Annotated in this window: 151 protein-coding genes, 3 tRNA genes, 1 pseudogene and 1 riboswitch (1 of these 156 cut by a window edge); of the genes and pseudogenes, 72 read left to right on the top strand and 83 right to left on the bottom strand. The window is 59.6% G+C overall.

Going from position 1 to position 171834, the window contains the following annotated elements; all coding sequences use genetic code 11:
* Nucleotides 1-98: 98 nt before the first annotated feature.
* Both GRO01_RS10050 and GRO01_RS10045 read right to left on the bottom strand, forming a co-directional pair.
* A complete protein-coding gene (locus GRO01_RS10050; RefSeq protein ID WP_062511397.1) occupies nt 99-533 on the bottom strand; it encodes a hypothetical protein in 435 nt (144 codons plus the stop codon).
* 76 nt (nt 534-609) lie between these two features.
* Entirely contained in the window at nt 610-888 is a 279-nt protein-coding gene (locus GRO01_RS10045) for a hypothetical protein (RefSeq protein ID WP_062511395.1), read from the bottom strand.
* 86 nt (nt 889-974) lie between these two features.
* Here GRO01_RS10045 and GRO01_RS10040 point away from each other — a divergent pair, with 86 nt between their 5' ends.
* From GRO01_RS10040 to GRO01_RS09985, 13 genes are all read left to right on the top strand, one after another.
* Entirely contained in the window at nt 975-2135 is a 1161-nt protein-coding gene (locus GRO01_RS10040) for an ABC transporter ATP-binding protein (protein ID WP_062511393.1), read from the top strand.
* 72 nt (nt 2136-2207) lie between these two features.
* Nucleotides 2208-3347: an extracellular solute-binding protein gene (locus GRO01_RS10035; RefSeq protein WP_141306979.1), complete on the top strand. Its 1140-nt coding sequence runs from the start codon at nt 2208-2210 to the stop codon at nt 3345-3347.
* Nucleotides 3344-3751: a hypothetical protein gene (locus tag GRO01_RS10030; RefSeq protein WP_062511392.1), complete on the top strand. Its 408-nt coding sequence runs from the start codon at nt 3344-3346 to the stop codon at nt 3749-3751. Before GRO01_RS10035 ends, GRO01_RS10030 begins: the two co-directional genes overlap by 4 nt.
* A complete protein-coding gene (locus GRO01_RS10025) occupies nt 3748-4242 on the top strand; it encodes a YcgN family cysteine cluster protein (RefSeq protein WP_062511390.1) in 495 nt (164 codons plus the stop codon). The genes GRO01_RS10030 and GRO01_RS10025 overlap by 4 nt, the downstream gene beginning before the upstream one ends.
* Before the next feature lie 4 nt (nt 4243-4246).
* Nucleotides 4247-4930: a M48 family metallopeptidase gene (locus GRO01_RS10020; protein WP_062511388.1), complete on the top strand. Its 684-nt coding sequence runs from the start codon at nt 4247-4249 to the stop codon at nt 4928-4930.
* Nucleotides 4931-4937: 7 nt separating this feature from the next.
* Nucleotides 4938-5023, top strand: a tRNA-Leu gene (locus tag GRO01_RS10015).
* A 91-nt stretch (nt 5024-5114) separates the two neighbouring features.
* Nucleotides 5115-5792 carry a DUF6538 domain-containing protein gene (locus GRO01_RS13610; RefSeq protein WP_231490462.1) on the top strand — a complete coding sequence of 226 codons (678 nt, stop codon included), beginning with the start codon at nt 5115-5117 and terminating at the stop codon, nt 5790-5792.
* Complete coding sequence (locus GRO01_RS13605) at nt 5758-6756, top strand: tyrosine-type recombinase/integrase (protein WP_231490460.1); 999 nt, start codon at nt 5758-5760, stop codon at nt 6754-6756. Before GRO01_RS13610 ends, GRO01_RS13605 begins: the two co-directional genes overlap by 35 nt.
* Nucleotides 6757-7470: 714 nt before the next feature.
* A complete protein-coding gene (locus GRO01_RS10000; protein ID WP_062511385.1) occupies nt 7471-9009 on the top strand; it encodes a type I restriction-modification system subunit M in 1539 nt (512 codons plus the stop codon).
* Nucleotides 9006-10199: a restriction endonuclease subunit S gene (locus GRO01_RS09995; RefSeq protein WP_083541440.1), complete on the top strand. Its 1194-nt coding sequence runs from the start codon at nt 9006-9008 to the stop codon at nt 10197-10199. The genes GRO01_RS10000 and GRO01_RS09995 overlap by 4 nt, the downstream gene beginning before the upstream one ends.
* Nucleotides 10199-11197: a hypothetical protein gene (locus tag GRO01_RS09990; protein WP_062511384.1), complete on the top strand. Its 999-nt coding sequence runs from the start codon at nt 10199-10201 to the stop codon at nt 11195-11197. Before GRO01_RS09995 ends, GRO01_RS09990 begins: the two co-directional genes overlap by 1 nt.
* 7 nt (nt 11198-11204) lie before the next feature.
* A complete protein-coding gene (locus tag GRO01_RS13340) occupies nt 11205-11348 on the top strand; it encodes a hypothetical protein (RefSeq protein ID WP_156053228.1) in 144 nt (47 codons plus the stop codon).
* Nucleotides 11345-14740, top strand: a complete 3396-nt coding sequence (locus tag GRO01_RS09985; protein ID WP_062511383.1) for a DEAD/DEAH box helicase family protein — start codon at nt 11345-11347, stop codon at nt 14738-14740. The genes GRO01_RS13340 and GRO01_RS09985 overlap by 4 nt, the downstream gene beginning before the upstream one ends.
* A 542-nt stretch (nt 14741-15282) precedes the next feature.
* Here the strand turns inward: GRO01_RS09985 and GRO01_RS13600 are convergent.
* Together GRO01_RS13600 and mobC are read right to left on the bottom strand one after the other, a co-directional pair.
* A complete protein-coding gene (locus GRO01_RS13600) occupies nt 15283-16704 on the bottom strand; it encodes an HlyD family secretion protein (RefSeq protein WP_231490458.1) in 1422 nt (473 codons plus the stop codon).
* 33 nt (nt 16705-16737) lie between these two features.
* Nucleotides 16738-17133 (bottom strand): plasmid mobilization relaxosome protein MobC, encoded by a 396-nt coding sequence (gene mobC, locus GRO01_RS09975; protein ID WP_062511381.1) that lies wholly within the window; start codon nt 17131-17133, stop codon nt 16738-16740.
* A 351-nt stretch (nt 17134-17484) separates the two neighbouring features.
* On the opposite strand from mobC, the gene GRO01_RS09970 reads away from it, so the two are divergent.
* On the top strand, nt 17485-18705 hold the full coding sequence (locus GRO01_RS09970) for an SMP-30/gluconolactonase/LRE family protein (protein WP_062511379.1): 1221 nt from the start codon (nt 17485-17487) through the stop codon (nt 18703-18705).
* Nucleotides 18706-18937: 232 nt separating this feature from the next.
* On the opposite strand, the gene GRO01_RS09960 is transcribed toward GRO01_RS09970, so the two are convergent.
* Nucleotides 18938-19870, bottom strand: a complete 933-nt coding sequence (locus GRO01_RS09960; RefSeq protein WP_062511376.1) for a nucleoside hydrolase — start codon at nt 19868-19870, stop codon at nt 18938-18940.
* 789 nt (nt 19871-20659) lie between these two features.
* Between GRO01_RS09960 and GRO01_RS09955 the strand changes: the two genes are divergently transcribed.
* Nucleotides 20660-21751 carry an AI-2E family transporter gene (locus GRO01_RS09955; protein ID WP_062511374.1) on the top strand — a complete coding sequence of 364 codons (1092 nt, stop codon included), beginning with the start codon at nt 20660-20662 and terminating at the stop codon, nt 21749-21751.
* 8 nt (nt 21752-21759) lie between these two features.
* On the opposite strand, the gene GRO01_RS09950 is transcribed toward GRO01_RS09955, so the two are convergent.
* Nucleotides 21760-22686, bottom strand: coding sequence for a LysR family transcriptional regulator (locus GRO01_RS09950; RefSeq protein WP_062511373.1), 927 nt, complete (start codon nt 22684-22686; stop codon nt 21760-21762).
* Nucleotides 22687-22799: 113 nt separating this feature from the next.
* On the opposite strand from GRO01_RS09950, the gene GRO01_RS09945 reads away from it, so the two are divergent.
* Both GRO01_RS09945 and acnA read left to right on the top strand, forming a co-directional pair.
* A complete protein-coding gene (locus GRO01_RS09945) occupies nt 22800-23822 on the top strand; it encodes an isocitrate/isopropylmalate dehydrogenase family protein (RefSeq protein ID WP_062511371.1) in 1023 nt (340 codons plus the stop codon).
* 33 nt (nt 23823-23855) lie between these two features.
* Entirely contained in the window at nt 23856-26549 is a 2694-nt protein-coding gene (gene acnA / locus GRO01_RS09940) for an aconitate hydratase AcnA (protein ID WP_062511370.1), read from the top strand.
* Between the two features lie 41 nt (nt 26550-26590).
* Here the strand turns inward: acnA and GRO01_RS09935 are convergent, their stop codons facing one another.
* The 3 genes from GRO01_RS09935 to ahpC all read right to left on the bottom strand — a co-directional run bounded on the left by GRO01_RS09935 (nt 26591) and on the right by ahpC (nt 29532).
* Nucleotides 26591-27223 carry a LysE family translocator gene (locus GRO01_RS09935; RefSeq protein WP_062511369.1) on the bottom strand — a complete coding sequence of 211 codons (633 nt, stop codon included), beginning with the start codon at nt 27221-27223 and terminating at the stop codon, nt 26591-26593.
* Nucleotides 27224-27270: 47 nt separating this feature from the next.
* Nucleotides 27271-28842, bottom strand: coding sequence for an alkyl hydroperoxide reductase subunit F (gene ahpF / locus GRO01_RS09930; RefSeq protein WP_062511367.1), 1572 nt, complete (start codon nt 28840-28842; stop codon nt 27271-27273).
* 126 nt (nt 28843-28968) lie between these two features.
* On the bottom strand, nt 28969-29532 hold the full coding sequence (gene ahpC, locus GRO01_RS09925; RefSeq protein WP_062511364.1) for an alkyl hydroperoxide reductase subunit C: 564 nt from the start codon (nt 29530-29532) through the stop codon (nt 28969-28971).
* A gap of 248 nt (nt 29533-29780) precedes the next feature.
* Here ahpC and GRO01_RS09920 point away from each other — a divergent pair, with 248 nt between their 5' ends.
* Nucleotides 29781-30710, top strand: a complete 930-nt coding sequence (locus GRO01_RS09920) for a hydrogen peroxide-inducible genes activator (RefSeq protein ID WP_062511363.1) — start codon at nt 29781-29783, stop codon at nt 30708-30710.
* 115 nt (nt 30711-30825) lie between these two features.
* Complete coding sequence (locus GRO01_RS09915; protein ID WP_141306977.1) at nt 30826-32265, top strand: hypothetical protein; 1440 nt, start codon at nt 30826-30828, stop codon at nt 32263-32265.
* Between the two features lie 36 nt (nt 32266-32301).
* On the opposite strand, the gene GRO01_RS09910 is transcribed toward GRO01_RS09915, so the two are convergent.
* The 4 genes from GRO01_RS09910 to GRO01_RS09895 form a co-directional block, all read right to left on the bottom strand.
* Complete coding sequence (locus tag GRO01_RS09910; RefSeq protein ID WP_083541439.1) at nt 32302-32766, bottom strand: hypothetical protein; 465 nt, start codon at nt 32764-32766, stop codon at nt 32302-32304.
* A 99-nt stretch (nt 32767-32865) separates the two neighbouring features.
* Nucleotides 32866-34125 carry a cation:proton antiporter gene (locus GRO01_RS09905; RefSeq protein WP_062511358.1) on the bottom strand — a complete coding sequence of 420 codons (1260 nt, stop codon included), beginning with the start codon at nt 34123-34125 and terminating at the stop codon, nt 32866-32868.
* 133 nt (nt 34126-34258) lie between these two features.
* Nucleotides 34259-35440 (bottom strand): SMP-30/gluconolactonase/LRE family protein, encoded by a 1182-nt coding sequence (locus GRO01_RS09900; RefSeq protein WP_083541438.1) that lies wholly within the window; start codon nt 35438-35440, stop codon nt 34259-34261.
* 33 nt (nt 35441-35473) lie between these two features.
* A complete protein-coding gene (locus GRO01_RS09895; protein ID WP_062511355.1) occupies nt 35474-36574 on the bottom strand; it encodes a DNA topoisomerase IB in 1101 nt (366 codons plus the stop codon).
* Nucleotides 36575-36746: 172 nt separating this feature from the next.
* Here GRO01_RS09895 and GRO01_RS09890 point away from each other — a divergent pair, with 172 nt between their 5' ends.
* Nucleotides 36747-36956: a hypothetical protein gene (locus GRO01_RS09890; RefSeq protein WP_083541437.1), complete on the top strand. Its 210-nt coding sequence runs from the start codon at nt 36747-36749 to the stop codon at nt 36954-36956.
* A gap of 3 nt (nt 36957-36959) precedes the next feature.
* Here the strand turns inward: GRO01_RS09890 and GRO01_RS09885 are convergent, their stop codons facing one another.
* From GRO01_RS09885 to GRO01_RS09865, 5 genes are read right to left on the bottom strand one after another with little or no spacing between them, the layout of a single operon-like run.
* Nucleotides 36960-37607, bottom strand: coding sequence for a glutathione S-transferase family protein (locus GRO01_RS09885; protein WP_062511347.1), 648 nt, complete (start codon nt 37605-37607; stop codon nt 36960-36962).
* Nucleotides 37607-38692 (bottom strand): tRNA 2-thiouridine(34) synthase MnmA, encoded by a 1086-nt coding sequence (gene mnmA, locus GRO01_RS09880; RefSeq protein WP_062511345.1) that lies wholly within the window; start codon nt 38690-38692, stop codon nt 37607-37609. Before mnmA ends, GRO01_RS09885 begins: the two co-directional genes overlap by 1 nt.
* Nucleotides 38693-38697: 5 nt before the next feature.
* Nucleotides 38698-39012 carry a ferredoxin family 2Fe-2S iron-sulfur cluster binding protein gene (locus tag GRO01_RS09875; protein WP_011252912.1) on the bottom strand — a complete coding sequence of 105 codons (315 nt, stop codon included), beginning with the start codon at nt 39010-39012 and terminating at the stop codon, nt 38698-38700.
* Nucleotides 39013-39034: 22 nt separating this feature from the next.
* Entirely contained in the window at nt 39035-40177 is a 1143-nt protein-coding gene (locus tag GRO01_RS09870; protein ID WP_062511534.1) for a cysteine desulfurase family protein, read from the bottom strand.
* Nucleotides 40178-40199: 22 nt separating this feature from the next.
* The gene (locus GRO01_RS09865; RefSeq protein ID WP_371857398.1) at nt 40200-41300 is read right to left on the bottom strand and encodes a cysteine desulfurase family protein; all 1101 of its coding nucleotides are present in this window, start codon (nt 41298-41300) and stop codon (nt 40200-40202) included.
* A 137-nt stretch (nt 41301-41437) separates the two neighbouring features.
* On the opposite strand from GRO01_RS09865, the gene GRO01_RS09860 reads away from it, so the two are divergent.
* The 8 genes from GRO01_RS09860 to GRO01_RS09825 all read left to right on the top strand — a co-directional run bounded on the left by GRO01_RS09860 (nt 41438) and on the right by GRO01_RS09825 (nt 50907).
* Nucleotides 41438-42103 carry an alpha/beta hydrolase gene (locus tag GRO01_RS09860; protein WP_062511341.1) on the top strand — a complete coding sequence of 222 codons (666 nt, stop codon included), beginning with the start codon at nt 41438-41440 and terminating at the stop codon, nt 42101-42103.
* Between the two features lie 115 nt (nt 42104-42218).
* Nucleotides 42219-43145, top strand: a complete 927-nt coding sequence (locus GRO01_RS09855) for an ABC transporter ATP-binding protein (RefSeq protein WP_062511336.1) — start codon at nt 42219-42221, stop codon at nt 43143-43145.
* On the top strand, nt 43142-44548 hold the full coding sequence (locus tag GRO01_RS09850; protein WP_062511334.1) for a hypothetical protein: 1407 nt from the start codon (nt 43142-43144) through the stop codon (nt 44546-44548). The genes GRO01_RS09855 and GRO01_RS09850 overlap by 4 nt, the downstream gene beginning before the upstream one ends.
* 105 nt (nt 44549-44653) lie before the next feature.
* Entirely contained in the window at nt 44654-45904 is a 1251-nt protein-coding gene (gene tyrS / locus GRO01_RS09845; protein WP_062511332.1) for a tyrosine--tRNA ligase, read from the top strand.
* A 120-nt stretch (nt 45905-46024) separates the two neighbouring features.
* Nucleotides 46025-46576, top strand: coding sequence for a hypothetical protein (locus GRO01_RS09840; RefSeq protein ID WP_083541436.1), 552 nt, complete (start codon nt 46025-46027; stop codon nt 46574-46576).
* Nucleotides 46576-47700, top strand: a complete 1125-nt coding sequence (locus tag GRO01_RS09835; protein ID WP_141306975.1) for a sensor histidine kinase — start codon at nt 46576-46578, stop codon at nt 47698-47700. The genes GRO01_RS09840 and GRO01_RS09835 overlap by 1 nt, the downstream gene beginning before the upstream one ends.
* On the top strand, nt 47697-48302 hold the full coding sequence (locus GRO01_RS09830) for a response regulator transcription factor (RefSeq protein ID WP_062511328.1): 606 nt from the start codon (nt 47697-47699) through the stop codon (nt 48300-48302). Before GRO01_RS09835 ends, GRO01_RS09830 begins: the two co-directional genes overlap by 4 nt.
* Before the next feature lie 79 nt (nt 48303-48381).
* Complete coding sequence (locus GRO01_RS09825; protein WP_062511326.1) at nt 48382-50907, top strand: excinuclease ABC subunit UvrA; 2526 nt, start codon at nt 48382-48384, stop codon at nt 50905-50907.
* On the opposite strand, the gene GRO01_RS09820 is transcribed toward GRO01_RS09825, so the two are convergent.
* The 3 genes from GRO01_RS09820 to GRO01_RS09810 are packed head-to-tail and all read right to left on the bottom strand — an operon-like array spanning nt 50892 to nt 53745.
* The gene (locus GRO01_RS09820; protein WP_062511325.1) at nt 50892-51485 is read right to left on the bottom strand and encodes a LutC/YkgG family protein; all 594 of its coding nucleotides are present in this window, start codon (nt 51483-51485) and stop codon (nt 50892-50894) included. The two genes, GRO01_RS09825 and GRO01_RS09820, sit on opposite strands and share 16 nt — an antisense overlap.
* Complete coding sequence (locus GRO01_RS09815) at nt 51482-53005, bottom strand: lactate utilization protein B (RefSeq protein WP_062511323.1); 1524 nt, start codon at nt 53003-53005, stop codon at nt 51482-51484. The genes GRO01_RS09820 and GRO01_RS09815 overlap by 4 nt, the downstream gene beginning before the upstream one ends.
* Entirely contained in the window at nt 53002-53745 is a 744-nt protein-coding gene (locus tag GRO01_RS09810) for a (Fe-S)-binding protein (RefSeq protein WP_062511322.1), read from the bottom strand. The genes GRO01_RS09815 and GRO01_RS09810 overlap by 4 nt, the downstream gene beginning before the upstream one ends.
* Nucleotides 53746-54141: 396 nt before the next feature.
* Between GRO01_RS09810 and GRO01_RS13835 the strand changes: the two are divergent.
* From GRO01_RS13835 to GRO01_RS13830, 3 genes and pseudogenes are all read left to right on the top strand, one after another.
* A pseudogene (locus GRO01_RS13835) lies at nt 54142-54537 on the top strand (flagellin N-terminal helical domain-containing protein); the annotation flags it as partial.
* Between the two features lie 15 nt (nt 54538-54552).
* Nucleotides 54553-56358: a hypothetical protein gene (locus tag GRO01_RS09805; RefSeq protein ID WP_244926379.1), complete on the top strand. Its 1806-nt coding sequence runs from the start codon at nt 54553-54555 to the stop codon at nt 56356-56358.
* A gap of 9 nt (nt 56359-56367) precedes the next feature.
* Nucleotides 56368-56517, top strand: coding sequence for a hypothetical protein (locus tag GRO01_RS13830; RefSeq protein ID WP_371857407.1), 150 nt, complete (start codon nt 56368-56370; stop codon nt 56515-56517).
* Here the strand turns inward: GRO01_RS13830 and GRO01_RS09800 are convergent.
* The 3 genes from GRO01_RS09800 to rpe are packed head-to-tail and all read right to left on the bottom strand — an operon-like array spanning nt 56514 to nt 60011.
* Entirely contained in the window at nt 56514-57659 is a 1146-nt protein-coding gene (locus GRO01_RS09800) for a glycosyltransferase family 4 protein (protein WP_062511319.1), read from the bottom strand. The two genes, GRO01_RS13830 and GRO01_RS09800, sit on opposite strands and share 4 nt — an antisense overlap.
* A 25-nt stretch (nt 57660-57684) precedes the next feature.
* On the bottom strand, nt 57685-59337 hold the full coding sequence (locus GRO01_RS09795) for a heparinase II/III family protein (protein WP_062511312.1): 1653 nt from the start codon (nt 59335-59337) through the stop codon (nt 57685-57687).
* Nucleotides 59337-60011, bottom strand: a complete 675-nt coding sequence (rpe, locus tag GRO01_RS09790; RefSeq protein ID WP_062511310.1) for a ribulose-phosphate 3-epimerase — start codon at nt 60009-60011, stop codon at nt 59337-59339. Before rpe ends, GRO01_RS09795 begins: the two co-directional genes overlap by 1 nt.
* A 155-nt stretch (nt 60012-60166) precedes the next feature.
* On the opposite strand from rpe, the gene GRO01_RS09785 reads away from it, so the two are divergent.
* Entirely contained in the window at nt 60167-61426 is a 1260-nt protein-coding gene (locus tag GRO01_RS09785) for an AGE family epimerase/isomerase (RefSeq protein WP_062511308.1), read from the top strand.
* A gap of 3 nt (nt 61427-61429) precedes the next feature.
* On the opposite strand, the gene GRO01_RS09780 is transcribed toward GRO01_RS09785, so the two are convergent.
* The 3 genes from GRO01_RS09780 to GRO01_RS09770 all read right to left on the bottom strand — a co-directional run bounded on the left by GRO01_RS09780 (nt 61430) and on the right by GRO01_RS09770 (nt 64850).
* The gene (locus GRO01_RS09780; RefSeq protein ID WP_062511530.1) at nt 61430-61990 is read right to left on the bottom strand and encodes a YdcF family protein; all 561 of its coding nucleotides are present in this window, start codon (nt 61988-61990) and stop codon (nt 61430-61432) included.
* Between the two features lie 29 nt (nt 61991-62019).
* The gene (locus GRO01_RS09775) at nt 62020-63258 is read right to left on the bottom strand and encodes an MFS transporter (RefSeq protein ID WP_062511307.1); all 1239 of its coding nucleotides are present in this window, start codon (nt 63256-63258) and stop codon (nt 62020-62022) included.
* Between the two features lie 137 nt (nt 63259-63395).
* Nucleotides 63396-64850 (bottom strand): methyl-accepting chemotaxis protein, encoded by a 1455-nt coding sequence (locus GRO01_RS09770; RefSeq protein WP_231490454.1) that lies wholly within the window; start codon nt 64848-64850, stop codon nt 63396-63398.
* Between the two features lie 170 nt (nt 64851-65020).
* Nucleotides 65021-65150: riboswitch (TPP riboswitch) on the top strand.
* A 92-nt stretch (nt 65151-65242) separates the two neighbouring features.
* Here GRO01_RS09770 and GRO01_RS09765 point away from each other — a divergent pair.
* The 3 genes from GRO01_RS09765 to pnuC are packed head-to-tail and all read left to right on the top strand — an operon-like array spanning nt 65243 to nt 69446.
* Complete coding sequence (locus GRO01_RS09765; RefSeq protein ID WP_231490452.1) at nt 65243-67717, top strand: TonB-dependent receptor; 2475 nt, start codon at nt 65243-65245, stop codon at nt 67715-67717.
* A gap of 2 nt (nt 67718-67719) precedes the next feature.
* Nucleotides 67720-68874 (top strand): phosphotransferase enzyme family protein, encoded by a 1155-nt coding sequence (locus tag GRO01_RS09760; RefSeq protein WP_062511305.1) that lies wholly within the window; start codon nt 67720-67722, stop codon nt 68872-68874.
* Entirely contained in the window at nt 68865-69446 is a 582-nt protein-coding gene (gene pnuC, locus GRO01_RS09755) for a nicotinamide riboside transporter PnuC (protein ID WP_062511303.1), read from the top strand. The genes GRO01_RS09760 and pnuC overlap by 10 nt, the downstream gene beginning before the upstream one ends.
* 70 nt (nt 69447-69516) lie before the next feature.
* Here the strand turns inward: pnuC and GRO01_RS09750 are convergent, their stop codons facing one another.
* The 4 genes from GRO01_RS09750 to GRO01_RS09735 are packed head-to-tail and all read right to left on the bottom strand — an operon-like array spanning nt 69517 to nt 75725.
* The gene (locus GRO01_RS09750) at nt 69517-69870 is read right to left on the bottom strand and encodes a hypothetical protein (protein ID WP_062511301.1); all 354 of its coding nucleotides are present in this window, start codon (nt 69868-69870) and stop codon (nt 69517-69519) included.
* Between the two features lie 12 nt (nt 69871-69882).
* On the bottom strand, nt 69883-71349 hold the full coding sequence (locus GRO01_RS09745; RefSeq protein ID WP_062511299.1) for an efflux transporter outer membrane subunit: 1467 nt from the start codon (nt 71347-71349) through the stop codon (nt 69883-69885).
* Nucleotides 71346-74522, bottom strand: a complete 3177-nt coding sequence (locus tag GRO01_RS09740; RefSeq protein ID WP_062511297.1) for an efflux RND transporter permease subunit — start codon at nt 74520-74522, stop codon at nt 71346-71348. The genes GRO01_RS09745 and GRO01_RS09740 overlap by 4 nt, the downstream gene beginning before the upstream one ends.
* Nucleotides 74523-74528: 6 nt before the next feature.
* Nucleotides 74529-75725 carry an efflux RND transporter periplasmic adaptor subunit gene (locus GRO01_RS09735; RefSeq protein ID WP_371857396.1) on the bottom strand — a complete coding sequence of 399 codons (1197 nt, stop codon included), beginning with the start codon at nt 75723-75725 and terminating at the stop codon, nt 74529-74531.
* 132 nt (nt 75726-75857) lie between these two features.
* Here GRO01_RS09735 and GRO01_RS09730 point away from each other — a divergent pair, with 132 nt between their 5' ends.
* On the top strand, nt 75858-76526 hold the full coding sequence (locus tag GRO01_RS09730; RefSeq protein ID WP_231490450.1) for a TetR/AcrR family transcriptional regulator: 669 nt from the start codon (nt 75858-75860) through the stop codon (nt 76524-76526).
* Between the two features lie 7 nt (nt 76527-76533).
* Here GRO01_RS09730 and GRO01_RS09725 read toward each other — a convergent pair whose 3' ends face one another.
* From GRO01_RS09725 to GRO01_RS09705, 5 genes are all read right to left on the bottom strand, one after another.
* On the bottom strand, nt 76534-78795 hold the full coding sequence (locus tag GRO01_RS09725; RefSeq protein WP_141306973.1) for a tetratricopeptide repeat protein: 2262 nt from the start codon (nt 78793-78795) through the stop codon (nt 76534-76536).
* Nucleotides 78796-79079: 284 nt separating this feature from the next.
* Entirely contained in the window at nt 79080-79814 is a 735-nt protein-coding gene (locus GRO01_RS09720) for a MotE family protein (protein WP_062511288.1), read from the bottom strand.
* 6 nt (nt 79815-79820) lie between these two features.
* The gene (locus GRO01_RS09715; RefSeq protein ID WP_062511286.1) at nt 79821-80318 is read right to left on the bottom strand and encodes a DUF6468 domain-containing protein; all 498 of its coding nucleotides are present in this window, start codon (nt 80316-80318) and stop codon (nt 79821-79823) included.
* Nucleotides 80319-80332: 14 nt separating this feature from the next.
* Nucleotides 80333-81451 carry a flagellar motor switch protein FliM gene (fliM, locus tag GRO01_RS09710; RefSeq protein WP_231490448.1) on the bottom strand — a complete coding sequence of 373 codons (1119 nt, stop codon included), beginning with the start codon at nt 81449-81451 and terminating at the stop codon, nt 80333-80335.
* Nucleotides 81448-81921 carry a flagellar basal body-associated FliL family protein gene (locus GRO01_RS09705; RefSeq protein WP_062511284.1) on the bottom strand — a complete coding sequence of 158 codons (474 nt, stop codon included), beginning with the start codon at nt 81919-81921 and terminating at the stop codon, nt 81448-81450. The genes fliM and GRO01_RS09705 overlap by 4 nt, the downstream gene beginning before the upstream one ends.
* Before the next feature lie 63 nt (nt 81922-81984).
* On the opposite strand from GRO01_RS09705, the gene GRO01_RS09700 reads away from it, so the two are divergent.
* Both GRO01_RS09700 and GRO01_RS09695 read left to right on the top strand, forming a co-directional pair.
* The gene (locus tag GRO01_RS09700; protein ID WP_062511283.1) at nt 81985-83244 is read left to right on the top strand and encodes a lytic transglycosylase domain-containing protein; all 1260 of its coding nucleotides are present in this window, start codon (nt 81985-81987) and stop codon (nt 83242-83244) included.
* Between the two features lie 191 nt (nt 83245-83435).
* Nucleotides 83436-84851: an amino acid permease gene (locus GRO01_RS09695; RefSeq protein ID WP_062511522.1), complete on the top strand. Its 1416-nt coding sequence runs from the start codon at nt 83436-83438 to the stop codon at nt 84849-84851.
* A 73-nt stretch (nt 84852-84924) separates the two neighbouring features.
* On the opposite strand, the gene GRO01_RS09690 is transcribed toward GRO01_RS09695, so the two are convergent.
* The 6 genes from GRO01_RS09690 to pstC are packed head-to-tail and all read right to left on the bottom strand — an operon-like array spanning nt 84925 to nt 90333.
* Nucleotides 84925-86139 carry a sensor histidine kinase gene (locus tag GRO01_RS09690; protein ID WP_062511520.1) on the bottom strand — a complete coding sequence of 405 codons (1215 nt, stop codon included), beginning with the start codon at nt 86137-86139 and terminating at the stop codon, nt 84925-84927.
* 57 nt (nt 86140-86196) lie between these two features.
* Complete coding sequence (locus GRO01_RS09685) at nt 86197-86919, bottom strand: response regulator (RefSeq protein WP_062511281.1); 723 nt, start codon at nt 86917-86919, stop codon at nt 86197-86199.
* A complete protein-coding gene (gene phoU / locus GRO01_RS09680; RefSeq protein WP_062511280.1) occupies nt 86916-87650 on the bottom strand; it encodes a phosphate signaling complex protein PhoU in 735 nt (244 codons plus the stop codon). Before phoU ends, GRO01_RS09685 begins: the two co-directional genes overlap by 4 nt.
* A gap of 6 nt (nt 87651-87656) precedes the next feature.
* Complete coding sequence (pstB, locus tag GRO01_RS09675) at nt 87657-88463, bottom strand: phosphate ABC transporter ATP-binding protein PstB (RefSeq protein ID WP_228124222.1); 807 nt, start codon at nt 88461-88463, stop codon at nt 87657-87659.
* A gap of 20 nt (nt 88464-88483) precedes the next feature.
* A complete protein-coding gene (pstA, locus tag GRO01_RS09670) occupies nt 88484-89356 on the bottom strand; it encodes a phosphate ABC transporter permease PstA (RefSeq protein WP_062511278.1) in 873 nt (290 codons plus the stop codon).
* On the bottom strand, nt 89353-90333 hold the full coding sequence (pstC, locus tag GRO01_RS09665; RefSeq protein ID WP_062511276.1) for a phosphate ABC transporter permease subunit PstC: 981 nt from the start codon (nt 90331-90333) through the stop codon (nt 89353-89355). Before pstC ends, pstA begins: the two co-directional genes overlap by 4 nt.
* Nucleotides 90334-90693: 360 nt before the next feature.
* Here pstC and dps point away from each other — a divergent pair, with 360 nt between their 5' ends.
* A complete protein-coding gene (dps, locus tag GRO01_RS09660) occupies nt 90694-91233 on the top strand; it encodes a DNA starvation/stationary phase protection protein Dps (RefSeq protein WP_062511274.1) in 540 nt (179 codons plus the stop codon).
* A 64-nt stretch (nt 91234-91297) separates the two neighbouring features.
* Here the strand turns inward: dps and GRO01_RS09655 are convergent, their stop codons facing one another.
* The 8 genes from GRO01_RS09655 to GRO01_RS09620 all read right to left on the bottom strand — a co-directional run bounded on the left by GRO01_RS09655 (nt 91298) and on the right by GRO01_RS09620 (nt 104012).
* The gene (locus GRO01_RS09655) at nt 91298-91717 is read right to left on the bottom strand and encodes a hypothetical protein (protein ID WP_062511272.1); all 420 of its coding nucleotides are present in this window, start codon (nt 91715-91717) and stop codon (nt 91298-91300) included.
* Nucleotides 91718-91756: 39 nt separating this feature from the next.
* Nucleotides 91757-92989, bottom strand: coding sequence for a glycosyltransferase family 4 protein (locus GRO01_RS09650; protein WP_062511271.1), 1233 nt, complete (start codon nt 92987-92989; stop codon nt 91757-91759).
* Nucleotides 92990-93126: 137 nt separating this feature from the next.
* Entirely contained in the window at nt 93127-94173 is a 1047-nt protein-coding gene (locus tag GRO01_RS09645; RefSeq protein ID WP_062511270.1) for a hypothetical protein, read from the bottom strand.
* 186 nt (nt 94174-94359) lie between these two features.
* Nucleotides 94360-97215 (bottom strand): glycosyltransferase, encoded by a 2856-nt coding sequence (locus GRO01_RS09640; RefSeq protein WP_141306971.1) that lies wholly within the window; start codon nt 97213-97215, stop codon nt 94360-94362.
* A 110-nt stretch (nt 97216-97325) separates the two neighbouring features.
* Entirely contained in the window at nt 97326-99098 is a 1773-nt protein-coding gene (locus GRO01_RS09635) for a tetratricopeptide repeat protein (RefSeq protein WP_062511268.1), read from the bottom strand.
* 95 nt (nt 99099-99193) lie between these two features.
* Entirely contained in the window at nt 99194-100654 is a 1461-nt protein-coding gene (locus GRO01_RS09630) for an HlyD family type I secretion periplasmic adaptor subunit (RefSeq protein WP_062511267.1), read from the bottom strand.
* Between the two features lie 2 nt (nt 100655-100656).
* The gene (locus tag GRO01_RS09625) at nt 100657-102807 is read right to left on the bottom strand and encodes a peptidase domain-containing ABC transporter (RefSeq protein ID WP_062511514.1); all 2151 of its coding nucleotides are present in this window, start codon (nt 102805-102807) and stop codon (nt 100657-100659) included.
* Nucleotides 102808-103238: 431 nt separating this feature from the next.
* Nucleotides 103239-104012, bottom strand: a complete 774-nt coding sequence (locus tag GRO01_RS09620) for an SDR family oxidoreductase (RefSeq protein WP_062511266.1) — start codon at nt 104010-104012, stop codon at nt 103239-103241.
* 133 nt (nt 104013-104145) lie between these two features.
* Between GRO01_RS09620 and GRO01_RS09615 the strand changes: the two genes are divergently transcribed.
* Nucleotides 104146-105066, top strand: a complete 921-nt coding sequence (locus GRO01_RS09615; RefSeq protein WP_062511511.1) for a LysR family transcriptional regulator — start codon at nt 104146-104148, stop codon at nt 105064-105066.
* Nucleotides 105067-105118: 52 nt separating this feature from the next.
* Complete coding sequence (locus tag GRO01_RS09610) at nt 105119-106573, top strand: protein adenylyltransferase SelO (protein ID WP_062511265.1); 1455 nt, start codon at nt 105119-105121, stop codon at nt 106571-106573.
* A gap of 13 nt (nt 106574-106586) precedes the next feature.
* On the opposite strand, the gene GRO01_RS09605 is transcribed toward GRO01_RS09610, so the two are convergent.
* Nucleotides 106587-106793 (bottom strand): hypothetical protein, encoded by a 207-nt coding sequence (locus GRO01_RS09605; RefSeq protein WP_062511263.1) that lies wholly within the window; start codon nt 106791-106793, stop codon nt 106587-106589.
* Between the two features lie 250 nt (nt 106794-107043).
* Between GRO01_RS09605 and GRO01_RS09600 the strand changes: the two genes are divergently transcribed.
* From GRO01_RS09600 to mdoH, 7 genes are all read left to right on the top strand, one after another.
* The gene (locus GRO01_RS09600; RefSeq protein WP_062511261.1) at nt 107044-108324 is read left to right on the top strand and encodes an adenosylmethionine--8-amino-7-oxononanoate transaminase; all 1281 of its coding nucleotides are present in this window, start codon (nt 107044-107046) and stop codon (nt 108322-108324) included.
* Nucleotides 108321-109499: an aminotransferase class I/II-fold pyridoxal phosphate-dependent enzyme gene (locus tag GRO01_RS09595; RefSeq protein ID WP_062511259.1), complete on the top strand. Its 1179-nt coding sequence runs from the start codon at nt 108321-108323 to the stop codon at nt 109497-109499. The genes GRO01_RS09600 and GRO01_RS09595 overlap by 4 nt, the downstream gene beginning before the upstream one ends.
* Entirely contained in the window at nt 109496-110122 is a 627-nt protein-coding gene (locus GRO01_RS09590; RefSeq protein WP_062511257.1) for an alpha/beta hydrolase family protein, read from the top strand. The genes GRO01_RS09595 and GRO01_RS09590 overlap by 4 nt, the downstream gene beginning before the upstream one ends.
* Complete coding sequence (locus GRO01_RS09585; RefSeq protein WP_062511256.1) at nt 110109-110921, top strand: methyltransferase domain-containing protein; 813 nt, start codon at nt 110109-110111, stop codon at nt 110919-110921. Before GRO01_RS09590 ends, GRO01_RS09585 begins: the two co-directional genes overlap by 14 nt.
* Nucleotides 110918-111568 carry a dethiobiotin synthase gene (gene bioD / locus GRO01_RS09580; RefSeq protein ID WP_062511254.1) on the top strand — a complete coding sequence of 217 codons (651 nt, stop codon included), beginning with the start codon at nt 110918-110920 and terminating at the stop codon, nt 111566-111568. The genes GRO01_RS09585 and bioD overlap by 4 nt, the downstream gene beginning before the upstream one ends.
* Nucleotides 111569-111730: 162 nt before the next feature.
* Complete coding sequence (locus tag GRO01_RS09575) at nt 111731-113284, top strand: glucan biosynthesis protein (RefSeq protein ID WP_062511252.1); 1554 nt, start codon at nt 111731-111733, stop codon at nt 113282-113284.
* On the top strand, nt 113260-115446 hold the full coding sequence (gene mdoH, locus GRO01_RS09570; RefSeq protein WP_062511250.1) for a glucans biosynthesis glucosyltransferase MdoH: 2187 nt from the start codon (nt 113260-113262) through the stop codon (nt 115444-115446). The genes GRO01_RS09575 and mdoH overlap by 25 nt, the downstream gene beginning before the upstream one ends.
* A gap of 90 nt (nt 115447-115536) precedes the next feature.
* Here the strand turns inward: mdoH and GRO01_RS09565 are convergent, their stop codons facing one another.
* Nucleotides 115537-116049: a hypothetical protein gene (locus tag GRO01_RS09565; protein ID WP_062511249.1), complete on the bottom strand. Its 513-nt coding sequence runs from the start codon at nt 116047-116049 to the stop codon at nt 115537-115539.
* A gap of 264 nt (nt 116050-116313) precedes the next feature.
* Between GRO01_RS09565 and GRO01_RS09560 the strand changes: the two genes are divergently transcribed.
* On the top strand, nt 116314-118425 hold the full coding sequence (locus GRO01_RS09560; RefSeq protein ID WP_062511248.1) for a S9 family peptidase: 2112 nt from the start codon (nt 116314-116316) through the stop codon (nt 118423-118425).
* A gap of 106 nt (nt 118426-118531) precedes the next feature.
* On the opposite strand, the gene GRO01_RS09555 is transcribed toward GRO01_RS09560, so the two are convergent.
* The 4 genes from GRO01_RS09555 to GRO01_RS09540 all read right to left on the bottom strand — a co-directional run bounded on the left by GRO01_RS09555 (nt 118532) and on the right by GRO01_RS09540 (nt 122348).
* The gene (locus GRO01_RS09555) at nt 118532-119482 is read right to left on the bottom strand and encodes an efflux RND transporter periplasmic adaptor subunit (protein WP_062511246.1); all 951 of its coding nucleotides are present in this window, start codon (nt 119480-119482) and stop codon (nt 118532-118534) included.
* A gap of 56 nt (nt 119483-119538) precedes the next feature.
* Nucleotides 119539-119739: a DUF1656 domain-containing protein gene (locus GRO01_RS09550; RefSeq protein WP_083541431.1), complete on the bottom strand. Its 201-nt coding sequence runs from the start codon at nt 119737-119739 to the stop codon at nt 119539-119541.
* Entirely contained in the window at nt 119733-121742 is a 2010-nt protein-coding gene (locus GRO01_RS09545; protein ID WP_062511242.1) for an FUSC family protein, read from the bottom strand. The genes GRO01_RS09550 and GRO01_RS09545 overlap by 7 nt, the downstream gene beginning before the upstream one ends.
* Before the next feature lie 168 nt (nt 121743-121910).
* Nucleotides 121911-122348: a hypothetical protein gene (locus GRO01_RS09540; protein ID WP_062511240.1), complete on the bottom strand. Its 438-nt coding sequence runs from the start codon at nt 122346-122348 to the stop codon at nt 121911-121913.
* A gap of 216 nt (nt 122349-122564) precedes the next feature.
* Between GRO01_RS09540 and ykgO the strand changes: the two genes are divergently transcribed.
* The 3 genes from ykgO to GRO01_RS09525 all read left to right on the top strand — a co-directional run bounded on the left by ykgO (nt 122565) and on the right by GRO01_RS09525 (nt 123735).
* On the top strand, nt 122565-122690 hold the full coding sequence (ykgO, locus tag GRO01_RS09535; RefSeq protein ID WP_007281615.1) for a type B 50S ribosomal protein L36: 126 nt from the start codon (nt 122565-122567) through the stop codon (nt 122688-122690).
* A 41-nt stretch (nt 122691-122731) separates the two neighbouring features.
* Nucleotides 122732-123400 (top strand): tetratricopeptide repeat protein, encoded by a 669-nt coding sequence (locus GRO01_RS09530; RefSeq protein ID WP_244926378.1) that lies wholly within the window; start codon nt 122732-122734, stop codon nt 123398-123400.
* 92 nt (nt 123401-123492) lie between these two features.
* On the top strand, nt 123493-123735 hold the full coding sequence (locus GRO01_RS09525) for a hypothetical protein (protein WP_062511236.1): 243 nt from the start codon (nt 123493-123495) through the stop codon (nt 123733-123735).
* 10 nt (nt 123736-123745) lie between these two features.
* Here GRO01_RS09525 and GRO01_RS09520 read toward each other — a convergent pair whose 3' ends face one another.
* Nucleotides 123746-125986: a primosomal protein N' gene (locus GRO01_RS09520; RefSeq protein WP_062511234.1), complete on the bottom strand. Its 2241-nt coding sequence runs from the start codon at nt 125984-125986 to the stop codon at nt 123746-123748.
* A gap of 33 nt (nt 125987-126019) precedes the next feature.
* Here GRO01_RS09520 and GRO01_RS09515 point away from each other — a divergent pair, with 33 nt between their 5' ends.
* Together GRO01_RS09515 and GRO01_RS09510 are read left to right on the top strand one after the other, a co-directional pair.
* Nucleotides 126020-126985 carry a tyrosine recombinase XerC gene (locus GRO01_RS09515; protein WP_141306969.1) on the top strand — a complete coding sequence of 322 codons (966 nt, stop codon included), beginning with the start codon at nt 126020-126022 and terminating at the stop codon, nt 126983-126985.
* Nucleotides 126982-127902, top strand: a complete 921-nt coding sequence (locus GRO01_RS09510; protein WP_062511230.1) for a retroviral-like aspartic protease family protein — start codon at nt 126982-126984, stop codon at nt 127900-127902. Before GRO01_RS09515 ends, GRO01_RS09510 begins: the two co-directional genes overlap by 4 nt.
* A gap of 654 nt (nt 127903-128556) precedes the next feature.
* On the opposite strand, the gene GRO01_RS09505 is transcribed toward GRO01_RS09510, so the two are convergent.
* The 4 genes from GRO01_RS09505 to GRO01_RS09490 form a co-directional block, all read right to left on the bottom strand.
* On the bottom strand, nt 128557-129078 hold the full coding sequence (locus GRO01_RS09505) for a hypothetical protein (RefSeq protein WP_062511228.1): 522 nt from the start codon (nt 129076-129078) through the stop codon (nt 128557-128559).
* Between the two features lie 74 nt (nt 129079-129152).
* Nucleotides 129153-130511 carry an ammonium transporter gene (locus GRO01_RS09500; RefSeq protein ID WP_062511226.1) on the bottom strand — a complete coding sequence of 453 codons (1359 nt, stop codon included), beginning with the start codon at nt 130509-130511 and terminating at the stop codon, nt 129153-129155.
* On the bottom strand, nt 130511-130849 hold the full coding sequence (locus tag GRO01_RS09495) for a P-II family nitrogen regulator (RefSeq protein ID WP_024716650.1): 339 nt from the start codon (nt 130847-130849) through the stop codon (nt 130511-130513). Before GRO01_RS09495 ends, GRO01_RS09500 begins: the two co-directional genes overlap by 1 nt.
* A 147-nt stretch (nt 130850-130996) precedes the next feature.
* Entirely contained in the window at nt 130997-132220 is a 1224-nt protein-coding gene (locus tag GRO01_RS09490) for a mechanosensitive ion channel family protein (protein WP_062511508.1), read from the bottom strand.
* 342 nt (nt 132221-132562) lie between these two features.
* On the opposite strand from GRO01_RS09490, the gene GRO01_RS09485 reads away from it, so the two are divergent.
* From GRO01_RS09485 to cysE, 3 genes are read left to right on the top strand one after another with little or no spacing between them, the layout of a single operon-like run.
* Entirely contained in the window at nt 132563-133240 is a 678-nt protein-coding gene (locus tag GRO01_RS09485) for a hypothetical protein (protein ID WP_062511224.1), read from the top strand.
* 52 nt (nt 133241-133292) lie between these two features.
* Nucleotides 133293-134510: a UbiH/UbiF/VisC/COQ6 family ubiquinone biosynthesis hydroxylase gene (locus GRO01_RS09480; RefSeq protein WP_062511222.1), complete on the top strand. Its 1218-nt coding sequence runs from the start codon at nt 133293-133295 to the stop codon at nt 134508-134510.
* Nucleotides 134507-135289: a serine O-acetyltransferase gene (gene cysE / locus GRO01_RS09475; protein ID WP_062511220.1), complete on the top strand. Its 783-nt coding sequence runs from the start codon at nt 134507-134509 to the stop codon at nt 135287-135289. The genes GRO01_RS09480 and cysE overlap by 4 nt, the downstream gene beginning before the upstream one ends.
* A gap of 49 nt (nt 135290-135338) precedes the next feature.
* Here cysE and GRO01_RS09470 read toward each other — a convergent pair whose 3' ends face one another.
* Complete coding sequence (locus tag GRO01_RS09470; RefSeq protein WP_062511218.1) at nt 135339-136499, bottom strand: aldose epimerase family protein; 1161 nt, start codon at nt 136497-136499, stop codon at nt 135339-135341.
* A 316-nt stretch (nt 136500-136815) separates the two neighbouring features.
* Between GRO01_RS09470 and GRO01_RS09465 the strand changes: the two genes are divergently transcribed.
* From GRO01_RS09465 to GRO01_RS09455, 3 genes are read left to right on the top strand one after another with little or no spacing between them, the layout of a single operon-like run.
* A complete protein-coding gene (locus GRO01_RS09465; protein WP_083541449.1) occupies nt 136816-137634 on the top strand; it encodes an MlaA family lipoprotein in 819 nt (272 codons plus the stop codon).
* Nucleotides 137635-137644: 10 nt separating this feature from the next.
* Nucleotides 137645-138238: an MlaC/ttg2D family ABC transporter substrate-binding protein gene (locus tag GRO01_RS09460; protein WP_062511216.1), complete on the top strand. Its 594-nt coding sequence runs from the start codon at nt 137645-137647 to the stop codon at nt 138236-138238.
* A gap of 21 nt (nt 138239-138259) precedes the next feature.
* Nucleotides 138260-139864 carry a YybS family protein gene (locus GRO01_RS09455; protein ID WP_141306967.1) on the top strand — a complete coding sequence of 535 codons (1605 nt, stop codon included), beginning with the start codon at nt 138260-138262 and terminating at the stop codon, nt 139862-139864.
* On the opposite strand, the gene GRO01_RS09450 is transcribed toward GRO01_RS09455, so the two are convergent.
* The 3 genes from GRO01_RS09450 to GRO01_RS09440 form a co-directional block, all read right to left on the bottom strand.
* Nucleotides 139851-140348 (bottom strand): GNAT family N-acetyltransferase, encoded by a 498-nt coding sequence (locus tag GRO01_RS09450; RefSeq protein ID WP_062511212.1) that lies wholly within the window; start codon nt 140346-140348, stop codon nt 139851-139853. The genes GRO01_RS09455 and GRO01_RS09450 overlap by 14 nt on opposite strands.
* Before the next feature lie 74 nt (nt 140349-140422).
* Nucleotides 140423-142102: an energy-dependent translational throttle protein EttA gene (gene ettA, locus GRO01_RS09445; protein ID WP_062511210.1), complete on the bottom strand. Its 1680-nt coding sequence runs from the start codon at nt 142100-142102 to the stop codon at nt 140423-140425.
* Between the two features lie 76 nt (nt 142103-142178).
* Nucleotides 142179-142252, bottom strand: a tRNA-Ile gene (locus GRO01_RS09440).
* A 218-nt stretch (nt 142253-142470) separates the two neighbouring features.
* Between GRO01_RS09440 and GRO01_RS09435 the strand changes: the two genes are divergently transcribed.
* The 4 genes from GRO01_RS09435 (at nt 142471) to GRO01_RS09420 (ending at nt 147657) form a co-directional block, all read left to right on the top strand.
* Complete coding sequence (locus GRO01_RS09435; RefSeq protein WP_141306989.1) at nt 142471-144639, top strand: FUSC family protein; 2169 nt, start codon at nt 142471-142473, stop codon at nt 144637-144639.
* Nucleotides 144640-144781: 142 nt separating this feature from the next.
* Entirely contained in the window at nt 144782-145183 is a 402-nt protein-coding gene (adhS, locus tag GRO01_RS09430) for an alcohol dehydrogenase subunit III (RefSeq protein WP_062511206.1), read from the top strand.
* 172 nt (nt 145184-145355) lie between these two features.
* On the top strand, nt 145356-145877 hold the full coding sequence (gene ppa, locus GRO01_RS09425; protein WP_062511500.1) for an inorganic diphosphatase: 522 nt from the start codon (nt 145356-145358) through the stop codon (nt 145875-145877).
* A 175-nt stretch (nt 145878-146052) separates the two neighbouring features.
* The gene (locus GRO01_RS09420) at nt 146053-147657 is read left to right on the top strand and encodes a carbohydrate porin (RefSeq protein ID WP_062511204.1); all 1605 of its coding nucleotides are present in this window, start codon (nt 146053-146055) and stop codon (nt 147655-147657) included.
* Nucleotides 147658-147666: 9 nt separating this feature from the next.
* Here the strand turns inward: GRO01_RS09420 and GRO01_RS09415 are convergent, their stop codons facing one another.
* Nucleotides 147667-149043 carry an FAD/NAD(P)-binding protein gene (locus GRO01_RS09415; RefSeq protein WP_062511203.1) on the bottom strand — a complete coding sequence of 459 codons (1377 nt, stop codon included), beginning with the start codon at nt 149041-149043 and terminating at the stop codon, nt 147667-147669.
* A 163-nt stretch (nt 149044-149206) separates the two neighbouring features.
* Nucleotides 149207-149281 (bottom strand) — tRNA-Gly (locus tag GRO01_RS09410).
* Between the two features lie 171 nt (nt 149282-149452).
* On the opposite strand from GRO01_RS09410, the gene GRO01_RS09405 reads away from it, so the two are divergent.
* From GRO01_RS09405 to GRO01_RS09395, 3 genes are read left to right on the top strand one after another with little or no spacing between them, the layout of a single operon-like run.
* A complete protein-coding gene (locus tag GRO01_RS09405; RefSeq protein WP_062511202.1) occupies nt 149453-150406 on the top strand; it encodes a thioredoxin family protein in 954 nt (317 codons plus the stop codon).
* 4 nt (nt 150407-150410) lie between these two features.
* On the top strand, nt 150411-151085 hold the full coding sequence (locus GRO01_RS09400) for an LON peptidase substrate-binding domain-containing protein (RefSeq protein ID WP_062511201.1): 675 nt from the start codon (nt 150411-150413) through the stop codon (nt 151083-151085).
* 2 nt (nt 151086-151087) lie between these two features.
* Nucleotides 151088-151267 (top strand): Trm112 family protein, encoded by a 180-nt coding sequence (locus GRO01_RS09395; protein ID WP_062511197.1) that lies wholly within the window; start codon nt 151088-151090, stop codon nt 151265-151267.
* A gap of 13 nt (nt 151268-151280) precedes the next feature.
* On the opposite strand, the gene GRO01_RS09390 is transcribed toward GRO01_RS09395, so the two are convergent.
* Nucleotides 151281-152849, bottom strand: coding sequence for a globin-coupled sensor protein (locus GRO01_RS09390; RefSeq protein ID WP_231490444.1), 1569 nt, complete (start codon nt 152847-152849; stop codon nt 151281-151283).
* Nucleotides 152850-152949: 100 nt separating this feature from the next.
* A complete protein-coding gene (locus GRO01_RS09385) occupies nt 152950-153255 on the bottom strand; it encodes a hypothetical protein (RefSeq protein WP_231490442.1) in 306 nt (101 codons plus the stop codon).
* Nucleotides 153256-153432: 177 nt separating this feature from the next.
* Between GRO01_RS09385 and GRO01_RS09380 the strand changes: the two genes are divergently transcribed.
* The gene (locus tag GRO01_RS09380; RefSeq protein WP_062511193.1) at nt 153433-154095 is read left to right on the top strand and encodes a protein-tyrosine phosphatase family protein; all 663 of its coding nucleotides are present in this window, start codon (nt 153433-153435) and stop codon (nt 154093-154095) included.
* A gap of 17 nt (nt 154096-154112) precedes the next feature.
* Here GRO01_RS09380 and GRO01_RS09375 read toward each other — a convergent pair whose 3' ends face one another.
* From GRO01_RS09375 to GRO01_RS09355, 5 genes are all read right to left on the bottom strand, one after another.
* Nucleotides 154113-154718 carry a helix-turn-helix domain-containing protein gene (locus tag GRO01_RS09375; RefSeq protein ID WP_083541430.1) on the bottom strand — a complete coding sequence of 202 codons (606 nt, stop codon included), beginning with the start codon at nt 154716-154718 and terminating at the stop codon, nt 154113-154115.
* A 38-nt stretch (nt 154719-154756) separates the two neighbouring features.
* Nucleotides 154757-156280: an apolipoprotein N-acyltransferase gene (gene lnt, locus GRO01_RS09370; protein ID WP_062511190.1), complete on the bottom strand. Its 1524-nt coding sequence runs from the start codon at nt 156278-156280 to the stop codon at nt 154757-154759.
* A gap of 76 nt (nt 156281-156356) precedes the next feature.
* Nucleotides 156357-157187 carry a GNAT family N-acetyltransferase gene (locus tag GRO01_RS09365; protein ID WP_062511496.1) on the bottom strand — a complete coding sequence of 277 codons (831 nt, stop codon included), beginning with the start codon at nt 157185-157187 and terminating at the stop codon, nt 156357-156359.
* Nucleotides 157188-157297: 110 nt separating this feature from the next.
* Nucleotides 157298-157831, bottom strand: coding sequence for a Fur family transcriptional regulator (locus GRO01_RS09360; protein ID WP_062511188.1), 534 nt, complete (start codon nt 157829-157831; stop codon nt 157298-157300).
* A 103-nt stretch (nt 157832-157934) separates the two neighbouring features.
* Nucleotides 157935-158342: a MucR family transcriptional regulator gene (locus GRO01_RS09355; RefSeq protein ID WP_011252343.1), complete on the bottom strand. Its 408-nt coding sequence runs from the start codon at nt 158340-158342 to the stop codon at nt 157935-157937.
* Between the two features lie 87 nt (nt 158343-158429).
* Here GRO01_RS09355 and GRO01_RS09350 point away from each other — a divergent pair, with 87 nt between their 5' ends.
* Complete coding sequence (locus GRO01_RS09350; protein ID WP_231490440.1) at nt 158430-158672, top strand: sulfurtransferase TusA family protein; 243 nt, start codon at nt 158430-158432, stop codon at nt 158670-158672.
* On the opposite strand, the gene GRO01_RS09345 is transcribed toward GRO01_RS09350, so the two are convergent.
* The 7 genes from GRO01_RS09345 to GRO01_RS09315 form a co-directional block, all read right to left on the bottom strand.
* Nucleotides 158659-159102: a GNAT family N-acetyltransferase gene (locus GRO01_RS09345; RefSeq protein WP_371857395.1), complete on the bottom strand. Its 444-nt coding sequence runs from the start codon at nt 159100-159102 to the stop codon at nt 158659-158661. The genes GRO01_RS09350 and GRO01_RS09345 overlap by 14 nt on opposite strands.
* The gene (gene tsaB / locus GRO01_RS09340; protein WP_083541428.1) at nt 159099-159725 is read right to left on the bottom strand and encodes a tRNA (adenosine(37)-N6)-threonylcarbamoyltransferase complex dimerization subunit type 1 TsaB; all 627 of its coding nucleotides are present in this window, start codon (nt 159723-159725) and stop codon (nt 159099-159101) included. Before tsaB ends, GRO01_RS09345 begins: the two co-directional genes overlap by 4 nt.
* A complete protein-coding gene (locus tag GRO01_RS09335; protein ID WP_062511182.1) occupies nt 159716-160333 on the bottom strand; it encodes a malonic semialdehyde reductase in 618 nt (205 codons plus the stop codon). Before GRO01_RS09335 ends, tsaB begins: the two co-directional genes overlap by 10 nt.
* A 3-nt stretch (nt 160334-160336) precedes the next feature.
* Nucleotides 160337-160900: a NifU family protein gene (locus GRO01_RS09330; protein WP_062511494.1), complete on the bottom strand. Its 564-nt coding sequence runs from the start codon at nt 160898-160900 to the stop codon at nt 160337-160339.
* A 117-nt stretch (nt 160901-161017) separates the two neighbouring features.
* Nucleotides 161018-162331 carry an ATP-binding protein gene (locus tag GRO01_RS09325; protein ID WP_231490438.1) on the bottom strand — a complete coding sequence of 438 codons (1314 nt, stop codon included), beginning with the start codon at nt 162329-162331 and terminating at the stop codon, nt 161018-161020.
* Nucleotides 162332-162402: 71 nt separating this feature from the next.
* Nucleotides 162403-163170 carry a response regulator gene (locus GRO01_RS09320; protein ID WP_041111363.1) on the bottom strand — a complete coding sequence of 256 codons (768 nt, stop codon included), beginning with the start codon at nt 163168-163170 and terminating at the stop codon, nt 162403-162405.
* A 305-nt stretch (nt 163171-163475) separates the two neighbouring features.
* A complete protein-coding gene (locus GRO01_RS09315) occupies nt 163476-164468 on the bottom strand; it encodes a glycosyltransferase family 2 protein (RefSeq protein WP_167494582.1) in 993 nt (330 codons plus the stop codon).
* A 1020-nt stretch (nt 164469-165488) separates the two neighbouring features.
* On the opposite strand from GRO01_RS09315, the gene GRO01_RS09310 reads away from it, so the two are divergent.
* Both GRO01_RS09310 and fbaA read left to right on the top strand, forming a co-directional pair.
* On the top strand, nt 165489-166574 hold the full coding sequence (locus GRO01_RS09310) for a glycosyltransferase (RefSeq protein WP_083541425.1): 1086 nt from the start codon (nt 165489-165491) through the stop codon (nt 166572-166574).
* A 397-nt stretch (nt 166575-166971) separates the two neighbouring features.
* Entirely contained in the window at nt 166972-168048 is a 1077-nt protein-coding gene (gene fbaA, locus GRO01_RS09305) for a class II fructose-bisphosphate aldolase (protein WP_062511171.1), read from the top strand.
* A gap of 50 nt (nt 168049-168098) precedes the next feature.
* Here the strand turns inward: fbaA and GRO01_RS09300 are convergent, their stop codons facing one another.
* Complete coding sequence (locus GRO01_RS09300; protein ID WP_062511169.1) at nt 168099-169676, bottom strand: efflux transporter outer membrane subunit; 1578 nt, start codon at nt 169674-169676, stop codon at nt 168099-168101.
* A gap of 98 nt (nt 169677-169774) precedes the next feature.
* On the opposite strand from GRO01_RS09300, the gene GRO01_RS09295 reads away from it, so the two are divergent.
* Nucleotides 169775-170443, top strand: coding sequence for a TetR/AcrR family transcriptional regulator (locus tag GRO01_RS09295; RefSeq protein ID WP_062511167.1), 669 nt, complete (start codon nt 169775-169777; stop codon nt 170441-170443).
* Here GRO01_RS09295 and GRO01_RS09290 read toward each other — a convergent pair.
* Nucleotides 170437-171834, bottom strand: the 3' portion of a protein-coding gene (locus tag GRO01_RS09290) for a DHA2 family efflux MFS transporter permease subunit (protein WP_062511165.1). The gene runs 180 nt beyond the window's last position; the window shows 1398 of its 1578 coding nt (coding positions 181-1578); its start codon lies beyond the right edge, outside the window — the gene reads right to left on this strand; its stop codon occupies nt 170437-170439. The genes GRO01_RS09295 and GRO01_RS09290 overlap by 7 nt on opposite strands.

Here is a 171834-nt window from a genome sequence, read left to right as displayed (position 1 = left end):
CCCTCTATTTAGAGATTACTCGGTGGGTTCGCGACGTGCTTACGCCATTACGCTGATGCTGACCATATGGCTTTGATAAATATCAGCCACAAAATGTCTTATTTGCGAAGGCCCAGCAGATTCCTCACAATTCCGAGGAGACGCTTGATCGTGAAACGCCCGGCCGGACCGAAAACCAGTCCCGTCAGTGCGGTCATGGCCACTGCCTGCTTCAGCTCGACCAGCTTGCGATCGCGACGGATGCGCGCTTCGATCTCGACAGGATCCGGAATGGAACGTGCGGCAAGAAGCCCGAAAATCACGACGAACAGAAGATCAATACCGATGACGCAAAGTGCGGACTTCACATAGCTCAGCCCGGCGACATCAATAAAAAATGCCCACAGAAAGCCATGGAACGACAGGGCCGTGAACAGCAGAAAAACGGCTGCGACAATGCCATAGGCCACTCTGCGACCGATTCGCATTGCAGAGCGGGAAAGGATCTGTCCCTGGGCGGAGAGGACATCCTGTCCGAGATCGATGGGCTTCATGGAGATGGTTTGCCTCTTCTTCAGGACGGGGCCGGACGAGATGCCGTCCGCCCCCCGCCTGGAAAGACCCGGGCTATTACTTGGAGAAACGTCCGGCGAAGAAACCGACAACGGCCGAAATCAGGACGGCTGCAATCGGACGCGCCCGTACACGCGTCGAAACATTTTCCAGCTCATGATCCGTGATTTTGCGGGCATTTGCAACGGCATGGTCCGTGCGGTCGGCAGCATCCAGCAGAGCTGGGCTGATACGATTGTCCAGCAGTTCCTGCAGCTGGGTCCGCAGACTGTCGATTTGAGCCTGTGTGGTCTCGGTTGCAGCTTCAACGTTGTCCTTGACGCTTTTACGGCTCATGTTCAAACCCCTTCTAGAATATCAGGCCAGATCTGTTCTGACCCGATTTTGTTTCGCCTATAACGATCCATTCTCCCAGAGGTTGCATGTCAGGCCTGTCCGGCGTTTCCCGCATGGCTCCCAAAAAGCGGAGCGCCCGCACAGCACGGCCAGCCCCCGTGCTGGAAGTCATCGGCCTGCGAGCTGCCATCAATGCGCCGCCGGTTGATTTTTCACTACGCCCCGGCACCACGCTGACGCTGTTCGGAAACCAGCCTTCAGCCCTGTCCCGTCTGCTGGATGTCCTGGCCGGCTTCCTGCCTCATCTGGGTGGCACCATCACAGTCAGCGGCGAAAACGTGACCAGCCACGCCCCTGCAGACCGTCGGATGCGGATCGTCAGTCCGCGCGATCCGCTTTTTCCGCATCTGGATCTGCGTGACAATGTTGCGTTCAGCCTGCGTGCAAACCGTCAGAACAAATCAGAAGCCCAGGCTGCTGCAGGACGAATGATTTCGCTCCTGGGGTTGGATGGTGTTGCGGGCCTGCGTCCGGCAGAGCTGACCGCCGAACAGTCCCTGCGGGCCCGCCTCGCCCGCGCGCTGGTGGCATCGCCAGACATTCTGCTGCTGGATGATCCGCTTCATGCACTGGATCCTCGTGCTGCCCGCCGCATCTCGCTGCTTCTGGCCACGCTCTCACGCGCCCTGAACCTCAGCGTGATCCATGCTGTCTCCCGCCGCGAGGACGCCCTGCGTTCGGGCGGAGAAATTGCCGTCTTTCAGGACAGCACGCTACTGCAATGCGCAGATGCGGCAACACTCTACGATCGTCCGGCCTGCGTCGAGGTTGCGACCCTGTTTGGTGAAACCAATACCCTGACAGGTCAGATCCTGGATATCGGCGATGACGTCGCCCGGGTCCAGCTGGCCTGCGGCGGAATTGTGGATGCCATGGCTTCCGAAGACCTGACCGAAGGGCAGGAATGTCTGGTCTGTGTACGCCCTGACCGGATTTCACCTTTTTTTGGCTCACAGGGACTGGGCATGGATGAAGACGGCGATGTCCCCGTTCGTGGTATCCTGACCGACAGCATCCATCTGGGCGATCATATCCGCATGCGGGTCCGCTGCGCCGAGGGTACGGAGATCGAACTGCGCCGCCCCCCGCTGCAGGCCCAGAAGATCCCTGCATCCGGCACCGCCGTGCAGCTTGCCTGGCCTGCCGCTCATGCGACGGTCTTCCCGCCCGGCACCGGGATGTATTAAAGTGCGCCCGTTCCTTTCCCGATTAATCCAGTTTCCGAGGATCCTTTCGTTCTGACCCGGTCCGCCTTCCCTTTGCGACATGTCCTTCGGACACATGATCGGGTCGCCCGCAGGAGCCGCCTGCGTACAACGTGTCTCTGCGCGTCTCTGATCCTGTTCGCACTGCCTCCCGCAGGCTACGCTACGTCCACACATCCGGGGCATGGGTCTTCCGGCATAGGCACGTTTTTCACATCTGTTGGCCATGGCATCACATCTGTTTTCCTGCCAGGGTCAGCATCCGCGCACAGCCATGCGCGATCACATCACCACCGCAAAACCGTCCGTCATCGGGTCGCTGCCCCAACAACTCCCGAACCCGGCTTTGGTGTTCCGGAAGGCACTATTGCAGCCCATGCGCTGACATCCGCGGACAACACGCTGCGACTGGTGGAATGGGATGGACGGACGTCAACACTGCAAACTGCGGCTCACGCCACGAAACCTGCATGGATGGCCGTTCTCGTGACCGGTACGCAGCTGACGCAGGCCTGTGCAGGCGGGTGGGTGCATCCGGTGGATGACAGCCCGACCTGCGGTATCCCCGGCGGCGTCAGCGACCTCGCCCTGACTTGGGACCGCTCGCGCATGGCCACGGCGCCCAGTTGGCAGGATTTCTGGGACGTTGCCCGCCACCCGGGCCGCCGAGGTCTGCATTTCGGCGCAAGGACCACGCTGGAAATTGCGCTTCTGGCTGATGGTGTTGCACCGCAGGACGTCTACACCACGCTTGCCACGCAGCCTGGAGTGGATCGCGCGTTCCGCAAGCTGGATCAGCTGCGCCCTTATATCGTGTGGTGGAACACGCCCGCGGACGCTGGACGCATCATGGAACAGAGCAGCGCACTCATGCTGAGCGCCCCCAGTACGGAAGTGACGAGCGTCAGTTCGCGGGTGCAAGCCGGTGCTGCGACATCTCTGTTCGTAGCCGGTACGCAGGACATTCTGCGTACACCCCTGTTCTGGGCCATTCCGAGCAATGTCCCTACAGACAGTGCACACCGCACCCTCGCCCAGCTCAGAATGCATGCGCCGCATCTCGAAGACATGCCCGGTCCGCTACCTCCAGATAATGCCCCTACGTTTCTGACTGTCAGTGACACGTTCTGGTCCCGGTACGGCGATGCTCTCGAACAGCAGTTCGAAACACGCTTCGGCGCGCAGACACCATGATGTCGCTTATATTGCGGTTGAACCTGCCCTCCATCCTGACGGGTCTTGTGGGGGCCTGCGCCGTGATCGCGCTGCTCATGCGCGTTCTGTCGCCCCATATTCTCAGGCGCCTTGGCCTTGTCCTGCTTCTTCCCGGACCAGGACTGGCCCTTGCACTGGCCAAAACCCATATTGGTCCGGGCTGGCTGGAAGGTGCACTTATCGCCCCGGCCGTCGTCTTTCCAATCTGTGCCACCCTGTTGACCCTGCCTCCGGGAACAACCCGGGCCGCGGTCGGACTGGGAGCCGATCTGCCGACGCGTCTGCGCCTGATCTGGTTTCCACTCCTCCTGCCATCCGCCTTTCTGTCCTTTCTCCTTGCGATCGTCTTCTGCGTCGCCTGCGCCCTGCTGGATCACCCATGAGCACCCCAACCGCCCCCTTCTGGCAAACCGTTCCTCTGGACCAAATGTCTTCCGAACAGTGGGAGTCCCTCTGCGACGGCTGCGGACGATGCTGCCTCAACAAGCTGCGTGACGAGGATACGGACGAGGTCGTTTACACGAACGTCGCCTGCCGGCTTCTGGACACCCATACCTGCCGCTGCACCGATTATGCCGACCGTCACCGCAAAGTCCCCGACTGCGTGACTCTTACACCTGAGCTTCTGGCCGAAATCGACTGGCTTCCACCCAGCTGTTCCTATCGTCTGCTACGCGACGGATTTGATCTTCCAGACTGGCACCCTCTGCGGACCGGCAATGAAAACGGCGTTCACAGTTCAGGCGCCTCGGTCCAGGACCGCTGCATCAGCGAACGCCGTGCCGGACCGCTTGAAGACCATCTGGAAGAATGGCCGGGTGAATGGCCAGACCGTTCCCCGCTCTGTCACGCCCTGAAGAAAAGCAAAGGCTGAAATCATGCTTCCCCCGACCGTTCCACTGATCTGGAAACGTTCGACACGGGCAAAGCGCATCACCCTGCGGATCGAACCTGTCCGCGGCGAAGTCATCATAACGGTTCCGGATCGTGTCAGTCGGGAGCGAGCACTGGCCTTCGTCCATCAACAGACGGAATGGATCACGAATGCTCTCACCGAACTGCCAGAAAAGCAGGCACTGACAAACGGTTCGCAGATCATGATCGAAGGGCATAGTGTCGCCATTCTTCATGAACCCGAAGCCCGGCGCGGCTGCTGGCTGGACGAAAATGGACTTCATGTCAGTGGTGACGCCTCCCACACCACACGCCGTATCCGTGATTTTCTGCAGGCCATGGCAAAGGATCGCCTGACCCGGACTTTAAAAATCCATTCCGACAAAATGGATCTTCATCCTACACGACTGGACCTGCGCGACGTCCGGACCCGCTGGGGTAGCTGCACACGCCAAGGCCGCATCATGCTCAGCTGGCGCCTGCTGATGGCTCCAACAGGCATCCGCGATTACGTCATCATTCACGAACTGGCGCATCTGAAACATTTCAATCACGGCCCCCATTTCTGGGCCCTGGTCGACAGTTTTATTCCCGATGGACGCACAGGACGGCTTGCAGCAGAACGCTGGTTGAGAGAAAACGGGACCGCTCTCCTGCGTGCAGCATGAGGGCAGTGCGAGCTTGGCGGAATGGTAGACGCACGAGACTTAAAATCTCGAGTCCGAAAGGGCGTGCGGGTTCGAGTCCCGCAGCTCGCACCAGTAACCCATTGAAAAGATGGAGGAAAACGCTCTTAGACGTTGAAATGGGCGTTTATCCCATAGTCTTTCCCAGAATGGGAAAACTGACGACATGCTCCGACTCGTGGGCTCGAACTACTATTTCCGACGCGCCGTGCCGTTAGACCTGCGCCCCTTGCTGGGACGAGGCGAGGTCTCGCACTCCCTGAAAACCTCGAATAAGCTGGAAGCACGGCAGAAGGCTGCTCTGTTCTATGCCCGGACCGGGCAGTGTTTTCAGGAGATACGGCGCATGACATCAGGGGTTCCCGCAAAAACGCTCAACGCCATGGACCTCGTCAGCTTCTACGAGCAGTTCGTAAAAGACCTCCAAAACTACCACGCCGACCACATCGAAGCACTGACCATGCGCCATAAAGTGGAGACAACCGAAATGCTCTTCAGGGAAGTGGATTCTATCCAATCCACGAAGCGCTTCCTTGATGTGGTCGGTCGGTATCTCAAGGAAACAGAAGACTTCCTGCAAGGACTGCATCAGCAAGATGCCCTGAATCAGGCCGTCTCCCGGACACGGGAGACCATGCTGAGGGAAGAAATCACTGGACTGCGGAAGATGGTGGTCGAGATCAAAGGAACTCTGCCACAGGAACGTCTTCCTCCGCCTCAGGCCGATGACGCAGAAATGCGTCTTCCAACGCCGACAGTGTCGCCTCCTAAAAAAACAGCGCATAGCCTCATCGCAGACTATCAGCATCATGGTCCAGCGCTTCATCCTGAACGACACCAGTAAAAGTGCCGACACTCTTAAAGGTACGAGAACGACTGTGGACCTGTTCGTCGAAGCATTTGGGGATCTCCCGGTCACTCAGATCACCGGGACAACGGCGGGCGACTTCAAGGACCTGCTGCTAGGTCTGCCAGCCACGCACGGGAAGGCAAAGAAATGTCTTCCGATCCGGGACGCGGTGAAGGTTGCGAAAGAACAGGGCCTCAAAACGCTGAGCGGCAAAACGGCGAAGAACCATTTTTCCCGGATGTCCGCGCTCTGGTCCATTCTCGTTCAACGCGAGATTGTGTCCAAAAATCCATGGATGAAATGGTCGTTCAACACAACGAAAGAAACGGACCGCCGCTGCTGGACCGATGAGGAACTGGTTCTTCTAAGTAAGGCGCAATGGGAGCATCGCGGTATTTCACAGCGCACCTATGCAGGCATGGTCAATATTGCCCTTTATACCGGCCTGCGCCTGGGAGAAATCTGCAATCTGCGCTGTCAGGACATCGAAAACGTACAAGGCGTGGCCTGCTTCCAGGTCCGCCCCCATCCGGAAGAGGGCTGGTCTCCAAAATCAGCGGCCGGAATCCGGCTGGTTCCGATCCACTCCCAACTGATCAGGGCAGGCATCCTGGAGTTTCTGAAGCCCGACCAGCATTTTCTGTTTCCCGATCTAGCCACGTCAACAAGCGGAGTCCGTGGTGCTTCCTTCGGGCAGGCGTTTTCAAAACTGAAAACGAGGCTCGGCCTTCCGGCTGAGATCACGTTTCACAGTTTCCGGCACACGGTCTCGACGAAGCTCCGCAATCAGGACGCGAGCTTCCGGGAGCTCTGGATCGACCGGGTTCTGGGGCACGAAGCCTCTCACCGCAGCCAGGGCACCATGAACTACACCAGTTCCATCGACGTCCGGAACCTCCAGAGCGTTATCGAAGCCCTCGACTTCCCAAGTTTCTCAATGGAAATTCCAGACACCTGAAGGCAGCGATGGGGGGAATGCGACTGTCTGCTATCCGTGCTCAAACGTAAAATAATAGACGTTCTTACTCGTCTAAAATGTGTGCCGAACGATATTAACGCCTTCGTCTAGCATAACGGTGACAGCGATCACCCGGCTTCACTTGTAACCTTTGCGAGCTCCAATGTGCGTTGCGCTCTCCAGCGTTAAAGCATTCGGGAGCGAAGGCTCACCTAATTTTCTCATCCAGAAGTGCTATCGCGTGTATCCGGTTTGTACGGAAATGACGAAAGCCCTGCCTCAGCTTGCACTAGGCGATCAACATGCACGTGATGTCCGAATATCCACTAATTCACACGACTACGCGCTCGACGACATATTGATAACCGTCAATTATCACCCTACGGTTTTCAGCAATGGAAGAGCAGGCGCGCCCCATCCTGAAAACCTTATTCGCCAAGAGTTCCTTGATCCTAATGGCTTGTCCATCACCATTGTCACTCAGGTACAACCGTCAGACTCTCTGCAATGTCCTGAATAATCGGTCCGATATTTCGCAGGAGGTGACGCTACGCCTTGAAAAAGCATTCGGCACCTCCGCTCTGTCCTGGATGTAACGGCAAATGAACCACGATCTGGAAACGGTCATGGCCCGCGCCCATGAGATCGAAGCCCGGTCATTTACAACGCCCCACTCATGCACATGAACCACGCGACAATTACAGTAGGCAGCAAGTGATCACAGGCACAATCAAAACCCAGATCGACCAGATCTGGAACGCGTTCTGGTCCGGCGGGGTCTCCAACCCGCTTTCCGTGATCGAACAGCTCACCTTCCTCATGTTCATCAAGCGGCTCGACGACCTCCAGACGGTCGAGGAGCGCAAGTCAGAAGACCTCGGCCTCCCCATCGCCCGCCGCATCTTCCCCGAAGGCGCCGATGACAAGGGCGAGCCCTACGACAATCTCCGCTGGTCCCGCTTCAAGCATTTCGAAGCCCGAGAGATGATGCGCATCGTGGATGAGCACGTCTTTCCCTTCCTGCGCCAGCTAGGTGAGGAAGGATCGTCCTACGGCACCCACATGAAGGACGCGCGGCTCGGCTTCTCCAACGCCAACCTGCTGGCCAAGGTCGTGCAGATGCTCGACGACATCCCCATGGACGACCGCGACACCAAGGGCGACGTTTACGAGTACATGCTGGGCAAGATCGCCAGCGCAGGCACAAACGGCCAGTTCCGCACCCCCCGCCACATCATCGAGCTGATGGTCAACATCATGAAGCCCCAGCCCGGTGACACCATCTGTGACCCGGCGGCGGGCACCTGCGGCTTCCTCGTGGCGGCGGGAGAATACCTGCGCGACCACCACCCGGAGATGTTGCGAAAAAAGGAAACCCGCGACCACTTCCACAACAGCATGTTCCACGGCTTTGACTTCGACGCGACCATGCTGCGCATCGGTGCGATGAACATGACCCTGCATGGGGTCGAGAACGCCGATGTCTCCGACCGCGATAGCCTGGCCGAGGAGCATGGCACCGACGCGGGCGCCTATTCCCTGATCCTCGCCAATCCGCCCTTCGCCGGATCGCTTGACTATGACACCACGGCCAAGGACCTTTTGAAGATCGTCAAGACCAAGAAGACCGAGTTGCTCTTCATGGCGCTGTTCCTGCGGCAGCTTCGGATTGGCGGGCGCGCGGCGGTGATCGTGCCGGACGGGGTGCTCTTCGGTTCGTCGACCGCTCACAAGGACATTCGTAAGATGCTGGTCGAGGATCACAAGCTCGACGCTATCATCAAGCTGCCATCGGGCGTCTTCCGCCCTTACGCCGGTGTGTCCTGCGCCATCGTAGTCTTCACCAAGACCGGCGTCGGCGGTACGGAGGGCGTGTGGTTTTACGACATGACAGCGGACGGTTTCAGCCTCGATGACAGGCGCACCCCGCTGCTGGATGTGGAGAAGCTCGGCGGCTGCCCGGCGCATACGCTGACGGACGAGGAACATGCGAAAAACAACCTGCCCGACATCCTCGCCCGCTGGGGAGATCGGGACGCCGAGGCCACGCGGCCCCGCACTGCACAGAGCTTTGTCGTGCCCGCGGCGGACATCATCGCCACCGGATCATGGGACCTGTCGCTGAACCGCTACAAGGAGATCGAGCACGAGGAGGTCGCCCACCCCGCCCCCGCCGAGATCATCGCCGAACTGCGTGCTCTGGAGGCCGAAATCGCCGAGGGTCTGGCCCGGCTTGAGGGGATGCTGGGATGAGCTGGCCTACAGCAACGCTCGACAGCATCTCCGAGGTGGTTCGAGGAGTCACCTTTAGCAAAGCCGATGCGGAAAGTGATCCGAGAAAAGGACTTTTGCCAGTTTTGCGTGCAGGCAATATCGCCGAGACGCTGAATATTGAGTCAGACCTCGTTTACGTTGATCAAGGGCGCATTTCGGAGAAGCAGAAACTTCGCCCGAAGGACATTGTCGTCTGCACCTCCTCTGGCAGCGCCTCTGTGCTTGGGAAAAGTGCGATGTTGGGGCAAGAGTGGCAGGGTTCATTCGGTGCGTTCCTTGCGACCGTCAGAACTGACTCGCATGTCGCTGATCCTGACTTTGTAGGTCACTACCTTCGGAGCCCCCGCTTTCGGGCGTGGGCTAGCAACTCAGCAGGTATCGGCATCAAGAACATCCGAGCTTCTGACCTCAAGAAAGTCGAAATCCCCCTCCCGCCGCTGGAGGAGCAGAAGCGGATTGCGCGGATACTGGATCAGGCAGCAGAGCTCTGCCGCCTCCGCACCCGTGCCCTCGACAAACTGAGCACCCTCGGACAAGCCATCTTTCATGAGATGTTTGGGGACCTGATTGATGCAGCTCACGCGTCACCAGAAGTAACCCTTTACGACATCGTGAACCCCGAGCGAGGCATCTCTTACGGTATTGTTCAGCGCGGCACGGAGGTCGACGGCGGGGTGCCGGTTATCCGGATTTCAAACCTGTCTGGCGACCGGTTTTCGGCTGACAGCGTTGTGCGCACCTCACAAGAAATTTCTTCAGGTTATAAGAGAACGCAACTTGAAGGCGGGGAGATAGCAATTTCGATCCGTGGGACAGTTGGGAGCGTCGCTATTGTCCCGAGCACAGCAAAGGGCTGGAATATATCGCGAGAGGTAGCACTGGTTCCGCTCAAGGACCCCCAGTATGCGGGTTTCATTTGGGAGCTACTTCGGCATAAAATGTCTCAACGATTCATCAAAGGTGAAGTTCGGGGAGTAGCACAAAGTGGGATCAACCTGGCCGACCTTCGCCGCCTTCCAGTACCGGCTAATTATGCTGAGATGTCTAAGCTATGGCTGGAAAGAGCTACGAAAATCTCCGAACTTTTAGGGCGGGGAGAGGTCACCTATGAGCGGCAGAAAACCCTCTTCGCCTCCCTCCAGCACCGCGCCTTCAAAGGGGAGCTTTAATGCGCGGTGAGTTTCTGGGGGTCCAAGGCCTGCTGATGGCCGAAATCTTCGAACCTTTGTTCGAGTTCATTGAAGAGAACGAAATTGAGGTCGAAGACTTGTGGCTGGATATCCTGCAGTCGGCGTTGCCAAGGCCGATGCCGCCGGTCGCCCCGACATACCAATCGTACAACAACGACGGTGAGCTGCACCTGCCGGAGGACCTTGAGGCGCGGGCAACCTACGAAGCGTCTCTCGAACGACATCAAGTCAAGCTGGAGACCTACATGGATGCCTGTACAGACGACAGGCTCGCGCGGGATTACATCCGCAACTTTTTCGACGGCGCGCCATCGGAACATGCCATCGTCGAAACTCTGGAAAAGTCCTTCAACCCCGTTAACGATGCCGGTGGCGATCAGCTGTCAAACGCCTACTTCGTAGCCGTCCAGACTTTCATCGAAAAGTTCAGCCTTCGCTACGACGTCCGCCGACCGTCCTATAACCGCCGAATGTCGATCTATCCGACACTCCCGGGCATGTTCACAAAGATGCTCCGGGAGATGAAAGCAGCAACGGATCAGGATCCTTATCTGGCCGATTTTATGTCAGCTTTTGAGGAAACGATCATTGACCTGCGGGATGAGCGGTCTCCGACCCGGATCAAACGCTGCGTCGCCGCGCAATTCAACCTGCTGGAGGCACTTCTATCCCAGCATCCGGATGTACTGGCTTTCAATGCGGACGTAGCTAGCGGAGCCCGCAGGGGGAATGAAGTAAATACTTTTGGTGCGATGTGCGACACGGCGCAGGTGTGGCCTCATGCTGCTGTTTTGAACTCAGCAAAAGAACTCTACCGGTTTGCCTCAGATTATCCCGGCATCAGGCATGCTGGCCGCCCGAGGAACCGTAAGCGTGAAATTGATATGCGTGACTTGCTGTCTATGTCCGTCGTCCTCACAGGGCTTTTCCCTTACGTGAATTCGACTACTGATCCCGAAAAAATTTATTTGGGTTGAAGATTAGATGACCACCAGTTTTACCAGTGCTACCGAAAGCCATGCAATCCAAAAGGGCATGCGTCAGCTCGTGACCACAGGAGCCGATTTCTCTCTTGGTCAAGCTAGTCTTGGTGAAACGGAATTCGATCTTAAGGGGGCTGATACATGAGCCAATTCAGTTTTCTGTCAGCAGACTTTCCAGCCCTCTTTAAAACGGCCAGCAAAGCCGAGACACACGCGTTATCCGACCCGCGGGGAGCCTGCTTCTGGGCACGGCTGACGCTAGAGACGGCGCTGAAATGGCTCTACCGGACAGACCCGGCGCTGCGAACCGTATACACCGACACGCTGGCCGCGATGATTGCAGAGCCAAGCCTGGAGGCGCTGACCGGACCGGCCATCGTCATCAAGGCCCGCTACATCAAGGACCAGGGCAACCGCGCCGCCCATGACACCGGCAAGCCACTGAGCGCCTACGACGCCAGTGCCTGTGTCCGCGAGCTGTTCCATGTCTGCTACTGGATTGCCCGAACCTACGCAAAGATCAAGCGCCCGGACCCGGCGCTGACCTTCGATGCTGGGAAGTTGGAGAAGTCGCTGACAATCACCGCCAGCACCGTGGCGCAGATTCAGAAGATTGAAGCGGACATCAAGGCCGAGCGCAAGCGCGCGGCGGAGGCCGAAGAAGCCCTTCGTACTTCTGAAGAGGGACGCGCCAAGCTGGATGCGGAACTAGCCGCCGTTCGGGCTGAGATGGCCGCACTGCGCAAGGCCAACAGCACGGTGCAGGACGACCACGACTACGGTGAGGCCGAGACCCGCGACAACTTCATCGACCTGCTTCTGAGCGAGGCGGGCTGGCCTCTCGATCAGGAGCGGGACCGGGAATTCGCCGTGACGGGCATGCCCAATCAGAGCGGTGACGGTTACGTCGACTACGTGCTCTGGGGCGACGACGGGAAGCCGCTGGGTTTGGTCGAGGCCAAGCGGACCAAGAAAGACAGCCGGACGGGGCAGCAGCAGGCGAAGCTGTACGCTGACTGTCTGGAGAAACGATACGGTCGCCGCCCGGTGATTTTCACCAGTAACGGCTATGAGCACTGGATCTGGGACGACCAGGCCTATCCGCCGCGACGGATCTCGGGGTTTTTGAAGAAGGATGAGTTACAGCTGCTCTTGCAGCGTCGCGAGAACGTCCGCCCCTTGGCGAAAGTCGATGTAGACCCAGAGATTGCGGGGCGCCATTACCAGCAGCGGGCCATTCGCCGTGTGGGGGAGGCCATCGAACGCGACGCTCAGCGCAAGGCCCTGCTGGTCATGGCTACGGGCAGCGGCAAGACCCGGACCGTCATCGCCCTGATTGACCAGCTGATGCGAGCCAACCGGGTGAAGCGCGTGCTGTTCCTAGCAGACCGGATCGCGCTGGTGAAGCAGGCACACGGAGCGTTCAAGACGCATCTGCCCTCGACGCCCTCGGCCAACCTGCTTGAGCGACACGACACCAAGAAGAATGACCACGCCGGAGCGCGGGTCTGCCTATCGACCTATCCGACAATGATGGGGCTGATCGAAGAGAGCAAAGGCGGCGAAAAGCGTTACGGCCCTGGTCATTTCGACCTGATCGTGATCGACGAGGCGCACCGGTCGGTCTACCGCAAATACAGGGCGATTTTCGATTACTTCGACAGCCTACTGGTTGGTCTGACCGCGACACCGCGCGATGAAATCGACAAGGACACCTATTCCCTGTTTGGGCTCGAGAAGGGCGTGCCAACCGACGCTTACGACCTCAATGATGCCGTGGGCGATGGTTACCTCGTGCCGCCGACCACCATCTCCGTGCCGCTGAAGTTCCAGCGCGACGGCATCGACTACGATCAGCTGACCGACGAAGAAAAGGAAGCTTGGGACGCCATCGAGTGGGACGAGGACGGCACAGTGCGGGACCGCGTCGAAAGTGCCGACCTGAACAAGTGGCTTTTCAACAAAGACACGGTGGACAAGGTGCTGGAGCACCTGATGTGCAACGGGATCAAGGTCGAGGGGGGCGACCGGCTGGGCAAGACGATCATCTTCGCCAAGAACAGCAAGCACGCCCGGTTCATCGTCGACCGCTTTAATGAGGCCTATCCATACTACAAGGGGCAATTCGCCCAGCTGATCGATTACAGCGTCAGCTACGCCCAGTCGCTGATTGACGACTTCTCCGAGGCGGACAAGGCTCCGCACATCGCGGTTTCGGTCGACATGCTTGATACCGGCATCGACGTACCCGAGGTCGTGAACCTCGTCTTTTTCAAGATCGTTAGGTCCAAGACCAAGTTCTGGCAGATGGTCGGTCGAGGCACCCGTCTGTGCCCCGATCTGTTCGGGCTAAGCAAGGACAAGCAGCAGTTCGTCATCTTCGACTACTGCCAGAACCTTGAGTTCTTCCAAGAGAACCTTAACAAGACTGATGGCCCCACGGCCAAACCGCTAGGCGAGCGACTGTTCGGCGCACGCGTCGAACTGATTGAGGCCTTAGCAGACGCTGGCGAGCCGCACGAGGCGCTGATCAAGGACATCAAAACGCGGCTCCATGACGAGGTACTTGGCATGCCACTGGACAACTTCATCGTCCGGGCCAAGCGGCGGAGTGTCGAGAAGTTTCGCGCCCCGAAGGGCTGGGACAACTTGACCCTCGACGACCGGTTGACGCTGATCGAGGAGATCGCCGGGCTGCCAACGGCCTTTAAGGATGGCAACCTGCCCGCAAAGCAGTTCGACCTGTTGCTTTTGACCACACAGTTAGAGCTGCTGAAGCAGACCGGAGCCTTCACCCGCCTCCAGAAGCGGATCATTAGCTTCGCTTCAGCGCTGGAAGGCATCGACAACGTGCCTCTCGTGGCGAAGGAAATGGAGCTGATTCTCGACATTCAGACTGACGCCTTCTGGGAAGACATCACACCGGAGATTCTGGAGATGGTGCGTCGACGCCTCCGTCACCTGGCTGAGCTCATCAAGCCTGTGGAGCGCAAGGTGGTCGTCACCGACTTCGAAGATGACATCGGCGAAGGAACCGAGGTTACCATGCCGGAGGTGGGCAGCGGCGTGGACAAGGCGCGCTTCAAGATGAAGGTCCGTCGCTTCATCGACGATCATCGTAACCACATCACCTTGATCAAGGTCCGCCGAGGTGAGCCCCTGACTAAGCAGGATCTCGAAGAACTACAGCGCATAATGATCGAGCAGGAGGTCGCGAATGATACCCTCATCGCTGCCCTCGACAAGGAAGGAGGTCTCGGACGCTTCTTGCGATCATTGACTGGCTTGGACAAAGCTGCCGCGAAGGAGGCTTTCAGCACATTCGTGGGGCTACACCAGTTGAACGCCGACCAGACCGAGTTCCTAGACTTGGTTATCAACAGTCTGACGGAGGCTGGTTATGTCGACCCGGCCAGCTTCTATGAGAGTCCGTTCACCGATCTGGACGACATGGGCATCGCCGGTATCTTCAACCGAGATCAGGCTAAAGAGATTATTCAGATTGTGAGAGCTCTGAACGACGCTGTTGCTGCATAGAAATCTACCCATCGAAGTCGGCTTACGGGAACGTCGCTTACGGACAGAATGTCTGGGATGAGGCGAAAGTAGTCGAATGCTTACTCATTTCCTATGGAGATGGAGAGGACCTACGGGAAGCCATCTCCTGTAACGCCATGGGTTGAAGCGACCGATTGACGCCAGCACGATGATCGGACGGCGGAGAGACAGGAGTGTTCCTGTCGTAAAAACGATCCAGTTCCCTCAATGCCATCTGGAACTGCCCTTTCCGTTTCAGATCTCTGACCGCCAAACGGATATCTTCAGGGATCTGACGCGGAAGCCGGGCCAGTCGCTCAAGCCGGGCAACCGTATGCCGGGCCTGATCACAGTCCGGCATACGCTCCGCATGCCATTGGGCAATAATCTGGGCCCGTTTGTGTTCCGCCTCACGGCAGCGATCCTTAATCCAGATGCGACGGGTTTTCTCGTTCAGCAGTGTCTGGAGCAACTCGCGTCGGTCTTGCAGATAGTCCTGCCATGTCATTTCCCGTTCTGTGGGAACCGGGATCTGGATCGGGTCAGGTTTCTGGCTGCTCAGTCCCAGATGATAAAAGAATGAACTGTACGAGATACCGAAGGATCTCGGCCAGCTGGGCCAGCGCCTGGCGGTACTGTGCCTCCGCCTCAGATATCCTGCTCTTCCGGGAGAACAGGCCTTTCCGGGCTTCCAGCTCATCCAGTCTCTGTCGCGCCTGCGCAACGGCCAGATTGGCTTTTTCCAGTCTGGTCCACCCGTCCCTCATCATTCGCAGGATGCATTCAGTCTGGATATCCAAAGGACTTTCCGGCCCGTAGCGCCGTTCCAGCGGATGTCGGGCATTCAGGACAGTTCGGGCAGCCTGCATCTCCTGTTTCCAGTCTTGCAGATAGATCTGGAATCCTTCGCTGAACTGTTCGGCGTGCCGAGAGGAGCCGATGGACGGCAGGCGCTTTCGGAGAGCATCCACTTCTCTCTGTGCATGGTCGTGGAGCCTTTGCCGGTCCAGTACAGACAGTGGAGCTGGCGGAGCCCAGATCAGGTCTTCGTTTTCCCGTTTCCGCTCCCCCCGCTGCTGGTGCCGGGTTTCGCGTCGTTCCAGGCGTTTGACGATGGGTCGAAGATCCACAGGTGATGGTCTTGCCGCCTCTTCTTCCAGCAGAAGACGGAAATCTTTCATGCGTACTTTGGTCAGTCGTGTGAATGACCCGATCAGCATGCCATCCTCTGTTTCGATGACATGGGCTTCCCGTCGCCGGTCTGTCCGGTCTCCTGATCGCATGCGCCAGTTTTTCTTGGCCAGCAGCTGGCGGAACGTCTTCAGGTCATTTCCGGACTTCTCCCAGAACGCCATGATCTCGTGTCTCGCTGCTGGAAGGTCGAAACCCTGACGTTCCGTCATCCTCCGGGCCTGCGATGTGTAAGCAGAGACTGGAGGTGCAGAAATGTCTTCCGGAACTAGGGCAGCAATCCTGTCCGCCGCCTCAGGATTTCCGGCTTCCCTCAAGGCCTTCGCGATCGCTTTATCATGACGGCCGGAGACGAGGTCATGGCCCAGCCGGAGTTCTTCCAGTCGGGCAATCTTTTCCAGTCGCTGCCATGTAAATCTACTGCTGAGAACATGATCGTCCTGCCATTCAGGAAGAAGCAGGTGGCCATGTGTGCCGCCATCCTTTTGATGGATGACCAGTGTCAGGCGCTCGGGGTCAGCGCCCAGTTCCCGACAGATCTGGTTGGCGAAGTGGGTCAGTTGCCCATCACTCATGTATTCGGATGGATTGAAGGCAATATGACGTAGGCCGTACCGGATGCCCTCACGCCGTGCTTCCTTCATCCAGTCCTTCAGGAGATAGTCACTTCCTACAACCAGCCGGATGGCATCATTTTTCGGACCCGACAGGACATGTCGTGAGACGGCCTGATGTCCGCTCCTGGTCTTGATCCGGCTTTCCTGCACAATCATGGCGCCGGCACCTGCGAGAACCTGAGTGCCGGTTCAATGCATGAGAGGAACGGGAGCAGATCGAAGCCGACGGGGCCGACCGGAACGCAGGCTGCGCAGAAGGATGTCGGTCTGGTCTTTCAGGCGGTCGATGTCCTGCAACGTGTCACCACAGGCAACGGCCTCCCCGAGATGGGCCGCATGAGCGAGCTGGTTCAGGTTGTTGCCGATGCGCCCCAGCTCGCCCCGCAACTTCCGGATCTCGATATCGACAGTTCCGCCATGACGATGGAACAGAACCGCATCCTGGAGCAGAGTGCGGACCCAGTCCGCCGTTGTGGCATGGCCGAGGATTTGGGCCATCCTGCTCCAGCATGCCAGTTCGCCGGGAGAGGCTCGGATAGAAAGGCGAGAGGAGCGGATACGGGATGGAGATGGAGCGATAGGCATAACGGGGCATCCTGTTTTTCTGTGGGGGTCAACGGGGGAGGTACTCCCCCTTGCCAGCTGTTGAATGGGTAGCCATTCAACACTGCTGGCTCAGGACAAGAAGGCCTCACAGAACAGGATAGCAATTCAAGAACCGGATTTCAGAACGAGAGAGAAGAAAATAGTAATTATTTTATTTCACTCGAAGCCAATGCATCGTTTTCCTGATTTTTATTAAAAAATGAATTTCGGAACTCACTCTCTCCAAAAATATTGGAATACCCATGGGAATATCTTCTTTTAATTACGCGATGTTGATTTCTCTCGGCGCCGTAATTCATGAAAATACACGAATGACCCGAGGGAAATTTCATGACTGACCACCTTTCGCTTCAGGCACCAACCCAATCCGAAAAATACCTCACCCGACGCAGCGTTCTAAGCGGCGTCGCAGGAATTGCCCTTCTGGGATTCAGCAGTGTCCGAGCCGCCAGTGTTCCAGGCAGCGTTTCACCTCCAAGCGTCGTCAGTCAGCCCCCACGGGCATGGGGAACACAGGCAGGCCCGAGCTATGTGCCGGACCCGGATGTCATCACTCTCGACCCGTTCTTTAAAGACCTTACCTATTTTGCATCTCCCATCCGTCGCGTATGGGACCAGGGTGGCTGGCTGGAAGGCCCGGCCTGGAGTAACGAAGGGCGCTTTCTGGTTTTAAACGACGTCATCCGTTCCCGTGCCCTGCGCTATACATGGGAAACAGGCGCGATTTCAGACTTTCGTCCTGACAGTTATGCTGCAAACGGTAACTGTTTCGATTTCACGGGACGCCTCATTGTCTGCGAGGATTTTTTCCGACGTGTGGTCCGTTGGGAACATGATGGAAGCGTCAAAGTTCTTGCCGACCGATATAATGGACAGGGCCTGAACTCTCCCAATGATGTCGTACCCCATCCAGATGGAAGTGTCTGGTTCACCGACCCAGGCTACGGCACGAACCTGACCGAAGGCCATCCTGACGCACCGGGAGGACCGACAAATCCGGACGGAAAAATTCGCTGGAATATCGGGCGCGAACTTACTGGCGAAATTGGCGGCACAAAGCGCCAGGCTGACAATGTGTTTCGAATTGCTCCAGACGGGACACTCACATCTATCCTTCAGGAAAAAGACGTTCGTGACCCGAACGGCCTGTGTTTTTCAACGGATTATAAAAAGCTCTACCTCGTTTCCACACCCAAGGGTCCCGGTCAGACAGTTGGAGGAGACCAGGCCATTCACGTTTATGACGTTAATGGCAGCGTCCTGAGCAATGGGCGTATTTTCACCAATATGCAACTCAATGGCGCACAGATGAACCCGGACGGCATCCGCATAGACGTTTTTGGAAATCTGTGGTGTGGAGCCTCCGGCCCTCTCGGCTTGTGCGGTGTAATGATTTTCAATCCGGCAGGAAAGCTGATTGGACGGATCAGACTCCCTCAAGGCTGCTCCAACCTGACCTTTGGCGGTCCAAAACGTGACCATCTCTTTATGTGCGCGGCTGGATCTCTTTTCACACTCCAGGTCGGTGTGCAGGGATTTGCACCCTCTTGAGATAATATGAGGGACTCTACGCTCCTCCAAAAATACGCTGGGACGTAAATGCCCAGAGAGTTTCTGGCTTATCCGGCAGCCTGTGCAGGCGCAAACGGGTTCCGGATAACGGTCATATCGAACACTGACAGACCATCCTGCATATCTTCTGACAGAACTGTTTCGAGGCCGTTTTCAATGGCACAGGCCAGGATCATGCTGTCTAGGTCTGACTGATCACAGCGGCCAACCGTCAGGGAAGACGAGCCAGCCGCTCTGTCAGCACCTCATAAACCGCATCAGCATCAACCTCCCGAAGGACCAGCGCATTCTTCGGCAGGTCCGTAATGCCCCACCAGTCAATCACACTTGCCCCCATGGTCAATTCGCTTCCCGTTTCAATCCGAACATTGACCTTCCGCCCCCGATAAAGGTCCGGTCGCAGTAGCCACAGCACCGTATTAGGATCGTGCAGTGGGCCACCATCTGTGCCATATTTCTTTGCTTCAAAACGTTTCTCAAAACGTAGCCAGTCCACCACGATCTGCGATGTTTTATTGGGAAGAGTTTCAAGCCTGTGTAGGCGAGCGACACTGGTGTGCAACTGGTGCGTGATATCCAGAGGCGCCATGACGATGGGAACACCTGCCTCAAACACTAAGGCAGCGGCATGAGGATCAACATAGCTATTGAATTCTGCACTAGGTGTAATGTTGCCGACTTCCGAAAAAGCACCGATCATCGCCACAATCTGTTTGAGTCTTGACCGAAGTGCAGGTTCCTTTGTGATTGCAAGAGCAATATTCGTCATGGGGCCGATCGCACAGAGCGTCACGGTCCCGGCTTCACGCTCCATGACCGTCCGTATAATGAAATCAACGGCATGTTCAGAAGATGGCTTTCGGCTGGGCGGCGGCAGGACCGCCCCTTCAAACCCTGTCCTTCCATGAACATGCGCCGCATCGATAAGCGGACGTAACAGGGGCCGATCGGCCCCTGAACAGACTGGAACATCTGCCCGCCCAACGACGTCCAGCGCGACAATGGCATTTCGTGTTGTTTGGGCGAGCGAAACATTGCCTGCCACGGTCGTAACACCCAGAAGCTCAATTTCCGGGCTGGCCAGTGCCAGAAAATAGGTCAGCGCATCATCCTGTCCCGGATCGGTATCAATGATGATCGGCATAGGTGTGATCACGAGGGCATTCTCCGGCGTCTCCGGAAGGATGACACGCTCCTTCAGTCAGGCAAAGCCGTAATCAGCCCTCTGCCCCTTGTCGCTTCAACCAAAATGTGATGCCGACTTCTTGATCATCCATCCCCTCAATAGTTCATATCAGCCAAAACCCATAGCTTTTATGAACAGACATTTATCCAGTGCAGATCTTCTTGCGTTTCAAAGGAAATGGCACGACTGCCATGGGTTGGCCTTACCAGAACGTTTGCCAAAAAAATGGAAACAGATTTAGTCATGGAAAGGCCGCCGGGAGATTTTTCGGCCAACTTTCAGAAGGTTACGTGCGGGACAGTTCCCACATCTTAGGGTTAGAGCCCTAACATCTCGTACCACAAAGTCTATGGTCTGTAGCCAGCACATATATTCTGGCCTTTGCCATAAAGTGCCAAACCTTCCCTATAGTAACGTTTATATTAGCAAATTTCACTTATGATTTTCAGGGATGACCAAAAGTATATTTCTATATATTAAATATTGTTATGACACCTTCGATAAATTAAAGAGTATTTTTGCAATATAATAATTATAGATGACTATTTTCTTATATGGGAAAATACAATACCACTCATCCGCATTGCTTGCGAAAATTGGATTAATGCCTTTTGGAAATTAATGATCCCCATAGGGCAATTTCATAAAAATCGCCTATCCATAGCTTTATTTTATTCGAAAAATACATACCTTGATCATATCTGTTATATTTTCTTGATCTCATTTTAGCCTGAAGGTGATGACCTGATGCCAGATCTTTTCCAGAATGGTTCACAGGACAGCACCCGGTCCGTTCTGGTTGCCCTGCTGGCGAGTGCTATTGTCATCAGCGCCATCTGGATCCTCAAACCGTTCCTGCCTGCCACGATCTGGGCCGTTACGATTGCGGTGACCACCTGGCCCATGTTGCGACGCCTTCAGGCTCTTGTCGGAAACAGCCGCAGAGCCGCCGTTTCTCTCACCATTCTGATTGCGATGCTGGTCTTCATTCTGCCGCTCTGGCTCGCCATCACGACGGTTTCCAGTCATTTTGGCGATATTGTCAGCCTGCTTTCTTCATCTTCGACCCTTCATATTCCAGATGAGCCAAAATGGCTCGCGCGCCTTCCACTAGTGGGCCCACATATCGGACCGTTCTGGACCCGCCTGCAGCACATGCAATTCCCTGAAATGGTCCGGCAGATTGTTCCCGCTCCGGAAACCCTGATCCACACATTCCTGGCCTATGCGGGAAGCTTCAGTATCCTGGCCCTTCAGTTCGTGCTCACGCTGATCATTCTGGGCGTCCTACTCATGCGTGCTGAATCAGCGATCGCTGTTGCAGAAAGTCTTGTCACCATTTTGGCAGGCAGCCGCGGCAAGGAAATGCTCCAGCTCGCCGCCTATACGATCCGGGGGGTCGCATTTGGCGTGACCGTCACCGCAGTTGTCGAGTCCGCCGTGGCCGGGATCGGACTGAAACTTGCCGGGGCGCCTTGGGTCAGTATCCTGACCGCCGTGACTTTCATGGTCTGCCTGCTTCAGGCCGGGCCGGGCGTCACACTGCTCCCGGCTGTGGTCTGGGTCTATTTCGACCGTGGTCTAGCCCCGGCAGCACTCCTGCTCGTGGTCACCATCATTACGATCATCATCGATAACGTCCTGCGCCCGTTCCTGATCCGCAAACAGGCCGATATTCCGCTCATTCTCATCATGCTCGGCGTGATCGGAGGGCTCGGCGGACTGGGACTGGTCGGTATCTTCATCGGCCCTCTTATCCTGTCCGTCGCCTATACACTGACTAAAAGCTGGATCAGTGATTCACGCGCAAAGACCCCGTCTCTTACGTCGGACTCCTGACACCATACTTATCCTGCTTTTACAGTGCTGTATGCCTGCCGGATGCGCCGCGCCTGATGGATGAAATACAGCTTGGCCCCCGTCATCCGGACAGAACGGAACACCAGATAAAGCGGCGCCGTCAGGGCCGTGCGGGACGAGAGCGGGATATAGACTACCTGTCCGGCGTGATGCTGCTGCATGGACTGGGGGACGAGTGAAATCCCTAAGCCCCCAGCAACAAGGTTCAGGGCGGCCAGAAGCTGTGGACCTTTCTGGCGAATACGGGGCGTAAAGCCTGCGCCCAGACAGGCATCGACGATCGTCTTGTACAGGCCGTTATTGTACTGGCTCTGATACAGGATGAAGTCCTCGTCCTCGAGTTCAGCCAGCTTCAGACCCGCAGCAGGCGCCTCTTTTGCAAGACGATGGTTCTTCGGCACGGCCACTACCATCGGCTCTTCCACGATCAGTTCAACCACCACATCCGACACATAGGGAATGGACGTCCGGACAAAGGCGACATCCACGGTATCTTCCCGCAACGCCCCCAGAAGCTGGCTGGAATTGCCTTCCGTCAGCGTCAGCCCCACATCCGGCCAGGTTTCGCGGAACTGCCCCAGCAGGTCAGGCAGGCTTGGATGACACAGCGCGGAGTTGGTGAACCCGATCGACAGTTCACCAGCCTCGCCGCGTACAATCCGCCGGACATCCTCGACCGTCTCATCCATACGCTCGATGACATCATATGCCCCCTTGAGCATGCTGCGTCCCGCAGTCGTCAGACGCATGCCACGAGCGTGACGTTCAAAGAGCTGAACACCGAGTTCCTGTTCCATACCCTTGAGCAGCCGGGTCAGCGGAGGCTGCTGAATCCCGAGACGCTCGGCGGCACGCGTCAGATTGCGCTCCTCGGCGATAGCGATGACGGCATGAAGATGTCTGAGTTCGATCATCCCATACTTTTAAGGTATGATGAAACCTTCCCGCAAACATTGGTTTCCACCATGAAACCCCTTTAAGGTCCCCCGCGTCACAGATACATCCCTTGACCCGACAGGAACGCGCCATGACCAAGACCATTCCCGCCACACTCATCGCCGGTGACGGAATTGGCCCGGAAATCATGCAGTCAGTCACGACTGTCATGGATGCCCTCGGCACCCCTTTCCTCTGGGATCACCAGAGCGCAGGCGTAGGCGCGTTCGACCAGCACGGAACCGCCCTGCCCGAGGCCACGCTCGACAGCATCCGCCGCACAGGCCTCGTCCTGAAAGGTCCGCTGACCACCCCCGTCGGCAAGGGCTTCCGCTCCATCAACGTCACACTGCGTCAGGCCTTTGACCTGTATGCCAATGTCCGCCCGACCCAGACGATCGTCCCCGGCGGCCGCTATGAAAACGTTGATCTGGTCGTGATCCGCGAGAACATCGAAGGCCTGTATGCCGCAATGGAGCATTACATGGCCGTGGATGGCGACCCCGAAGCCGTGGCGTATGGTGCCGGGTTCAATACCCGCGCCGAATGCAACCGGATCGTCCGCTTTGCCTTCGAATATGCCGTAAAGAACAACCGCAAGAAGGTGACGCTTGTCCACAAGGCGAACATCCTCAAAATCCTGAGCGGCCTGTTCCTGCATGAAGGCCGCAAGGTCGCCGCGGAATATGAAGGCCGCGTGGCGCTGGAAGAGCGCATCGTTGACGCCTGCGCGATGGAGCTTGTGATCCGTCCCGAGAACTACGACGTCATCGTCACGACCAATCTGTTCGGCGATATCCTGTCTGACCTGACGGCCGGTCTCGTGGGCGGTCTTGGTATGGCGCCGGGTGCGAATATCGGCGAGAAAATGGGAATCTTCGAGGCCGTGCACGGCTCCGCGCCCGACATCGCCGGACAGGGCATCGCCAATCCGCTGGCACTGATGATGGCGGGCAGCATGATGCTCGCCCATGTCGGACGGCAGGACCTGTCCCAGCGTCTGGACGGTGCGATGAAGCAGATCCTTCAGGTCGAAGGCCTCCGTACCCGCGATCTGGGCGGCAAGGCCACCACGCAGGACGTCACGCAGGCCCTTCTGCGCGTCATTCAGTAATATTCTGACAGCCCTCCAAGGAACATTCCCATCATGAAACAGGTTGGACACGACCTTCTGGACTGCCAGCGCGACCTTTCGATCGAGGGGCGCTCCTATCGCTATTTCTCCCTACCCGTCGCGGCTGAAAAGCTGGGCGACATTTCGCGCCTGCCCGTCAGCCTGAAAGTGCTACTCGAAAACGTCCTGCGCTTTACGGATGGTTCGACCTACCGCGTCGAGGACGCGCAGGCGATCGTTGACTGGACGAAGAACGCCCACTCCACGCAGGAAGTGCCATTCAAGCCCGCGCGCATCCTGATGCAGGACTTCACCGGCGTTCCGGCCGTCGTCGATCTGGCGGCCATGCGCGACGGCATCGTCTCGCTCGGCGGTGATCCGCAGAAGGTCAATCCGCTCGTGCCCGTCGATCTGGTGATTGACCATTCCGTGATGGTGGACGTCGCCGGACGCAAGGACGCGCTCCAGCAGAACGTCTCGCTGGAATTCGAGCGCAATGGCGAGCGTTATGCGTTCCTGCGCTGGGGTCAGGAAGCGTTCGACCAGTTTCGCGTTGTGCCGCCGGGGGCTGGCATCTGCCATCAGGTCAATCTGGAATATCTGTCCCAGGTGGTCTGGACGGGAACCGTGGGCGACGTCACCTACGCCTATCCCGACACGCTGTATGGCACGGATTCCCACACGACCATGGTCAATGGTCTGGGCGTTCTGGGCTGGGGCGTCGGCGGGATCGAGGCCGAAGCTGCCATGCTCGGACAGCCGATTTCCATGCTCATCCCCGATGTCGTGGGTTTCAGAATGGAAGGGCGTCTGCCGGAAGGCACGACCGCGACCGATCTGGTCCTGACGGTCACGCAGATGCTGCGCGCCAAGGGCGTAGTCGGCAAGTTCGTGGAGTTCTTTGGCCCGGCGCTGGATCATCTGCCGGTCGCGGACCGTGCGACCATCGCGAACATGGCGCCGGAATATGGCGCGACCTGCGGCTTCTTCCCCGTGGATGCGCTGGCGCTCGACTATCTGCGCCAGACCGGCCGTGACGAACACCGCATTGCACTGACGGAAGCTTGGCTGCGGGCGCAGGGCATGTTCCGCGATGCCTCCACGCCGGAGCCGGTGTTCTCGGACGTTCTGACGCTGGATCTGGGCACGGTCACGTCCTGCATTTCCGGCCCCAAGCGCCCACAGGACCGCATCGAACTCTCCGCCGCCACCCCGGCTTTTGAAAAAGCCCTGACAGACGCATTGGGCGTCAAATCCGCCGACATCCACAAGACCGCGCCCGTCGCTGGCACGGATTATGCGATCGGGCACGGCTCCATCGTCATCGCCGCCATCACGTCCTGCACCAACACGTCCAACCCGGCCGTTCTGGTGGCGGCCGGACTGGTGGCGCGCAAGGCCAGAGCACTCGGCCTGATGCCGAAGGCCTGGGTGAAAACGTCCCTCGCACCGGGCTCGCAGGTCGTCACGGATTATCTGGATCGCGCCAATCTGAGCGCCGATCTGGACGCGCTGGGTTTCGAGACTGTCGGCTACGGCTGCACGACCTGCATCGGCAATTCCGGCCCGCTGGCGAAGGAACTTGTGGACGCCATTGAAGGCAATGGTCTGGTGGCGACCTCCGTCCTGTCCGGCAACCGGAACTTCGAAGGCCGGATTTCGCCCAATGTCCGCGCCAACTATCTCGCCAGCCCGCCGCTGGTCGTCGCCTATGCCTTGCTGGGGACGATGCGCGAAGACATCACGACGGCTGTTCTGGGATACGCACCCGATGGCACACCGGTTTATCTGCGTGATATCTGGCCCACCAACCACGAAATCGCAGAACTCGTCGGCTCTGCCGTGACGCGGGAAGCCTTCGTCGAGCGTTACAGCCACATCACGGAAGGCACGAAGGAATGGCAGGCCCTGGCCTCGGCCGGAACCTCGCCCACCTATGACTGGCAGCCGGGCTCGACCTATGTGCAGAACCCGCCCTATTTCGACGGTCTGACCGCCAAACCCGCGCCCACGAAGGACATTTCCGGAGCGCGGATTCTGGCACTTCTGGGCGACAACATCACGACCGACCACATCTCCCCGGCTGGTGCGATTGCGGCCTCTTCGCCTGCAGGTGTGTACCTTCAGGACCATCAGGTTGCGGTGAAGGATTTCAATTCCTACGGCTCACGTCGCGGCAATGACCGCGTCATGGTCCGGGGCACCTTCGCCAATATCCGCATCCGCAACGAGATGGCTCCCGGAACCGAAGGTGGCGTCACGCTGCATCAGCCCGATGGCGCGCAGATGTCCATCTATGATGCCGCCAGCCGCTATGCGCAGGACGGCGTGCCGCTCGTCGTGTTCGGCGGCAAGGAATACGGCATGGGCTCGTCCCGTGACTGGGCCGCAAAAGGCACGCGCCTGCTGGGCATCAAGGCCGTTATTGCGGAGAGCTTCGAGCGTATCCACCGCTCCAACCTCGTCGGCATGGGCGTCCTGCCCCTGACCTTCGAGCCAAGCACGACGCGCAAGACGCTGGGGCTGGATGGAACAGAGACGATTGCCATCCACGGCATCGAAACCCTGACGCCCCGCGCGACTCTGACCATGACGGTCACCCGTCAGGATGGCAGCACACAGGACGTCCCACTGCTGTGCCGTGTCGATACGGTCGATGAGGCGGAGTATTACCGCAACGGTGACATCCTGCCCTACGTCCTGCGGGGAATGGCCTCAGCAGACTGAAAAAATGGCGGGGCTTCGGCCCCGCCATTTTTGTTAACGTTTCAGGCCCGGCGGCTGAGAGCAAGCTTGAGACTGAACGCAATGAAAATCCCGCCCGTCAACCTGTCCATCCGCCGCACAACCACCGGGCTGGAAAGAAACCGTCCCAGCGGCACGGTCAGGGCGACGAGAAGCGCCAGCCACGAGAAGGACAGGATGGCCTGAATGGCCGTCAGCAGGAGCGAAAACTCCTGTACGTTCACATGCGGCGGAATGAACTGCGGCATGAACGTCATGTAGAAAATGCCGACCTTGGGGTTGAGCAGATTGGTCAGCAGGCCCCGGCGAAATGCCGCACGGGCATCGTCATGCACCGGGACCGTCTCCGCAGTCCCCAGCGAAGCCCGGGGATGCAGGATCAATCCGATCCCAAGCCAGGCGAGGTAAAGCGCGCCAGCCCATTTGACGACCGTAAAGGCCGTCTCGGACGCGGCCAGCAGCGCCGTCAGCCCGAAAGCTGCCGCCAGTCCCCAGATACCCAGCCCGAGACAGATCCCCGTAACGGCCGCCAGACCGGCCTTCCAGCCGGACGTCGTGGCGGTTCGCAGCGTCATGGCCGTGTCGAGGCCCGGCGTGATCGTAAAGACCGCAGCGGCAGCGGCAAAGGTCAGGAGGGGGATCAGATATGGATGCATGATCGAAACCTACACCGCGTTCTGCAAATCCCCAATCCCCCGCTTCTTCAACCCGCTTTTGCCGTTACCGGCAGACGAATCAGATAATCGAAGGCTGCCAGAGACGCCTTTGCCCCCTCACCCATGGCAATGACGATCTGCTTGTAAGGCACAGTCGTCGCATCACCGGCAGCAAACACGCCCGGCACAGATGTCGCGCAGTGATCGTTAATGACGATCTCGCCATAGGGACTCAGTTTCAGCGCCCCCTTCAGCCATTCCGTATTGGGCAGCAGGCCGATCTGGACGAACACACCATCCGTCTTGACCTGATGCAGACCGCCGTCGCCGTCGCTGTAGGTCAGGCCCGTGACTTCCTTGCCGTTACCCTCGATTTCCGTGGTCAGGGCATTGGTCAGGACCGTCACGTTCGGCAGGCTCAGCAGCTTGTCCTGCAGCACCTTGTCCGCCTTCAGATGCGCGCCACGCTGAAGCAGGGTGACGTGTGAGACGATACCGGCAAGATCGATCGCCGCTTCCACACCACTATTGCCGCCACCCGTCACGACAACCGGACGCCCCTTGTAGAACGGGCCGTCACAATGCGGGCAATAGGCCACACCTTTAGTGCGATATTCGTCCTCACCCGGCACACCCAGATGCCGCCAGCGCGCACCCGTCGCGATAATGACCGTCTTTGACCGCAGGGTCGCACCACTTTCCAAAACGATCTGGTGCAGGCCAGCGGTTTCCGTAGCCGGGATCAGCTTGGCAGCAAGCTGTGAGGGGATGATCTGCACGTCATACTGCCGCACATGGGCCTCAAGTGCTGCTGAGAGTTTCGGCCCTTCCGTTTCCTGCACGGAAATGAAGTTCTCGATCCCGGCCGTATCCATGACCTGACCGCCAAACCGCTCGGCCACAAGACCCGTGCGCAGGCCCTTACGCGCCGAATAAATCGCCGCTGCATCACCTGCAGGCCCGGCTCCGAGCACCAGCACATCGAATGGCGCCATGTCGTTCAGCTTTTCCGCCGAACGGGCAACAGAAGCCGTATCCAGCTTGGCAAGAATGTCCGCCACTTCCATCCGGCCCGACGCAAAGGGCTCACCGTTCAGATAAACCTGCGGCACCGAACGAATACCGAGGCGTTCCACCTCATCCTGAAAATCCGCGCCATCAATAGCCGTATGATGGATCTTCGGATTCAGCACGCTCATGGCATTGAGCGCCTGCACCACATCCGGGCAGTTCTGGCAGGACTGGGAGAAATACGTCTCGAAATGGAAGTCGCCGTCCAGCGCGCGGATCTGTTCGACCACATCCGCTTCGATCTTCGGCGGATGCCCGCTGACCTGAAGCAGCGCCAGAACCAGAGACGTGAACTCGTGCCCCATCGGCAGACCGGCGAAGCAGACCTGAACATCCGTACCGGGGCGGCGGATCACGAAGGATGGCGTACGCGTACCCTGCCCCTTGTCCGAAAACGTCACCTTGGGGGACAGGCTGGCAATGTCTTCCAGCAGACCGCGCACTTCGGTGGAACGGTCATCCGTGCCAAGGGTCGCCTCAAGGACCACCGCATCACGCAGGTACTCCATATAGGCGCGCATCTGGGTTTTCAGGTCGTCCTGAAGCATTGGGTTTCTCCGGATTTCGGGGTTTGGAATATCGAACCGGAAGACTGTCCGGTGCAGCCGCCTCCATGAAGGAGGCGGAGGCTGGTGGAACCCGAAGGCCCCACCATTATCAGATCCGGTGCCGGATCAGATCTTGCCGACGAGGTCGAGGGACGGCTTCAGCGTCTCGCCGCCTTCCTTCCACTTGGCCGGGCAGACTTCACCCGGATGGCTTGCGACGTACTGTGCAGCCTGGATCTTCTCCAGAAGCTCGGTTGCGCTACGGCCAACGCCACCGGCAGTGATCTCGATGTACTGGATCTTGCCTTCCGGATCGATCAGGAACGTGCCGCGATCGGCCAGACCGGCTTCCTCGATCAGCACGTCGAAGTTGCGTGCGATCGTGCCCGTCGGGTCACCCAGCATCGTGTACTTGATCTTGCCGATGGCCGGGGAGGTGTCGTGCCAGGCCTTGTGCGTGAAATGCTTGTCCGTGGAGACGGAATAGATTTCAACGCCCAGCTTGTCGAAAGCAGCCTGGTTGTCGGCGAGGTCTTCGAGTTCCGTCGGGCAGACGAACGTGAAATCAGCCGGATAGAAAAAGAAAACGGACCACTTGCCGAGAACGTCGGAGTCCGTGACCGTGAGAAACTCACCGTTGCGGAAAGCATCGGTAGAGAAGGGCTTCAGCGGGGAGTTGATGCGAACCATCAGACTGTCTCCTGACCTTGGGTTGAAGTTGTGTTGCGGACTCTGTGTCCCACAGAAAGAGAGGGACAGGAAACAGTTCCTGTCAATATGACTGATCGCCAGAACCGAATTGACGAGATGAAGATATCAAGACTCCCGATCAGGATGCGTGCCCCCTCATCCTGAGCCTTGGGTATTCCGCCGCTATTTCTTCATGACAGGCAGAACCGCACTTCCCCATTGGGGTATTCGGTCATATCTATCGGGGCATGAGCTACGTCCCCCTTTCCGGCCTTTCCCTGCGCGACATCGAATATGTGGTTGCGGTCGATGACCTGCGCAACTTCTCCCGCGCAGCGGAACGCTGCGGTGTCAGTCAGGCCGGGCTGTCCGAACAGGTCCGCAAGCTCGAACAGCTTCTGGATGTCACGCTGTTCGAACGCTCCCGGCGCCATGTTGCCCCGACCCCCGACGGCGAACGCCTGCTGGCACTGGGGCGCGACGTCCTGGCGGCGGCCCGCAACCTGCTCGAGGTCGCCCGTGCCCAGACCGGTCCGATGGAAGGGGCCCTGCGGCTCGGCGTTATTCCCACGCTCGGCCCGTATTACATTCCCGGCCTTCTGCCGCGTCTGCGGGAACACTATCCGTCCCTCAACCTGCGCCTGCGCGAAAGCATGACGAACACGCTGGTCCACGCCCTGCGCAACAGCGAACTGGATGTCGCGCTGATGGCGCTGCCAGCACCATCGGATGCTCTGGAAAGCGCGCCGCTTTTCGAGGAAGCCTTTCTCGCCGTATTCCCAAGCACGCATGAGCTGGCAAAGAAACCCAAACTGTCCCTCAGCCAGCTTGGCCGGCCGGACCTGCTCCTGCTCGAAGACGGGCACTGCCTGCGCGATCAGGCCCTGTCCATCTGCCCGACCGTCCCCCGCGACGGCGAAGAGCGCCTGGCCACCAGCCTTGAGATGCTGTGGTACATGATCGGCGCCGGTGAAGGTTTCTCCCTGATCCCCCAGCTTGCCCTGCGCAACCGCACGGATTTCGAGGATCTGATCACCGTCCGCAGCCTGCCCGAGCCCGAAGCACGTCGCACGATCGGCCTGACCTGGCGCGCATCAGACCCGCGCGGCCCCGTCTTCCGCGAATTCGCAGCCTATCTGCGCAGCATCACCCCGGAACACTGCCACGCCTGCACCTGAGGCCGATTGAAAGAGTTCAGACGTGTCCGGACAGGCAGATCCTTCGCAGCCAGCCACTCAAAAGCAGTGCTTCAGACCATCAGCATCCGGTGCCGGATATCCGGATCTGATGGGCATGGCTTACGGCTTTGTCGTCAGCGTCATGGTCATCGTAATTGGCCTGCAGGCCTTCATTCTTCCTGCCGCAGTCTGGCAGGGGGACGAATATGACTATTTTTCCAATATCCGCGAGCATGGTCTGGCCTTCCTGTCTGACCGGATGCTGCACTGGAGCATGCGTCCTTTTTCCGAAATCGTCATTTTCGGCTATGGAAGTCTCGTCAACCTGCTCCACCGGCCGCTGACCTGGGTCTTCCTGTCTCTGACCTGGCTGTTTTGCGCCATAGTGGCGTTTCTTCCCTTCCTGCGTCAGGCCCGCATCCCGGTCCCGGCCCGGATGCTGATTGCAGCGTCCCTGGCGGCCATTTTCATGCTGGGTCATCCATCGGCCGATCTTTTCTACTGGCCCATGGCAACAATTGCCCATCTTCCCGTTCTGGCCGCAGCCTGCGGACTGGTTCTGCTGAACATCGCAAACATCCTGTCCGGCAGAGCCGAAGCCCTGCTTCTGACACTCGCCATGACGTCAAGCGAAGCAGGGCTTTTCCTCGGCACGCTCTGGCTGGGCGGACGTGGTTTTCAGGCGCTGTTTTTCCGTAATGATCTGCCAGACAGGCAGCGAAACTGGCTGTTTTTTCCCGCTGGAACATGGCTCTGTCTGGCCGCGAGCATGATTTTCAACCATCGCGTGAGCATTGGAGGCTTCCCGTATACGCCTACCCACGGGCACGTCTGGGCAAGTTTCGCCGCATCTTTCAGCCCGCTCCTGAACACAATGATCGCGCTTCAGCCGGATGAACTGAGCAGGGGCAGCACTTTTACCGGATCAGCAATTGCGGCCGGGCTTACGCTGAAACTTATCCTGACCGGTGCATTGACTGCGCTTTTCATGACCTGCGGTATCCGTCCGGCCCTCCGCACTCTGATACTGCCAGCCATCGCACTTATCGGCGCAATGTATCTGACGATCGCCGCGGCGTTTTACGAATTCGGCTTCCTGTGCTGCCAGCGCCATGAAACCTTCCGGCTGGACCTGTCCTTCCTGCTGATCCTTCTCCTTGCAGCAGCCCTGAGCACGATACTGTCAGAAAGACTGACATTCCTGTTGCAAAACAGGGCTCCCGCAAAAATGCTGGAAAGCAGCGCCCTGGCAGGTCTGCTGGTGTTTACCGCATGGACCGGGTACTGGCGGCTGCCTGGCATGTCACTGGCCATTGCAGGCCTCCCGCTGGAAAAGGCTGCCCATCAGCGTCTGTGGGCATCGGGCCTGTCTAGCGGAACGGACATGATCTATCAGCAGGGCACAAGCTCGCCTGCGTTTTATTACTGGTACTGGGAGCCTGGAACCTATCACGCGGGGGGACCCGGCTGGGACGTCCAGTCTGCCATGCGGTATTTCGGCAAAACAACGATCCACGTCCTGCCACCATCCAGCCTCCCTTCCGTTCCCCGGTAGGGAGACGGAAGGTGACCGGATATTAGAACACGATCTTTACTGCGGCGCGTTGCAGCGATGGGTCGAACCCGGGAAATCCGAACATTCGCCTTTCCCCGCATCCCACCCGAAATCCATCTCCGGGCCAGCCATCCCGTTGTTCTGGAACTCGGTTGTAACCGCGCTCAGCTTCGTCACGCGGCCGCTTCCATACACCAGATCAACATAACCGTTCCGAAAGCCCGGCACTTTGCCTACGCCTTCGAAATAGGTCGGCTTGCCGTCTTTTCCCGGAACGCCGAACAGCTTGACCACCTGAGCCGGGGTCGCATGTTCAAGCTTGCGCAGGAACTCCGGCGTCAGGCTCTGGCAACTGACTTCCGGGCGCGGATCTTCACCCACATTCGACTGCCAGCAGGCCGTCTGCCCCGCCAGCGGCGTGGCTGATGCTCCATGAGGGGCCAGCCCGGCGCCCAGCGCCGCAGCCATCATGAAACCCGTGAAATACTTCAAGCGCACCATCTGCAAATACTCCAACAGAACTCTCTGTTTTCCGAACCTATCACAGCGCCCCGGTGGAACCCATCGGCCCCACCGAACACCTTTTGCGGAGGTAAGGCTTCAGGCAGGCGGAACCGTCTCGGGATACAGCCAACGCACCACACGCCCCATCGTCAGCCCCTGCACAATAATCGTGAACACCACGACCCCGTAACACACCGGCAGCAGCGTATCGCGCAGTTCCCCGGCAGGCAGCGACAGTGCCAATGCCACGGAAATGCCTCCGCGCAGTCCGCCCCATGTCAGCACACCCAGAGCCCGCCCCCGCTCACCCGTCTCCAGATGCACAGGCATGGTGGACAGGAACACACTTGCTCCGCGCACAAGAACCGAAAGCGGGATGACCACAAGCATTGTCAGGAAGGGTGGCAGATGGGGTTTGATTTCCAGAATTTCGAACCCGATGAGCAGAAACAGCAGCGCATTCAGGATTTCATCGATCAGGTTCCAGAACACCACCATTTCCTCGCGGGACTTTGCCGTGATGGCTCGATGACCGGCCTTGCCCGCAAGACTCATCCCGGCGACTACAACGGCAATCGGGCCGGACATGTGCAGCCCGTTCGCCAGACTGTAAGTTCCGGTCGCAAGCGCCAGAGAACCCAGCAGATCGATCTGCGTGTCGTCTACACCGCGCAGCAGCAGCAACGTCAGCCAACCGGTAAATGCCCCAAGCAGACCGCCCCCGACAGCCTCGACCAGAAACCGGAAGACGAAATCCCCGATCGAGACGGAACTGGTTTCGCCTGTCGCCAGACCGATCATGGTGCCGAAAATAACAACGCCCACACCATCATTGAAAAGACTCTCACCCGCAAAAGTCGCCTGTAGAGCTGGCGGCAGTCCAAGCCGGCGCAGCATCCCCACGACCGAAACCGGGTCGGTCGGCGCAAGCATTGCCCCCAGCAGCACACACCAGCTGAAAGGTACTTCAAGCCCGCATACAGGAAAGATGAGCCAGGCCGGAACCGCGAGCAGCCCCACAGCCAGCGATGTCCCAAGAATTGCCAGCGCCGCGACCGATTTTCCGCGCGACACCAGCAAGCCCAGATCGACCTGCATTGCTCCGGCAAAGAGCAGAAAGGACAGTGCCCCGTCCAGCAGGGTCCGGGGCAGATTGATCGTTCCCAGCAATGTCTGGGGAACCTGCTGAAGGTCATAGCCCGGAAACAGCGGGTTCAGAATCATGACGATCAGGGAAATCACCATCGAAATCAGCAGGATCCCAATGGTCAGTGGCAGCTTCAGGGTACGGTAATTGATGATTCCAAGCAGTGTTGCGACAGCCAGCAGCAGAGCAAACAGCCCCAGAGAGTTCATGGTCGCATTTCCCCCTGGCGCCGGCTCAGAACATGCCGGTCCGCCTGCAAACAGATTTCTTCTGCTTAACTGCTGAGGGGCGCCTGAAGTTGCTTCAGCAAGAGTTTCTCACGATGGCCTTACCTGTGGATTTTCAGCACAATCCCGCGCCCTGCGTGTTCAGCATGAGACGATACAGGCTGCCTGCGGCACACATGTAAAGCTCGTTCCGCTTGAGACCGCCAAAGGTCAGGTTCGACACACCATGGGACAGCCGGATGCGCCCCAGAAGCTTGCCAGCCGGGCTGTAGCAGAACACACCGCACAGCCCGTACGGTCCCGACGCGCCACACCACAGATTCCCGAACACGTCCGCCTTCATGCCATCAGGCACAAGATGCTGCCCGTCCAGCGTCATGTCACAAAACACGCGGCCGTTCTGCGGGCGACCATTGACCATATCGAACGCCCGGATCTTCCGGTCCCCGCCCGGTCCGGTCAGGCCGGGATCAGGTGCTGTGGAAATCACATAAAGCGTCTTGAAATCCGGCGAAAGGCACAGTCCGTTCGGTCCCGGAACCTGCTCTTCGGTCAGCACTGACTCAAGCTGGCCATTTTGTGGATCAATACGGAATGTATGGTCCGCCTGACGCTTTGCGCTGCCGAACTGGGTCGTGGCTTCGGTGCCGATGTTCCAGCGCAGTTTGCCTTCCCGGTTGGCACGTCCACCCGGAGCATCCGGATGCCCTTCCGCCAGACAGTCGCCATAGGCTGGATCGCTGAACAGGATGCTCCCATCCGCCGGATTAACGATGATATCGTTCGGCGAGTTGAGCCCCTGCCCCTCAAACTTATCGGCCAGCACCGTGCAGGTCCCGTCCTGTTCCCAGCGGATGACACGGCGCAGACCATGCTCACAGGTCAGAATGCGTCCCTGCAGGTCCACGGTATTGCCGTTGCTGTTGAAGCTTTCCTTCCGATAGGTCGTCATCAGGTTCTCTTCCGGCAAAAACCTGTACTGCGCACTGCGGACCGTATCGGACAGGAGAAGGAACCGGCCTTCGCTGATCCAGGCAGGCCCTTCCAGCCAGCCACCACCGCTCCAGACGCGTTCGATATTGCCGTTCTTGAACACCAGATCACCGAATGACGGATCCAGCGAAAGAATATCCGGATCGGGAACGAACGCCGGAGGCGCATGCGGCCCGAAATCGCGGACAGGCTGCGTCATGACATCAGCCGGATGAGGCTCACGCGTTGCAGCCCGCGCGGCCGCGCCGGACAGGAAAACAGCAGCGGCTCCACGAAGAACGGAACGGCGATCAGGTAAGGACACGTCGGAACTCCCAGTTGGAAAGGACAGGCTGTTTCAGGATATCTTGCCGGCGTCCTGGCCCGGTTTGAGATCAGGCAGACGGCTGGCCAGAAAACCGGCCACGGCTGCTTCTTCCGCCGTCAGACCATAGCCTTCATGATCCAGAACCTCCTGCGCCCTGCTCTTGAAGGCTTCGCGCAGACTTCCGTCCAGATACCCGTCCAGCACGCAGGGATTGATGTAGCTGCGTTTGCAGACTGCCGGCGTATTGCCGAGCTTGGCCGCCACGGATTTGACGGCTTCAACAAGCTGCTTCTTTGCTTTCGCCTTTGTATCGTACTGACTGAACGCACAAAGCGTGACGGCAGCAAGTTGTGTTGCGGCCCAGGTCCGGAAATCCTTGGCGGTAATATCCGCGCCCGTGATCTCCTGAAGATAGGCATTCACATCCTGTGAATGGATGTCGTGGCGGGCGCCATCCGCATCGACATACTGAAACAGTCGCTGCCCCGGCAGGTCCTCAAGGCGGGAGACAATACGGGCCAGACGGGGATCATCCAGTTCCAGATGCTGCTCGATCCCGTGCTTGGCGCGAAAATCGAGCGTCAGGTGCCTGCCATGCACGGTCGCATGTTTGTGGCGCAGGGTGGTCAGCCCGTAGCTGCGGTTCTCTTTCGCGTAACGGTCATTGCCGATCCGGGCCATCGTACGTTCCATGAGACGGACAATCGCCGCCAGAACACGCTCGCGTTCCAGCCCGCGCCGGCGCAGGTCGTGATCAACACGTTCACGCAGAAGTGGCAGTTTCTCGCTGAAGACCAGCATGTGCCCGAACTTGCCTTCGTCCCGCACACCCTGCCACAGCGGATGATAGCGATATTGCAGGCGTCCACGTGCATCTTCGCCAACGGCCTGAAGATGTCCCTGCGGATCAGGGCAGATCCAGACATTCCGATAGGCCGGGGGAATGGCCAGACGGCGGATGCGGGCGATGACATCCGGATCGACGATATGACTGCCGTCGGGTGCATAGAACGCAAAGCCCTGCCCGGGGCGACGACGCGTAATCCCCGGCATCGAGCGGTCCACATAGCGCAGTCCCGCCTTGCGCGCCTGCTTCTTTGCGTCCGCTTCCCTGCTATCCGCCGCACTCATTCCGCCAGCCTCATCTCTGTTACGGACATAAAGCGTCACAGACGGGACCGGGTTTCAGGAAAGCCGATGCGAAGGCGCATTGCTGGTTTACGCTTCCTTACGGTTCCTGACATGACAGACATGCAGGCGGAACGCATTCTTTCCGGCAGGGGAACAGAAGGAACCGGACGCCGTGAGAAAGACCAGCGCGATTGCCATTTTTATTCTGCTTTCGGCCTGTGCCTCACGTTCCCCGGCCGACATGGCGGACGCCGCGAATGATGACGATTCCGGTTACACTGTCCGGGATCATCAGCGGGGCGGCATGGGTGGCAACGGCAATATCTGGGCCGAAGTCCTCCGCACTGCGTTGCAGACCGGCATGAGCTTCGCCCATCACTGAACGTCAGTAGGCTAGCCGCCACTCCGCCGGTTCAGCCGCTGCCAGGTCGTACCATTCCTGCATCAGCGGATAATCGAGCATTGTCCGTACCCAGGTTTTCACAACCGGATCAACATCCAGTTCAAAAATATGAATCCGGATCGCGATCGGCGCATACATACAGTCCGCCACCGTCATCCGGTCACCAAACAGGAACGGTGTCGGCTGGCCCGAGCGCAGTAGCGCGCCCTTGAGCGTTCGACTGAGCAACGCCACGTCGGCGGCCAGTTCCTCGCTGATCTCCGGCAGGGGCACCGGAACGCGTTCAACATCCATGGAGCAGTTCTGGCGGATCGGGCGGAAACCGGCATGCATCTGCGCACTGATGCTGCGGGCATGGGCGCGCACGATCCGGTCTTCCGGCCAAAGCGAAGGCGCAATTTCAGCGCAGTATTCGCAGATCGCCAGACTTTCCCAGACATCCGCGCCGTCATGCGTCAGATACGGCACCATCCGGTTGGGCGAGCGCGCATGAATTTCTGTCGTCTTGCCCCCACCCTTGAGCGGGATGACCTCTTCCGTCACATCCAGCCCGGCCAGACGCACCGCCAGCCAGCCCCGCAGCGACCAGGACGAATACCGGCGCGATCCCAGAAGCAGTACCCCAGCCATCAGGCATCTCCCGCAGTAATGAAGCCACCACCCAGAACGCGGCTTCCGTCATACAGCACACAGGCCTGACCCGGCGCAGGCATTGCAGCCTCGGTCAGTTCCACCAGCGCGCCACCATTCTCCAGCGGCTTCACGACAGCCTCGCGCAGCTTCTCCCGCGCCCGGATCTGCACGCCACAGCGCACGCCGTCCGCAGGGACATCGATCAGCCAGTTCATGTCCCGCAGACGCACGGTGCGCCGGCTGTCAGCTTCCGAAACCTGCACGCGCGGTCCGACCACAATGCGTCGCTTTGGCACATCGATGCGCGTCACCATCTGGCGCTCGCCCGTTGCAGTATGGATGTCGCCCAGACGCTTGCTCTGCCCGACCGTATAGCGCGCCACGCCTTCATGACGGCCAAGCACGCGGCCGTCTTCATCCACGATCTCGCCCTCGCCCCGGACTTCCGGACGCAGCTTCTCGACCAGTTCGGCATAGGAACCGTTGGGCACGAAGCAGATGTCCTGACTGTCGGGCTTGGCGGCAATTTCCAGCCCCAGTTCCTGCGCCAGCGCACGGACATGCGCCTTGTCCGGCATCTCGCCCAGCGGAAAGCGCAGATAATCCAACTGGTCTTTTGTCGTCGCGAACAGGAACCAGGTCTGGTCCCGCTCCGCATCGACGGGACGGTGCATTTCCGCACCCTCCGGCCCCTCGATACGGCGGACATAATGTCCGGTCGCCATGGCCTCACAGCCCAGATCCCGCGCCATGCCCAGAAGGTCCGTGAACTTCACGCCCTGATTGCAGGCCACGCACGGAACCGGGGTCTCGCCACGCGCATAGGCATCGGCAAAGCTCTCGACCACGCTGTCGCGGAACCGGCTTTCCGCATCAATCACGTAGTGCGGAAAGCCCAGACGGTCCGCCACGGCGCGCGCATCCATGATGTCACGCCCCGCACAGCACGCGCCCGGCTTGGCGGCCTGTCCGTGATCGTAGAGCTGAAGCGTCGCGCCAATCACCTCGTGGCCCTGCCGTTTGAGCAGCGCGGCCACTACGGAACTGTCCACGCCTCCCGACATGGCAACGAGGATCCGCATGATGCTCAGCCCGCCTTCGGCAGACGGACGGTCAGGCCATCAAGCGCGTCCGTCATGACGATCTGGCAACCCAGACGGGACGTCTTTTCCAGACCGAACGCCAGGTCGAGCATGTCTTCCTCGTCATCCGTCGGCGCACTCAGCTTGGCGGCCCATTCCGGATCGACAACCACATGGCAGGTCGCGCAGGCCAGCGAACCTTCGCACGCACCTTCCAGGTCAATGTCATGCTTGTGTGCGATTTCCAGCACCGACAGGCCGACAGGCGCGTCAACGTCACGACGGGTTCCATCACGCTCGATAAAGGTCATCTTGGGCATAGTTCGTCCGCTTTTTCCGGTTTCAGTTGGGTTGGCACGCCCGGGCAGCTGCGATCAGAAGAGAGGCCGCACGGTCAATATCGGCCTTGGAGGTAGAGCGTCCGACCGACAGGCGCAAGCACCGGGACGCCTTCTCCGCAGAAAGTCTCATCGCCGTCAAGACATAGGAGGGCGCAATCTCCGCTGCCGTGCAGGCTGATCCGGTCGAAGCAGCGACATCCGGACAGGCTTCAAGGACATCCAGCGCCCGACATCCGTCCGGCAGACAGACATTCAACGCCCCTGCCAGACGCGGCGCTCCGCTGCCGTTCAGAGCAATCCCCGGCAGGCCTTCGCGAAGCTGCGCCCACAGATCATCTCGCAGGAACACCTGACGCGCCGCCTCATCCCCCATGGTCGCGGCCGCCAGATCCGCAGCCTCACCAAACCCCACAATCAGAGGCGTCGGCAGCGTTCCGGACCGAAGCCCCCGCTCCTGCCCGCCCCCGGAAAACAGCGGCTCCAGCCGAACACGCGGCTTTCTCCGGACATAGAGCGCCCCGATCCCCTTGGGGCCGTACATCTTGTGAGCAGAGACGGATGCCAGATCCACATCCCGCAGCGACACCGGCATCTTCCCCGCCATCTGCGCCAGATCGACATGCATCAGCGCACCATGCTCCTTCACGATCGCCGCAAGCTGCGGAATATCCTGCAACACGCCAGTCTCGTTATTCGCCGCCATGATGCTGACCAGCAGCGTCGGGACTTTCAGCGCCTCCCGCATGGCTTCGGGATCAACCCGCCCCTCGCCGTCCACACCGAGCACGACCGCTTCAAAGCCCTCACTTTCCAGATCCCGCACCGATTCCAGAACGCATTTGTGCTCCGTCGCCACCGTGACAATCCGACGCCGCGGATCGCCCAGACGCGCCAAATGACGCGCAGCCCCCTTGATGGCGAGATTGTTCGCTTCCGTCGCACCAGACGTGAACACAATCTCCCGAGCTTCCACGCCCAGAAGCCGCGCCACGCTCTCCCGCGCCCGCTCCACGGCTGCCGCCGCCTTCCGCCCGGGCCCATGCGGACTGTGCGGATTGCCGAAATCCTCCCCGAACCAGGGCAGCATGGCCTTCACGACTGCCGGATCACACGGCGTTGTCGAAAGATAATCGAGATAGATCATGCCCGCTGCCCCTTTGCCCACCTCATTTCCGCAGACGCCGCGCCATCGCCTCGTAAGCCTCGCAGAATGCCTCGACCTGGACTTCCTGCACATTCCAAGGCAGCGAGACGCGGATGGCCTGCGACGCGCCCTCCGTCTCTCCCATTGCCCGCAGGACATGCGAGGACGACACCTTCCCCGACGAACAGGCCGACCCTGCCGAGACGCAGAACCCGGCCAGATCCAGCGCCATGAGCTGCACCTGCGCCGCCACACCGTCCAGAATCAGACAGCTCGTATTCGGCAGCCGCGCCACAGCCTCTCCCGCAACCCGCGCACTAACACTTTTCGCAGTTGCTTCGACCCGATCCCGAAGACGCTGCACCGAAGCCCAGTCCTGCACCCGCGCCGCATCGAACGCCGCCGCCATGCCCAGAATGGCCGGCAGGGCCTGCGTCCCGCCCCGGCGTCCCCGCTCCTGGCCGCCACCGGCCACCAGCGCGTCCATGGGCTCGTCTTCCGCCAGCAAAAGCGCCCCCGCCCCTTTGGGCCCACCCATCTTGTGCCCGGACACTGCAACACTGCATCCGCCCAGCGTGAAAGACACCCGCCCCGCGCTCTGTACAGCATCGACATGCAGATGCGCCCCCGAGTCGCGACACACTGCCAGCACATCCTCCAGCGGTGAGAGCACGCCCGTCTCGTTATTCGCGGACATCACACAGACCAGTGCCGGACCAGTCTCCTGCAACCGCGCGCGCATGTGTTCCACGTCCAGAATCCCGTCCCCGTTCACGGGCAGGATTTCAGCCTCCGGTGCGGCCTTGAGAATGGCATCATGTTCCGTCGCCCCGACAAAAATCCGGCGTCCCTGTCCAAAGGCATGAACGGCCATTGCATCGGCCTCCGTCGCCCCGGACGTGAACACGCAGGTGCCGGAAATCCGCCCGAAACCGGCCGCCATGCGACTGCGGGCGTCTTCAAGGAACCGGCGTGCTTCGCGTCCCTGCGCATGAACCGAAGACGGATTTCCCGACAGCATCATTCCGTCCACTGCCGCATCCCTTGCGCAGGGGCGCAGCAGCTCGGTTGCGTTGGCATCAAGATAGGTCGTCCCGGAGGCGGTCATAGGCGCAGTCATCATGTTTTCCAGATTGGACAAACTGGCGGAAATCGCAACGCCGTGTCGATTTTGGTGGAAATCGGGTTTTGCGAATCGATATACACTGCGTCACCGGACGGCAGAGTTCCAATCCTGCCCGACACAGTGCGAGAGTATTCATGCCTGAAGTGATGTTCGCCGGCCCCGACGGCCGGCTTGAGGGTCGTTACCACCACTCCAGCGAACCCAACGCTCCGCTTGCCCTGGTGCTGCATCCCCATCCGCTCCACGGCGGCACCATGAACAACCGTATCACCTATACGATGTATCGCAGCTTCGAGAAGATGGGCTTCTCGGTGATGCGCTACAATTCGCGTGGCGTGGGCCGGTCCCAGGGCCGTTATGATGGTGGTATCGGCGAGATTTCCGATGCGGCTGCCGCCCTCGACTGGATGCAGATGGTCAATCCGAACTCCACCGAACTGTGGATCTCGGGCTATTCCTTCGGCGCCTTCGTGGGCATGCAACTGCTGATGCGCCGCCCCGAGATCAGCGGCTGGATCAGCGTGGCCCCGCCGGCCAATGACTATGATTTCGGCTTTCTGGCCCCCTGCCCCTGTGGTGGCCTGATGATTGCCGGCGGCAAGGACGAACTGGCTCCCGAGCCGGGCATCCGCAAGCTGGTGGACAAGCTGAACACCCAGAAGAACGTGACCGTCGACTATCGCATTTTCGAAGACGCCGACCACATCTTCGCCAAACAGGCCGACCGGGTTGCCGAAGCCCTCGAAGACCACGTGAATACGATGCGTGGCCGCAAGGCTCTGGCACTGGCTGCCGACTGATCCGGGTTCCGCCCTGTCAGACATTTTCAAAAAGGCTCTCCCTTCCGGAGAGCCTTTTTGATTCCGGCTTTCGTCTCCCTTGCTCCGTCCAGACAAATATGTAACCGGATATTTCATGCAAGACCGAAACATTCCGTCCCACGGTGCTCCATTTTCCCTGCCTGTCGAGGTCTCGCACCTCACCAAGAGCTTTGGCAGCTTCACGGCGCTGGATGATGTGTCCTTCTCGATTGCACAGGGCGAGACCGTGGCACTGCTGGGACGCAACGGAGCAGGCAAGTCCACGCTGATCGGATGCCTCATGGGCTTCCTGCTCGCGGATAGCGGCAATATCGACATCTTCGGTCACAGCATCGCTTCCCTGCCGCGCGAAATCCGTGCCCGCACAGGATTCGTGCCCCAGACGATGACCGGTTTCGGCACGTTCCGCGTCGCCCAGCTCATGGATTACATCGCCGCGTTCTACGGCGAGCTGCCTCCTGTCGATCCGGCCCTGATGGCCTGGGCGGATCTCGATCCGCGAAAAATGGTCCGATCCCTCTCCGGTGGGCAGAAGCAGCGTCTGGCCATTGTGCTGGCCATGCGTCACAACCCCGAGTTTCTGGTTCTGGACGAACCCGTCGCCAGCCTGGACCCCCATGCCCGGCGCGACTTCATGAACCTGCTTGACAGCTATACGCAGCGGACAGGCGCCAGCATCCTGATCTCGTCGCATATCCTGTCCGATCTCGAACGCCTGTGCTCCCGCCTGCTGTTCGTCCGTCAGGGCCGCGTCGTGCTTGACGTGCCGACCGAAACCTTCCGGGCCACGACCCGCTGGCTCGAGCATCCCACGCCTGATCAGGTTCTCGCAGCGCTTCCGGCCGATATTCAGATCCTCGGTCAACGCCCTGACGCCCTGCTGGTCCATGGCTGGACTGAAGACCTCGCCCTCCCCGATGGGATTCAAACAGTCGTTCCAGATTTCGAGGATGCCTTTCTGGAAATCACGGCGCCCCGCACGACCCCAGCAGAGGCGGAAACACCGAACGCCGCAGCATGAACAGCTTCCTGCCCTCCGGCGCACTGGAACGCAGCGACATGCTCCGCGCGCTGCGCCTGTATGGGACGCGCGTCTTTCTCGTTGGCAATCCCATGATCTTCACAGCGGGAATTTTCATCCTGCTGGCAGTCATGACGGCACACGAACTGCATACGGCCCTTCTGACACAAAGTCTGGAAAAGGCCCTCAAGCATTCCTCCATTCTGAATGCAGCCCTTGCTGCGACCTTCCTTCAGAACTGCCTGCAGACCCATGCCGGCAACCAGATCGGAGCCTCACAGGCCCGGGCCGTTCCTGGCCTGCTTCACGCCGAAGCACGTGCGGCGGCTCTGGTGTCCATGGTCGTTCTCGTCGCATTGTCGGGCCTGCTGGCCTGGAGCGGCGTGCCGCTGCATGACACGCTGTTCTACACGCTGCTCAATACGGTCCCATCCGTCGCCCAGTGGTATGCACCGCCGCAGCAGAGTTCGCGCCGGCTCAAAGCCATCACAACCCTGACCGGCTTCGCGCTGCTGCTCGGCCTGATGCTCCTGACCTTTACAACCGACTTCCCCCTCTGGGCCCTGACACGTCCGGCCATCCTGACTGTTCCGGCTGACATCGCCATGATGGGCCTGCTGACGGCCGCCATCATGACGCTGCCGAACCGGCTGCATTCCCCGGCCATGATGAGCCCTACGGACGGCATGACTGCTCCGGCACCGGCTTTCCCGACACCGGACACCACGCCCCGCCTCGTGCCGCATGACCTGAGCTTCTATCAGTTACGGCAGATGCTTCTCGCTCCCGCCTCTCCCACCACCCTGAAAAACGATCTGCTGATCAGCCTGTTCATGCCGGCCTGCGCCGTCATGATCATGGCAAGCCTGCCATTGGGGCATGGCGGTTTCGGCACCCGTATCGCGCATCTGACACCCGGCATGACGATCTTGATTGCCCTGCAGGATGGATGGATCAGGACCCGGACACACTGGCCCCTGCTTCTGACGACCGGCCGTTTCGGCAGCCGGCTGGATTTTGTCCGTGCGGTTTTCACCGCCAAGGCCAGCAGGGTGCTTATGACGGCTCCGCTCCGGACCGTGAGCCTCATGCTGCCCATCACTCTTTTCAGGCCGCTCGCGCCCACACATGCCCTGCTGGATGGCGCGGAACTCCTGATTGCCACGCTTGGCGTGACATTCTGCGGCTCGCTGCCTTTCCTCGTCATGAAACAGCCGCCCCAGAATCTGGTCGTCGCACTCAGCCTCGCACCCGCCTTCATATTGCAGCTCTGCAACCCGTTTATCCTGGGCGCGCGCATTTTCGGCCCGATCGCCCTGGGCATCGCGGCACTGGGGGCACTGTGCTTCTTTCTCGTTCCGCCCCGGCTTGCGCGGGCTGACTGGCCTTACGAGACCGAATGACCCACGTCCCGCCCGCATGTCCGGCCCCGGAGTTTCCGCTCCCGCGCCGGTCATGCTAGGGTCCGCGTCCTTTCATTCCCTGTAGCAGCGTAGCAAGACCGACCCATGCCAAAGAGTCCGTTCCTCCTCGAAGCCCAGGCCCGCGGCCTGATCTTCCAGTGCACCGACCTCGACGCCCTCGACGAGGCCATGCTGGCCGGACCGATCACCGCCTATGTGGGCTTCGACCCGACAGCGGACTCCCTGCATGTCGGCAATGCGCTCTCCATCATGGCGCTGCGCCTGCTCCAGAAGCACGGCCATCGCCCGATCGCCCTGATGGGTGGCGGCACGGCCAAGATCGGCGACCCGTCCTTCCGCGACGAGGCCCGCTCCCTCATCACGAATGAGACGATCGCGCACAACATCGCCGGGATCGAAAAATCCCTGCGCCAGTTCATCACCTTCAGCGATGAAGACCCGTCCAGCGGCGCCATCCTCGCCAACAATGCCGACTGGCTGGACAAGCTGTCCTACATCAACCTGCTACAGGATGTGGGCGTGCATTTCTCGGTCAGCCGGATGCTGGGTTTCGACAGCGTGCGCCAGCGTCTGGAACGCGAACAGGGCCTGACCTTCCTGGAGTTCAACTACTCCATCCTCCAGTCCTATGATTTCCGCGAACTGAACCGCCGTCATGGCGCCGTCCTGCAGATGGGTGGCTCGGACCAGTGGGGCAACATCGTCTCCGGCATCGATCTAACGCGCCGTACGGATGGCAAGCAGATCTTCGGCCTGACCACTCCGCTCGTCACCACGTCGTCGGGTGCCAAGATGGGCAAGTCCGCCAAGGGCGCCACATGGGTCCGTCCAGAGAAGCTGCCAGCCTTCGAATACTGGCAGTTCTGGCGCAACACCGAAGATGCCGATGTCGGCCGCTTCCTCAAGTTCTTCACGGATCTTCCCGTTGAGGAATGTGAACGTCTGGGTGCGCTCGAAGGCTCGGAGATCAACGAGGCCAAGAAAATCCTCGCAACCGAGGCCACCGCCATCTGCCACGGCCGCGCCGCCGCCGAAGAAGCCGCCGAGACGGCCCGCCGCGTCTTCGAGCAGGGCTCCACTCAGGCTGCCCTGCCGGAAATCGACCTGCCCGCCAACCTGATCGCCGAAGGTCTGCCCGCTTTCCGCGTCTTTCAGGAAGCCGGCCTTGCCGCCAGTGGTGGTGAAGCCCGCCGTCTGATCCGTGGTGGTGGCGGTCGCATCAACGATGTGGTGGTCTCGGACGAAAACCAGACCTTCACACTCGACGACCTGCGGGATGGTGTTCTGAAGGTCTCGTCTGGCAAGAAGAAGCATATCCTGCTGCGCCCGGTCTGAAGCCCGTCATGACCCCAGCCATGACCGATGTCATCCGCAGCATCTGACACTGCACCCTGTTTTTCTCCGCCGGAACAGGCATCCTTGTCACGGGGCGCGCCCGATGGAGATGCAGCGCGGATGATGACGGAGCGGAAAAACTGGCGTGGTCTGCTGACCGACTGTGCAGGTCTGGCCTTCGCGGCTCTCTGGGCCGCACGCGGCGCACAGGCGGCCATGCTTCCCACCGCCCTGACCGTTGCAATCCTCGCGATCCCGACGGTCCTTCTCGTCCTGGGCTTCATCCGGCGCGACCTTGTGCTTCGACACCCCGAAATCTCCCTTGATCCGAAACTGACGCGCCGCATCAAGATCCTGCGTTTCGTGGGGATTTTCATCGCCGCATCATGGACACATGCCCATCACCGGGTGGACCTGTTCTATCCGCTTCTCGGAGCCATTATCGGCCTGTCCTACATTCCGCTGGGCCGCGCCCTGAGAGAACCGGTTCATATCGTCATGGGCGGCGCCATCGTTCTGATTTCCGGCCTTTCCATGCTCCTGCCCGAACCGCACCATCTCGAAGTCGCGGGTTTCGGCACGGCCATTGCCATCTGGGCCGGAAGCGCCATACGCCTGTGGTGTTCGGGAGTATTCTTGACCCCGGACATGTCCTCAACCACCCTCACCTGATGGCCGCAGATTCCCTCTCCCGCCATCTGGCGGACCGCAAGACGCCGTGGCCCCATTTCAACCAGTATCTGGTGGCCTATCTGAGCTACCTGCTGTTCTACCCGGTCCCATGGCTGCTGGGCTATCACCGCCCCACGCTTGCCGGCGCCCTGTTCTCCACGGCCGCCATGCTGGTTTTCCTGCTGGTCTATTTCGCGCCCTACCGGAAAGACCGGTATTACGGCTACGGCGAAATCATCCTGACCGACCTGATCGGCTATGCCTGCGCCTGGACGCATGGCGACTGGGAGGTCTACTGCATTTTCGCCGCCGGAATGTGCGCCCGCCTGCCCGGAAAGCGGCAGTCCATCACAATGGTCATCCTGCTGCAGGTCGTCCTGATCATCTCCGGGCATTTCCGCCATAAAACCACGCTGGAAGTCATCCCCAGCGCCTTTTTCAGCATCATCACCTATATGGGCACACTGGTGCAGTGGCAGCTCGGCATCCGCAATTTCGAGCTCCGCGAGGCCCAGAACGAGATCCGCACCCTCGCCACAACCGCCGAGCGCGAACGCATCGCCCGCGACCTGCATGATCTTCTCGGTCATTCCCTGACAGTGATTTCTGTAAAAGCCGAACTGGCCGACCGGCTGTTTTCCAGCGATACCGCCCGGGCGAGACAGGAACTCACCGAGATCAGCCAGATTGCCCGGACCTCCCTGCGCGAAGTCCGGGATGCCGTATCCGGTATGAACGGCGCGTCCCTGCAACGCGAACTGGACCGTGCCCGCAAGGCCCTGAACACGGCGGGCATCACGCTCGTTCTGAATGGTCCCGGACCCTCCGCCGATCAGCCGCAGAACAGCGTGCTCGCCCTGGCCCTGCGCGAAGCCGTCACGAATGTCATCCGCCATTCTGATGCCCGGACCTGCACCCTGACCTTCCAGCAGAACGCGGAAGGCCATATCCACACCTTCATCCTCGAAGATGACGGCCCGCTTCAGGCCCCACAGCCGACCCACAGCATCGTCGAAGGCAACGGCCTGCGCGGCATGCGCGCACGGCTGGCGGCCTCGGGCGGTACACTGACCGTCTCTCCCTACCCTCATGGCTTCAAGCTGACTGCAACGACACTCCCATGATCCGCCTCATCCTCGCCGAAGACCAGACCATGCTCCTCGATGCCTTCGAGGCCCTCCTGCAACTCGAAGACGACATCCGGATCGTCGGCCGGGCGACCGATGGGCGGCAAGCTCTGGACCTGATCCGCGAGCATCGTCCCGATGTTGTCCTGACCGATATCGAAATGCCCCATGTCACCGGCATCGAGCTTGCGGAAAAGATCCTTCAGGAAGGCCTGCCCAGTCGCGTCATGATCGTGACGACCTTTGGCCGTTCCGGCTATCTGCGCCGCGCGCTTCAGGCTGGCGTGCGCGGCTACATGCTCAAGGACGCGCCCATCACACAACTCGCCGCCGCCATCCGCAAAGTCGCGGCAGGCGGCCGGGCCATCGCACCCGACCTGGCCGAAGCCGTGTGGGACGCCCTGCCCGACCCGCTCTCCGAACGCGAACGCGCCATGCTGCGCCTTGCCGAAGCCGGGCGCACCAACCGCGAAATTGCCGAGGAACTCTCCCTGTCCTCGGGCACAGTCCGCAACTATTTCTCGGAAATCGTGCAGAAACTGGACGCCCGAAACCGCATAGAAGCTGGCCGCATCGCCCGCGCGAACGGATGGCTGTAGCGCCTGAAAACAGATCGACTGGTATACTCTGATGTCCGGCGGGCGTTAAACTCCCGGCAGACATCATCAGGAGTGCCCCATGTCCCAGACGCCCTCGCCCCATGAGATGATCCGCGTCAGAGGGGCGCGGGAACACAATCTGGAAAACGTGGATGTGGACCTGCCACGCGACAAGCTCATCGTCGTCACGGGCGTATCAGGGTCCGGCAAATCCTCGCTGGCGTTTGGCACGATCTATGCCGAGGCCCAGCGGCGCTATCTGGAGTCCGTCTCCCCCTATGCCAGGCGCCTGTTCGACCAGATGCCGGTTCCGGTCGTGGGGTCCATCGACGGACTGCCGCCAGCCGTCGCCCTCCAGCAGCAGCGCGGCGGAAGCAGCAGCCGCTCCAGCGTCGGCAGCCTAACGACGCTCTCGAACCTGCTGCGGATGCTCTATTCCCGCGCCGGCACCTATCCCCCCGGCCTGTCACGGCTGGAAGCAGAATCCTTTTCCCCCAACACGCCCATGGGCGCCTGCCCGAAATGTCACGGGCTGGGGCGTATCTACGACGTCACGGAAAAGACGCTCGTCCCCGATGACAGCCTAAGCATCCGTGACCGCGCCGTCGCGGCCTGGCCCACGGCATGGCAGGGACAGAATTTCCGCGACATTCTCATCACTCGTGGCATGGATGTGGACTGCCCCTGGCGCGACCTGCCGAAAAAGACGCGGGACTGGATCCTCTTCACCGAGGAGACCCCGACCGAACCCGTCTATCCGGGACGCACCCACGCTCAGGTCGTGGACGCCATCAAGCGCGGTATCCCGGCTGATTACAACGGCACATTCAGCGGCGCACGGCGCTACGTCCTGCACACCTTCACGCAGTCGCAAAGCGAGAAGATGCGCAAACGTGCGGCATCCTTCATGGTATCCGCACCCTGCCCCGTGTGTCATGGCCAGCGCCTGAACCCCGATGCCCTGCGTGTGACCTTCGACGGGCTGAACATCGCCGACTTTTCAAGCCGCACACTGGAAGACATCGCCGCCTCACTCCGCACATCCGCCACGGCGCTTGCCGACGGAAAGGACGCCACGGCCGTAGCCGCGCGAGGCATGGTGGAAGCCATGATCGAGCGGATCGACGTGTTGCTGGATCTGGGTCTGGGCTATCTCCAGCTTGACCGAAGCGTGCAGACCCTCTCGCCCGGCGAGTACCAGCGACTGCGGCTCGGCACGCAGATCCGCTCGAACCTGTTCGGCGTGGTCTATGTGCTGGATGAACCCAGTTCCGGCCTGCATCCCGCCGATACGCAGGCCCTTCTGCGGGCACTGGACGGACTGCGCGATGCGGGCAATTCGCTGATCGTGGTCGAGCATAATCCGGACGTGATCCGCCGTGCGGAATGGCTGGTGGATGTCGGCCCGGATGCTGGCGAACGGGGCGGTCGCATTCTCTATAGCGGTCTGCCAGAGGGACTGCGGAACGTAAAAGAGTCCCGCACACGCCCTTATCTGTTCGGCCCGGTTCAGCCCCGCACAACACCAGTCCGCAAACCAACCGGCACGCTGGAACTGACGGACATCTGCTGGAACAATCTGGACCATCTGGCCCTGACGCTCCCACTCGGCGTACTGGTCTCGGTGACAGGCGTGTCAGGCTCCGGAAAGTCCAGTCTCGTCGGGCAGGCCCTCGTCTCCATCATGGCCCGCACTCTTGGCCAGAAAGTGGACATCGATCCCGACGACGACAGCACGGATGATGCCCCGCCCCCCGAACATCGCGAACCCAGGGGAAACGTTTCAGGCGGAACCGGCCCGATCAAACGCATGGTCATGATCGACCAGAAGCCGATCGGACGGACTCCGCGCTCCAACCCCGCCACCTATACCGGCCTGTTCGACACGATCCGCCGCCTGTTTGCCGAAACGCCGGACGCCAAGAAACGCCGTTTTGATGCCGGATGGTTCTCCTTCAATGTCGCCAAGGGAAGATGTCCGCGCTGTGAAGGCGTAGGGACGGTCGATGTGGAACTCCTGTTCCTGCCGACGGTCCAGACACCCTGCCCCGTCTGCCACGGTAGCCGCTACAAACCCGAAGTGCTGGAAGTCCTGTGGAACGGGCACAGCATCGCGGACGTACTCGACCTGAGCATTGATGATGCCTGTGACGTCTTTGCGGATGTGCCTGTTCTGGCACGCGGCTTCGACACCCTGCGTCGCGGAGGGCTTGGGTATCTCCGGCTCGGACAGCCCGCCACCGAACTGTCAGGCGGTGAAGCGCAACGCATAAAGCTCGCAACCGAGCTTCAGAAACAGCGCAACGGACACATCCTCTATGTCTTGGATGAACCCACGACCGGCCTGCATCCCGCCGATGTAGACCGGCTGATGCTTCAGCTTCAAGCCCTGGTCGATCAGGGCAATACGGTCGTTCTGGCCGAGCACGATATGCGCGTGACAGCGGCCAGTGACTGGATCATCGATCTCGGCCCCGGTGCGGGACGCAAAGGGGGCCGGATCGTGGCATCAGGAACGCCGGAGACCGTCGCAGCTTCGGAACACAGTGTCACCGCCCCGTTCCTCCGCCGCTACGTTCACCCCGGACCTCAGGACGCCGGATGAAACAGCACACTCAGCGAGCGCACACCCTGCGCACCATGCACGAGCACGCCCTCAATATCCGCCGTCGCTGACGGACCGCTCTGGAACACGGCATAATGCGCCTGCGTCCATTCCGGGCGCTGGTAGGCATTATGCAGGTTGTAGACGATCTGCGCCGGGTCCAGCAGGATGATCAGATGCTGCGGCAGAAAGCCCGTTGTGTTCACGAGAAGCTGCTTTTCCGTGAAGCACAGCGATCCCGTCTCCGCCACGCCAAATGCTGCGCGCAGAACGGCATATTCAACCAGCGCAATATCCGTTGGCTTCGTCTGCGGGGTGACTTTCATGTCCCCCTCGAATTCCGGTACGCAGGACAGGACAGGCCCCGCCTTGACGATGGCCTGCCGCACCGGAGCCATCGGATCTGCAGCATCGGGCGTCAGCAGTTTGCCGCCCATGCGTTCCAGAGATTTCTGGAAGAGCTCTTTCAGATCCGCAGGCGCGGCCTGATCGAAAAGCGGCACGTTCGGACGCGCACGATCACCCTGGATATGATTTTTCCGGATTGCCTCCAGAATGGCTTCGCGTGATCCGCTCATGATTTTCCCCCTTCGGCCTGCTGTTTCCGGTTTTTGCGATACCATTCATTGAACGTCTGCTTGGGCGTCTCCGGAATGTCGCGCTTGCGGCCCCAGGTATTGAGCTTGTTGTACAGCATGAAATGTGGAAGATGCCGCAGCGCACTGCGTCCCAGTGGCAGGCTCGCCCGGTAGACCACCGGCGACGCCAGAACCTCACCAGCCGCCTTCATCATGACCTTCTTGACTGGCGAGATTTCCCCCTCGCCCGCCAGCGTCTTGCGCCAGTCGGCAATCTGCTCGTGAATGTTGATCTTCACCGGGCAGACATTGGTGCAGCTGCCGTTCAGCGTCGAGGAATATGGCAGATTGCGGTATTTGTGGACGTTGAAAGTCGGATCAATAATCAGCCCGATCGGACCGGCATAGGTCGCGCCATAGCTCAGACCGCCACTGCGGCGGAAAACCGGACAGGTATTCATGCATGCGCCACAGCGGATGCATTTCAACCCCCGCCAGAACTTCTCCATTCCAAGTCGCTCGGAGCGGCCATTGTCCACGAGGACGACATGCATTTCGCCGCCCTCACGCGGGCCGCGGAAATGCGACGTGTACTGCGTGATCGGAGAGCCCAGCGCACTGCGCGACAGCAGCCGGACAAATACGGCCAGATCATCAAGCCCGGGGATCAGCTTTTCGATCCCGATGGACGCGATATGCAGCGACGGCGTGTTGGCTGACAGATCCGCATTGCCCTCATTGGTGCAGACAACAAACGTGCCCGTTTCCGCGACCACGAAATTGCCACCCGTCATGCCAGCCTGCGCCGACAGGATCAGCGGACGCGTGGCCTCACGCTGACATTCCGTCAGATAATGCGCATCCGCATTGTCGGGGTCGGAGCCGATCGTCTTTGCAAAAACACCGGCCACATCGGTCCGCAGCTTGTGCACGGCGGGCACGACCACATGGCTGGGCGCTTCGTCGTCAAGCTGCTGGATCCGTTCCCCCAGATCCGTCTCGATGACTTCAACATTGTTCTCGGCCATGAAGTGACGGAAACCACATTCTTCCGTCAGCATGGATTTGCTCTTGATCAGCCGTTCCACGCCCTTCTTGCGCAGAATATCAAGAACAATGGCATTATGCTCGGCGCCATCCTTCGCCCAGTGGACCTTGATCCCGTTGGCCGTGGCATTCTTTTCAAACAACTCAAGATAATAATCGAGCTTGGAGAGCGTGTGTTCCTTGATGCCCGAAGCCAGGTCCCTCAGCTCTTCCCATTCCTCGATGCCGTGCATTTCCTTGTCACGCTTCTGACGCAGATCCCACAGACGCGCATCATGCATGGCTTCATGCTCGGTCGCGGCAATAAAGCGGTTTGCCGCTTCGGACTGGTCGATCGGCCGGTTGCCATGAACCTTGGCACCACGGGGCTGGGGTTCCGAAATCCGCGACTTCAGAGGCCGGGAGGATGCCGCACCGTGATCCAGCTGATCGGCATTCGGATCGGTCAGTTCTTCATGCAGTTCGGCAGTCATGCGCGTGCTCCATTCAGGATCTGGGCGATGTGGATATATTTGAGATTGGCACCCATCCGCCGTGCACAGCCTTCCTGATGCATCATGCAGGAACTGTCGGAGGACGTGACATATTCCGCCCCGGATTTCAGCTGGTCCGTGACCTTGTCCTGACCCATCTTGGCCGAGACGCCTTCTTCAAACACCGAGAACGTGCCGCCAAAGCCGCAGCATTCGTCAGGCCGCGTCAGATCGGCGAACTCAATGCCCTTGACCATTTTCAGGAGCGCTTTCGGCTTGGAAAACGGTTCCTCACGGCGCTCGGTCATGCTTGCGATCCGCAGATTCCGCAGCGTGTTGCAGTTGTTGTGAAGTGCAACACGATGCGGAAACTCGGCCCAAGGGAAAGCATCGACCTTCAGGACATCATGCAGGAACTCGACCAGTTCATAGGTCCGGCTGCGGACATGTTTGACAGCATCGCTCTCCTCAATGGCCGTCATATTGTGGCGGACCTGATTCGTGCAGCTTCCGGACGGCGTGACGATGTAATCGTATTTTTCGAAATTGCGGACAAACAACTCTTCCGTCTTGGCCGCTTCACGCTCGCAACCCGTATTGGTCATGGGCTGTCCACAACATGTCTGGTCAACGGGATATTCAACGGACAGCCCGAAGCGCTCCAGCAGTTCCAGAGTCGCAATTCCTGTCTCAGGGTGAAACATGTCCACATAACATGGAACGAACAGACCGACCTTCATGGGGAATACCTTTGTCTTCAATCATCTCTTGCGCTGACAGTTTCATAAAATTAACGCAGAAACAAAAGACAAGTTTATGGGAGAATCAAAGTCACAATAAGAAGAGTATTTTAGTCCTGATAATAACACCAAAAAATAATAGTGAATTATAGGACTAGGTCTTGTATTTTTTAAAAAATTACCTTTGATGTTTTTATTTTTAATTTGTTTATTGATTTTATACATATGATATTCCGATTTAAATCTTCGTGCCCGCTCTTTTATTAAAGGGAGAAGTCAAAAATCTTCCCTGAATATTTCCAGAATCAAAAAAAGATTTTCTCTTCGTTAACGAAAAATTATAAGGGCACTGACAGTATCAAAACATGTCTTTTGATCTCTGAGAGATGTCGATCTGTGCTTAGTGTGAACAATTCCGCTGTTCTTTCCGGACTTCAGGTTCTTTCGCAGACCACCACAGCCCTGAATAAGGCGGAGACAGCGGTTTCGACTGGAAAGACCGTAGCGACTGCTTCAGACAATCCTGCAATCTACTCGATCGCCAATAGCATGCAGGCCCAGTCCTGCGCGCTTACTGGCATCTCACAGGGACTGAATATTCTTGGTCAGGTCGTTCAGACCGCCAGCACCCAAGGCTCGCTCATCAACAATGTTCTGACATCCATTGCAGCAAATATCAGAGAAGGACAGAATACCGGTCTCGACAGTAACACCATCAATACGCAGATTTCCACAGCGTTAAGCCAAATCGACACGATGGCCTCATCTGCCACATTCAATGGTGTCAATCTTCTTGCAGGCGCCGTTGTGAACGGCGTGACGTCCAATACTGCTTCAACTGCGCTGGATGCCTATGGTGACTCTCTCAAGATTGCAGGGAACAATGCCACCTCGGCAGGCCTCGGCCTGTCAGGTCTGAATGTCGATCAAACCGGAGTCACGCTTGCATTTGACCCGGAAACACTTGTTGTTTCAGGTTCTGCCACCACCACCCTGACACTGAATAACATTGCACAGGCTTCCGGTAATGGAACCGCCCAGGATCCGGCGGTCCGGTACCAGTTCGTCGCTGAAGAAAGCAATACCGGCACCAACAATTCGGGCAGTTCCACGCTGGCCACGATTAATACCGCAATTGGCACCGGTTCGGACCTGAAATGGGACCCGAAAACAGGAGATCTTACCTCCGGCAAAAGCAGCGTCATCACATCGCAGTATACCGACCCAAACGGGGTGAAACTTTATACGCTGAACTCGGGCAAGGCCATTCAGGTCTCTCAGGGGAGTAATGGCGAACCTGTCTATACTGTAAGTTCGACATTCGATGCGCTCGGAAATCCTACCGCCCAGACAGTCATCACACCTGTTTCAATTGATACATCCGGCACTGGGAAGATGGACGATCAGGCCATTTCTGATACCTTCATAAAGGCTATTTCCGGGCAGGGATTTCATGTCGATCGCAGCAGCACAGATGGTGCACTGACCATCAGCGGCGGGAATATCTACGCTCCAAATTCGTCCTCCAGCCCAAATGTTTCGGCCCTGACGAATGCCATCAATACCACGCCTCTTTCGGGGTCGATCGTTCCAGTGGCAACCGATACCAAGACCGTTTCGGTGCCCCAGAGAGACGAGAACGGGTATCTGGTTTACGACAGCGACGGAAACATCGGACACGCCAGCGCTACAGAATCTTTTATTTCCACCTACGGGCAGCAGGTTAATCTGACGACGGCCCAAGCCAGTCTTGCCGATCCCGTTGCAACCCAGATGGACTTCAATACGAACGGTGCATCATTCGGGTTGGACGGCTATCAACTTGTTCTGAACCAGACCACTACCGATGGAATGCTTTCAAGTTCAAAAACGATAGGCCGCAGTATTCAGGCCCTGACCGACAGCACTCCTGAAATCAGTATTGATCCCACGACCGGGCACGTAACACCCTCAAAGATTATTTCACAAAGCAGTGCAGGAACCGTTTTCCAGGTCTCGACGACTGCTTCTGGCAATCCCATGTATGTCAGCCTCGGAATAGACGGGACAACCGGGAATCTGACCTATTCGGTTTCGGCATCTTCCGAGTTTCCTCAAGGGGAAACGAACACTATCGTGGCCGTGAATGTCACACCCGATATGACTTCATCAACGACCTATCAGAACAGCCTTCTTACACCGATTGTCACCGCCCTGAAGTCAGCAGGCATCACGACGAACGGAAGCGGCATCGATGCAGGTACACTCTCCATTGTCGCAAGCGGATCAAAAATCGCCGGGTCTGTTCCGTCCGGTGCAGTCACAGCAGATGACGGCACCCCTGTCTGGGCAACACCGGGCACACCTTATACTTACAGCAACATCAAAGATCCGCATAACATTGATCTGTATACCTACTTTCCGGTCTATAATTCCCAGTCACCGAATTCCTCTCTGCTTGCAGCAGACAGCAGGAATTTTTCCGGAAATACGCTCTCCGGTGAGCAGACCAGCGGCTATGATGTCGCCATCGGCGCTGTCACTGCTGCCATCTCGAAAATGGCGTCTATCAATGCGTCTCTTGGAAACAGTTCAACCCTGATTACGCAGCTGACAAAAAATACCGCTGCCTAACAGGATGCGATTACGACTGGAATATCTGCACTGACAGATGCCGATCTGGCCAAAGAGAGTGTTCTTCTTTCGGCACAAACGAAGCAACAACTTGCCGTGCAGTCTCTCTCAATCATGGATAGTCAGTCTTCGATGATTCTCAAACTGTTCCAGAGCTAAGGGATTTTTGAGAGGCGGCCTTCTCCAGAGGCGGCCTTCTCCATCAGCTTTACAACATGCCTGAGAATATGAGGCTCATCATATGCCTCAAGCGCCATCTGCCGTCCGGCATGTCCCATCCTTTCCCTCAACGCTGTATCCCGCGTGAGAATAAGCAGAGCCTGGGCAAGAGGCGCGGACAGACCTGGCGGGACGAGAAAACCCGTTTTCCCTTCTAATACCTGCTCTCTCGGGCCGCGGACATCCGTCGCCACAACCGGCAGTCCAGTCAGCATCGCCTCGATGACTGACATCGGCAGCCCTTCGAAATGACTGGGGAGCGCAAACACATCCGCTGCCTTCAGAAGGTCAGACACGTCTTCACGATAGCCGAGCAGTCGCAGTCGTGGCCCCAGACGCTCCCGCGCACGTTCGAATGCCGCCGTCAGATCCGCGCCATGATCCGAAGGCAGACGTTCCCCGACAACCCAGAGTTCGGCTTCGGGCACATCTTCCATTGCACGCAGCAGTTCGGGATGCCCCTTGTGCCGCACCAGACGCGACACCACGATCACCACCGGCCGGTCTTCCGGCACCCCAAGCTCCCTGCGCAACCGTGCGCGCGTCTCTGCATCGGGATGATAGCGCTGAGGATCACGACCATTGCCAATAGCTATGGGGTTGCGGTTCAGGTGCAGCCGACGTGCATCCCGCGCCTCTTCGCGCGAGACCGTCATATACAGATCCGTGATCCGTCCCGCCGCCCATTCCAGAACTAGGGAGAGCAGTCGGCGGCGCCATGAGCCTGGCTGGTTAAACAGAAAGCCGTGGCAGGTATAGGCCACGATCCGCACACCGCAGAGCCGCGCGGCAAAACGCGCCAGAATGCCGCTGATCGGCATATGACCATGCACCAGATCCGGCTTTTCCTGCCGGATCAGCCTGATCAGAGCCATGAATGCCCGGTACTGTGCCACTGGCGACAGCGACCGCGCCATCGGGACACCATGTACCGTAAAGCCCTCGGCCCGCACTGGCTCCAGATGTGCCCCTTCCGCGCAGGCTCCCTGAACGTCGTGACCAGCCTCACGCAATTCCCGCATCAACGGCAACAGAAACTGTCTGAGCGCAAAATCCACGTTGGTGATTTCAAGGATTTTCACGGCAATACCCTCGATACGGAATTGCCTATTCCGGAATGTGTTCGAGAAGCCATGTTATGCTCTGATGAGTCCGTTTCCCCGACTTTGGAACTACTGGTTTATCCTGCTCCACCTCATCCTCCGCATCCGAAGGAGCAACATCCGGGGTCACCGGTGGCGTAATAATGATCTGACGGCAGACTTCACGCTTGCCTCGTCCCAGATAAACGTCGTTTTCCAGCCGCACGACACCATCACGCTGCCTGAAGCGCCAGATTGTCCCACCAGCCTGAAGGATGATGTCCTCGTCATCCTGCGTCACTTTCACATCCGGATGAATGTGAAAACGGATGGCGAAATCAATGTTGCGTTCGCCGTCTATCAGCTCCTGCCCACGCAGATCCTCGCCATCCGAGCCGAAATACAAACGCCGGGTCCATTTTGCTCCCAGCGGCGCGTGGTAGCCATCGTGTGACAGATCCAGCCAGTGCGCGGAACCGTCCGTCTGATGATCGCAGGACACAGTGACCGGCCGGCGCGTCATGCCGCCATCCGGTCCGAAGTCCGCGGACGACAGACCATCCGCCACAAGCACCGTATGGGCAGCGCTGCACCGCATCGCGTCGCGCCAGGCGCCAACAACCGCACTTCCGCAATTGACGAACAGCCGGTGACGCTGATGCGAGAACTCGAAAGACAGCGTTCCGGCATGGGCCATGCTGTCGAACCCGGCAGGTGCCGGCGGGCCGCTGTCCACGATCAGCAGCGATTTACCAAGCGCCAGCCGGGTGAATTTTCCCTGCGGCATGGAGGGCGCAATCAGCTTCTGCCGCGACCCCTGCGCCAGAACATCTTCCACAGCCGCACTGTGCCGTTCATTCGCACCATTGAAGACGGCCAGCCCGCCGTCACCATGACGCATGGCCCGCAGGACAGGACAGACCTTGTCCAAGGCCCGGTCAATCAGGGGCGGCACACTGGCATGGGCCGTGCGGAACATGACGGATATTTCCGCCAGTTCGCGCGCTGCGAGAAACTGCGCTTCCGGGCTGCGCTCGATGACCGTGCCATCTGCCAGAATAAGCTGTTCCAGCTCGGCAGGCAGATACCGAAGGAAGCGGGACATGAAGCCCGTATGCTCTGGCATCGCCATCGCTGCGGCCAGCAGGCCCCGGAATGCCATCAGCCCGCGCGCGCCCTGTGGCGGCAGCGGCAGGAGCGCTGCGATGGTTCGCCCCTCCACCAGCATCCGCTCCATCAGACGCTGCTGAAGACGCGGATCGGCAGAGGCCAGGCAGAACTCGTGGTTCGACAGCCATGATGCCAGACGGGACCCGGTGACGCAGGCATCCCGAACCAGCGGATCGGTTGGTGGATGCGCCAGCCAGTCACTGACAAGCGCCCGCGCGGTCAGACGGGCCTTGTCACTTCCAAGCGCCCGCAGATCCCGCAGCCAGTTGAATCCATGCAACCATTCCCGCACCGGCTCCGGCCAGGGGCCACGTTCCCAGTTGCCCTTTGGAAGCGTATAATCCTGTCGGTCGAAGCGAAAATGTCCTGCGATAAGACGGGCACCCTGTTCCGGATCTCCCTTCCAGGGATCACGGAACGTATGCACGGGCCCTTCCGAGGCAGGTCCCCCGAACGGCAGACGGGCAAGGGAAAGACGGAGACCACGAAGCCAGCGACTGCCTGTCATCAGGTCGTGTGATCCACGAACGGTCCTTCGAGTGCCCTGATCGCGGCATCACGGTCTTCTTTTCCGAAAACCGCCGAGCCCGCAACCAGCATGGTCGCTCCGGCGTCCACAACCCGCGGAGCCGTGCGCGGATCAATCCCGCCATCCACAGCCAGAACAATGTCACGACCGCTCTCACGGATCATCTCGGCAAGCGTCCGGATTTTGGACAACTGGCTGTCGAGGAAGCTCTGTCCGCCAAAACCCGGATTCACGGTCATGACCAGGATGATGTCCACCAAATCCATGACTTCCGACAGCGCCACCGCCGGCGTCGCCGGGCAGATCGCCACACCGGGACGGCATCCCAGCGCACGGATGGTCTGGAGCGAACGGTGCAGATGGGGTGCGTTCTCGACATGGACCGTGATGTGATCGGCACCCGCTTTGGCCGTCGCTTCCAGATACGGATCCACCGGATCGATCATCAGATGGACGTCGAACTTCGCATCCGTATACTTGCGCAGGGCCGCAATGACCGGAGGACCGAACGAAATGTTCGGCACGAAATGCCCGTCCATCACATCAAGATGAAGCCAGGGCGCACGCGCAATGGAGGCGATCTCTTCCCCAAGGCGGGAAAAGTCAGCAGCCAGAAGGCTGGGAGCGACGATGATCGAAGGACGGTCAGTCATACTCTCATGTATCGGCAAACCCATCGCGCGACGCAAGCCACATCCGCATCCGTGCGCATCTTCGTGAGGATCATGTCATGCGCCCCTCCTTCCGGAACCCCCGAGCGCCTGAAACGTCCTGATGCCCACATCTGCCGACCTGCCCGGAGCGCCTCATGACCGATCGCCTTTCACCCACCTTGCTCAGCCGCGACAGCTGGATCCGCCGCCCTTCCCATCGGGCCTGGCTGGAAATGCAGGGCCGTCGCCTTCTGGATTTCAGCAAGGGCGGGTGCATAGACGGCGGTTTTACCGGACTGGATCTGGAAGGTACGCTGCTTGAAAACGCAAAACCCGAAGCCACGCTGACCGCCCGCTGCGTCCATGCCTATGCCGTGGCCGAGCTTCAGGGACTGCCTGGAAGCGCACCGCTTGTCACACATGGCATTCACGCCCTGCGCACGAATTTCCGCGATGAGGCTCATGGAGGCTGGCAGCATTTTGCCGATAAGGACAACGACCGCAAACAGGCCTATCTGCACGCTTTCGTAGCCCTAGCAGCCTCATCCGCTGTCCTGATCGGAGCGGAAGGCGCGGGCGATCTGCTTAAAGATGCGATCGAGCAGATCGAAACCCATTTCTGGAGCGAAGACGAAGGCGTCATGCGCGAAAGTTTTGCTCCGGACTGGTCGGACGAGGAAGACTACCGCGGCGCCAACAGCAACATGCATTCCACCGAGGCCTTCATGGCACTAGCAGACGTCACCGGCGACGTGAAATGGCTGCATCGTGCCCGGCGCATCGTCACGCGCTTTGTGCATGAACTGGCGGCAGCAGAAGGGTTTGCCATGCCGGAGCATTTCAACCGCAACTGGACGCTCCTGCGTGATTTTAACAGCGACAAACCCAATGATGACCTGCGCCCTTACGGCATGACGCCGGGACATTTCGTGGAATGGTCACATCTGACCCTGAAGCTCGAAGCCGCTCTCCTGCGCCATGGACTCGAGACGCCGGAATGGATGCTGCATGACGCCCAGGCCCTATTCGAAACCGGGATAAACACCGGCTGGAACGCCGATGGTCGGCCAGGCATGCTCTACACCATCAACTGGGAACATGGCCCGCATAACCGCAGCCGCATTCACTGGGCACAGGCCGAAGCCCTGACCGCTGCCATCAATCTCTACAAACGGACCGGCAATCCCCATTACGAGCACTGGTACCGTATGATCTGGGACTATATCGACACAACCCTGATCGACCGCGATTTCGGAAGCTGGTTCAATGAAGTCAGCCCGGAAGGCGAACCCACCGAGACGATCTACAAGGGTAAAGGCGACCTGTATCACGCCTATCAGGCCACAATCGCCCCGATGATGCCGCTTGCGCCGTCTCTCGCGACTGCTATCGAACAGATCGGCGTCCCTTACTGATCGCTAACCCGGCGGCGCTTTCGTCAGGACATAGACCGGAAGCGCCATAGAATCCCGGAACAGATACCAGAGCTCCACAGGCCGGAACCGGGATGGTGCCGCGCCCGAAACCGGTGCCACACCCGCATGGCGCAACGCCCATTCCGCACGCAGCACATGAAACCACTGCGTAACCACAATGGCACCGTCAGGCCGCATTTGGGCAACATGCAGCGCTGTCAGCCAAGTATTATTTCCGTGCGAGTCCACGATGATGGCAAAGGCCGGGACACCGCGCGTCCTCAGCCAGTCCGCCATGATCCGGGCTTCGTCCTGATGGTTGCCGCTTTCGATCGCACCGCTGACCATGACAATCCGGACAAGACCGACACGCCATAGTCGCAGGCCCTCTTCCAACCGTTCCTGCAACGCCGGACGCGGTTTCCCCTCGGCGGTTACTGCCGTACCGAAAATCACGGCCATTTCAGAGCGTACCGGCATGGCCGAGAAACCCCGAACCGCCACAAACCCCATCCAGGCCAGCAGCAGACCACCCAGCACCAGTCCCGCGGTCAATCCTCTCATGACAGCCCGCCGCCAGAACTTCCTGAACATCAGGAGGCATTCTCTTGCCCGGCACGCAACCGGTGCAGGTAAAGCAACGCCACTCCCGCCGCCAGAATGCCGGACAGTGATCCAACGCCCAGAGCCCAGCGTGGCCCAAAACAGTTCGCGATCATTCCCACCAGAGGAGCCCCAAGCGGCGAAGATCCGGCAAAAACGGCAAACCGGATCGACACCACGCGCCCGCGCATGCCCGGATCTGTCGCCAGCTGCATGTAGCTGTTGCTCACCGCCGTGAAAGTCAGGGACGCCATGCCCGCCATAACCAGTGCGACTGCAAAGGCCCAGTAGCCCGGCGACAAAGCCCCCAGAAGACAGGCAAGACTGAACACCACCGCCCCTTGCGGCAGGGCAGAAAATTTCATGGTTCTGCGGCTGGCGGCGAACAGCGCACCAGCAATTGTCCCGACCGCCATGGCGGAATTGAGAACGCCATAACCATGTGCCCCGACGTGAAAAACGCTGACCGCCATGGTCGAAATGTAGATCGGGAAATTGAGCCCGAATGCTCCGAGCAGAAACAGCATGAACAGGATGGTTCTCAGGTCATCGCGTTTCCAGACGTAGCGCACGCCCGTCAGCAGATCCTGTTTTTCCTGATGTGCGTTTTCCGGTTTTGCGGGTGCCAAGCGATGCAGATCTTGTATCCGCAAAGACAGGAGTGACATCAGCACGCCATAAAATGAAAGCCCGTTCAGGATGAACGACCATCCCGACCCCAGCTCCGCAATACAGAACCCCGCCACGGCTGGCCCGATCATGCGCCCGGCATTGTATGAGACAGAATTGAGTGCAACGGCGTTGGCCAGATCTTCCTCACCGACGAGTTCGCCTGCAAAGATCTGCCGCACAGGACTGTCAAACGCTGCGACGCATCCGCTCAGAAACGCAAACAGGTCCACTTCCCATAGCCGGACCATGCCCGTCACCACCAGAACCCCAAGCGCAATGGCCAGGGTTCCGAGAGCTGCCTGCGTCAGCAGCAGGAAGCGATGCTTTTCAACCCTGTCGGCAATTTTCCCGGTCCAGAGAATCAACAGAAGCGGCGGCGCCAGCTGAAGCGCCATGACAATGCCTACAGCCGTCGCATCATGCCGGGTCAGTTCTGTCAGAACCAGCCAGTCCTGCGTCGTCATCTGCATCCAGGTCCCGATATTCGAGACCAGAGCACCCGTCGCCCAGATGCGGTAGTTACGCCTCCCCAGAGACCGGAAGGCCTGCCCCATCATGGGCGATACCTGTCATTCAGGACATGAACACGGAAGAAACCGGCTGACATGCCGTCAGTTTCGGGAATATCCTGACAGATGTCGAGGCATGTCTCGAAAATGTTCCCCTACAGCCTCGGCGGAAAAGAGCATGGTTTTCAGAATTCGCTCGGGGCCAGCGTCCGCGACGCGGAAAACACATGGTTGGCGGAAGACTGTGCAGGACCAAACCGGAATCTGGACAGTTCGGCAAACAGATCCTTCGCTTCGTTGCTCAGATTCCGGCAGGCCACATTCACCTCTTCCGCCATCGCGGCGTTCCGCTGGGTCATCTGGTCCATTTCGTTGATGGCCTTGTTGATCGTCTCAAGGCTCTCCGCCTCCCCGGTTGTAGAATGGGAGATGTCCTCGAGCAGGGACGTGATGCCATCCACATGCTGACTGATCATTTTCATTGACCGGTCTGCCTCACCGACAAGCTGAACACCTTCTTCCACCTGCCGCCCTGAAGACGTGATGATGTTCCGGATATCCTGCGCGGATTTGGCCGAGCGCTGCGCAAGTGCCCGGATTTCCTTGGCCACTACGTCAAAACCCTGACCGGCCTCTCCCGCACGTGCAGCTTCGATCCCTGCATTCAGCGACAGGAGATTTGTCTGAAACGCAATTTCCTCGATCAGACCCAAAATACTCTCAACCTGCCGCGAGGACGAACGGATTTCACCCATGGCCGTATTGGCCGAATGCATGATCCCGGAAATCACAACTGTCTGTCCGCGGGTCTCCAAAGCCGTTTCCCGAGCCTGCACGGCAGAGCGGGCGGTTTTCCCGACCGTCTTTGTAATGCTGTTAATGGACGCGGCGGACTCCGCAAGGTTAATGGCCTGACGCTCCGTCCGCTCGCTCAGTTCCGCAGAAGCAGATGCGATTTCCGAGGTCCCGTTTGCGATAACGGATGTGGCGTCGGAAATCTTGGCAATTGCCGTCCGGTAAATCTGGATGAGCGTGTTGAAATCCTGACGAAACTCTTCAAACCTGTCCTGAAAGTGCTCCTGGAACGTGAAGGTCAGATCCCCTTTCTTCACGATTTCCATCCCGGCGCAGATCGTCCCGATCGTCTCACCCTGCAGTCTCCGGATGCTCTCGCTTTTTCCCGAAAGCTCTTTCTGGATACGCGCGGCTTCGCGAGCTTCTGCGGCAGACAGTTCCTGCAGCTTCAGCTGGTTCTGGCTGTTTTCCCGAAACGATTGCAGCGAACGTGCAAGGCGCCCCGCACAATCCTGATGGTGCAGGCATGGAATGGTAATGTTCAGGGCACCTCCTGCTACCTTTTCCGTTGCAGCGGTGATCTGCTCGAACGGAACAGCAATGACCCGGACCGCAAATTTTGCGATCAGAAGCGTCAGCCCGACCTGAAACACCAGACCGGCGCACTGTGACAGGAACTGTTCATGCCGGTAGTGAACAAACACATATTCACAAAGCTGCTCAACCACGAACTGGATCACGGCGATCATCACCAGGATGGCGAAGAGTGCCTTGATTTTCTGGCGAACGTAGGCGGTTTTTTCAATCCAGTTCAGCATGAGAGCCTTTTTGACCTCTGGTCTCACGCTCTGTTCAGAGAGTGGCGTGAGTGCCTGCAAAACTATACATGTCGTTATTAATAAAAAATGAACATTCCTCTCGAAATTGTTTGCAACACATTCGTAGCCATGTTGCGCCGCATTGTCTGGGAATGCTCCATCATGTTGACAATTTCTCTTACACGGAGGATCTCTGGCGCTTCACCGTGGGGAGCCCTGGCATGGGGCTGAGATTCTGCTGGCATGACCGTCAAAAGTCATGTGGCGCAGTGACCCATCGAACCTGATCCAGTTCATACTGGCGGAGGGATGGTGGTCGCTGTCTGCCTAGCGAAAATTCGTACACAATGCAGCCAGCAGCTTGAACCTTTCCTGTCAGAGCTGAGATCTCATTGCTTGCAGGCGAGGAGTCTCTCATCATGGCATACAGACACGACCGGGCCACACCGCCTGTCAGACCCTATGGCCCTACCCACCGGGAGGCACCCACGCCTCCTGTCTGCCGTTCGCGGTACCGCAGCCTTCTGCCCGTCCTGATCGGCACAACGGTGTGCTTTTCGGTTGCGCGTGCCGCCGACACACCGGCCACAAACAAGCCAGCCATCCAGCAGACCGCCTCGCAGGCGCATGCTACACAGTCTCCCAAGGCCGAGCACATCATCGTCCATCGGGTCTCGGACAGCGCACCCGGCAACCAGCCGGGGGGCGGACTGATCCATCTGCAGGACGGCGTAAAATCCGTCAGTACGGTCAGTCAGGATTTCATTTCCAAACAGGCGCCGATGGCAACGGCCTTCCAGCTTGCCTCCATGCTCCCTGGCGCCAATGTCGCCTCATCCGATCCGATGGGCTTTTCTCCGAATACGAACATCACCGTTCGCGGTCTCGACAACAGCGCCATCGGCTATGTCCTCGAAGGCATGCCGCTGAATGACGTGGCCTATTATTCCGGCACGCCCAGCCAGTTCGCGGACAGCGAGAACTATCAGGAAATCGCCCTGGCGCAGGGATCGGCCGATCTCGACAGTCCTGTCCTGAATGCGGTCGGCGGCCTGATGAACCTGACATTCCGCGACCCCGCCAAAAAGGCCGGTGGCGATGCCAGCGTCTCTTACGGCTCCTACAACACCAACCGCGAATTCATCCGCCTCGATACCGGTGACATCGCCCATACCGGCATCCGTGGCTTCGTATCCTATTCCCATGGCGCAACCGACAACTGGCGCGGACCCGGACGCGACGAGAAACAACACGTCGATTTCAAGTTCCTCAAGGAATGGGGACAGGGCAACCGCGCCAGTCTCCTCGGCTCTTTCAACACGACCATCACAAGCTGGTATCCCGAACCGACCATGGACACATGGAAGTCGGACGGGATCAAAGGGCAGAACAACCTTCTGGCCCGCTATGACAGCAGCAATCCTGATAACGGCGCAAATTACTGGCGTCTGTGGCGTGACGGAGAGCGCACGCTTTATGGCGGAGCACCCGTCCATTTGACGCTGACAGACCGCCTGTCCCTGGACGTCACGCCTTATGCCCAGTTCGCCTATGGCAACTGGCCGGGTGGAAGCACGATGTCCACCTCCGGTCTTTATCAGGGCACGCAGGCCCTGTCCGACACACTGAACCTGCCCGGCGCGCAGGACGGCGTCGGCGTGGTCCGCGCGGATTATACCCAGCGCAGCTACCGTTCCGGCTTTACCAGCGCCCTGCATTACAAGACAGGCTGGAACGATTTCGTACTGGGGTACTGGTACGATTACGGCGACGACAACGAGCAGCAGCCGTTCACAGCCGTCCAGACCAACGGATATGCGCCGGACATCTGGGCGGAAAACGGCAAAGATGTGATCCGTCTGTCAAACGGCGAGCGGCTTCTGGGCGGCAGTTTCCATACCATTTCCCAGACCAATGCCCTGTTCGTCGGCGATCACATGTCCCTGCTGCACGACCATCTGGCCATCGATCTCGGCTTCAAGGCCGTCATGATGAGCCGTGACGGCACAAACAGCCTGCCGGGCCCGCAGTACCATGTCGCGTCCAACAGCATGGAGCCCCTGCCCCGTCTGGGCGTGCGCTGGCGGATTGACGGCGAGAACCAGCTTTTCTTCAACGCCACGACCAATTTCCGCGCCCCCGACCAGACCGCGCTTTACAACACCTATGACCCCTCATCGGGCGAGATGTACGGAACCGGCTCCACGGATGTCCGCAATGAATATTCCATTTCCGAAGAGCTGGGATATCGCCGGACGGGACGCTGGATCATCGGCAGCCTGACGCTGTTCAACTATAACTTTACCAACCGCCAGATCTCCACGCAGGCCGTGCAGAACGGCTCCATCGTCAGCACGACCATGAATGCCGGCGGCCAGACGTCACGCGGCGTGGACGTGGAAATCGGCCTGCGCCCCTGGCACCATTTCAGCCCATATGTGTCGGGTGAATACCTGCACGCCACCATCGACAACGACCTGATGTCTGGCGGGGATCTCCTGCGCACGCGGGGCAGGATCGCTGTCCGCAGCCCCACCCTTCAGGCCGCGGCCGGGCTGAGCTACGATGACGGACACATCTTCGGCGTCGCCACCGTGCATTACACCGGCCACCAGTACGCCACCTTCATGAATGACGAGCGCGTCTCGGATCATACGACGGGTGATCTCGCCATCGGCTACCGCTTTTCGGACCACGTCCATCTGCATCAGCCGACCCTGCGGATGAACTTCATCAACATCACGAACGAGCACTATCTTTCCGGCGTGGCCAGCCCCACCCTGAACGCGAAGGACACGACCGGCGTCTATGGCACCACCATCGCCGGCAGTGCCCCGAGCTATTATATCGGTGGCGGCTTCGCGGCCCTGTTCACCGCCTCCACGGGATTCTGAGCATGGCAGAGGCATCCGGACAGTTCGGCGTCAACGGTCCCGAAAACAAACGGGACTGGCCGGCACTGTCGGATGCCGAAGCCTCCGAGGTCCTGTCCCATTTCCCGCTTCCAGCCCCGGCCCGACAGGTCGTCTGGCATGGCCGGCGACCGTTTTCCTCAACGGGCGTCGTCTTGCTGGCGGATGGGAGCCGGGTTTTTGTCAAACGTCATGACCATTGCCTGCGCGATGCTGCAGCTCTTGGGGAAGAACACCACTTCATCACGCATCTGGCCGAACAGGGCGTTCCGGTCGGCCAGACATGGCGTACGAAAACCGGGCAGGCCGCCCTTGATCTCGGTGGGTCAGCCTATGAGGTTTTTTCCATCATGCCCGGCCATGACCTGTACGAAACCGTGCAGTCCTGGGAGCCATTCCACAACGTCAAACAGGCCTTTTCCGGCGGCCTGCATCTGGGGCGGCTTCACGATGCGGCCAGAAATTTCAATGCCCCTGCCCGCCCTTCACGACGCCCCCTGCTCTCCACGTTCGAGGTCATCACATCCCCCAACCTGATGGCCGGACTGGAACGCTGGATCCCGCAACAGGCCGGGCTGACAGAGGCCCTGCCCCGTCATCCCTGGCGTGAGGATATCCCCGCCGCCCTGCTGCCGTTTCATGAGAGACTGAAACCCCATCTCGGCACGATCCAGCCCCGCTGGGGCCATGGCGACTGGCATCCATCAAACCTGTTCTGGACAGGGACAGGAGCCGATGCGCAGGTCTGCGGCATTCTTGATTTCGGCATGTCGGACCGCACCTGCGCCGCCTATGATCTTGCGGTCGCCATCGAACGCACCGCCATCGCATGGCTCGAACCCCAGAACAATTGCCCCGTCATCCATGAACGGCTCGAAGCGTTCCTGTCCGGCTATCTGGCGCAATATGCGCTCTCCTGCGAAGAACGCCGTCTGGTGCCCCTCTTCCTGCCCCTCGTTCACGTCGAATATGCCCTCTCCGAAGTCGCCTATTACGAGACGCTGGTCCACGACCGGGCTGGCGTGAAAGCCGCCTATACGGACTATCTTCTGGGCCACGCCCACTGGTTCGCCTCGCCCTCCGGGCAGCAGTTCCTGCGCTGGTTGACCCGGACCCTTCAGGCCCCTTCATGTCCCTGATCGAAATTCTGGGCGCTGTCCTCAGCGCACTCGCCGTCTGGCTGACATCGCGACGCAGCATGATCTGCTGGCCCGTCTCGCTGGCTGCGGCCGGACTCTATTGCTGGATCTTCCTGCAAGCGCATCTCTATGCCGATGCAGGGCTTCAGATCGCTTTCAGCCTCTATGTTATCTACGGATGGCAACACTGGCGTCAGATGGAAAAGCACGATGGCAGGATCCGCGTCCGCCGCCCCACCAATCGCACGCTCGTCAATGGCATGCTTTGCGGTGCAGCAGGCAGCGCGGTGTGGGCTTTCGTTCTGGCCCGCTTCACCAACGACCCCACACCCGTCACGGACGCCACCCTGACCGCTTACAGTATTGTTGCCCAGTGCTGGGACACGATGCGCTACCGCGAGACCTGGCTTCTGTGGATCGTAGTGGACAGTGCCTATGTCGCTCTATTCATCAGCCGCAGCCTTTATCCGACTGCGATCCTCTATGCAGGCTTTGTCCTGCTGGCCACCAATGGTTACCGCCTCTGGAAGCCGGATACCTCAGCCAGACCGTCATCCGTCCTGCCATCCTGAGCACATCGGACAGAACATAAAAAAAGCCGCTCTGACGGTGCAGGGCGGCTTTTCATTAAAGCAGGGGCAATCAGCCAGCCGTCGCATCTTCCGGCAGAGGCTGGATCTGGCGTAGCTTGCCGTAGCGATCATAGTAAAACACCGATGTTCCGCGCCGTTCGGCATAGCCATCCGGCTGGCCATCCTTGGTCTGGAACAGCAGCCGGAACGCGTCCGGCTGCTCGATTACCTTATCCCCGGGTGGGCGATAGCGGTAGCGGCTGAAATCGGCATGGCTCTTGGGCAGCGACGAGTTGTGATACAGGTCGTGCATGCTCGGCTTCTTGGGGCCTCCCTCATCGCCCGCATCCTGCGCCACAGCCGTGCCAAAGGCCGCGCCTGAAACAGCAAGGGCGGCCAGTACTGGGACAATCAACCTGCGCATGAGGCTCTCCGGTCAGTGCGTTTGTGTGGGCACCTTAGGCGAAACCGTCTTCTGGCTCCACCCACCTCCGAGCGCGCGATACAATGTCACAATGTTCTGGAAGCGCGCCGCCTTGACCGTGATGGCGTTCTGCTGCGCCTGAAACAGCGTGCGCTGCTGTGTGAGGGTCGTCAGATAGCTGTCGATTCCAGCCCGATAGCGCATCATCGCCAGATCAAACGCCTTCTGGGACTGATCGACCAGTGCGGCCATATGCCTGTCCTGCGTCGTGTAGGTTTCACGCGCCGTCAGGGCATCGGAGACTTCACGGAACGCCGTCTGCACCGTCTTTTCGTACTGCGCGGCATATTGCAGCTTTTGCCCCTTCGCCATCCGGAGATTTCCCTCGCTCTGTCCCCAAGTGAAGATCGGCAGGCTGATCGACGGCGAGACGGTCCATGTTTCGGCACCCGGCGTAAAGAGCTTGCGGAACTGCAGCGAACTCGTCCCTTCGGATGCTGTCAGCGTCACACGCGGGAAGAACGCCGCGCGCGCGGCACCCACATTGGCGTTCGCACCGATGAGCGTATGCTCGGCCGCACGGATGTCCGGACGCTGCGCCAGCAGATCTGACGGCAGCCCCTCCGGCAGATCGCCGATCATCGTCTGTGCCCCAAATGGGGCTGGCTCAGGCAGGTTGGCTGGCAGAGGCGTCCCCACCAGGAGCTGAAGCGCATGTTCGTCATCCGCCACAGCCCGCAGATACTGCGCCTCGTAAGCCGAAGCCTGCTCGACCTGCGTCTTAACCTGCGCCAGCGTCAGGGCATCCGCTTCCCCGTTGTCATACGCAAGCTGTGTCAGACGCAGCGTATCACGCTCGGATTTCAGCGTATCCCGCGTGACCCGAAGCTCTTCACGATCCGCAAGCCACTGGATGTAGGTTGTACCGATCTGCGAGACGGTCGTGAGCAGAACATTGCGGGTATTTTCCACACTGTTCAGCACGGCTTCCATCTGCTGGCGCGTCAGGTTCCGGATGCGCCCCCACAGATCGACTTCATAGGACGAGAACCCGATGGACGTCTGATACAGGCGCAGCGTGGAAACATTGGTGCCCAGACCCGGCGCAAAGGAGAAACCCGCCGTGTCAGACGGGCCAAGGAACATGCCCTGCCCACCTGTCGAAATAATCGGGAACAGGGACGCGTTCTGGATCTCGTACTGGCCGCGCGAGACTGTGACGGCCGCAGCCTGCGCCGCGATATCGCGGTTGTTATGCAGCGCAAGCTCCACCAGCGCCTTCAGGCGCGGATCGGTATAGAAATCCTCCCACCCCAGATTGGCAACCTTGGCAGCCGCCGCAACATTCTTCGATCCAGTATCAGCCGGATAGCTGTTCTGTATGGCCTGGGTCGGCTGATGGTAGGTCGGGGCCAGATTGCATCCCGACACCAGCAGCAGACCGGGAAAGCCGAGAGTCAGTGTGAGACGGGCCTTCATGCGCCGTGCTCCCCTTCGGCGACAGGCGCCGCCTTGTTGTCCAAATGGGCGTACGGGTCCTTGCGGTCACGCACACGCGTGACGCGGAACAGACGCAGCACCACCACGAAGAAGACCGGCACGAAGTAGATCGCCAGCAGTGTTGCGGAGAGCATGCCGCCTACCACGCAGGTACCGATCGCCACTCGCGCCGCCGATCCCGCACCCGTCGCAATTGCCAGCGGAAACACACCGCAGACGAAGGCGATCGAGGTCATGAGGATCGGACGCAGACGCTCGCGCCCGGCTTCCAGAACCGAGTCTTCCAGACTTTCGCCACTTTCAAAGAAGGCCTTGGCGAATTCCACGATCAGGATCGCGTTCTTCACCGACAGACCAACCGTCGTCAGCAGACCCACCTGGAAATAGACATCATTGGAAAGCCCGCGGCCCAGCGTCGCCACGATGGCACCGAGCACACCCAGCGGCAGCACCAGCAGCACCGCGAACGGAATGGCCCAGCTTTCATACAGCGCCGCCAGACAGAACAGGATGACCACCGTAGCCAGCGCATAAAGCGGTGCCGTCGATCCACCCGAAGCCAGCTGCTCGAAGGACAGACCCGTCCATTCGTAACCGATGCCGCGCGGCAGCTTGGCCAGCAGTTTCTCCATTTCGGCCATCGCCTGCCCCGAGCTTGCGCCCACGGCCGGTTGTCCCTGGATTTCGTAGGAGTTCAGACCGTTATAGTCCTCGACCTTCTGCGGGCCGTTGACCCAGTGGCCAGAGGCGAAAGCGTTGAACGGCACCATCGTCCCGATCGCATTGCGGACATACCAGCGGTTCAGATCCTCCGGTGTCATACGCGCCCAGGGTTCGCCCTGGATATAGACCTGTTTGACACGGTCATTGCGCATGAACTGGTTGACGTAGATCGAGCCCAGAGCTCCTTCGAGCGTCGTGTTGATGTCCGCATTGGTCAGACCCAGTGCGTTGGCGCGCTCGCGGTTGATGTCCAGACTGAACTGTGGCGCATCTTCCATGCCCAGCGGACGCACCGCCTGAAGCAGCGGATTCTGGGCCGCTTCACTCAGGATCTGGTTTCGCGCGGCCAGCAGGGCGTCATGACCCAGATGTCCGGTGTCTTCCAATTCCAGATCGAAGCCGGTCGCATTGCCCAGCTCCATCACAGCCGGCGGATTGACGGCGAAGATCTGCGCTTCCGGGTCCATCCAGAAATGCATCATGATTTCGCGCGACACCGTCATGGTCGTGTGCGCGGAGCCCGGCCGCTGATCCCACGGCTTCATGCGGATAAAGAACGCACCTGCACTCTGCCCCTGACCCGCAAAGCTGAAGCCCGTCATGGTGAAGACGGATTCAACATACTGGCCGTAGGTCTTGAGAACGTAATCGGTGATCTTGCGGTTAACGGCGGCCGTCTGCTCCTGAGTTGCCCCATTGCGCATCGTGACCTGGCCGAAGATGATCCCCTGATCCTCATCCGGCAGGAACCCGCCCGGCACCCGCATGAACAGGAACGCGACCAGACCGGTCAGCAGGGCGAACCCGATCATGCTGACGACCGGCACGCGGATCAGCCATTTCACGCCGCCAATATACCCGTTCGTCAGGCGATCGAATGTGCGGTTGAACCAGGCTGCGGGACCACGCTCATGGCCCTTGTGGGTCGGCTTGAGCATGGAGGCACACAGCGCCGGCGTCATGACCATCGCCACCAGAACCGACAGCCACATGGCCGCGACGATGGTGATGGAGAACTGACGATAAATCACACCCGTCGAACCGCCGAACGCCGCCATCGGCAGGAACACCGCCGTCAGCACCAGCACGATGCCGACAAGCGCGCCCGAGATCTCGTCCATGGAGACGCGGGCCGCTTCCTTGGGAGACAGTCCCTTGTCGGTCATGACACGCTCGACGTTTTCGACCACCACGATCGCGTCATCGACCAGCAGGCCAACCGCCAGCACCATGGCCAGCATGGTCAGGGTGTTAATGCTGTAGCCCAAAATGGACATCAGCCCGAATGTTCCCAGCAATACGACCGGCACCGCGATCGTCGGGATCAGCGTCGCACGGAAGTTCTGCAGGAAGATCAACATCACGATGAACACGAGGACAATAGCCTCGATCAGCGTCTCGACCACTTCATGGATCGACAGTGTGATGAACGGCTCGGTATCCAGCGGATAGACGAGCTTCAGACCCTGCGGGAAATAGCGGCTCAGTTCGTTCAGACGCGCACGGACAGCCGCTTCGGTCTTGAGCTGGTTCGCACCCGGCGCCAGCTTGAGCGCCATCGCGGATGCGGGATGGTTGTTATAGACAGACCCGAGTGCGTAGCTCTGTGCTCCAAGCTCGACGCGTGCCACATCCTTCAGGCGTACCTGACTGCCATCCTGCTGCACTTTCAGCAGAATTTCCTTGAACTGCTCCGGCGTGCTCAGACGTGTCGGACCAATGATCGTGGCATCAAAACCAATACCTTTCTTGGCCGGCAGACCACCAAGTTCACCAGACGAGACCTGAATGTTCTGTGCGGAAATCGCCGCCTGCACATCCCCGACCGTCAGGCCGAAATTGTACAGCTTTGACGGGTCCAGCCAGACGCGCATCGCATATTCGGAGCCGAACAGCGTGTGATCGCCCACACCCGACACACGCGACAGCGGATCGGAAATGTTGGACGCTACATAATCCGCAATGTCCTGCCCGGACATGCTACCGTCTTCGGAAATGAAGGCCAGAACCATCATGAAGTTCTTGGTGGCCTTCGTGATGCTCAGACCCTGGGCCGTCACTTCCGTCGGCAGGCGCGGCTGTGCGAGCTGCAGCTTGTTCTGGACCTGAACCTGGGCAATGTCAGGGTTTGTGCCCTGCTCGAACGTCAGGTCAATCTCCATCTGGCCGCTCGCATAAGACGAAGCGGACAAGTATTCGAGATGATCCAGACCATACATCTGCTGCAGGATCGGGCGTACAACCGTGTTGTTCACCGTCTCGGCAGACGCGCCCGGATACATGACCGAAATGGCAATCTGCGGCGGCGCAATGCTCGGATACTGCGCAATCGGCATGCGCGTGATCGCAACAGCGCCGACAAGCATGATGATCAGACCGATAACCCACGCAAAGATGGGCCGGTCAATGAAGAAGCGGGATAATGACATGCGGGGTTACTCCGCCTTTCCCGCAGGGGCGTCAGCCGGGACATCATGCGGCGTCACCTTCGCACCGGGCTGCACTTTCTGCAGACCGTTCACGATGACCTTTTCGCCAGCTTTCAGGCCATCGGAAATCAGCCAGGAATCCCCGACCGTCCGTGAGATCTGAATGGAACGCTGGCTGACCTTGTTCTCGCCATCGACGGTCATGACATAGGGATTGCCCTTGGCATCACGTTCCACGGCGACCTGCGGCACCAGCAGACCGTTCGGATCAATGCCTTCCTGAATATGTGCATGCACAAACATGCCCGGCAGCAGCAGATGATCGGGATTCGGGAAAACCGCCCGCATCACAAGCGTTCCGGTCGACGGGTCAACCGTGACTTCGGAAAGCTGGAGTTTACCGCGCGTCGGATAATCGGAGCTGTCTTCCAGCTTCAGGCTGACGGCCGCCGCATCCGCGCCACTGCGCTCGACCTGTCCGTTCGCCAGCTCGCGCTTAAGGCGCAGCATGTCGGCTGCCGCAAGATTGACGTCCACATAGATCGGATCAAGCCGCGTCACGACAGCGATGGGCTGGGTCTGTCCCGCCGTCAGCAGCGCACCCGGCGTATAAAGCGTACGGCCAATGCGTCCGCTGATGGGCGCGCGGACATGCGTATAGTTCAGGTTGACGGCAGCCGCTTCCACCGCTGCCTTCGCCTGCGCTACCTGAGCCTCGGCCTCACGCGCCGTCGCCAGCGTATTGTCGAAATCCTGCGAACTCACGGCATGGGCCGCTACCAGCGGACGATACCGCTTCAGCTGACCACTCGCCCGCGCAGCCGCGGCCTGGGCGTTCAGAAGCTGCGCTTTTGCCTGATCGTAAGCCGCCTGATAGGGCGCGATATAGATCTGAAAGAGCTGTTGCCCGACCTTGACGTCCGCACCCTGCTCGAAATCACGCGAGACAATGACACCATTCACCTGCGGGCGGATCTGTGCCTGCTCATAGGCATCCGTCCGGCCTGGCAGGGACGTCTCAAGCGTGACAGGCTGCGTCTTCAGAGTCACCACATCGACAGGCTGCGGCGGCATCTGCGGAGGGGGCGTCTTCTTCTGACAACCACCCACCAGCAGCGGAAGTGCCAGAAACGGCACCAGAAAGGTTCCTTTCCCACCCCACGGACCGGCCGGAGACAGGGCAGCAGATGAATTCAAAGACATTTTCTGAAAAGAAGGCATGATACGGCCGCTATCCTGTGATACAGAAACCCGCTAGTTTCCTGCGAGGACGGAAACTAGCGGGTTTCTTTGACAGACGTCAATTCAGTCTGTGAAATAATATCGGAGTTGATTTTGAACAGTCCGTCGAGCAGCCAGTCCGAAGACCGGAAACAGCCCTGCTGTGGCCGCCCCGTGCAGCTCGACGAAGCCGAAAGACGCACCCGGATCCTGGACGCCGCCAGCGCGGTTCTGACCACGCATGGCTATCATGCCGCATCAATGGACAGCATTGCCGCCTGCTCGGGCATGTCCAAGAAAACCCTCTATCAGTTCTTCGACTCCAAACATGCCCTGTTCGAGACCCTGATCCTCGAGAGGCTTTTCGCGCCCATCAATTACACGCCGCTTCCCACAGATCCCATGGAAAAACAGCTTCTGGGTCTGATGACCTGTATCGCCGCCTGCATGTTCTGTAACGAACGCCTGAGCCTGCTGCGGTCCGTCATCACGGAAACCAGCCGCAACCCGGCAGTCCGCCAGTTGGTCGCAGATCTTTTCCAGCTTTCCGGCCGCGTCCTGCCTATCCAGAACTGGCTGACCACCCAGTCCGAAGCCGGCAGACTTGATATCCCTGATATTTCCGAAGCCTCGGATCTGCTCTTTGGCATGACGCTGGGCGGCCCCATGCTGGGCCAACTCACACATTGCAAACCCAGCCGTTCAAAAGAGCAGCTTGAAGAGTTCATGGCGTATGGCATCAGGGTTTTCCTCGAAGGCCATCGCCCCGCTGCTCAATCCTGACCGGGGTCTAACCGCCTGCGGAAACCGGCGAGGAAGCCTGTTCATGTCCGCCCGTCAGCAGACGGAAGATGCCCTCGGATGGTGTGCTTTTCATCAAGGGAGCAAAGCGGGCCTGCAGATTGTTGAGCGTCTGCTGATCCTGCGCCCTGGAGGCATCCCCCCCGATCCGAAGGACAAGAGCCTGCTGCTCCGCCGACAACAACGCCTTCGTGTCCTCCCCACCAGCAGGAAGACCGTCCAGCATGGGCAGGAGGGCTTGTACGGCCCGCGACCACTCCCCGGCCTTTTCAGCCATCTGCGCCCGTAAATCCCATGCACGCGGATCACGAACGGTCGCCAGTTCGCCTGCCGCTTCATCCGAACGATGATCAGCAAGGGCGATGCGTGCCCTCAACAGCGCGACCTCAACAGTCTGATGGCTATTCCCTCCCGGGAGCGCCAGAGCTGCGTCTGAGGATCCTTCGGCGAACACCGCAAGATCCTGTCGGGCCGCTTTGAGATCACCCATATCCAGTTCGAGCCCAGCCAGTCGAATCCGGACATTCATGGCCTCTGAGCCACTTTCGGAAGCAAGGAGACTCCGCAATGTCTCCCGTTCCTGATCCGGCAGCCCCAGCGCTTCGTAACGACGTGCAAGACCGTCCAAGATATCCCGTCGCGCAATATCATCAGGCGCCTGGGTGAGTGCATCTTTGAGAAATGCGACCTCATCCATGTTCTGTCGCGCACCTGAAGACGCTGACTGCGCCATCCTGTGAATGATATCGGTTTTCTGCGGCTGGATCTCAGAAGCGTCATCCGGATACAGATGAGACCATTCCTGAACTGCGGAGGCAGCAGCCCCCAGATTTCCAGCTTGCATGAGAGCCTCAACCTGAAGAAGACGCCCGGGCTTTTCCCTTCCTGCAACTCGAAGGGCAGGCAGAATGCCATCCATCTGGTCTGCTACGGCCTGTGAAGGCAATGTCTTTCTCTCCAGCGCCAGTCGGAGAGATGCTTCCCGAGCCACAGGCCAGACAAGAGGCGATGGATCGTGCGCAAGCGTAGACAGTTTCGCCTCCGCCTCCGGCGCATCCCTGCGAGCAGCAAGAAGCGCTCTGGCCAGAGCGACCTGGGGCGCGTCCGGCAACTGATCCAGAATCTTCGTAGCTCCATCACTTCCGTAACGTGCAACCCACTGGGCAGCTGGCGGCAACAGACGATCTCGCAAAGGTGCCGCGTATGCCTGAAGTACCGGCAGGCCCGTCGCGATCAGATCAGCGGTATGAAGACGATCGTTTTCAGCAGATCCTGACACAGCCTGTCCGGTACGACTGGCTGCAGGCAGAAGCATGCGCATCATTCCACGCCAGAGCTGATCTTCAGGCGTACTGCCTCCATCTTCTGCCAGAGAAGAAGAACCCGGCCGATCATTGAGCACAGCCGATATCTGTTGCAGCCGGCGCGCTTGAGGTTTCTCTATTCCTTCAGGCCAATCCTGCAAGGCGACCTGCATGACCTCGCTCAAAAGTGGACCATTCCCTGCGCGGGCTGCAGCCTGCGCAACCCGCATGCGCGCATTAAACCGGTCACCCGAAGAGGCCAGCGCCGCTGAAACCTCACTCCGTCTGAGGGCTTCCCTCAGCTCTTCCGGCGTCCCCGTACTCAGGCTGACGCCACTCAGGGAAGAACCATAAGGCTGGAGACGGTTAGAGGCCAGCAACGGGAAGCTGTTTGGACCCGATGTGTCCAGAACCAGCTTTCCACCCGTCTGACGCAATTCGATCGTATCGGAATCAGCTGCAACTACGACCCCAATCAGACTGCTCCGAACTGCAAATCCGGTTCCCAGCCGACGCATGGTCTTCTGAATGCGCCCGGAGCGGGTCATACCCAGCAAAAGCCGTCGACCCGAATCAGGATCATCCAGCGCAACAACCTGCGGCTGACCTTCTTCAACAGGAGGCATAAACGTTAGCGCGTTCCCGTCCTGTCCCAGAAGCATATCGTCCTGCGGCTTTACGTCTGAGGCGACAGACACTGTCCATCCTGCACCCACCGGCCGCAGAACAGGGTTACGCTCATCCGACAGACCGATGGTAATCACAGTGACATCCGGCAGCATATGGCTGGACACCGATGTGAAAGGTCCAATTCCCGCCAGTCCCGCCGTATCAAGAACATGCCGTCCTGCAGCCACAAGAACGAGATTTTGTCCGTTCCGAAACGCGGCCACAGGTGTCAACTCGCCCAGCGGCAACCACAATCCGGTTGCGCCGGGAACCTGCACAGACGCTCCCCCGGCAGAAGGTCTTATACTTTGTGACTGTCCTTCAGATGATGACCCAGCTCCAGGAACAGTCTGTTTTTCCTGTATCGCTTTTTCAGGATGAGGGAAAAGGGGAGACGGATCATTCAGAAAGGACCATCCAGCAGGCAACAGATTTCCATCTGCTGCTTTTACAGCATGCACTTCCTTTGTCTCAGGCTTTGACGCGGGAGCTTTGGCGACAGGCGCTGCCATCGCCGCTCCAAAAGACGACAATCCCAGTGCGGCCGCCAGAAAGGCCCGTCTCATCCGTTACCGCCAATCCGGGTGGCAGGCCGCGCATGGGAGTTCACAAGGAGCTGCGTAGCCAGAATGGCGCGCTGTGGAGACATGGCCTCCATAATGGCCGAAGCCTTGCGCGGGTTCATTTTATTGAGCAGTGCCACTCCCACACGCAGATCAAGAATATTGAAGATCGCTGCCGCATCCTCCGGCTTCATGGCCTGATAGATTTTGACCAGACGATCCGCGTCATCATTCCGTAACTGATCTGAATGCTGCTCACTGTTCTCAAGCGCAGTTCGTGAATTCTCCAGTGCCGTCATCCGACGCTGCAGCTCCTCCTCAGCGGCATCGACCAGACGCTGACGATCATTCAGAGCCGCATCCCTGCGTTCCAGTTCCTTTTCCCGGGCAGCAAGCTGCTCTGCCAACACAGGATCAGTAGGCTGTGTTGTGGCTGCCGGAGTTTTAGGCGCCGGCCCCTTGCAGCCTCCATGCGTACAGAGATCGTCCATTTTGGGAACGGCTGAATAGGAAGGCGATGAAGGTACCGCGGCTTTTGCAGGCTGAGCTGGCGGAGCCACCGATACAGGTGCTTCAGCCTGAGACTGCGGTTGCGGCTGAGCCATGGCAACTGTGGTCAAGGACGAGGAAGCAGGCTCCGTGTCGCCCATCAGATCCCCCGCGATTGCGTAGATCTTGACCCCCAGAAGAACAATCATCAGACCACAGGCAAGATGCAGGATACGGAAAAACATGGCTGCTTATCCCTGCTTCTGGCGCAGGGCGCGCAGGAGTTCCCGTTCAGCGGCACTCTTGCTGCCGCTAGGCTTCATCGTCCGTATTTCATCCGGTTTCAGACGAAGCGCTGAACGGAAAGTTGTTTCTTCCGGGCGTTCTTCAGGTCGCGGAGAGGCTTTGACAGAGGCTGTTGCTACCCGTCCCACAGGCAGAAGTGATTCCAGCTGCTGGGCAAGGGTCTCGGACCGGTCGCACAACATCGCAAGATCCCGTTTCAGACTTTTGCCAGACTCGACGGTCTTGCCCAAAGCACGCCCGACGAGTTCAGTCGTCTGCCGCAGATGGTCGATGCCGGACTGGGCCTGCGCACTGCTGGACTGAAGGCTTGCGATCAGGGCATCGAGCTGGCCGCGGTCACGCCGCAGAATGGAAAGGGCACGTCCAAGATAGAGACTGTAGAAAATCGTCACCAGCAGCAGTACTGACAGGGCAATCTCAATCCAAAGCTGAAATCTATCCATGAAATATGCTCCGTTCAGCTATAGGATGTGGCACGGTCCGTGCCGGGTTTCCGGTTGAGAACTTCTTCAATCTTGACGGCGACCTGTCCCTGCCTGCGGCCGACCCGCCCTTTGAAAAGCGCGTGTTCGCCACAGCGCAGACTGACGAGGGCATCCGGTTTTCGACGCAGAACCAGCTGATCTCCGGGAGCGAGCTTCATAATATCTTTCAGATTCAGGGTCTGCTCTTCCAGAACGGCATCCAGAGTCAGATCCGTCTGCCAGAGTTCTTCGGCAAGGTGGTTTTCCCACATACCGTCATGACCGAATTTCTCGCCCATGAACTGCTGCAGCAGAATGTCCCTGACAGGTTCAAGAGTGGCATGCGGCAGCACAATGTCCACATCCCCTCCTCGCCCTTCCATATCAACGCCGAAACGGGAGGTCACGACGCCGTTTCCGGCGCGACAGATCATCGCAAAACGGGAATTCATCTCCAGCCGCTCGAAATGAAAATTGACGGCACAGAGCGGACTGAAGCTCGTTTCCAGATCATCCAGAATGATCCTGACCATTGGCTCGATCAAAGCACGTTCAATCGCCGTATGATGCCGTCCGGTCTGACGGCTGGTCGGACCGCTGGCCAAGCTGTCACTACGGACATGCCCACCTAAAAGCGCATCAACAATGCTATAAATCAAAGGCGAACTCAGTACGACAATGCCGTAATTGTCCCATTCTTCCGCCTTGAAGACCGCAAACATGGCCTGTCCGGGCACTTTTTCGAGGTAATCTCCAAAACGCTGAGATCCCAGACGATCCATCGAGACCTCGACATTGTCGCTGGTAAAATTGCGCAGGCTTGTCGTCAGAATTCTCGTAAAACGGTCAAAAACGACTTCAAGCATCGGCAGTCGCTCGGACGACACACCGGATGTGCTGACCACGCGCTCAATACCAGTACTGTCCACAGGACCACTGATTGCGGAATCATTACCGAAAAAGCTGTCGATTTCTGCCTGGCTGAGTACGCGGTCCTGATCACCATCAGACCCAAAACCAGTCATACCCTGCCCGGCCAGAGGAAACGCCGCAGCCGGCATATCAGAATCGTGGTCCGCAAAAGCGGTATCGGCCTGTCGGTCGTCGCTCACTGCACCAGCACCTCTACGAAAAAGAGATCCCGAACCCGCAGCGGTGCAACAATATTGGTAATCTGCGCCAGCATGGTTTCCCGCAGCCGGTAAATGCCACTCCCGGAAAGTTCCGAAGGCTGCATGCCATGCAGGCAGGTCTGAAAAGCGTCCTGAATCTGTGGCATCAAAGCTGACACATTTGCGGCGTTCTTGCCGTCTTCAACCTCAAGTCTGGCACCGATCCGGACATATCGCGTACGATCTGGGCCGGAGTCGAGATTTGAGAGAATGGTTGGAATGGTGATGGTCGTCCATTTCACCGGCTGGGCGGCTGTCTTGGCCACCGGGGTTGCCGCATGACGAAAATGCTTCCATGCAAAGGCTCCACCACCAGCCAGAAGCAGGCATGCCAGCACTGCAAGGATGATGATCTTGCGCTTACCCCCCTTCTTGACCGGGGTTTCGTTTTCCGGAGTCTCCGTCGTCACCGTTCGTCTGCCTTCTCTTTCGGACAGCGCTCATCATCGGCACAAAAGATTAACAGCGGGTTTATGATGCGCAGGAAAAGGCGAGTCTTCCTTCAGACGGGAACCATCATCCTGAGCCTCACAGCCCTTGCGGGCTGCGCCTCCCAGCGTTCTCCTTACAACCGCTATTATTCCTCAAGCGGTGCCTATCGCGCGCCCGGACCAGCGGGGGATCCGTGGCGGCCCTACATCCTTCAGGCTGCCAGCCGATTCTCGATTCCGCAGGAGTGGATCCGCGCCGTTATCCATCAGGAATCGGGAGGGCACCAGTTCCTGGACGGGCGACCTATCACGTCCCATTCAGGGGCAATGGGTCTGATGCAGCTCATGCCCCAGACCTATGCCGACATGCGCTCACGCTATGGCCTTCGGGCCGACCCCTATGAGCCGCATGACAACATCATGGCGGGTACGGGCTATATCAGCATCCTTGCCCGCAAATATGGCGCGCCGGCCTTTCTGGCGGCCTATAATGCGGGTCCGCAGCGGCTTGAGGCTTACCTTTACGAGGGACGCCAGCTGCCCAACGAAACCGTCAATTATGTCGCAAGCATCACGCCCAATCTTGGTACGCAGATTGCCATGACAGGTCCGCTGGCGGCTTATGCCAGTGCCGATCAGCTGAACGCTTCCCAGTCCGGCACAGCCCTCGCGAGCCTCTCTCCTGCCCGAACTGCACCAGCACCAGTCATGACCGCATCACGGAGCGTGGGACAGGTCTGGGCCAGCCGCCATGTCACAACCGCTGCGGCGCAAACGCCGATTGCCGCGCCCAGCGCCATTCCATGTAACCCGGACGACGCCTACGACCCCGATGTGCCCTGCGCCGTCCAGCCTGTTAGCACCCCGCAACTTGCGCCTCCTGCCGCGACGGCGAGTTCCGCTCCCGCAGGCAGCACCATGCTGGCCCTGCAACAGCCAGCCCCTGCCCACGCTCTTCCGCCGCCACCAGTCATTCCAACGCCTCACACCCTGCCAACGCAGCCTACAGAATCGACCACCATGGTCGTCGGCTACCATCGTCCTGGAAGCTATGGTCCCTGGGCCGTTCAGGTGGGGGCCTTTGCGAGTATCGGACAGGCAAAATTCGCGGCCACCATGGCGCGACAGGCCGCCTTCACCCCGCTCCAGTCTGCCCGAATCGAAGTTCATCCGACATCCAGCCATGGCGCCACGGTCTGGCGGGCGCGTCTGACCGGAATAAGTCGGGTCGGGGCAGCGCAGGCGTGCTCAACTCTTTCCGGACAGGGAATGGCCTGCATGGCCGTCCCGCCGGGGCATTGAGGGCACAGCCGAGAGAACAGTTGCGGCGTCAGAAGCAATCCGCGTTGGCAATGCGGTAACTTTCGCCTATGTTCCCATGCATGCCACACATAGCTGACGCGCATGAAGCGTAGGCCCTCACGGCCCCGCCTCTCGTCATGCCCCATACAGCTTTACCGACACCTTTTATGACGACTTCCCAGGACGTGCAGATGACGACAAGCCCGGCTCCCGATCACACCCCGACCCATGCAGGGGCCATCAGCGAGGAAGGCTATCACAAGGATCTCGGACGCCGTCATGTTCAGATGATCGCCATCGGTGGCGCCATCGGAACAGGGCTGTTCCTCGGAGCGGGCTCACGCCTTCAGGTGGCTGGTCCGTCCCTTGCGATCATCTATGCGATCTGTGGTGTCTTCTCGTTCCTGATCCTGCGGGCGCTGGGCGAACTCGTCATGTACCGCCCGACCAGCGGCAGCTTCGTGACCTATGCGCGTGAGTTCCTCGGCGAGCGGGCCGCCTACATGGCGGGCTGGCTGTCCTTTCTGAACTGGGCCATGACCGGAATCGTCGATATCACGGCGGTAGCCCTCTATATGCATTACTGGGCAGTGTTCCTGCCGGTTCCGCAATGGGCATTCGCACTTGTGGCGCTGGCAATCGTTGGCACGATGAACATGATTGGCGTGCGCTATTTCGGTGAGATGGAGTTCTGGTTCTCCCTCATCAAGGTCGTGGCGCTGGCGCTTTTCCTTGTGGCCGGTGCCCTCATTCTCGGGACACGCATGCCGGTTGCAGGCCATACGACCGGCTTTCACCTGATTACCGAAAATGGAGGCATTTTCCCGCACGGGATGTTCTCGGCCCTCATGCTGCTTCAGGGCGTGGTGTTCGCCTATTCCGGCATTGAACTGCTGGGCACGGCTGCTGGTGAATGCGAGGACGCCCGCGAAATCCTGCCCCGCGCCATTAACAGCGTGATCTGGCGTATCGCCCTGTTCTATGTGGGCTCCGTGATCCTGCTGGTCTGCCTGCTGCCCTGGACCGAATATCACGCCGGCACCAGCCCGTTCGTGACGTTCTTTCAGGCACTCGGCATTCCGGGCATCGGCACCATCATGAACATCGTGGTTCTGACTGCCGCCCTCTCCAGCCTGAATTCCGGCCTCTATTCCACCGGCCGTGTCCTGCGCGCACTCGCACTTGGCGACTCTGGCCCGAAGGCTCTGGGCAAGCTGAACCGCAGTTCGGTGCCCTATGTCGGCATTCTCACCACGCTGGCTGTCTATCTGGTCGGCGTGATGCTGAACTACCTCATCCCGTCCCGCGTCTTCGAAATCGTTCTGAACTTCTCGGCGCTGGGCATCATCAGCACCTGGGGCTTCATTCTGCTGTGCCAGCTGCGGCTGCGTGCGGCCATCAACCGCGGTGACATCGCACCCACAGGGTTCAGCATGCCCGGCGCACCCTATACGACCTGGGCTACCCTCGGCTTTCTGGGCTTCGTTCTGATCATGATGGCCTTCGACTATCCGGACGGCACAATCACCATCGGTGCCATCCCTCTGATCGGCGCTATCCTGATCGGAGGCTGGTGTCTTCTGGACCGCAGCCGACATCGGGCCTGACCGATACGTTTCATCAGACACAAAAAGGGCGCTCTGTTGGGAGCGCCCTTTTTCATATCCAGGAGCAGGCTTCTTACTCTATTGCCGAAGCCACCTGAAGCGCGCTGGCTGCCGGCAGCCAGACCAGACAGGTTGTCCCCTTCCCCGGCGCACTCGCAATCCGCAGACGCCCGCCATGCCGGTCCAGGATATGCCGGACGATGGACAGGCCAAGACCCGTCCCCTGACCGGCTCCGTCAGTAGGAGCACCCGCACGATAGAAACGCTCGGTCAGGCGCGGCAGATGGTGTGCTTCCATGCCACAGCCATTATCCTCGATTCCGAGAATGATGCCGCCATCGGCAGGCCAGCGGTCATCGGGGGTGACGGCACGTTTGGCCGACAGGGTAATGGTCAGCGGATCACCCGATCTGGCGCCGTAACGGAGCGCATTCTCGATCAGGTTCAGCAGAACCTGAACCATTTCGTCCTCATCGGCTCGAACCAGCAGATCGTCCTCGATTTCGAGCTTCAAGGTCCGCCCTTCCTCCTCGAAACGCGGAGCTACTTCCCCAAGGACAACCGCCATGAGGTCCGCAACATCCACCACGTCGCGGGGGCGCTGATGTTCATGGGCCTGCACGCGGGACAGGTACAGCAGCCGGTCGATCAGGCGTTTCAGCCGCTCGGACTGCTGGCTCATGATATCGAGAAACTGCTGCCGCATGGCCGGATTTTCGCCAGCTGCCCCCCGCAGCGCGTCGATAAATCCACTTAAGGAAGCCAGCGGCGTGCGGAGTTCGTGGCTGGCATGGGCGACGAAGTCCATGCGCATCCGGTCTGCGGCCTGCGCCTCGCTCCGGTCCGTCAGAACAACCAGAACGCGCCTGTCCTGCCCCTTGCCACCGGGAAGCCGGCGCAGCATCAGGTGAAGCGTGCGAGGGACCGGCACATCGAGGGTAAAGGTCGTGGAACAGACCGGAGGCAGATCGCCCCGGCCACTGCTCCCCACGCTCGGGAGGGGGGCCGGGGCCCGCAATGCCGCCGAAAGTGCGGCGCGCGCTGCAGGGTGACGCAGGATGGCGCCGACCGTTTCCCCGAACTGTGAGGCTGCCTCCTCATTGACCTGTACGATCGCACCCAGCCCGTCCAACACCACGGCGCAGGCCGGCAGCGGATCAACCGGCAGATCGGCCGGAGATACCGGTGTCAGATAGTCATCGGGAGGAGATGTCGGAACGCGGGGCTGACGCAGCAGCAACCAGACCGCCAGCACCCATCCAGCCAGCGCCACACAGACGAGGACCATCCCCACCTGCAGGGGCAGCGTGTCCGCTGCAGGCGGAAGTCCCCCCGGCGGCACCCGTCAGCCGCCGTCCGTCGTCGGGCCGTCATCCAGCGCATAGCCGGCTGCACGCACGGTCCGCACCAGATCGACTTCACCCGGCCCGTTAATGGCCTTGCGCAAGCGCCGGATATGAACGTCGATCGTCCGGATCTCGACATGGATGTTCTGGCCCCAGATCCGTCGCAGCAGATCCTCGCGGGAAAACACCTTGCGTGGGTTGCGGATCAGCAAATCCAGCAGGCGGTATTCCGTCGGCCCCAGCGACAGCATCCGCCCGGCCCGTTCCACGCGGTGCGTCTCAGGGTCCAGCGTAATGTCCGCAAAGGACAGACGGTCATAGGAGGACTGGTGCCGCCGCAGCAGCGCCCGCAGACGCGCATCGAGCGTATCGATGCTGCACGGCTTCATCAGATAGTCGTCCGCACCCGTATCGAGCCCGCGGATCGCATCCTGCTCGGCCGAACGGGCCGTCAGAAGCAGGACCGGAACGTCGCGCAGTGCGGGATTGGCGCGGATCCGGCGACACACATCCAGCCCTGACAGTCCCGGAAGCATCCAATCCAGCACGACAGCGTCCGGACGGGACGTTTCCAGCGCCAGAAGGGCCGCCTCACCATCTTCGGCCTTCTCGACCCGGTAGCCGCGCTGTTCGAGATTGTAGCAGGTCATCAGCAGGAGGGCCGGATCGTCCTCGACCAGAAGAACGAGCCCCTTGGCACGTGCCGGCGATGGTCCCTTCACCGGACGTCAGGCTCCTGCATCGTTTCGGCTACTGTCAGTCCGGAAGCCGGACCGCCACGCGGACGCAGGGACGGCAGGTTGTCGCCGGTTACGGCATAGAAAACGCGCTCGGCAATATTGGTCGCATGATCGCCGATCCGCTCAAGATTCTTGGCGATGAACAGCAGTTCCGTGCAGGCCCGGATGTTGCGGGCATCTTCCATCATGTAGGTCACGAGCTCACGGAACAGCGCCGTGTAATACTCGTCCACGGCCCGGTCCGAGTGCCAGACTTCCATGGCACGGTTGGAATCCTGCTGCGTGATGGCATCGATCGAGCGGCGCAGGTTTTCCTGCACCAGACGTCCCATGCTGCGCAGACCTGAAAGCGAGATCTGGTTTTCCGGCATCCTGATCCGCAGCGAACGACGCGCGATGGACGATGCGTAATCGCCGATCCGCTCCAGATCGCCCGTGATCTTCAGGGCCGCCACGATCTCGCGCAGATCGCCCGCCATGGGGCTGCGCAACGCCAGCAGACGGATCGCAAGGCTTTCGACCTCACGCTCCAGCTGATCCACTTCGGGGTCCTGACGCGCGGCGGCATCGGCGGCTTCCTCATTGCGGTCCGCAATGGCGGACAGCGCGAGGGCCACCTGATTTTCCACGATGCCGCCCATCTGCGCCATCATGGACCGGAGCTGGCCCAACTCCTGTTCGTAGCTTTTGACGATATGGGATCTGTCAGCCATGACGCGTTATCCAAACCTGCCGGTGATGTAGTCCTGGGTCTGCTGCTGCTTCGGATTGGTGAACATGCGGTCCGCACTGTCCACTTCGATCAGCCGTCCCATGTAGAAAAATGCCACCTGATCCGCGCAGCGCGCAGCCTGCTGCATGTTGTGGGTCACGATCGCGATCGTGAACTCTTCCTTGAGTTCATCGAGAAGCTCCTCGATGCGCGCCGTGGAAATCGGATCCAGCGCCGAAGTCGGCTCGTCGAGCAGCAGCACTTCCGGGCGCGTCGCAATGGAACGGGCAATGCACAGACGCTGCTGCTGGCCACCGGACAGGCCGGATGCCGGAGCATTCAGACGGTCGCGGACTTCGTTCCACAGCGCAACACGCGTCAGCACGTCCTGCACGCGCGCATCCATGTCAGCCTTGTTCAGCTTCTCATGCAGGCGCACGCCGAAAGCGATGTTATCGTAGATGGACATCGGGAACGGCGTCGGCTTCTGGAACACCATCCCCACGCGGGCACGCAGGATGTTCAGGTCCAGATCCCGGTCCAGAACATTGCGCCCGTCGAAAATCACCTCACCCGTCGCGCGCTGGCCGGGATACAGATCGTACATGCGGTTGAACACGCGCAGCAGCGTCGATTTGCCACATCCACTCGGCCCGATCATGGCCGTAACGCGACGCGCCGGAAAATCCACCGAGATGTCGTGCAGGGCGTGGTTTTCGCCGTAATAGAAGTTCAGATTGCGGACAGCCAGCGCCACTTCAGGGCTTTTCACCATCTGCGGATCAGTCTCGGTCATCATGAAATCCTGTGTCATCCCCTGCAGTGTTTCCGGGGTCATCCGCGTCGCGCCGAGACGCGGACGGCAATATTGATGGCCAGAACGCCCATTGTCACAAGGAGCGCACCGGCCCAGGCCAGCTGCACCCAGTCTTCATAGGACGCACCGGCATACTGGTAGATCGTCACCGGAAGGCTCGCCATCGGCCGGTTGAGGCTGAAAGACCAGTTCTGGTTGCCCAGCGACGTGAACAGCAGCGGCGCCGTCTCACCACTCACACGGGCGAGTGCCAGAAGAATACCGGTCAGAACGCCTGTCTTGGCGGAGCGCAGGCACAGCGAGAGCGTTACCCGCCAGCGCGTGGCACCAAGTGCTGCTCCGGCCTCGCGCATCGACGTCGGCACAAGCCGCAGCATGTCCTCGGTCGTGCGCACGATGATCGGCACCGCCAAGATCGCGAGTGCCACGGAACCGGCCAAGGCGGAGAAGTGCCCGAACGGTGCAACCATGACCTGATAGACGAACAGACCGACCAGAATGGACGGAACCGACATCAGCACATCGGACACGAAGCGGACGCAGGACGCGAACCTGTTGGTCTTTGCGCCATATTCTGAGAGATAGATCCCACAGCCAAGGCCCAGCGGGGTTGCCATCAACAGGGCCAGAAAGGTCTGGATCAGGCTGCCGACGATCGCATTAGCCAGACCCGAGGACGACCCGGGAGGCCCCATGGGCTTCATGATCGCCGCGGCGGAGAGGCCGGCAAGCCCGCGCGAAAGGAGCGTCCACAGAATGGAGGCCAGTACCAGCACAAGGATGCCGGCCATAACCATGCCAAAGGCCGTGGCGAGATGATCGGCGCTCCGGCGACGGGCCGCGCGGGGATTGGGCTTCCAGCCGTTTGTGGAAACGGTTGTCTCGCTCATTTCGTATCTCCCCGCAGCATCCGCGCGAGTGCCAGACTGGCGAAGGACAGCAGCATCAGGATGAAGCCCAGAGCCAGCAGGGACGACAGGCGCAGCGAACCAGCCGGGCTTTCCGGAAACTGGAGCGCAATCAGTGAGGCAACAGTGCTGCGGGGCGCGAAGAGCGACCAGCCCACAGCCGTCACGTTGCCGATCACGAAGGTCACGGCCATGGTCTCACCCAGTGCGCGCCCCATACCCAGCACGATCGCACCGATCATGCCCGAACGGGACCAGGGAACAACGACTTTCCACATCACGTCCCAGCGCGTGGCGCCAAGGCCGTAGGCACTTTCACGCAGCATATTGGGCATAGCGGCAAAAACGTCCCGCATCACGGCGGTCATGAAAGGAGCGATCATGACCGCAAGCACCAGCCCGGCCGTCATGAGACCCGTGCCGAACGGCGCGCCATGGATGATGAAGCGGATGCCGGGCACATGCTTGAAATGATGGGTCAGGAATGGCTGGACCGTCCGCGCCATGAAGGGGACAATCGTGAAGAAGCCCCACATGCCGAAAATGATGGACGGCACGGCGGCCAGAAGCTGCACGGCGGTTCCAACGATGGCCGCGATCCGGGGCGGTGCCATTGCGGTCAGCCAGAAAGCCGTTCCGAAGGCCAGCGGCAGAGCAATGATGACGCCGATCAGCGTGCTGACAATGGTACCGAACAGCGGCGCCCAGGCACCATACTGATCGGCAACCGGATTCCAGACATTACGGAAGGCAAAGCCCAGGCCAAACGTGCGGAAGGCCTGACTGCCACCCACGCCCATGAGGACCACGAGACCACCGAGCACCACCAGCACCAGAAGCGCGGATGCCGCGACCAGAAGATGGAATGCGGTATCGGGCCCGCTGCGGCGGCTTCCACTATGGGAAACACCGGCCTTGTCGCGGGCCTCGGTAGGCTGCGTGGCTGTGGCAAGGGTCATGCGTGAGAAGCTCTGACTTGAAAAAACGGGCGTTATCCGGCAGCCGCAGCCACCACTTCAGTGCATTAGCCGTCCTGTCATGGAAGAACAACCGGAACAGGAACGAGGCGTGATGAAAGATTTATGTCATCACTGAACGAAACGGTGACTGCGGATCGTGCCTGCACGCCGGGCGGCACTGCCGGATTTTACACTGCACGGGTGATGGAACTGTCACGACACGCCCGGAGTTTGGATGGGAACTGTGGCACATGTAACACGTTTGGGAGACTGACAGCCTGCATAAGAGCAGGCGCCAAGATCTTTCAGCAACCTGATGACCCGCCTTCGGGTCGTATTCAGATGCTCAGGAGTAATCCCATGGCTTCCAGAACAGACCGCCACGTGACGCAGAACAACACTGCGGACAACACCAAGAATGTTTCCATCGAAACGCTGAACGCCCGGCTTTCGGACCTGATCGATCTGGCGCTTATCACCAAGCAGGCCCACTGGAATCTCAAGGGGCCGCAGTTCATCGGCGTCCATGAAATGCTTGATGGTTTCCGGTCCAGCATTGACGGGTTCTCGGATACGGTTGCCGAGCGCGCTGTCCAGCTTGGCGGCACGGCGCTGGGAACGGTGCAGGAAGTTTCAAAGAACAGTGCCTGCACGCCTTACCCGACCAACGTCTACCGTGTTGCCGACCATCTCGCGGCCCTGATCGACCGCTACGCCACGGTTGCCAACAACATGCGCGAGTCCATCAAGGTGACGGACGAGGCCGGGGATGACGATACGGCCGATGTGTTTACGGAAGTGTCCCGTGGCCTCGACAAGCATCTCTGGTTCCTCGAGGCCCATGTTCAGGAGCCGACCGGTGAGATGCGTGATGGTGACCACAAAGGCAGTCGTAGCTGATCCTTCCGGTAAGATTTTGCGATCAGTCAGCGCCCCGCAGATCTTCTGCGGGGCGTTCTGCGTTTCAGAGGCATCGCTCAAGATGTTCGCGGGCAAAAGTCAGATCGGCTGCTTCGTATGTCCAGCGCTCTACGTTTGACTGAACGGGAGTGGTATCATCCTGGCGAACAGCAGAACTAACGGGCTCGGATGCAGGAAGTACCGGCGAGATCAGAGCTGCCAGATGTTCAAAATCCTGGACCTCTAATGGGCCTGGTTTGGCTCCCGGCTTCTGCTGGACAACCCAGCTCTTTGTCAGTTCACGCAGATTGCCCCATTCCCGTTCCCCTTCCGGAAATGCTGGATCTGACATTCCTGCCGTTGTAGCCATGGCAAGATCATGAACGTCTGACTGTGTGAGCAGCGCTGGTTGGGATGACGCATCCTTTTTACAGACCCACCGCCCTACAGCGGCCTCCAGCGCCGAGACTATTTCATTCATCATACTGGCTTATCCTTTCTGGAGTTGCGTTCAATTCCCTCTCTAAGAAGAGTGCGTTTTCATGATCCGGGCGACCAGTTCATCGTAATTTTTCAGATAATCGTTCAGACAGAGTTCAGCTTCAGCATAACGACGGGCTTCCTGCCCCAGACGTCGGGCAGTTTTGCGATCATCCAGCATGGTAAGAGTTGCTTCGGCAATCTTCTCCGGCTCAAGAAACGGCACCAGACGGCCGGTCACGTCATTTGTGATGAACTCCCTGACCGGGGCTGTATCACTGCCAATGATCGGACAGCCTGTCGCCATGGCTTCACGCAGAGACCAAGAGGCTACGAACGGATAGGTCAGGTAGAGATGCGCATCCGAGCGACGCAGCAGCGCCCGGAAATCATCGTATTCAACCTTGCCGACAAAATGTATGCGATCAAGGTCGAGCTTATCCCCAAGCTCGCGCAGCATGATTTCACGCCAGCTTCCGCCTCCCAGGGGAAGTGTGCCGTAGCTGACCTTATCGCCCCCTACGAGGATGACATGGGCATCTTTACGCTCTGAAAGAATACGCGGGAGAGCCCGCATCACGACATGGAAACCGCGATAGGGCTCAAGGTCACGCGCGACATAAGTCACAAGCGGCATCTTGGGCGTAATGCGGACATCCTTGATGGCCAGATTACGCCGTCTGGCCTGCGGGTCCGGAGAACAGAGTTCCAGATTGACCCCTTCACGCAGCAGGGAAATCTTTTCCTGCGCCCAGCCAGGATAGGTTCCAAGCTGGAACCGGGTTGGGCTCTGGCCGTATCCGTTTGCCAGACAGAGCGCCTGCAGATTGATCGCGTTCTTGACCCTGACGGCTGCGGCGAGTTCCGGAGACGGAGGGAATTCCGGATCAAAACCGACGTCATTACGGTCGGCATGATAGAAAAACTCGAAATATCCGAGGATCGGACAGTTCGGGAAAACATCCCCCAGATTGAGCAGTTCGCCCCAGCCATGATGGCCGATGATAATGTCAGGCTCGTAGCCAAGACCCTTGAGCGTCCGTGCGGCGGTTGCAACGGCTTCAGCACGGAGCAGACCGTACTCGAATTCTCTCAGATGAGCATGTGTCTCTGTCGACGGCAGCCGGGGCACACGGTAAATGGCGCGCCGCACCCCGGGAATATGACCGTTATTGGCTTCGGAAATGAAGACGATCTCATGATCCTGCGCCTGAAGATGGCGAACAAAGTGCAGGAACTGTCCCGGAAAATTCTGATGAACGAATAGATAACGCACGTCGTCTCCGGAGCGACTGGAAGCCTCTGCGGCTTCCAGTTCGCGCACGGAGAGGACAGCAGACAGCAGCAGTTTTTCAAAACGGCCGGAGAAGGATCACGCCTTCCCCGGTCACTCAGTCAGACATCACCGATGGATCAGGACGCCGAAGCAGGCTTGCGCTTTCTCGGAGTAGCAGGCTTGGCCTTGGCTTCAGCAGCCTTCGGAGCGCGCGGCTTGGCAGGCGCCTTTGCGCTTGTCTTGCTGGACGCCGCTTTTGACGCAGCCCTGGGAGTTGCAGCTTTGGGGGCTTCAGACTTGGGCGCAGGAATTTCTTCGCTCTCACTCACGAATTCGAGCAGGAAAGACTCCAGCGGGGCAAGGCTCTCCGCCTCGAGCGCTTCGGAGCCATCTACAGGCCCAAGACGTGTACCATCCGTGAATGTGGCCGTCAGACGAACCTTGTGCGCTTCGGCGGACTTGCCTTTCAGACGGACCCGCAGACCGAGAATCGGGAGTGCCATACCACGCGAGCCGCAATACTGGCCGCCTTCAGCCCAGGGAGACAGCCAGCCCTTGCCGAGGACCGCCTGATATTCGATGTCCGATGCCGGGATGCCATCTTCGGGCGCAATGCTGAAGCCTTCGATCCAGCTCTGGCTGCCCGGTACACCCATCCAGTGTCCGATGCCGGTTGCGACATCACCACGGCGCTGGATGTGGGCGGAGATATCATTTGCGATCTTCTCGGCCACTTTTTCCGCGGAGGCTTCGCTCACGTCAGGTGCAGGCGCTTTTGCTGCAACCGGCGCCACAGCAGCAGCCGGGACAGCCGGCTGGGCAGGAGCCGATGTTACCGGACCAGCCAGCTGGGCAACCTGCAGACGGGGAGCCGGATGAACGCTGTCCGGTTCCTGATAGGTTGTCACCAGCACGGCGGCCGGGCCACGCATAACCCGGACGAGGGCTGCGCCGTTCGATCCACCGATCCAGCCATCTTCCTCAAAAGTACTGACCGTCACCAGTCCCGGCGGCGTACCCGGCGCGCGGGAGATCCGGACACCCGGCAGCCCTGCCGGACCTGCGGGCGCCTGTCCGGCAGCATGAAAGATGCAGAAAATCCCTGCATCCAGCACCATCATGTGCGCCCCGGCCTTGAGGTCAATGACCCGGTTCTGTCGTGGTGCTTCGGCGGCGTTAGACATTCCCTACTCCCAATTGCGTCCGTTCTTGCGGGCAATAATACCGGTATGTTTCACAAACTGTCACGAGTGGTCATCGCAGTTATGAGCAGCATCCCGACGATGTGTTGCAACGGCCTCCTACAAATACAGGCATGTGTTCGGACATTATAGTGGCCTGTTTCCATAAAAAAGGTAAACCACCCGTCGTCAGGATGCACCCCATCGCCGCAACAGCATCGCGGCAAGCTGAAAAGGCGGAATTCCAAGAGGGACGGCAAGGCCGGTCATGCTTCTCCTGACCCGCTCTCCCTGCGCGCCCAGATCAAAACAGACAGCCTCCAGACCATTGCGCCAGACCTGACCCAGTGCATAGCACCAGGTTTCGGGCGCGACGGAAGGGATCAGACCCACATCCGGCCGTTGCTGCCGGATCAGATCCTGCACTTCCTCTTCGCGATACTCTCCGGTAACGCGAACACCGCGCGAAATCAGGGCATCATCGTCATGCGTATGCCCGACCAGAGACAGTTCGATCGGCAGGCGATGGGTCTGGATTTCTTCTGCCAGTGCCAGCAGAACATCATAGCCCTTCCATTGACTGATCCCGCCAACGACGCAGACCCGGAGCGGCTGCCCGGATTTTGCATGATGGTTCGGACGGATGCCCTTCCAGAGTACAGCATCGTTTTCCAGCGGCAGCGCCTCAATCGCGAGGCCGGGAAAATGGCGCCGGATGCGCCGAACCGTATCATCCGAGGGCGCCATGAGTGCGCGCGCACCAGACAATTCCCGGGCAGAGCGGGCCAGAAGTCCGGGCAGCGAGATGTCTTCCCCGAGATAACCTCCCCAGCGTGACACACAAAGTTCACAGCCCGCCAGATCAGGTTCCCCACAGTAACGCCCTTCCCCGTCGCAAAGCGAAATACGTGGGCAGAACCAGACATGATCGTGAATGAACACGTCATAAGGCACGCCGAGCGCATCATGCAGGGTGCGAATACAGGGCGCATGACCGATCAGATGGTGCCATTCAACCGTTTCGACCTGCAGGGTCCTGAGCAGGTCCAACAGCGACGGTAGTTCGTCCGGAAGACGGAATTTCAGGTTGAGAAAGCGTTTGCCGTCCAACGCATATTCCAGCAGACATCCGCTCTCATGCGGACGCAGGGCGAGCGCGAAAAAACCAGCAGCTTCGAACGATTCCGACCGCTCGCGTACGACACGCCCCACCCCGCCCCCGGCGTCGTGCTGCACCATGAGAACGGCGGACCGACCTGCGGCCAGACGGATCAGCCTTGCCGCATCCAGTCTGCGCCGCGTTTCATGCAACGGATCGGCGGCAATGAAGCGCCTGACAAGCTGGTCGTAGCCAGGGTGCAGGGCGTTGATGATTTCAAGATTGCGCGCGCCGAGTGCCTTTCGCGCCGTCCCGAACGATGCGGAACCGACATGCGCAACAAAAAGCTCTGGTGCGGCCAGATGGCGGAAGCCTCTTGCTGAAGCACGAAGACAGAAATCATTTTCCTCGCCGTAACCCTGGGCAAACAGATCCTCCCGGAACAGACCGATCTCTGCCAGACAGTCTGCAGAAATCGCCATGCAGAATCCGTGGGCCGTGGGCAGCTCAATCCCGTTACCACTGTTCGCATCCTGCGATCGGAAATTGTCCCGGCACAACCGGTCCATCGCACGCATCTCCGTGAGTGACGGGACCGGGTTGGCGCGTTCAATGGACGGATAGGACAGGATAGTTGCGTCATTGGAGAGTGGCGTGACCGTGCCGACATTCGAACAGGCGAGCCTCGTACGCAGGCGTTCAACCCAGCCTTTGGGAACAAGCGTGTCACTATTCAGCAGCAGGATGTCACGCCCTGCCGCGGCTCGCATCCCATCATTGGCAGAAATCGGAAAACCCAGGTTCCGGTCATGACGGATCAAAATGATCCGGTTTTCTTCCACCAGTTTATCGAGCGCGCTGGCAAGAGAGGGTTCCGGAGTTGCGTCGTCCACGACGATCACGGGCACATCAGGTGGGCATGTCGCCAGAACACTCCGCAGACAGGCCAACGTACGGAGCCGGTCAGCGTAGACTGGAATAACGATCGCGCAGCCAGGGCTTTTGCGGGAATGGCGGGCACGCATGTCCGGCCCTTCGACCTTGATTGGCTGCAGGCGCGCAGGCAAGCCCGACATATGCTTTGCGAGCAGTTCTCCAACCATGGGATCGACAGGGGCACCAGTCAGCAGGCGTCCATTTTCATCCCGTAGTTCGAGTGGCCCTGGATCGCCTTTCGGACACTGCGCGCGCGGGATATGAAATGCCCGGTTGCGAGCCAGTGGGATATCGCTGTCGACATCCTGTGCGAAAGCCTCGGCACGCAGGCTGGAACCGTCCCAGAGAGTAACAAGAGGCGCATATTCAGGTTCGGCAGGTGTCCAGATCCAGCCTTTCAGGCCATCCCCTGTGGCTTCGACGAAGGACTCACACCGGGTCAGGGCGGCAATGTCGAACGGACTGCCCAGAATATGCTGCCGTCCGACCCGAACCTCCAACTGCCTGGCCGAACGCCAGCCTTCCGGAAGATCGTACGTGTCGTGCGTTATGCCTCTGGCGATCTCCTTTCCGTCCAGAAACAAATGGACCGGTCGGGACACCCCAAGGAGAACTGTGCCTGTATTGGACACCGTCATCCAGCCGGGAAGTCTTGCAGAAGCGGCGATCTGCTCCGCAAGCGGATGGGTTTCTGGCGCGGCATGAAAGCGCGAAAGGGCCATCTGCATCCTCGCAGTGGCTTCCTCCGCCCGCTGCAGCCGCATGAGACAAACGACTTCCAGAAAAGCAGCTTCGCGCAGACCGAAATCCTGCCGCAGTGTTTCCATACGAAGCAGACAATCGACAAGCCGTCCAGCGGACAGACAGGCCAACCCGACCGACCATTTCAGGTTGGGATTGTGTCGCGACATCCTCTCGGCGCGCTCAAGCCAGAACAGACCGAGCGATGTATTGCCACCCTGAAAAGCAGCCTGTCCTCTGGCAAAAGCCTCCTGGGCCCGGCGGCTCATCGCCTCCCGCCAGAGGGCCCGGTCTTCATCGCTGACAGTTCGGCCAAAACCGGCAAAAGCCGCACTGGATGGCTTCCGACTGGAAGAAGAATGATCAGCAGACACAGAGATCAGTCATCGTCATCCGGCTGAGCCTCATCCAGCATGACAAGCTCGACTTCAGCATCCTTGATATTCTGGGCTTTCGCCCGCTCCAGCCAGATACGGCCTTCCACGGGGTCCGTCACCCCGGCCAATCCACGCACGAGATAACGACCCAGCATCATCTGGGCGAGCCCATTTCCACGCTGGGCCGCCTTGCGGAACCACAACTGGGCCTGCGGACGGTTTTCGGGCACGTCATGCCCCCCTCCGTACATCGCAGCGAGAGAGAACATAGCATCTACATTCCCACTCTCGGCAGCATTCCGATAAAGGGCCAACGCTTTTTCATGATCCTTGCGGCCGTTGATGTTTCCGTTCACAAGCAGACCCGCCACCGTGACCTGTGCCTCGGCCATGCCTGCGTCCGCGGCTTTTTCCATCCAGTAAAGGGCCTGTGCGGGATCAGGCTGTACGCCACGTCCCTCCAGCAGCATCCTGCCATACCAATACTGGGCATTGACGACACCATCAGCGGCCTTCTGCATCCACCGAGCCGCCTCACGTCCGTTCTGCGTCCCGGTCACGCCCTCTGCGAAAGAGACACCGAGATTATAGGCGCCCACCAGATCGCCTTTTTCGGCTGCCTTTTCAAAACGTTCATGCAGCGCCTTTTTTTCATCAGAGGTTGCTGCAGCACCTGCAAGGATCAGGTTTCCAAAATCGGCGTCCGCATGCGCATCCCCGGCTTCAGAAGCAATTTTGAACCAGTGCGACGCCACATCGGGATCCTGATGAACGCCATTGCCCGTCAGATACAGCAGCCCAAGCGCACGCGCGGCTCCAGCATGTTTCTGCTCTGCTGCGAGCCGATACCATTTGGCTGCTTCCACAAGATTAGGCGGCAGTTCCCCACCATTGGTACACAGATCACCAAGTAACGCCGCAGACTGGGTATCACCATTCGTTGCAGCCCGCTTCAACCAGGTCTCAGCCCGCCCGTAATGCTTGGGGGTGCCAATCCCCTCCAGCAGCATGAGCCCGTACCGGGCCTGAGCTGTGACAACATTGCGTTCCGCAGCTTCATGAAAGTAAGTCGCCGCTTTTCCAAGATCCCGCGGCACCCCGGAACCTGATTCATACATGCGGCCCAAAATATCAAAAGCTGTTCCAAGACCGCCTTTCGTCGCTTCCAGCAGGTGCCGGGCAGCAGACGATAATTCCTCGCCTGTCGTCGCACTATCAAGAATGGAAAGCGCGACCCCAAGATGTCCCTGAGAACACCCGGCTTCGGCAGAACGTTCATACCAGGTGCGTGCCTGTGGAAGATCACGAAGATCCTCGGGACCATTCGTGAGAATATATCCAAGAAGGGCCTGCGCATCCGGAGACCCGGCTTCTGCCGCAACTTTGGCCCATCGGTGTCCGAGATGAAAATCCGGATGTCTGGGGCCAATCTGAGGCTTTTGGGAAAGATCCAGTCCTTCGCTGGATGTCTGGATTTCAAATCCTTCCGGCAACCCTACAGTGTAGAGCGTCGCCAGAATGAACGTTGCCTCGATATGACCTGCCTTGGTCGCCTGATAAATCCATCGCGCGCCATCTTCGAGACTGGGCGGCACACCAAATCCATCCAGATAAGCACGTCCAACCCGGAATGAGGCCTCGGCATCTCCTGCAGCGGCGAGACGACTGAGGAGCGCAAACCCCTGAACAGCTTTGCCATTTTCCGTAAGATGGATCGCATATTCCAGCTTTCCTCTTGAGGAGAAAAGGGCGCCAATACGATGTTTGAGCGACATGAGCGGCACAGGTCCTGAATAACTATCATATGAAAACGCCCGGGCTTTGCCGGGCGTTCCTTTGAGCGCTTCCTTAAAGGCGCTCCATCCTTTTCTTATGGCTCCCTCATGCCATTGGTAATTGCCGGGGTAATCTTGTTGAACAGGTACTGTAGTACCGTCCGCTTTCCGACATCGATATCGGCTGTTACGGACATGCCGGGCATCGGATGGAAGAAAGAAGGCTGACCGTGAAGCGTATAGCGGTCGATCCGCAGACGGACCCGATAGACACCTGAAGCCGAGGTATCTTCACTAGGCGAAGTTCCATTTGCACCACCACTTCCATTCTGCGAAGACGGCGTGAAGGCGTCGGCACTAATGACCCGGACCGTTGCTTCCGCACCACCATACTGGTCATACGGGAATGTTGCGAATTTCAGGAGCGCATGGTCGCCAACCTGAACGAAGCCCACGTCCTGCGAACGCATGACAGCTTCCATTTCAAGACCATAGCCAGTGGGCACAAGAGTAATGAACTGTCCTGCCGACTGCAGCACGGAACCAACAGATCCCTGAGCAATCGTCAGGACGACACCATCCTCCGGTGCGCGCAGAAGAACAAGATCCTGACGAAGACGCGCCTTTTCAAAGGCACTGCGATATTCCGCCAGATGGTGGCCAGCTTCCGTGAGATCAGAATAGATCTTGGCCTGCCAGTTTCCGATATAGCCGTCACGTTCCGCTTTCATAGCGGCCAGTTTCTTCTCTGCTGAATTCGCACTCTGCTGGGCTGCGATCTCCGCCCGTTCTGCTTCCATCAGTTCGGTCTGGGCGCCGAGAGTTGAAAGACGGGACCCAACCTGATCGGCCTGTTCCCGCTGACGCATCTGCAACACTTCGGAGGCAACGCGCATCTTGCTGCCATACATGGCGGCATTGGCCCGGTAGCCCTGGATATCGCTTTCGAGACTTGCGATCTGCTGGGCATAGTTTTCGACATGTGCCTGATATTCGGTCTTGCGACGCAGGAACGCAGCTCCCTGCTCCACAGAAGCCGGCTCATTCAGGTTGGCATGATAGTCCTGACCGGCAGCCTCGGCTTTCAGACGGTCATATTCTGCCTGATAGGCATCACGCTGCTGGCGCATGTTCGTGATGTCCGCTTCGGTGATCGTCGGATCAAGATGAGCCAGGATGTCACCCTTTTTGACGAAATCGCCGACATGGACATCGATGGAGCGGATAATGGCCGTCTCAAGTGGCTGCACAACAATGGTTGGCTGCGTTGAAATCAGACGTCCGGGCGTGGAAACAACGCGGTTGATCGGGAACAGCGCCATGGCGGCCACACAAGCCAGGAACAGGCATCCGATGAGAAGGATAATATAACGGGCCGCCGGCGTGGCAGGAAGATTAACCAATCCTGCAGTCGGAGAGTGAAACTCGAGCAGCGCCAGCGGCATGTCGTTAGGCGCAAAAGGATCCGTGGCCGTACGAGGAACATGCTGGTTGAAATCTTCGCCGGACTGACGCGACGTATTGTCGTCCTGCGGGATCATGTCGGAAGAGCTCATGATTACTCTCCTTCCGTCAGTTGCCCGGCGTCACCGGGAACATCATTATTTGTCATGTGCCGGTTCTGCTGCAACCAGAGCATGCGATAGATTTCACACCGTTCCAGCAAAACCCTGTGCGGAGCAATATCGATCAGTTTCCCCTGATCCATGACTGCAATCTGGTGACAGTTTACAAGAGAGGACAGGCGATGGGAAACAATCACCATTGTCCTGCCCTTGCCGATCCGTTGAAGGTTGGCATTCACAAGCGCTTCAGATTCCGGATCCAGAGCCGATGTCGCTTCATCCAGGATCATCAGTTTCGGATCACTGATCACGGCACGTGCGATCGCAAGCCGCTGGCGTTGACCGCCCGAAATATTGGTCGAGCCTTCTTCAATCCAGGTGTCGTATCCTGCAGGCATACGCTCAATGAACTCTTCCGCGCCAGCAAGCCGCGCCGCCCGGATGGCGTCGTCGATCGTCAAGCCGGGACGACCGGCCGTGATGTTGTCACGAATGGTCCCACGGAACAGGAAGTTATCCTGAAGAACCACACCAAAGGAACGGCGCAGATGGGTCAGATTGATCTCGCGCAGATCCACGCCATCAAGACGCAGATACCCTGTGTAATTGCGACTCACACCCTGCAGAAGGCGGGTAATCGTTGATTTACCCGAACCCGAACGTCCCACGAGCCCCAGCATTGTTCCAGCTGGGATATCGAATGTGACGTCATTCAAAGCTTTAGTTGTCGAACCCGGATAACTGAAGTCGACATGGTTGAATGAAAGGGCACCCTTGACGGCTGGACGCATTCCGGTTGTCAGAGCCTTGGTTTCTGTAGGCTGGTTCAGCACCGCGCCTGCTTCTCCAAGGGAGACACTAACCTCGTTGAAAGCTTCCATCAGCTTTGCAAGGCCGACAAGTGGACTGGCCACACGCCCACCCAGCATCATAAAGCCCATGAGGGCACCCGCCTGCATGGCACTGGAATTTGTCAGAATCAGATAGGCGCCGACCAGAATAATGCCACGATTAATAAAAGTTTCGAACGGCATGACCAAAGTCTGTGGCCAACTAGCCATTCGTCCAGCAGCCAGCTTCCAGCGCACAACATCTGCCGTCCTGTCATCCCACAGTTCCCGTCGTGTTGCTTCAAGGGCAAGTGTCTTGACGGTCCGGATACCAGCTACCGTCTCGTAAAGGATAGAGCCGCGTTTCATCTCCGCAACCACCTGCCTCCCGATTGTCCGGGTAACAGCAGGGAGGAAGATCACTACGATTAGCCCAATGCAGCCAGCGGCAGCCAATGTCATCCATGCGAGCGTTGCACTCATGACAAACAGGACAGGGAGGATTACGATAAGAGTAAAAAGATCAAGCAGGGTGGTCATTAACTGTCCGGTCAGAAAATCCCTGACCTTGAAGACGGCCATGAACCGACCTAGAATCTCACCCGTCTGTTGGCGTTCGTAAAACTCCAAAGGAAGTGCCAGCAGCCTGTTAAAAGCGTGTAGTGAAATCCTGGCATCCAGTCGGGTAGACAGAATCAGGGACAGCTCGCGTCGGGCATAGGTCAGCAGAATTTCGTAAAAAGAAAGAATAATGACGAAGGCAGTCAGCGAGATCAGTGTCGCCATGGAGTGGTAATTCACCACCCGGTCGATAACCTGCATGACAATCAGTGCAGGGAAGATCTGAAGAATACTCAGGATCAGCGATGCAAAGGCGATGTCCCGCATCACCTTCTTTTCGCGAAGTACCATCTTCACGAACCATAGCAGATCGAATTTTGCGTCTGCTTCGGACTCATCCCGACGCCGCTTGACCAGCAGAACATCGCCGGTCCAGACCTGCATAAGACGCAGTTCATCTACCGGGACGGGCGCGTCACCTTCGCCGCCCATTGGATCACGAAGCCACACCACACCTTTTTCGGCATCAGCATGGACCATCAGCCCGGCCGAGCCGTCCTTGAACATCAGAACAACAGGTGGGGAATTACGGATCTTGATGAGGTAGCGCCACCGGAGACGCATGCCCTTGGCAACAGCACCCTGTTCGTTCAGCCATCTTGCAAGGGTAGCAGGAGAAGGCGAGTCCTCACCTGGCTCTGCCGCAAAATCGCGGATATCCAGTTCAAGGCCGTGATAACGGGCTGCGGCCATGACAGCATAAAGCCGGATGACGGACGGACTGACTCTTCCATCCGGGCCTGACAAGCTCTGGGTATGCTCCACGAAATGTCCTCTATGCTGTTGTCGCGCCAAGGCGGACCAAAGGGCGGCACCAAAGGCAGGAACGCCAGTTTATCTTCTTATGAATAGAGAAGACTTTCTTTTCCGTCACCACCCATACAGGCGGGAACTGAAAAATACCTGAGGCCAGCATAGTCCAGAGAGATCAAAAACTCATTAACGGCTTCAAGCATAGACGCCTCATCACAAGACCGTTTTATTCAGAAAATGGGACATAATCACGACAATCATGTCCCGTCTCCTGTATTCCGGCTCTGGATTTTTTGCCTCTCCGATTTCAGCATAACAGATTGCGACTTTTCAAAAGCGCTGGCTTCCTGTTTTCGAGGGCTGGGGAGCCGTTACTTTGTCGTATAACCGCCATTGACCAGAATGGTCTGGCCGGTCATCCACCAGCCATCCGAGACAAGGCAGCGGACAATAGGAACAATGTCCTCGATATCGGTCAGACCCGTACGGCTCAGGGCAGACAAGGCAGCAGCGGTCTTGTGGTAGGCCACAGCTTCCGGCGCTTCCTGTCCATAGAAAAACGGCGTGTCCATCGGCCCCGGCCCGATCGCATTGACGGAAATGCCACGCGCGCCGAACTCCTTGGATGCTGCACGTGTCACATGCTCGACGGCTGCTTTCGACCCGGCATAGGTCGAATAGAAGGGCGTATAGGCCCCGAGCAGGGATGTCACGATGGTCAGGAGCTTGCCATTGTCATTTAGATGACGTCCGGCTTCCTTGATAAAGAAATAGGCCGCCTTTGTATTGACCGCGAACATCTCGTCATACTCTTCCTCGGAGGTTTCGAGGATCGGCTTCTTGAGAACCTTTCCCACCGTGTTGATGGCAATGTCCGGCTTCCCGATTGCAGCGATAACATCCTCGAAAAGCTTTGCATTGGCGCCGGCAGTCGTCAGGTCTCCCTGGAACGCCTGTGCCTTGACGCCCTGCATCTTCAGGGCAGAGACCGTGGCGTCGGCATCAGCCTTCGTAGCAGCGCTGTTGTAGTGAATGGCAATAGCCGCAGCGCCCTGCGTCGCGAGATCGCGGGCAATCAGGCCACCGAGATTTTTGGCGCCGCCCGTAATGAGAGCAGTTTTCCCCTTGATGCTGTGATCGGCCATGAGGACGGCCTCCTTGCGCTGATGAATGACGACCCCAACTATGATTTGTCAGAAAAGCTGCAAAAAGGGCGAAGTTCTGACATCATCTGTCAGGAAACCCGAACAAACCGGATCTGCTGACTTCGGAGACCTGATGGACCGCATAGACCTGTTTCGCATTTTCGTACGGGTCGCGGAAAGCGGAAGCTTCACCCACGCCGCCGACACACTTCAGATGCCGCGCTCCACGGTCTCAACCGCCGTGCAGGAGCTCGAAAACCGGCTCGGAACCCAACTCCTGACACGCACGACACGCTCCGTTCGGCTTACGGAAGACGGAAAGCTGTTCCACCAGAATGCGCTGCGCCTTCTGGTCGATTTCGAGGATGCCGAAAACCAGTTCCGTCTTCGCCGGGAGGAAACGCGGGGACATGTAAAGGTCAACCTGCCCGGAAGGATCGGCCGACTGATCGTGGCCCCGGCCCTGCCGCAATTTCTGGAGCAGCATCCGGGTCTGGACATTGAGCTTGGCATGACCGACCGGAGCATCAATCTGGCCGAGGATGGCACCGACTGCGTACTACGTGTGGGACCGCTGCGGGACTCCAGCCTGATCGGGCGCAGGCTCGGGATGCTGTCGGTAGTCAACGTAGCCAGCCCGGCCTATCTGGCCCGGCATGGCACGCCCCACACGCTGGAGGATCTGCCAAACCATCAGGCCATTCTCTATGCGTCTCCGTCTACTGGCAGGATCGAGGAGTGGGAATGGGAAGCGGACGGGCGGGAAGAGAGCATGCCGCTTCAAGGGCGGGTGACGGTCAATAGTGCCGAAGGGGCCGTAGCGTGCTGTCTCGCCGGACTGGGACTGGCCCAGCTTCCGGCTTATGATGTGCTGCCTCATATCCACAAAGGCGAGCTTGTGGATGTTCTGTCGCAATGGCGTCCGGCTCCGCTTCCCATGACGCTGCTCTATCCCCACCGGAAGCATCTTTCCCGGCGACTGGAAGTGTTCACGGACTGGCTGACGAACCTGCTGAACGAGCACTGCTTTGCGGTCGATCCCCTTTCCTTTTAACGGAGAATGGCCCATCTGAAGGGAGACTTCTTCAGTCCTGATTGGATCTCCGATGCAGTTCTCCCGCATCTACGCCTCCCTTCCCGAACGCTTCTCTGCGCCTCTCTCCCCGGCACTGCTGCGTGATCCGCAGATCGTGGCGCTGAACGAGCCGCTGGCCCTTGAACTGGGGCTGGATCCGGACTGGCTGCGAAGCCCGACGGGTGTTGCGTTCCTCAGCCAGGGAACGCGTCCTGACGGAGCCGCGCCAGTGGCGATGGCCTATGCGGGGCATCAGTTCGGGCATTTCGTCCCGAGCCTTGGGGACGGAAGAGCCATGCTGGCCGGTGAAGTGACGGATCGGACAGGACGTCTGCGGGACATTCACCTCAAGGGTTCCGGACCGACGCCGTTTTCACGCCGGGGGGACGGACGGGCGGCTCTGGGGCCGGTGCTGCGCGAATACGTGGTCAGCGAGGCCATGCATGCGCTCGGGATTCCCACGACACGCGCCCTTGCCGCCCTGACAACGGGTGAAAACGTTGCCCGCGAGACGATGCAGCCCGGCGGCGTCATCGTGCGGGTCGCATCCAGCCATGTGCGCGTCGGGACGTTCCAGTATTTCGCGGCACAGGGGGACATCGAAGGCGTCCGTATCCTTGCGGACCATGTCATCGGGCGCCTGTATCCAGAGCTGAAAGACGCCGAAAATCCCTATCTGGCGCTATTGGAAGCTGTCACAGTCCGGCAGGCCGATCTGGTGGCGCGCTGGATGCTGGTCGGGTTCATTCATGGCGTCATGAACACGGACAACATGTCCATCGCGGGCGAGACCATCGATTTCGGTCCCTGTGCGTTTCTGGACGCCTATGACCCGGCAAAGGTCTTCAGCTTCATCGATCAGAACGGCCGCTATGCCTACGGAAACCAGCCGGACATGGCGCTGTGGAATCTCGGGCGGCTGGCAGAAACGCTTCTGCCCCTGCTGGACAGTAACCGCGAGCAGGCCATCGAAAAGGCCAAGAGCGCACTGATGCGCTTCGATACCGTGTTCAATGACACCTATCTCGGCGGCTGGCGCCGGAAGCTGGGTCTGGCGCTGGAAGAGAACGGAGATGCCCGGCTGGCAGGGCGTCTGCTGACGGCCATGCATCGTGGTGAAGCGGATTTCACGCTAACGTTCCGGCAGCTTGGTGAGGTCGTCCGGACCGGACAGACAGAAAATCTGCTGGCGCTGTTCGGGCCGGATTCTGGCATTGAAGACTGGATCGGGGACTGGCAGGCGCGGCTGGAGCGCGAAGAGCGATCGGTCGAAGCCTGTCATGCCGACATGCAGGCGACCAATCCGCGCATCATTCCACGCAATCACAGGATCGAAGAGATGATCCAGTCAGCGGTGGCGGGCGATTACGCTCCATTCCACCGTCTGGTCGAGGCACTGTCACATCCGTTTGAGGACGCGGCAGACGGACTGGACGCGCCGCCTGCACCGCATGAGAGAGTCAGAAACACGTTCTGCGGCACCTGATGTGCCGCAAAAATCAGGCGGCTTGCGGCGTCAGCAGGCGGCTGCGGTTGAACAGGCTTTTAACCTGGGCATAAAGTGCGCCGAAATCCGGCATGCAGGCATTGTGCAGCGCACGGACACTCTCATGGGTGGCATAGAAACGCAGGGCGTTCAGGCTTCCACACATGATGGCCGTTCCCAGAAAGACGCCATCAACATGAATGACCTTGGAACTCAGCATTGGTCTTCAACCTCGTCATGACTCCCGCGTCGGGAGCACAGAATGTTTCCACGTTCCACACGAGCCCCTCCTCAGGGCTTCACCGATCTGGAACGCGTCACTAACGGGGCTCATGCCACATCGTTGCTTAATGGAACGTGACCTTTTTATGATAGGGCGTGCCGTCTGCGGAACGATCCCGCCCCTCACTGTGGCGTCACAGGGGCCGGGGGGATGGACTCACCCCGAGCCATGCGGGAAAACGCAAGCCATGTCTCGCAATGCTCCTTCCGCCCCTCACCTGACCGCCGCTGACCAGCCGAATCTGTGGCTGCCTTACACCCAGATGCAGACCGCACCTTTCCCCGTGGAAGCCGTCAGCACTTCGGGAAGCCGGATCACGCTTGCGGACGGCCGCGAGCTTGTGGATGGCGTGGCGGCCTGGTGGACAGCCTGTCATGGCTACAGCCATCCGCATATTCGTGAGGCACTGGTCCGGCAGGCGGAGCGGATGCCGCATGTGATGTTCGGCGGGATGGTCCATGAACCCGCCATCCGTCTGGCCGCACGATTGGCGGCGATGCTGCCGGGCGATCTGGAGCGGGTGTTCTTCACCGATTCCGGATCGGTCGCGATGGAAGTCGCGATCAAGATGGCGGTGCAATATCACATCAACCGGGGCACAGAAGGCCGGACGAAGATCCTGTCTTTCCGCGGCGGCTATCATGGGGACACGCTGGGCATGATGTCCATCTGTGACCCCGAGGAAGGGATGCACAGCCTGTTCGCCGGCGTTCTGCCCGAACAGGTCCTGGCCGATCTGCCTGTGGATGCGGATAGTCTGGCGCGGCTCGAAGCCCTGCTGACGGAACGCGGTGACAGTATCGCGGCCATGGTCACGGAGCCTCTGGTTCAGGGTGCGGGCGGCATGCTGTTCCATGACCCCGAGGTCCTGCGGCGTCTGCGCGAACTGTGCGACCGGCACGGGATTTTGCTGATTCTGGACGAGATCTTCACCGGTTTCGGACGAACAGGAACGATGTTCGCCTGCGGACAGGCCGGGATCGTGCCGGATATCGTGGCGCTGTCGAAGGCTCTGACCGGCGGAACCATGGCATTGGCAGCCACCGTGGCCCGGCGACATGTTTTCGAGGCGTTCCTGTCCGAGAGCGCCGGACACGCCCTGATGCACGGGCCGACTTTCATGGCCAATCCGCTGGCCTGCGCGGTCGCCAATGCGTCGCTGGATCTGTTCGAGACCGAGCCACGACTGGAGCAGGTCGCGGCGATTTCGGCCCAGCTTGAACGGGAACTGGAACCCTGCCGCATGTTGCCCGGCGTCAAGGATGTGCGCGTTCTCGGCGCAATCGGCGTGGTGGAGCTTGAGACGCTGGACGATCCCGATGCGCTCCGCCGGGCCTTCGTGGAACACGGCGTCTGGATCCGGCCCTTCCGCAACATCGTCTATCTGACGCCTGCCTTCACCATCACCTCCGAAGAGCTCACGCATTTGACGACGGCCATCATGGACGTGCTGCGAGAGCGCGCATGAGCCTGTTCGACAGCCATTTCACGGCCACTCTGACTGAACGCGAGGTGGCCGGAACACGCCGGAGCCTGCGCCCTGTAGTCCGGCAGGACGGGATGATCGTCCGCAACGGGCAGCGAATGCTGGATGTGTCGTCCAACGACTATCTGGGTCTGGCGGATCACCCGCTGCTGCGGGAACGGGCAGCGGACTGGGCACTCCGCTTCGGGACAGGGGCCCGGGCCTCGCGGCTGGTCAGTGGGACGCTGGACCTGCACCGGCAGGTCGAGACAAAAATGGCAGCGTTCAAGGGCTGTGAGGACGCGATCCTGTTCGCCTCGGGCTGGCAGGCCAACGCGTCCGTCATGCCTGCACTCTGTGCATTGTCCATAGCCCGGACGGGCGCGCCAATGCTGGTATTTTCGGATCGGCTGAACCATGCCAGCCTGCACCATGGCTGCGCGGCGGCAGGCGTGCGGCAGATCCGGTTCCGGCATAATGATCTGTCCCATCTGGAAACCCTGCTGACCCGCGACGCCGAAAAACCCGGCCTGCGGATGATCGTGACGGAAAGCGTGTTCTCCATGGACGGAGACCGCGCCGATATCCCGGCTTTGCGCGCACTGGCCGACCGGGCGGAAGCGTTCCTTTATGTGGACGAAGCCCATGCGACCGGCGTTCTGGGACCAAAAGGTCGCGGCCTGTCCTGCGGGATGGCCGATCTGACAATGGGAACATGCAGCAAGGCGCTGGGCGGGATGGGCGCGTATGTCGCAGGCTCAAAACCGCTTTGCGACTATCTGGTGAACCATGCGTCCGGCTTCATTTACAGCACGGCCCTGCCCCCTGCAGTTCTGGGGGCGATCGATGCGGCGCTGGATGTCGTGCCGGATCTGGATGCAGAGCGTGCCCTGCTGCTCGGACAGGCGGAGCGGCTTCGAACCATGCTGCATGGGGCTGGACTGTCCACGGCGGACTCCACGACACAGATCGTTCCTGTCCTGATCGGAGAGTCCGAACGCGCCATGACCGTAGCTGCCGGATTGGAAGAAGCTGGCTTCCTGACAGTAGCAATCCGCCCGCCGACCGTGCCTGCCGGAACCGCGCGACTGCGGCTGGCGCTTCATGCCGGGCTGAGCGATACGGAAATCGACCGTCTGGGACAGGCTGTCATCGCTCTGACAAGAGACGTCGCATGACACGGGCGCTCTATCTTGTGCATGGCTGGGGGTTTGATGCCTCTTTCTGGGCACCAATGCTGGCGCATCTGTCAGATATGAGCGCGCAGGTCGTCGACTGCGGGTATTTCGGCGCCAAACATCCCCCTGATCTGCCGCAAACGCCTTATCTGGCTGTTGGACATTCGGCAGGATCGTTGGCGCTGCTGGGGCAGGACCTGCCGGGCTGTGAGGGACTGGTGTTCTTCAACGGCTTTCCGCGTTTCGCAGTCGCTCCAGATTTCCCGGACGGGACACCAGAACGGGTTCTGACCCGGATGCGGGCGCGCCTGAAACGTGATCCGGCCGCCGTTCTGCATGATTTCCGCGCTCTTTGTGGAACGGATGCGCCTCTTCCCGGCACGCCGGATGTGGACGCACTGGATCGTGGACTGGACGCGCTTCAGACTTTGGATCATCGCCCGCAGGCTGCGGACTGGAAGGACCAGCTACACTGGATGACGGGCACGGATGATCCGTTCGGCGCAGCGAAGGCAGGTTTTGCGCCACCCGGCGAACGGGTTGAAGGCGGCCATCTGCTACCCCTCACTCACCCCGAACTCTGCGCGGATTTCGTGCGGCGGTGGCTCAATGACCCGCGCTGAGACTTCCGAAAACACCCTGCGCCGGAACAGCATCGTTGCGCGATTTGACGCGGCGGAGGACTATGACGCGGCTGCCCATATCCAGCGCCGTTGCGCCACAGCTCTGATGGACCGCATCCAGGCCACCATGACTGACAATGCCCCCACGTCCATTCTGGAATTCGGCTGCGGCACCGGTTTCCTGACGGCGCAGATGGCGGATCATTTTCCGCAGGCCAGCCTGCTGGCGACCGATCTAGCGCCCGGCATGCTCACGCGGGCACGTCAGCGGCTTTCGGATGAGGCCATTCGCTTTCACGTCATGGACGCGGAACATCCGGATATCTCCGGACCGTTCGATCTGATTGCCTCCAGCCTGTGTCTGCAATGGTTCTCGAACCGGAGCGACGGCTTGCGGCGGCTCTGCGACATGCTGGCGCCGCAAGGGCGTCTAATGGTCACGACGCTGCTGCAGGGCAGTCTGGACGAATGGAAACAGGCCTGTCTGGCGGAAGGCGCGCCCTGTGGGGTGCCAGATTATCCGTCCGCGCAGACAGTGCAAACCGAGTGGCCGGCGGGCGGCGCAGGAACATGGGAGGTGCTGACGCTGCATGATCCCGTCGGCAGTGCGCGGGACTTCCTGCGGGGCCTGCGGCAGATCGGAGCGTCAGTTCCGCGCGCTGGCAGTACGCCCGCCAGCACCGCGGCCCTGCGCCGAGCCATGCGGCATTTTGACCGTACGCATTCCAGCGTGACCTATCAGATCGGCATCGGGACATTCGTGAAATCCGGCGTGAAAACGGAAAGGACAGAGCCATGAATTTTCAACGCGGGGTTTTCGTCACGGGAACGGATACCGGGATCGGCAAGACGCTGGTCAGCGCCATTCTGTGCCGTGCCTGGAACGCCACCTACTGGAAACCGCTTCAGACCGGTCTTGCTGATGAGGAAGGCGATACGCCCACCGTCCGGGACCTTGCCGGGTTGTCTCCTGCGCGGATCATCCCCCCTGCCTATGCATTTCAGGCCCCGCTTGCTCCACTAGCAGCAGGAGATCTGGAAAACGTAACGGTCAATCCCGGACGGCTCGTCCTGCCGCAGGTGCAGGGACCACCTGTCGTGGAAGGCGCGGGCGGACTGATGGTGCCGATGCGTGAGGACATGATGATCGTGGACCTGATCGAAAGCCTGAGCCTGCCGGTCGTGCTGGTCACGCGCAGCGGACTGGGAACGATCAATCACACGCTCCTGAGCCTTGAAGCGCTGCGGCGACGAGCCATTCCGGTACTGGGTGTCGTGCCGGTCGGGCCACCCAATCCGGGTAACGAACGCGATATTACGCGCTTTGGCAAAACCCACATCCTGTTCAGGGTTCCGCAGCTTGACGCGGTAACGGAAACATCTGTAGCCGAATTGGCTGGTAACGTTCCGTTACTTGATGTCTTGCAGCAACAGATTTCACAATAATGTGTCATTAAGAGCCCGTGCCATAAAAAGGCCGCGCCAGCCCTTGTGAAATGGCATCCTCGTCATAGAAGGGCACTTCGCAACGAAAAGCTTCCGGCGTATCGCTGGAAGATCGGACTTCGCTGCGGAGATGCCGACAGAAACTGGGATATTGGGAAAAGTATGAGTATCCTGCGCCGTGATCTGGTCAAGCTTGGGGCCGGACTGACCCTTCTGGGAACAGCCAGCCGTATGGCCCATGCCCAGTCCACAGCTACACCTACATCCGGCACGACTGCGCCACAGCCAACACCCTTTGATGACGGTACGGTCCGGATTCTGGCGCAGCGTCTGTCGAAGAAGCCCTACTCCCCGCCGTCTCCGACGCTCCCCAATGCCATTGCGAACATGGATTTCGATCAGTTCCGCAGCATTGCCTTCAATCCCGAAAAGGCCCTGTGGCACGGTCAGAACCTGGCGTTCGACGTGGAATTCTTCCCGCGCGGATTTCTCTACAAGCCGCGGATCGGCATGAACGAGGTCGTTGCCGGGCAGTCGACACCCATTCCCTACGACCCCGACGTCTTCACCTATTCCAATCCCGTCCTGCGCGTCACGGACGATCTCGGTTTCTCGGGCCTGCGTCTGCGCTATGCGATCAACACGCCCGGCGTCATGGAAGAATGTGCTGTCTTCCTTGGTGCATCCTATTTCCGCGCCGTGGCCAAAGGCCAGAATTACGGTCTGTCTGCCCGCGCGTTTGCGGACGGCACCGGCAATCCCAAAGGCGAAGAATTCGCGCTGTTCCGGGAATTCTGGCTGGAGAAGCCGGAGCCGGGCGTAGAGTCCATCGTCATTCACGCGCTGCTCGACAGCCCTTCCCTGACCGGTGCATTCCGCTTCACCATCCGCCCCGGCGATACAACCGTCTTCGACGTGCAGTCCTCGCTGTTCCCGCGCACGGACATTACGGAATCCGGCATCGCACCGCTCACGGGCATGTTCTATTTCGACGCCAACGAGCGCAACCACGTCGATGACTGGCGCCCGGCCGCACATGACAGCGAGGCGCTCCAGATCTGGACGGGGGCGGGACAGCAGCTTTATCGACCGCTCATCAACCCGACCGATCTCCAGTTCTCAGCCTTCGAGGACAGCAGCCCGCATGGTTTCGGCCTGATGCAGCGCAAGCGCTCCTTCCATGATTACGAGGATCTGGCACTCAACTACCAGAAGCGCCCGTCGCTGTGGATCGAGCCCATCGGCAACTGGGGCGATGGTGCCGTTGATCTCGTGGAAATCCCAACGCCGAATGAAGTGAACGACAACATCGTCTCCTTCTGGCGTCCGCGGCAGCCCATGAAGGGCGGACAGGAGTACAGCTACATCTACCGGATGTACTGGGGCTGGGACACGCCCTGGCCGACGCAGCTGGCCCGCGTTGCCGCAACCCGGATTGGCGGCGCTACCGACCATCCAGATGCACGGTTCTTCGCAATCGATTTCACGGGCGCGCCGTTCCAGAATGTGCCGCAGGGCGCGAACTTCCACCTGATTTCGCAGGCTGCTCCCGGTACGATCCGCAACGTCGTGGTCGAGCCGAACCCTGAAATCCAAGGCTGGCGCACGACCTTCGAATTCGTCCCAGGTGATGCGAAGATGTGTGAACTGCAGGCTCAGCTCGCCGGTGATCAGGGTCCGATCTCAGAGAAATGGATGTACCGTTGGACGCCGTGACCGAGTTTCCCCCATCCGCTGATCCGGCCTCCGCTCCGTTCCTGCCGCCCGAGGCGCCGCTGGAAATGAAGGTGCAGAACCTTCGCCAGCAGCCGGACCGTCATGGCAGACCTTTCCGCACCCTGGCCACAACGCCGTCTTTCCTGTGGATGCGCCGTCTGTTCGTGTTCGGTGGCGCGCTGCTGCTGACGGGATATGGCATCTACAGGATCAATCAGGTCTTCAACTCGCTGGGTGTCTCGGCACTCGGCGTCATCATCCTGATTCTGTTCGCCATTCTCGCCTTCTGGATCGCCCTGTCTTTCATGTCCTGTCTCGGCGGCTTCTTCTCGCTGATGCTACGGGGCGGTCTGGGACTGGGCATTCACCGGACCGGGCCGCTGCCGGAACTGAAAAACCGCACAGCCGTCCTGATGCCGACCTATAATGAGGACCCGACGCGGGTTCTCGCCGGTCTGCGCGCCATTCATGACAGCATTCTGACCACGGGACAGATCGACGCTTTCGATTTCTTCATCCTGTCCGACACGACCAATCCGGATGTCTGGGTGCAGGAAGAGCGGGCATTTCTGGAGTTCCGGAAAGCCACGAATGGCGAAAAGCGGGTCTTCTACCGTCGCCGTCACAAGAACGTCGACCGCAAGGCCGGCAATCTTGGCGACTGGGTGACGCGGTTCGGCTCGTCCTATCAGCAGATGCTGACGCTTGATGCCGACAGTGTCATGGATGGCAGCCTGATCGTGCGCATCACGGCGGCCATGGAGCAGCATGACGGTGTAGGTCTGATCCAGACCCTGCCGGTCATTGTGGGTGGTCGCACGCTTTTCGCCCGGATGCAGCAGTTCGCAGGGCGCGTCTATGGACCGCTGATCGCGCATGGTATTGCCTGGTGGCATGGTTCGGAAGGCAATTACTGGGGCCATAACGCCGTCATCCGCACGCAGGCTTTCGCCGAACAGGCTGGTCTGCCGCATCTGAAGGGCCGTGCACCGTTCGGTGGCCACATCCTGAGCCATGATTTCGTGGAAGCCGCGCTCATGCGCCGTGGCGGCTGGGCCATTCACATGGTGCCGGGTCTGTTCGGGTCCTACGAGGAGAGCCCCCCGTCCCTGACCGATGTCGCCATCCGTGACCGTCGCTGGTGTCAGGGCAACCTGCAGCACAGCAAGATCCTTGGCACGAAGGGCATGCACTGGGTCAGTCGCGTCCATATGCTGACGGGTATTGGCTCTTATGTCATGTCGCCGCTGTGGCTGCTGTTCCTGCTGTTCGGCATTCTGATTTCGCTCCAGTCCCACTTCTACCATCCCGAATATTTCGGCTCGAAACCGACGCTTTACCCACACTGGCCACGTGTCGATCCGGTTCAGGCAAAGCTCGTCTTCATCGGGACAATGGGCATCCTGCTGGCACCGAAGGCGCTGGCGTTCATCGCCATGATGTTCGACCGCGCGGCCCTGCGTGGCTCAGGCGGCGTGTTCCGACTGGCAGTTTCGATCGTTCTGGAAACGCTGATCGGGGGACTGATCGCGCCGATCGCCATGTTGATCCAGACGTCCGGAGTGATTTCGATCCTGCTGGGGCGTGATTCCGGCTGGAACGCCCAGAACCGTGAAGACGGACGCGTTTCGCTGAAGGAAGTCGCGCACGGCTACTGGATCTATACGGTGTTCGGGCTACTTCTGGCCATCGCAGCCTGGTCGGTCTCGCAGGCTCTGTTCCTGTGGATGACGCCCGTGCTCCTCGGACTGGTTCTGGCTATTCCATTGGCAGCGCTGACGGCAAGCCGGGATGTCGGCCTGGGTCTGCGTCGGGCCGGGTTGCTGCTGATCGAGGAGGAGACCGCTCCTCCGCCAATTCTTCAGCTCGCCATGGCCAATGACGCTGCTCGCGAGCGGGCGGCCCATGCCCCGAATGCCCCGCCCGAAGAGGCTTTCGCCGCTCTGCGTCAGGATCATGCGCTGCGTCAGGCGCATGAGAGCGCCCTTCCCCCGCCCCGTAGGCCGGGAAGCCCGATTGATGCCAATCTTCTGGTCGGGCTCGTGAAGCTGCGTGAGGCGCCATCGCTCCAGGCTGCTCTGGAACGACTGTCCCGTCAGGAAAAAGCCGCTGTCCTCGGTAGTCCCGAAGGTGTCGAACTCATGGAGCGGCTGAAAGGTTGAGCCTTTTCAGTCTTTTTTATACAAAAAAAGCCCCGGCCAGAAGCCGGGGCTTTTTTCATGAGAACTGCTTTCTCGTAAAACCGTCAGATCTCAGTGTCCAACGACAGCCGAATCACCGAGAGACTGGGCCTTCTTGACCAGATCGTTACACGTCGTGACGCGCTTGTCCTTGGGTAGGGTACTGATGTCAAAAACGTTGCCGCCAGCCGTCTGTAGCAAGCCCTTGCCGCCGAGTGAGTAGAACTGGTCGTTCTGTACGTCCGGGCGCTTAGACAGCGTCCGGGACGCCACGATCGGGGACGTACCGAGCACCAGCTTGTGATGCACACAGTAGTAGGTCAACCCGGCAACATTGCCAGCCTGGGCGTTTTCGATGGACGGCAGACCGTCAGCACCCAGCGTACCCGGCGATGCAGCCGTCAGGACATTCTTGCCACCGGCAACGGCCTGAAGGTTGGCGGACGGCAGCGTGGCCTGCGTTCCAGCCGGAATCGTCGGGACGGGGCTGCTCTGCGGGATCGGCGGAACGCCCTGCGCAAATGCGGCACCGGAAATGGACAGACCGGCAGCGGCAAGAACAGCGAAATACTTGTTCGAAATCATAGCAGTCTTCTTTCTGTCTACAGGACGATCTGTTCCTGTCATGAGAGAAGAAACAGAACTCACCTGGTCTGGAACATCGCCTGGGATGCTCCGTTGCATTTGTAACACATGAGGCTCCGAACGGTTTCTTGGAACGTTCTCTTTTTCCTCATGGCCGCCATGCGGGAACTTTCCTAAATCTCCGTTTTATCAGGCTGGATATTCACCTGAGTTTGCCAGAACGCATGGATTGAATGGGCACAGTTTCTGCGTCACAGTTCACCCATGTCACAGATTTCCGATGCCCCCTCCGCCGCTCCAATCCCGCCTGTTGCCAGACGCGATCCCATCACGATGACGCAGCTTGGCCGGATACGCACGGATTCCTATGCCTGGATGAAGGATGAGAACTGGCAGCAGGTCCTGCGAGACCCGTCCGTCCTGCGCGAAGACATCGCCACGCATCTGAAAGCGGAGAACGCCTATGCGGAGGCCGTGCTGGCAGGCATGGAGCCATTGCGCGAGACGCTGCTTCAGGAAATGATCGGTCGCATCCCGCCAGCAGAATCTTCGGTGCCGGTCCCGGATGGCCCATGGGAATATTATGTCCGCTTCGAGGACGGTGCCCAGCATCCCCTGCGAGCCCGTCGACCGCGCGGCGGTGGCGCAGAACAGGTTCTGCTCGATGCTGATGCACTGGCGAAGCAGCACGACTATTACGCGCTCTCGCAGACCGACCATTCCCCCGATCACCGCTATTTCGTCTATGCGGAGGACATTCAGGGCTCTGAAGTCTATCGCATTCAGGTCGAAGATCTGGAAACCCACACGTTCTGCGCTCCGCCCGTCGCGAGCACGACAGGTAGTTTCGCCATTTCGCCCGACAGCCAGTGGCTGTTCTGGATCTACCGGGACGATAATGGCCGCCCGTCCAAGATCTATCGCCGTCCGCTGACGGGGGGCGAGGATGTTCTGGTCTTTGACGAGACCGATCCGGGATTCTTTCTCAGCATCGGGGTCAGTGCATCCCGCAAGTGGATCGTCATCGAACGCGGCGACCATGACACCAACGAGACGCTGCTCATCCCGGCGTCTGATCCCACGGCCCTGCCCGTCGTGGCGGCCCCTCTGGTGCGGGGCGAGCGCTATTCCCTGACGCACTGGAACGACCGCTTCATCATCCTGACCAATGCGGGCGGGGCCGTGGACTTCCAGTTCATGCAGACACCCGACACGGCAACGGGGCGCGAGAACTGGAAACCCTTCGTGCCGTACCGCGAAGGGCATTATCTGCTGGGGGCCAGCGCTTCGCGCGGGCATCTCGCCTGGGCCGAACGGCGGGACGGAAACATCCATATTCTCGTTGTGCCCGAGGGCACGGAAGGCGATATCCGCGCGCAGGCCAAAGCCATCGGCATGGACGAGCCCGCCTATGACCTGACGATGCTGGGCACGCTGGAATATGATGCCCCCATCCTGCGCTACATCTACCAGTCACCGACCAATCCGGCGCACTGGTATGATTACGACATGGCGAGCGGCGAGCGTGTTCTGCGCAAGATCCGCGAAGTCCCGTCCGGCCATGATGCAAGCCGCTACGAAACACGCCGCCTGTTCGCAACATCCCCGGACGGAGCACAGGTTCCCATCACAGTCCTGATGCGCAAAGGGCAGGCTCTGGACGGTTCGGCACCCCTGCTTCTGTATGGATACGGATCTTATGGCATCGCCATGGACGCCGATTTCTCCACGACCGTGTTCAGTCTGGTGGACCGGGGCTGGATCCATGCCATCGCCCATGTGCGTGGCGGGTCCGAAAAGGGCTGGAACTGGTTTCTGGACGGGCGTGGGACGAAGAAGCCCAACACCTTTATCGATTTCATCGCCTGCGCCCGACACCTTGTCTCGGAAGGCTATGGCGCGGCGGGGCGTATCGTCGCACAGGGCGGGTCCGCTGGCGGTCTGCTGATGGGAGCAATCACGAACATGGCGCCCGAGCTTTTCGCGGGCATCGCCGCGCAGGTGCCGTTCGTGGACATGCTCAACACCATGTCCGACGTCTCCCTGCCGCTGACGCCGCCGGAATGGCCGGAATGGGGCAATCCGCTGGAAGATCCCGCCGCCTATGATCTGATCGCCAGCTATTCGCCTTATGACAACATCGCGTCCAAAGCGTACCCGCCGGTTCTGGCGATGGGTGGCTTGTCCGATCCGCGCGTGACCTACTGGGAGCCCGCAAAATGGATCGCCAAGCTGCGCGAAGTGACGTCCGGCGGCCCGTTCCTGTGCCGCATCAACATGGAAGCCGGGCACGGCGGTTCGTCCGGCCGCTTCAAAAGACTGGAAGAAGTCGCCCTCGTTCAGGCCTTCGCCATCTGGGCAATCGACAAAGCCTGAAAAGAACTCAACGAATAAAAGTTTTTGGTGAATTTTTTCAAAAAGCTTCGAAGCTCTTCGCCTTTTTGAAAAAAGGCGGAACCCAAAAACTTTTATTCCAAAATCATTATCGGTGCCCAAACAGATGGCGGACGTCGTCGCCGAAATGCTGGAAGGCGGCGTGGGTGGAGCGGTGACGGCGGTTGCCCTCTTCTGACACGACCGTCACGGTGGCCGTCATGCCGGCGGCAAGCGTCAGGTCATCGGGGATCTTGTCGATCTTCACGCGGACCGGGATACGCTGCGCCAGACGGACCCAGGTATAGACCGGGTCCACTTCCGGCAGACCCTGCTTGTTCACCAGCGCGTTGTTGCTGGCGATACCCCGGGTGATGCTCTCGACATGGCCGAAGAGCGGATCGTGGTAGCCCATCAGATCCATGCGGACGAGATCGCCTTCGTCGAGGTCATGAACCTTGGTTTCCTCGAAATAGCCGTCCACCCAGTAGGAACTGGTGTCGATGATGTGGATGTTGACCACGCCCGCCGTTGCGAAGTCACCGGGACGCATGATGAGGTTGGTCACGATGCCGTCGATGGAACTGCGGACTTCCGTTCGCTCCAGATTGATCTCGGCCTGACGCTCGGCAGCCTGCGCGGCGGCATACTGGGCCTGCATTTGCTGGGACAGGGCCTCATACTGCCGCTTTTCCTCAACCGAGACGGCTGTGCCAGGGATGGCCTTGCGCCACTGAGCCTGAACGACACGGAATTCCAGATCGGCCTTGCGCTCGGCAACGCGCGCTTTGGCCGTATCGAGCGCGACCTTGAAGTCGAACGGATCAATGACATACAGCACGTCCCCCTTGTGGACGAACTGGTTGTCCTTCACCCGCACTTCGAGGATCTGTCCCGAGACGCGCGGCGCGATATTGGCGACCTGCGCACGCACCTGTCCGTTCCGGGTCCAGGGAGAGGCCGTGTAGTAATCCCACAGAATGACGACCACGAGAGCCGCCACCACGAGAATGCAGAGCGTGATGGTCAAGCGGATCAGGCGATGGGCACTGGCAAGCACGGGACGGTCACCTTGGTTTCAGAGGAAAGATACAAACTGGAGTTTCAGGCGAAAAATCAAAGGATCAGGGTGTAGATGCCGATCAGACAGATCAGGATGCCGAACTGGGCCAGCGGCGGGTCCCAGACGAAGCGCCAGAGGTCAAACCAGCCCATGATCCAGCGCAGGATTCCGAGCGTGATCAGTGCCAGCGCCAGATTGATGACGAAGGCCGAAACCAGCACGCCATCAAGGTCGACGACCTGTGTCATTACCATCGCTTGCGTCCTATCCCGTAGTGATGCACGGCCGAACGGTTCAGGCGGACCATGGTCCGGACCGCTTCCAGACCGCCGATACAGTTGATGATCATGGACTGCTCTTCGCGGATGCCTTCGGAAAGGCGTTCGAAAAACATGGCCTGAAGTTCGGGGATTTCAGCCTCCAGAAGGCCGAGCTTGTCATGAGCCAGCAGGCGCCGCACATGACGGACCATGGGTTTGAGACCGTGCAGATGTCCGGCCTCATCCAGATAGTGCCGGACGCGTGCGATCGTGCTGGAAAAATCTTCCAGCGCCACGAAGCGGTTGAAAACGCGCCGGGAGCGCAGACCGGGGCCCTGCATCCGGTCCGTCCACATCAGGAACTGGCTGAGGCGTTCATATTTCCGGCTGAGCAGCGGCGGCCCCATCCGCTCGCCATGTCCGGCAAGCTGTGTTTCCAGATCATAGGCGATGGAGACCGCCAGCCGGAAACGATGCCGTCTCGCGGTGGGCGGCCAGAGCAGAACCAGCAGCACGAAGGAGAGCACCGCCGCCATGGCATAGAACGTATTGCGGGTAATGAAGGCCAGCGGATCATAGTTGTGGTGATTGCCGAGCCCGATGAACACCAGAAAGAACACGCCGTAATTGAAGCCGATGGCGCTGGTTTTCGGGTTCATCAGCAGCAGGCAGGACACGATGGTCTGCGGCAGGAGGACCAGCGCCAGACCCAGCATGCTTTCCACATGCGGCAGGATCATGAAGTCCAGCCAGGCGGCCACGAGAATACCCGCGGGCATGCCGATGATCGCCCCCTTGCCGAACTGCGCGGTGTCGATTGCCGTGGATGCCAGCGTCAGAACCAGCGCCGTCTGCGACAGGGCCGTGACGGAGGCCGGAATGCTCGACGCGAGACAGAGCGCAGAGGCGACACTGAACCCTAGCAGGACCCGCATCGCATTGATGAACGCAGTCACATAATCTGGATTGCTCTCCAGATGAGCCAGCTTGAGCGCATCGCCCGCCGGTGTCGCGCGCAGGAGCGTGTTCATGCCGGTGCGGATGTGCAGACGGTTACTGAGCAGCGTCGCACTGCGTTCCAGAAACCAGGCTTCCCGCGCCGAGGGGACGAAATCCGGGTCTTCCTTGCGGATGCCATCCAGAATCGTGTCCATCGTCTCAATGCGAGTCGTGCCGTCCTCGGAGCGCTCATGCCAGGCACGGATATGGCGGATCAGAAGATCAGAAATGCCGCCGGTTTCGAGCAGCCAGGCAATCGCGCGACTTGTAGTCAGAACCGTCAGCATGCCGATAATGCCCAGACGCGCTCCCGCCATCCGCAGACGTCCACGCTCTACTTCGGTCCGCGCATAGGAAATCTGAGTCATGAGCGCGAGGATCTCGCCGCTCAGCCCAATCATCTCTTCTGGTGTGGCGATCGGTTCGCCCATGATGGCGGATTTACCGGTCTGACGCACGCGATGGGACAGCGTCTCCATGGCCTTGGACAGCCTGCGCCAGGCTTCCGGAGAGCCTGAGAGGATGTTCACAACGGCAATGGATGCCACGCCGATGGCAATGTCAGAAGCGCGTGCGATGCTGACGGGATAGATATTCTGCGGGTCATCCATCGTGGGGATGGCCACCAGCGCGACCGTATAGCCCGCCAGAAGCGCCCCATAGGACCGGAAATCGCGCTCCAGCGAGCCTACGAACGCACAGGCTGAAATCCAGAGGGCTGCGCCCCCCAGCGAGAGGGCGCGCTCCTCATTGAACATCGCGACGAGAATGATGGAGACGCTGACGCCCAGCACGGTGCCGGCAAGGCGGTAGAACGCCTTGGACAGCGCCTGACCACGCAGGGGCTGCGCCAGGATCATGACGGTCACGCCTGCACTGGCAGGCGAATCAAGCTGGGACCAGAAGGCCGTTCCGAGCGCCAGGACAAGTGCAAACCAGGTCCTGAGACTGAACTGGAGCCATCCCGGGCGAAGAACTGACTGTAGTGCTGTGGTCAAGAGCGTTGCTCCCCACCCGGCACAGACTTCATCAGAAACAGTCCCACGGCCCTCGTTACCAGAATCAGACTTCAAACCTTAGGAGCGCTTGCCCGGAAAAGTTAGTCCTCAAATCTTCTGGACACGTTTTGACAGACAAACCCTCGCGCGGATGTGTCCGTCTGCAGACTAGTCTTCTTCAGCAGGCAAGGCGTTACAGGCCGCAGTGAGCTTGGGGTCGGGATGATCCGTGGTGCTGCGGCAATAGGTTCGGGCATCGGCACCACACATATTCGTGACATCCTCCATTTCGGAGGACAGGACATCACGCGCCACGCCGATATCCTGATTGTGCTCGGGATCAATGCCCTCTTCCTTGCCAAGCGCCGTCTGCGCCTTGTGCATCTCCTTGAGCGCATTGATGCAGGAATCGCCTGCCGCGTCCGGATTGGTCTGCAACACCCGCAGGATCTTGTTGATGGCGAATCCCTGCTGGTTGATCGTGGGATCGTCGTCATTGGTCTTGGCGTCGCCGTCATCGGCCCGGGCCATGACGGGCGCAGCCAGGGCGACGGCGAGAGGAAAAAGGGCCAGCAGACGGGCGGGACGGGAATGGCGCTTGATCATGCTCCTTACGTTAGGAGAAAATATCGCCGCAACAAAGAGCCGGAACGCCGCTGTTGCAGCATGTTGCAAAAGGGCGACAGCAAGGAATTCCGCCGTCCGGACGGCTTGCCAGCTTGACTCTCCAGAGCGGGATCGGTAAGCGGGGCCATTCTTTCGCGGGCGTTCCGGCCCGCTGTCCGGTCCGCAAGGGCCTTACCCGTCGAGAGCCTGATCACCATGAAGATCCGCAACAGCCTGAAGTCCGCCAAGGTCCGCGACAAGGACTGCCGCGTTGTCCGCCGCCGCGGCCGCGTTTACATCATCAACAAGAAGAACCCGCGCATGAAGGCTCGCCAGGGCTGAACCCCTTGGTCTGCCGGATGACAGACGAACGGCGCTGGCTGATGACTGGCGCCGTTCTGCTTTGTATCCCGGCCCTGACATGTCTGCCAGTTCGGGCTGAACCTGCGGCAAATCCGCCGGTTTCCAGCCCCGCAGCCCCTCCGGCTGCATCGCCTGTCCAGCCTGCTCCCGCAGCAGGGACTGCGAAGGCCTCTCCCAAATCCCCGACATCCCATCCCCGCCGCACACTCCACGATCGCCTTGTGGAGGCCGAGACGGCTCTCGCCATGGCCGGGAATGAAAAGCAGGCCGGTGAAATCGCCGACCGTGCGGAAGGACTCCGCAGCCGTGCCCTGACCGGCAGCGTGCAGATGCTGATCAGCGATTCGCATGATGCGCTGGAGAAACATGATTTCCAGCGGGCGCAGGATGATCTGACCTCCGCCATCACCATCCAGCCCGACCAGTCCATCCTGTATCGCCAGCGCGCAGCCATCCGTCTGATGGCCGGTGACAATAATGGCGCCATCTCGGATCTGGGCGTTGAGCTTCAGGCCGATCCCGGCGATCCAACGGCCTGGGGGATGCTCGCCGAAGCCGAACACGACCGCAATGAACCGGATGCAGCGTTGCAGGCCTTCCATCAGATGATACTGCTGAATCCGAAATCACCCGATTCTGACAAACAGCTCAAAAAGCTGGAAAAGGCCCGCGACGGCCAGCAGGACTGAGGCTCCGCACGGCGTCTCTCTGTCGTTGCTCTGGCAACCCCTTGTATTGCCGGGTGTTCATCCCCTGATTCTTTTTTTCAGGAGATTTTCGCATGACAAAGCATTCCCCCGCCCATGCAACCGCTATCCCCGAGGCCGGTTCCAAGAAGAGCTGCTGCTCCAAGATGAAGACCTGCTGCCAGAAGGCCACGCGCGCCCGTGAAATCGGCCTTGCCGGCATGACCGCCATGGCGACCTTCGGCCCCAAGCGCTTCCGTCCTTACTTCCAGCAGATCCTTGCCGTCATCGCGGTCGTCACCGCCACAGTCGAGTTCTTCCGCAAGCGCAAGGGCTGATTTTCCAGCCTTAAAGAAAGGAGATGGGGTCGATATCAATGTCGACCTTTGCTCCGCCGGTCGGTTTAATATCGGCCAGCCATTCCCGCAAGATCGGCTGCACGGCGATGCCCCGCATCGTCCGCAGTAACAGCCGCCTGCGATGCCGTCCGCGCAGGACGGCAAGCGGGGCCGGAGCCGGTCCCAGAACCTGCACCCCTTCCCGCTCCGGAGCAGCCAGTGCAATGTCCCGCGCCAGTGCATCCGCAGCTTCGGCACTTGGCGCGCTGACGATCAGTGCAGCCAGCCGTCCATAAGGCGGCCAGAAGGACGGACGTCTCTGTTCGGCTTCCTGTTCCATGAAGGTCTGGAAATCGTTGGAAACCAGCGCCGTCATGACCGGATGCTCGCCGACATAGCTCTGTAACAGCACGCGCCCGCGATGCTCGGCACGGCCCGCACGCCCCGCGACCTGATGCAGAAGCTGCACGGTCCGCTCCGCCGCCCGCAGATCGCCGCCGCCCAGCCCCAGATCGGCATCGACGACACCCACGAGCGTCAACTTGGGGAAATGCCAGCCCTTGGCAACAATCTGCGTGCCGATGATAAGATTGACCTCTCCGTCCGAAATCTTCCGGACTGCTTCCGCCGTGGTGGCGGGAGAACCGAGCGTATCAGACGACATCACCAGCAGTTTCGCGTCCGGAAACCGGAGCTTTGCCTCTTCCGTAATGCGTTCGATCCCCGGCCCAATGGGCACGAGCGAGTTCTCCGCGTGACATTCCGGACAGTCCTTCGGAATCCGCTCGGTATGCCCGCAGTGATGGCAGGTCAGGATACCCCGCGCCCGGTGTTCCACCAGCCAAGCCGAACAGTTCGGGCACTGCATCCGGTGCCCGCACGCCCGGCAGAGCGTCAGCGGTGCATAGCCACGCCGGTTGAGGAACAGCATGGCCTGCTCCCCCTTCTCCAGCGTCTCGTCGATTGCGGTACACAGCTTGGGCGACAGGAACAAACCGCGCTCCGGCGGATCGGCGCGCATATCCACAAGTGAGACATCCGGCAGGGTCGCGCCTCCATGTCGCGCGGTCAGGAGTTCGTGCCGATAGCGACCGCTCTCTACATTCGCGAGCGTTTCAAGTGATGGCGTCGCGGAGACGAGAATGGCCGGTGCATCCGCCAGACGGGCGCGGACGACCGCCATGTCGCGACCGTGATACATCACGCCCTCTTCCTGCTTGAAGGCGCTTTCATGCTCCTCGTCCACCACGACGAGGCCCAGATCGGTAAACGGCAGGAACAGCGCCGAACGGGCACCGACCACAACGCGTGCACTGCCTTCCGCCACCGCCCGCCATGTCTCGCGCCGCCTTTTGGCTCCGAGATCGGAATGCCAGACGGCGGGCTCAGCGCCGAAGCGGCGGATGAAGCGGTCCGTCCACTGGGCGGAGAGCGCGATTTCCGGCAGCAGGACCAAGACCTGCTTTCCCTTGGCCAGACAGGCCGCCACGGCCTCGAAATAGACTTCCGTCTTACCCGATCCGGTCACGCCTTCCAGCAGCGTGACCTGAAATCGTCCGGCTTCGACTGGCCCGCAGAGTTCCTGTGCGACTTCGGCCTGTTCTTCGGAGAGCTTTGGCGCGCCATGGCTCGGGTCCGGCGTTGCGAACGGGGCGGCCACAGCAATAACGGCCTCGCGCAGCAGGCCAGAACTGGCCAGCCCACGGATCACGGCAGCACTTGCCCCGCTTCGGGAGCTCAGCTCGGCGGTCGTCATGGGCGTGGACGAGGCAAAATTGAGCACGGAGCGACGGGCCGGCGTGATACGCAGATCACCCTCGGGCATCTCTGTCCGTACCCAGCCCAGAGCAGGTTTCGGCGCGTCCTTCAGATGGATACGCGTCGCCATTGCCAGCACCAAGCCCGGCGGGGTCAGCGTATAGGCCGCGACCCAGTCGATGAAACGGCGCAGGCTCTGCGGAAGAGGCCGAACATCCAGTTTCCCGATCACAGGACGCAGACGCGCAAGCGGAACCTCACGGCCGACCGGTAACGCAAAATCGGCAGGCAGGGTGCGATCGGTTTCCCAGACACAGCCTACGGTTTCGCGTCGGCCCAGCGGGACCGTGACAAGGTCTCCGGGCTCAAGCGACATGGGCGCAAGGTAATCGAGCGGCCCCGGAAACGGCAGCGGCACGAGCACCGAAACGCGCGTTCCGGTGGAAGGTGGCTTTCGCCGGGGATCAGGCTTGGATAGGCTGCTGGATGCCATGACCGTATCTAACCTCCCACGCTCCGAAATGCCATGACGGCCACATTAATGGCGCTCGATGCCCTGCGCGACTGGACCGAATGGTTGACGCATGAGAAGCGCTCCAGCCCGCGCACCGTCGAGGCCTACCGCCACGATATCCTGCTGGCACTCACTTTCTTTCAGCAGCATCTGGGCGGCGAGGTCACGCTGGCGGACTTAGGGAAACTCTCGCTTGCCGATCTGCGCGCCTGGCTGGCCCATGAAACGGCCCGCAGCGAAAAACCGACGCGCCGCGCCACCAGCGCCGACTCGCGGGCACGATCCCGGGCGCGACATGTCTCGGCCTTGCGCTCGTTTTACCGGTATCTGGCCCTGCGGCACGATCTTTCCAACCCGGCCCCTTCCCTGCTCGCCACACCGCGTATGAAAAAGCGTCTGCCCCGCCCGCTGGGACAGGAAGCCGCTCTGGCCGCGGCGGAAGGCATTTCCGATGATGCCGAGACCAGTCAAGGCGCCCTGCGGGACCGGGCGCTGTTCACGCTGCTTTATGGCACCGGGCTGCGAATTGGCGAGGCGCTCTCGCTCGACATCCGGGACCTGACCAATGCGGGACAAAACATGCTGCGCGTAGTCGGCAAAGGCGGCAAGGAACGGCTCGTGCCCCTGCTTCCGGCCGTGATCGAGGCACTGGAAAGCTGGAAAGCGGCCCATCCCTCTCCCGCGCCCGATGCGCCCCTGTTCTGCGGTGTGCGCGGCGGACGGCTCAATCCCGGCGTGGCCCAGCGCGCCATGCGGAACTGGCGCAAGGGCGAAGGCTTGCCCGATTCCGCAACGCCCCATGCCCTGCGCCATTCCTTTGCGACCCATCTGATGGAAGGCGGGGCCGACCTGCGCACCATTCAGGAACTGATGGGCCATGCCAGCCTTTCCACCACGCAGGCCTATACGCTGGCGGATGAGAAGCACCTGCTGGATGTCTGGCGCAAGGCCCATCCGCGTTCGGGTCAGGGATCATGAAACGCGCACTGCCAGCCGCCCTGTTTCTAGGCATGACGCTGTGTGCAACAACCGTTCAGGCCGCCCCGACCTGCGAGATGGCCCCGGCCGTCGTCCTGCCGCTGCGCGATGATGGCGGCTATCTGAGCGTGCCGGTCACGGTGAACGGGCAGGATGCCTCGATGATCGTGGATACCGGTTCCGAAGGCAGCCTCATGACGCCGCAGGGCGTCTTGGCGCTGCACCTGCCGGCCGATCCCGAACATCGCACGATGATGCAGGGCCCCAATGGCAGCCCGCGCCTCGTACCGAATATCCGCATTCAGGACCTCCGGCTGGGAACACGTTCGGCAAGCGAGCTTCCTTTGGGTATGGGGACGATGGCCGTCGGCATCCTGCCAGGTTCGCCCATGATCCGGCCACCCGTTTACGGTCTGCTGGGGGCGGATGTGCTGGCAGATTACGATCTGGAATTCGATGTTCCACATCAGCGCCTGACGCTCTGGACGGTGCACCTGAATTCCAGCGTCTGCCATCAGCCTCCTGCCTGGAGCGGACACTGGACGACAACCCCCGTACAACGTCAGTCCGGACGCCTGATGGTGGCCTTTACGCTGGATGGCGTGAAAGGTACGGCCCTACTCGACAGCGGTGCGCGCTCGCATATCGTCAGCACGGATTTCGCCCACCGCATCGGCCTGACCGACGAGAAGCTCGCCCTGGATCCGGGCGGCCTGACGGCGGGCGTGGACCTCGGGGAACGCCAGTATCACTGGCATCGTTTCGGACAACTGGAACTGGGCGGCACCGTCTGGACACATCCCGTCCTGACCGTCGCCCCCGTCCACGATCAGGCCGACATGCTTCTAGGCTCGGACTGGTTCGCCCATCACGAGATCTGGCTGTCCTACGCCACGAAGAAGCTTTTCTTCCGGTAAAACCGGACGCTACCCTAAATCGCTGTTCACCGTAATGCTGTCCAAACAGGATGGACCATGGGCCTGTTCAGGGAGTGGAAACATTACATGCCGCCAGCGGCCCTGAAACAACATGTACGGACAAGAAACACCATCAGTGCAGCCCATCAACATTTTTCCAGAGCCGAACTGTCTCTTCATCATGTCCGAAGAAATGCAAATTTCCGTGGCTATTTTCATGACCAGGACCGAAGATTTACCCCCAAACCTGAAGTCGAGATGCGATACAGAGACGTCTTTGATGCGAAAGTCTTTTGCTTCGCAACTCTGTGACGCGCATTTCAAGGATACACCAAGAATTCTTGATACCTTCCGGGGACTTAAAGGTTGTGCAGAATCCAGCTCCTTAACAGCGGCACTCAGCGCAATAGCCTGTTGAGAGTTACCCTCGGGTGTCGTGGCAGCTGTTAGAAACATGAGCCCTGATACGAACGTTCTTTGTATCATTCTCTTTGGAATAAACATGTCGATCATTCGCAAATGGCAAACACTACGATGGGCTTCCAAAAGCGGATTGGCACGATTTTCCGTAGAGCAGATCATAACTGCATCGCATCTTCCGCCACAAAAAAAAGCCCCTTCCCGAAGGAAGGAGCTTTTTCTGAAAAGCGGTGCTCATTCACCTTTGAGGCGTGAATTGCACTGCGACCAGTAGCCGCCGCCCTTCTGGATCCATTTCAGCGATCCGTTGCCGCCATTGGCCTTGTTGGCGTTGTACTGGGCCACGCAGGTCTTCTGACGGGCCTTGCCAGCGGAGAGCTTGCTGAACTCCGGCGAGATGGCCGTCGGGAACACGACGTTGCCCGAAGACGCAACGGAAGCCTTCGGAGCGATCGGCGCCTTTGTCCCGGCCGGAGAGGAGTCCGGTCCTGCGGCCGTTGCGGGAGCCGCGGGCGTTGCCGTGGTCGTCGGGGTTGCGCCGGATGCGGCCGCCGGGGCAGCAGCGTTAGACGTGTCACCACAGCTTGCGGCCTTGAACGCCTTGTAGGACTGGCCGTTCAGGGAGCCGTTCTGCTTGGCGGTCTTGAATGCGGCATGGCAGTCCTTGGCGGTCAGCGCATGGGCGGGAGCAACGCTCAGACCAAAGGCCAGAAGGGCAGCAAGTGACAGACCCGAAAAGACTTTTGTAAATGTCATGCAGAAAGAACCTTCATTCTGAAATCAGCGGGAGACTGCAGCCTCCCGCGCGTTTTACTGCCGGATGACTGCAATCAGTTGATGCGCTCACCATGCAGGACCATGTCGAGGCCTTCAAGTTCCTCTTCCGGCGAGACCCGCAGTCCCATTGCCATGTCCAGAACCTTCAGGATCACGGTTGTCATGATGACACACCATATCACCGTGACACCTACGGCCTCGATCTGCGCAATGACCTGATGTACGCTGGCGACCGTCCCCTCCGGATTGGAGGCCGAAGCCGAAAGCGGACCATAAGCAAACGCACCGGTCAGGATCGCGCCGATAATGCCGCCCGTGCCGTGGACACCGAAAGCATCGAGACTGTCGTCATAGCCGAAGCGGTGCTTGAGCCAGGTGGCGCTCCAGAAGCACATGGCACCGGCAATGAAACCGATCACGACCGCACCGCCCGGCAGCACGAAGCCAGCCGCAGGCGTGATGGCGACCAGACCGGCCACAGCACCCGAGATGATGCCCAGGGCCGTCGGCTTGCCGGTACGGGCCCATTCGACGATCATCCAGGCCACGCCACCCGCAGCGGCAGCGACCTGCGTCGTCAGCATGGGCATGCCCGCCCGGCCATTGGCACCCAGCGCGGAACCAGCATTGAATCCGAACCAGCCGACCCAGAGCAGGGATGCGCCGATGATGGCATAGGTCAGGTTGAACGGAGACAGGTCTTCGGTCCCAAGACCTTTGCGGCGTCCGAGAATGATCGCGCAGACCAGACCGGCCACACCGGAATTGATGTGCACGACCGTGCCACCAGCGAAGTCCACCGCGCCAAGCCCTGCAACCCAGCCGGTCGGGCTCCAGACCCAGTGTGCAACCGGGGCATAGACGAGCAGCAGCCAGGCTACCGTGAAGACGCACATGGAGGAGAACTTCATGCGCTCGGCATAGGCGCCGGTGATGAGGGCCGGAGTGATGACAGCGAACGTCATCTGGAACATCATGTAGACGCTCTCGGGGATCGTCATCGGCACGGCGGCAGGCGTGCCCGCACCGAGCGTGAAGGCGGAATCAACACCCTCATGGAAGTTGTCCGCCACACCCCGCAGCATGGCACGGGACAGGTCCCCAATCCACGGCGAACCGGTCGAGAAAGCCAGACTATAGCCCGCGACCATCCAGACCAGACTGCCAATACAGCAGATCATGAAGGACTGGATCAGCGTCGCAAGCACATTCTTCTTGCGGACCATGCCGCCATAAAACAGCGCCAGACCGGGAATTGTCATCATCAACACAAAAGCCGTGCTGACGAGCATCCAGGCCGTATCACCCGTATCAATGGGCGCGGCGGCCGGGGCCGCCTGAGCGAGCGCAGGGAGAATGGCGGTGCCGGCTGCGATGGACAATGCGCCGCGCTTCAGCGCACAGGCGGCCATCAGAGAGCGCCCTCGCCGGTTTCTCCCGTACGGATCCGGATAAGCTGGTCAAGGCTGGAGACCATGATCTTGCCATCACCGATCTTGCCGGTGCGGGCTGCAGTCATGATGGCCTCGATCACGTCCTCGGCGATCGTATCGGAAACAGCGACCTCGATCTTGAGTTTGGGCAGGAAGCTGACATGGTACTCGGCACCGCGGTAGATTTCGGTCTGGCCCTTCTGGCGGCCGAAACCCTTGACCTCGGTAACAGTCAGACCCTGCACCCCAAGCGGGGTCAGGGCTTCGCGGACGTCATCGAGCTTGAACGGTTTGATGATGGCAGTAACGAGCTTCACGAACGGCATATCCTCGTTGCGGTCTGGCAATCTGTATCAGAGTATGCCCCAGATCATGCCAGTCTCATAATGATATTGGCAGACCGCCCATGCCGTTTTCGCCGAAATTTTCCTGAACTCCGGATGCTGTTGCCCAAACGCTTCTCCTCAGGAGCGTCCGGGCATCGCTGCGGGCGGGGAAGCCGGCATGTCCGGGCCGTGATAGGGGCCATCCTGCGGACGGTTGACCGGCGGGGCAACCAGATTATCCGGCCAGGGGCTCTGGTCCGGCGTCCCGGAGACAATGGCGGTGCGGCCACGCGGCAGACATTCCGGCATTTCCGTGCGCAGACGCCGCAGCATGCGCTCGCGGATGTCGCAGCCCAGATTCCACATCCCGTTCGCATCGGCCGCCCCTGCGATCAGACGGATGGAAATGACCTGCGCATTGGTATCTGCAATCTGACAGCCGATGGAGGTCTTGTCCTGATCCCAGTCCGGGCACTTCGCCAGTTCCTCGAAATAGATCTCCCGCAGGCGCTCGACCGGCGTCTGATAGTCCAGCCACAGGAACAGCGAGCAGATCAGAGACGGCGAGCTGTGCGTCCAGTTCTGGAACGGGTTTTCCAGGAAGTACGAGATCGGCACGATGTAACGGCGACGGTCCCAGGTGCGCAGGACGACATAGGTCGCGTTGATTTCCTCAACCCAGGCCCAGTCCCCGTTCGGGATCAGCATGTCCTCCATGCGGATCGGCTGGGTGACGGCGATCTGGATGCCTGCAATCAGGTTCGACAGGGCCGGACGGGCGGAGAGACCGACGATCAGGGAGGCGGCCCCAGCGGACGCAAACAGCGAGACGCCGAATTTCTGCACCGAGTGAAACACCATCAGCGAGGACGCCACCGTCAGCACACCAAAGGATATTTCGATCAGTCTCCGTAAAACGCGGATCTGCGTCTGGTGCGAGCGCGCGGTGATGTCGTCCGCATGTTCCTTGGCCGTGATGCGGTTGAGATACTGGTCCGTCAGCAGACGGAACGTCTTGATGATGCCGAAGCCGAGATTGAGAATGAACAGGCACAGGAAAGCCTGTTCCAGAAAGGTCATCGTCGCAGGCGTGAAACCGGTGGTGGCCTGAAGAGCAGCACTGGCGGCGATGATCATCAGGAAGTTGCGGATGGTCGTCCGCAGGCGCGCAATGATCGCATGAATGAACTGGATGCGGCGCAGGCCCGGCAGGCGCGGCAGGGCATCCGTGATGACGCGGCTGAACAGCAGTGCAATCCCCGCCGCCAGAAGCAGCAGCATGATCGAACCCAGCGGGGCGGGAAGCCAGTCCAGAAGGTGCCCGACCCGGCTCATGGAATTGACGTAGGAATGTTCGATCATGCGCTGTGCGGTTCCCTTCCCCTGCATATTCAAAATCTGTCCCTTCCCGGCATGCTGTCAGGAAAGGGAGATGTGCGGCAGAGGCGCAGGCCTTTCTTCCGCGAACGGTCATGATGACGCAGGACAGAACATCAGCGGGAATGAATTGTTCCCTGCCAGCCGTCCGTCATGCGAAATTACCGGAAGAAAAGGCTCTCCCGCAGGATGACAGTGAAGCACAGCAATGGCAGTTTGGGTGAAATTTTCCCGGCGCAGGCGCTTTCGGCATCATGATTGACTTCGAAAAACCTGCATCCCGCCACCTTCCTTTACCGCTATAGTTTCCGGTTTTCAGGAGCACTCATGGGGTATGACCTCAATATTACCCGCGACCCTGTCTGGACAGGACGTCCGGGACGCGGCCTGACGCTGGAGGAATGGTTTGATGTCATTCAGCGCGATGACGAACTCTGCTTCGCCCCCTCGCCCGATCCGCGGAAATATCCCTCCTGTGATGCCGAATGGCTGGCCCATCCCAAACCTGAAGAGACACCGCAGGGGACGCGGTTCTTCTGGTGCGGTGGCAACGTCACCTACAAATATCCGGACGAGTACCAGATCATCAAAATGGTTCAGATCAGCCACAGGCTGAACGCGATCGTCATAGGCGATAACGGCGAACGCTATGATCTGGATGAGCACGGGAAGCTGGTCGTAGACGAAAGCGCCCCTTCTCCGCAGCCGGGAGCGGTGGCTTACGGTATTGGCTGCAATCCATGCTCCAACTTTACGAAGGCCATAGCGGCTTCCGGAACGCCGGATGGCCTCATGTTCTACCAGTGGTATCTTGGGGTGGTTACAGCCGTGAATGCTGTCCGATACCACGATGGCAAGTCAGTCATGACGTTTTCCCTGACACCAGAATTCGTCAGGGAAGATCAGATTTTTCTTGTGCAATACTGCCAGGAGCATCCGGACCGGCTGTTTCATCAAGCCGCTCTGGCGCTTGTGCGGTTGCGGCAGGCGCGCTGCGGGTCATAACGTGCGCCCTCTTCCGCTCAAACCGTCGCAGGAGTAGGACAGGGGCAGGGAGATGAGTACGATGAAAAAAACCCATTACGACCTCTGCATCAACGGTGCCGGCCCGGTGGGCGCTACGCTGGCGTGTCGTCTGGCGGCAGAGGGCGTGCGCGTCCTGCTCATCGACCGCAATGCCCTGCCCGGCATGGAAGACCCCGCACTGGATGGCCGGGCCTATGCCATCGCGGAAGGCTCCCGCCGGATGCTGGCGGATGCCGGAATCTGGGACAATCTGACCAGCGTCGCCCAGCCGATCCATGAGATCCTCGTGGCGGACGGACGCCCGCATGAGGCTCCTTCCCCGCTGACGCTGCATTTCGGCCCCGAAGATGCGCCCGAAGGTCAGAGTTTCGGCTGGATGGTCGAGGCGCGGGACCTGCGTCTGGCGATCAACCGGACACTAACGCAGTATGACAGCCTCGATGTCCATGCACCGGATCTGGGAAGCTTCACGTTCCATCCGGATCATGTTTCCATCCGTCTGGCCTCCGGGAAAACCGTGACCGCGAAGCTGGCCGTAGCGGCGGAAGGACGTCGCTCCCCGCTGCGTCGTCAGGCGCGGATCGGGCTGACCAAGATCCCCTATAACGAGTACGGCATTGTCGCGACGATTGCGCATGAAAAGCCGCATCATGGCGTGGCGCTCGAATATTTCCTGCCCGAAGGCCCGTTTGCCCGCCTGCCCATGCCCGGCACAGCCGAGCACCCGCACCGCTCCGCCATTGTCTGGGCCGAGGGCGAAGGCCGCGCCCAGCGTTTCCATGACCTGCCGGATGAAATCTTCGGACGCGAAATCAAGGCCCGTATGGCGAACGAGGATCTGGGCGAGATCACACCCGTCGGCCGTCGCTGGATCTATCCGCTCTCGGCCCAGTACGCCCAGAGCTATATCGGCCCACGTCTGGCACTCGCCGGTGACGCCGCACACGGCATCCATCCGATTGCCGGTCAGGGTCTGAACATCGGCTTCCGGGACGTGATTTCGCTGGCGAACCTGCTGATCGAGGCCCACCGAAACCGCAAGGACATGGGCAGTCGCGAGCTTTTGGTCCGCTATCAGCGCAACACCCGCCCCGGCAACATGGCAATGCTCGCCGCGACGGACGCGCTCGAGCGCCTGTTCGGTAATGACAATCCCGTTCTGCGCCGTCTGCGTGACATCGGCATCGCAGGCGTCCAGCGCTTCCCTGCCCTGCGCCGGGCCTTTGTGCGAAAGGCCATGGGTGTATGACGGGAGCGCCCGAACAGGCCCCTGCCCCGGACAGAACGTCGGATCTCACCGCCTTCTGGAAGGACATGCAGTCTCAGGCGTGCAGTTGCCATGACCCGCTGATCCAGGATGTCTTTTCCACCAATATCGGCGATCACCCGGACTTTCCGTCCGCACTGGCCTCCCTGCTGGGTACGAAACTGGCGGACCGCTCCATCCCGGCAACGACGATCACCCGTCTCGTCGCCTCGGTCCTGAGTGCGGAGCCAGAAATCGCGGAAACGGCGGCCTCCGACATTCTGGCGACCTATGACCGCGACCCGGCCTGCCCGGACCTCGTCACGCCCTTCCTGTTCTTCAAGGGATGGCAGGCGCTTCAGGCCTACCGGATTTCACACCATCTCTGGACGAAGGGCCGTCAGCATCTGGCCCATCATTTCCAGAGCCGGATCAACGAACTCTTTGCCATCGACATCCACCCGGCAGCCCGGCTCGGGCGGCGTCTGAGCATCGATCATGGAACGGGGATCGTCATCGGCGAGACAAGCATCGTCGAAGATGATGTTGCGCTGTTTCAGGATGTGACGCTCGGGGGCACGGGCAAACTGACCGGCAACCGTCATCCTATCGTACGCCGGGGTGCCATGATCGGATCGGGCGCCAAGATTCTCGGCCGCCTCATTATCGGTGAATATGCCCGGATCGGGGCTGCCTCGGTGGTGCTGGAAGATGTGCCCGCCTATTCCACCGCCGTCGGCAACCCGGCCAGGATCGTGGGCACCACGCCCCGGCCGGCCTGAAGCGGCTTCAAGTTAGGTCCGGAGCCTTCACCCCGGACCCGGCCGATTTTTACTGGTTCGAGAATTTGAACGTTGTCGTGTAATCGAAGGTCTGTCCCGGCTTCAGCTCGGTCGTCGGGAAAGACGGGTGGTTCGGGCTGTCAGGATAGTGCTCGGCCTCGAACGCAATCGCGTCGCCCTGACGATAGGCATGACCGGACACACCGGCATAGCCGCCATCCAGCGAGTTGGACGTATAGACCTGCAGACCCGGCTGGTTCGTCAGGATTTCCATAGTCCGGCCTGAACGCGGATCATAGACCTTGCCTGCCAGACGCGGTGCCTGACCGTAAGGCCCGTTGACGACCCAGTTCATGTCATAGCCACGCGCATACATCATCTGCGGATCGTTGCTGCGCAGACGGTCCCCGATCACGGTCGGCTTGCTGAAATCGAGCGGCGTCCCGGCAACAGGCGCGATCTGGCCGGTCGGAATGGATGTGGCGTCGGTTGGCGTGAAGCCATCGGCATTGATCTGGAGGACTTCCGGCTCGATAGAGCCTGAACCCTCACCGTTCAGATTCCAGTAGCTGTGATTCGTCAGGTTCAGGACCGTTGGCGCATCGGTCGTGGCGACATAATGCAATGACAGGGCATTATCCGTGCCGAGCGTATAGGTCACATGCGTCGTCAGCTTGCCGGGGAAACCCTGATCACCGTCCGGGCTGACCAGCTTGAGCGTCAGATACGCGCCACTGGCATTGGTGCCGGTCTTTTCGATCGTCCAGACGTTCTTGTCGAAACCCTTCTTGCCGCCATGCAGGGCATTCGGCGGAGCCGTCACATCCGTGTGGTAGACCTTGCCTTCGACGGGGAAGTTGCCACCGGCAAGACGGTTGGCATAGCGGCCGATGATGGCACCGAAGAACAGGCCGCCCTTCGCACTATCGACCGTGTAGCCCTTCAGATTGTCAAAGCCGAGCACGATGTCCTGCGGATGGCCCGCACGATCCGGCGTCTCGACGGACTGGATGATACCGCCATAGGTGATGACGCGGGCCGTCGTGCCGAGACCATTTTTGAGCGTCACGATCCGCACGGGCTTGCCGTCGGGCGTGCTGCCCCAGGGCTGGCTTGCAACAGTGGGACGGGCCTGCGCCACACCTGCGCTGACAGAGAGCGCAGCAACCGTTGCGAGAAGTGCGGTCTTGGGGCCGAAGAATCTGGTCATGGAAAAACTCCCGGGTGTTGAGTTGGGGCCACACTGCTCCCAAAAAACCGCGGGGGTCAAAGCGCGGAAAGCGACCGGAACCCATCTGGATCGCTAAAGCAGTTCTCCTCTTCAAACCGCCAGCATTTGCAGACATACAGTGATGCAGGCTAACGGAGGATACGTTATGACTACGCCCCTCCGCAGTTTTCCGCGACGGATGGCGCGTGGCCGATCGGGTTTCATGGAGTCCTGCAGGGAACGGATTATGAAAATTTCCGTTTTCCTGTGACTTCTTCGTGAGCGCAGGGCCGGGAAGGGCATTTTGAGGATGGTTATGGACTTTCGGCAGGACGAAAACAGTATCCGGGAGACGCGCTCGCGTCGTATGTTACGGCGCAGCAGGGCTCTTGCGGGTGCGCTCGCCCTGCTGACGCTCGGCGCCTGTAGCTCGCTGCGGAATCCACCTCCGAAGGACCCGGACGATCTTGCGGATTATAAGGCCGCAAATGACCCCTACGAGCCCGCCAACCGCAAGATGTACAACATCCAGATGTGGGCCTATCACAAGGTCCTGCGCCCGGTGGGCAAAGCCTGGATCTGGGCCATTCCCAAGCCTGTCCGCCACTCCATTGCGAACGTGAATGAAACTTGGCGCGAGCCTTCGGTGTTCTTCTCTGATGTCGGCGCGGGCAAGCCGCGTCGCGCCGGAGACGCCTTCATGCGCTTTGCGATCAACATGAGTGCGGGCGTGGCCGGTTTCTTCGATGTAGCAGGCCTCGTCGGCTACAAGCAGCATGAAACCGATCCTGGCCTGACGCTGGGCACTTGGGGCGTGAAGAGCGGTCCTTACCTGTTCGTCCCGTTTGTTGGCCCGACCAACATCCGTGACGGCATCGGCTATGGCATCAGCCAGGGTCTGACGCCGATCAACTATGTGCCCCGCGGTTATGATCTGCTAACCTTCAACTGGGCTTACAACGTGGCCGGGACCATGGAAGGTTACGCCAGTTCCATCGACCAGATCGATCATCTCGAGCAGGACAGTCTGGACCCGTACTCCTATATCCGGAGTGCGTGGCAGCAGAACCGTCAGAGCCAGATCGACACCATCAAGGGCGATGATCGCGCAACCACCCCTGACTGGTACAACTGAGGACAACGACATGTTCAACGTATTTTCGCGCCGCACTGTTCTTGGTGCCGTCGTCTCCCTCGCCGTCGCAACAGGGGCCGCTCACGCCAGCACGGCGACGGATTTCGTGAACTCCTTCGGCGGCCGTCTGGCTACCGTTGTCAATTCGGGCAAGTCACTGGACGAAAAGAAGAAAGAGGTTCTCCCCCTGCTCAAGGAGAACGTCGATATCACCGGGATCGGCCGCTACTGCCTCGGCAAGTACTGGCGCACCGCCACTCCGGCCCAGCGTGACAAATACATTTCCCTGTTCGATCAGGTTCTGGTCAACACCATCACGGACCAGATCGGCAACTATCAGGGCGTGAGCTTCCGCGTTACGACGACGACCTCGACGCCGGAAGGCGAGCGCGTCAATGCGCTGATCGACCGTCCGGGCCAGCCTGAAGTCAACATGCAGCTCATCATCGGCGGCAATCCGCCCAAGGTCGTGGACATGTATGGCGAAGGGGCCAGCCTGCGCATGAACCAGCGCGGCGATTACAGCTCCTATTTGGCCCGCCATAACGGCGACGTCGATGCGCTGAACGCCGCCCTCGAACGTCAGTTGACCCATCACCAGTAAGCTACGGCTTCTGAAACCGTGATGTCCCGAAACGGACGGCTTTCCCTGCGGAAGCCGTCCGTTTTTGTATCCGGTTTCGGTTTTCAGGCCGTCGTTCTGTCGGCCTTCGTCCTTTCCTGTCTAACAGTCTTCGGATGGGCCTGCTGGAAAGGCCTATGGTTTCTGTCATTCTGCGATGAGGGCGAGCATCTGCTGGGCGGGCGGATGCTGAATGAGGGGGGCAGGCTCTACGTCTCGTATGTAGACTCACACGGGCCGGTCATCTTCATGCTGTCCCAGTTCTATGGCGCCCTGTTCGGCTGGCATTTCCCGCAGGGCGCACGGCTGCTCCTGCCGGTACTGGCTCTCATGGCAGCGGCCTGCCTCAGCGTAACATCAGCCCTGTCCGACGTCCGTCACCGTGTTCTCGCCAGTACGGTTTTCATCGGAGGGATTGCGTCCTACTGGCTGATGGACGCCTTTTACATGGTCAGTTTCTACCCGGTGGCCGGGTTTCTGGCGGTCTGCCTGCTGGCACTGTTCGTGGTGCCTGCATGGTTCGGAAAAACGCCATCAGTTCTCCCCTCGGCACTTGCAGGCATATGCCTGATCCTGATCCTGGGCTGCGCCTATGCCTACGGCCCGGGCATGCTCCTGATTGTGATACCGGCCCTCTGGCTTCTCGCACGGAAGCAGGGAGACAGGGCTATCCGGGCGTTTGCGAGCGGCGCCGTCCTTGCTGTTCTGATGCTTGGCCTGTGGTTCTGGCGCTATTCGGATTTCGGAAGCTTCGTGGTCTTCCACATCCTCTTCAACCAGATTGCCTACGCTCCGTTCATCCACTTCGGACCCAAAACTTTTCTGCTGTCTCTCGTGCCCTCATTCCGGGGGGAAGAGTTTTATCCCACCCTCGCCCATCTCATCCTCGCCGCATCGCTCCCGATGCTGCTGTACAGGCGCCCGGGCCGAAACCGGGTGGCCATCCTGATCGGGTTTGCGGGCATCCTCCTTCTCAATGCCCGCGCTGCGGCCGGCTTCAAGGATGGCCAGACCCTCATTATGGCTTTCGCGCTTGCCGGGCTGGCTCTCGGGGGATGTCTTGAACGACAGGCAGGCAGCAGCCGGATTCTGTCCCGCGCAGCCCTGACCGGTTCCATCGGGATGGTTCTGGCACTCTGGGGCAGCAGCCATCTTGCCACCAATACTCCTTTCAGCTGGAGCTATCACGACAGCACGCATAAACCGCCTTACACGATCTATCAGCCGATTGACGATGCCATCAGTCTCAAGGTCAGATCACTTGTCCCACCCGGACAACCCATCCTGATGCTGCCCTATATGCCGGAATTCTACTGGATGGCGGACCGGCGCCCGCCTTACGGCTATTACGAGTATCTGCCCTGGGACGCGGTTTATGCCCGGCATCCAGTCCCGGGCTATCCTCACGACCTGTGCCAGAACCTGCTGACAGACCCTCCGCCGCTGATCGGCTATACGCCGGAAACTGATCCCACGTCCCTTACCGTCCGGCCGTTCTTCAACTGCATCAAGGAGAGGCTGGCGACCCTGTACATGCCGGTCGAAGGCTTCCCGTCCCTGCACGTCCTGCGTCCCCGCGAGAACCAGAGCCGCGTCAGTCCGCCGTGATTTCGTAGAGGAACATCGTGTCACCATCGCGATCGAAGGTGGTGGTGTGACGCAGTCCCAGACTGCCCAAAACTGTACGCGAGGCCAGATTGTCTTCCCGCGTAACGGCGACGATCCGCTTCTCGCCACTGTCGAGCACATAACGCAGGGCAGCGGCTGCGGCTTCGCGGGCGATGCCGCGCCCGGCGGCCCATGGAAAAATGGAAAAGCGCAGTCCGAGACCGCGTCCGTCGGGGCGTTCATGCACGCCCGTGATGCCGACGAAGCGGCCGTTTTCGCGGATGGAAAAAATTCCGACATTACGTCTGGCCCAGAAACTGACGTCCTCCGCCATTTCCTGCTCGGTCGTGGTGCGGTTGCGGACACCGCCCAGCATCCGCGCGAACGCTCCGGCATTGCCCTTGAGCGCCACCATGTCTTCGAGGTCCGGCCAGTTGACCGGAGTCAGAACAAGCCGGGCGGTACGGATTTCACGCCCCAGCACGCAGCTCTCCCCGGGCCTTCAGCATAGCCCCCAAGCGAACGGGATATCCCGCCCGCCGAGGGGAAAACGCCGGATCAGCGGGCCAGCGGGCGATACTTGATCCGGCCGGGCTCGGTCGCATCCGGGCCCAGACGGCGACGCTTGTCGGCTTCGTAGTCCTGGAAGTTGCCTTCGAACCACTCGACATGGCTGTCACCCTCGAAAGCGAGGATATGCGTGGCCAGACGGTCAAGGAACCAGCGGTCATGAGTGATGATCACGGCGCAGCCTGCGAATTCCGCCAGAGCGTCTTCGAGAGCACGCAGTGTATCGACGTCAAGATCATTGGTCGGTTCGTCAAGCAGGATGACGTTGCTATCCTGCTTGAGCATCTTGGCCAGATGGACGCGGTTACGCTCACCACCGGACAGGACGCCCACGCGCTTCTGCTGGTCAGAGCCCTTGAAGTTAAACGCGCCCACATAGGCCCGCGACGGAACCGTGCGCTTGCCGAGATGGATGACATCCGTGCCGCCGGAAATTTCTTCCCAGACCGTCTTGTTGTCATCAAGCGTGTTTCGGGACTGGTCCACATAACCCAGTTTCACCGTCTCGCCGATCTTGAGCGAACCGCCATCGGGCTTGTCGTCGCCGGTGATCATCTTGAACAGCGTGGATTTACCCGCGCCGTTCGGCCCGATCACACCCACGATGCCGCCCGGCGGCAGCTTGAAGCTGAGATTGTCGATCAGCAGACGGTCGCCAAAGCCCTTCGTGAGGTTCTCGGCCTCGATGACCGTTCCACCCAGACGCGGACCCGGCGTGATGACGATGTCCGCTGTGCCACCAGCCTTCTCGGCATTGGCGGCCAGCATTTCCTCGTACTTCGTGATACGCGCCTTGCTCTTGGCCTGACGGGCCTTGGGCGAGCTGGAAATCCATTCCTGCTCGGCGGCCAGAGCACGCTGGCGGGCGCTCTCTTCCTTCTCTTCCTGGGCCAGACGCTTGCGCTTCTGGGTCAGCCAGGAGGAATAGTTGCCTTCGAACGGATAGCCGCGGCCACGCTCGATTTCGAGGATCCAGTTGGTGACGTTGTCGAGGAAGTAACGGTCATGGGTGATGACCATGACGGTGCCGGCATAGTCACGCAGCGTCTTTTCAAGCCAGCTGACGCTCTCGGCATCGAGATGGTTGGTCGGCTCATCGAGCAGCAGGATGTCGGGCTTTTCGAGCAGCAGGCGGCACAGCGCTACGCGGCGCTTCTCACCACCGGAGAGGTTCGTCACCGGGCTGTCGGCGGACGGGCAGCGCAGGGCATCGAGCGCGATTTCGAGCTTGCGATCCAGCTCCCAGCCGTCACCAGCGTCGATCTTTTCCTGAAGATCGGCCTGCTCGGCCAGAAGTGCCGTCATCTCGTCGTCGGACATCGGCTCGGCGAACTTCATCGAGATCTCGTTGAAGCGGTCCACGGCCTTCTTCAGCTCACCGAAACCCTGGGCGACGTTCTCGCCGACCGTCAGGCTCTCATCGAGCTTCGGCTCCTGCTCGAGATAGCCGATGCGTGCGCCTTCAGCGGCCCAGGCTTCACCGCCATATTCCTTCTCGATGCCGGCCATGATCTTGAGCAGCGTGGACTTACCCGCGCCGTTCACACCAAGGACGCCGATCTTCACACCCGGCAGGAAGGACAGGGTGATGCCCTTGAAGACTTCACGCCCACCCGGATAGGACTTGGTGAGGTCCTTCATGACATAGACGTACTGGTAGGCGGCCATGGGAGGTCTCCTCGATCGGTGGATGGGCGGGGAAGAAGCGGAACAGATGTCCCGCAGGAATCAGGTTGGCACACCGTGCGCCCGGAGGGACTCGAACCCCCAACCAAGCCGTTATGAGCGGCCGGCTCTAACCAATTGAGCTACAGGCGCGCGGGTGCAGTCCGAAATCGCCCAACTCGGGTCTTTTTGCAAGGGCCGACATGGTGGAATGTGTCTTTTTAAGTTAGTGTGTCACGCCTTCCCGTTCCCGAAAGGCCGTTCAGGCGACCTTTGCTGCCGTTGCGAGATGGCCTCACTGGTCCGTATTGCCCGAAGGGATGTCCGATGCCTGCAAATACCGCACAAATACCAAGAAGTTCGCATCTGACATGATACAGGCCGGGCCGGTCGCACTCATTCGCAAACTGCGATGGCTCTATGCCCCCGATCCGGTCATGGCCGGATATGCGCTCCGCACCACCTGCACATCCCTCCTCGCCCTTGGCATCGCGCTGTGGATGGAGCTCGGCAGCCCGCAATGGGCCGCACTGACCGTCTGGATGGTCGCACAGGGCACACGCGGACGCAGCCTTGCGAAGGCCAAATGGCACCTGTTCGGCATGGTGGTCGGCGTCATCAGCGGCATTGCGCTGGTCGCGGCCTTCCCGCAGGCGCCGCTGATGTTCATTCTCCTGCTGGCGGTCGGGATTGGCACGTTCTGCATGATCGGCACGTTCATGCCCGGTCCGGCGTCGATGACGAATTACCGCATCCACGGCATGCGCGCCTCGGGCTTCACCTACGCCATCGTCTCGCTCGACGGCATTGCAGACCCGCACCACATCTTCGCTATCGCGATGTCGCGCGCCACCTACATCCTGCTCGGCATCGTGCTCGAAGCCTCGATTTCCGGCCTGTTCCAGCTCGGCCTGACCAAACGCACACGACACCAGCTCGCCAGTACGTTCGAGGACACGCTTAAGCCCGCCCTGACCGCCATTGCCGGTATCCTCGTCGGCAAGGAAGGGGCGATGCAGAACGTGCAGGCTATCTTCACCCAGATTACGACACTCGGCGATCAGGTGGAGTTCGCGGAAGTCGAACTCGGCCGTCGCGACCATGCCGGAGACCACGCCCGCGCAGCTCTGGCCGATATTGCTGTACTGCTCGCCCGCGCCCTTGATCTTGCGACCCTTATGCGCCTGCCCCTCAGTCAGGACGACACATTCCGTCGCGAAGCCAATGCCATCCGCGATATTTTCCTGAAACTTCCGGCCCGGCTGGAGGGGACGGAACCCATGGACAATATCCTGTCGGATCTGCTGACCCTGCGCCGTCAGTGCCGCCAGAAGGTCGTCTCGGATTTCAGCACCGCCCAGCCGGACGATACGGCGCGCGCGGCCGTTCTGCGCCACGGCATGCTTCAGCAGGCCCTCGTCGAACTGATCGACGCGCTCCGCATGGCCCTGACCCAGTTCGAGGCCAGCCGCCACCCGCAGCCTCACGACCATTTCCATTCACCGATCCGCTCCTATCGCGACTGGCAGCAGGCCATCACCAACAGTCTGCGCTCCTCCGTCACGGTCTTTGGCGCAGGCCTGATCTGGATCTGCACGGCATGGCCCAGCGGACTGACCTTCATCATGTTCGTCTGCATCGTGTGCAGCCTGTTCTCCACACTGGAGCGCCCGGCACTCGCCACACAGGCCTTCCTGCGCGGCGCCTGCTGTGCGGTCATCGCAGCCGGCGTGCTCAATCTGGCCCTGATGGGCAAATCGACGACATTCGAGATGCTCGGCATGTGGTCCGGACTGGCGATGATGCTTGGCGGTCTGGCCTTTGCCTATCCGCCGCTGACCCTTCCGGCCGTTTCCTACAACCTGTTCCTGCCCATCCTCATCGGCCCGTCCAATCAGGCGAAAACAGACGAAATCGTCTATTTCAATACCGCCCTGCCGCTGGTGCTGGGCCTGCTCTACGCCTCCTGGATGTACCGCGTTTTCCTGCCTTATGATCCCGCGCACCAGCGCTGGACCATGCGCGAACACATCCTGCGGGATCTCCACCGCATTGCCGATGGCCACGCGCAGGAAACGGTGGACAGCGTGGTCCCGCGCAACGTGGATCGCTTCGTGCGCCTCATGACCAATTCCGGTTCGACACCTTCTCCCGTCATTCAGGCCTATCTCACCGGCATCCTGTCGGGGATGCGCGTCATGCTCAACCTGCTGCGGCTTCAAGCCATCCGGCGCGATACCCGGCTGGGAGCCGCCGCACGACAGGCGCTCGCGCTCGTCATGGGCCGAATGAGCCATTTCAGCGGACGCTATCACGGTCATTACGGCCGGACACTCCGGGCCACGAAACTCGCGATTCTGCGCCTACGGACCTGCGAGCGTGATGAAGCCCGTCCCCGCGAACGTTTCGTGCTGATTGCAGCACTGACCAGTCTGGATGTCATCGCCACCGAACTGGACACGAACCGCGTTTTCTTCGATGCCAGCAGCCCGTATTTCGATCCTTCGGTCAGCCCAGCCGAACTGGAATCCACAGGCTGAATCCAGCCTGACACAATTCTCACGAACTGATCACGAAGAAATGTTCTGCAACACACTTCCCTTTTGCGGAAAACGGGGGAATGTTTCGGTTTCAGCCGCGGGTGACCGCGGACGACAGGGTTTCAGAACTAAGGATACCGTGATGTTTCGTCGTATCGTGCCCGTCCTCGGCCTCGCCCTCGGGCTGGGTCTGGCTTCCCAGGCTGCCATGGCACAGGAACAGTCCCCGCCGCCCCCGCCGGCCGTCCAGGGTACGCCTGGCAAGGACTTCACGGGCGTTTCGCCCACCAACCTTGCTGGCATCATGAACTACTGCGTCGAGCAGCAGTACGTGTCCTATGACGAGGGCAACCCCGTCCTTTACGGACTGAGCGAGAAGTACAAGGCAACCGAGCAGACGGTCGGCAACTTCGACTACGCCCTGGGTTCCGCCGGTTATTTCGACAGCAACGGCAAGCGCTACTACCTCGTAGCCTACACGAACGAAGACGACCGCCGCGCCGCCTGTCACGCCGCCGTCAAGGCTGCACAGCCGATGCTCTGAACCCTTTCGCAGGGACCGGATCTTCAAAAGCTCCCCATGCCGGACGGTATGGGGAGCTTTTTTATGGCTACTTCACACGACCGGGCCGGACTTCTCCCCTTTCCACTCTGGGCAGAGGCCACGGGCGCCGGTAATATCCCCGCCTCTCCAAACAGTTCAGGACATGAACATCATGGACGTTTCCAAGATCTCGCCCGGCAAGGACCTGCCCAACGACATCAATGTCGTCATCGAAATCCCGCAGGGTTCGCAGGTGAAGTACGAAGTGGACAAGGACAGCGGTGCGCTCATCGTTGACCGTTTCCTTTTCACGCCGATGGCCTATCCGGCCGCTTATGGCTTCATTCCAGGCACGCTGGCCGCTGATGGCGATCCGGCCGACGCCCTTGTCCTGACGCCTGCCGCTGTTGTGCCGGGCTCCGTGATCCGTGCCCGTCCGATCGGCATGCTGAAGATGGAAGATGAGAGCGGACAGGACGAGAAAATCATCTGCGTCCCGCATGACAAGGTGCATCCGCAGTTCACCAATGTGCATTCCGTGGACGACCTGCCGGAGATCACGAAGAAGGCGATCACGCATTTCTTCGAGCGCTACAAGGATCTCGAGCCCAACAAGTGGGTCAAGGTGACGGGCTGGGCTGATAAGGCCGCAGCAGGCGAAGTCATCATGGCAGCGCGCGACGCCGCCAAGTAATCGACGGTTTTTCTCCGTCCCAGGCCCCTGCCTCCTTATGGAGACAGGGGCTTTTTCATTCATTATCACATCTATTTGTGAGCTATAATGATACAAGTAACATTATTTTATGATCTTTACCGGTAAATGCGTGTTATCGCGGCAATGCTAACCTGCTTTCCAAGGAATCAGCGGCTTGTCTCGAGTCCATATCCACGCAGCTCTCTGCCTGGTCACGTTTCTTCCGTCCTGCGCAATTGCCCAGAGCCTTGGAGCCACAAGCACCACGGCTCAGGATGGTACCGCACGACCGTCCGCAACCTCCGGCACGGGCTCCAGTGTGAGCCTGGCGCCCTCAACAGCGCAGAGCTACAGTCCTGACAAGAAGATCACCCAGATCCAGGTCACCGCTCCGCAGCAGGCCAGCACGCCGGTCGTCTGGCCTTCCGAAAACTCCGAACTCCCCAGCGAGCGCGTCAACACACCGCTGAACCAGATCTATTTTGGCAATGAATGGGTCCCGCCCCTGCCGCATCCGGAAGCCATCCTGACCGATCCGTTCGGCTGGAACACCTGGCTGCGTGACCGCGGCGTGGCCATCATGATGGATACGACCAACGAGTTTTCGGGCGCCATCACCAGCCCGACCAAAGGCTATGGCCTGCGTCAGGGCAGCAGCAATGCCGGTCAGTACAGCCTTGAGAACGACATCGACTGGGAAAAACTCGCCAATGTGCGCGGCTTCTCGACCCATGCGCTTGTCGTCGGCCGTTACGGCATTCCCGCCAGCCGCATGTTCGGTGACAACCTCAACCCGAGCTCCGAAATCTACGGTGCCGGCGGCAACGTGGTCGTCCATCTCGTTTACGCCTATGCGGAAGAGACCATTGCCAAGGGCCGTGTGGACCTGGCAGGCGGCCGTATTCCGCTGCTGAACGATTTCTCGGCCAGCCCGCTCTACTGCACCTTCCAGAACAATGCGTTCTGCGGAAACCCCAAAGCATCTTCCGACAACATCACCCATTCGTCCTATCCGGATGCCAGCTGGGCCTTCCGCGTGCGGACACGTCCGACCACCAGCACTTATATCCAGACCGGCGTCTACTTCTCGCAGGCGGGTATTTACAACAACGTGCAGTACCGTACCGGCTTCAAGTTCAACGGCGCGGACATCCATGGCGAAGCCATCCCGATGGAAGCCGGCTGGGAGCCATTGTTCGGCAAGGACAAGCTGCCCGGCCATTACAAGGTCGGCTATGCGATCGACAACGCACCCCACAAGGACAACTATTACGACGTGAACGGACAGCCGTATGTGATCAGTGGCCTGCCCGCCCGTACCCTGAACTATTCATGGTCGGCCTGGGCACTCGCAGATCAGATGGTCTGGCGTCACCACGTCAAGGGCAATGCTGATGCAGGCCTGATCCTGCTGGGCGGCATGTATGCCAACAGCCCCCGCACCCAGCTCAGGGCGCAGCAGTATTCCGCAGGTCTGATCGACAGCGGATTCTGGGCATCCCGTCCGCTGGATACGATCGGTATCAACTTCACCTATGTGCGCGTTTCCAAGAATGCCACGGCAACGGAACGTCTGCAGGCCATGTACGGACTGCCCCTCATGGCCGGGTCCCTGACGCCGCAGACATTTGGCGAAGTGCTTGAAGCGACCTACCGTATCCACGTGCTTCGCGGCATTACCTTCGCACCGGACTTCCAGTACTTCTTCCGTCCCGGCGCGCAGAAATCCCTCAAGGACGCCGCGATGCTCGGCTTCAAGAGCCACATCCAGTTCTTCTGAGTTCCAATGTTATCCGGGAAGCACCGTTTCGCACGCGGCTTCCCGGACATCCCCTGCACAGAGATCTTTCAGCACGGCAGCCAGATCCGCCGCCTGCTGCCGGATTTCCGGAATGGCCGTCGTCTCGAACAGCGCGCCCCAGCGCATGGGCCCGATCGCGAACAGATCTCCGGAACAGTGCCCCGCAGCATCCGTCAGCGATCCGTCTTCAAAACAGTGCAGACCACCCAATGCCGTCTCCCGTACCATCCCGTCTTCCAGAAGTCTGCGCGGAAGAGTGTTCTGCATCTGCCGATACGCCCGGCTCGGCCCCGTACAGTTCACGACATGATCGGCTGACAGGGTGAAGGACCCGGTTTTCGTACGGGCCTCGAGACTGACTTGGCCCTCATGAAGATCCAGACGGGTCACCTGTCCCTGCCGACACTCCAGCGTACCATTCGCAAACTCCCCGGCCATGAAATCCGCCACGTCCGGCGCGACCCGATGCCGCACGATATCCCAGCGCCTTTGCAGATGCCGTCGGAAGCGCTTCTTCTCCACCAGATCCAGCGCCTGCCAGAGCGGATTGATCCGTGGACGCAGCGCATCAACCGCACTGCGCCACCCCACACCTGTGGCCAGACTCCTCCTAAACGCGAGGAAATAGGCGCGCGCCGTCGCTGATGTTCCGGCTGGGATAATATCCGTCTCAGCCGGCGCGGAAGGCGCGTGACGTTCCGAACACCAGCCGTGACGGGATAGCGCTACAACCCTTCCGCGATGGCCGTTTTCCCGAAGCCGCATCAGCACATCCAGGGACGTCAGGCCTGTCCCGATCAGGACGACGGAAGCATCGGGAGCGATGCGCTCATAAAAGCCGTTCTCCCAGCCGGATGGATGATAACGCCCGCTCAGCGCCAGCTCCGTCGTTATGGGGGCGACAGGCGCCGGACCGAAATTGCCGGTGGCCAGCACAACCTGATCCGCACGCAGATCACTGTCATCCTCCAGACGAAGTTCCAGCCCACCCGCGACACGCTGGCACGACAGCACCGCTGTCTGCCGCCATTCAGGACAGGCTTCCGCCCAAAGCATGGTCAGATACTGTCCAAACACGGCACGCGGCATGAACTGACCGGGCATAGCTTCGGGATCATGATGCGCCTGAACCCAGCGTAGGAAATGCCCGGGATCATCCGCCACGGCGCTCATGCCGCCCGCAGGCACATTCAAAAAGTGACAGGGCGACAGAGTGGAATAAGCCAGTCCGACAGCGGGACGTTCAGCGGGATCAATTATGACAACCCGCGCCGCAACATGCAGCCGACGCAGGTTCCAGGCCAGCAGCGTTCCGCTCGCCCCGCCTCCGATAATGGCAATGAGGGGCCGGTCTGAAAGGGACATGCTGCCGTTTTTCTCCACAGGATCGTCTGTGAAGCATGGCTGACGCGCAGGAAACTGAGCGGGACGTTTCGTAACAGACGCTCTCGAAACCCGCTCAACAGGGCATCAGAAAGCCTGCCCCAGAAGGGAACAGTCCGCAATTTTCAATGTGCTGGAAATTTTCTGGAGCGGGCGATGGGATTCGAACCCACGACCCCAACCTTGGCAAGGTTGTGCTCTACCCCTGAGCTACGCCCGCACTCCGTGGAGGGGCTTATGACCGAATCAGAGCCATCGCGCAAGAGGGATTTTTCATTTCCAGCGCAATATCCTGTTCCATGCCCATGGTGACACCTTGCGGACTTGCACACGGCGTCCGTGCACCCGATCTTTCAGGTAACTTTTCTTCCCAGCGAACGGTCTCCGCCCCATGAGCAGCACATTCGACGAACACCTGATTGGCCAGTCCCCCACAGGCGCGCCTGCCAACGGAACCGCCACAATCATTGACGCCGATCAGTCCAGCTTCATGGCGGATGTCGTGGAAGCCAGCCGGACCATCCCGGTTCTGGTAGATTTCTGGGCACCATGGTGCGGCCCATGCAAACAGCTCACGCCGGTTCTTGAAAAGGTTGTCCGCGCCGCTGGCGGTCGCGTCCGGCTCGTCAAGGTGGACGTGGAAGCCAACAAGGCCCTCGCCGCGCAGCTCGGACAGCTGGGCCTGCCGCTTCAGTCCATTCCCGTCGTGGTGGCCTTCTGGAAAGGTCAGGTGCTCGATCTTTTCCAGGGTGCCCAGCCGGAGAGCGAAATCCGTCGGTTCGTGGAGTCGCTTCTCAAACTCGCCGGTGACGTCATGCCCGCTACGGAAATCCTGTCGGCGGCCCGTCAGGCGCTGTCCGACGGGCATGTGGATCAGGCGGCTGGTCTCTTTTCGCAGCTTCTGGAAGCCGAACCCGAAAACCCCGAAGCCTGGGGCGGCATGATCCGCGCGCTTATCGCCTTGAAGGAGCCGGAAGCTGCTGCGGATGCCTCCACTCAGGTTCCGACGAAACTGGACACTCATCCTGAAATCACCGGTGCCCGCGCTGCGCTGGCACTCTCTGTCGAAGGTGCAAAAGCCGCCTCGGAACTCGACACGCTGCGTCAACAGAGCGCGGCAGCACCCGACGATTTCGATCTGCGCCTCAAACTGGCAGCCGCGCTCAATGGCGCAGGCCAGCGGGCAGAAGCTGCTGATACTTTGCTGGACATCCTCCGCAGGGACCGGAACTGGAACGATGGTGCAGCCAAAACGGAGCTTCTGCGCTTTTTCGAAGCATGGGGACACACCGATCCTGATACTCTGACTGCACGACGCAAACTTTCCTCCCTTCTGTTTTCGTGAGCCCATGACTGAAACGCCCGACTTTCTGTCCAACGAGTTCCCCCGCCGCGCTCCGCCGCTGACGGAACTCACGCTCGCGGATATTCCGCCACGCGTCGGCCTGTTTCCGCTGTCGGGGGCGCTGCTTCTGCCGGGCGGGCATCTGCCCCTGATGGTCTTCGAGCCGCCTTATGTGGCGCTGCTCGAAGATGCACTGGCAGGACGCCGGATGATCGGCGTAATCCAGCCCCTCATGGACCCGGATACGGACGAGCATCCCCTGCTCTACCGAACCGGAACACTGGGTCGCATCACGGAATTCGCCGAAAATGTGGACGGGACGTTTACCGTAACCCTCCTCGGCATTTCCCGCTTCCGCCTGATCCGCGAAAGCCAGACGGACCGCGGCTGGCGGGAGGGCGTCATCGACGCAACCCCGTTTGCCGCCGATCTCGTCGAAGAAGATCCGCTGCCGATCAATCGCGACCTGCTGCTGAATGGCCTGAAAACCTATCTCGACTCACGCGACCTTCAGGCAAGCTGGCCGCTGATCGAGGATATGGACGATGAGACGCTGTTGGTCGTCCTGCCGATGCTCGTGCCATTCACGCCGGTGGAAAAACAGTCTCTTCTGGAAGCCATGACGCTCGACGAGCGCGCCGGGCTCTTGCTGGATCTGCTTGAGAGGGGCATGGATTAGTCATGAACACTGAACTCGATCCCCGCCTCCTGTCTCTTCTGGTCTGCCCGGTCACTAAAGGACCGCTGACCTATGACCGTAACACCCAGGAGCTTATCAGCCCCCGGGCGAAGCTCGCCTTCCCGATCCGGGACGGCATACCGATCATGCTTCCTGAAGAAGCCCGCCAGATCGAAGGCTGATCCTTCGAAAGGATCAGACCGTTTCCGCAGCCCCGTTCGGAGAAGGTGTTTTCTGAGCGGGCCGCGGTGCGATGCGCTGTGACGACCGTGACGGTCTTTTCCGGACCTTGAAGTTTCGTACGACCCGGGTCAATTCACCTGCATCCCCGACCAGTTTTTGGCTTGCGCTGCTGGTCTGATGCACAATCGATGCATTGCTCTTGGTTACGCCTTCCAGCTGCGTCGTGCTGGCATTGATATCCATGATGCGCTTGGCCTGCGCTTCGGCACCCGAGGCAATCTGCCCTACGGCCGTTCCAAGACGTTCAACCGATGTGCTGATATTCCCTAGCGCCGTTCCGGTCTCGTCAACCATCTGCACGCCGCGCTGCACGTCTTCCATGCTGCTGGCAATGAGTGATTTGATTTCCTTAGCTGCCGTGGCCGAGCGCTGGGCCAGAGCCCGGATTTCCTGAGCGACAACTGCAAAACCGCGGCCAGCATCGCCCGCATGGGCCGCTTCAACACCGGCATTCAACGCCAGAAGATTGGTCTGGAACGCAATCTCGTCGATCACACCGATGATCTGAACGATCCGGTTGGACGACGAAGATATCTTGGCCATGGCCTCAACCGTCTTGCCCACGATATCGCGACCCTGCTCGGTCTCCTGACAGCAATCGGCAACGGTCGTATCAGCCTGCCGGGCTTCGTCGGCGACTTCCTTGACCGAGGACGTCAACTCCGTGATGTTGCGTGCCACAGCCGCCAGCGCATCAACCTGTTCAGCGATGCGGCCGGTGATGTCCTCCGTGGAGCCGCTGATTTCCCGGGCACGCTGTTCAACAACACTCGATGTTTCCCGCACGGCATAGACGATCTGGCCAAGGCCTTCGCAGGCACGGTGAAAAGCCGCACTCATGCGGGACGAACCACTTTCCAGCGCCGGATCAATCTGCTGCACCAGATCGCCGCTCGCCATCCGGTCCAGAGCCTCCGCCAGTGCATCCGAAAGGGCCGCAAGGCTCTGGATCCGCTCGCCCTCAGCCCGTGAACGCTCACGGACATCCAGATTCTGGGTATAGGTTTCCAGACCGAGTTCCATATCCAGCAGACCACAGCGGATCAGCAGGCCGATCTGTGCGGCAGCCTCCTCGGCCGAGGTTCCCCGGGCCGGGCGTCGCAGAAGACGATCCAGAAAACTGCGATGGGGTTGCGGCCAGTACTGGCGAAGCAGGTCCGTTACCATACCCTCGATCAGGAGCGCATAGCCGCCAACATACCACTGCGGCTTGAGACCGATACGGGCATGGGTATTGCCGATGGCACGGGTGCTTTCGACATAATCAGCACCGAAATCGCCATCGAGAATGCGCCGCCAGTGCTTTTCCTGCTGGCTCCGGGCACCGCTGCGATGCTGCTCGTTGGCAAAGAACCTGTTCAGGGCCGGCGTCTGAAGAATCCGGCCATAGAAGCGGTCGAGCGCGGAGCCCAGAACCCGCAGCGCCTGCGGACGGATTCTGGCCAGATGGGCTTTCTCAGCGGCGCCGATGCCAAGAAAAAGCAGTCGTTCGGCAATATCTGCCTTGACCTGCTCAGCCATAGTCAGGGTCTCCAGAGCGTGGATTTGGCGCGTGTTCAGGATAAATCCCCTACCACGCCAATAGTTACGCAATCATGAAGAGACGCTGCTGCGCTGCCGGTCAGTCAGGCGTATTGTTTTTCCCGTAAGACACTTCCGTATCAGGCGTCGCCGGATGTGGCGTGATGTCCGCAGAACCACCCTGACCACCGAAGGACATACCGCCCATGGTCGGGCCGCTGGTCGTCTCATGTGATGGGGACGTGGGACTTTCCGCGCCGGGGGGCATGGCCATCACAGGCGCATCATCGGCATAGGACACGCCGCTGCCCTGATGATGGTGGCTGTTGTTGCTGTGAGAATGGTGACCGGGCGCCGCGCCTGGTGGCGGAAGGGCTGCCATGTCTGGTGAGGGCCCGCTGAACATGGACCCACATCCTGCCGTGGCAAGAAACGACAGCATGAGAAAAGAAGAAACGAAGCGCATAGACAATAATATAGCATTTTTCAGCGGTTGACGCATCCCTTTGTGGGATGGGACACAGCGCGTTCCTCCCGCCGCCATTCTTTGTCGCGCGGCATGTCCAGCAAGGATGCATTCTCCATGTTTGAAGGCCGGATCACGTCTCCTGCCGCGCAGCGCCGCGCCTGGTGGGACAGTCTGTTCGTGGACCACTCCATCTTCCGGCTGGGCTGGACCAATCTCGCCCCCGTCGTGCCGGGCAAGGTCTGGCGCTGCAATCATCCTACGCCCGCGCGCCTGCGGAGCCTGACACGCCGCCTGCATCTGAAGACGCTCGTGAACCTGCGCGGGCATCGCAAATGCGGATCGGACGCGCTGTCGCGAGGGGCTAGCGCTAAACTGGGTCTGACGCATCTGGACATGGCTTTCGAAAGCCGTGGCGCGCCGCATCGCGCCCGCATCCTGCGCTTCTACGACATGTACCAGACGCTCGCCTTCCCCATGCTCATGCACTGCAAGTCGGGTGCGGACCGGGCGGGTCTGGCGTCAGGTCTGGTGCTGATGTTTGAAGGCGGCACGGCGCAGGACGCGCTGGGGCAGCTGCACTGGCGGTTCGGGCATTTCAACCGCTCGCGCACCGGCATTCTGGACGCGTTTTTCCTGCGCTATCAGAAGGAAGCCGAGGGGCGTCTACCGTTTCTGGACTGGGTCCGGGACGAGTATGACGAGGACCGTCTGCGGGCCGATTTCAAGGCCGGTAAGCTGGCATCCTTCGTAAACGACAGCATTCTGCGCCGGGAATAAGGCGCCGGGAGTAAGCCTCAGTCCGGTTTGACGTCTGCCGGGCCGAGGGAGCGGATCAGGTCCAGCATCCGCTTGCGGATCGCAGGATCCGGGATGCGGTAATAGGAGCGCACCAGATCGACCGTCTCGCGGCGGCTGAACAGGGCGGCCTCGTCTACCGGAAGATCGAACAGGCGCGGTGGCGGTGCTGCCGGAGCGCGTGGCGGTGGGGCTCCGAACGCCGACTGCGTTTCGGCGAATCCCATGACGGGAGCCTGCACGGCGGGCGTCTGGCCGAAAGCCGGATTGAATGTCGGAGCGGCTCCGGAAAACGGCTGGGGCGTGCTGGACGGTGCTGACGGGCGCGCTTCCTGCATATCATCAAAGAAGAAACCGATCGGCACGTCCAGAACCTGCGCCAGATCGTACAGGCGGCTGGCACCCACGCGGTTGGCGCCGCGCTCGTATTTCTGGATCTGCTGGAAGGTCAGCCCCAGAGCCTCGCCGAGTTTTTCCTGCGACAGCCCCATCAGAGTCCGACGCAACCGGATGCGGTTACCGACATGGACGTCCACAGGTCCTGCCGCAGCGGAACTACGGGACTCGGGACGGGCGCGATCCGGGGAGGATTCTTTTTCTGACACCTGTAAATGGTTAATAAGACAACCCTGGATTGTCAATGTTAACCTTTATACACCCCTAGGTCCCAGTCGCGCTTCTTCCGCTGCATGGGGACGAGCGCCAGAACCATACACAGGATCGAAAGCGCAAGCGGCGTGGCGCGCCCGCAGCGGGAAAAGAAGGTGGGGGGGAGCGGTGACGGGATGTCACTGACCAGCACGTCGGCCCGGCCCCAGCCCAGACGGGCAGTTTCATGTCCGGTCGCGTCATAGATGGCGGAAATGCCGGTATTGTTGGCAAAAACAACCGGCAGTCCCTCTTCCACCGCCCGCATCCGCCCTGTGGCGAGATGCTGGCGGGGGCCGGCGCTGTTGCCGTACCAGGCGTCATTCGAGATCGTGACGAGCCAGTTGGGGCGGTCATTGCGGGCCGTAACGGAGCCCGAGAAAATGATCTCGTAGCAGACCATTGGGCCCACGCGCCCTAGGCCCGGCAGATCCCATGTTTTCAGGCCCGGCCCCGGCGTCAGGACGCCCGGCAGGACGTTGAAGGGCAGGATCCAGGGCTGGTACTCGCCGAACGGGACCAGACGGCTCTTGTCATAGATCGCTGCGATGCTGCCATTAGAAGCGACGGCGATCAGGCTGTTGAACCAGTCCTTGCCGGATTGCCGGTCCGAACCCACCAGCGCCGGAGCGCCATTGGCGGCCCGAGCAATCATCTGCCGGGCAAGCTCGTCCTCGTCCAGCAGGCCGGGGAAGCCGGATTCCGGCCAGATCACCACGGGCGGACGACCGCCCTGTGCGAAAGCCTTCTGCGCCCCCTGTGCAGTCAGGCTCAGATAGCGGCGGAAATTGCTGACCGCGTCTGCATGGCTGATGACTTCGGCTTCGGGCACGTTGCCCTGCACCAGAACGGCGCGGGGATTGGTGATGTTCAGCGGCATGGCGGATGACAGGCGCCATGTTCCTGCGGCGATCCACAGTACGGATACGGCCAGCACGGCCAGAGCCGCGCGCTTGCCGCGGAACAGGGCGAGAGAGCCGAGCACCAGCGCGAGCGACAGACCATCCACGCCCAGAACGGCGGCTGGCTGGATCATGACGTCTCCGGCAAACCCCGGAAGCTCGAGATCGCTCCCCAGCGGGTTCCACGGAAAGCCCGAGAACATGAAGACGCGGCCCATATCCATGACGGTCCAGCTTCCCGCAAACATCAGCACCCGCCGCCAGCCGGGGCGTACCACGCGGCACAGGATCGCCGGGACGCAGATGAAAGGGGCGATCAGCAGCGCCACGCCGGGGGAGGCAAACGGAATGACCCACCAGAATTCATGGACGCGGGTGAGGATGGCGTTGGTCAGCCAGTAGAGCCCGACCGTGTGGAATCCCATGCCGAACAGGAAGCCGCACCAGGCCGCCTGTTTCCACGACCGCGCGTCTTCGGACACGCGATAAAGGATCATCAGCCCCACGGGCAGCAGGAACAGGACGTGCACCGGTGGCAGAGACAGGGCTGCCAGCCCACCGGCAAGCAGCATCAGTCCGGCCAGGCGCCAGCCGCGGACAGGGAGCGTCGAAATCATGAAGGAACCGTCCGGCTGACGAATGGGCTGAAACAGGAAACAGCCGGACCCTGAAGATCCGGCTGCAAAAAAGCTGTCAGTCGAGGGCGTCGCGCAGGCGACGTTCGTAATGGCGGTAATACTTGTCCGCCAGAAGTTCGCTCTTCACCAAAACGGCGACATCCGTGGTGTTGAACTGCTCATCCACGACCGCACCGTCACCGACATAGCCGCCCAGACGCAGATAACCCTTGATCAGCGGGGGCAGCTTGTTGAGGCAGGCGCGGTAGTCCAGCACATGCGGGTCAGTCCGCTGCATTTCCACATAGCGGTCCGGAAGCGCGCGGATGCGCAGGGCCGGCGGGGCCAGATGGTTGTGGTGCATATAGGTGAGCTGGTCGGCCAGAGCGTCCGGATCCGTGCCCGGCAAACTGCCACAGCCGAACAGTACATCGATCCGGTGCAGGAAGATGTAGGAGGCAATACCGCGCCACAGGAGCTGCATCGCGGAACGGCCGCGATATTCCTTCGCCACACAGGAGCGACCGACTTCAAGCAAGCGACCGGGAAATTCCGTCAGGGTCGAGATGTCGTATTCGGAGGACGTGTAGAAACGCCCGACCTTCTCGGCGGCGTCGGAGCGCAACAGACGGTAGGTGCCGACGACACCGGCAGCGCCCGGTCCCTTGGCATGATCGATGACCAGAAGGTGATCGGCGGCCTCGTCGAATTCGTCCACATCACGCTTCGTGCGGAAGGCGCGTTCGTCAGGGTGGGCGCCGAGCTCTTCAAAGAAAACGCGGTAACGCAGCGCCTGTGCGGCGTCGCGCTCTTCGGCCGTCTCGGCAATCCGCACGCCCAGCGTGCCACCACGCAGTTCCTGAAAGCCGCCTTCGCGGTTCAGGGACAGGGTGGAGAGCGTCTCCATCTGTCGCAGGGTTTCCTCGCTGCTGGTCAGCGAATGCGGGGCCGGAGCCGATACGGGGGCGACGGTATCGTTATCCGGAGCGGAAATAGGTGCGCCAGCCGGTTTGGTGGTCATGATCCGCTCTTGTTCCTGTTTTCTGGGAGGGACTTTTTCCTGTCATCGGGTTCGGCACGACGGCCGAACAGCTCGATACGATGCGAGACAAGATCAAATCCCAGACGCTGGGCCAGCTCGGCCAGAAGGCGCACCGGCTCCTCGTCTTCGAACTCGACGACACGGCCACTGTCCACGTCAATCAGATGGTAGTGGTTTCCACTGTCACTGGCTTCATACCGTGCACGTCCACCGCCGAAATCGCGGCGCTCGAGGATGCCCTTCTCCTCAAGCAGCCGAACCGTGCGATAGACGGTCGCCACGGAGATGCGGCTGTCGATCTCCGACGCACGGCGATAGAGTTCCTCGACGTCCGGATGGTCGTCAGCGTTGGACAGGACATGGGCGATCACCCGTCTCTGGCCGGTCATTTTCAGTCCGCTTTGCACACACAGGCGGGCAATGTGCGAATCATCCGGCACAGGGGAAGAAGGGGCCTTCCGATTCCCTGGGCCGGCGCGTCTCTCAGCGGTTTTCGTATCTGCGACCATATCTGCGGCCTAGCCGAAAAACAGGCGTCTTGTCCAATTTATGGAGCCTGTCAGGCTTTCCCTGCCGCGGGGATGAAGAAGACGCGGACAGGGAAAATGGCACTCAGTCTTCGCGACGACGGCCGAGGCCGATCTTGCGGGCCAGCGAGGAACGATGGTTCGCGTAGTTCGGAGCAACCATCGGGTATTCCGGCGGCAGGCCCCAGCGCTCACGATATTCCTGCGGCGTCATGTTATAGGCGGTCTTGAGGTGACGGCGCAGCAGCTTCAGCTTCTTACCGTCTTCCAGGCAGATGATGTAGTCCGGGAAAACCGACTTGCGCGGCGAAACGGCCGGTACCGGCTTTTCAACAGGAGCCTCTTCCGGAACGTTCACCGTTGCAAGAGAGTCATGGACGGACCGGATCAGGGCCGGAAGAGCGTCAGCCGGGATATCGTTGTTCGATACATAGGCAGTAACGATCTGCGCAGTCAGCTGATGCAGTTCGGGAGCATTTGTCTCTTGCGACATTGTAGTTAAGTCCTTCATCCTTGAGAGAGGGAGCATGTAGCAGTCATAAATTGCTTCCTTCAAGCATAAAAAGAAAGAAACATGTGCGTGACAGAAAATGAAACATTTTTCATAGATATAACTGAAAAAAAATGCCCGATGACGACAGTATATGTGCGGGCAAAACTCGATGCCATGACTTCCGGCCAGAGACTTGACGTCCGGCTGCGCGGAACAGAAACACGGAAAAATGTTAGAGCATCCGTGCAGGCACTGGGGCATGCAATTCTGACGGATTTGCCTGTTATTGAGGAGCCGGATCTTTATTGTTTAACGGTCAAACGTTGCTAGAAACCAGCACCTGGGCGTCGCTTCCGTCCCGGTAATAACCGCGACGGACCCCTGCTTTTACAAAACCGCATTTCTCGTACAGCGCGGATGCGGAATTGTTACATACTGCGACTTCCAGAAATACTTTCCCTTTCCGCAGAACATTTTGCACCAGAGACTTTCCAATGCCTTTGCGGCGGAAATCAGGATGAACGGCCAGTGTCAGGATTTCTGTCTCATCCAGAATAGTCCGCGAAAGGATGAAACCGGCCGGGCTCTCTCCAACCAGAGCCACAGTCGCATCCGTACCCTGACCTGAAAGCAGGGCAGCAAAAGAAGTTGCGTCCCAGACTTCACCGCCGCGAAACGTGACTTCATGTAAAGCAGCCAGTAACGGCGCACTTTCGATCCCCATTGTCCTTAACTGGAAATCCTTTTCAGGACTGCTCACAGTGGCGCAGGCCTCAGACCGGCAGCGGGAGGTTTTGCTTCAGGAGGATCAACGTAAAGCGGCATCAGGGGGCCAGGAGCGACATGTTCGGCTGCCTGCACAATACCCAATGCGTACGGAGCCTCGCAGGCCAGCGCGGGACAGGGCCAGTCGGTCTTTTCAGAAACGGCGTCGCCCGTCACACAGGCCCAGCCTGCGGGATCGAGATCAACCGTCTGGCTGGCTGTGACATCCCCTTCCGGTGGATCAACGAAAACCCGGCCACGACGGGCGATACTCACACAGACGGCGTCCGGACGGGCGAGCGTGGCGCGGATGGCCGCCCCCAGCGTGACGCCGATCGTGGGGCAGTTCCAGCCTGCCGCCAGCCCTGCCGCCAGCGACAGGGACGAGCGCAGGCCCGTAAAGGAACCCGGACCAATCACGGCAACGACACGATCAGGAGCCGTGGTCCAGTTGTTCTGCGTCAGGAGTTCGCGGATGGCGGGCGCGAAATGCTCGGATGCGCCGCGACCAGCCATCAGTTTTTCTGCGACGACATGTCCGTCCTCGACGAGCGCCACCAGACTGGTCAGCCCGGTGCCCGCCCCTGCCCCGTTGAAAACAACCGTCCTCACAGACACAGACAGGCTTCTCCGAAGTCCAGACGGGAAGCGCGAGGCTCGGCATGGTCGGGAGCGGGCTCATTTTCCGCCGGATAGCCGAGGCCGACGAGGAAGTTCACGCGCCAGCCGGTCGCGTTTAGCAGCGTGTCCTCAACCATGAAGTTATCAAAGCCGGACATCGGCATAGCGGACAGGCCAAGCATCCGGGCAGCCATGATGAGATAGGCGCCTTCCAGCGTACCATTACGGAAGGCTGTCTCGTCGGACAGACCCACATCGGCCGCAAACCAGTCGCGCAGGCCGTCCTGCGGGTTCAGGCGGGGAAGCGCCTCGAAAAACAGCGGATCATGACAGACGACGGCCAGAACCGGAGCCGCCATGGCGCGGGCCACGTTTCCCGGCGACAGGGCAGGACGGATGCGTTCGCGGGCATCCTGCGTCATGAGAAAAACAAAGCGACCCGGCGAGCAGTTGCCGGAAGTCGGCCCCAGCTTCACCAGATCATACAGACGACGCAGGACATCCTCCCCGACCGGGCGCGGCGAGAAGCTGCGAGGGGTCCGGGCCTGCGTGAACAGGGCTTCTGCGCCCGGAACCGGTCCGCAGGAAGATGTCTGGCCGTCCATGGTTCAGTCCTCGACCTGTTCGACCGAGGCGACTTCGGGAACATAATGGCGGAGCATGTTCTCAACGCCATGCTTCAGTGTGGCGCGGGAAGACGGGCAACCGGAACAGGCACCCTGCATGGCCAGATAGACCACGCCGTCCTTGTACCCACGGAAGGCGATGTCGCCGCCGTCACCGGCAACGGCAGGACGCACACGGGTATCGAGCAGATCCTGGATGCGGCTGACGACTTCGGCGTCTTCGGGGGAGACGTCATGTTCCGGAGCAGACTGCGTGCCGGACAGGACCGGGCGGCCACTTTCGAAGAAGGTCGTGATCGTGCCCAGGACGACGGGCTTGAGGTCGCCCCAGCTGATATCGTCGGACTTGGTGACGGAGACGAAATCGCCGCCAAGGAAGACGCGGCGCACGTTGGGCTGGTCAAACAGCGCAGTTGCCAGTTCGGAGCGTCCGGCGGCGACATCCGCATCACCGAAATCGACGGGACGGGCATCGCCGGTCACGCTGCGGCCGGGCAGGAATTTCAGGGTGGCGGGGTTGGGAGTGTCTTCGGTCTCGATGAACATCGTGATCATGTCCTTGCGTTCCAGTCCGCCCTGACATGTGCCACATCGCCCGAAGGTGCAAGTGTTGGGACTGCATTGGTCCGACTTGTGGTATTTTTAACAACAGGCTTCGCCCTGTCAGACCTGCTCGCCCTGCCCCTCGGTTTTCCTTGAGGGAGACGGGAGTCCCTTGGGCAAAACAATAGTAGCGCAGAGCCCACCATAACCCTTGGACGCATCCCCGCGCCCCAGAACCAGAGACCCGCCCTCACGCGAGATTTCGCGCTGCACGATTGCCAGACCGAGTCCGATTCCCCCCGTGGCCCGCGAACGCGAGCCTTCCAGACGGTAGAACGGGGTCAGCACACGCTGGTACTCACTTTCGGGAATGCCGGGGCCGCTGTCGCTGATGGCGATTTCGAGCGCGCCGTCCTCGCGGGTGCGGAGGGTGGCGAGGACATTGCCGCCATAATTGATGGCGTTTTCGATCAGGTTCGACAGGACGCGTTTCATGGCGAGCGGACGGACATGGACCAATGCGCGGTCCGGCCCTTCGTAACGGGCCTCATGCCCGCGATCGACATGGTCGTCCACAAGGGTTTCGAGTGTGGCCACGATATTGATGGTGCGGGGCACTTCCGGATCATCCGCGCCGGCGAGATAGGCGAGGATGCCATTCACCATGGCTTCCATCTCGTCCAGATCGGCCTCGATGGCGGCCTGTGCCTCTCCGTCATTCAGAAAGCCGCAGCGCAGGCGCAGACGGGTCAGAGGCGTGCGCAGATCATGCGACACCGCTGCCAGAGCCTGCGTCCGGTCGTTGATGAGGCTCTGGATGCGGTCCTGCATGGCGTTGATGGCATGGGCCAGCCCGCGGACTTCGGGCGGTCCGCGTTCGGCCAGCGGCACCCATTTCTCGCTGGAGCCGATGCGGTCCGCCACCGAGACCAGCGCACGGAGCGGCATGCTGAGGCCACGGATCAGCATGGCCGCGGCAATGGCCACCGCGCCCGCCGCAATGGCGGCCGAAGCCAGACCACGCGTGACACGGTGATGGCCGAGCATGCCGGGCACACGGAAATGGATGTAGCTTCCATCCGGCAGGCGTTGGGAGCCCAGCACGTCCGCACTTCCTGGTCCTAATGTGTAGAGGTCCAGATGAGCCTGCTCGAGAATGGGATCGTCTGCGGTCAGGCGTCGGACAAGCTGCGTGAGCGCGACCGGGTGGTGTCCCGGCAGGGCAGGCGTGATCGAGGCGGGCTGCCACGCCACGCTGAGTTCACTGCCCGAGAGCATGACGGCCAGAAAAGATCTCTGGCTGACAGGCGCCGCAGCCAGCACGCGCAGATCCGTACTCAGCGCCTCGCCCAGCTGGGCGATGCGCACGTCATCGACGATGTAGGTCTCTGCCTGACCGTAGAAAATGGCGTTCGTCAGAAACACCAGTGTCACTGCGACGGTCAGGACAACGCAGACGCGCCCGACCAGCCCCAGCGGCCATAGCAGAATGCGATTCTGAATGTTCAGACCCGTTCAACCTCGGCCACGAAGATGTAACCCAGACCGCGCACCGTACGGATCAACTGATCGGCGTCAGAGCCCAGCTTGCGGCGCAGGCGGCTGACGAGAACATCGATGCTGCGGTCCGACACATCGCCCAGACGGGTCCGCGACAGTTCCAGAAGCCGATCACGGGCGATGACCCGCTGCGGATTATCCAGAAAGCTGGTCAGCAGATCGTGTTCAGCGCCGGAAATATCGACGGTAGCCCCGGACGGGTCCGTCAGTTCACGGCGACGCAGATCCAGCGTCCAGCCCGCAAAACGCAGTGTCTCGCGACGCACGCGCTCCTGCGGCGCACCGGTGGCGATGCCACGGCGGAGGACCGCACGCACACGCGCCAGAAGTTCACGCTGGCCGAAAGGCTTGGGGACATAGTCGTCCGCGCCCGATTCGAGACCGTTCACGCGATCGCGTTCCTCACCACGGGCCGAGACCATGATGATCGGCACCTGGGCTGGCGGGGTTTCATTCTCATGCGTGGCACCCTGCCCGCTGCGCAGTGCGCGACACAGTTCGATGCCGCTTTTACCCGGCAGCATAATGTCCATGATGATGAGATCGACGGGAGCCACTTCAAGCGCAGCCCACATCTCATCCCCACAGGCAACGCCACGGGCACGGAAACCGCCGCCCTGAAGGGCACGGAGAATGAGGGTCCGCATGCCTGCGTCATCTTCGACGACGAGGATACGGGCGGGAAGATCGGGGTCAGAAAGATTTGGCACCATGTCTTTTCCATAGTCTCCATAAGGTTGGCATCACAAGCAACAAATCCTGACAACAACTGTTCCCAACAGAACCTGCTGATCCATGGGATCCTGCCAATTATTCCATCACGTAAAAGCTGCAGCACACCACAGAAAACTGACTGGCAGCGCTACAGGAACCGAAACCACATCGAGATTATCTTCGAAAGGTTCAAGGACTGGAGACGGATTGCAAGATGCGATGACAGTTTCCTAGATACCTTCTTCTCGCTCATCTGTCTCACTACAACCGCCATGTTCAGGCTATGAGCCCTGAACCCTACAATTCAGTGCATGCGCCTTAAAGTTGATATAAATGGCGGATCGATTTTTGCCCTCTCCCCAAATTTAAAGCCCAATAAAATAAAAAATTTCTTGATTAGAGTTTTTATAAAATACAGGAACCACCTTGCGTAAGTGGATATATTCACCATCATTAGAAAAGATAATGATTTTTTATAAAACCCACATTTTATTAGATCAATTGAATGCTTCAAAAGAAAGGATTGGTACTTACTTTCTATGGCAAAAGAAATTTTTTGGTCTATGTTGATTTTTTTTGAAATACAAAACTCTGTTAATTTCTTTGGTATTTTCATTAACTGCAATGCTGGCAGACCTACTTTTGAAAGAGAACCGTCCCTCACAGTATAAAAATACAATGCATCTGGAATAAGCATAAACCTTGCTCCAGCCATCACAACACAAGAATAAAACAAAGAATCTTCGCCCAGACTCAATTCCTCATTATAGAAAATATTCTCTCTTATTAGAAATTCCCTTCTGAAAATAGGCTTCATGTAACAGAGTGGCATAGTTCCTTTTAGACCAGGCCAGTCCATGGACATATAACGGAATACATTTATATAATTATCATACGCCATCCATTCAGGACAAAATGCATTTTCTTGAGAATTTTTACTTGTTACAATAAGCTGGTCTGCAAGCATATCGAGATTATTTTTTTCCATATACTCTATCATCACCGATAATCTATTTCCTTTCCAATAATCATCAGAATCAAGTATTGATATATATTTCGATCTAGCTTTCATTATGCCAATATTTCTTGACGCGGAAACTCCAAGATTTTTATCATTTTCATAATATATAATACGTTTATCGAGATCACAGAGCTTCAGTGCTTTTTCTCTAGTGTCGTCACTAGAAGCATCATTGATAATAATAACCTCAACCGAGTTCATCGTCTGTTTCAAGACAGAGTGAACGGCTTGTTCGATAAAATCACCCGCATTATATGCCGGAATAATGACTGACACGAGATAATCGGGTTTGTTCACAAAACACCTAGATATGCTAAATTTTAGGAAAAATACGTTACAACAAACACCATAAAACAGAAAATTTTGTCAGATGAAAATATTAGGTGATGTTACAGCATTAAACGCCTAGGCCGCATTGACAAAAACCTATACAATTTTCCTGAGATTTAACCCAATTTGTGGCTGCGGAATACCGGGCAAACAAAGCAAAAGCAGGCTTAGTACGAAATAATGTGATGGATCAGGAATGCCATGGCTGGGTTGCTGCTACGGTTTGAGCGCGAGCATTAGTCTTGAACAACTAGAGACAACCGTCCTTTTCTTAAGGAATGCTCCGCGCACAGGCTCGAGACATACATGAACACTAAGACAGGTGAAATTCTGCCTACTTCAGTTTTGTCATTGGGCTGAACAGGATGTCTAGAATGCTCTTTTACAGATCCTGCAAATCTGGGGCTGAGTTATATAGTTAGTAACGTATGCTCGATAGCACCGTTTTTTGTACCCAATACGACAATAAGGAACGCTTTTTTGGCTTTGTCCTCGCCGAATTCCAGTCTCGGATTATACAGCTATTAGGAGACGGCCTTGAAAATAGACACTAGATTTTAGGGTTCCTGTGACAACCAATAATATCAAGGAAATTCTTTTTCTGATTATTTCAAAAGAATCATTTTTTCTACACACATTTTTATCATGAAATTTTCCATAATTTGAAATAATCTCAATTATATTTATTTACATATTGTATGTAGTAAAAGTTTGCATTTTTTAACGCAAAATTAACTCAAAAAAGTATTTTTATTTTATTTTTATTTATATGATATTTAATAATAATAGAAACGTTAATAAATTTCGATGAATCCATAGCGTTTTACAATAAACAATCTTAAAATTTCTGTTTTCAAGACCAAAATTAGGCTTTCTTTAATATAATATTTCTGGTGAAATCCCTAAATCCAAAACTTGGAATTGCGCTGCTTCAGCAGCGATATCTATTATAAATAGAGGTAGATAATGATTAGGGTTTTTGTCCAGTTAAGCCATGGGTATGGCGCCAAAAACTGGAATGAGAAATTTCGACAAGGGAAGATACTCGGGACCAATGAGCCTTATGCTTATGGATACAACAGAGCTAATTCCAGTGAAATTAAAATTACATACTCTGAAGATATTGTAAAAGAAAACTTATTTCAGAAATCCGTTCGATACGCCGCAAGATTAGTACTTGGTTTCGATTTCGTACACGTCTGGAGAAATCGAAAAAATATTATGGCAGGGACCGATGTGGTTTGGACATACAACGAATCACAAACCCTTGGAGTCATGTTATTAAAGAAAATTTTTTCTGCGAAAAACATAAAGGTTATTGGTCAAAGTGTCTGGCTTATTGATAAGTGGCCCAGAAATAAAATTAGACAGCTTATTTATCGCTGGCTTTTGAAAGATGTTGACGTACTGACATTTAATAGCAAAGTTAATTCTGACATCGCCAAGAAAATGTTTCCACATAATCGGATTGAATTTACAAAATTTGGGATTCGATGTGACGAAATGGTTCCATATTTCGAAAAAGATGTTGGTAACATTGTAGCCGTCGGAAACGACCGTTCACGAGATTGGGCTACACTTGCAGCCTGTGCTTCTCGCATGACAAATATAAATTTTTTCCTTGCTACACAAAGTGCTGCTGCAATTAATATTGCCGACAAACATTCCAACATGATAATTGCTAAATTAAAGACAAATAATGATATGGCTTCTTTTTATGAAAAAGCCATATTAGTCATCGTCCCATTAGATCGGAATAACTATGTAAGTGGCCTGACAGTTGTTGAAGAGTCTGGGGTTATGGGGGTCCCTTGCATTGTAACAGACACAGGAGGCCTTAGAGACTACTTTACCGATGACATGGTATATTTTATTCCGCCCAATGATTCTGACGCACTAAGCGAAGCTATAAAAATTCTCTTGGGCAACAAAGAAAAACGTGCCCGTATGGTTGAGAATATACAGAATTATATGCAAAAATCTCTTAACAGCCAAACGTATGTTGAGGAATATGTTAAAATTACTAGAGAGTTAGAAAATAAATTTCACTGATATAATCAATTTATGGAAATAATGTTGATTATATCAAAATAATCCATATGAATCTTAAAAAAGGCTGCCCAGAAGGGCAGCCGATACTGATGTAAATACTGAACTTCTGTCCCATTGTTTGAATAAGCTAAGTGGCTATCCATTCCGAGAGATAACCGCACTATTTCCTTTCCGGTCAAAAGATAGAACAGGGCCATTCATCAGCCCTTGCTAATCCGTTAGATGATCTCTTGCCGTATCTGTTTTCTCTGGTCGCTATCTTACAACCACAAAGTGAAGTGGATCTCGGGCAGAGCGTATAGACCTTTTGTCAACTTAACCTAGCATCGTACAGTACAACGCATCACGGCCATGCCCGTTCTGCTGGCCCGTTTCATGCGTTGTGTTGGAGTCGCCAATGTTACGAGTTTCCCCCGGCGTCGTCAGTGGCGCCAGTTATGCGGCCCTGATCAAGGCCTGCCACGAAGGGGGCTATGCCCTTCCTGCCATCAATGTCGTTGGCACCGACAGCGTCAACGCGGTTTTGGAAGCCGCTGCCCGCAACGGATCGGACGTCGTCATTCAGGTTTCCAATGGTGGCGCGCGTTTTTATGCGGGCGAAGGCCTGCCGGATGCCCATCGCGCCCGTGTGCTCGGCGCGGCGTCCATGGCGCGTCATGTCCATCTTCTGGCGAAGGAATACGGCATCGCTGTCATTCTCCATACCGATCACGCCGACCGCAGGCTGATCCCCTGGCTCAACGACCTCATCACGATGAGCGAGGACGAGTTCAAGGCGACCGGCAAGCCGCTCTTCACGTCTCACATGCTCGATCTTTCCACGGAGCCTTTAGAAGAGAACCTTGCAACCTCGGCCGCCATGCTGAAACGTCTGGCGCCGCTGGGCATGGGGCTGGAAATCGAACTGGGTGTTACGGGTGGCGAGGAAGATGGCATCGGCCATGATCTCGAAGAGGGTGCGGACAACGCGCATCTCTACACGCAGCCCGAAGACGTGCTGAAGGCGTGGAACCTGCTCTCCCCGATCGGGACCGTGTCGATCGCCGCGTCTTTCGGCAATGTCCATGGTGTCTACAAGCCGGGCAATGTGCAGCTTCGTCCCGAAATCCTGAAGAACTCGCAGGATGCCGTTCAGAAGGCGACGCAGAGCGGTCCCAAGCCGCTGCCTCTGGTCTTTCATGGTGGATCGGGTTCGACGATCGGGGAAATCGATGCCGCCGTGTCCTATGGCGTGTTCAAGATGAACCTCGACACTGACATCCAGTTCGCTTTCGCGCATGGCGTGGGCAGCTACGTTCTGGAGCATCCGGTCGCCTTCCAGCACCAGATCGAGCCCGGCACCGACAAACCAATGAAGTCGCTCTACGATCCGCGCAAATGGCTGCGCGTGGGCGAGAAATCCATTGTCGAGCGGCTGGATGAAGCCTTCGAAATCCTAGGCTCCAAGGGCCGGTCCGTCGCCCGCAAATCCTGACGGGACCGGCGTTCAGGAGGCTCCGGCCTCCTGAACTGGTTTGCCGGATTTCAGGGGCCGGGGGTGACGGAAGCGAGCTGCGCCTTGGCCACATCGCGGCTGTCGGGGAGTGCGTCTTCCCAGCCGCCGCCGAGCGCGTTGTAAAGACGCGTCAGATTAGTCGCCAGCGTGGCGTCGCTGCTGGCGAGGTCAAGCTGTGCGGACTGGAGCTGCGCCTGCGCGTTCAGGACGTTCAAGTAGTTCGTCAGGCCGCTGCGATACTGGCTCTGCGCCAGCATGAGCGCCTTGCTGTTGTCGTTGACGGCGTTCTGCAGGCCCTGACGATGCAGCTGCTCGTCGCGATAGGCAATCAGCGCGTTGTCCACGTCATGCCAGGCCTTGATGACCGTCTGCTGATAGGAAATCGCTGCGGCCTTCTGCGCGTATTTCTTCAGCTCGAGCTGGCCATACAGACGGCCGCCCTGGAAGATCGGCAGGGAGATGGACGGGCCCACGTTCCAGGCCCGTGCGTTCCAGAAGCCCAGATCGCGGAAGGACAGGGTCTGGAAGCCGAAATCGGCGTTGATCGTGACCTTCGGATAGAAATCCGCCGTGGCCTCGCCCACTTCGGCGACTGCACCGCGCAGGCGGGCTTCGGCCTCGCGGATGTCCGGGCGGCGATGGGCCAGTTCGGACGGAAGGCCGACGGGCACCACCGGCGGAACGACCGGCACGCCGGCGTTCTTTTCCAGCTCGGCATTCAGGCTTTCAGGCGGGGCGCCCAGAAGCAGGGCGAGTGCGTTCTCTTCCTGCGCCACAGCCTGTTCAAGCTGTGCTTCCTGACCCTGCGTGTCGTGCAGGCGAGCCTGTGCGGAATCAACATCCAGTTCCGTCACCAGACCACCGCGATAGCGCTCCTGCGCGATGGAGGTGATCTGCGTGAGGATGCCGAGATTGTCGCGCAGGATCTTCAGGCGCTGCTGATCGCCGCGCAGGCTCATATAGCCATGCGCCATGTCGGCCTGCTGGGCGATGAGGACGGAACGACGCTCTTCATCCGTCGCCTGAAGGTCGGCCTTGGCGGCATCATACTGATGCGCCACGCGGCCCCACAGATCGATTTCATAAGTCGCATCGATCGCGCTGCGCCACTGGTTCAGCAGCGGGATAGTCGCCCCGCCAGCCGCGTTCTGAAGCATCGGGCCGACGGTGCTGCCAATCGAGCCACCTTCGGACTTGGCAATACCACCCGCGACATGGCCGATGATTTCCTGCAACTGCTTGGTGCTGTACTGGCTGCGCTGGTATGAACCTGAAGCGCTCAGAGCCGGGAAGCGCTCGGCACCCGCCATGATGAGCTGCGCGCGGCTCTGCGCCAGATTGGCGGTCGCGAGGCGGAAGGACAGGTTCTGGTTGACCAGACGGTCTTCCAGCGAGGTCAGCTCCGGATCGTGGAAGACCTGCCACCAGTGACTGTCAGCCTTCATCTCGCTGACGATGCTGTCGGGCGCGCCAGCCATATGATCGGTATAATGCGCCGGCGACCAGGGCTTGGGCGCATGGTATTCAGGTCCCACCATGAGGCAGCCGGACAGGGTGAACAGGGCGCAGCCGCAAAGCAGCGCGCGGGAAGTGAAGGCTGCGCTCACAAAGAAACTCCTGAAGCGGAAATGATCTTGCGGTGACCGACCGGCTCGGTCAGCATGTCAGGAACTTGACCTGACGGACAGAAGGATCTTTCGCTCACATGACGGGCATCATGGACGACGGTAGCGCGGACACTCCCGACGGAGCCGGCAGCGCCGATCCCGTAGGATGCGCCAAGCGCGAACAGATCCTCAAAGGTGCCGGAACCGTCTTTCTGGCAAACGGATACGAAGGGGCGTCCATGTCCCAGATTGCGCAGATGGCGGGCGTCTCCAAGGGGACGCTTTACAACCATTTTAATGGCAAGGCGTCCCTGTTCTCCGCGTTCTTCGAAGAACAGGCCCGCAGCCGTCTCGCGCCAATCGAGGCCCTCTCGCGCAGCGACGGACAGTCCGTTCGCGTGACGCTCGTCCGGTTCGCGGAAATGACCGTCCACCTGCTGGTCTCGCCCATGGCGCTGGGGCTGTATCGCATCATCGTCGGCGAGGTCGATAAATTCCCCAATCTGGCCGACACGTTCTGGCGCTACGGCTTCGACCGGACGCTTGGCAACCTGACGGAATACCTGACGCGCAGCGTGGCCCGTGGAGAGCTGGAGATCGCCGATCCGCGCCTGTCGGCCGAGCAGTTCATGCTCATGTGCCAGGCCCGCATCATCCAGCGCCGCCGGTTCGGCCTGCCGGTCGATGACAGCGATGCGGCGATTGCGGAATTTGCCGCCTTCACCGCTGACAGCTTCCTGAAGATCTACGAACCGCGCCATCAGTGACCACCGCCCGAAGCCTGTGCGGCCTTCTTGCCGTTGGGTGACAGCAGGAAGCACAGCGGCACCACGAACAGCGCGATCACGCCGATCCAGTCGAACACCTCGTTATAGGCCAGCATGGCGACCTGTGAGGTAAACTCGCGGAACAGGCTGTAGATGGCGATGTTATGGGACTGCGCCGCCGTGAAGCCATGCGCCTGTGCGACCTGCTGGGCATTGGCGATATAGGTGTTGAACTCCGGATTGGCCGGCGTCATGTGATCAGCGACATAACCCTGATGGCGCTGACGGGTCTCGATGATCGCCGCCGTTGCCAGCGAAATGGCCAGCGAGCCGATGTAGTTTCGCGCCATCGAGAACAGGGCCGAGGCATCCGAGTTCAGCTCACGCGGCAGGGTCGAATATGCAATCGTCGAGATCGGCACGAACAGGAAGGCCAGCGAAGCCGTCTGGCTGATGCGGTAGAACATCAGATGCTTGAAATCGATCGCGGCATAGAGGTTCGAAGCCTGGAACATCGCCATGCCCATCGCGAAGAACCCAAAGGCGATGATGTAGCGCATCTGGATGAACTTCATCAGCCGCCCCACAATCGGAATCAGACAGATCACCGCCACGCCACCGGGGGCGAGCAGCAGGCCTGAATTCGTCGCGGTATAGCCGAGCACCTGCTGGGCGAACTGCGGAACGATGATAGCAGAAGCATACAGCGTGGCGCCGACCATCGAGATCAGGAGCATGCCGGTTGCGAAGTTGCGGTCCTTGAGAACCGTCAGGCGAACCAGCGGATTCTTCGCATAGCACAACCAGAGAATCGCACCGATCACACCGATCGCGCCCAGTATGGCCATGGTGGTGATAAAGGGTGAACCGAACCAGTCGTCATCCTCGCCGCGGTCGCACATGACCTCAAGGCAGCCGAGGCCCAGCGTAATCAGACTGATGCCGATCACGTCCACCTTCTCGCGCTTCTGACGCTCCCATGGCGGATCCTCGACGAACGCCGTCACGGCCATGACCGTCAGGATGCCGAAGGGCACGTTGACGAAGAAAATCCAGCGCCAGGAGAAATTATCGGTCAGATAGCCGCCCAGCATCGGGCCCAGAACCGGGCCGACAATGGTGGCGATGGCGGTCAGGCCGAACGCCGCACCACGCTTTTCGGGCGGGAAGGTGTCCAGAATGATGGACTGCTGGCTCGGTTGCAGGCCGCCTCCGAAAAAGCCCTGCATGAGACGGAACACCACGAGCATCGGCAGCGACGTCGCCAGTCCGCACAGGAAGGACGAGACGGTGAACATCGTGATGCAGATCAGGAAGTAGCGTTTGCGGCCGAACAACCGCGACAGCCAGCTCGAAATCGTCAGAACGATTCCGTTTGCCACCAGATAGGA

The organism is Gluconobacter roseus NBRC 3990 (assembly GCF_006538885.1).
Lineage (GTDB): Bacteria > Pseudomonadota > Alphaproteobacteria > Acetobacterales > Acetobacteraceae > Gluconobacter > Gluconobacter roseus.
Note: the sequence above shows the minus strand (reverse complement) of the source record. Positions and strands in the feature narration are given on the sequence as shown.

What these genes read in the sequence shown, in the direction of transcription:
- GRO01_RS09690 (WP_062511520.1), bottom strand. Translation starts at nt 86,139, where the DNA reads ATGGTCCTCGTCTGTGTGGCGCTGGCTGGATGGGTGCTGGCGGTCTGG.
- GRO01_RS09995 (WP_083541440.1), top strand. Translation starts at nt 9,006, where the DNA reads ATGAGCTGGCCTACAGCAACGCTCGACAGCATCTCCGAGGTGGTTCGA.
- GRO01_RS09715 (WP_062511286.1), bottom strand. Translation starts at nt 80,318, where the DNA reads ATGGATAGATTTCAGCTTTGGATTGAGATTGCCCTGTCAGTACTGCTG.
- GRO01_RS10045 (WP_062511395.1), bottom strand. Translation starts at nt 888, where the DNA reads ATGAGCCGTAAAAGCGTCAAGGACAACGTTGAAGCTGCAACCGAGACC.
- GRO01_RS10050 (WP_062511397.1), bottom strand. Translation starts at nt 533, where the DNA reads ATGAAGCCCATCGATCTCGGACAGGATGTCCTCTCCGCCCAGGGACAG.
- GRO01_RS09865 (WP_371857398.1), bottom strand. Translation starts at nt 41,300, where the DNA reads ATGATGACTGCGCCTATGACCGCCTCCGGGACGACCTATCTTGATGCC.
- GRO01_RS09945 (WP_062511371.1), top strand. Translation starts at nt 22,800, where the DNA reads ATGACCAAGACCATTCCCGCCACACTCATCGCCGGTGACGGAATTGGC.
- GRO01_RS09635 (WP_062511268.1), bottom strand. Translation starts at nt 99,098, where the DNA reads ATGTCGCTCAAACATCGTATTGGCGCCCTTTTCTCCTCAAGAGGAAAG.
- cysE (WP_062511220.1), top strand. Translation starts at nt 134,507, where the DNA reads ATGACGGGAGCGCCCGAACAGGCCCCTGCCCCGGACAGAACGTCGGAT.
- GRO01_RS09385 (WP_231490442.1), bottom strand. Translation starts at nt 153,255, where the DNA reads ATGTTCAGCGGGCCCTCACCAGACATGGCAGCCCTTCCGCCACCAGGC.
- GRO01_RS10030 (WP_062511392.1), top strand. Translation starts at nt 3,344, where the DNA reads ATGATGTCGCTTATATTGCGGTTGAACCTGCCCTCCATCCTGACGGGT.
- bioD (WP_062511254.1), top strand. Translation starts at nt 110,918, where the DNA reads ATGAATTTTCAACGCGGGGTTTTCGTCACGGGAACGGATACCGGGATC.
- GRO01_RS09460 (WP_062511216.1), top strand. Translation starts at nt 137,645, where the DNA reads ATGTTCAACGTATTTTCGCGCCGCACTGTTCTTGGTGCCGTCGTCTCC.
- GRO01_RS09655 (WP_062511272.1), bottom strand. Translation starts at nt 91,717, where the DNA reads ATGATGAATGAAATAGTCTCGGCGCTGGAGGCCGCTGTAGGGCGGTGG.
- GRO01_RS09455 (WP_141306967.1), top strand. Translation starts at nt 138,260, where the DNA reads ATGTCCCGAAACGGACGGCTTTCCCTGCGGAAGCCGTCCGTTTTTGTA.
- GRO01_RS09765 (WP_231490452.1), top strand. Translation starts at nt 65,243, where the DNA reads ATGGCATACAGACACGACCGGGCCACACCGCCTGTCAGACCCTATGGC.
- GRO01_RS09575 (WP_062511252.1), top strand. Translation starts at nt 111,731, where the DNA reads ATGAGTATCCTGCGCCGTGATCTGGTCAAGCTTGGGGCCGGACTGACC.
- dps (WP_062511274.1), top strand. Translation starts at nt 90,694, where the DNA reads ATGGCTTCCAGAACAGACCGCCACGTGACGCAGAACAACACTGCGGAC.
- GRO01_RS09505 (WP_062511228.1), bottom strand. Translation starts at nt 129,078, where the DNA reads ATGACATTTACAAAAGTCTTTTCGGGTCTGTCACTTGCTGCCCTTCTG.
- GRO01_RS09590 (WP_062511257.1), top strand. Translation starts at nt 109,496, where the DNA reads ATGACACGGGCGCTCTATCTTGTGCATGGCTGGGGGTTTGATGCCTCT.
- GRO01_RS09615 (WP_062511511.1), top strand. Translation starts at nt 104,146, where the DNA reads ATGGACCGCATAGACCTGTTTCGCATTTTCGTACGGGTCGCGGAAAGC.
- GRO01_RS09745 (WP_062511299.1), bottom strand. Translation starts at nt 71,349, where the DNA reads ATGAAGGCCCGTCTCACACTGACTCTCGGCTTTCCCGGTCTGCTGCTG.
- GRO01_RS09920 (WP_062511363.1), top strand. Translation starts at nt 29,781, where the DNA reads ATGAGCTACGTCCCCCTTTCCGGCCTTTCCCTGCGCGACATCGAATAT.
- GRO01_RS09910 (WP_083541439.1), bottom strand. Translation starts at nt 32,766, where the DNA reads ATGGTGCGCTTGAAGTATTTCACGGGTTTCATGATGGCTGCGGCGCTG.
- GRO01_RS09625 (WP_062511514.1), bottom strand. Translation starts at nt 102,807, where the DNA reads ATGGCCGCAGCCCGTTATCACGGCCTTGAACTGGATATCCGCGATTTT.
- GRO01_RS09365 (WP_062511496.1), bottom strand. Translation starts at nt 157,187, where the DNA reads ATGGAGACGCTCTCCACCCTGTCCCTGAACCGCGAAGGCGGCTTTCAG.
- GRO01_RS09355 (WP_011252343.1), bottom strand. Translation starts at nt 158,342, where the DNA reads ATGTCGCAAGAGACAAATGCTCCCGAACTGCATCAGCTGACTGCGCAG.
- mdoH (WP_062511250.1), top strand. Translation starts at nt 113,260, where the DNA reads ATGGATGTACCGTTGGACGCCGTGACCGAGTTTCCCCCATCCGCTGAT.
- GRO01_RS09405 (WP_062511202.1), top strand. Translation starts at nt 149,453, where the DNA reads ATGAGCAGCACATTCGACGAACACCTGATTGGCCAGTCCCCCACAGGC.
- pstA (WP_062511278.1), bottom strand. Translation starts at nt 89,356, where the DNA reads ATGAGCGAGACAACCGTTTCCACAAACGGCTGGAAGCCCAATCCCCGC.
- pnuC (WP_062511303.1), top strand. Translation starts at nt 68,865, where the DNA reads ATGTCCCTGATCGAAATTCTGGGCGCTGTCCTCAGCGCACTCGCCGTC.
- GRO01_RS09485 (WP_062511224.1), top strand. Translation starts at nt 132,563, where the DNA reads ATGGGGTATGACCTCAATATTACCCGCGACCCTGTCTGGACAGGACGT.
- GRO01_RS09960 (WP_062511376.1), bottom strand. Translation starts at nt 19,870, where the DNA reads ATGCCGATCATCATTGATACCGATCCGGGACAGGATGATGCGCTGACC.
- GRO01_RS09525 (WP_062511236.1), top strand. Translation starts at nt 123,493, where the DNA reads ATGACAAAGCATTCCCCCGCCCATGCAACCGCTATCCCCGAGGCCGGT.
- GRO01_RS09595 (WP_062511259.1), top strand. Translation starts at nt 108,321, where the DNA reads ATGAGCCTGTTCGACAGCCATTTCACGGCCACTCTGACTGAACGCGAG.
- pstC (WP_062511276.1), bottom strand. Translation starts at nt 90,333, where the DNA reads ATGACCCTTGCCACAGCCACGCAGCCTACCGAGGCCCGCGACAAGGCC.
- lnt (WP_062511190.1), bottom strand. Translation starts at nt 156,280, where the DNA reads ATGATTTCGACGCTCCCTGTCCGCGGCTGGCGCCTGGCCGGACTGATG.
- GRO01_RS09820 (WP_062511325.1), bottom strand. Translation starts at nt 51,485, where the DNA reads ATGAGCGGATCACGCGAAGCCATTCTGGAGGCAATCCGGAAAAATCAT.
- GRO01_RS09850 (WP_062511334.1), top strand. Translation starts at nt 43,142, where the DNA reads ATGAACAGCTTCCTGCCCTCCGGCGCACTGGAACGCAGCGACATGCTC.
- GRO01_RS09320 (WP_041111363.1), bottom strand. Translation starts at nt 163,170, where the DNA reads ATGGTGCCAAATCTTTCTGACCCCGATCTTCCCGCCCGTATCCTCGTC.
- GRO01_RS09480 (WP_062511222.1), top strand. Translation starts at nt 133,293, where the DNA reads ATGAGTACGATGAAAAAAACCCATTACGACCTCTGCATCAACGGTGCC.
- GRO01_RS13600 (WP_231490458.1), bottom strand. Translation starts at nt 16,704, where the DNA reads ATGATTGTGCAGGAAAGCCGGATCAAGACCAGGAGCGGACATCAGGCC.
- GRO01_RS09435 (WP_141306989.1), top strand. Translation starts at nt 142,471, where the DNA reads ATGATACAGGCCGGGCCGGTCGCACTCATTCGCAAACTGCGATGGCTC.
- GRO01_RS09840 (WP_083541436.1), top strand. Translation starts at nt 46,025, where the DNA reads ATGATGACGGAGCGGAAAAACTGGCGTGGTCTGCTGACCGACTGTGCA.
- GRO01_RS09515 (WP_141306969.1), top strand. Translation starts at nt 126,020, where the DNA reads ATGACGGCCACATTAATGGCGCTCGATGCCCTGCGCGACTGGACCGAA.
- GRO01_RS09530 (WP_244926378.1), top strand. Translation starts at nt 122,732, where the DNA reads ATGACTGGCGCCGTTCTGCTTTGTATCCCGGCCCTGACATGTCTGCCA.
- acnA (WP_062511370.1), top strand. Translation starts at nt 23,856, where the DNA reads ATGAAACAGGTTGGACACGACCTTCTGGACTGCCAGCGCGACCTTTCG.
- GRO01_RS10040 (WP_062511393.1), top strand. Translation starts at nt 975, where the DNA reads ATGTCAGGCCTGTCCGGCGTTTCCCGCATGGCTCCCAAAAAGCGGAGC.
- GRO01_RS09720 (WP_062511288.1), bottom strand. Translation starts at nt 79,814, where the DNA reads ATGTTTTTCCGTATCCTGCATCTTGCCTGTGGTCTGATGATTGTTCTT.
- GRO01_RS09785 (WP_062511308.1), top strand. Translation starts at nt 60,167, where the DNA reads ATGACCGATCGCCTTTCACCCACCTTGCTCAGCCGCGACAGCTGGATC.
- GRO01_RS09400 (WP_062511201.1), top strand. Translation starts at nt 150,411, where the DNA reads ATGACTGAAACGCCCGACTTTCTGTCCAACGAGTTCCCCCGCCGCGCT.
- GRO01_RS09610 (WP_062511265.1), top strand. Translation starts at nt 105,119, where the DNA reads ATGCAGTTCTCCCGCATCTACGCCTCCCTTCCCGAACGCTTCTCTGCG.
- GRO01_RS09835 (WP_141306975.1), top strand. Translation starts at nt 46,576, where the DNA reads ATGGCCGCAGATTCCCTCTCCCGCCATCTGGCGGACCGCAAGACGCCG.
- fbaA (WP_062511171.1), top strand. Translation starts at nt 166,972, where the DNA reads ATGTTACGAGTTTCCCCCGGCGTCGTCAGTGGCGCCAGTTATGCGGCC.
- GRO01_RS09470 (WP_062511218.1), bottom strand. Translation starts at nt 136,499, where the DNA reads ATGACCAGATTCTTCGGCCCCAAGACCGCACTTCTCGCAACGGTTGCT.
- GRO01_RS09360 (WP_062511188.1), bottom strand. Translation starts at nt 157,831, where the DNA reads ATGGTCGCAGATACGAAAACCGCTGAGAGACGCGCCGGCCCAGGGAAT.
- GRO01_RS09605 (WP_062511263.1), bottom strand. Translation starts at nt 106,793, where the DNA reads ATGCTGAGTTCCAAGGTCATTCATGTTGATGGCGTCTTTCTGGGAACG.
- GRO01_RS13340 (WP_156053228.1), top strand. Translation starts at nt 11,205, where the DNA reads ATGACCACCAGTTTTACCAGTGCTACCGAAAGCCATGCAATCCAAAAG.
- GRO01_RS09565 (WP_062511249.1), bottom strand. Translation starts at nt 116,049, where the DNA reads ATGATTTCGAACAAGTATTTCGCTGTTCTTGCCGCTGCCGGTCTGTCC.
- GRO01_RS09415 (WP_062511203.1), bottom strand. Translation starts at nt 149,043, where the DNA reads ATGTCCCTTTCAGACCGGCCCCTCATTGCCATTATCGGAGGCGGGGCG.
- GRO01_RS09855 (WP_062511336.1), top strand. Translation starts at nt 42,219, where the DNA reads ATGCAAGACCGAAACATTCCGTCCCACGGTGCTCCATTTTCCCTGCCT.
- GRO01_RS09520 (WP_062511234.1), bottom strand. Translation starts at nt 125,986, where the DNA reads ATGGCATCCAGCAGCCTATCCAAGCCTGATCCCCGGCGAAAGCCACCT.
- GRO01_RS09795 (WP_062511312.1), bottom strand. Translation starts at nt 59,337, where the DNA reads ATGACAGGCAGTCGCTGGCTTCGTGGTCTCCGTCTTTCCCTTGCCCGT.
- GRO01_RS09775 (WP_062511307.1), bottom strand. Translation starts at nt 63,258, where the DNA reads ATGATGGGGCAGGCCTTCCGGTCTCTGGGGAGGCGTAACTACCGCATC.
- mnmA (WP_062511345.1), bottom strand. Translation starts at nt 38,692, where the DNA reads ATGCGGATCCTCGTTGCCATGTCGGGAGGCGTGGACAGTTCCGTAGTG.
- GRO01_RS09825 (WP_062511326.1), top strand. Translation starts at nt 48,382, where the DNA reads ATGTCCCAGACGCCCTCGCCCCATGAGATGATCCGCGTCAGAGGGGCG.
- GRO01_RS10020 (WP_062511388.1), top strand. Translation starts at nt 4,247, where the DNA reads ATGCTTCCCCCGACCGTTCCACTGATCTGGAAACGTTCGACACGGGCA.
- GRO01_RS09990 (WP_062511384.1), top strand. Translation starts at nt 10,199, where the DNA reads ATGCGCGGTGAGTTTCTGGGGGTCCAAGGCCTGCTGATGGCCGAAATC.
- phoU (WP_062511280.1), bottom strand. Translation starts at nt 87,650, where the DNA reads ATGGCTGACAGATCCCATATCGTCAAAAGCTACGAACAGGAGTTGGGC.
- GRO01_RS09330 (WP_062511494.1), bottom strand. Translation starts at nt 160,900, where the DNA reads ATGTTCATCGAGACCGAAGACACTCCCAACCCCGCCACCCTGAAATTC.
- GRO01_RS09780 (WP_062511530.1), bottom strand. Translation starts at nt 61,990, where the DNA reads ATGAGAGGATTGACCGCGGGACTGGTGCTGGGTGGTCTGCTGCTGGCC.
- GRO01_RS09740 (WP_062511297.1), bottom strand. Translation starts at nt 74,522, where the DNA reads ATGTCATTATCCCGCTTCTTCATTGACCGGCCCATCTTTGCGTGGGTT.
- GRO01_RS09510 (WP_062511230.1), top strand. Translation starts at nt 126,982, where the DNA reads ATGAAACGCGCACTGCCAGCCGCCCTGTTTCTAGGCATGACGCTGTGT.
- tyrS (WP_062511332.1), top strand. Translation starts at nt 44,654, where the DNA reads ATGCCAAAGAGTCCGTTCCTCCTCGAAGCCCAGGCCCGCGGCCTGATC.
- GRO01_RS09390 (WP_231490444.1), bottom strand. Translation starts at nt 152,849, where the DNA reads ATGGCTGAGCAGGTCAAGGCAGATATTGCCGAACGACTGCTTTTTCTT.
- GRO01_RS10025 (WP_062511390.1), top strand. Translation starts at nt 3,748, where the DNA reads ATGAGCACCCCAACCGCCCCCTTCTGGCAAACCGTTCCTCTGGACCAA.
- GRO01_RS09905 (WP_062511358.1), bottom strand. Translation starts at nt 34,125, where the DNA reads ATGAACTCTCTGGGGCTGTTTGCTCTGCTGCTGGCTGTCGCAACACTG.
- GRO01_RS09970 (WP_062511379.1), top strand. Translation starts at nt 17,485, where the DNA reads ATGACTGACCACCTTTCGCTTCAGGCACCAACCCAATCCGAAAAATAC.
- adhS (WP_062511206.1), top strand. Translation starts at nt 144,782, where the DNA reads ATGTTTCGTCGTATCGTGCCCGTCCTCGGCCTCGCCCTCGGGCTGGGT.
- mobC (WP_062511381.1), bottom strand. Translation starts at nt 17,133, where the DNA reads ATGCCTATCGCTCCATCTCCATCCCGTATCCGCTCCTCTCGCCTTTCT.
- GRO01_RS09700 (WP_062511283.1), top strand. Translation starts at nt 81,985, where the DNA reads ATGATGCGCAGGAAAAGGCGAGTCTTCCTTCAGACGGGAACCATCATC.
- rpe (WP_062511310.1), bottom strand. Translation starts at nt 60,011, where the DNA reads ATGACTGACCGTCCTTCGATCATCGTCGCTCCCAGCCTTCTGGCTGCT.
- GRO01_RS13605 (WP_231490460.1), top strand. Translation starts at nt 5,758, where the DNA reads ATGGTCCAGCGCTTCATCCTGAACGACACCAGTAAAAGTGCCGACACT.
- ahpC (WP_062511364.1), bottom strand. Translation starts at nt 29,532, where the DNA reads ATGGTTCGCATCAACTCCCCGCTGAAGCCCTTCTCTACCGATGCTTTC.
- GRO01_RS09915 (WP_141306977.1), top strand. Translation starts at nt 30,826, where the DNA reads ATGGCTTACGGCTTTGTCGTCAGCGTCATGGTCATCGTAATTGGCCTG.
- GRO01_RS09955 (WP_062511374.1), top strand. Translation starts at nt 20,660, where the DNA reads ATGCCAGATCTTTTCCAGAATGGTTCACAGGACAGCACCCGGTCCGTT.
- ettA (WP_062511210.1), bottom strand. Translation starts at nt 142,102, where the DNA reads ATGGCCGCCTACCAGTACGTCTATGTCATGAAGGACCTCACCAAGTCC.
- GRO01_RS09810 (WP_062511322.1), bottom strand. Translation starts at nt 53,745, where the DNA reads ATGAAGGTCGGTCTGTTCGTTCCATGTTATGTGGACATGTTTCACCCT.
- GRO01_RS09380 (WP_062511193.1), top strand. Translation starts at nt 153,433, where the DNA reads ATGTTTGAAGGCCGGATCACGTCTCCTGCCGCGCAGCGCCGCGCCTGG.
- pstB (WP_228124222.1), bottom strand. Translation starts at nt 88,463, where the DNA reads ATGACACAGGATTTCATGATGACCGAGACTGATCCGCAGATGGTGAAA.
- GRO01_RS09550 (WP_083541431.1), bottom strand. Translation starts at nt 119,739, where the DNA reads ATGGTAATGACACAGGTCGTCGACCTTGATGGCGTGCTGGTTTCGGCC.
- GRO01_RS09620 (WP_062511266.1), bottom strand. Translation starts at nt 104,012, where the DNA reads ATGGCCGATCACAGCATCAAGGGGAAAACTGCTCTCATTACGGGCGGC.
- GRO01_RS09585 (WP_062511256.1), top strand. Translation starts at nt 110,109, where the DNA reads ATGACCCGCGCTGAGACTTCCGAAAACACCCTGCGCCGGAACAGCATC.
- GRO01_RS09645 (WP_062511270.1), bottom strand. Translation starts at nt 94,173, where the DNA reads ATGTCTAACGCCGCCGAAGCACCACGACAGAACCGGGTCATTGACCTC.
- GRO01_RS09735 (WP_371857396.1), bottom strand. Translation starts at nt 75,725, where the DNA reads ATGTCTTTGAATTCATCTGCTGCCCTGTCTCCGGCCGGTCCGTGGGGT.
- GRO01_RS09295 (WP_062511167.1), top strand. Translation starts at nt 169,775, where the DNA reads ATGACGGGCATCATGGACGACGGTAGCGCGGACACTCCCGACGGAGCC.
- GRO01_RS09310 (WP_083541425.1), top strand. Translation starts at nt 165,489, where the DNA reads ATGATTAGGGTTTTTGTCCAGTTAAGCCATGGGTATGGCGCCAAAAAC.
- GRO01_RS09870 (WP_062511534.1), bottom strand. Translation starts at nt 40,177, where the DNA reads ATGATCTATCTCGATTATCTTTCGACAACGCCGTGTGATCCGGCAGTC.
- GRO01_RS09490 (WP_062511508.1), bottom strand. Translation starts at nt 132,220, where the DNA reads ATGATCGAACATTCCTACGTCAATTCCATGAGCCGGGTCGGGCACCTT.
- ykgO (WP_007281615.1), top strand. Translation starts at nt 122,565, where the DNA reads ATGAAGATCCGCAACAGCCTGAAGTCCGCCAAGGTCCGCGACAAGGAC.
- GRO01_RS09860 (WP_062511341.1), top strand. Translation starts at nt 41,438, where the DNA reads ATGCCTGAAGTGATGTTCGCCGGCCCCGACGGCCGGCTTGAGGGTCGT.
- GRO01_RS09985 (WP_062511383.1), top strand. Translation starts at nt 11,345, where the DNA reads ATGAGCCAATTCAGTTTTCTGTCAGCAGACTTTCCAGCCCTCTTTAAA.
- GRO01_RS09750 (WP_062511301.1), bottom strand. Translation starts at nt 69,870, where the DNA reads ATGCGCAGGTTGATTGTCCCAGTACTGGCCGCCCTTGCTGTTTCAGGC.
- GRO01_RS09950 (WP_062511373.1), bottom strand. Translation starts at nt 22,686, where the DNA reads ATGATCGAACTCAGACATCTTCATGCCGTCATCGCTATCGCCGAGGAG.
- GRO01_RS13610 (WP_231490462.1), top strand. Translation starts at nt 5,115, where the DNA reads ATGCTCCGACTCGTGGGCTCGAACTACTATTTCCGACGCGCCGTGCCG.
- GRO01_RS09815 (WP_062511323.1), bottom strand. Translation starts at nt 53,005, where the DNA reads ATGACTGCCGAACTGCATGAAGAACTGACCGATCCGAATGCCGATCAG.
- GRO01_RS09935 (WP_062511369.1), bottom strand. Translation starts at nt 27,223, where the DNA reads ATGCATCCATATCTGATCCCCCTCCTGACCTTTGCCGCTGCCGCTGCG.
- ahpF (WP_062511367.1), bottom strand. Translation starts at nt 28,842, where the DNA reads ATGCTTCAGGACGACCTGAAAACCCAGATGCGCGCCTATATGGAGTAC.
- GRO01_RS09760 (WP_062511305.1), top strand. Translation starts at nt 67,720, where the DNA reads ATGGCAGAGGCATCCGGACAGTTCGGCGTCAACGGTCCCGAAAACAAA.
- GRO01_RS09875 (WP_011252912.1), bottom strand. Translation starts at nt 39,012, where the DNA reads ATGCCCAAGATGACCTTTATCGAGCGTGATGGAACCCGTCGTGACGTT.
- ppa (WP_062511500.1), top strand. Translation starts at nt 145,356, where the DNA reads ATGGACGTTTCCAAGATCTCGCCCGGCAAGGACCTGCCCAACGACATC.
- GRO01_RS09465 (WP_083541449.1), top strand. Translation starts at nt 136,816, where the DNA reads ATGGACTTTCGGCAGGACGAAAACAGTATCCGGGAGACGCGCTCGCGT.
- GRO01_RS09630 (WP_062511267.1), bottom strand. Translation starts at nt 100,654, where the DNA reads ATGAGCTCTTCCGACATGATCCCGCAGGACGACAATACGTCGCGTCAG.
- GRO01_RS09695 (WP_062511522.1), top strand. Translation starts at nt 83,436, where the DNA reads ATGACGACAAGCCCGGCTCCCGATCACACCCCGACCCATGCAGGGGCC.
- GRO01_RS09885 (WP_062511347.1), bottom strand. Translation starts at nt 37,607, where the DNA reads ATGGCTGGGGTACTGCTTCTGGGATCGCGCCGGTATTCGTCCTGGTCG.
- GRO01_RS09600 (WP_062511261.1), top strand. Translation starts at nt 107,044, where the DNA reads ATGTCTCGCAATGCTCCTTCCGCCCCTCACCTGACCGCCGCTGACCAG.
- GRO01_RS09335 (WP_062511182.1), bottom strand. Translation starts at nt 160,333, where the DNA reads ATGGACGGCCAGACATCTTCCTGCGGACCGGTTCCGGGCGCAGAAGCC.
- GRO01_RS09560 (WP_062511248.1), top strand. Translation starts at nt 116,314, where the DNA reads ATGTCACAGATTTCCGATGCCCCCTCCGCCGCTCCAATCCCGCCTGTT.
- GRO01_RS09540 (WP_062511240.1), bottom strand. Translation starts at nt 122,348, where the DNA reads ATGATCAAGCGCCATTCCCGTCCCGCCCGTCTGCTGGCCCTTTTTCCT.
- GRO01_RS09500 (WP_062511226.1), bottom strand. Translation starts at nt 130,511, where the DNA reads ATGGCCGCCTGTGCGCTGAAGCGCGGCGCATTGTCCATCGCAGCCGGC.
- GRO01_RS09640 (WP_141306971.1), bottom strand. Translation starts at nt 97,215, where the DNA reads ATGAGCCGCCGGGCCCAGGAGGCTTTTGCCAGAGGACAGGCTGCTTTT.
- GRO01_RS09395 (WP_062511197.1), top strand. Translation starts at nt 151,088, where the DNA reads ATGAACACTGAACTCGATCCCCGCCTCCTGTCTCTTCTGGTCTGCCCG.
- GRO01_RS09830 (WP_062511328.1), top strand. Translation starts at nt 47,697, where the DNA reads ATGATCCGCCTCATCCTCGCCGAAGACCAGACCATGCTCCTCGATGCC.
- GRO01_RS09895 (WP_062511355.1), bottom strand. Translation starts at nt 36,574, where the DNA reads ATGAGTGCGGCGGATAGCAGGGAAGCGGACGCAAAGAAGCAGGCGCGC.